The sequence below is a fragment of the Polaromonas sp. P1_F1 genome, assembly GCF_056405795.1.
The window spans coordinates 1-225418 of record NZ_JBFUBJ010000007.1; the positions used below are offsets into that span (position 1 = coordinate 1).

Consider the following 225418-nt stretch of genomic DNA (forward strand, 5'->3'; position numbering starts at 1 on the left):
CTGGGCAGCGCCGGTGATCATGTTCTTCACATAGTCGGCGTGGCCGGGGCAGTCGACGTGGGCGTAGTGGCGGTTGGCCGTTTCGTACTCGACGTGGGCGGTGTTGATGGTGATGCCGCGTGCCTTTTCTTCGGGTGCCGCGTCAATTTGGTCGTAGCCCTTGGCTTCGCCGCCGAACTTGGATGCCAGAACGGTCGTGATCGCCGCCGTCAGCGTCGTCTTGCCATGGTCCACGTGGCCAATCGTGCCGACGTTGACGTGCGGCTTGGTCCGCTCAAATTTGCCTTTTGCCATTTTTCTCTCCAGATAAAGAACATGCCCGTGTACGGTTTAACGTCTGCACTGTGTTGCTGATTCACTTCGCACGGGTACAAAGTGGCACACAATCGCAGACAAGGAAAAAAGCTGCCAATCCCACCCGGGATCGGCAACGAACGTTACTTACTTGGCGCGCGAAGCCATGATGGCTTCCGACACATTGCGCGGAGCTTCAGAGTAGTGCTTGAACTCCATGGAGTACGTAGCACGGCCCTGCGACATCGAACGCAGCGTGGTCGAATAGCCGAACATTTCAGACAGCGGCACTTCCGCCTTGATGGCTTTGCCGCCACCGACCATGTCTTCCATGCCCTGCACCATGCCGCGGCGTGAGGACAGATCGCCCATCACGTTGCCGGCGTAGTCTTCAGGCGTCTCAACTTCCACGGCCATCATGGGCTCCAGAATCACGGGGCTTGCCTTGCGGCAGCCTTCCTTAAAGCCGAAGATGGCGGCCATCTTGAAGGCCAGCTCGTTCGAGTCCACATCGTGGTACGAACCGAAGTGCAGCGTGACCTTGACGTCAACCACCGGATAGCCAGCCAACACGCCAGAAGTTACGGCCTCGTTGATGCCCTTTTCCACCGCAGGGATGTATTCGCGAGGAACCACACCGCCCTTGATGGCGTCGACGAACTCGATGCCCTTGCCGGCTTCGTTCGGCTCGATCTTGAGCACAACGTGACCGTACTGGCCTTTACCGCCGGACTGGCGCACGAACTTGCCTTCAGCGTCTTCCACCGTTTTACGGATGGTTTCGCGGTAAGCCACCTGCGGCTTGCCGACGTTGGCTTCCACGCCGAATTCGCGCTTCATGCGGTCGACAATAATTTCCAGATGCAGCTCGCCCATACCGGCGATCAGGGTCTGACCGGACTCTTCGTCGGTCTTGACGCGGAAAGAGGGATCTTCCTGCGCCAGGCGCTGCAGGGCGATGCCCATTTTTTCCTGGTCAGCCTTGGTCTTGGGTTCCACGGCCTGGGTAATCACAGGCTCGGGGAACACCATGCGCTCAAGCATGACGATGGCATCCGGATCGCACAGGGTTTCGCCCGTGGTCACGTCTTTCAGACCCACGCAGGCGGCGATGTCGCCGGCGCGGATTTCGCTGACTTCTTCACGGTTGTTTGCGTGCATCTGCACGATACGGCCGATACGCTCTTTCTTGCCTTTGATCGGGTTGTAAACGCTGTCGCCCTTTTTCAGGACGCCGGAGTAAACACGCACGAAGGTGAGCTGGCCCACAAACGGGTCAGTCATCAGCTTGAATGCCAATGCAGAGAATTTCTCTTCGTCGTCAGCCTTGCGGGTGACGGGAGCCTCGTCTTCGTCCATGCCCTTGACAGGCGGGATGTCGATCGGCGACGGCATGAATTCAATCACGGCGTCCAGCATGCGCTGCACGCCCTTGTTCTTGAAGGCAGAACCGCAATACATCGGCTGGATTTCGCTGGCGATGGTGCGCGTGCGGATGCCCAGCTTGATTTCAGCTTCGGTCAGATCACCTTCTTCAAGGTATTTGTTCATCAGCTCTTCAGACGACTCGGCGGCAGCCTCAACCATCTTCTCGCGCCATTCCTTGGCCAGCTCGACGAGCTCGGCGGGGATATCGCTGTAGGTGAACTTCATGCCTTGCGAGGCTTCATCCCAGATGATGGCCTTCATTTTCAACAGGTCAACCACGCCGGTGAAGCTTTCTTCAGCGCCGATGGGGATCACCATAGGCACAGGGCTGGCCTTCAGGCGCAGCTTCATCTGCTCGACGACCTTGAAGAAGTTCGCGCCGGTGCGGTCCATCTTGTTGACGAACGCAAGGCGGGGAACTTTGTACTTGTTGGCCTGGCGCCAGACGGTTTCCGACTGGGGCTGAACGCCACCCACGGCGCAATACACCATGCAGGCGCCGTCAAGCACGCGCATGGAACGCTCGACTTCAATCGTGAAGTCCACGTGGCCCGGGGTGTCGATGATGTTGATGCGGTGCTCAGGCAGGGACGTGTCCATGCCCTTCCAGAAGCAGGTGGTGGCGGCGGAAGTAATCGTGATGCCGCGCTCCTGCTCTTGCTCCATCCAGTCCATGGTGGCAGCGCCGTCGTGAACTTCACCAATCTTGTGGTTCACGCCGGTGTAAAAAAGGATCCGCTCGGTGGTGGTGGTCTTGCCGGCATCGATGTGCGCGGAAATGCCGATGTTGCGGTATTGTGAAATAGGGGTAGCGCGGGACATAAATTACTTTCAGTTCGGGGTTACGAACAAAGACTCGTTGAAGGACTGCCCGCAGTCCGGGCATCCTTCATTTCTTCTACGCGTCTGCTGGCCGGGGAAGGGTGTTGTGCACCACACCCGGCTGGCAGAAATTGGGGTTGAACGGCCGGCAATCAAGGCACCCAGCACCTTGAAACCAACCAGCAACCCGTCAATTCAGCGCAGCAATTACTGCAATCGAAAATTAGAAGCGGAAGTGGCTGAACGCCTTGTTGGCTTCTGCCATCCGGTGAACTTCATCACGCTTTTTCATGGCGCCGCCGCGGCCTTCGGTCGCTTCCATCAGCTCATTGGCCAGACGCAAAGACATGGACTTCTCGCCACGCTTCTTGGCGGCTTCCTTGAGCCAGCGCATGGCCAGAGCCATACGGCGGACAGGACGCACTTCAACCGGCACCTGGTAGTTGGCGCCGCCGACGCGGCGGGATTTCACTTCAACCATGGGCTTGATGTTGCCGATGGCCATGTGGAAAGCCTCGAGCGGGTCTTTGCCGGGGTTCTTTTTCTCGATAAAGTCGAGCGCGCCATAAATGATGCGCTCTGCGACGGCCTTCTTGCCGCCTTGCATGATCACGTTCATGAACTTGGCGAGATCAACATCGCCAAATTTTGGATCAGGAAGAATTTCACGTTTAGGGACTTCGCGACGACGTGGCATTTTTTCACCTCTTTGCTTCAGTTGGCATTGCTTTTGGCAACACCGCGAGAGTTATCAAAACCCTCACTTACTCGACCGGTGCAACTATTTGCACTTGGGTCACTTCGTTTCAAACACCTGCCAGGGCGAATGAAACACCTTGTTTTGAAGGAACTATCACAGGCTTTCCGTGACAACTTCTTCTGGCGCGAGCTCTCAGTGAAGAGAAAAACCCGAACCGGTTTGGCTTATTTGGCCTTTGGCTTTTTCGCACCGTACTTGGAGCGCGACTGCTTGCGGTCTTTCACGCCTTGCAAGTCGAGCGAACCACGGACGATGTGGTAACGCACACCGGGCAAGTCCTTGACACGACCGCCGCGAACCAGCACCACGCTGTGTTCCTGCAGGTTGTGGCCTTCGCCGCCGATGTAGGAAATAATTTCAAAACCGTTGGTCAGGCGCACTTTGGCAACCTTACGCAGAGCGGAATTGGGCTTTTTAGGCGTCGTGGTGTACACACGGGTGCATACACCGCGGCGCTGCGGAGAATTCTCCATCGCAGGGCTCTTGGACTTGATCTTTTCGACCTCGCGCCCCTGACGGACTAACTGATTAATGGTTGGCATTGAAAACGTCCCTAAACGTCTGAAAACTAATTTACCGTGTTGATACGGCCACAAATATTTCCCGCCACGAAAGCGGAAAAGCCTTCTAGTATAAACCGGATAGGGGAATCCCTCAAGCAGAACGCGCGGCCTGAACACACGAAATGGCCGGCAAAGAGAAGTTCGGCGCCCAAAGATTCGATGTTAGCGCCCACTCCAAGTGAGTTTTCCCGCCGGATGCCCTGGAGGAAGAGTCAGCCAATCTCCGACAGGGTATTGGCGGCCTGCAATTTGCCTGAAAAGCCGAGGGAAAGCGCCGGTATCAACGCCCTGTATAACCAGCGACACCTGAGGTAAAGGTGTCGGGAAGGGCTGGATGTGAACGTATCCGCCCAGACCCACCATGCCCTTCGTCTTATTTAATCCACAGCCGGATGGCGTCCCAAGCACGGCCCAGGATGCCGGCCTCACCCACCGCCTCCAGTGCCACCAGCGGCACTTCGGCCACCGGGGCGGGGTTGTCGCCCAAGGTGACCTTCAGCGTGCCAACAGCCTGGCCCTTGGCAAACGGCGCCACCAACGGGTCGGGCCGCGCCACCTGGGTTTTGACTTTGGCAGCACCGCCGGCAGCGATGGCCACCACGATGGCCTGCGAACGGCCCAGCTTCACGGTCGAGGAGGTGCCTTTCCAGACCGATGGAGTGACCACGGCCTGGCCGGCGTCGAACAGCTTCACGGCTTCATAGGCCGTGTAGCCCCAATTCAGCAGTTTTTGTGATTCATTGGCGCGTGCGCTGTCGCTGACCGTGCCCAGCACGATGGCCAGCAACCGGCGCCCGCCCGGCGCACCGGCAGCACCCAGGTTGGGAAAGTCGCGCTTTGCCGTGGCGATCATGCAATAGCCGGCGGCGTCGGTATGGCCGGTTTTCAGGCCGTCCACCGTCGGGTCGCGGAACAGCAGGGTATTGCGGTTGGTGTCGTTGGCCGCAGGCGTGCCGGGATAGCGGTATTTCTTGATCGCCGAATAGCCGATGTAATCGGGGAAATCCTGCATTAGCCGGGTAGACAGGATGCTCAGGTCACGCGCGGTGGTCGTGTGGCCGGGTTCGGTCAGGCCTTCCGGGTTTTTATAGGACGTGGACTTCATGCCCAGCGCCTTGGCCTGCTCGTTCATGAGGCGGACAAAGTTTTCGGCCGAGCCGCCCACGCCTTCAGCGAGCGCCATGGTGGCGTCATTGCCCGATTGAACCACCATGCCCTTGATCAGGTCTTCCACGGGCACCTGCATCTTCGGGTCGATGAACATGCGCGAACCCGGCATCTTCCAGGCCCGCTGGCTGACGGGGAAGGTCTGCTTCAGATCGATTTTTTTGGATTTGAGTGCATCGAATACCAGGTATTCGGTCATCAGCTTGGTCAGCGATGCAGGCTCCACCGGCGAATCGATGTCCTTGGCCGCCAGGATCTGGTTGGCGGTGATATCCAGCAGCAAATAGGAGCGTGCGGCGATTTCGGGCGCTTGCGGCACCTGGGCATGCGCCACGGGCAGCACCGCAGAGAAAGCCAGGAACACGGTGGCGGCAAAAGCGCGCAGGCCGGGGGCGGCGCGGAGGGCCTTGAGTGAAGCTTGCATCAGTAGTGGTTCAGTGAAATTCGGTGAAGGGTAAGGGTCAGAGTCAGGGAGCGCTTGGTAGACAGCATCAGGCGGAGGGCGAAGACAGGTGGCGAACCACAAGATTTTTCAGCAGGGGCAATTGTCCATGAAAGAAATGGCTACCCCCAGGCACAACGGTAACAGGCAGTGCCTGCGGCCGGGCCCAGTCCAGCACGGCAGACAACAGCACCGTGTCGTCCTGCTCCCCGTGCACGACCAGGGTTTTCAGATGCGCGGCTTCCTCGATGGGCGCAGCTGGCGCGCGGCTCACGCTGGTGCCGACCAGCACCAGTTTTTCAATATCGCGGGCGGCGCTGAGGCGTTCAAAGGCGTGGGTGGTGACAAAGGCGCCGAACGAAAACCCGGCCAGTGCCAGCACCTGGCCCCTGCTGGCCGGCGCCGCATGTTCCACCACGGCCAGCAGGTCTTCGAGCTCGCCCCGGCCTTCGTCATGGCTGCCGGCGCTGCCGCCCACACCGCGGAAATTGAACCGGACGGCGGTCCATCCGCATTGCACAAACGCCCGGGCCAGCGTCTGCACCACCTTGTTGTCCATGGTGCCCGCAAACAGCGGGTGCGGATGCGCAATGACCGCCACGCCGCGCGAGTCGCCGGCGGGAAGGTCTACGGCGATTTCAAGCGCGCCGGCGGGGCCCTGGATGATCGATTTGCGGGTCTGCGAATTCACTGTGACGGATCCATTCAAACAGGTTGCTATCAAATAAGGAGCTACTCGCGCATATCCCTATTGGTCCGGAAGGGAAAAGATGCAAATTTACGTACGCTGCGCCGCCCCCGGCCTACCGCCCGACGTGCGCAGGCACCAGCAGGCGCTCAACGACTTTGCCGTTTTTCAGGTGCGACTCGACAATTTCATCAATGTCGCTGGCGTCGACATAGGTGTACCAGACCGCTTCGGGGTAGACCACGGCCACAGGGCCGGCTGCGCAGCGGTCCAGGCAGCCAGCCTTGTTGACCCTGACCTTGCCTGGCCCGGCCAGCCCCGCCGCTTTCACCTGCGATTTGCAGCGATCAAAGCCTTCCTGTGCGCGGTGGTCGGCACAGCAGTCTTCGCCGTTGGCGCGCTGGTTCAGGCAAAAGAAGACATGGCGTTCGTAATAGGAATTTTGTTCAGGCATGGTGTGACTTTAGTGGATGTGTACCGGAGAAGGTTCCCGCATTGGCCCGGGATCAAGGCGTCTCAACGACCAGCGCCGTGGCTTTTTTCACCAGCGGAAGCGCCAGCAGCAGCGCCGGGAATGCAACGACCCAGGAAAGCGCCCATGCGCCCAGCCAGATGCGCAGGACCCCGGGCGCGATACCGACGCCCTTGAGCGTGCTGATGATCGACACGATGCAGGTCATCAACACCGAAAGCAGCAAGGGTGTGACCCATCGCGCGCTGCGAGCGGGGAGTTTTGTCAAACCGAAAAGGGTGCGCGATGAAGGTTTCGAAGAGTTCATACAGGGTTCCATAAGCCGTCCAGTCAAGGCGCCTTCCCGGCAGCCGGTGGGGATGCAGGGTACACAACCCCGGCATGGCCGGCGGTAGTAGGCGCGTTGATTGACGTAAACGCTTACGGCAACTCTTGAGGGAGATCGCAGGCCGATATTAGCAGAGGCGAATCACCGGCGCGCATCAGCGCGTGGCTCGCGGCCTGAAAGCCGCACCAGGACATACAGCAAGGCCGCATACGGCCACAGCCAGCCCAGCCACTGCACCAGGCCGTGAAAACGGATAAAGCGGCCCTGCTCCCAGGTTTGCAGGGTTTGTGCAAAGTATGGGTCGGCGGGCGCCTGGTTGAGCAGCCCCAAATGGACGGTCAGCGCCAGCAAGGCCAGCGCCGCCGCCGCCCGGCGCGGCACAGGTAGCAGCAGCGCCGCCAGCACAACGGCAAACCCGATGCCCACCTGCACCGGCAGGTCCAGCCAGGCCCAGGCGTGGTCCGGCCCGTAGCTGAGCGCGGCCGACAGCGCCGATGCGGCAATGCCGACCGCAATGATGGCCGCCGAAAACGCCGCGCGCTGCCACAGCGTGCGGATCACACAATAGCCGAGCAGGCAGGGAATCAGCGCGCCCAGCGCCACGCACAGCAATTCGGCGATGGGCACCAGCGGCTGCAGCTCCATGTCGCGCACCGGCATCCATTCGAGGAAAGGCGTGTCGGCCAGCACCTCGGCAAGCGCCGACTCCAGGCGCTCGAACACCTGTCCCAGCCCCAGCGGCACGGAAGCAGGAAACAGCAACGCGGGCGGCCAGAGCATCAGCAACACCAGCGCACCCCGCGCATCCTGCGCGAACCAGCGTGCCCGAAAGCGGCTCCAGCGGTCGACAATGCCGGCTTTTTCCAGCGTCCACGCACAGCACGCGCCCAGCCATGCGCCGGTGGTATTGAGCGCCAGGTCGACATTGGAGGGAATGCGCGAAGGCAGGTAGCTTTGCAGCGTTTCCATGGCCAGCGACAACAGCGCGCTGACCAGCACCGCGACCGTCACCGCCCAGGAAACACGCCGGCTGCGCAGTGCCGACAGCGCCAGCAGGAAACCCAGCGGCGCATAGCCCAACAGGTTGGCGCCCACGTCGAAGCCGGTCCAGTACTGCGGCAGGGGCGCTGTCAGGAACCTAAAGGGTGAAATACCCTGGTCACGCCAATCGGCAAAGGGGTAAAGGCTTGCGTAGATGACCAGGCAAATGGTTGCCAGGGACAGCGGCCAGGCGGTTGTTCTGTGCACACCCCCGCCGTTCTCACTGCGCTTCGCTTCGTGTAGTTCCTCCCCCCCTTGCAGGGGGCGACGCGAGGCGCCCGGCGAAGCCGGTTCGACCGCGTCTGCTGGTTGGGGAGGGGCCTTCTTTTTCACTGCTGCGCCCGGTTGTGACCTTAGAAGGGCTTGACCACGACGAGGATGACTGCTGCCAATAACAGCAGCACCGGCACTTCGTTAAACCAGCGAAACCATTTGTGACTGCAAGCGTTGTGGTTGGCGACGAACCTGGCCAGCAGGCGGCCGCAGGCGTGGTGGTAGCCGATCACCAGCACCACAACGGCGAGCTTGGCATGCATCCAGCCGTTGCCGGGCCCGCGGCCTATGCCGTAACCCAGGTACAGCCACAGGCCAAAGCCCAACGCAGGCACGGCCAGGATGGTGGTGAAACGCATGAGCTTGCGTGCCATCAATATGAGCCGCTCGCGCTCAGCCACGCTTTCCGGCGGCACCATGGCCAGGTTCACAAAAATGCGCGGCAGGTAAAACAGCCCGGCAAACCAGCTGGCGATGAAAACGATGTGGAGTGATTTGACCCAGAGCATAAGGAAGTGTAGCCCCCACGCTCCCCCACTTCGTGTGGGTCGCTGCCCCCCGAGGGGGCCGCCCGCCTGCGGCCCGGCAAAGCCGGTTCCGCGGCTTATGCTGGTTTAAAACCCGCACCCATCCCCTGAGACGATGGCGGCGCCGTGGCCACGGGCCAAAAAAATGCCCGGATGGCACTGGGCCAACCGGGCTGGTAAGCCTTTTTGCTGTCACACGCAAAGGCCCCGCTCAGGGAGGAAAAGCGGGATGCAGTTGCCAAATTGGTAACCACACGTAGCAATTCTAACCACGCCAGTCGCGCATTGGCAATGATTTTATAAGTTAACTAAGTAATTCCATGTAAAGCTGCCCACCCTCTGAAATGGTGGCCACCAAGCCTCCTCTATATAGATAGCGCAGATAACGCCCGGCCAAATACTTTCAGGCCTTGATCAACCTTTGGCACAATTTGCGCATGACACAGCACGCCTCCAACTTCGCGCCCTTTCCAGCCGGGCGACCACGGCGCCTGCGCCGTGATGCCTTCACCCGCAACCTGGTACGTGAACACGCACTTACCCCGCACGACCTCATTTATCCCGTCTTTGTGGTGGACGGTCAGCAGCAGCGCCAGCCAGTAGCGTCGATGCCTGGCGTCGAAAGGCTGAGCCTTGACCTGCTGCTGCCGGTGGCGGAGGAATGCGTGAAGCTGGGCATTCCCGTGATGGCGCTTTTTCCGGTGGTGGACGCCTCGCTCAAAACCTACGACGGCGTTGAGGCCACCAATCCCGATGGCCTGATCCCGCGGGTGGTGCGGGCACTGAAACAGCACTTTCCCGACCTGGGCGTGATGACCGACGTGGCGCTGGACCCCTTCACCACGCATGGGCAGGACGGCCTGCCGGATGAAAACGGTTACATCCTCAATGAAGAGACGGTGGCCATGCTGGTGCGCCAGGCGCTTTGCCAGGCCGAAGCCGGCGTGGACATGGTCGCGCCCAGCGACATGATGGACGGCCGCATTGGCGCCATCCGGCAGGCGCTGGAGGCCAAAAAGCTGATCCACACCCGCATCATGGCCTACAGCGCCAAGTACGCGAGCGCGTTCTATGGCCCGTTCCGCGACGCGGTCGGCTCGGCCAACAACCTGGGCAAGGCCGACAAAAAGGCTTACCAGATGGACCCGGGCAACAGCGATGAAGCGCTGCGCGAGGTGGCCATGGACATCGCCGAAGGCGCCGACATGGTGATGGTCAAACCCGGCATGCCCTACCTGGACGTGGTACGGCGCGTGAAAGACGAATTCGGCGTGCCCACCTTCGCCTACCAGGTCAGCGGCGAATACGCGATGATCAAGGCGGCCGCGCAAAACGGCTGGCTGGACCACGACGCCGTGATGATGGAAAGCCTGCTGGCGTTCAAGCGCGCCGGCGCCGACGGTGTGCTGACGTATTTCGCCATCGACGCTGCCCGCAAGCTGCGGCAAGGCTGAACCGGGCGGCAGGTGCCGCGCACAATTGCTATTAAAATCATAGCTGCTTGCACCCATCCTGCTTGGTCGGAATGCCGATTTAATACCCAAAAACAAGGATAAAAGAGCTTTCATGCGCGTTTTCACCATCGCTTCCGGCACCCAGGGCATCATCGAGACAGACACCCTGCCGGCCCAGTTGCCGGCGCAGGGTTTTGTCTGGATTGCCTGCGCCCGCCGCGAGTTCGAGGTGATGCAGGCGCAGGTCCAGGCGGCGCTGCAAACGCTGTGCGGCACCCAGCTGGTCGACCTGCATGTGGCCGACCTGCTGAACAACCAGCTCCCTTCGCACTACGACTACACCTCGCAGTACGACATCCTGGTGTTCCGCCGCCTGGCGGCCGGGCAAAGCGAAACCGACCTCAGCCAGCCCGGCGAACCGCTGCACGAGCGCATGAAACGCAGCGGCCCGCCGGTCCTCAAGCGCATCGACACCAGCCCGGTCGGTTTTGCCGTGTTTGACAAGGTGGTGCTGACGGTGCACCCTGCCGACTGCGCGGTGCGCGATGCCTACGCGGCCCGCCTGCTCAACGCCACCACGGCGGAGTCGCGCTCCAGCGGCGTCAAGCTGCCCGCCAGCCCCGCCGACCTGATGCTGCGCATCGTCAACCAGATGGTCGACGGCTACCTCGAGCTGCGGCGCGAGCTCACGCGCCAGCTCGACCACTGGCAGTCCGAACTGCTGCGGCCCGGCACGCGCTTTACCAACTGGAGCTCGGTGCTCGATGCGCGGCTGGCCATGCACCACCTCGATGAAATCTGCGAAGACCAGCGGGCCGCTCTGCAGGACTGGATCGATTCGATTGAAACCTGGCCCGAAGGCGGCACACCCGCCGCAGTGCGCGAACGCGAGCTGCTCAAGATCCGCTCACGCGACGTGCTCGAACACATCGAGCGTGTGGTGCACCATGTGCGCCGCATGGAGCAAAGCGCCGAAACCGCGGTGCAAATGCATTTCTCGGCGCAAAGCAACCGCACCAACGACATCATGCGCACGCTGACAGCGCTCACCGCCATCTTCCTGCCGCTGAACCTGATCACCGGGTTCTTCGGCATGAACTTCGAATTCATGCCCTTTCTTCACGCATCCACCGGTTTCTGGTGGACCTTCGGGTTCATGGTCCTGATCGTCGTGGTGGTCGCCACGGTGTTCTGGCGCAAGCAGTACCTGGCCAGGACGCGCCGCTGACACGGCGCCCGCAACGGTTCCCGAAAGCCACTGCCGCGATCTGCCGCCATGCAGCCTGAAACCCGGCCTCACAATCCTTGCGGCGTGAAGGTTGGCTGCGCAGGCTGGAGCCTGCCGCGCGACACCTGGCCCGAATTCCCGCCGGACGGCAGCCACCTTGAGCGCTATGCCGCCCGTTTCAATGCGGTCGAGATCAATTCTTCCTTCTACCGCCCGCACCAGCCGGCCACCTATGCGCGGTGGGCGGCCACGGTACCGGCGCATTTCCGCTTTTCCGTTAAACTGCCCAAAGCCATCACGCACGAACAACGGCTGCGCCGCTGCGATGCCCTGCTGGATACTTTCCTGGCACAGGTCCGCTGCCTGGGCGACAAACTCGGTTGCCTGCTGGTGCAGCTGCCGCCCAGCCTGGCTTTTGATCCAGCAACGGCCACAAGCTTCCTCACCGCACTGCGGCAACGCCATGCCGGCGGCGTTGCGCTGGAGCCGCGCCATGTCAGCTGGTTCACACCAGCGGCCGACGGCTTGCTCAAGGCCATGAAGGTGGCCCGCGTCCTGGCCGACCCGGTTCTGTTTGACACAGCCGCCCAGCCGGGTGGACATCCCGGCCTGGTCTATGTGCGGCTGCATGGGTCGCCGAAGATGTACTACTCGGCCTATGCACCCGATGTGCTGGATACGCTTGCCGTCCGGCTTGAGCTTGCGGCGGCGTCCGACGCCGGCGTCTGGTGCATCTTTGACAATACGGCCAACGGCGCTGCAGTGCCCGACGCGCTTCTCCTCACCGGCAAGCTGGCACGAAGCTGACCTGCAGGAGTGGGTAGCAGCACCCCGAAAAGGATGTCCCATGAGCAATCAAGCCGGCAAGAAGGCGCTGAACGGCCATACAACCTGCGCCGATGACCTGACGCGCGAAAATGTCGAAGCCATGCGGCGCGTGGAAGAAACGGCACTGGCCAACCGCAGCCGGGCTGACCGCATCGCCGCCTTTGTCGCCGGCTTTTGCGGCTCCATGCCTTTTGTCTGGATGCACGTGGCTGCGTTTGCGTTCTGGATCAGCTTCAATTCATGGCCGGGGCTGGCGCATTTCGACCCCTACCCCTTCACCTTCCTCACATTGATGGTGTCACTGGAAGCCATCTTCCTCTCGTCTTTTATCCTGATCAGCCAGAACTATGAATTGCGCATCAGTGACCGGCGCAACCAGCTTGACCTGCAGATCAACCTGCTGACCGAGCAGGAAAACACCAAGATGATCCAGATCCTGGAGCGCATCGCCAAAAAGGTAGGCGCCAACATCGAGGGCGACCCGGACATTCCCATCCTCAAGGAAAACACCGACCCCGAAAAGCTGGTCGCCCAGATCGAGCAGGCGCAGCGCGACAACCCATCTGCGGCGAAAGCTTAGAGACTCAGACCCAAGGCTGGGCCAGCCCTTCGGCGTGGAAGGCTTTGATCACGGCAGGCCGCGCCAGCGCACGCTGCAGGTAGGGGCCGAGGTGGGGCCGGTTGCGTGCCGGCGACGACGCAAAGTTGCGCGTCCAGCGGCACAGCGTCAGCGCATAGATATCCACGGCCGAATACGCCGCACCCAACAGCCAGGGTTGGTCATGGATTTTCTCCAGCCTTGCCAGCTCCGCGTCCAGCTGGTCCAGCATCAGGCCGACTTTGGCTTCGGCGTGCGACTTCAACTCGGCTACGCCGGGGTCGTTGCCAGGGTTCATCCAGCGGTCGGTGTAGAAATAAATGATCAGCGCCGACTGCATGGTGTTGGTCAACCAGATCAACCATTTGTAGAAATGCGCGCGTTCGGTGGTGCCGACGGCTGGGGCCAGACCGGCCTCGGGATGCGTATCGCACAGGTGCAGGCAGATCGCGGCGGTTTCATACAGCACCAGGTCACCGTCGACCAGCGTCGGGATCAGGCCATTGGGGTTGAGCTTGCGGTAAGCCTCCGACCGGTGCGCGCCGGTGCTGGTGTCGACGAGGACTTTTTCGAACGGCACGCCCAGTTCCTGGAGCAGGATGTGGGGCGCCATGGCGGCGGAACTGGGAGAGAAGTGCAGAAAGTACATCTGAATATTGTGCCCCACGCTTCTCCCCGCATCTGCAAGCAAGGTGCCGCGGGACTGGCTTTGCCAGACCGCAGGCGCCGCCCCCTCGAGGGGGAACAGGCTACACGCAGTGAGCCTGGACGGGGGTGGGTTTTACAGACCGAAGATACCGGCCGCATTGCTCCAGGCGATCTTGCGGGCCACATCGGCTGGCAAATCGCCCAGCCAGGTGCGGTAGCCCTTCATGAGTTCGTCGTAATACAACCAGCGCTGGTTGACCCAGGTGTCGGAACCGATCATGAAGCGGCCTGGGTACTTGAGCAGCAGCGTGCGCCACTCCGCACACAGCTTTCCGCCTTCGCAGGTCAGGCCGGGGCGATAGGACAGCTCACCCATCAACTGCGGGTATTTGCCCAGCAGCGCATCAACACGTGCCACCGGTGCGCCGCCTATGCCGGTGTGCGCCCAGATGAGCCGCGCATCCGGTGCGTGGGCCATCAACAAGTCGATCGCCGTGTCGTCTACGTGCGAGAGCACGGCCAGCTTGTTCTTCGCAGCGAACTGTATGAGCTTTTTGGCCACGGGTCCGCTGGCATTGGCGCTGTCGTACAAATGAAATTCACCGATGCCCTTGTAAGGCCCCGCCTGGTCGCCCGTGACGCCACGCGCAAACTCGGCTTCCACCATTTCGTAAATGGATTCGTCGCGAAACCAGTTGTCATAGTCAGCGCGGTTACGGTACAGGCGGATAAACGGGACCACGGTAACGCCGGCCTTGCGCGTTTCCGGCATGGCAGCCAGCGACTTCGTGCCGTCGTTGGGCCGGGAGTTGGCGACGATGGCTTTGACGCCGTTGCGCTTCATGCGCGCAAGAACATCAGCTGGCGAGTGTGGACCGCTGTTTCCGTTCCAGGCCTCTTCGTTGTAATGCAGGTGCGTGTCAAACAACGGACCGGCGTAGTCGGCCGCTCGGGCAGTCGCCGAAAACGCTATCAAAATAATAGCTGCTCGCGCACATCCGCAAAGGGCTGCAACCCGAAAAGGCTTGAATCCGGAGACAGGGCGCACGGTCAGGCCAGTTTGGCGGCAAGGAACGCCAGCGAACGTTCGCGTGCCAGCTTCGCCGCCGCTTCGTTGTAGGAGCCGCGCTGGTCGCAGTTGAAGCCGTGGTTGGCCTGGTACACATGCACCTCGACTTCCGGGTGCGCCTTGCGGAAGGCTTCAACGCCTTCCATCGGGATCCAGTGGTCCTGGTCACCGAAATGGGCCATGACCGGACATTTCGGCTGGCGCGCGATTTCCTCCTCGGCCGTGATGCCGCCGCCGTAGTAGGGAACGGCTGCGGACAAGCCCTTGAGCAGGCAGGCCGCACGCCAGGTCAAGAGACCGCCCCAGCAAAACCCGATGATGCCGACCTTGCCGCCACCGGCCCTGGCCGCGTGGTCAATCGCCGCCTGGATGTCTTGCAGCACACCGGCGCCCGGCAGCGCGCTGACAGCGGTTTTCAGCTCGAAGCCGATCTTCATGTCCGCCTCGCTGTAACCCATGTCGACGCCAGGCTTGACACGCTCGAACGTGGCGGGCGCCACTGCCAGGTAGCCTTCCGCCGCAAAGCGGTCCGTCACGCCGCGGATGTGCGAGTTGACGCCGAAAATTTCCTGCACAACAACGATGCCGCCGCGCGGCTTGCCTTCCGGTTTCGCCACATAAGCCGGCACGACGAAGCCGTCGGCGGCGGTGAGGTTGGTGAATTGGCCCATGAGATGGATGCTCCGTTGAATTGGTTGATCGGTGTGGATGAAGGGAAACTGGAGGGGAAACGGCCAGCGGTTTATGCCCCGGCCTTAAGCTTTCGCTCCACGAAATCGAGCCGGTCCTGCCCCCAGAACAGTTCGCCGTCGATGACATAACTGGGCGCACCGAACACGCCGGCGTCGATCGCCTGCTGGGTATTGGCTTCGTAGCGCTCCTGCACTGCCTGGCTGAAGGATTGCTCCAGCCGCCCGGCCGGCAAGCCGCATTCGGCGAGCAGTTCGGCCAGCACTTTTTCGTCGGCGATGTGGCGCTCGCGCACCCACACGGCGCTGAAGATCGCGCCGCCGATTTTCATCGCGGCTTCGCTGCCGTCATGCAGGTCCACGGCGATGATAAGGCGCGAGGCCTCATCACCCGACACCGGGAAATATTTGGGCTTGAGGTTCAGCGGCGCATGCAGGTAGTCTGAGTAGCGCTGCAATTCCAGCAGGCGGTAGGCCTGGCGCTGCGGCGCACGCTGCCCCAGCGGCAACCCGCCCGAGATGGGAAACACCTTGCCGCCCAGATCGATAGGCAGCACATTCACGGTAGCGCCCGCTGCGCGGGCGATCTGCGCAAAGCGTTCGTGGCCCAGATAAGTCCATGGGCTTTGCGGCGTAAAGTAATAATCCACAACGGTGCTCATGATCGTCTCCGGTTTTGGGGGCCTGTTCAAGTACATTGACCCGATGCAATCCCCGTTTTTACCCGGGATTGCCATTTTCTGCAGGAGGTCCGGTTTGTCAAAAGTTGTTTTGATCACAGGCGGCTCGCGCGGCATAGGCGCCGCATGCGCCCTGCTCGCGGCGCGCCAGGGTTGGGCGGTGGCCGTCAACTACACCAGCAACTCGCTGGCAGCCGACGAAGTGGTGCGGCAGATCCGCCAGGGCGGCGGCCAGGGCATCACGGTTCAGGCCGACGTGGCCGACGAGGCGCAGGTGCTGGCCATGTTTGAAAAAGTGGATGCCAAGCTCGGCCGGCTGGACGGCCTCGTCAACAATGCCGGCGTGGTGGACCGCACCAGCCGCGTTGACGCCATGACGCTGGAAAGGGTGCGGCGCATGTTCGAGATCAATGTGTTCGGCTCGTTCCTCTGCGCACGCGAAGCCGTCAAACGCATGAGCACGCGCTACGGCGGTGCGGGCGGCGCCATCGTCAACGTCTCGAGCGCCGCAGCGCGGCTGGGCGGGCCCGGCCAGTATGTGGACTACGCAGCCGCCAAGGGCGCCATCGACACCTTCACGGTCGGGCTGGCCAAGGAAGTGGCCACCGAAGGCATTCGTGTGAACGGCGTGCGCCCGGGCATCATCGACACCGACATTCACGCTTCGGGCGGCTTGCCCGACCGGGCCCGTGAACTGGCGCCGCTGGTGCCGATGCAGCGGCCGGGTACCGCTGGCGAAGTGGCGGAGTCGATTGTCTGGCTGCTCGGCGACAATGCGAGCTATACAACAGGTGCACTGCTCGACGTCGCCGGAGGGAGGTAGTGCCCCCACGCTTTTCGCTTCGCGTAATGCGCTGCCCCCCGAGGGGGCGCTGCGCCTGCGGCCCGGCGAAGCCGGTTCCGCGGCCCCGGCTGGAATGTGCTGGCTAGCCCGCTTTTGGGCTTGCCACTTGAATTGCCTCTAAGGAAAAACGATGGATTTCAAACCGCTTGTCACGCTGCTGGCCATCGTCAACCCGCTGGCCATCGTGCCGTTTTTTATCCACTACACGCAGGGCTTCTCCGACGAGCAGCGCCGCCGCACCATCCTGGTTGCAGCCTTTTCGGCTTTTGTCGTTATCGCCATCAGCGCGCTGTTGGGCCTGCAGATCCTCGACTTCTTCAGTATCTCGCTGGCGAGCTTCCAGGTCGGCGGCGGCATGCTGCTGCTGATCAGCTCGATGAACATGCTGAATGCGCAACCGGCCGAAGCCAAACCCCTGACCAATGAAATGGAAGACGGCGCCGAGAAGGCTGCGCGCGGCGCCAGCATCGCGGTGGTGCCGCTCACCATTCCGCTGCTGACCGGCCCGGCCACCATGTCGACCGTGGTGATTTACGCAGAGAAGGCCCAGACGGCCTTGCAGGTTGCCGCGCTGGTCGGCTACGGTGTGGTGATTGCGCTGGTGACTGCCATCAGCTTTTCGCTGGCCGAGCCGATTGCCCGCGTGCTGGGAAAAACCGGTATCAACGTCATGACACGTTTGATGGGTCTGATCCTGGCCGCGTTGGCGGTCGAGGTGATGGCCGGTGGTCTAGGAAAACTCTTCCCTATCCTGAGAAGCTGATGGCCGGCGCGCGCATTCTTCTTGTTGAAGACGACCCGGCGATTGCCCGGTCCATCATCTACACACTGGAGCGCGACGGCCTCACCGTGACACACAGCCTGCTGCTGGGCGATGCGCGCCGCCAGCTTGCGCTGCAGCTGCCCGACGCCGTGATCCTGGATGTCGGCTTGCCCGATGGCAGCGGTTTCGATCTGTGCCGCGAACTGCGCGCCGCCGGCAGCCTGCCGGTGCTGATGCTGAGCGCGCAGGGCGAGGAGATCGACCGTGTGCTCGGGCTGGAACTGGGCGCCGACGACTATGTGAGCAAACCCTTCAGTCCGCGCGAGTTGCTGGCGCGCGTGCGCAGCCTGCTCAGGCGCGCGCGCATGCCTGCCCCTGCAGCGGCGCCGGCTGGCGCCAGTCCTTTCGTGATTGACACCGCGGGCCAACGCGCAAACCTGCATGGCCTTCCACTCAACCTGACGCGCCGCGAATTCGGCCTGTTGGCCGAGCTGCTGCGTCACCGCGAACGCATCCGTTCGCGTGATGAGTTGCTCACTGCGGTCTGGGGCACGGATTCGGACAGCACAGACCGCACCGTAGACACCCACATCAAAACCCTGCGTGCGAAGCTGCAGGAAGCAGCGCCGGAGCATGACTACATCGTCACACACCGTGGCATGGGTTACTCCCTGGATATCAATCGCACCAAAGGCAGCTGACATGCGCCTGGGCATACGGCTGCTGTTCGGTTTTTTTCTGGTCACGGGCCTTGCTGCTTTTTTTGTGCTGCGTGTCTTCATGGCAGAGGTCAAGCCCAGCGTGCGGGAGGTCATGGAAGACATGATGGTGGACACCGCCAACATCCTCGCCGAACTGGCCAGCGACGACCTGTCGGCCGGCGCCATCGCCAACGGGCGCTTCGCCGGCCATGTGCGCAACTACGCGCAGCGGCCGATTGACGCGCAGATCTGGGGCCTGGCCAAGCAATCGCTGGACTTCCGGGTGTACGTGACCGACGCCGCCGGCAAGGTGGTGTTTGACTCGGAGAACGTGGCGACCGGCCAGGATTATTCGCGCTGGCGCGATGTGGCCCGCACGCTGCGCGGCGAGTACGGCGCGCGCGCCACCCGTGAAGTGCAGCAGGACGACCGCAGCTCCGTAATGTACGTCGCCGCGCCGGTGCAGCAGGACGGCAAAATCATCGGCGTGCTGACCGTCGCCAAGCCGATGGCCACCATCCAGGCCTTCATTGACCGGGCCGAACGGAAGATTTTCCTAAGCGGCCTGCTGTTGCTGGTGTTGTCGCTGGCCATCGGTGTGGCCGTGACGCTGTGGGTGGTGTGGAGCATTCGCAAGCTGCGCCGCTATGCCAACGCCGTCGGCCAGGGCGAGAAACCCGCGGTTCCGCAGATACCGGGCGAGCTTGGCGATCTGGCCATGGCAGTCGATGCCATGCGCCTGAAGCTGGAGGGCCACGAGTACATAGAAGATTACGTGCGCGCCCTGACCCATGAGCTCAAGAGCCCGCTCGCCGCGATCCGCAGCGCAGGCGAGCTCTTGCAGGACGAGCTTCCCGAACACGCGCGCCGCGAGTTTTCCGGGCAGGTACTGGCCCAGTCCGGCCGCATGCAGGCGCTGGTGGACCGCATGCTCGAGCTGACGAAGCTGGAGCAGCGCCATACAGAGGTAGAGCGCGAGCGCCTTGCGTGGGCCGGCTTCCTCCAGTCTTTTGAGCTGGAGACCGGCGCCGGCCGGACCCAGCATGCGATCAAAGTCGTAATCCGTCCGGAACATGCCGGCGTGCATGCGGAGCCCGGCTTGCTGGGCCTGGCGCTGAGCAACCTGCTGGAAAACGCGCGCTCGTTCGCACCCGAGGGCTCGGCGATCACCCTGGAAGCGGGGCCAGACTTCATCGCCGTGCAAGATGCCGGGCCCGGCGTGGCGGACTACGCCCTGCCCCGCCTGGGCGAGCGCTTTTTCTCGACCGTGCGGCCCGACGGACACACCAAAGGCTCGGGCCTGGGGCTGGCCATCGTGCGGCAGATCATGCTGCTGCACGGCGGGCGCATGGTGGTGCGCAACACGCAGCCCGGGTTGCGGGTCGAGCTGCATTTCTAACCGCGGCGCGCGCATCACGCGGCCACCTTTGCCGGTTCAGGTTTGACCGGTTCAGCCTGTTTGAACCGTGCGTACCAATCTACCTGCCGCGTCAGCATCATGATGGCCGCGAGCACGGCGAACAAGGCCACTGCACCCAGCAGCAAGGCTGTTTGCTCCATCCGCAGCAGCACAAACAGCATGCCGTACAGCGTGGCGATGCCCAGGCCAAACGGCAGGCCGCGCGACCAGCGGCCCAGCATGTGGCTGGCGTAATACGTCAGCAGAAGCACACAGGCGGCGGCGGCAATCGCATAAGCAGTTTCAAAGGGCATGTGCTCCGAAAGGCTCACAAGCAACAGGAAAAACATGCTCATGGCCGCACCCACCAGCAGGTACTGGATCGGGTGCACGCGCAGTGACTTCATGAACTCGAACAGCCCCACGGCCAAAAAAGTCAGGCCGATAAACAGCAGACCGTATTTGGTAGCCCGGTCGCTGAGCGCGTAGGTATTGGAAGGGTCGACAAAGGTCACGCTGAAGGCCTCCACGCAGGAGTTGGTGGCCGAGCCATCGCTGTAGGGCAGGCAAACGCTCTTGCGCTTGCCCGGGTCGGGCTGCGCCACCTCCTGCTGCGCAGTGCTGGCCAGCGAGCTGACGCGCCAGCTGGCTTCAAAACCCTGGTCCGTCACTTTGCGGTCCACCGGGAGAAACTGCCCGCCAAAACTCGGGTGCGGCCAGTTCGACGTGAGCTGCACCCGGGTGTCGCCACCTAACGGCACCACCGAAATACTTTCGGTGCCCACGAGTTCAAGTTCCAGTTTCGCCTGCAGCGGCGCCGCTCCCACCATGGCCATGGGTAACGGCGCATGCACGCCGCGCGGGTAGCTGCCATAGAAGGTACCGGGCTTGAGCGCCAGCACCTGCTCGCCGATCTTGACGCTGGCATGGCGGATGCCGCGCGAGTCGGACACCGCCATCATCAACAGCGGCTGGCCGCAGTTCATGCGTGAGCCGGCGTGTTCGGCCACGGGCTTGAGCGCTTCGGTGTCAGTCCATTCGGCCACGATGTCGGCCTTGAGATTAAAGGCCTGCGTCGCATGCAGGCCGCGGGCGCGCGCCTCGAGTCTGCTGCCGCCCTTGACGGTCAGCGAAGCCGGCGCGGCCACCAGTGTGAACTCGCGCCGCTCGGTTTGTACTTTCTTGTCCTCGTACTTGACGTCCCACTCCTCGGTGCAGGCCCGGTGGATCAGCGGGCCAGTGAGCGTCTGCGGGCCGGCCAGGCTCTGCGCCACGCTCTGGATGGCGATCTGCCGGTAGGTCTGGCGGTCGTGCACCACGCCGCTGATCTGGAACAGCGCGAGGACCAGCAAAACCACCACCAGGGCCAGCGCGAAGAGTTTTTGTTTCATGACTTCCTTTCGTTTGAACAACGAAGGGAAGTGTGCAAACCCTGTGTGAGGCCAGGATGAGCTGCGGGCCGCGTGTGTGAAGTCTGTGTGAAGCCCCCACAGTCGTTCACTTCGTGTAACTCCTTGCCCCCCGAGGGGGCCGCTCGCCTGCGGCCCGGCAAAGCCGGTTCCGCGGCTCATGCTGGGTTGAAGATTCCGGGCGTATTCAGTGGGAATATTCCACCAGTGGGGGCCGAGGGTCCGACTTCGCCGGCCCCAGGCGCCGCCCCCTCGAGGGGGGAACGGGCTACACGAAGTGAGCCCGGACGGGGGTGGTTCTATTTCTTCCTGAGGAGTTTCACCAGCTGGTTGCTGGTGTTGCGCAGGCGCTGGGCCATCATCTGCGTGATCTTGACCAGCAGCTTGGCGCCCACGCCGGGGTGGTCGCGAATCAGCAAGGCAATTTCATGGCGCCCCCAGACGCCGGCCTCGACAGATTCGATGGCGGTGCAGGTGGCATAGCGCGGCTCGCTGTCGAGCATGGACATGTCGCCTATCGCCGCACCGCTGCGCACCACGGCCACGCGCGAGACGACCGGTTCCGCGCCGGCTTCGGCCTGCGCCGCTTCGGCCGCTGATTCAAGCCGTTTGGTCACATCGACCGTGCCCTTGAGGATCAGCATCATCCAGTCGCCGGCTTCGCCTTCGCGGATCATCACCTGCCCCGGTTCGGCGCGAACCAGCAGCATGGACGCGCCTAGGATGTCGGCTTCGGCAGGCGTGAAGTCCTGCAGCAGCTGCGAGTTCTGCAGCAGGTCGGGTCCGTAAGCGCTCAGCTGCTCGCAGCAGCCGAATACATGCAGCCCGGCGGCATCCAGTTGTTCTTCCAGCGTTTTCATGGCGCAAGGCGTTTTAGCGCGCGGGTGTTTGCTGCAGCCATTGGTCCAGCTCCTCGATGGCAGCGTCGGTGGCTGCCGTGAGGGCCCGGACGCCGCCGGGAGCGTCGTTGCTGGGCGCCGGGCGCTGCACGATGACATTGCGCTGGCCGACCAGCTTTTCACCCGCGGGCGTCACCTCGACCAGCGTGGCGCGCAGGCGAATCAGGCCCACGCTGACGTTGGGCGCCGTGAACAGGTGGCTGAACTCTTCAAGGTCCAGGCGCAGCAGCAGCGGCAGCACTGCGTTCTGGCTGCGGTTGAGTGCCACGCTGGAACCGGCGCTGAACACGGCGCGGCGCTGGCCAAGCTGTTCGCGCAGGCGCTGGCGCACCAGTTGTGCGGGCGGCATGCTCCAGCGCGCCTGCGAGTACGGCCGCAGCTGCTGCGCGTCGGTATACGCCAGGCGGTACAGCACCGCCATGTTGTCGAGCGCGCCGCCAGAGGTGGAGATGTCGTCAAGCGCCAGCGGCGGCAACGGCGCCTGCCGCGTGCTGGGCTGAACAGCCAGGAGGCCGGGGCCGAAGTCATACATGGTGGCGCGCGTGGGCTTGTCGGGCAGGCCCGAGCAGCCGCTGACCGCGAGCGCCATGACTATCGAGGAAAAAATGGCCAAGGCCTTTGATGGGCGGGCGTAAGCAGCTACTGAATTCATAGCAGACGAAATGGTCTTGAGAAAATCGAATGTCATTTTTTCTCTCCGTTGGCAGAAAAACCGGGCTCGCCCGGACCGGGTACCGGCGGGCCGTTGCCGAAAATCAGCGACTGCGGGTTGTCGTCTACCGCGTTGACCGTGCGGCGCAACTGGCGCATGGTGCGGGCCGTTTCGTCGGCCACTTCACCCAGCTTGGGCAGCGTGCCGGCGCTGAAGGTCTCCACCCCCGAGGCCAGCGCGGCGCCGCCCTCGGACAGTTTGTCGAGCGGCCCGCCCTTTTCACTCAGGCGCGTGGCGGTCGCACTGACGTCGTCGGCAGCCGTCCTGACGGATTTCAGCGTCGCCGTCGCGTCGCGCGACAGGCCCGGCAGGCTCGCTACCGTAGGCTCAAGCCCTTTGGCCACGCGGTTGATGCTGCCGGCCGCCTCACCGAGTTGCGTGATGGCGGAAGTCACTGCCGCCTGGTTCTCGTCGGACAGCAGTTTGTTCAAACGCGTGCTGGCTTCTTCGACCTGGTTGAAGATCACTTCGCTTTGCTTGAGCAGCTTGTCCAGCCCACCTGGTTTGAGCGGAATGCGCGGCGGGTCGTCGTCGTTCACCACCAGCCGCTCGGCGGACTTTCCATCGTCGTCGAGCTGGATGAAACCCAGCCCCGTGACACCTTGTGATGCCACCGTGGCAAAAGTGGATTTGGTGACCGGCGCGGTGCGGTCGATCGAGACACGGATCAGCACATTGCCTTTGACCTTGGTGTCAAACCCGATGACCTCGACCTTGCCGACCGGCACACCGCGAAACCGCACCGTGGCCTGCGGCTGCAGGCCCGAAACAGTTTCGCTGGTACTCATGTCGTAAAGGTCGCGCTGGGTGTTGTCGCGCGTCAGCCAGATCGCCAGCAGGGCCAGCAGGGCGGTCACCACCAGTACAAATGCGCCGGCGGCCATGGCATGGGCTTTGTTTTCCATAGTCAAGACCTCTCTTCAAATTGAGGATGTGTGCTCATACGGTGAAGGGGTATTCGCGCAGCAGTTCCATGGCGCGTTGCCCTCTTTCTCCGAGGAAAAATTCGTGGATAAAGGGATGGGGGAAAGCCACCACCTCCTTGGGCACGTCGTTGACGATGACCTTCTGCTCGGCCAGCACGGCAATCCGCGTGCTGAGCTCAAAGAGCGTGTCCAAGTCGTGCGTCACCATCACCACCGTGAGCTCCATGTCGCGGTGCAGCGAGCGCAGCAGCGAGACGAAGCTGTCGGAGCTTTCCGGGTCCAGGCCCGCAGTGGGCTCGTCGAGCAGTAGTAACGGCGGGTCCATGATGAGGGCGCGCGCCAAGGCCACGCGCTTGACCATGCCGCCCGACAGATCGCTCGGCATCTTGTCGGCTGCGTCGGGACTCAGGCCCACCATTTGCAGCTTGACCATGGCCGCCTCATAGACCAGTGCGCGCGGCAGGGTCTTGAGCTCACGCAACGGGAAGGCGATGTTCTCAAGCACGGTGAAGGCCGAAAACAGCGCACCCTGCTGGAACAGCATGCCGACACGACTGGCCGCTCCCCGCTTGCCGAGTTCGGCGGCCGGCCGGCCCAGCACAGTGATCTCGCCCTGGGTGGGTTTTTCCAGCCCCAGTATCTGGCGCAGCAGCACCGTTTTGCCGGTGCCCGAGCCGCCCACCAGCGACAACACCTCGCCCCGCTCCACCGTGAGGTCCAGGTCCTTGTGCACCACGGCCTTCTTGTCGCCGTTCAGGAACACGGTCCAGAGTTTTTTGATGTCGACGATGGGTTCGCTCATATACCCACGCTTTTAAAGAGAACCGCAAAGAGCGCATCAACAAGAATCACCACAGTGATGGATGTGACCACCGACGCCGTGGTCCCCTGCCCCAGGCTTTCGGTGTTGGGCTTGACGCGCAAGCCGTAGTGACAGCCGACCAGCGCAATGAGCACACCGAACACGACGGATTTGGCCGTGGCCAGCGTGAGATTGGCCACCTCCACCGCGGCTGGCAGCGAATTGATGAAATAGGACGGTGTGACGTCCATGGAAATGTCGGCGGCCAGCATGCCGCCCAGCAACGCCGCGATGGTGGTCCAGACGCTGATGAGCGGCATCACCACGGCCAGCGCCAGCGCGCGCGGCATGACCAGGCGAAAGCCCCGCGCGATGCCCATGACGCGCATGGCGTCGAGCTCTTCAGTGACCCGCATGACACCGATCTGCGCAGTGATGGCCGAACCGCTGCGCCCGGCGATCAGGATGGCGGCCAGCACCGGCCCGAGTTCGCGGATCAGCGAGATGCCCAGAATGTTCACGATGAAGGCGTCGGCGCCGAACTGGCGCAGCTGCTGCGAAATCAGGTAAGCCAGCACCACGCCAATCAAAAACCCCACCAGTGCGGTGATGGGCAAGGCGGTGGCGCCGATATGAAACAGGTGGCCCGACAGGTCGCGCCAGGGGCCTTCCTGCGGGTGCCTGAAAAGCCGGATGATGTCGAGCAGCAGCTGGCCGATCAGGCGCACCAGGCCTTTGAGGTGGTCGACCAGACGCAGCACCCGTGTACCCAGCAGGATGAAGGGCCCGGTCCAGTCAGGCTTGCGGGGTTTGGGCGGATCCGCACTGAATTTGGCGACGGTTTCCAGCACCGCGCGCTGGCTCGCGTGCACCTGCAGTTGCGCAGGCCAGTCGCGCCCCCAATGGTTCCACAGCACCTGCGCACCCAGGTGGTCAAGCTTTTCGAGCGGCTCCAGATTCCAGCCGGCGGATTGGGCTGCACCATCCTGCAGGGCTTGCAGTTGCGCCGTCAAACCTTGCCAGACTTCCTGTGCGGTGAGGTCGGCGGCTGTCCAGGCACCGCGAACGACAAACATCCGGCCTTGCGGCGTGTCCTGCTGTTCGATGCGGGGCGTGGATTCTTCCATGTGCATTCGGTAAAGGCGTCCGGTGGTGCCCGGCGCTTGCCGGCAGTCTGCAATGGCGGGCGGCGCCCGAATTGCAAAACAGTCATGGTAACTGCAGGAGACACAAATACACAGCCCCAAAAACGCGCTATCGCCTTGGTCCTACAACCCGCCGGGACCCCGTGCCGGAAGGAAAGGCCAGCGGGTAATCCCCGCCGCAGGGATAGCGCCGTTTTTGCCACAATCGAACCACTGCCGCGCGGTCAGCCTCGCGTTAGGCTGGGATGGCAGGATGGGAATGGCGGCGCAAGAACACTGCCAAAGCAGCACAGCCACCCGGCCCCTCAAAAACACACGGCTGAAAGCCAAGAGACAAAACATCCATGCAAGACGACAGCCAGGTTTTTGACTACATCATCGTCGGCGCCGGCACCGCGGGTTGCCTGATGGCCAACCGCCTGAGCGCCGACGCATCCAAACGCGTGCTGCTCATTGAGGCCGGCCGCAAGGACGACTACCACTGGATCCACATCCCGGTGGGCTATCTGCACTGCATCGGCAACCCGCGCACCGACTGGCTCTACAACACCGAGCCGGACGCCGGCCTCAACGGGCGGGCACTGCGTTATCCGCGCGGCAAGACGCTGGGCGGCTGCTCCAGCATCAACGGCATGATCTACATGCGCGGCCAGGCACGCGACTACGACCAGTGGGCCCAGCTGACGGGCGACATGGCCTGGCGATGGGACAACGCGTTGCCGCATTTCAAACTGCACGAAGACCACCACAAGGGCGCCGACGCGATGCACGGCGCGCGCGGCGTGGCACCCGAGCTGATGCAGGACAAAAGCCAGCCCTACCAGAAGCTGCTGCGTCACCACAATTCGGGCGGCGAATGGCGTGTCGAGAAACAGCGCCTGCGCTGGGACGTCCTCGATGCGTTCGCCGAAGCGGCGCAGCAGGCCGGCATCCCGGCAACTTCCGACTTCAACCGCGGCGACAACGAAGGCGTGGGCTACTTTGAGGTCAACCAGAAAAAAGGCTGGCGCTGGAACACCGCCAAAGCATTTTTGCGGCCGGCCTGCTATGCCCGGCCCAATTTCGAATTGTGGAACAACGCCCAGGTGTGCAAGCTGGTGATTGCGCCGCAGGCCGACGGCAGCCAGCGCTGCACCGGCGTGGAAGTGTGGGCCGGCGACGAGCGGGTGACGGCGCATTCAACACGCGACTCGGGGCATATGGGCGAAGTCATCCTGTGCGCAGGCAGCATCGGCTCGCCGCAAATCCTGCAGCTTTCAGGCATTGGCCCGGCCACCCTGCTGCAACAGCACGGCATTCCGGTGCTGCAGGACCTGCCGGGCGTGGGCGCCAACCTGCAGGACCACTTGCAGATCCGCTCGGTCTACAAGGTGCACGGCGACCAGCGCTGGGGGCTTTCGCTCAACACCATGGCCAACACGTTATGGGGCAAGGCCCGCATCGGCCTGGAGTACGCGTTGAAGCAGACCGGCCCGATGAGCATGGCGCCGTCGCAACTGGGCGCCTTCACTCGCTCATCGCCCGACCAGCCCTACCCCAACATCGAATACCATGTGCAGCCGCTGTCGCTGGACGCTTTCGGCGAGCCGCTGCACAGCTTCAACGCTTTCACCGCCAGCGTATGCAACCTCAACCCGACCAGCCGCGGCACCGTGCACATCAAGAGCAACCGCTTTGAGGATGCACCGGCGATTTCACCCAACTACCTGAGCACGGCCGAAGACCGGCAGGTGGCAGCCGACTCCCTGCGCGTGACCCGAAAGATCGTCAGCCAGGGCGCGCTGGCCAAATACAAGCCCGAAGAATTCAAACCCGGCGTGCAGTTCCAGACGGACGAAGAACTCACGCGGCTGGCGGGCGACATTGCCACCACCATCTTCCACCCGGTGGGCACCACCAAAATGGGCAAGGAAGACGACCCCATGGCGGTAGTGGACTCGCACCTTCGGGTGCGCGGGGTTCGCGGCCTGCGCGTGGTGGATGCCGGTGTGATGCCGCTGATCACCAGCGGCAACACCAACTCACCCACGCTCATGATTGCGGAGAAGGCCGCCGAATGGATTCAGGCCGGCATTTGAAGGCAACGCCGTGCCCAAGCTGCCCGCAAGCCTCCGGCTGAACCGCCCCTTCGAAACAGATCAAAGATAGATTTTTTGGAGAAGACGCACCAGCGTCTTTTTTTCCGCCGCGCTCAGCCGCTCGGTGGCATCTGATTCGAGGCTGGTGGCGGTGCGCTCAGCCTCCCGCATCAGCGCCTCGCCTGCCTCGGTGAGATACAGGCCCACAGCGCGGCCGTCCTGCGGGTGCGGCTTGCGGTGAACGAGCTCGCGCTTTTCCAGCGTGCCGATTTTCCCGACCAGGTTGGGCGGCAAGATGCTCAGCGCACTGCACAGCTGGCGCGAGGTGATGCCCGGGTTGTGCGTGATCAGCGACAGGATGGAAAAATCCACGTGTCGCAGGTCATACACCGCCATGCGTTTCATGAACAGTTCAATGACCTTGAGCGAAGCACGCGTGGCGTTGTAGCCAATCAGTGTTTCAAGGTAGGAGGTATCGACTTCTTCGACAGCGGGCGCTGGTTTGAGGGACGCTGGCATAGGTGGTCAGGAAGCTTTCGTCATCGGGCAATACGGACCGCCGCACGGCATGCGGCCAGTCCAGCCCCGATTATGCCAAGCGGTGCCGATCCATGATCGGGTGCCTCAGGGCGCCCGGCATCAGTCATCGGCACCGCGTTCTGATCAGGACTCGGCGGTAAAGCCGATTTTCTTGATCAGCGGGCCCCAGCGGTCGAGTTCGCGCTTCTGGCTGGTCGCCATGTCCTCCGCCGTGCCGCCGTAGGGAATCAGGCCCACCACCGTCAGCGAGTCGATGACGGATTTGTCCTTGATGGCGGCGTTGATGGCGGCGTTGGCGGCGGCGACCACACTGGCCGGCGTTTTGGCGGGGGCACAAAAACCGAACCACTCCTCCACGGTCAGGTCGGCAAAGCCCTGCTCGGCGAAGGTCGGTACTTCCGGCACAAAGGGTGAGCGTTGCTTCCCGGACGTTGCCAGGATGCGCAGCTTGCCGGCCTTGTGATTGGGGATGAAGTCGCCATGCGGCGTGAACATGGCCGCAAGCTGGCCGCCCACCACATCGGTCACGCCGGGCACGGAACCGCGGTAAGGCACATGTTTGAGTTCCACCTGGTTGTTCAGGCCCAGCAAGGCGCCCAAAAAGTGGGGGGTTGATCCCGCAGCGGGCGAGCCATAACTCGCATCCTTCGGATTGGCCCTGGCCCATACCAGGAAGTCCTGGACGGTCTTCACGGAAGCGGGCACCAGCGGCCCCACAGCCAGCCCATGGTGAATCATGGACGCGGTGCCCACGGATACAAAATCCGCGAACGGGTCATAGGCCAGCTTTTTGTAGATGTGGGGATACAGCGACATGCAGGAAAACGGCGTCATGGCAATGACGGAGCCGTCCGTGGGTGCCATCTTCAGCGTCTCCAGCGCGATGCGGCCGCCGGCGCCGGCCTTGGTGTCCACGATGGCGTTGTTTTTGGAATAGGCGGTGCCGCCCATCCTGTCGCCGACACGGCGCGCGCAGATGTCGCCCGCACTGCCGGCGGGGAATCCGTAAATGATCTTGACCTGCTCCAGCGGGCTCGCATGGGCAGAGAACGGGGCGAAGCCGGCGGCTGCGGTGAGCGTTGCGGCTGCCTGCACAAAATGACGGCGTGTTTGCATGAAATGTCTCCTTTTTTAATGATGTCCAACGGGTCGAAAAAACAAAACCGAAATCAAAAACTGAAAGACGAAAACAAAGCGGAACGCGAAGCGTCTAGCTGCACAGGGCCCGAATGTCTTGCGGCACGGCAATGGCCTTGATGCGCTCAGGATTCTCCGGACGGCGAATGCAGAAGGCCCGGGTTTCACGGCCTTCGCAAATCAGGTCGTCACCACGTTTGATCACATGCTTCTGGATGAATACCTTGTCGCGCCACTCCTCAATACTTGTGTGAATCTGCAGCGTCTCGCCATAGACGGCGGGCTGGGTGAACCGCGTATTGATCTCGAGCAGCGGCGTTCCGATGATGCCGGTGGTCTTGACAAGCTCACGCCAGGTTGGCACGCCGCACTTGACAAAAAAGTTCAGCGACGAGGCGTCCATCCACCGCGAGAAATTGGGGAAAAACACGATCCCCGCTGGATCGCAGTCGCCAAACGCAACGGAAACTTCGTAAACAACGGTCTTGCTCATGCTGTTCACCTTGGCGCCATGCGCAATGCGCCATCCAGCCGGATGACTTCGCCGTTGAGATGGTCGTTGGCCACGATGTGCGCGGCCAGCTGGGCAAACTCCTCGGGCTTGCCCAGGCGCTGCGGAAAAGGAATGCTGGCGGCCAGCGAAGCCTGCACCGCCTCGGGCAATTGCTGCATCAGCGGCGTTGCGAACAGGCCCGGCGCCACCGTGCAGACGCGGATGCCGTGCTGCGCCAGGTCGCGCGCCATCGGCAGTGTCATGCCGACCAGGCCGCCCTTGGAGGCACTGTAAGCCTGCTGGCCCACCTGGCCGTCAAAGGCCGCCACCGAGGCCGTGAACATCATGACGCCGCGCTGGCTATCTTCCAGCGCGGGCAGTTTGGCGCAGGCGGCCGCAAACAGGCGGCTCGCGTTGTAGGTGCCCACCAGGTTGATGGTGACGACTTTGGCAAAGTCTTCGAGCGGCGCAGGGCTGCCGTCTTTGCCCACCACGCGCCTGGCCGAGCCAATGCCGGCAACGTTCATCAGGATGCGGGCCGGGCCATGCGCAGCTGCGGCTTTTTCCAGCGCGGCCGCCAGGCTGGCGCTGTCGGTGATGTCGCACTGGCACGCCACTGCGGTGCCGCTCCCGTGCGTGGCGCAAATGTCGGCCGCGACTTTTTCTGCTCCGGCGAGATTCACATCCAGCACGGCAACCCTGGCGCCCAGGCGTGCCAGCTCACGGGCAGTGGCTTCACCCAGCCCTGAGCCGCCTCCCGTCACCAGCGCCGCAAGTCCTTCAATCTTCATGCCTTCTCTCCAGATCGGTTGCTATTGTTTTTATAGCTGCTTGCGCTTGTCTGCTGTGCACTGCAGCCACCATTTGCTCAAGAAATTTCGGCCCCTTCGGGGTTTTCAAGCAACAGGGCAATGCCCTGCCCGCCGCCCACGCATGCGGATGCAATGCCGTAACGCAGGCCCGCGCGTTGCATTTCACGCGCGACGGTGACCGTCAGGCGGACACCGGTGACCGCCAGCGGGTGACCCATCGCGATGGCACCACCATTGACATTGAGCTTGCTCAGATCGAGGTTCAGTTCACGCGCCACCGCCAGCGTTTGCGCGCCTTGGGCTTCGTTGATCTCGAAGCGGCCGATCTGGTCCAGCGTCAGGCCGCAGCGCGCCAGCAGCAGGCGAATCGCTGGCGCGGGACCTATGCCCATGATTTCGGGCGGCACCCCCACCACCGCGGCAGCCACGACACGTGCCAGCGGTTTTTTTCCATGCGCCTTCACGTACTCGCCCGAGGCCACCACGGCTGCCGCTGCCGCATCCACCAGCGCTGCACTGTTGCCGCCGGTCTGCACCCCGCCGGCGTGAACCACCCGGAGTTTGGCCAGCACCTCGACAGGAGACAAGCGTGCGTGGGTGTCCTGTGCGACTTCCGCGGTTTTGCCCTGCAGGCGTATGCCGCGCGTGGCGTAACCTGGGAGTTCAAATTCTTCCGTGACCACCGGCACAATTTCCCCCGCGTGAAAACCTGCCTCGCGGGCCGCCACGGCTTTGGCAAACGAGCTGGAGGCAAATTCATCGACGGCTTCCCGCGTGATGCCGTATTTCTTCGCAAGGTTTTCCGCGGTCTGGATCATGTCGATGCCTGCGGCGGAGTCTTTCAGGGCCTCCCACATGAAGTCCTTGAAGCCGACGGGTGCACCCAGCTTGAAACCGGTGCGGTGTTCGAAGGCGGCGATCGGGTTGCGCGTCATGCTCTCGGCGCCGACGACCAGCGCCACGCTGGCGGCACCGCTCTGGATCTGCTCGCCGGCCTGGCGGAACAATTCGAAGCCGGTGCCGCAGATGCGCTGCACCATGATGGCCGGCACCTCCACAGGCACTCCTGCGTAAAGCCCGATATGGCGCGGCAGCATGAACTGCTCAAAATCACCGGGAGCCATGTTGCCGGCAAGCACCGAATCGACATCGCTGCCACTGACACCGGAGCGCTGGAGCACGGCGCGTGCCGCCTTGATGCCGAGGTCGGTGGGCGATATATGGCCGATGGCGCCGCAGTAGTCGACCATGGGCGTGCGAATGCCGTCGAGCATCCAGACGTCTTCGAAAGCGGAGAAAAATCCTTTGGATGGCATGGTGTTTGTGCGTGTATGTGTTGGGGCTTGAGTTTCAGGGTGCAGCGGGTTTGACGATGGGGTGCGCCGTGTCATCGTGCAGGGCTACCACCAAAGCTTCACGGTGCGTCAGCACGGCGCGCTGGTTGATGGAGCCTTTGTCGGTGACTTCACCCTTGTCGAATGAGGGCGGCTCATGCATCAGGTGCAGGCGCCGGATGCAGCTGGCGCTGCCGGTCGCGCCCTCTGCGAGCTTGTTCATCATCTCCTGAAAGTGCGCTACCACCTGCGGGCTTTCAACGGCCTGGCGCAGCGGCGCGTCGGGCGGCAGTCCGGCCAGCGTGCGCACCGCAGGTGTCGGGAAAACCAGTGCGCCCACTTCCTTGAGGTTGATGCCCGTGAGTACCACGTCCTGCACGTAAGGCGCTCCCGCAGCGACGATCTTTGCACGCAACGGGCCCACACTGACAAAGGTGCCCGTGGCCAGCTTGAAGTCTTCGGCGATGCGCCCGTCGAACTTGAGCCCGAGGTGAATGTTGCCCTCATCAATCCATTTGACGGCGTCGCCGGTACAAAAAAAGCCTTCTTCGTCAAAGGCTGCTGCCGTCTCCTGCGGTGCGCGCCAGTAGCCGGGCGTGATGTTGGGGCCCTTGTAGCGCACCTCGGTCTTGCCGTCGGTGTCCACCAGCTTGAGCTCGATGCCGGGCGCGGGCACGCCGAGGTCGCCGGCTTTCACGTTGGGGTTGGTCACAAAAATGGCAAACGGCGCGGACTCGGTCATGCCCAGGCCGGTCGCCATGACAATGCGCTCGCCCACTTCTTTTTCTTCGGACTCGTACAGGCTGTCCCACACGGGTTGGGCCAGCGCAGCGCCGGCATAAAAAAACATCTTCACGCGCGACAGCAGGTTGCGCCGCAGCTCTGCGTCCGTTTTCATGGCGCTGGCGATGGCCTCAAAGCCGGTAGGCACGTTGAAGTACACCGTGGGGGCAATCTCGCGCAGGTTGCGCAGGGTTTCGTGCATCAGCGCCGGGGTCGGTTTGCCGTCGTCGATGTAGAGCGTTCCGCCATGGAACACCACCATGCCGAAATTGTGGTTGCCGCCGAAGGTGTGGTTCCAGGGTAGCCAGTCGACCAGCACCGGCGGCTCGTCCTGCAGCACGGGCATCGATTGCGCCATTTGCTGCTGGTTGGCACACCACATGCGCTGGGTATTGATGACCGCCTTGGGCATCTTGGTGGAGCCGCTGGTGAACAGGAATTTCACGATCGTGTCCGGCCCTGTGGCCTGCATGGCGCGGTCTACGGCCTCCGTGGCCGGCGTTGCAGCCAGTTCGGCAAACGCCGTGGTGGCGCGCCCTTCGACCTGCCCGGTAGCCAGCACCACCTCGACGTCGTTGCCAATGGCTGCGCTGATGGCCCTGGCGTAGCGGGCGCCGTCGGCGGCAAACACCAGACCCGGCGTCACGGTCTTGAGCACGTGGCGCAGCTTGTCGTAGTCCTGGCTGACCAGACTGTAGGGCGGAGACGTCGGTACAAAGGGCACGCCGGCCAGCATGCAACCCAGCGCCAGCAACGCATGCTCCAGGTCGTTTTCCGACAGGATGACCACCGGGCGTTCGGCGCTCAGGCCCCGGTCGACCAGCCCCTGTGCGATGTTGCGGGCCGAGACCCAAGCTTCGGCATAAGTGATGTGCCGCCAGTCGCCGGTCTTGCCATCAGCCAGCTTTTCGCGCCGCGCCATGAAGCTGCGGCCCGGGACCGTCTGCGCCCAATGCTGCAGGCGGTCAGTGATACGGGTCGGGAAGGCTTGCAGGGCCTGGTCTGCGCGCAGATAGCGCACACCGGGTACGCCGTCGCGCAAAACCACACGGGTCACGCCAAAGGCCATGGGACGAAATTTCGGGGCACTCATGGTTGTCTCTTCTGTCTCTTGTCTTCTGTCTTTTTTCTGGATGTCTCTCTTGCCTGCCCGCCCGGCCTGGTCAGCCCTTCTGGACCTTGCGGGCCTTGCCGTCCAGGAAGTCTTTCACGCGGCTCTTGGCTTCGGGTGCGCTTTGCGCCACTGCGGCCATCAGGGCCTCGGTGAAGAACCCCTGGTCTGCCGGTTGCTCGGCAATGCGCGGCAACGCATGCATGAGGGCGTAGTTGGTCAGCGGTGCGTTTTCTGCCACGCGAGTGGCCAGTTCAAGGGCTTTGGCGAAAGCCTGGCCCTCGGGCACCAGGTATTGCGCGATGCCTATGCGCTCACCGTCCACCGCGTTGTAGACACGGCCGGTCAGCATCATGTCGGTCATTCGTGCGGCGCCGATCAGCCGCGGGATGCGCACCGCACCGCCACCACCGACAAAGATGCCGCGCGAGCCTTCGGGCAGCGCGTAGAAAGCGCTTTCGTCGGCAACCCGGATATGGCAGGCACTTGCCAGCTCCAGGCCACCACCGACCACGGCACCGTGCAGGGCCGCGATCACGGGCACCGGGCCGTACTGCACCCGCTCCAGCGCTGCGTGCCACATGCGCGAATGGTGCAGGCCCTGGCTGGCGTCACGCTCCTTGAGTTCGCTCAGGTCAAGGCCCGCGCAGAAGTGGTCACCCTCGCCGCAAAGCACGGCGGCTTTTGTTTCGGAAGGAAGGCTTTCGAACAGGTTCCGCAGTGCCAGGATCAGGGCGTCACCCAGGGCGTTGCGTTTGGCAGGGCGCGCCAGGCGGACCACGGCGACATTGCCGTGCATTTCGAGATGAAGGTATTTTGGGGTCATGTGAAGTGTGTTTCCGGAAGCCAATTATGGTTATGAATAATAACTATTACAACGTGATTAAGCCTTTTTTTTCTAGTGAAAACCCTAGGGCGTACCAAGGCATGTTTGCGCGGCGGACCAGCCGGCCCGCAAGGCAATCCGCAGGAGGAAACCCTGGATGAAGAATGACTCCCCCCGCAGGGGATGGAGGAAATTGGGTCGCCCGGCAGACGGCGATTCGGCACACTGGGTGTGCCGCTAACGCTAGCGGTCAGTCAGTTTCGCTGTGGCCCGGCCTGGCGCCGGCAGCAGCCGGCGAAGGCCTGGCTCAAATATTGAGCCACTTCAGCAGCTCGCGCATGCGCGCTTCCGACGTGGTGTCGAACTGCTCGATGCCGATACGCTTGAGCACGTCCTTGCCGGCATCGCTGGCGGGCAGCGCCAGCAATTCCTCCTGGATCGCCTTGAGCTGTTCGGGCTTGACGCGTTTATGGGCCACCAGCGGAAAGTAGGGCTGCGCCACGCTCTTGTGCAGGATGCGGCCGCCGTCTTTTTCCCATTTTTTGCCGATGCCCGAGTAGGAAGCGACACCGCCCACATCGGCAAACTTGTTGTCCAGGTAGAACCCGACGGCAGCTTGTTCGCGCACGAACTGCACGTTTTCCTTGTCGACCAGGATGCCTTTGTCCCTGAGCTCTGCGGCACAGAAGCGGGACATATAGGCAATCTGCTCGGGCAAGGCAATCCGCTTGCCCTTGACGTCGTCGATGGTCTTGAGGGCCGAACCCTTGGGCGCAATGATGAAGCACTGCCCGTCGGGCTTGGTGCTGGCGATATAGCTGTAGCCGTAGTCGCGCATGCCGCGCGCCGGGTAGTCGCTCGGGCGTGCCATCACCAGGTCGAAGCGGCCGGTCTGCATGCCTTCTTCCAGCTGCTTGAATTCGCGCGCAAACACCACGCTGACCTTGGCCTTCATGGCTTTGCCGATCACCTCGGCCAGCCCCTGGTATTTGGCAATCACCTGGGCGTGGTCGAGGCCACCCGAAGTGCCTTCGCTGATGCCCAGTATCAGTTGCTGGGCCTGCGCCTGGGCATTGGCAGTGCCCATACAAAACTGGCTGAACCCCAACACCAGGGTCCCTAACATCCATCTCCTCAGCATAAGCCTCTCCTTATATAAAGCTCACGCATGCTACTGCGTGTGTCCGGCGCTGGCTAGCGCAATTTACCCCTGTCAACTTTTTCCACCACCCTCATGACATGGTGGGCGCCCGCTTGCATTTGCACCCCGATGACACAATCGGAAGATGCCGCAGACCACCGCCGCCCGACCGACCGAAATCATGAAGAGTCTGCCCACCTTCCTGATCGCCATGCTGCTGACTGCCCTGTCTGCCTGTAGCCCGGCGCCGCGCGCCAGCCAGGACCCGCTGTCGATTGCCCGCGCCCCGGTGGCCACGGCCATCAACGACTACCAGCGCTGTGCCCAGAGCGCCTTGCAGTCGCTGAAAGACAACCCGGAGCAGTCCGTGTTTGTGCTCGCCGATGCCGCACTGGCGGCCTGCGATGCCGGCCTGGATCAGGTGCGGCGCAGCATCCTGGCGGATAACGCAGGCCACCCTTATGTGGCCGCGTTTGCTTAAGATGCCAGCGCCAACATCCGCATTCGCACCCGCAACATGCTGGCGCACAGCCTGAACCGCGCTCGGGAAGCCGCAGCGCCGCATGCCGCGCCGGCAAAGTAATTAAGCGGGAAAACCCCCGCAGCGTTCAGCGCAAGCTCTTCACGAAGCGCAGCGCGTTCGGGGCAAGAACACCGCAGAACCGGCTTTGCCGGGCTGCAGGTGTTGCCACCCTGAGGGGGGTTCCGGCTACACGCAGTGAGCCGAGACAGGGGGCTACAAGTTATCGCAGGCCCTTCACATAGCGCGGCGCATTCGGGTCGCGCTGGCGGCGCTCTCGCGGCGACTCGCCCTCGCCGAAGATGGCACCGAATGTCGACTCGATAAAACCTGATTCAGGATAGACCTCTTCCTCGGTATCGATGGACCGGGCGCTCTGGCGGTCGGGCACAGGCGCCGGGGCAAGCACCGGCTGGCTGCGCTCCTTCACCACCTCGGACACCAACTGCACCAGCGGCACGCGTGCCTTGGGCTCGGGGGTGGCCATGATTTCTTCAAGCCGGTCGGCCCACACCGCCAGGTCCACGTGGCCATCCTCGGCGGCTTTTTCCCGCGCAAAACGCGCTATTTCGGCGGCGTATTCCTGGTTACCGGCCATCCACTCGGTGTCGGTCACGCGGCCGGTTTTGCGGCGCAACAGCACATGCAGGTGGGCCGCAACGGCAATTTTTTCACTGGAGGGCATGGTGCGCAATCCTTGAAAGTGGAGTCCGTTGTTTGTCAGTTACGTGCCCAACCGCTCGGCGTGCTGGGTGATGTCCAGGCCGTCGCTCTCGGCGGCTTCGCTGACGCGCAGGCTGACGATCAGCGAGGTGACCCACAAGGCCAGCGCCGTCATGAACAGGCTGTAGAGCATGACGGCGCCTGCGCCGATCGCCTGGGTCATCAGGCTGCCCTCGACACCGGAGATGGCCTTGCTGGCAAAGATGCCGGTCAGCAGCGAACCCACAATGCCGCCCACGCCGTGCACGCCGAACACGTCCAGTGAATCGTCGGCGTTGAGCAGGCGCTTGAGGCCCGTGGCGCCCCAGTAGCAGGCCACGCCGGCCACCAGGCCAAACACCAGGGCCGCGCGCGGCGAGACAAAGCCCGCCGCCGGCGTGATGGCGACCAGCCCGGCGACCAGGCCCGAGCACAGTCCCAGCAGGGAAGGACGCCCGCGAACAATCCATTCGGCCGCCATCCACGAGAGAGCGCCCGCGGCCGCCGCGATGTGCGTGACGGCCATCGCCAGGCCGGCCCGGCCGTCGGAGGCCACGGCGGAGCCGGCGTTAAAGCCAAACCAGCCGACCCACAGCATGCCGGCACCGGCCATGGTCAGGCCCAGGTTGAAAGGCGTAAACGGTTCACGGCCGTAGCCGTGGCGTGGCCCGAGCGCGTAGGCACAGACCAGCCCGGCAATGCCGGCATTGATGTGCACGACCGAGCCGCCGGCAAAGTCCAGCGCGCCCATGCGCGCCAGCCAGCCATTGGGCTCCCAGACCCAGTGGGCAATGGGTGCGTAAACGACGACGGTCCACAGCGACATGAACACCAGCATCGCGGAAAACCGCATGCGTTCCACAAACGATCCGACCACCAGCGCGGCCGTGATGATGGCGAAGGTCAGCTGGAACATGGCGTAGACCGACTCGGGAATGTTGGGCGCGATATGGCTCACGGCCACCTTCTGCGCATCCTTCACGTAGTCCAGCCCGGTGAACCAGAGCCGCTCGGGACCACCCAGATAGTGCCCAAGCGCACCTTTGCCGGGCGTGAAGGCGATGGAGTACCCCACCGCAAACCAGAGCAGGCTGACGACGGCACAGATGGCGACGACGCAGGCCATGACGTTGAGCACGCTTTTCCTGCGCACCATGCCGCCGTAAAAAAGGGCAATGCCGGGCAGGGTCATGAGCAATACCAGTGCGGTGGAGGTCATCATCCAGGCGGTGTCGGCACCATTGAGGGTCTCCACGCCGACCAGCCCTGGCTGCGTCAGCGGTGCCGGGGCAGCCGCAGGAGGCACAGGAAGGGGCGCAGACGCGGCAGCCATCGGAGCGGCAGGAGGCGCAGGAATCGTGGCCTGTGCGGGGGACGGTGCGACTTCCGGAGCGCTGGCAGTGACTGCTGGCGGCGCCACTGCCGGGGGAGCCGTGGTCTGTGCCAGGGCTTGCTGGCATGCCAGGCCCAAGCATAAAGACATACTCAAGGCCAGAAATCTGTTCATATGCATACGGTGCCCGCCTGTTCAATCAACCAACAATTGGTAACAACAGGCATAAGTCGTGCCAATACCGCAGTAGCTCGTGTGATGGGACTGCGACGGAAAATATGTACTGCAAAAGTGCGCAAACGATTGGCGTGGTGCCCCAAAAACATCCACAGAACCAGCGGCCGCCCAAAGCCCGGGGCCGGGAAACCCCCAATGCACTGGGACAGTGCGCCCGCTATATTGGATGACTTGCTGACGAGCCTTGCTGCTCGCAACGCGAGGAGCCGAGGAGACACGAGAGAGTCATTAAGAAGTACACAAGCAAAGCGGCATTCCACAAGAGATGCAGATTTGCAAAAAGCGCTGGCAACCCCAGCGCTTTTTTTATGCCTCCGCCGTGATGGGTAAAACCCTCAAAAACCTTTGCAACCATTGACTGTCTTGCGCAAACAGCTATCTATTTGATAGCAATTAGTCTATTCAATGCGATGGGACAATCCGGGCCATGGAATTATTCATCGTCTCGTTGGCCTCCCTGCTCGCCGGTTTTGTGGACTCTATCGTCGGGGGCGGCGGGCTGATCCTGGTGCCGGCCCTGTTTGCCGTTTTCCCCACTACCCATCCTGCCACCCTGTTTGGGGTGAACAAGGGGGCCTCGGTCTGGGGCACCGCGGTTGCCACGGCCCAATATGCCCGCCGCGTGGAGCTTCGGTGGGCGGCGCTGCTGCCGGCGGCGGCTGCGGGTTTTACCGGCTCGCTGGCAGGCGCCTGGCTGGTCACCGTCATCTCGCCGGGATTTTTGCGCAAGGCCCTGCCCTTTGTGCTGCTGGCGGTACTGCTTTACACCCTGGCCAGGAAGGAGCTGGGCCGCCACCACACGCCCCGCTTTACCGGCCGTGCCGAGACCGCGGCGGCCTGCTGCATCGGGCTGGTTTTGGGGTTTTACGACGGCTTCTTCGGCCCGGGCACCGGCAGCTTTTTTGTATTTTTATTTGTGCGCTGGCTGGGTTATGACTTTTTGAACGCGTCGGCTTCGGCCAAGCTGCTCAACACCGCCACCAACCTGGCGGCGCTGGCGCTCTTTGCCTATAAAGGCCATGTCTGGTGGCATTTCGCCCTCACGATGGCCGTGGCCAACGTAGCAGGCAGCCTGCTGGGCACCCGCCTGGCCTTGAAACATGGGGCTGGTTTTGTGCGCGGGGTGTTTATCGCCGTGGTCAGCGCGCTGATCCTGAAAACCGCTTTTGACGCATTTGCGCGCTGACGGCGTGCTGCCAGTTTGCTATTGATTTAGTAGCTTCTTGCGCACGTCCTGTATGGGTTTTCGGCGGATTTTGCTTGAAATCCGGCCATCACTGTTTAATGACCAAATTGGCGTCCAGCCCAATAAAGGCATGCGCAAGCAGCTCTCAAATCGATAGCGACGGCCGGCTCAATCGGGGTTGATGCCCGCCGCCGCCATGGGCGGCGGCAGCTTGCTGAGCGCCTCCGCAATCGCCGCCGTCCTGGCCTTGGCGGCAGCGGCAGCCGCGGCGTTCGTGGGGCCGGGGGAAGCGCCTGCTGCGCCGGCCGACAGCTGGCCGGCCACGTCGGCGGCCTGACGCGGCTTGCCGATGGGCGCTGCCGCCAGCCCCTTCTGCACCGCCACCATGTCTTCCTCGCTCGGGTATTGGCCCAGCAGCACATAGTCAAAAACACGCCGTGCAATCGGCGCCGCCACCCCGGCGCCCCAGCCGGCGTTTTCCACGATCACCGCCAGCGCGATCCTGGGGTCTTCGGCCGGCGCAAACGCCATGTAAACAGCGTGGTCACGCTGGTACTCTTCCATCTTGCTGCTGTTGTACTTGTCTTTCTGGCCGATGGTGACCGCCTGCGCCGTGCCGGTTTTGCCGCCGCTCAGGTAACCCGCGCCGGCAAACACGCGGGCCGAGGTGCCTTCCTGGGTAACGCCGACCAGGGCCTTGCGCACGATCGCGATGTTTTCAGCCTTGTAGCCCAGGTTTTCCGGCGCATCGGCCGGTAGCGGGTGCATCACGCGCGTCACCGGGTCCTGCGTGCCGATCACCAGCCGCGGCCTGTGCTTGACGCCGTTGTTGGCCAGCACGGCCGTGGCCTGCGCCAGCTGCAGCATGGTGAAAGTGTTGTAGCCCTGCCCGATACCCAGCGAAATGGTTTCACCCGGGTACCACTTCTGGTGCTCCGGCCTTTTATAGGCCTTGCGTTTCCAGTCCTGGCTGGGCAGCACGCCCGTGACTTCACCGCTGATATCGATGCCGGTGATTTGCCCAAAGCCCAGCGGCTGCATGAAGTCGTGCATGGCGTCCACGCCGAGTTCGTTGGCCAGCGAATAAAAGTACACGTTGCTGGACTTCACGATGGCGCGGTACATGTCCACCGCCCCCAGCGCAATGTCGCCGTGGCTGCGGAAGACGTGGCCGCCAAAGCTCCAGGAGGCGTTGTCGTTGACGATGAAGCTGGCGGAGCGCTTTCCGGTTTCCAGTGCCGCCATGGCCATGAAGGGCTTGTAGGTGGAACCCGGCGGATAGGTGCCGCGCAGCGCGCGGTTGAGCAGCGGCTTGTCCAGCGAATCCCGCAGGTATTGCCAGCTCTCCGTGTCGATGCCGTCCACGAACAGGTTGGGGTCGAACGTCGGCTTGCTGACAAACGCCAGTACGTCGCCGGTCTTCGGGTCCATCGCCACCAGGGCGCCGCGCCGGTCGCCGAACATGTCTTCCACCAGCTTCTGCAGGCGGATGTCCAGCGACAGCATGACGGTGTTGCCGGGCGTGGCCGGGTTGCTGGCGAGTTTGCGCATGGCGCGGCCGCCCGCCGAGGTCTCGACCTGCTCGACACCGGTGGTGCCGTGCAGCTGCTGCTCAAAACTCTGCTCGACGCCGAGCTTGCCGATGTAGTCGGTGCCGCGGTAGTTGCCTTCGTCTTCGCTGCCTTCGATGATTTCTTTTTCCGCCTGGTTGATGCGGCCGATGTAGCCCACCACGTGGCTTCCCAGCTCGCCATAGGGGTAGCTGCGAAACAGCCGGGCCTTGATGTCAACACCCGGAAAACGGAAACGCTGCGCCGCAAACCGGGCGACTTCTTCGTCGGTCAGGCGCGTGCGTATGGGCAGCGATTCAAAACTTTTGGATTCTTCGCGCAACCGCTTGAAACGCCGCTTGTCGCGCACCTGGATGTCGACCACCTTTTCCAGCGCGGCAATGGTTTCTTCCAGGTTGTCGACCTTGGAAGGCGTGATCTCCAGCGTGTAGGCCGAATAGTTGGTGGCCAGCACAACGCCATTGCGGTCCAGGATCAACCCCCGGTTGGGCACGATGGGCACGATGGCCGTCCGGTTGCTTTCCGCCTGCTCGTTCAGGTCGGCATGGCGGTACACCTGCAAATACACCAGCCGCGCCGCCAGCAGAGAAAAAGCACACAGCACCGCAAAGCTGGCCACCAGCACCCGCGCGCGAAAGCGCGACAAATCGGCTTCAACATTGCGCAGTTCAGTCATGGCCGTGTGACTCTACAGCCGCCGGAAAGTGCCCACAACCCCGTCCGCTTACCTCTGGAAAGAAAGAGGCGATGCGAAGCGAGCCGAAAAAGGCCAGCATGAGCCGCGGAACTGGCTTCGCCAGGCCGCAGGCGGGCGGCCCCCTCGGGGGGCAGGGAACACACCAAGTGAGTGACCGTGGGGGCCATATCTAGAGTGGTCGATTCTGGTCAGGATCGGGTGCACGGCGCTGCGGCACCAGCAGCAGCACGCTCACCACCGGCCACAGAACGGCCTCTATCAGCGGCGCCAGCAGCATGATCCAGCCCGGGAAAATACCGCCGCCGATCATGCGGATCACCAGCTCCACACCATGCGCCACCGCAAACAGCGGCAGCACCTGCAAGGCCTGCGACGGCACCGTGAACCAGAGCAGGCGGCGATGGATCATGGTGGCAAAAAAGCTCAGCGCCGTATACGACAGCGCATGCTGACCGAGCAGCGAAGACTGGTGCACGTCCATGCCCAGGCCGAACATGAAAGCCACGCCGATGCCGACACGCAGCGGCTGGTGCACGTTCCAGAACACCAGCACCAGGGCCAGGAAGTCGGGCATCCACGGCACGCGGCCCAAGGGCAGCATGTCCAGCAGCAGCGCCGCGATCAGGCTGCACCAGATGAAGACGGGGTTGGCGGGCAGCAGCAGCTGCTGGCCTGATCGCATGATCATGTTGTCACTCCCTGCATGATCATTTCGAAGCCCCCTTCTTCTTGGGCGCGGGCTCGGGGGTGTCGTCGGGCCGCGGCGGGATCTGGCCGGTGCCGGGCTTGACCACGATGACGTGCCGCGCACCCGTCACGAGCGCCTGCGGTGTACAGAAAATTTTTGCGAACGCCGATTCCGCGCGCCGCTCGATGCGGCTGATTTTGGCCACCGGCAGGCCGGCCGGGTAGACGCCGTCGACGCCGCTGGTGGTCAGCAGGTCGCCTTGCTGCACGTCCGAGTTGCTGCCCATGAAGCGCAGTTCCAGGCCGCTGCCCGAAACGGTCGGGTCGCCATAGGCCACGCTGCGCGCGCCTGTGCGCACATTGAGCACCGGAATGGCCAGGTCGCGGTCGACCAGCAAGGTCACTTCGCTGACCAGCGGATGCACGCGGGTGACCTGGCCCAGCACGCCGGACTCGTCCAGCACCGGCGAGCCCAGGTCAACGCCCTGCGCCATGCCTTTGTCGATGATCACCTTTCGGGTGTAAGGGTCCGCAGCGTCGTACAGCACTTCGGCCGCCATCACCGGCGTGCCGAGCTGCTCGCGCAGGCCCATGAGCTTGCGCAGGCGGTTGTTCTCCTGCGTGAGCTGCTCGACCTGGCCGGCACGCAACGATTGCAGCGCGAGCTTGCGGCCGGCTTCTTCGCTGCTGGTTTTGGCCTGGTTCAGGGTGGTGAAATATTCACCGCTGCTTTTGACCGCGCGCACCGGTTGCAACGCCAGCCATTGCACCGGATACAAGGCCGTAGCCAGCGCGGCGCGCACCGGTTGGGTAATGCGAAAACGCGTATCGGCCACCATCAGGAACAGCGACAGCGCGCTGAAAAACACCAGCTTGGACAGCGCCGAAGGCCCCTGTTTGAAAAAGGGCGGCGGGGATCTGTCGAGGGTTCCTAAAGGCATGGTTCGCTGTCAGGCTGGCCCCGCTTCATGCCCGGCGTGCAGCATGAAGTGAAGACGCTTATTCCGAGGTGAAGATGGAACCCAGGCGGTCCATGCGCTCCAGCGCAATGCCACAGCCGCGCACCACACAGGTCAGCGGGTCTTCGGCCACCAGCACCGGCAGGCCGGTTTCTTCGGCCAGCAGGCGGTCCAGGTCGCGCAGCAAGGCGCCACCGCCGGTCAGCATCATGCCGCGCTCGGCGATGTCGGCGCCCAGTTCGGGGGGCGTTTGCTCCAGAGCGTTCTTCACGGCGCTGACGATGTTGTTGAGCGGGTCGGTCAGGGCTTCGAGGATTTCGTTGCTGGAGATGGTGAAGCTGCGCGGCACGCCTTCGGACAGGTTACGGCCCTTGACTTCCATTTCCTTGACTTCGGAGCCGGGGAAGGCCGAACCGATGCTCTTCTTGATGGCCTCGGCGGTGGGCTCGCCGATCAGCATGCCGTAGTTGCGGCGGATGTAGTTGATGATGGCTTCGTCGAAGCGGTCACCACCGACACGCACGCTGCCCTTGTAGACCATGCCGCCCAGCGAGATCACGCCGACTTCGGTCGTGCCGCCGCCGATGTCGACCACCATGGAGCCGCTGGCTTCCGACACGGGCAGGCCCGCGCCAATCGCGGCAGCCATCGGTTCTTCAATCAGGTACACATCGCTGGCACCGGCGCCGAGCGCGCTTTCGCGGATGGCGCGGCGCTCAACCTGGGTGGAGCCGCAAGGCACGCAGATGATGATGCGCGGGCTGGGCTTGAACAGGCTGCGCGGGTGCACCATCTTGATGAACTGCTTGAGCATCTGCTCGGTCACGGTGAAGTCGGCGATCACGCCGTCTTTCATCGGGCGGATGGCCTCGATGTTGCCGGGGACCTTGCCCAGCATGGCCTTGGCTTCGTGGCCGACGGCCTGGATGGTTTTTTTGCCCTGGGGGCCGCCTTCGTGGCGGATGGCGACCACAGAGGGCTCATCCAGCACAATACCGCGGTCGCGTACAAAAATCAGGGTGTTGGCGGTGCCAAGGTCAATGGCCAGGTCGGTGGAGAAGTACCGACGGAATGATTCAAACATATGCAGGAGTCCGGTTGAGCATGAGCAAACTTCGTTGCTCCATCGCCTTTTTATTGATCAAGCAATTATGGGGAAGTTGAGCCAGAGGCGCTCTGAAATCTGCTTCCGGCACCTAAAAAACGCCTAAAGCCCGCATCCAACCCTGATTTCACACCAAAGGCGGGATAATAACGCATCCCCTATAGATCAATAGCTTTAGCCTGCCTGTTTTTTCAGCTTTACACCTCGTTTCAGCCCCTGTTTTCTGGTTTATTTTTCCCGTATTTCCTTCATCCCTACCCCATGGCATTGACACCCCAAGACATCGCCCGCGTCGCCAACCTGGCGCGGCTGGAATTGCGCCCCGACGAAACCGAGCACACCCTGGCCCAACTCAACGGCTTTTTCGCCCTGGTCGAGCAGATGGAAGCCGTCAATACCGACGGGGTGGAGCCTTTGGCCCATCCGGCCGCGGTGATCGGTGAAGTGGCCCTGCGCCTGCGCGAAGACGTCGCCAGCGAGCCCAACCAGCGCGAGGCCAGCCAGGTGAGTGCGCCCGCCGTAGAGCGCGGCCTGTTCCTCGTGCCCAAGGTGATCGAATGAGCGGCGCCATGAAATCTTCTTCCGCTTCTTCTGACCTCCACGACCTGGGCGTTGCCCAGCTGGCCGCCAGACTGGCCGCCCGCGAAGTCTCCAGTGTTGAGGTCACGCAACATTTCCTGGCCCGGATCCGGCAGGAAAACCTGGGCGCCTTCCTGGCCACCAGCCCCGACGTGTCGCTGACGCAGGCCAGGGCCGCCGATGTCCGCCTCGCCGCCGGTGAGCGCACGCCCCTGCTGGGCGTACCGCTGGCGCACAAGGACGTTTTCGTTACGCGCGACTTCCCCACGACAGCCGGCTCAAAAATCCTGGAAAACTACCGCAGCCCCTTTGATGCGACCGTGGTGGGCAAGCTCGGCGCAGCCGGCATGGTCACACTGGGCAAGCTCAACTGCGACGAGTTCGCCATGGGCTCGGGCAACGACAACAGCGCCTACAAACCGGTGAAAAACCCCTGGGACCTGGAACGCATTCCGGGCGGCTCCTCGGGCGGCTCGGCGGCCGCCGTTGCGGCCCGCCTGGTGCCCGCCGCGACAGGCACCGACACCGGCGGCTCGATCCGCCAGCCTGCGTCGCTCACCGGCATCACCGGCATCAAGCCCACCTACGGCCGCTGCTCACGCTACGGCATGGTGGCCTTTGCCTCCAGCCTGGACCAGGCCGGCCCGATGGCGCGCAGCGCGCTCGACTGCGCCCTGCTGCTCTCCAGCATGGCCGGGCCCGACCCCGACCGTGACTCCACGTCGCTGGACCTGCCCGTCACTGACTATGCTACTGATTTGATAGCTGCCGGCGCCCAACCTGCGGGCGCAAAACCGTTAAAAGGCTTGAGAATCGGGCTGCCCACGCAATTCTTCGGTGCGGGTTGCGCACCTGACGTGCTGGCCGCCGTGCGCGCCGCACTGGCCGAATACGAAAAGCTGGGCGCCACATTGGTTGACGTGAGCCTGCCGCTCACCGAACTCTCCATTCCGGTGTACTACGTGATCGCGCCGGCCGAGGCCAGCAGCAATCTGAGCCGCTTTGACGGCGTGCGCTATGGGCACCGCGCGGCGCACTACACCGACCTCAACGACATGTACAAGAAGTCGCGTTCGGAAGGTTTTGGTGACGAGGCCACGCGCCGCATCATGATCGGCACCTACGTGCTGTCGCACGGTTACTACGACGCCTACTATCTCAAGGCGCAGAAAATCCGCCGCCTGATCGCGCAGGATTTCCAGACCGCCTTCACGCAGTGCGACATCATTGCGGGCCCCGTTTCACCCACGGTAGCCTGGAAGATCGGCGAAAAGTCGGACGACCCGGTGGCCAGCTACCTCGCCGACATCTACACGCTCTCATCGAGCCTCGCCGGCCTGCCAGGCATGAGCGTGCCGGCGGGCTTCGGCACGAGCGGCATGCCTGTGGGCCTGCAGTTGATCGGCAACTACTTCAAGGAAGCGCAACTGCTGGGCGCCGCGCACCAGTTTCAGTTGGCTACCGACTGGCACCTGCGCCAGCCCCCAAGCCTTTGAGTGATTTGACATGAGCCAGACCCAATCCACCGTCAACCCTTTCGCCGAAATGCAAGCCGGTCGCCCCACCGGGCCGCTGGTGCAAGGTTACGAAGTCATCATCGGCTTTGAAACCCACACGCAGCTCACCACGCAATCGAAAATTTTCAGCCGCGCCTCTACCGCCTTCGGCGCCGAGCCGAACACACAGGCCTGCGCCGTGGACCTCGCCCTGCCCGGCGCTCTGCCGGTGATGAACAGGGGTGCTGTGCAGCGCGCCATCGAGTTCGGCCTGGCCGTCAACGCGCACATCGCCGAGCAAAGCGTGTTCGCGCGCAAGAATTACTTCTACCCCGATCTGCCCAAGGGCTACCAGATCAGCCAGTTCGAGATTCCGGTGGTGCAAGGCGGCAGCGTCGAGTTTTTCCTGGACGGCGAGGAACGCGCGGTGCGCCTGGTGCGCGCCCACCTTGAGGAAGACGCGGGCAAGTCGCTGCATGAAGATTTCATTGGCATGAGCGGTATCGATTTGAACCGCGCCGGCACGCCGCTTCTCGAAATCGTGACCGAGCCCGACATGCGTTCGTCCGCTGAGGCGGTGGCGTACGCCAAGGAGCTGCACAAGATCGTCACCTGGATCGGCATTTGCGACGGCAACATGCAGGAAGGCAGCTTCCGCTGCGATGCCAACGTGTCGGTGCGCAAACCCGGTGCCGAGTTGGGCACCCGCCGTGAGATCAAGAACCTGAACAGCTTCAAGTTCATGCAGCAGGCCATTGACTATGAAGTGCGCTGGCAGATCGAACAGATTGAAGACGGCCATGTGATTCAGCAGGCCACGGTGTTGTTTGATCCGGACACGGGCGAGACGCGTTCGATGCGAACCAAGGAAGATGCCGCGGACTACCGCTACTTCCCTGACCCGGATCTACCGCCGCTGGTGATTTCGCGCGAGTGGGTGGAGACGACGCGCGCGCGGATGTCGGAGCTTCCACGCGTGATGGCGCAGCGGTTCGTGAGCGACTACAGCCTGCCTGAATACGACGCGGGCCAGCTCACGCAAAGCAAGGCCGTGGCCGCCTACTTTGAAAACGTAACTCAACTTGGCATTGAGGCGCTGGATAAGAGCAACCCGGAAATATTCCAAACCCGAAATGTGGAAAGCCATTGGCGACCACGGATGGCAAAACTGGCCAGCAACTGGATCATGGGGGAAGTTTCGCGCCGCTTAAATACTGAGGAGCGTGACATCGAAACGGTATCGATCTCGCCAGAGCAACTAGGGAAAATGATTGCTCGAATAGTCATCGAGACCATCTCCAACAACGCCGCCAGACAGGTGTTTGATGCTCTCTGGACCGGCGAGGGCCAGGACGTAGACGCCATCATCGAGGCCAAGGGCCTCAAACAGATGAGCGACACCGGCGAGCTCGAGAAAATCATCGACGATGTTCTTGCTGCCAACGCCAAAAACGTCGAGGAAGTTCGATCGGGCAATGCCAAAGCCTTCAATGCACTGGTCGGCCAGGCCATGAAAGCCACCAAAGGCAAAGCCAATCCGGCCCAGGTGAACGAGTTGCTCAAAAAGAAGCTGGGCTGACCGTTCTGACGGAGTTAACAGCGGCCCAGGGGCGAGCCGCTAATTTTTTGCGGCGCCAGCAACACCACTGGCCGCAATGGCAGGCGCGCCGGCAACGGCCCACAGCTGCTTGAGCTTGACCAGCTCTTCGTCAAACCGCTGGTTGACGCGTTTTTTTTCCTGCTCCTGGTCCAGGATGAACTTCTTCTGCACCAGGGCGCTGTTGTCGTTTTCCTCGATCCTGCGTTTCAGCGCAGGAGGTGCCTTGGCGGGGTCTTTCGCGTAGAACTCGAGCTCGCTGTTGATGCTCTTGCGCTGCGCGGCCAGTTCCACCGTTCTTTTGCTCGCAGCCTTGATGACCTCATCGATCTGGGCCAGCGCGGTGACGCGTTCCTGGTCGTGCACTTCCCGGCGCGGATAGCGCAGCAACAGGGCGCGGTCACGCCGTTTTTCCTCGGCTTCGCGTGCGCGCACTTCGGCTGCGGCCTTCTCTTTTTCCTCGAGGGCGGTGCGCTCCTGCACGGTCAACGACGGGCCCACCTGGCGCTTGACCAGGCCGGTGGGGCCCAGTTCCTGTTGCGTGCGGTCTATGCATTCAATGATCGGGCGATCTGCCGTGATCTTGCGGCCCTTGCCGTCAACACAGGTGTAGATGTTTTGCGCTGCGACGGGGACGGCCAGGCACATGAGTGAAACACAGATGACCGTGAACAGGGTTCGCAGGAGCAATTCGAATCCTTAATTGACGCCGTATCGTTCCCGATAGGCCAGCACCGACTGGTAGTGCGCTTGCAAAGATAACGTTTCAGGAGCGCTTATAGCCGACGTGCCGCCCTGCCTGGAGAGATACTGCAGCAAGTCGGTCAGGCGCGCAATCGCACAAACCTGCAACCCCAACTGATTCGTAACATATTGCACAGCACTGTGGTTCACATCCACACCGTTTTCGGTGGCCTTCTCCTGCCGGTCCAGCGCCAGCGCCACAGCGTGGGGAATGGCCCCGGCTGCCCGGATGATGGCAATGGATTCGCGGGCGGCGGTGCCTGCGGACATCACGTCGTCAATGATCAGCACACGGCCTTTGACGGGTGCGCCGACCAGCGTGCCGCCTTCGCCATGGTCCTTGGCCTCCTTGCGGTTGTAGGCAAACGGAAAATTGCGCCCCAGCCGCGCCAGCTCGACGGCCACCGCGGCAGCCAGCGGAATGCCCTTGTAGGCGGGCCCGAAAATCATGTCGAATTCAAGACCGCTGCGCTCTTCTTCGGCCAGCAGGTGGCGCGCATAGAATTGCGCCAGCCGGCCCAGCTTGGCCCCGTCGTCAAACAGGCCGGCATTGAAAAAATAGGGGCTCATGCGCCCGGCCTTGGTCTTGAATTGCCCGAAGCGCAGCACGCCTGATTCGACGGCAAACTGCACGAATTCCTGTGCCAGCGCACCGTCCGCAGAATGCGCTTCGTCCTTGTTGTCCAGTTTCCCTGCCGTGCTCATTTGAAAGTCCCATGTTTAAATTAACCAGCCTCAACCTCAACGGTATCCGCTCCGCAGCCAGCAAGGGGTTGCTGGACTGGGTTGCACAATCCATGCCGGATTGTATTTGTGTGCAGGAGCTCAAGGCCCAGGCCGCCGACATGAGCGGCCGGTTCGAGGAAATCGCCGGCATGAAAGGCCATTTTCATTTCGCCGAGAAAAAAGGCTACTCCGGGGTCGGCGTGTACACGAGGCACGAACCCAGCGACGTCATCGTGGGCTACGGCTCCGCCGAATTCGATGCCGAAGGACGTTATGTGGAACTGCGCTTTGACAGACCCGGGCGCAAGCAAAGCCCCAAGCTGTCCATCATCAGCTGCTATTTCCCGAGCGGCTCTTCGGGCGAGGAACGCCAGGCCGCCAAGTTCCGCTTCCTGGCCGAGTTTTATCCGCGCCTGCTGGCCCTGAAGGAAACGCGCGACTTCGTGCTGTGCGGCGACATCAATATCGCGCACCAGGAAATCGACCTGAAAAACTTCAAGGGTAATAAGAAGAACAGCGGCTTCCTGCCCGAAGAACGCGCCTGGATGACCGAGCTGCTGCGCGATGCCGAGCTGGCCAACGAAGCCGCACAGGAGCTGACACAGCGCACAGGCCCCTCGGTCAAGGGCGGCGGTATGGTCGATGTCTACCGAAAGCTGCAGCCCACAGCCACGGACGCGGCCTACACCTGGTGGAGCAACCGCGGCCAGGCCTATGCCAAGAACGTAGGATGGCGGCTGGACTATCACCTCGCCACCCCGGCGTTTGCCGCGCTGGCCCGCAGCGAACATATCTACAAGGAACAGCGGTTTTCCGACCACGCACCCATGAGCGTGGACTATGAGTTTGGACTTTGACCCCCGCCCAGGCTCACTGCGTGTAGCCCTTTTCCCCTTCCAGGGGGCGGCGCCTGCGGTCTGGCAAAGCCAGTCCCGCGGCCCCTGCTGGTGAATACCCCGCTGGTTAGTCCCTGAATTTTCAACCCAGCCGGGGCCGCGGATCCGGCTTTGCCGGGCCGCAGGCGCAGTCCCCTGCAAGGGGAAAAGGGCTACACGCAGTGAGCCCGATAGGGGTGTGCCAATCTCTCGGCTTTGCCAGACCGCAGGCGGGCGGCCCCCTCGGGGGGCAGGGAGCTACATAAAGTGAGCGACCGTGGGGGCTCTACTGCGCCGCCCAGATGCGCTGGATCTGGGTAGACAGCTCCATCGGGTCAAACGGCTTGGGGATCACCTCCATGGCGCCCAGGCCCTTGTACACCGCGACCTCTGCAGCCTGCACCTTCGCGGTCATAAAAATCACCGGCGTGTCGGCCGTGGCCGGCAATGCCCGAAGACCTTTGAGCGTGCTGGGCCCGTCCATGCCGGGCATCATCACGTCCAGCAGCAGCAGGTCGGCGCCGGCGCCCGGTGCGGCATCCAGCGCCTCCTGGCCCGAAGCGCAGGCGATAACGGTGAAGCCGCCTACGGCTTCCAGCGCCATTTGCGCAACCATACGAATGTCGGGTTCGTCTTCGACATACAGGATACGGGTCAGTGGTTTGGTCATGATCAGATCAGGGGTTGGGATTGGGTGGGGCGGTAGTCGGCGGGAATCTGGAGCACACGCTGGATTGTATTGAGCAGTTCGGTATTGGAAGTATGGGCCTTGACCAGCACCGCATCGGCCTGCTTGCCATCTGCCGGGTTTACGTCGCCGGCCGAGAACACGATCACCGGCGGGCGCGGATCCAGGGCGTCGATATCCTCGAACAGGTCCCAGCCCGAATGGCTGCCGAGCGACAGGTCCAGCAGGATCAGGTCGAATGAATGCTGGCGCAGGAGGGCGCGAGCCTCGTCCAGCGTGGTGGCAAATTCGAAGGTCGCAAAGTCCTGCGCAATGGCTGCCGTGATTTGCTGGATATCCTGGTCGTCTTCGACATGCAGAACGCGCGGTTTGCCTTCATCCACACTGACAACGGCCCGGCGCAGGCTGTGAATGAGGAGCCGCTCGTCAATCGGCTTTTTCAGCCAGTCCGACACCGTGTGCGGCTTGCGGTTGAACTGCAACTGCCCTTGCTCGGCCATGGCCGAGATCACCACAACAGGCAGGTGGCGGGTTCGTTCGTCCTCCCGCAGCTGGCCGATAAAAGCCACGCCGTTCTGCCCCGGCAGTTTCAGGTCTACCGTCACGGCGTCGTAGCTGTTAACTGCCAGGCAAGCCAGCGCTTGCTCCGCGCTGTGTGTCATGTCGGAGTCGAACCCGGCCTTGCTCAGCATCATGCTGATCAGCCTGGCCACATCGGGATCGCCTTCGCAGATCAGGATGCGGGGCCGGGTTGAAACAGCCGGCTGTATCCGCACGGGTTGCAGCAGTGGCACCGGGTTGGTCCATTCCGGCACTTCAAAAAAGAAGGTGGTTCCCACGCCTTCCGCGCTGCTGAAGCCGATCGTGCCGTCCATCTTCTCCACCAGCGCGCGGGAAATATTCAGGCCGAGGCCGGTTCCGCCTTTTTGCCGGGTGTCGGAAGAATCTGCCTGCGAGAATTTCTGGAAAATGCGGCCGTGGAACTCCTCGGGAATGCCGGGGCCGACATCAACCACCTCGACGCGAACGCGCTGCGCCGACCGTGACAGCCTGACCTCCACCGGGCTGCCCGGCGGCGAAAACTTGACCGCGTTGGACAGAAGATTGGTCAAAACCTGGGTCATGCGATCGGCGTCGATCCGCACCTGCAGGGCGACGTCAGGCGCCCGCAACACGAGGTCTACCCGGTGCTGGCTGGCAAAGCCCTCGTTGGCGACCAGCGCCTGCTGCACCAGTTGCCGAAGGTCCACCACCTGCAGGTCCAGGCGCAATTTGCCGGACTCGATTTTTTCACTGTCCAGGATGTCGTTGATCAGCCGGATCAGGCGCTCGCAGTTGCTTTGGGCAATGCCCACCAGGTTCTTCACCGCCGCAGGCAGCTCACCGGCCACGCCGCCGGAAATCAGCCCCAGAGAGCCGCGTATGGACGTCAGCGGCGTGCGCAGCTCGTGGCTGACGGTGGACACGAATTCGGTCTTCATGCGGTCGATACGCCTGAGCTCGGTGATGTCCGTGCCCATTGAGAAGAACCCGATGACCTTGTCTTTGGCTGCGCCTTCGCCGTAGCGGGGGAAATACTGCATCGCGAAGTGCCTGCGCTCGCCTTGCGGCGTCACCTGGGTGCGTTCGTAGCGGACCGGCTTGCCGCTCAGCACTTCTTCCACTTTCTCCCGGACGGTTTCGTAAATCTCCGGACCCAGGACTTCAGCCAGGGGGTGCCCGTCGATCTGCTCGAAGCTCAGGCCGAAAGCAGCTTCGTAAGCGCGGTTGTGAAAGCGAAAGCGCTGCTCCGTATCGAGGTAGGCAATCAGGGCCGGCACCGTATCGGTGACCTGGCGCAGCTGGGACTCGCTCGCCCGCAAGGCCTTGCTGATGCGCTTGCTCTCGGTAATGTCATGCATCAACGCGGTGAAAAGGCGGCGGCCGCCGACCTGCACATCACTAAAAGACACACTGACCATGAACTCGCTGCCATCTTTGCGCATGGCGCGCACTTCCTGCCCGGATATCCGGAATGTTTCCGGCTGCTCGCGCATCATGGAGGTGAAATCCTTGTATTGCTGGCGAAACCGCGGCGGCACCAATTCCGACACGTCACGGCCGATCAGATCGCTTTTCTCATACCCAAAGAGCTGTAAAGCCGCCGCGTTGGCCTCCAGAACGATGTCGTCGGACGTGGTGGTGATCACCGTTTCGACCATCCCCTCGGTAATGCTGCGGCTCATCACTTCTGTGTCGCGCAATTGCTCCTCACCGCGTTTTCGCACGTGCTCATAGTGCTTGACCACATAGACCATCCAGGCCAGCATGCAGGCAAACAACAGGTTTCCCGCGATGATGAAGCCCTGAGCCCACTGGGCGCTATGCTCCGCCGCGGCCTGCGCGTCACGCCACTTGTGGACCTCGCGATTACGCGCGTTTTCCAGCAACCCGTCGGTGCGCAGCCTCAATTGCCGGCTGGCATCACTGCCAAGAACGGTCGCAGCGGCTTCGGGGCCGGACGCCTTGCGCGCCGCGATGGACTGGTTCGCGATCAGGGCGCGCTGGTTGATCAGTTCGTCAAACTCCACGGCCTCCTGCAGCACGTTGGCGCTGCGCATGCGTGCCCTGATCGCGCGCAACTCGACCCGAGCCCGCTGGAACTCCTCCAGCTCCTGGGGGCTGCCGCTCAGAAGATACTGCCGCAATGTGGACTCGGCCGTGCGGAGGCCGGAGTCCGCACGCTCGAGCATCACCAGCGTGTCTTCCGTGCGCACCCGGGATTGCGCCGTTTCAATCAGGCGGTCGATGCCGATGTACGAGGCCGCACCCACAACCATCATCAGCACGAGGCCTGCAGCCAATGCGATTTTGATCTTGACCAGAAAAGCGTTGGAGGAAACCATGGACATTTTGTGCGATCTGATCGTAGGCGTTCACGCAGTACCGGGAAAGCGCTGCTGCAGTGCCTTAACTGCCCGTCCGACTTCGGCCTGCACCTGCGGCGAAAGCGGCCGGCCGGCACCGACATGAGGTTCTATGGCCAGTTCCAGCGCCTGGGCCGCAAGACCGAGGTCGACCCATCCGAAGGTTGCCGCAGATCCGGCCAGGCTGTGCGCATGGCGTTCCAGGGTTGGCAGAGCCTGCGCCAGATCGTCGCCGTTGAGAATTTGTTGCCATAAGGCCGCCACCTGCTCAAGACGACGCGGCAACGAGCGGGTGTAATCGGCGCGCTGCTCCTCCAGAAATGCGAGCAGGGCCGGGTTGGGTTGCGTCATGGCATCCGGAAAGCTGGCGCCAGCCATGCGCTATTTGATGCGGTGCCGCGGGAGAAGCTGGTGACCAGCCCCGAAGTCGCCTTGGCATGCAAGCCGCGCGGGCACGCATGTTGCACTTGATGAAGAAGAAAGCACATGCGGCTTATCTTACGGCGCAGGTGCCAAAACGCAGCGTAGGACAAGTACGAGGTTTCGCCTTGGGGTGCACCGCTTGCGGCGGGATGTCAGAAGCGAATCATCTGTACCGACGGATAATTAATTCTTATAGACTGCTTTATCGCAAAAAACCCTGAATCTATGCGGTAACTAAATACATTAGTATTCAATCATTGGAGGCGCCGCGCGCATCAAGCCGATGGATCGGCAGCCCGCCCCAGCGCGGCGATCACATCAGACTGGGTAATAATTCCCACCAGCCGCCCCCCCTCCCCGATGATGGGAATGTGGTGGTGACCGGTGCTGCCGAACAGCGGCACCAGTTCCACCAGCCGACGGTGCATGCCCGCCACCCGCACATTGCGGGTCATGATCTGGCCGACGACTTCAGGTTTGTCGGAGTAAACGCTGCGCGTGGTGCGCACCAGCTGCCTCAACTTGGCGTCAAAGCCTTCGTACAAATCGAGTTCTGCCGCCCGCATGAAGTCGGCCTGCGTGATGATGCCCGCGATGCGGAAGCTACGGTCCACCACCGGCAAGGCCTTGATGCGGCGCTCCCTCAGCAGGGCCCAGGCCTCTTCCAGCGGCGTGCCGAATTCCACCGTGACGAGATCGCGCGACATGACGTCAGCGCAGCGGACTTCCGCCAGTTTGCGGTCGTACGCGCGCAGCCGGGTTTCGGCCAGCAAGGTCTTGAGGTCGTCGCGGCTGACGTCCAACACCTGGTTGTAGCGCGCCAGTACGGCGTCCAGATCCGCATCAAGCAACTGGTCTTCTACGGACGGCGCGGGGCCCGGCGGGGCCAATTGCGTGTGGGGATAGGCCCTGCGCGTGGCGTTGTTGTAGGCGACGCCGACCGCCACCAGCAGCACGGAGTTGAGCATCACGGGATAGAAGGCAAACAGCGGGTCGGAAACTCCGCCCAGCACCACCATCAAGGCAGTGGCGCCGCCCGGCGGATGCAGGCAGCGCAACGCCAGCATGAGCGCGATGGCCGTGGCCACGCCCACCGCGGCCGCAAGCGCCGGCGAGCCCAGCAGATGCATGCCATGCACGCCCGCAATGCCGGCAAGCGCCGACAGGGTATTACCGCCCACCACATTCCAGGGCTGCGCCATAGGACTGGCCGGCACGGCATACACCAGCACGGCGCTGGCGCCCAGCGGCGCCACCAGCCAGGGCAGGCCCGGCATCATCCGGTCAGCCAGGTGGCACAGCAGCCCTGTCACAAAAATGCCCAGCAGCGACCCGATGACAATGCGCAGCCGCTCGCGTGAGTTGATGCGGGTGCGTCCCGGCCGGAAGCCTCGCCACCACGCGCGCGTGAAGAATGCGGCGCGCTGCGTCAACCCAGTCACCAGGGCTCAGCCCGATCAGCCGCGGGCGCGTTGATAAAGACCCTGCACCTTGGGCACGTTGGCCTGCAGCTGCTGGATGCGTTCAGGACCGGAGGGGTGGGTGGACAGAAAGCTCGGGCCGCCGGCACCGCCACCAGCCTGCGCCATTTTTTCCCAGAGGCTGACGGATGCCTGCGGGTTATAGCCGCCGCGCGCAGCCAGCTCCAGTCCGACGAGGTCGGCGTCGGTTTCATCATCGCGGCTGTAACGCAGCGTCAGCAGCTGAGTGCCGATGTTTGCGGCCACATCGCCCAGCTGTCCCAGTCCAAAAAGTTGTGACAACGCGGACAGGCCCATGCTCGTGCCCTGGCTTTTGGCAATGCGGGAGCGCGCATGCTCGCGCAACGCATGGGCCATTTCGTGACCCATGATCATTCCAATTTCATCGTCGGTGAGCTTGAGCTGATCGATGATGCCCGTGTAGAACGCGATCTTGCCTCCGGGCATGCAGAAGGCGTTGATCTGCTTGCTGCCAAGCAGGTTGACCTCCCAGCGCCACTGGTTGGCGCGGTCGTTCCACTGCGCGGCCTGCGGCACCAACCGCGTGGCGATGCCGCGTATGCGCTGCAGCTGGGGGTTGCCCGGCGAGGCCAGCGCGCCCTTGGACTTCGCCTCCGCCAGCAGCTTGGCATATTCCTGCGTGGCGGCGTTTTCCAGTTCCTCGGCAGGGATCAGCTTGCGCAGCCCCGATGACGGTCCGACATCAACCTGCGCGAGCAGCGGGGTGGTGACGGCCGTCGCTGCGGCGCCGCCGGCAGCCAGCAGGAACGCCCGGCGGCCAGCCCAGGCAGAGTGTTTGGCCTCGCATAAAAAGCACATGGGTGAATAATAGTCACAAATCAAGATGCCCATGTCAGACAAAACCCCCTCCTCCGAACTGCCATCACCCGCCCCTGTCGCTGCGCACAGCGCGGCATCTACAGCCCCCACTGTGAAAGCCGCACCCAAACCCACCTGGCGCGATGTCTGGCACGTGTATGCCGAGGCCGCCACGCTGCGCATGCTGTTTCTGGGCTTTTCCGCCGGCCTGCCCTTGCTGCTGGTGTTTGGCACGCTGAGCTTCTGGCTGCGCGAAGCAGGCATAGACCGCACCACCATCGGCTACCTGAGCTGGGTCGGGCTGGCCTACGGCTTCAAGTGGGTGTGGGCGCCGCTGGTGGACCGCATGCCGATTCCGCTGCTCACGCGCATGCTTGGGCGCCGGCGCAGCTGGCTGCTGTTGTCGCAACTGGTCATCGTGGCGGCGCTTGTCGGTATGGCGCTGACGGACCCCAAGCTGGCATTGCAACCCGTCGTGTGGTGCGCACTGGCCGTGGCATTCGGGTCGGCCACACAAGACATCGCGCTGGACGCCTACCGCATCGAGTCGGCCGATATCCAGCGCCAGGCCGCACTGGCTGCCGCCTACCAGACGGGTTACCGCATCGCGATGATCTGGGCCGGCGCCGGGGCGCTGTGGATTGCAGCGCGTGCCGAAGTCGCAGGCGACGCCCTCACTTACCAGCACGGCGCATGGCAAGTGGCCTACCTGGTCATGGCGGCGTCCATGCTGCTGGGCATGGCGACGGTGCTGCTGTCGCCTGAACCAGCGCCGCGCCCGCAGGCGCCATCGCGCAACGCTGCAGAGTGGCTTAAAACCGCGCTGGTCGACCCGTTCGCCGATTTCCTGCGCCGCTACGGCAAGCAGGCGCTGCTGATCCTGGCCCTGATCGCGGTCTACCGCATCAGCGACGTTGTCATGGGCATCATGGCCAACCCGTTCTATGTCGACATGGGCTACACCAAAGACGAAGTAGCTGCAGTGACCAAAATTTACGGCGTGGTGATGACGCTGGCAGGCGCCTTCGTGGGTGGCGCGCTGGCCATGCGTTTCGGCGTGATGCGCGTGCTGATGCTGGGCGCCGTGCTGAGTGCTGCCAGCAACCTGCTGTTTGCCTGGCTGGGCACGCGCGGGCACGACGTCAACGCGTTGATCTTCGTGATTTCGGCAGACAACCTTTCCAGTGGTATCGCCTCGGCCGCCTTCATTGCCTACCTGTCGAGCCTCACCAACATCAATTACTCGGCCACCCAGTACGCGCTCTTCAGCTCGATGATGCTATTGCTGCCCAAGTTCCTTGCCGGTTATTCGGGCAAGTATGTGGACGCCTTTGGCTACAGCAACTTCTTCACCGCAACAGCCTTGCTGGGCCTGCCGGTGCTGGTTCTGGTGGGTTTTGCTTCACGACTTAAAACGCCGCAAGCCCAGAAGGAATAAGCGCAAGCAGCTATTAATTCAATAGCAATTCCGCACCATGGCGGACGTGCCGTGCACGGAGTATGCTGGAGGCTCGCTGCCCCGGTTTACCGTAACTTTACGGTGGCTTCAAGCGGGATTGTTGCGCCCGGCGCACCATGAATTTCATTGTGATTCCACCCCACGGGGAACACCTGCACACGAGGACCAGCCATGACCCAACAGCTTTTGATGATTGAAGACGATACCCGCCTGGCCAATATGGTGGGCGAATACCTTCGCCAGTCGGGCTACGGTTTTACCCACGCGGCCGACGGCGCGGCGGGCCTGGCAGCGCTGGAAGCTGCAACGCCCGATCTGGTCATCCTCGACCTGATGCTGCCCGACATGGACGGCCTGGAAGTGTGCCGGCGCATCAAGGGCCAGGGCAGCGAAAACGCCAACACCGCCGTGCTGATGCTGACGGCCAAAGGCGACCCGATGGACCGCATCGTCGGCCTGGAAATTGGCGCTGACGACTACCTGCCCAAACCTTTCGAGCCGCGCGAGTTGCTGGCGCGCATCCGGGCCGTGCTGCGCCGCGGCGGCGAAACGGGTGCGGCAGCCTCCAGCGGCGGCCACAAGGTCATGCGCTTCGGTTCGCTGGAGATTGACCGCGATGCACGCACCGTATCGGTGTCCGGCAACACCTGCGAGCTGACGTCTTACCAGTTCGACCTGCTGGTGGCGCTGGCCGAACGTGCAGGCCGCGTGCTGAGCCGCGACCAGATCATGGAAGCCGTACGCGGCCGCGAACTCGAGGCCTTTGACCGTTCCATCGACGTGCACATGGGCCGCATCCGCAGCGCCATCGAGGCCGACGCAAAAGACCCCAAGCGCATTCTGACGGTGCGCGGTGTCGGCTACGTTTTTGCCAAACAGCAGGACTAGATTCTTATGTGGGGACGTTTTACATCGCACCTCTATGTGCGAATCTGGCTGGCTGTTGTCGCTACAGTGCTGGTCCTCACTTTTCTGGTGGGCGCGGCGTGGCGCCTGAGCGCCGACCCGCCGCAGCTGCCGATACGCGAAGTGCTGGTGCACAACGACAAGGGCGAAGTCATCGGCACGGCGCAGACCAAGCCCGACCGCAAACCCGGTGACGGCCTGGAATTTGACGTGTTGACCAAAGACGGCCAGACGCTGAACCTGGTGTTGCCGCGGCCCAAACGCCCACCCGGCAATAACCCGTGGAATCGCCCTCCGTTTGGTTTTGGCTGGATGCTGGTCGTCGTCGGCCTGGCCGTGGCGCTGGGCGCCTACCCCGTGATGCGAAGGTTGACGCTGCGGCTGGAAGCCCTGCAGCGCGGCGTGGAGCGCTGGGGCGCCGGTGATTTGTCGGCCCGCGTCAATGCAGACGGCAAGGACGAGGTGGCCTTCCTGGCCAGGCGCTTCAACCACGCGGCCGAGCGTATCGAAACCCTGATGGAGTCGCACAAATCGCTGCTGGCCAACGCGTCGCACGAATTGCGCTCACCGCTGGCGCGTATCCGCATGGGGCTGGAACTCATGGGCACCGACGCCGCATCGCCGCAGCGCAAGGAAATTTCCCGCAGCATCTCCGAACTCGACCAACTGATCGATGAGATCCTGTTGGCCAGCCGCCTCGACGCCAAGCAGGCCGACGCGGAGCCTTTTGAAACCCTGGACCTCACCGGCCTGGCGGCGGAAGAATGCTCGCGCGTCAATGCGGAATTGAGCGCCGAGCTGGACCAGGATGCCAGCGGCCCTGGCGCCGGTCTGGGCATTGATGCCGATAGCCACAGCCTGACGGTGCAGGGTTCTCCACGCCTCTTGCGCCGGCTGATCCGTAATCTGCTGGAAAACGCGCGGCGCTATAGCACCGGCGAGATCAGCCTGGAGCTGGCACAGGCCCGGGCCGGGGCAAAACAGCGGGCCGTGATCAAGGTCCATGACCGCGGCCCAGGCGTGCCCGCCGAGCAGCGTGAGCGTATTTTTGAGCCTTTTTACCGCCTGCCCGGCGCCAGTGAACGCGAAGGCGGCGTGGGGCTCGGCCTGGCCCTGGTGAAGTCGATCAGCCAGCGCCATGGGGGCAGCGTTCGCTGCGAAGCCCGGCCCGGCGGCGGCGCGACTTTTGTTGTTGAATTGCCGGTTGTCCATCCATAAACGTGAAATAAATCACGAAAAATGGCCTCCAACAACACTAAACCGCGTGTCTCCTCTATTTGGAGAATGGTCAGACAGGGTGTAATCACCGACATTTCTTTCCGTTGCTGTCACAACAATGGGTAGGGGAACAGGGGAATTAAAAGGGACTAAAAAACCAAACGTCGGTGAAGCATTTCAATGATTCCCAACGACATCTTCCTCACGGAAGAAGTTTGCAAAAGCCACCTCGCGGTGGCTTTTTTTTGCCTGAAGACATGGCGGAGCGCCCTTTGATACGCTCAGGGATTCAGCCACCCACAGGAACCCCATGAGCCTTGCCACCACACCCCCAACTCTCGCCGTCCCCCAGGGCTTCTTCCCGCTTGCCGAAGACCGGATGCCGCTGATGCCGCGGGAGGCCATGTCACCCGCGCAGCAGGCCGCTGCGGACGCACTGATCGCCGGCCCGCGCAAGGCCGTGTTTGGCCCCTTCATTCCCCTGCTGCGCAGCCCGCAGCTCATGGGCCGCATTGGCGACGTGGGGGCTTACCTGCGCTTTGAAAGCACGCTGGACGCGCGCGTCCGCGAACTCATTACCTGCGTGGCGGCCCGCCATACCGCCAACCAGTTTGAATGGCTGATGCATGCGCCGCTGGCGGTGGCTGCGGGCGTGAGCCAGGCCACTGTGGACGCGATCGCCGAAGGCAGGCAGCCCCGTGAACCGGCCGCCGATGAGGCCGTCGCGCTGGACCTCACGTTCGAAGTGCTGCGCCAGCATGGCTGCTGCGACGCCACCTACGCCGCGGCAGTGGAAACTTTCGGCGAACAGGGTGTGGTCGAGCTGGTCAGCCTCGCCGGCTATTTTGTGATGGTGTGCTGGGTGATGAATGTGGCGCGTACGCCGACCCAGGGCAAACCGGGTTTTTCGCCGCTGGCGGCCTTCCCCGCCTGACCGGCCTAACTTTCCACCCGGGAAACCGGTGGCAGCGCCGCAAGCACCCGCTCGGCGCCCAAATCGTTCAGGCAGCGCGTATGGCCCAGCGGGCATTCGCGCTCGAAGCAGGGTGCGCAGTCCAGCGGCGGCTGGTAGGCTGCATCGGCTTTGAGCCACAGCACAGTGGCCTTGTCGCTTAATGGCGGCGTGTGCAGCGGACTGGATGAGCCGAAGATCGCCACTTGCGACACACCGAAGGCCGCAGCCACGTGCATCAGTCCCGAGTCATTGCTGACCGTGCTCTGGCTTGCGGCGATCAGGCACAGCGCCTGTACCAGCGAGGTCTTGCCCGCGAAGTTCAGGCACTTGCCGGGCTGCGCTGCGTTCACCGGCGCGGCAATTTCTTCGCAGAGCGCCGCTTCCTTGCCGGAGCCCAGCAACATCACCGGCAAAGCCAGCCGCGCGGCGAGTTCTGAAAAGTGACGGGCGGGCCAGCGCTTGGCAGGGCCGTATTCGGCACCGGGCGCAAACACGTAATAGCCGCCACGTTGCAGGCCCAGTTCAGCCAGAACCTGCTCAATTTCAGCTGGCGCCATCTGCAGTTGCGGCCGGTCTTTGTCGAGGTCCGCCCCACCGCTCAACGCTGAATAAAACGCCACCATGGGGGGCTTGTTCTTGGGGTTTTTAAGCCGGTGCGTGAGCAGGCCCACGCGGGCTTCGCCAAAGTAGCCGATGCGCTCCGGAATGCTGGCCAGAAAAGGCAGCAACGCGCTTTTCAGCGAGTTGGGCAGCACATAGGCCTTGTCGAAGCGGCCCTCGATGCGTTTGGCGATCGCACGACGCTCGCGGAATTGCAGGCCGCCGTGCGCGAAAGGGAACTCAATGACATCGGCCACCTGCGGCATCGCCCGGTAAACCGGCGCCACCCAGGGCAAGGCGCCTACCGTGAGGCGTTCGCCACGCGCATGCAGGCGGCGCATCAGCGGCTCCGTCATCACCGCATCCCCGATCCATTGTGGCGAAATTATTAGTGACTCAGGCATGTGGACTTCCCTTCCAATGCCAGCGCGAAACCGGCTTTGCCGGGCCGCAGATGGCGCCCCCTTGAGGGGGAAGCGGCCGCAGGCCGATTCGGGGGTGGGTCAATGTCCAGCGCCGAAGTGCTCGCCGGCTTTCAGCGCGTAAACCGTGCCGCAATACGGGCACTTGGCCTGGCCGGTGCGGGCCACGTCCAGGTAGACCTTGGGGTGGCTGTTCCAGATTTTCATGTCGGCTTTGGGGCTGGGGCAGTAGACCCCGCCCTGGGCGTTCAGGTCGGAGGCCAGCAGTTCGACAGCGGATGAATGGAGAGTCGTCGTGGTCATAAAGTCCTTTTTAGTTAAAGACGCCGCCGCGCCGGGCCGCCCCAAGCAAGGCACGGCCCCCTCGGGGGGCAGCGTAGTACACGCAGTGACAAGCGTGGGGGCTCACACTTTCGCCAACCAATGAGCGTACTTGGGATTGCGGCCGTTGACGATGTCAAAGAACGCGCTCTGGATTTTCTCGGTGATGGGGCCGCGCGAGCCGGCGCCGATTTCAATGCGGTCGAGTTCGCGGATGGGCGTGACTTCGGCGGCCGTGCCGGTGAAGAAGGCTTCGTCGGAGATATACACCTCGTCGCGCGTGATGCGTTTTTGCACGAGTTCCAGGCCCAGGTCCTTGCAGATGTGCAGGATGGTGTTGCGCGTGATGCCGTTGAGGGCGCCGGCAGACAGGTCGGGCGTGTAGACCACGCCGCCCTTGATCACAAAAATGTTTTCGCCCGCGCCTTCGCTGACAAAGCCCGACGCGTCGAGCAGCAGCGCTTCATCGTAGCCGTCATCCAGCGCTTCCATGTTGGCGAGGATGGAGTTGGTGTAATTGCTCACCGCCTTGGCCTGCGTCATGGTGATGTTGACGTGGTGGCGGGTGTAGCTGGAAGTCTTCACACGGATGCCGCGCTTCATGCCTTCTTCGCCAAGGTAGGCGCCCCAGGGCCAGGCCGCGACCATCAGGTGGATCTGGTTGCCCTTGGGGCTGACGCCGAGTTTTTGCGAACCGATCCAGGTCAGCGGGCGGATGTAGCAGGACTCCAGCTTGTTCTCGCGCACGACGGCTTTCGTGGCTTCGTTGACTTCGTCCTGGCTAAAGGGAATCTTCATGCGCAGGATCTTGGCGCTGTTGAAGAGGCGCTCGGTGTGCTCTTGCAGCCGGAAAATCGCCGTGCCGCCCTGGGCGTTGTAGGCCCGCACGCCTTCAAACGCGCCGCAGCCGTAATGCAGGGTGTGGCTCAGCACGTGGATCTTGGCGTCGCGCCAGTCGACCATCTGGCCGTCCATCCAGATTTTGCCGTCGCGGTCTGCCATGGAAGGTGCTACTGGGGACATGATGCTGATCCTGTGATGAGTGTCGTGGAATGATTTTTGGCCATCGGCCGCACCCGCCTGCCGGCAACCCCGGGAGGCGGTGCAAAGCCCGAAAGTCCGATTTTACGGTGCGGGTGGCGCTGCGCCCCCGGCCTCGGGCGAATCCGCGGGCGCCGGGCGGAAGAGTTCATGGTGCGACAGTTTGCCGCCCACAAAGGTGCAGGTGACATGCGACTCGGAACCGTCTGTCCAGCGGAAGATTTCGGGCTGCTCGTCCTTGGCCGACTGCAGCAGGCCCAGCGCCCGCGTCATCGCCACCACATGCAGCAATGTCATGCCGGGCCGGAGCTTGGCGTTGAGCATGACCGCGCTGTCGACATGACCGATGGGCCGGTTGGCTGCACGCTTCAAGACCTGCATCATGCGGGTGAAATGCAGCAGCACCCACATCACGAGGGCGCTGGCGGCGGCGGCTACACCGGCCCAGCCGTAAAAGCGGTACGCCAGCAAGACCCCGGCGATGCCGGCCACGGGAACAATGATTTTCTGGAAGTTCATGGCCTTATTTTCGCAGCCACCCGGGGCGCCGGCGCTGCGGGGAGTGCGTAGCCGCATGAAAAAACCGCCGAAAGCGGCCTCCAGGCAGCGTGGCGGGCTCTTTTTAAGCCAAAAGTGGCTGCTGCCCAATCAGATATTGCGCCAGCAGCTATGTTTTTAATAGCACTTTGTTAACTGCCGCGTTGTGCCCAACCGGTCGCCAGGGCATACGCCCAGTCGGGGCGCCCGCGCCCAAATGCCGCTTTGGATGCCGTCATATGGTCATAGGGCACCGCGCGCAGGTCCGCCCGCCAGCCTTGGGCGGTTTTTTCGACGACCGCGTAACGCGCGTGCGGCGCGCCGTTTTCCACCACATGCGGGTGAGGATGGTCGTCGTCATAGGCCTGCAGGCCGACGCTGCCGGGATTGACGACAAGCAGGTTGCCGCACTGGACCATGCGCGGCACATGGGTGTGGCCGCAAAGAACCAGCGAATGCGCCTGGGGGCTCTCGTCGCCAAGCCGCAGGAAAACTTCTTCGGCCGTGGCGGGCCGGATACCCGTCGGATGCGCGTCAGGAAAACCGGGCACCGTGGTTTCCATCCAGTAGATCAAATCGCTGCCGGGCGTTCCGTGGCACAGCAGCACGTCACCGCCCGCCAGCTCCAGGCGCGTGGGCAGCGACCTGATCCACGCCACCTGCGCCGACGTCAGCTGGCCCGCGGTGTAGCCGTCGGTACCGAGTGGGTCGAGATGCTGGCCCTGGTCCAGCAATTCCAGCACCTGCCGCTCGTGGTTGCCGCGGATGGTGGTGAAGTTGCGGGCCATCAGCAGGTCGGCGGTTTCCGCGGGTTGCAACGGGCCGCTCAGGATGTCGCCCAGATTCACGGTCTGGTCAACGCCCTGCCCGGCAATGTCCGCCAGCACGGCCTCAAGCGCCAGCAGGTTACCGTGAATGTCGGAGATGACGGCGAGTTTCATGGCCCTGATTGTGCAATGCCTCAGCTCAGGCTGCGCACCACTTCCATGGCCTCTTCCACGCGCTCGACGGCGTGGATGGTGAGGCCTTCAATCGGTTTCTTGGGCGCGTTGGCCTTGGGCACCACGGCTACGCTAAAACCCAGCTTGGCGGCCTCCTTCAGGCGCTCCTGGCCGCGCGGGGCCGGGCGCACTTCTCCGGCCAGCCCGACCTCGCCAAAGGCGATGAAACCCTTGGGCAGCGGCTTGCCGCGCAAGGACGAGGTGATGGCCAGCATCACGGCCAGGTCGGCTGCCGGCTCGCTGATGCGCACGCCGCCCACGGCGTTGACGAACACGTCCTGGTCCATGCAGGCGACGCCGGCGTGGCGGTGCAGCACCGCCAGCAGCATGGCAAGGCGGTCCCGGTCCAGGCCCACCGAGAGGCGCCGCGGGCTGGGCCCGCCGTTGTCGACCAGCGCCTGGATTTCAACCAGCATGGGGCGCGTGCCCTCCAGCGTGACCAGCACGCAGCTGCCGGGCACGGGCTCGCTGTGCTGGCTCAAAAAGATCGCACTCGGGTTGGCCACGCCTTTGAGGCCTTTTTCCGTCATGGCGAACACACCGATTTCGTTGACGGCGCCGAAACGATTCTTGATGGCGCGCACCAGGCGAAAGCTGGAATGCGTGTCGCCTTCAAAGTACAGCACGGTGTCGACCATGTGCTCGAGCACGCGCGGCCCGGCGAGCGCGCCTTCTTTGGTCACATGGCCCACCAGCACGATGCACGCGCCGCTGGACTTGGCGGCGCGCGTCAGGTGCGCCGCGCATTCACGCACCTGCGCCACCGAGCCGGGCGCCGACGTGAGCTGGTCGGAATACACCGTCTGGATGGAGTCGATTACCGCGATGGCGGGCTGCGTGGCCTCCAGCGTGGCGAGGATTTTTTCGAGCTGGATCTCCGCCAGCACCTTGACCTGCGAGCCGTCCAACCCCAGCCGGCGTGAACGCAGCGCGACCTGCGCGCCGCTCTCCTCGCCGGTCACGTACAAGGTGTTGAGCCCGGCGCGCTGCAATGAATCCAGCGCCTGCAGCAGCAAGGTGGACTTGCCGATGCCAGGGTCACCGCCAATGAGCACCACGCCGCCTTCGACAATGCCGCCGCCCAGCACGCGGTCCAGCTCTTCGTGCCCGGTCGGCGTGCGCTCCATGTCGGTGGCTTCGATGTCGGCCAGGGCGGTGACGTCAGAGGCCTTGGCCAGTGACTGGAACTGGCTGCTGTAGCGGTTCTTGACCGGCGCACTGTTTTCCGCGGCCGACTCGATCAGCGTGTTCCAGGCATTGCAGTGCGGGCATTTGCCCAGCCATTTGGGGCTGGTGCCGCCGCATTCGGTGCAGGTGTAAATCGTTTTGTCTTTAGCCATGCGTGATATTACTGTATAAATAACCAGCCTTTGCGTTTTGGTAATGATGGCGGGTCCTGTTCATCCGTGCAACCCGCCAAGCCCACCAGACTCCGTCATGCCTCACCTGAACATTCAATACACCGCCAACCTGGATAGCCTCACCGACATGAACGCCTTGTGCCACACGCTGGCCGCCACACTGGTGGCCCTGCGTGGAGAAGACGGGGTGGCGCCGCTTTTCCCGGTGGCCGGTACGCGGGTCATGGCCTGGCCGGCACAACACTTTGCGGTGGCGGACGGGCGGCCCGACCGCGCTTTTATCTACCTGAACCTCCTGATCACCCCCGGCCGCAGCGAAGCCATGAAAAAGCGGGCCGGCGACGCCCTGCTGGCCAGCGCCAGTGCACACCTGGATGCAGTGTTCGCGCAGCACGCTGTGGGCATGACATTGCAAATCGACGAGGGCATGCCCTTGTATGAAGGCAAGCGCAACAACCTCGCCGCGCATCTGGATGCCGCCTGATCCTGCACAAAATCGCATCTTGCACAACAATGGCTTTTTCGTGCCCGCCACGGCGCCACGGCAGCCCCCACCGATTCACGAGGACACACCATGAACATTTCGCGCCGCCAGCTCATCCAGTCATCCAGTGCTGCAGCACTGCTCACAGGCATCGGCCAGCGCGCCTGGGCCCAGGCCCTTGAAAGCACCAAGGTCATCGTCGGCTTCGCGCCCGGCGGCACCGCCGATATCGTGTCGCGCCGCGTCGCCGACAAGCTGCACCCCGGATATGCCAAAAGCGCCGTGGTGGAAAACAAGACCGGCGCGGGCGGGCAAATCGCCGTGCAGTTCGTCAAATCCGCCGCGCCCGACGGCGCTACCGTTTTGCTGACGCCCATGTCCATGCTGGGCATCTACCCGCACACCTACAAGAAACTGCCGTACGACCCGGTCGCCGACCTGACCCCGGTATCTGCCGGCGCGATCTTCGACTACGGCTTCGCCGTCGGCCCCTTGGTGCCGGCCAGCGTCAAAAACGTGCCGGACTTTCTTGCCTGGTGCAAGGCCAACCCAGGCCAGGCCAACTTCGGCTCACCGGCCGCCGGCTCATCGCCGCACTTCATCGGCGCGCTGCTGGGCCGGGCCGGCAACGTGGACTTGCGCCACGTGGCTTTTCGCGGCACCCAGCCAGCCGTGCTGGACATGGTGGGCGGGCAGATTGCCGCCGTGTCGGGCCCTACCGGCGAGTTCACCCAGCATGTCGCATCGGGCAAGTGCCGCCTGCTGTCGACCAGCGGCCCCAAACGTAGTCGTTTCACCCCCAACACGCCGACGCTGCTGGAGCAAGGCTTCAAGGACATGGCGTTCACCGAATGGTTCGGCTTCTTCCTGCCCGCCAAAGCGCCGCAGGATGTGGTGCAGCGCCTGAATGCCGGCATCCGCTCCGCGCTGGCCTCACAGGACGTGATTGACGGCCTGGCCGTGTCTTATCTGGAAGCAGCGCCGACCTCGCCCGCACAGCTGGCCGCCATGCTCAAGGCCGACACCGAGTTATGGGGCCCGCTGGTCAAGGCGGTGGGTTTTACACCTGAAGGTTAGAAGTAGAGCCCCCACGCTTGTCGCTTCGCGTACTGCGCTGCCCCCCGAGGGGGCGCTGCGCCTGCGGCCCGGCAAAGCCGGTTCCGCGGCCCCTGCTGGCCTTCCGCTTTTGGAATTTGGAAATGGAGACATGAAACAATGAAGGTATGTATTTATGGCGCCGGTGCCATTGGCGGCTGGATAGGCCACGGGCTGGCTCACGCAGGTTGCCGCGTCAGCGTGATAGCGCGCGGCGCTACGCTCGATGCCCTGCAGCTGCACGGGCTGCGGCTGAACCAGGGCGGCAAGATCACGTCGCAAGCCGTGGCTTCCAGCGCCTCGCCAACCGACCTCGGCGTGCAGGACCTGGTGGTGCTGGCCGTCAAAGCGCCTTCGCTGCCCGAGGTGGTGCGCCGGATCGCGCCGCTGATTGGCCCTGAAACGATGGTCCTGACCGCCATGAATGGCGTGCCCTGGTGGTTTTTGCAGGGGTTCGGCGGGACGCTTGAAGGCACCCAGTTGACCTCAGTGGACCCCGGCGGCGAGGTGGCGCAGGCCATTCCGGCAAAGCACATCGTCGGCTGCGTGGTGCATGCCAGCTGCTCGCTGGATGAGCCCGGCCAGGTGCACCACCACTTCGGCAACAAGCTCATCATCGGTGAGCCCTCCGGCGAGAAAACCTCCCGGGTGCAGCAACTTGCGGCCTTGCTTGAAAAAGCCGGCTTTGAAGCGCCGGTGTCCGGGCAGATCCAGAAAGACATCTGGTTCAAGCTCTGGGGCAACATGACCGCCAACCCGATCAGCGCGCTAACCGGCGCGACCATGGACCGCGTCCTGGACGATGAACTGGTGACGGGTTTCACCCACAGCGTGATGCTCGAAGCCAAGGAAATCGGGGCGCGCATCGGCATCCCGATCAACCAGACCCCTGCGGAGCGACATGTCATCACACGCAAGCTGGGCGCATTCAGGACATCCATGCTGCAGGACGTGGAAGCCGGCAAACCGGTCGAGTTGGACGCACTGGTGACGGCCGTGCGCGAGCTGGGGCAACTGACGGCCGTGCCCACACCTTATACCGACGCCTTACTCGGGCTGGCCCGGTTGCAGGCACGCGTCAAGGGTCTTTATTGACCCAAAGATTTTCTGGCTTTTTTCTCAACCACTTTTCAGGAGACAGCATGAAACACATCGGCGTTATCGGCGCATCGGGCCTCATGGGACACGGCATTGCACGCAACCTGCAGGCCAAGGGATTCAACGTCAGCCTGACCGTGCACCGCAATACGGAACGCGTGGCCGACCTACTGGCCGCCGGTGCGAAGCAGGCCGCCAGCCCCGCCGAATTGGGCGCGTGCGACGCGGTGATTATTTGCGTGACGGGATCGCCGCAGGTCGAAGAGACCCTGCTCGGGGCCAATGGCGTACTGTCAAAGGCGCGCGCCGGGTTGATCGTGATCGACACCTCCACCAGCGAACCCGAATCCACACGCCGCCTGGCCGCCCTATGCGCCGAGCGCGGTGCGACGCTGGTGGATGCACCACTGGCGCGCACGCCGGTGGAAGCCGAGCTCGGCAAGCTCAACACCATGGTGGGCGCAGAGCAGGCCGTGTTCGACAAAATCCGGCCGGTACTGGCCGCCTATTGCGAAAACATCTTTCACGTAGGCGGCCCCAGCGCCGGGCATGTGATCAAACTGCTCAACAACTTCATCGGCCAGGCAATTTGCACGGCTACCGCCGAGGCCTTTGCCGTGGGCGCACTGGCGGGCATTCAGCCGCAAAAGCTGGTGGAAGTGATTTCGGCCGGCGCGGTGAACTCGGGCCTCTTCCAGGCCATGGCCAAGACGCTGAACGGCGACTTCAACGGCCTGAAGTTTGAGCTGGACAACGCGCGCAAGGACCTGCGCTACTACACCCACCTGGCCGAGATGGTGAATGTTCCTTCTCTCGTGGGCGAGGCCGTGCACCAAAGCCTGGCCACCGCCAGCGCGCTGGGCCAGGGCAAGAAATTTGTCACCGCCCTTGTGACGGCACAGGAAAAACTCACAGGCGCGAAAATCACGCCGCAGTGAGCCGCGGTTCGACGGCGCCTAAAGCGCCTTGGCGTACACCACGAAGCCGGAGTTTTCCGCCACCTGGTCATACAGCCTCATGGCCGTGTTGTTGGTTTTGTGGGTTTGCCAATAAACGCGGGTAGAACCGGCGGCCTGGGCTTTCTCGTACACGGCTTCAATCAGCGCCTTGCCAACGCCCCGGCCGCGCACGGCTTCAGCCGTGAACAGATCCTGCAAATAACAGACCGGCGCAATGCGGGTGGTGCTACGGTGATACAGGTAATGCGTGAGGCCCACGAGTTCGCCGCCAGACTCCGCCACCAGAGCGTGGACAGGCTCATACGCATCAAAAAAGCGCGACCAGGTCATTGCGGTGATGTCGTCAGCCAGCGCCGTCTGACCGGATCGGCCGTAGAACTTGTTGTAGCCCAGCCAAAGGGGCAACCAGGCCTCGAAATCCTGCGGCGCTATGGGACGAACGGTGATGGATGAAGCCACTGGCATGGGCACCTCTTGATGATGGCAGGCAGGGTTGATGCCGGAGAGAGCGGGTATCAGCCGTTGAACGCGACAGGCTGGGTAGTGCCGGCCTTGTTGCGCACGACAACCGTGCCGGCGAGCTTGTCGTGCCAGCCCTGCTTGCGGGCGTCGAAAGCCACCCAGAAAAAACCCAGGCAAAAGGGAATGGTGGACAGCACATAACCGACGTAGCGGATGACGAACTGGCCTGCCGTGGCCTTGAGGCCGGTCCTGGCGTCCACGATGCGGGCAGCAATCGCCATTTTCCCGGGTGTCGCCTGCCGAACGATCCAGAAGCCCACGACCACCACAGCCGGAATAACCCATGAGATCAGGAAATCCGCCGGCCCCTGAACCAGCTTTGTACTGTTCCAGTAAGCGGTGCCGTAGATGACCGTCAGCAGCGGGAAGATCAGCACGCAGAACAACACGGTATCAATCAGCGATGCCCAGACGCGTATCCAGAAGCCGGCATATTCAAGTTCTGATGTTTCCATGGTTCTTTTTTGCTGAACAAGTTTGCAGTCACAGCGGATTCAGTCCGCCACCGCCGGCACACGCTGTGTCACCGCGCACATGAGCTCATAACCGACGGTGCCGCCGGCGTGCGCCACTTCGTCGATCGGCAGCACCGCGCCGCTGGAGGCGCGGCCCCACAGCGTCACCTCGGTGCCGATGCCCGCGCCGGGCACGGGAGTCAGGTCCACCGTGATCATGTCCATGCTGACGCGCCCCACCATGCGGGTGCGCACGCCATTCACCAGCATCGGCGTACCTGTGCTGCAGTGGCGCGGGTAGCCGTCTGCGTAACCGCAGGCCACCACGCCGATGCGCAACGGGCCGTCGGCCGTGAAACAGGAGCCGTAACCCACGGTATCGCCGGCTTTGAGCTCCTGGATGCCGATGATTTTCGATGACAGCGTGATGGTGGGCTGCAAATCCCAGTCGGCCGCGCCGTGCTCGGGAAAGTCGGGCGCGCTGCCGTAAACCAGGATACCGGGCCGCACCCAGTCGGAGCGCCCGGCCAGCACATCGCCGTGCCGCAAGGTGGCGGCGCTGTTGCTGAGGGTGCGCTCACCCGGCAGGTCGTGCGTGACGGCGTCGAAGGCCTTCAGCGCCGCGGCGATACCTTTCGGGCCGTCTGCATCGGAAAAATGCGTCATCAGCGTAATCTCTTCGACCTGGGGCAATGCATTCAGGCGCGTCCACGCCGCACGGTAGCGTTCGGGTGCAAAGCCCAGCCGGTTCATGCCCGAATTCATCTTGAGGAAGACACGGTGCGGCAGCTGCGTCTTGTGGGCAGCCAGCATGTCGATCTGCTCGTTGCAGTGAATGGTATGCCACAGGCCCAGGCGGGAGCACAACTCGAGATCCCGCGCCTCGAAGCAGCCCTCCAGCAGCAGGATGGGGCCGCGCCAATCAAGCGCGCGCAGGCGCTGCGCTTCAGCCAGGTCCAGCAACGCAAATCCGTCGGCGCTGCGCAGCGCATCAAAAACACGTTCGATGCCGTGACCATAGGCATTGGCCTTGACGACGGCCCAGACCCGCGCATCGGGCGCGGCAGCGCGCGCGCGGGCAAGGTTGTGGGCAAGCGCTGCGGTGTGAATGGTGGCAAGAATGGGACGTGGCATGGCGCAGTAAATTGTTTTCCGGGAGCGTGGCAGGCTGGCGGGCCCGTCGGGACGAAAGGCCTCTGGATGAGGTCTTTTGCATTCTGACACCGCCCCCCATGCTATAAACCGGAATCGTCTGGAGACATTCACCCTTATCTTGCCGCATCAGATCCGCTGATGCATTGATGCAGTGACCACAACAGTTTAATGAAGCGCGGTTTCTACACCATCATGGCGGCCCAGTTTTTCAGCTCGCTGGCTGATAACGCGCTGTTTGTGGCCGCCGTGGAGCTGCTGAAAACCAGCGGCGCGCCCAAATGGCAACCGGCGGCGCTGGTACCCATGTTTGCGCTCTTTTACGTGGTGTTAGCGCCTTTTGTGGGGGCTTTTGCCGATGCCCGCCCCAAAGGCAACGTCATGTTTGTCAGCAATGCCATCAAGGTCATCGGCTGCCTGATGATGCTGTTTGGCTCCCATCCGCTGCTGGCCTATGCCATCGTCGGGCTCGGGGCGGCGGCTTACTCCCCCGCAAAATACGGCATCCTCACCGAACTCCTGCCGGCTTCGCAGCTGGTCAAGGCCAACGGCTGGATTGAAGGCTTGACAATTTCCTCCATCATCCTCGGCGTTTTGCTGGGGGGCCAGCTCGTGGGCCATTCAGTGTCGTCGCTATTGCTTTCGTTTGACTTTCCCATTTTCACTACCGGCATCGACACCGCCCCTGAAGCCGCGATCTCCGTGCTGATCCTGCTCTACATCATCGCGGCCTGGTTCAACACACGCATCCCCGACACCGGCGTGGAGATGCGGCCCATGCCGCGCAACAAGCTCGAGCTACTGCCCGATTTCTGGAACTGCAACTCAGCCTTGTGGCGCGACAAGCTGGGTCAGATTTCCCTGGCGACCACCACCCTGTTTTGGGGCGTGTCGGGTAATTTGCGCTACATCGTGCTGGCCTGGAGCGCGGCCGCCCTGGGCTACAGCACGACGCAGGCCTCGTCCCTGGTCGGTGTGGTGGCCATCGGCACCGCCGTCGGTGCCGTGCTGGCCTCCATGCGCATGCGGCTGGACCAGGCCACCAGCGTGATGCCGCTGGGTATTGCCATGGGCCTTCTGGTCATCTTGATGAACTTCATCGGCAATGTCTGGGTGGCCGCGCCTTTCCTGATCCTGCTGGGTGGCCTGGGCGGCTTCCTGGTCGTGCCCATGAACGCGCTGCTGCAGCACCGCGGCCACAACCTCATGGGCGCGGGCCGCTCGATCGCCGTGCAGAACTTCAACGAACAGGCCTGCATTTTGAGCCTGGGGGCTTTCTACAGCCTCTCCACCGGCATGGGCCTGTCGGCCTTCGGCGCCATCACAGCCTTTGGCGTAGTGGTGGCAGGCTTCATGTGGGTGATCCAGCGCTGGCACAAGCGCAACACCGTCAAATACAAAGAGCAGGTGGACCACCTGCTGAGCATCGCCCGCAGCGATAAATCGCACTGATGCTGGCCGATGCTCCCGGTGCTCCCGTACGCGGCGGCACGTCAAAAGCCGTTCTCGCGCTCACGCTGAATGCGTTCGTCTGGGGCGTTTCGTGGTGGCCGCTGCGCCAGCTGCAAGGCCATGGCCTGCACCCGCTGTGGACCACGGCGCTGGTTTACGCGGTCGTGGTGACCGGTTTGCTTACGCTGCGCCCCACCGCCTGGCGTGGTTTTGTTGCGCATCCCCAGCTGTGGTTCCTGGCGGCGGCTTCGGGCCTCACCAATGTCGGATTCAACTGGGCGGTGACAGTGGGTGACGTGGTGCGTGTGGTGCTGCTGTTTTATCTGATGCCGGCCTGGTCGGTGCTGGTGGCCTGGGTCATGCTGGGCGAAAAGCCCTCGGCCGCCTCGCTGCTGCGCCTCTTGCTGGCCATGATGGGCGTGCTGATCGTGCTCAAGTCGCCCGACTCGCCGTGGCCCATCCCCCAAGGCGGCGCCGACTGGCTGGCCATCATGGGCGGCTTCAGTTTTGCCGTGACCAACGCCGTGCTGCGCAAGTACAACCACACCCCCAGCGAATCACGCATGCTGGCCATGTTTGGGGGCAGCGGCCTGATGGCGGCCGGCGCCGCGCTGCTCGGCATGTCGCAGCTGCTGGTGCCTGCGCCGGCACTGGCTGCAGCGGGCATTCCGGTAGTGTTGGCGCTCAGCCTGGCCTTCATGGCCAGCAATGCGGGTCTGCAGTATGGCGCGGCGCGGCTGGCTGCAGGCACAACCGCCATCGTGATGCTGACTGAAATCCTGTTTGCCAGCCTGTCGTCGGCCGCGCTGGGCGCGGCCGAACTTACGCCGCGTGTGCTGCTGGGCGGCAGCCTGATCGTGCTGGCCGCGGTGCTGGCGGCCATCGCACCATCGGCGACACCCCAAACCGCGCCCGGCGGTGCAGAATCGCACTGAAATAAGAGCCCCCACGCTTTTCGCTAGCGCGTAATGCGCTGCCCCTTGCACAAGAAGAGGGGGGCTAATTTCCCTTGGGGCGGCCCGGCGGAAAATTGCATCATGTTTCAATGGCAGTTCACACAGGAGACAACCATGAGCGCAGCAAAAACGGTTTACGACTTCCAGGCCAAAGACATCACAGGCAAAGACGTCGCACTCGATGCTTTCAGGGGCAAGGTCATGCTCATCGTCAATACCGCCAGCAAATGCGGCTTCACGCCGCAGTTCGCCGGGCTGGAAGAGCTGTACAAACAATATGCCGGCAAAGGCCTGGCGGTCCTGGGTTTTCCCAGCAACCAGTTTCTCTCGCAAGACCCCGGTAGTGACGACCAGATCGCCGAGTTCTGCCAGGTCAACTACGGCGTGAGTTTCCCCATGATGTCCAAGATCGACGTCAACGGCCCCGCCGCCCACCCGCTGTACCAGTGGCTGTCGGCCGAGGCGCCCGGCCTGCTGGGCATCAAGTCCATCAAATGGAACTTCACCAAGTTCCTGGTCGGCAAGGACGGGAAAGTCATACGGCGTTATGCGCCCAGCGACAAGCCAGCAGACCTGGCCAAGGACATCGAGGCTGCGCTAGCGGCCTGAGCCGCCAGCGCCCCACGTCAAGGGGGTTTGGGGCCGGCTTTGACGGCCCGCAAATAATCCGCCAGCGTACGGCCGGCCTCATGGCCCATGCGCTCGTCCAGCACGTTGATCGCGGCCATGCGGTCCACGCGAAAGTTGCGGAAGTCCTGCCGTGCTTCGCACCAGGCGCCCAGCGTCCAGACGCTGCCCCAGTAAAAACAGCCCAGCGGCCAGAGCACGCGCCGGCTTTCACGCCCGGCCGCATCAAGGTAGCGCACATCCACCTTGCAACGCGCATGCACCGCTTCGCGCAAAAGCTGCAGGCTACGCTGCATGGCCTCATCCGGATTGATCACCACCGCATACAGCGGCACGCCTTCGGCCGCTGTGCGCGCCGCGGGCGGCAGCACCGAAAAAATCTTGCCCCAGGCGGCCTCCGCATCACCCGCCATAGCCGGGTCCAGCCAGGCCTGCGCCAGGCGCACTGACGCGGCCAGCGCATTGGCTTCCTTTTGCGTGAACATCAAGGGCGGCAAATCAAACCCCGCGCCCAGCCGGTAACCGACGCCGGCCTCGCCTTCGATGGGCACACCCTGGTGCTGCAGGTCGGCCACATCGCGGTAAATCGTGCGCTCGGAAACTTCGAGCCGCTTGGCGAGGAACTCCGCCGTGCTCAGGCGGCGGCCGCGAATCAGCTGGACGAGATGGAAAAGGCGGTCGGCGCGGCGCATGGTTTGCAGATGATAGGGGAACGCCCACCCGGCTATAGTGCAAACCGTGATCACCATGCAACTGCTTCTTCAAATTCTCGCTTGCGTCGCAATCGTGGCAACCCTGGTGATCGCGCCCGTCGCATGGTTCCGCATGGTGCGAGCCCAGACGCAGTCGGTCTATTGGAAGAACATGGCGCTCTTTGTGGCGCCTATGCTGTTGACCTTCCTCCTGGCCAAGGCTGCCGGTCTCATACCGGAAGCCTCAGCACCGCCATCCACGATCCCGACGGCTAAGGATGTCCTGGCAAGCATGCCACCCGGTCAATTGATCCTGCTCTCGTTAATAGCGGTGCTCTGGGTCGGCGGCGGAAATTTACTGCTCTATCTGAATCGCAGGCGGCTCGGGAAGAAGTGGTGGCAGGCCCTGAACCCATTCGATCCTCCGTTCAAGGATTTCAACACCGCTGAGTGGCTGGCGCTGGGAGGCCTTGTGGCCGGCTCACTTACTCTTGGCGCGCTTGCTGTTTCGTATGGTCGCGGGGCCTGGTAACTGATCTTCCATGCATAAGCTCGCTTGCCTGATCGCCGCAATGCTGGCGACCCTGTCCGTCCAAGCCCTTGCCGCCGACAGCCAATGCTTCGGCACGGTCAGCAAGGGCCGCATCGAAGGCAGCGTCAAGCTGCCGACCAGCGGCCCCAACTTCTCGGCTTACAGCGCGATGGCCGCCACGGCAGGCCGCACGCATGTGCATGCCAAGGTCGCGGACGTCATCACCGCGTCCTACGCGGCGCTCCACGCCACCAGCCCATCGACCACCTATGTCTATGGCGAAACGGGCTGGCCTTCTGGCGGGCGTTTCCGGCCGCACCGTACGCATCAGAACGGCCTGTCCGTGGACTTCTTTGTGCCGGTCCGCGACGCGCAGGGAAAATCCGTACCGCTGCCGGCGGGGATCGGCAATCGCTTCAGCTACGACATTGAGTTCAATGCCGACGCCCAGTACGGCGAATACACCATCGACTTCCCCGCGATCGCCGAGCATCTGTACCAACTGGACCTGGCCGCGAAAGCGCGCGGCGCCGGCATTGCCCTGGTCATTCTTGATGCGCCGTTTTTGCCCCGGCTGTTCGCCACGCCGCGCGGCGCTTACCTGAAGCAAAACCTGAACTTCACGAAAGGCAAGCCCTGGGTTCGCCATGACGAGCATTACCACGTGGATTTCGCCATCCAGTGCAAAGCCAACACGGGCTAATGCTTGCGGCCGGCGTAATGCCTTGGCTATAGTGCCAACATCGGATCGACCTTACAGCCCCATGAAGCTCACCGTCCGCCCCCTCACGCCCGAGCGCTGGCCCGATCTTGTAGCGCTGTTTTTAGCCAAAGGCTGTTCGGTCGCGCGTGGCTGCTGGTGCATGTATTACCGGCGCAGCGGCGCACGCGAGCCACTGCCCGCGGGCACCACCGCCCCCCAGGCCAATCGCGCCGACCTGAAAAAACTCACTCGCGGCGACACCCCGCCCGGCCTGATCGGCTACCGCGGCAAGGTGCCTGTCGGCTGGGTGTCGCTGGGGCCGCGCGAAGACTATGCCAAGCTCAAACGTTCGCCGGTGATGAAGCCGGTCGATGACAAACCCGTCTGGTCGGTCATCTGTTTTGTCGTGCCATCTGAATATCGCGGCCAAGGTGTCGCGCGGGCACTGCTGGATGGGGCCATCGCCTACGCCAAAAAGCAGGGCGCCACGCTGCTCGAGGCCTATCCCGTGGACAAGCCCGGCCGCTCCCATGACGACGCTATGTGGTTCGGCGCCAAGTCCATGTATGACGATGCCGGCTTCAAGGAAGTCGCGCGCCGCAAGCCGCAGCGGCCTGTCGTGCGGCTCAAGCCTGTCTAAGTCCTGTATGGCCTATAGCTACCTTTTCTTCGAACCCGCAAGGTTGCCGCTGACCCCGGATGAACTCAACGACAGCACAGTGCGCCCGCTGGACGATGCTGTCGCGGTGCGGGCCGCGCTCTCGCGCATGCTTCCCGCTATCGCCTGGGATGATGATGAGCAGACCGGCCGCATGCAGGCCGACGAAGGCTGGATCGAATTTCAGTTGCCGGCCTCGGAGGACACCTTGAGCATGCGCTGCTCGCTGCGGGCCGACTATTCGGCCCTGGTGCAAAGTCTGTGCGACCAGTCAGGCTGGCTGGCATTCGACGAGCAGCCCATGTGTTTTCAGCCCGGCCAGCCGCCCATGTCTGCCTAACGATCAGGCGCTGGACACAATCTCCAATATAGTGGAAAATAAATTCCACCATGACAGAATCTTCCTCCGACCTGAACCAGCGCATCGCCGAGCGCGTGCGTGAGCTGCGAGCCACCAAAAGCCTGTCGCTTGACGCACTGGCCGCTAAAAGCGGCGTGAGCCGCTCCATGATTTCGCTGATAGAGCGCGGAGAAAGCAGCCCCACCGCCGTGGTGCTGGAGCGGCTGGCCACCGGCCTGGGCGTGATGCTGGCCTCACTGTTCGACGCACCCGCCGCCCGGGCGCCCGCCAGCCCGGTGGCGCGCCACGCGGAGCAACTGCAGTGGCAGGACCCGGCTTCGGGCTACCTGCGGCGCAACATCTCGCCGCCGGGCGTCCCGCAGCCCATGCAGATCGTCGAAGTGCATTTCCCGCCGGGCGGGCGCGTGGCCTTTGAAACCGGCGCGCGCGATGTGCGTGTGCACCAGCAGGTGTGGGTGCTCGAAGGCGCCATCGACATCACGCTGGGCGACGCGCGCCACGCGCTGCGCGAGGGCGACTGCCTGGCCATGCAGCTGGACCGGCCCACCATGTTCCACAACCCCACGCGAAAGCCCGCGCGCTATGCGGTGGTGATCGCCACCGAACGGGCTTGAACCATGACGAACACGATAACCTGGTCGCTGCGGCGCCTGCCCGCCGTCACTGACGAGCAAATTGCCGGACTCACCGATGTGCTGATCGACTGCGTCGAAGGCGACGCTTCGGTGAGTTTTATGCACCCGCTGTCGCGCGAACGTGCGGCGGGTTTCTGGTGCGGTGTGGCGCGGGGCGTGGCCGCGGGCGAACGCGCGTTGCTGGTCGCCGAGGATGCGCGGGGTATCTGCGGCACGGTGCAGCTGGTGCTGGCCCAGCCCGAGAACCAACCGCACCGCGCCGACCTGGCCAAGATGCTGGTGCACCGCCGCTGCCGGCGCCAGGGCCTGGGTGAGGCCTTGATGTGCGCCGCAGAAAACATGGCGCGCGACTGCGGCAAGACGTTGCTAGTGCTGGACACCGTGACCGGCGATAACGGCGAACGCCTGTACCAGCGCCTGGGCTGGAAGCGCGTGGGCGTGATTCCCGGCTATGCGCTGCTGCCGCGCGGCGGGCTGGTGGGCACGACGGTGTTTTACCGCGAGCTGGCCTAGTCGTTACCTACAGCTCCGGAAATAGCGCCATGGGGCGCGGAGGCGCAGCGGCGGTACCAGCCGCCTCAAAGCCCAGCGCCACAAGGTCCGCATGCACGGCCCGCGCGACCAGGCGCATGTCGTGCTCGCTGACCTCGAACAGGCCGAAGCGAAACTTGTAGCCCCAGTGCTGGCGGTTTTCCACAAACTCGAACTCGTCCAGCCAGGGCAGTATGGACACCTCCCGCCCGGCCACGTAAGCCACGTCGCGGCGAAAGGGCACAAAGCCGCCACCCATGTCGAAGGCATAGGGCTCACCGGCCTGCACCACGCCTATAGAGACAAAGCGCTGGAATTTGTCTTTGCCGCCCATGGTCAGCGCGGGCGAGTAATAGGCCACGCGGTCCCCCGCCAGCACCTTTTTCAGCGGCCCACATTTGCCGTGGCACACCTGCATGTAGCCAGCCCCCGGCGTCCCGCAGCCGCGCCGCGCATGCTCGGCGCTCGCAACGGCAATCCAGTTCTTGCGGCCCATCACGCTCAAGCCGCGGCGTGCAGGCCGACGCGGTTGCCGTCCAGGTCGGTGATGTGCGCAAAAAAACCCAGACCGGGCGGCAGCGCCTGGCGCGGCAAGGCGACCTTGCCGCCGGCCTTGACGGCGCGCGCCAGTGCGGCATCCAGCGAAGGCGAGGCATCGAGATAAATCAAGGTGCCGCCGGACGCCGGAGCAGGCGCTGTGGGGCCGGCCAGGATCGCACCACCCACGCCCTCCTCCGCTTCATAGGGAAACACCGCGCCTTCGGACGGGCCCATGGGCTCGCGGCGCATCTTGCACTCGAGGACCGCTTCGTAAAAGGCCTGGGCTTTGTCGAGTTGGGTGCTGGGAATTTCAAACCAGGTGATGGCGTTTTTCATGGGAGGCTCCTTGTGTTGAAGAAGCCTTGATGGTGCTGACCTGCTACTGACAGCGTGATGTCAGTAGCCTTCCCTTTTCGATCGCGATAATGGCTCGCTATGCCAGATCAACCTGCTAAGAAGCCCTCGTTTGTTTCACGCTACCTTGGCCCCTTGTTACCGTTGAGTTTTGCAGCGGTCGGGGTATGGATACTGATTTCCGGGCGTTACGTCTACCGCCCCGGGCGCTCGGGCGGCATATTAGCGCTGCTTCCACCAGACTCATTCTTTGCAGCCCTGTTTTTCATCTCACTTTCGTGTGTGATTGCCGCTTTCGGTTTTTCGGGGCGCAAGGAGTGGTGGCTTTTTTGGGGTGGGCTCACCGGTTGCGTCGGCGCGTTGCTGATTGAGGGTGCCCGTCAGTTGTTGGGCCTGGCTGTCTACGGCTGAACGGCACAGCCCAAACCGAAAATCGGGGACTCAGGAAGCCTGCGTGGGAGTTAGTGCTGCGTCCAGCACCTCCACCCAGTGCCGCACCGGCGTTGCCGTGCCGCTTTGCAGGTGGGTGATGCAGCCGATGTTGGCCGAGATGATGGCTTCGGGTGCAGCGGCTTGCAGGTTGCCGAGCTTGCGGTCGCGCAGTTGATACGCGATGTCGGGCTGCAGCACGGAGTAGGTGCCTGCCGAACCGCAGCAGAGGTGCGCTTCGCAAGCGGCCAGCTTTACGTCAAAACCCAATGTGCCCATCAGCGTCTCGACCCCGCCGCGCAGCTGCTGGCCGTGCTGCAGCGTGCAGGGCGGATGAAACGCCAGCGTGCCGGTTCGTGCCGTGACCTTGCCCTGCAGCTCACCGACCAGCTCCGGCATGAGCTCGCTGAGGTCGCGCGTGAGTTCGCTGATGCGTACGGCTTTGGCCGCGTAGGCGGGATCGTCCCTGAGGATGTGGCCGTATTCCTTGACGGTGACCCCGCAGCCCGAAGCATTCATGACAATCGCCTCAACACCCGCGCCCTCGCCAGCTTCCACATGCGGCCACCAGGCGTCGATGTTGCGCCGCATTTCTTCCTTGCCGCCCTCCTGGTCGTTCAGGTGGAATTTGACGGCGCCGCAGCATCCGGCTTTTTGCGCCACCACCGTTTGTATGCCGGCGGCGTCGAGCACGCGCACCGTGGCGGCATTGATGTTGGGCATCATGGCGGGCTGCGCGCAGCCTTCGAGCATGAGCATCTTGCGGGCGTGCTGGCGCGCGGGCCATGGGCCGGCGGCCTGCCTGGCCGGTACCTTGTTTTTGAGCGATGCGGGCAAGAGGCCGCGGACGGCTTGTCCGGCTTTCATGGCGGGCGCAAAAAGCGGCGACGGAAGGCCTTCCTTGAGAGCCCAGCGCACGGCACGCTCACCGGCCGGGCGCGGCACGCGCTCGTCAACCAGCTTGCGGCCGATATCCACCAGGTGCCCGTATTCCACCCCGCTGGGGCAGGTGCTTTCGCAGTTGCGGCAGGTGAGGCACCGGTCCAGGTGCAGCTGGGTCTTGCGTGTGGGCGCTTCACCCTCCAGCACTTGCTTGATGAGGTAGATACGGCCGCGCGGGCCGTCAAGCTCGTCGCCCAGTAATTGGTAGGTGGGGCAGGTGGCCGTGCAAAAACCGCAATGCACACATTTGCGCAGGATGGCTTCAGCCTCCAGGCCGTCAGCGGTGTTTTTGAATTCAGGGGCGAGGTGGGTTTGCATGGCGTCAGGACCCTTCTTTCAGGGCCAGAGCGAGGGCCTTGCGCCGGGCAGCGCGCTGGAAATCCGCATACAGCGGCGGCAAGGACAAGGTCAACAGCATGAGGGCCAGGGGCACGACCCAGATGAAACCGACGTATTTGAAGCCGGCCGCACCGACCAGGCCGCCGGCAATGAACATGGCCAGCAAGGTGCCCAAGAGCCGTACCTTGATGCGGTTGGCACGCACACGGGACTCGATGGAGCTGGCGGTACGGTTCCAGTAAAACATCTTGCCGAGCTCGATGCCAAGGTCGGTGATGACGCCGGTCATGTGCGTGGTGCGGATCTGGGAGGACGAGATTTTGCTGACCAGCGCGTTTTGCAGGCCCATGGTGAAGGCCAGCACCAGCACGGTCAGGGGCACGGCGAACGGCGTCTGCCGGTTCAGCGTTGCGCCAAGCAGGCCGAAGACCAGCAAAAGAACGGACTCGAGCAACAGCGGCAGGGCGAACTCACTGCGAAGGTGCCGGTGGCGCGCCCAATTGACCAGCACGGCCGTCACTGCCGCACCCAGGGTGAAGGCCAGCAAGGCGCCCACCGCACCCAGCACCAGTGTCAGGTTCCCAAGGATGAGGTTGTCGGCCACGATCGAGACAAACCCCGTCATGTGCGAGGTGTACATGCTGACCAGCAGGAAGCCCCCGGCGTTGACAGCCCCGGCATTGAACGCAAGCACGCCGCCGAGCAGGCGGTTGATGGTGGGCGTGCGGTGCTGCCCGGTGAGATGGCGCAGGCGGCGCATGAATTACCAGCCCGCCGCCATGCGGCCGCGGTTAAGGATTCCGGCGGGATCGAACTCGCGCTTGAGGTCCCGGTGGATCCGGTCCAATGGCGGCTTTAATGCATCAAATCGGGCTGTAGCACCTGCTGGTATTGCGCCGGCAGCTATAAAAAGAGTAGCATGTCCGCCAGCCTGTGCAGCGGCCGCACGCAATGCCTGTGCTTGCCCCGCGCCTGCCCGTACCCATCGCTGGGCGCCATGCCATTCCACCAGCGGCGAGTCGGGCAAATCCGGAACATGGGCCGTTTGCGGCAAGGACAGCCGCCACAAGTCCTGGTCGACCTGGCGTGCCCGGAACCACGGGTGCTGCTGGTTGCGACAGTCCTGCCAATAGCCGGCAGCTTCGGCGCTGCCTTGTTTCTCGCCGCCCAGCACCTTGCAGGCGGCTTCGACCGCGGCAACCGCGCCGCGCAATCGCAGACAGAGCGTACCGATGCCGGCCTCTTCAGACCAGCAGCTCGCATTGAGCGGCAAGGGCCGGCCGCCCCAGGCATTCAGCCAGTCAAGCGCCTGCGCCTGGCTGCATTCAAAGCGCAGGGTGGCCTCGGCAGGCGCTACCGGCAGCACCTTGAGGCTCACTTCAGTGAGCACGCCCAAGGTACCCAGGGCACCCACCATGAGCCGGGAGACGTCATAACCCGCCACATTTTTCATGACCTGCCCGCCGAACGTGAGCAGTTCGCCACGCCCGTTGATGAGCTTGAGGCCCAACATGTAATCACGCACCGCGCCCACGCTGGCGCGTGCTGGCCCGCTCAGGCCGCTGGCAACCATGCCGCCCACGGTGGCTTTTGCCCCTGAACCGTCAAAACGGGGCGGCTCGAAGGGCAGGCACTGGCCCTGGGCCGCCAGCAAGGCCTCGAGTTCGGCCAGCGGCGTGCCGGCGCGCGCAGTCACGACCAGTTCACTCGGTTCGTAGCTGATGACACCCGCGTATGGCGTCATGTCGAGGATGTCGCCTTCCAGGGATTGGCCGTAAAAGTCCTTGGTGCCGCCGCCGCGAATACGCAGCGGCGTGCCAGTGGCAGCGGCAGCGCGTATCCGCCCGGTCAGGGAGTCCATCACGTCAGTGTCTGAAGGCATGGCTGGGATGGTACGTGGGTATCGCGCCTGGGGAGTTGATCTTTTTGCATGCCGCCTGTTCGGTTTTTTCAGAGGCGAAGCTCAATCCTCGAAAAAATTCACCGGCAAGCCGGGCACATCCACCCGCATCGAAAACACACAGCCAGACTCGGGATAGGCCTGCAGCTCGGCGGCCGGCCGGTTGTAGCTTGCCGTGGTGATGTAAAGCGTTTGCAGGTCGTCGCCGCCAAAACACGGCATGGTCGGGCATTGCGCCGGCACGGGAATTTCAGCCAGCAGTTCTCCGGCCGGCGACAGCTTGAGAAGGCGCGCACCTTCAAACATGGCCACCCAGTAGTTGCCCTGGATATCCACCGCGGCGCCGTCAGGCCGCCCGCCATAGCCAGGCATGCCGAACTGCCAGCCGGCAGGCTTGCCCGGCCATTGGTGGAAAACACGGCGGTTTCCCATGGTGTTGCTGTCGGCATCCCAATCCCAGGCGTGTGTGGTGTGCGTGGGGGTATCCGTCCAGTACACGGTTGCGGCGTCCGGCGACCAGGCCAGGCCATTGGCAATGATGGCGCCGCCTGCCTTACGCTCCACCACGGGCACGAGGCTGTTGCGGCAGTCGATGGAAAAAAGCTCGGCCACGGACTTGTCCCGTGGTTCGTACATCGTGCCGGCCCAGAAGCGGCCGCGGGGGTCGGCCTTGCCGTCGTTGAACCGCGTTGTGTTGGTGTCATGGCCGGCCCGCATGAGCTGCTGGAGCTCGGCGCCCCACTCGCGGGCGCGGTAAATGCCGTCGCGCAATGCGATCACCAGGCCACTGCCTTGCCCCTGTGTACGGGCCGGCGCAATGCTGCCGGGCTCCGACGGCATGGCCCAGCTTTGCACCGTCCCCATAAAGACGTTGCAACGGTGAATCTGCCGGCCTGGAATGTCAACCCAATACAGCATTTGCTCGTCGGGATGCCAGAACGGCGATTCACCCAGTTCACTGGGTTGTGCAACAACGGTTTGCCATGTCATGCGGCGTTCCTTGAAAGGCTGAAAAGTGGACAGGGACCCAAGGTTAGCACCGGCAGGGCCGCCGCCGGAAACGGCCCCCGCAGCCGAATCCCGGCGATCGTGCAACGCCCACAAGGCACGCGTCAAAAAAAACAGCCCACCGGCTTGCGCCAGCGGGCTGAACATCCAAAGGAGATACTCAATCAGGGGGCTGCCCTGGGGCAGCCCGAATTCGTCTGACTATGAATTAACGGTTGTAGGCGGTCTCACCGTGCGAGGTGATGTCCAGGCCTTCGCGTTCGTCTTCTTCGCTGACGCGCAGGCCAATCGTGAGGTCAACCACCTTGTAGGCGATGAAGGAAACCACACCGGACCAGACGATGGTGATCAGCACGGCCTTGGCCTGGATCCAGACCTGGCCGGCGATGGTGTAAGCGTCAGGCGTCACGGCCGTGGCGGTCACCCAGTCACCCACGAAGCTTGGGCCACCCAGGGCTGGCGAGTTGAAGACGCCGGTGAGCAGCGCGCCCAGAATACCACCCACGCCATGCACGCCGAACACGTCGAGCGAGTCGTCAGCGCCCAGCAGTTTCTTCAGGCCGTTCACACCCCAGAGGCAGGCGAAGCCGGCGATCAGGCCGATGATGAGGCCGCCGCCGATGCCGACGTTGCCGGCTGCGGGCGTGATGGCCACCAGGCCGGCGACAGCGCCGGACGCTGCACCCAGCATCGAGGCCTTGCCGCGCATCAGCGCTTCACCGACGCACCATGCCAGCACAGCGGCAGCGGTAGCACCCAGCGTGTTGATGAAGGCCAGGGCGGCGAAACCGTTGGCTTCCAGGGCGGAGCCGGCGTTGAAGCCGAACCAGCCCACCCACAGCAATGCGGCGCCAACCATGGTCAACGTGAGGCTGTGAGGGGCCATGGCTTCCTTGCCGTAGCCGATACGCTTGCCTATGCAGAAGGCGCCTACCAGGCCGGCGACAGCGGCGTTGATGTGCACCACGGTACCGCCTGCAAAATCCAGGGCGCCCATTTGCCAGATATAACCGCCCTTGGCGCTCATGGCGTCGGCGACTTCCTTGCCGGTGTAGGCGTCAGGGCCCATCCAGAACCAGACCATGTGGGCAATAGGTGCATAGCTGAAGGTGAACCAGATCGCCATGAACAGCAGCACTGCGGAGAACTTGATGCGTTCGGCAAAGGCGCCAACGATCAGCGCGCAGGTGATGCCGGCAAAAGTGGCCTGGAAGGCTGCGAACACGATCTCGGGGATCACGACACCCTTGCTGAAGGTGGCGCCATTGGCAAAGGTGCCCGCGACGTTGTCCCAGATGCCCTTCATGAAGAGCCGGTCGAAGCCGCCGAAGAAGGCGTTGCCTTCGGTGAAAGCCAGGCTGTAGCCATAGATAAACCACAGCACGACGATCATCGAGAACGTCACCATGACCTGCATCAGGACGGACAGCATGTTCTTGCTGCGGACCAGACCGCCGTAGAACAGGGCCAGGCCAGGCACGGTCATCATGATGACCAGCAGCGTGGAAACCATCATCCAGGCGGTGTCGCCTTTGTTGGGAACGGGCGCGGCGGCAGCCGGTGCAGAGGCTGCAGCTGCAGCGGCGGGTGCTGTCGCTGCGGCAGGCGCGGCGGCGGAAGCAGCAGCTTCAGCCGGCTTGGCTTCTGCAGCGGAAGCGGCGGGTGCAGCTGCCGGGGCCTGCGCCATCACGGCGCCGGTCGTCAGCAGGCTCAGTCCCAGTACAAGGGAGGCAAGTAGTTTTTTCATGTCTATGTTCTCTTCGTTTTTTGGGGTAAGCCTTACAGCGCTTCCTTGCCGGTTTCACCGGTACGGATGCGCACGACCTGCTCGAGGTTGTAAACAAAAACCTTGCCGTCGCCGATCTTGCCGGTGCGGGCGGCGCCCTCAACCGCTTCAATCACGCGATCCACCAGATCGTCGGAGACTGCTGCTTCGATCTTGACCTTGGGCAGAAAATCGACGACATACTCTGCACCGCGGTACAGCTCGGTATGGCCTTTCTGGCGGCCGAAGCCTTTGACTTCAGTCACAGTAATGCCTTGCACGCCAATGCCGGAAAGCGCTTCACGCACTTCGTCCAGCTTGAACGGTTTAATGATGGCCGTTACGAGTTTCATTTTCAGGGTTCCTCCAGGGATGAATAGGGAAGCAGCATCGTCAAGCACCACCTCAGCCGGATTAAGGCTTTTGTACGAGTCATTGCTGATGGAGTCTCCGTAGAAGCTCCAAAGGTTGGCAACTTGCGTGGACTTCTTAGCAGGTAACGTGCCAAAGACGCTTTGCATGGATGACCGGCCCGCCCCTGAACTTCGAGCGAACCTCCGCGAATCGCGCCGGATACGATGCACCAATAAAGGGCAATCAAGCGCACAATTTTGGAGCATTAAGCTAAAAAGGCATCACCAAGCCTGTCTTTAGTGCACGGCGGTCTTCTGCAACGTTCGTTTCTGGGACGGCCAGCACCAGGAGATCGGCGGCAAGAATGCCACGGCGGATCCTGGTACTGACACAACCAGGCAAGTGCACGAGACGAAAGTGAGTGCCACTATCGGATGCAGCGGGGCACACCTTTCTGGTGAACCAGCGGGTGGCTTCTCTCGCTAGGCGATACTCGTCTTAGGTGAAGGTATGGTGCACCTGCAACCCGGGATGGCCTCGGGTTCAGTTGTGATGCCGCCTCTGAGGGAGGAAGTTTCGAATGAGCTTGTCTTTAGTGCATAGCCGCGCCTTGTTGGGCCTGGAAGCAAGGCCCGTGCAGGTGGAGGTGCATCTTGCCAACGGTTTGCCCAGCTTTACGCTGGTCGGGCTTGCGGAAACGGAAGTCAAGGAAGCGCGTGAACGCGTGCGCTCGGCCATCCAGAACGCCGGACTGGAATTTCCCGCCAATAAACGCATTACGGTCAATCTGGCACCCGCTGATCTTCCCAAGGATTCCGGCCGTTTCGATCTGCCCATCGCGCTCGGAATCCTGGCGGCCAGCGGCCAGATCGACGCCCGCAAACTGGAAGGCTATGAGTTCGCCGGCGAGTTGTCGCTGGGCGGCGACTTGCGTCCCATTCGGGGAGCGCTTGCCATGAGCCTCGCCCTGGCGCGCCCGGCACGGCTTGCCGCCGAGAAATTGCCGAAGCTGGTTCTGCCAGAGGCCAGTGCCCAGGAAGCAGCGTTGGTCCCCGGCGCCGAAATCTTTCAGGCGCACCATTTGCTCGATGTGGTGAGGCAATTTTTGCCGGGCGACACCCCGACTGAAGCAGGGGAAGGCTGGTCTCGCGTCAAGCCGATCGTGCCTTCGGGGCAGTCCCCATATCCTGATCTGGCCGACGTCAAAGGCCAGGCGGCGGCCCGGCGCGCCCTGGAAATTGCCGCGACCGGCGGGCACAGCGTACTGATGATGGGCGCCCCAGGCTCCGGAAAATCCATGCTGGCACAGCGCTTTGCAGGCCTGCTGCCGGCCATGACCACCGAAGAAGCACTGGAAAGCGCAGCGGTGGCGTCATTGGGCGGCCGGTTCACGCTGGACAAATGGGCGATACGCCCCACCTGCGCGCCGCACCACACGGCCAGCGCCGTTGCGCTTGTCGGTGGTGGTTCCCCGCCGCGGCCTGGTGAAATTTCCCTGGCGCACCGCGGCATCCTGTTTCTGGATGAACTCCCGGAGTTTCCGCGGGCAGCCCTGGAAGCCCTTCGTGAACCGCTGGAGTCCGGCACCATCACCATTTCGCGAGCCGCCCAGCGCGCCGAGTTCCCGGCGCGCTTTCAGCTGGTCGCAGCGATGAACCCTTGCCCCTGCGGTTACCTCGGCTCGAGCTTGCGGGCTTGCCGTTGTTCGCCCGAACAGGTATCGCGTTACCAGGGCAAGCTCAGCGGCCCGCTGCTGGACCGCATCGACCTGCATGTTGAGGTGGGTGCGCTTGCAGCCGATGAACTGGTCAACGCGCCGCCGGGCGAAGCCACTGCCGTTATCAGGGCCCGGGTTGCCACGGCACGTGATCGTGCTATTGCCCGGCAGGGCACCACCAACCAGGCGCTGGAAGGCCAGGCCATTGATGCGCAATGCCAGCTCGATGACGCAGCCGCGAAATTCCTGAACACCGCAGCAGCGCGGTTGGGGTGGTCAGGCCGCAGCATCCATCGCTGCCTGAAAGTGGCCAGGACAATTGCCGACCTCGCAGGCGCACAGGCCGTCCAGGTCGTCCACGTCGCGGAAGCCGTGCAGTACCGTCGGGCGCTCAAGGCAGCCCATTGACCAGGGCCGCCGAGCCGCGCAAAAGCCCGACTAACTCAATCGCTCAATAAGTGGCAAGCACATTCAGGAACCAGCCCCGACTGCGGTAAGACAGGTCGGTCAGGTCATCGGAATACTTGGTGAAGTTGTATCCCACCCCAACCTTCACCCCCTTGCCAAGGTGGCGATAGACACCGAGGAGCATGCCGGCTTTTGCATCCTGCGCCTCCGTGGCGCGCAGGTTGCGCCATTCAATCAGGGCGTCCCACTCCTTGACCAGGTGAAGATCCGCCCGGAAGATCAGAAGATCAGCACGGCTGGAGAACCACTCCCCGCCGGCAACCGGCATTTTCAGCTCGCCGACGCGGAACGCGTATTTGGCGCCGACGGAAAGCCACGGCTTCACGTCGTAAATTGTGTCGACGGAAAACACCTGGCTGCGCTGCGCGTAGTCGGCCGCCTGGCCCGAAGGGGTCAGCTGGCCCGCGGTCGGCACGTTGTGCAGGTTGGTGTACTTGAACAGGGTGTTCCAGCGGTCGTTGTCAACCGGCCGGTAGGCGCTGCCCAGCACAAACTCATGGTAGTTACCGTCGACAAAGGCCCCCTGGCTGTTGCTTGAACGCGAGACATTGAGCTTGCCCAGCACGCGCCAGGCAGGGTCCACCTGCATGCCCACCGTGTTGCGCATCAGCCAGGTGGTACGTTCGCCGGACACATTGCTCCGGTCGTTGCGCCACTCAAGATTACCGCTGTATTTCAGGCTGTCCTTTTTGTAGCCGACAGAGCCACCGAGCGCACGGCGCCTGAGGTCACCGGCCAATGGGTCGGACACGGTTCCGAACTCGACCTTGGCGCCCCAGTTCCAGCGGTCATTAGGCGACCAGTCCATGCCAAAGGCTTGCGTCAAGCTTTGCGGGCCGGCCCCATTGACTGCACGGCCCTCGCCGAACACCCGCAATTGATCGGACACGCGGGTGCTTGCACCAGAGACCAGCGTCCCTTGGCGGCCGCGCCACGCGACATCCGGGCTTTCTGTTTCCATCGTGTACGCCAGATAGGCATTGCTCCGGTCGGAGATGCGGTAGTCGGCGCCCAGCTTGCCGCCGGCGCCCATGCTGCCGCCGGATGCTTCGCCGCTGAGCTTCACGCGTTCGCTGACTTGCAGTGCGCCACCCAGGCCGACGCGGTTGTTGGGGTCGCGCGTATCGTCACGCTCCAGCGTCCCCTGAACGTAACCGTAAGCTTCCCAGTTTTCTTTTTCCCCGGGTTTCCCACCCGCACGATCAGGCCGGTAATCCGCCCTCACCTGCGCATCCGTGCGCGATCCGGTCTGGGAAAGCAACGGGCTGGCATTTGGCGTGACATTGGAACGATCGTCCGCACGGACCCCGACAGCGACTTCCCATTCGCTGTTCAGCGTCTGCCGCACCGCAAGTTCGGCGTTCTGGTTATTCTGCAGATCGCCGTCGCGCTTGTCTGCCTTGACCAGCACGCGCGTGCCCGGAACAAGCTCCACATCGGCAGCGGCACCGGCCTGCCGGACCGCCTCACCGCCTATGCCAATCTGCCCCGGGGCCGAATAACCGCGGTCACGGTTCTGGACATAAGAGGTGATCTTCCCCTTCATGCTGTCGGTGACTTCGGCGAGATCCACCGAGCCTTCCAGACGTTCTGCGCCGGCCGACTGGATGCCGCCGTTGTTCAGCGTGTTAAATCCAAAGCCGCCATCAAGAGAGGTTTGGGCGCCATTGCCCGGCCCCTTGGAACGTGCCGCCTCAAACTTCAGCCAGGTGCCGGGCTTGTAGCGCAGCGTCCCGTCGATCCCCTTGAGCGTCTGACTGGAGCCTGTTTCGCCCTGGTGGTAGCTGCTGGCGCCCAGCTGCACATGGTCGTTCAGCCATTGGCTCGCGCGAATGCCGGTCGACAGGTTGTTGATGGCCGTGACGCCGGGTGCAAACTCGTATGTCGTCACGAGGTAGACCGGCTGGCCGCCTACCGCAGACGCCATGATCAGGCCGGCGCCGGCGCCGGTCGCCGACAGGGGCGATTGCAACAGGATACGGCCTTGAAGGTAGTTGATCTCGTAATCCTGCGTAGGCGCGAGTTCGCGGCGCTCGATCACCATGCCGGAGTCCTTGTCGCGGACCTCGATCCAGACGCGCTCCGAGCCCTGTGTGATGTCGAGGTGGCGCAGGTAGTAGAGCGAGCCTCCCGTGCCGCGAAATTCCTCGCGCGAAGCCAGCGTTCCCGGATCGGCGGCAAAAGCATCAATCTGGGTCTGTTTTTCGCCATAGGTCGTGGCATCTTCAGAGCGGTAGCGCACCTGCGCGCCATAGAGGCCGCGCGAGTACTGCATCAGCTCCGTCCCGCTCCACGAGGTCTGGAAGTTACCCCACATGACGTGCGAGTCGCCTTTTTGCAGTTTGACAAAAAACTTGCCCTGCGTCGGCGCATCATCCACCGTTGTGCTGTCATCACCGTAAACGGGGTAGTAGAGGTTGGGGTCAATACTGCGCAGAAGGTATTTGGGATCCTTGCTGGAGAAGTTGGAAAACAGGTCCTCGATAGGACCTTCCCGGGTATCGGCCGAAGCCGTCAGCAGCCATTCGCCCTTGATTTTTCCCTTGAGGTAGAAAGCGGCACGGCCATCAACATACACCTTGTCTTCATAGTGACTTAAGTCCCCGGTCACCAGTTTGGCGGGCCCGGAGACATTGTTTTTCCCGACCGTCAAATCCCCCAGTGCCAGGTAAAACCAGTCATCCGCGGCGATGTTGAGGTTGCGGCGGAAGTTGCTTGCGCGCCCGTCCGACTCTTTCAGCGTCACCTCTACAGACTGCGGACCTGCCGGCATGATTTGTTTCATGGCGAACTTGCCCTGCGCATCGATCGGCAGTTCCAGCCCCAGCGCTTCGATGCGCTGGCCCGGCTTGAGATTGGTGCCGTTGACCGTGACGGTGCCGCCGGTCACCGGAATATTGCGCAGCGCCAGGCTGTTTTCGCCATACCCCGTCAGCCGTTCGCGCTCGAGCTTCTCCGCATCTTCATTGACCGGCATGGCGCGCACCAGAAGGTTCAGGGATTTCAGACTGGTCTCATCGAAACGCCCCTGGGCGTCATAAACACGCAGGAGGTAGAACACCTGGTCGCCGGCCGTATTGGCCGGAACGGTCCAGTTGAGCGCGCCTGACCATGTGATGGGCACGACCTCAAAAGGCTGCTCCTGTGTTTTCTGCCCTGCACGGAAAAGCCGCAGTTCGGCTTTTTTGATCCAGGGAATGTAGTTCGCCCAGGCCCGGAACTCCACCACCTCGCCCTTGACCGCTGCATTGGGTGTGGCCCAGGCATTCATCACCGGCGCAATGGCCAGGCTGTCATAACGCACCTGGATGTCAGCCTTCTCGAGCGCGACGTCAGCGCACCGCTGACCATCTGCTTCATTGGGAATCTCGGAGGCATTGATAGGCTCGCCATCAATCGTGATGCGAAACGGCACAGTGGACTGCCCCACGGCCTGTGGCGTGCAGGGCTTGGCGGCCGCCAGCGGAACAGGAACGGCTGCCGGCGCTACGGCCTCGAACCACACGCGCAGCTCGACGCGGCGATTGCGGGCCATCCCTTCAGGCGTCGCGTTCGATGCCAACGGTTTGTTCTCGCCTGCACCCTCGATCGAATAGGTGATGGCGGGATTGTTCAGCTGCTGCTTGAGATAGGCTGCAACGGCCAGGGCGCGGGCCTCGGAAAGCCCCTGGTTGTCCTTGAATATCCGCTTTGTCTCCGGCGCCAATCGCTGGTTGTCTGTGTGCCCGACAACAGCAATGCGCATACCGGGAGACGACGCGCCCTTGGCGCGTATCTCGGCGGCTAGCGCCTCAATGGATGCTTTGGCGGCGGGCAGCAACTCGGCCTTGCCCGACACAAAAAGGCTCTGGCCCCTGGCTTCTTCCAGCGCCTTGTTGACGGAGGCCACGCTCTGCGGCAACTGCGCTGCGCGGCTGCGCATGCCTGCCGCCTCTTCCCGCGTAACGCCCGAAGGCAACGGGTAGTTGATGGCCGGCTGCACCTCCGCAGGCGGCGGCACCGAGAACAGGTCGATACGGCCATTGTCAATTCGCTTGCCGCTGACTTCGGTGGCGGCCCATACAGAAGACCCTGCACAAAGGACGCTGACGGCTACTGCAATGGTGTGTGTACGGAAATTCATTTCGCCGACTCCAGCTCGGTTTCAATCATCAAGGGATGGAGGGGTTCACTGTCTGTTTCCGCGCGCTCCTTCTTTCGTCTTTCCTTCCACAAGACCTGTATCCGGTCACCGATCGCCGACACGCGTTTTTCCGCAAGCCCCGCCGCCTCGGCGCCTCGGTGATAGGCAATGCGCAGGATGGATGGACGTGTCGCGAGTTGCGAAGGCAGCTTTTCCAGCACCGCGAGATACGCAGGCTGTAACTCCGTGCCGTCGTTCAGGAATGCAGAGCCGGAGAGTTCGAGCCGGACCACACGATGGACCGTCGCGCCGAAATTGAGCTTCACCATCTTGCCGCGTGTCACCCGTACATCACGCGGGTTTTCGGTTGTCAACCGATAGCCCGAAGGCAGGGTTCTTTCGTCCACCTTCATCACGAAGTTGGAACCGCGATCAGCGTTCGGGATTGCCGCGCAAGCCACGTGGAAACGTCCATCATGGTCGCTGGTAACCAGCAACCCGCGCGCAGTTGCAATGCGGACATTCGCGATGCCCGGCTCCCCCTCGTCCTGGTAGCCGTTGGCGTTCTTGTCGTCAAAGACCTTGCCGATGATGTCGGAGCAATCGAAGGTGGGATCGGGAACCACACGCACCGTCGCTGTGGCGGTGTTGGACACCTGGGCGTTGACCAGCGCATTGCGGGCTGCGACCTGATTCACGTAAGTGCCTTCCGACACACCGCTGCCCACCACCAGCAGCATGCGAAGCGTTTTGCGCTCACCTGCGGTAAACGTCTGGCCGGCCCAGGTGAGATTGCGTCCGCTCACCGTGGGCTCAAGTGCCACGCCGTTGAGCGATGCCGAGCCGGTGCGATACCTGAAGCCCGCCGGAATCACATCCACGATGTTGATGTTGCCGAGCACCGCATTCAGCGTGTTGGTCGCCGTGATGTTGTACGGCACCAGGTCGCCGCGGACCACATTGACCAGCGGCGTGCTCTTTGTCATCACAATTGCGCCGCCCAGCACCGGGTCCAGCGGGATGTGGTTATTCAACACGTTGGCCGAGCCTGGTACTGCGGCAAAAGTGAACGTGTAGAAGTACTGGGTCGTGGCCGCACCGCCCGCAAGGGCAAGGGTGTTGTTGGGGCAAGCTGCGGGGTTGTGCAGCGGCACGCCCGCTGTGGGTGCGAAGTTGCTGTTCTGCACCAACGCCGGATCTGGGCTCGGAGGCGCCAGGCCCACGCCCAGGGTCGCGGTACAGGCTGGAATGATCGCCGACGGACCGGGCAGGTAACCCGGTGGCGACGTCACCGTCAGTGTGTACAAGGTCGCGCCTGCCGGAGCACCGCCCAGCAACAGGAACTGGTAAGAACCATCAGCGCCCGTCGTCTGCGTCAGGCTGCCGCCAATCACATCGGCTGCGGTGAGGCCTGGGGCCGAGAGTGTGACGATGGCGTTGGGTACAGGCTGACGGCTGACCGCGTCGTAGATCACTCCGCTCGGATCCAGCGGCAGGCTCTGGGCCAAGGTTGTGGTACCGGCGGTTAGCGTGAGGCCTCTTAACGTTCCGTCGGTATTGTTCGCACCGGCCGGATTGGAGGTCGAATTCACCTGTCCATTCGTATAGGGCAATCCGGTCTCATTGGGCACCGGGCGTCCATAGATGCGCCCGCTTGTGGGCTCCCGAAAGCGGATTTGGTAACCCGAGCCCGGCGCCACACTGGAAAAGCTGTAAGCGCCATTTGCATCGGAGGTTGTGGTGCCCACCACCACGCCGCCGAGTGTCAGCTCGACGATCCAGCCCGGGACCAATGGTTCACCTGGGTCCTTGATACGGTCATGGTTGAGGTCGCGCCACACGCTGCCTTGCACCGCCGCCACGTCGGAGATCGCCGTGGGGTCGGTTGCCGTGTTGTTGCCGGAAAAGCCGCTGGGCTCATTGCCGCCGGAGACCACCGCCGTGTTCACCAGGACCTGTCCGGACAAACCGGCAGCCACCGCAACACGTACCGTGATGACGGGCACTGTGGCACCGGAGGCGATCACGCTGTTGGTGTTGCAGGTGACGGTGGTTGCGGTGTTGGAGCAGGACCAGGTTGCGCCGCCATTGACGGCAGCTACAGTCATACCCACAGGCAGGGTGTCGACCACCGTCACGGTGGCGGACGTTGCCGCTGCGCCGACATTGGAAACGGTGATGGTGTAGAAGCCTGTGCTGGATCCCTGGGCGAAGCTGACCGGCGCGTGCGTTTTGGCGATCGCCAGGTCAGGCGCATTGCCCGGGATTTCAGCGAAATTGTTGTCAGCTGACACGGCATTCGCGCTGGCGAGTGGAATCGTCGAAATCGAGGACACCGGGTTGGCCGGCAAGGTCGCCGTTCCGCCGGTACTGCCCGCGATGGTCTGGCCATTGGTCGTGCCGGTGGCCTGCGGCAGGGGCTGCGTCACGGTATAGGTCCCCTGCGCGAGCCCCGTAAAGCTATAGGTACCGTCGGCCAGCGTGACCGTTGACCTGGAGACAGCGAGCCCATTGATGTCGGTGCCCGTCAGATTGATCGTCTGTCCGCCGATGCCGTGATCGCTTCCATTCATCAGGCCGCTGTTGTCATAGTCCAGGAAGACCTTGCCGGAAATCGTGCCGCCATTGGACACCTCGGCGAAGTTGTTGCCGCTCGAAACCGTAGTGGGCGGCAGCACGATGCTGCTGATCCGGCTCGGTGTGACAGCCGGTGTGGTCGCCGTTCCGGGTGTTCCGCCGTTCGGAACAGCGCCCGCGGTGGTAATGCCGTTAGAGGTGCCGGCAGGTTGTGCGGGCTCCACCACGCTGTAAGTTCCAGGCAAAAGGTTGCCGAACGAATAGCTGCCCGCCGCATCGGTGACCGTGGTCGCGACCAGCGCATTGCCTGCGTCCCGTAGCTCGATGGTGACGCCTGCGAGCGGATCATCCGCGCCGTCCTGCGCGCCATTGTTGTTCAGGTCCTTGAACACCTTGCCCGAAATGGTCGAAGGAACGACTTCGGCAAAGTTGTTGTTGGCGGAGCCCGAAATTTCGGCGGCTCCGCCGTCACCATTGAGAACCACGTTGGTGATCTGGCTGGTGGTAGCCGTGGGGTTGGATGCCGTACCGGCTGAACCCGTGCTGCCATTGATGCCACTGATGGGGCCGGCGGTCGTGATGCCATTGGTGGTTCCCGCGGGCTGCGCCGGCTGGCAAACGGAGTAGCTGCCGGCAGCCAGTGAGGAGAACAGGTAGTTGCCGAGCGCATCGGTGGTTCCTGTCGTCAGCAGTGCGCCACTGCAGTTTGCGCCGCTGCGCAGTTCAATGCCGACCCCGGCGATCCCCGTGTCGGTGCCGTTCTGAAAGGTGCCGTTGGGCGTGACGTTGTTGTCTCTGAAAACCTTGCCGGAGATGTAGCCAAGGGTGCTGATCGTCAACGTCGCATTGGCAGGCGCCTGGTTGTTGCCCAGATTCGTTTGTAGGGCACCGGCGGGAATGTTGTTGGTGTGTACGCCAGCCGTCAGCCCCGTCACATTGACATCAATCGTACAACCACCTGCGGGGATCGTGCCGCCGCTATTGAGCCTCACGCTGGTGGCGTTGGCGGCAGCCACGACAGTTCCACCGCAGGAGGTCGTCATGCCCGGAGCTGCCGTCAAACGGATCTGGCCGGGTGCCGTCGGCAGGACGTCGTCAAAATCCGCGCTCAAGGTCATTGCTGCGGCATTCGTGTTGCCGATGACGATGCTCAGGCGCGATACGCCGCTCGGTGGGATCACCGCAGGGGTGAACTGCTTGCCGACGGTCGGCGGGGTGGAGGTAATGAGCTGTGCGCTGGTGGGCTCCTGGTTGGTGACGCCCTCGGTGGTAGTAATGCTCCCGGTCGGGATGGTGTTGGTGTACACGCCCGAAATGTTGCTCAGAACATTCACCGTGACGGTACAGAACCCATTGGCTGCGAGTGTGGCCCCGGTCAGGCGAACGCTGGTGGCGGACGCTGCGGCAACAACAGTGCCGCCTGCACAGGTCGTGGCCGCCGCCGGCGTAGGCGCGACGACAAGTCCGGCGGGCAATGCGTCCGTCAGGGTCATGCCGTTGAGCAGCGTGTTGTTGGGATTGTCGAAACGGATCGTCATGACCGCCGCCGCACCGGGCGCCTTGGTGTCGGACCCGGTCGTGAACCCGACAGGATTGCCTGCGTCCAGCGTGCGGGCGCTGAAAGCCTTGTGCACCACAACTGGTGACCTCGCGCGCAGCGTATCGCTCGTAGGCTGGGTGTTCGCCAGGGCATTGCCGCCCGCGGTTGCCGTTAGTGCGTTGGCTGGAATGGTATTGACATAGTCGCCTTGCGCCGCCACAAAGACGTCGATTTCAACCTGGCAGGTTGCCGGCACATTTCCGGCCGCGGCGACGATGATGCCGCCCGAAAGCTGCACCGTGTTGACCGTCGAAGAGACCGTCGCACCCTGGCATGTCGTCGTCGGATTCGCGCCACTGGGAACGGTCACACCAGCCGGCAAGGTGTCGGTGACCGCCAGGTCGCTGACGGGCTGTGAAAGCGGGTTATAGAAAGTGATGCGCAAGCGGGACCGGGTACCCGGCGCCACCACGTTAGGCGTGAACTGCTTGACGATGCCAATGTTCGTGCTGATCGCCAGGCTGGTCGTTGCCGGGTTGGCATTGGTCAGATTCTGGTCGGTGATGATGGCACCCGGCGGAATGGTGTTCGTGTTGCCACCGGTCACGGCAGACGTCACGTTGACCGATACCTGGCAGGTCGCGTTTGCAGCCAGGTTTGCCCCTGACAAACGGACCGATCGCGCACCTGCCGCAGCGGTTACGACACCGGCCGGGCATGTCGTTGCGGTTGCCGGGGTAGGCGTCACCACCCACCCATTGTTGGTGCCGCCTGCAACACCGCCGACCGTGAAGTAGTCGGTGATATCCAGGTTGGTAACCGCCTGGGACCCGTTGGATATGTTGATCGTCAGCCGGCTCACCTGGCCGGGGAAAGCCAGGGAACTGATGGAAGTCGTTTTGCTGACGGCCAGGCCGGTAGGAGCATTGAAAAGCAGCGTGCCGACAACGGCGGTGACGTTACGCACGCCGCCGTCCGCGAGGATGCCGTTGGGAGGGATGCTGTTGACCCAGTTCGCGGCACCTGTTGCCACCACATCAAACAGGAAGGCGCAATTTCCGCCGCCCGCCACATTCGCACCGGTCAGGGTTGCGCTGCCTGCCCCTGCAACAGCCGTGATGGATGTGCTTCCCGCGCAGGTCGTCTGCGCATTGGGCGGAGTGGCCAGCACCATGCCCGCCGGGAGCGGATCGGTCACACTGACGTTTGTCAGCGCGAGCGCGCTCGAATTCAGGAGCTGAACCGCGACCGTTGATTTGCCGCCCGAGGACACGCTGGATGGATTGAAGCTCTTGTTCGCGGTCAGTGCGGAGGTGTAGGTCAGCTGGGGGGTGTTGGTTGATACCGTACCCAGTGTGTGTGTCGTGCCGTTCCCGTAGGTTTCGGTGCCGTCGACCGTCGCGGTGTTGTTATAAACGCCGGCCGGCCCTACGACATCCACCTGCAAGTTACAGCTGCCGTCCGCACCCGTGCCGTTGTTGGCGCGAGCCGGAACGGTGCCGCCGGTGATGCCGATCGAAGTGGAGCCGGCAACCGCCGTGATGGCGGGGGCGCCGCAGGTGCTTGCCGCGTTGGCCGGATTTGCGATGCGGAGCTGGCCCCCACCGCTGGTTGCCAATTGCAGAGTATCCGAAACCGCAACGTTGGTCAGTGGGTTCGCCGACTTGTTCGTCAGCGTGATGGTCATGCGGACAATGGTTCCCTCGGCAAACGTGCTGGCGCCGGGAGAGGACTGGGCAAACGCCTTCGTTGCTGCGAGCACGGGCGGGTTGGTGCCTACGCTGGTGGAATTGGAAGCACCCCCGTTGCAAGTGGCGCCGCCGTTGTAGCAAACCCCACCGGCAGCGATGACGTTGTTCGAGGTGGCCACCGCAACAGTGGACGCCATGGCCCACACGGTGATGGTGCAGGCACCCGGTACGCTGACACTGGTGCGGGCCGGGACGGTGTCGATGGTAAAGACCGGCGCATTGCTGCCCAGTGGGCTCGCAGAGTTGACGTTGCCGCAAGCGGCGCTGACAGTCGGCGTGTAATTAAGGCCGTTGATCGTGCCGGTGAGGAATGTCTGGCCGTTGGTGAAGTTGTCCGTCACCGATACGGTATTGATCGCACCAGCGCCGAAGTTTTGCACGGTGATCTGGTACTGGATCGGGTTGCCCGGCGCCACGGGTGTCGTGGGTTGTACCGATTTGAGAACACGGAGGTCGTCGGCAACCAGGATGGTGGCCGATACCGCCTGGCTCTTGATGGCGGGGTCGCCCACATCCACGGCGCCTTGGGGGACGCTGTTGGTGTAGGTCACCGGCACGCCGTTCGCCTGAACAGCCGCGGTGAAGTTCACTGTCACCGTGCAGCTGCCATTGGCGGGAATGGTCCCGCCGGTCAGCCTGACGCCTTTGTTGCTGTTGATCGCGGCAGCGGCGCCGCCCGCACAGCTGGTCACCGCCGATGTGACGTTTAACCCTTTTGTCGGGTCGACGCCACCAATCCCGTCGATCGGCGTGTCATCAAAGGTGGTGACAGTCAGTGGCGTATTGCCGCTATTGCTCAAGGTAAGGGTAAGAAAGCCCGAGGCACCGCTTGAAAGGGAGGTGCTGGGCGTAAAGCCCTTGGACACACCGAGCGGAGACCGGACCGTCACGCTGGCCTGCGCATTGGCCTGGGCGGGCAGTCCAAGCACATTGGTGAAGTCGGTGCTCCGGTTGATGATGTTGTTCTGGGCACCGGTCGAGAACTGGCCGTTGGTCTGGTTCGCCTCCACGTTCACAACGAAGGTGCAACTTCCGTTCGCCGGCAGATCTCCGGTGCCGGTCACACTGGTTGCGCCCGCTGCCGGTGCGGGATTGAAGGCCGGTACCGGACCGCTGGTGCACGTTGCATTCGCGCCTGGCGCTGCCGCGACCTTCATGATGGCGCTGCCGCCGAGCTGGGGAAAGTTGTCGGTGATGCTGAACCCGGAAATTGCCACCGGGTTCGGGTTGACCAGCGTGATGGTCAGAGGCGTCGAAGCGCCGCCGAGCACCAGCGTCGAGCTGGTGAATGCCTTTGAAATTTGCGGCTGCTGCAATGCCCTGACCACGAAGGTCTGGGAGACATCTCCTACATTGCTGCCGCCGCTGCTGGTCACCGCACCATTGAGGATTTGATACGCGTAGGAGGTTGCGTTACCCGTCGAGGTGCCGACCGTGACCGGAATGTCGATGACACACTGGCCGTCAATCCCGCCGGCGGCGGCAGGTATGGTGCCGCCAGCCAGGGCAAGCGCCTGCGTTCCCGGGTTGGCGGTTAAAGCCCCACCGCAACCATTGATGGCCGCAGACGCAACACTGAGGCCGTTGGGCAGAAGGCCAGGCAAGCTGTTGCTGAAGTCCACATTGGTGACGGGCACCGGATCGCTGTTGGACAGGGTAATTCGCAAGGTGGCCGTCTCGCCGGGATACATCCCTTGCGCCGGAATGATCGCGGTCACCGAAGCCGTCAAGGCTTGGGCCGCAACGGGCATCAATCCAATGGCCAATCCGAGAGCCGCAGCACGAAGCAAGGAGCCGGCAGCGGCTTTCGCCAGAAATTTCGAGGACAACATAGTAGGCAGTTCGACTCTTTGAATGCTTGGGAACCGTGCCGGTAAGCAGTCCGCAGGAGCACCGAGTCAACGCTGGCAGAGGACGCACTGCGTTTACTCGGCATGTCTCATGTCAGACAACGTACCGGTAACAAACAGTGCGAAGATTAACTATGTTGCGTTTTTTCTAATACTAAATTTACTACTTTGTTAGTTTGAAGTGACAAAAGTGGAACTTTTTAACAACCCTATTAGTTGTATATGTTTCTTTCTGTAATTTTTCGTTGTGCCGATGCAAACCAAGTGGACATTTTTGGCAGCAGGCGGAAATACCTGAAGAAACCGCTGTTGAGCCAGGCATGACTGCGGCTTTTGTGAACGGAATCCCTCACAACGGACAGAGGGGCGGCATCTACGGCCCATGCAGCTCCCGCAAGCGGGAATGGCCAATAACACCCGTGCGACACGCGCCGTACATGCACCGGCTGTCAAACGCAGACAGGTTGCCTGCGGCAGGGCTGCGCCTTTGAGGTTCGTCAGCCCTGATGCTTTTTCCTTTTGGATGGGGGCCGCCAGACCTTGGAACGGCCACTAAATCCGGACTTCTGGAGTGCGACCTTCACACAGCGCAGGTCAACCTTCCCGCTGAGCTTTCAAGGGATTTTTTTTGCGCGCTGACGTTGGGGCCGGCGTGTCTTCCACCAGCGCGCAAGGTGCACCCTCAAGTCCTGATGTGGGTGGGTGATGCGCCGGATCGCGCCGGCATAATCCAGCGCCAGCCCGGGTGTCCACGCGATCGATTCGGCACGCACCCGTACGCTTCCGGCCAGCCACATGTCGGGGTGAAAGGCCAGGCGCAGCAGGGTTCGCCAGAAAGGTTTGTCGGCAAATACACCTTCCATCGCGGCGTCGATAGCCTCGGTCACGACCACCGAGCAGTTCCGATGCGTCAGGTTATAGGTGTCGTCCTGACGGTACGCTTCCCAGAACGACTGCAGGTGGCTGCGGTTAAACAGGCGAAAGCGGATGCGAAAGGTTGAAGGGCGCGTCGCACCGGCTTCCTGCTCATAAGAGGGAAGCCACATCCCCGGATGGTCGTTGCTTTGTGTGGCGCGCACCTGGTTTACAAGATTGTGCTGCGTGATGGTCAGGCGCACGCGTGGATGGTGGCTGATGTACAGTTGCGGCCCGCACTCCAGCGCGACATGGCCGGTGGTAACGCTGCCTTTGCGGGAGAGGGCCGCAATGTACCGGTCGACCAGCGGAAGGCGGATGCGCTCTTCGCTTTGATCCACGGCGGTCCAGATGTGAACCACCATCTGTTCGCCGGGCATGCCGGCACCTGCGGGCGGGGCGGATGGGGGCGTACTGGCACCCATCTCCCTTTTCCTTTTATAGAGCTCAATGGCCGCAAGCCGTGACCCCGGCGGCAAGCGTTGCAGGCGCCAGGCGCCGCGCATCACGACGTAGCCGCCCGCCATCAATGCAAGGCCGGTGCAAAAAGACACGTTCATCGCAGAAGGCAGGGGCCAGTCGGTCACCAGCAATATCGCCATGACCAGATAACCCCAACCGATGACGTTGGAGATGCGCCAGTTCGGATACCGGATTAAAAGACTTGACGCAATACGCACCAGTCCGTTGAAGGTAAAAGCAGCGGCGAAAAGAACGGCTGCAGCAATCGAATTGTCCCGGGGGAAATCCAGCAGCAGACAGGCAAACACCACCATGGCCGCGCCGCGCAACATTTCAAAGCGCCGCCGCGCACGTGTGTGTGTGGTGCCTATCACCAGCTCCACCAGGCCTTGCAACAGCAACACGGCGCCGAACACCCAGCCTGCCATGTCGGTCACGCCATCGACCAGGTCTATCAGCACCACGGCACCCAGCAACACCGCGAGCAGGCCCGCCACCAGAAAGATCTTCCAGCGCTTCACGAGCGCATCGCCGCCAAAAAGGGTTAGTGCAAGTCTGAACATGTTGGTGCGGTGACCGCCGGGACCGTGCTACGCGTCAGGGGAATGCGTAGCTCGCAGCGCCCAGGCTTCACTTCAAAGAGGGGAAGTCAACCACATAGCCATTCATTGGCATGGTTGCACGCTGGACGGCCTGCTGCTGCGGCAGCGCGGTCCACAGCACTTTGCCCTGCTCGGTCGCGTCCGTGGCAACACCCCTGGCCGTGAACGCGTCGATCACGTAGGGCACGCCCTGGGATGACAAGGGACCGATACCGTCCGACACGTGGAAATGCAGGTGCGGCGCCGTGGTGTTGCCGGAATTGCCCAGCAACGCCAGCACCTGGCCGCGCCTGACGCGGTCGCCCACGCGCACCTTCAGTGAACCCGGCTGCAGGTGTGCATAAAACGCGTAATAGCCGCGCCCCAGATCGAGGATCACATGGTTGCCCGTCACGTTCTGCATGGTCGTGTCGGGTGRCAAGGCATTGGGCACCCGCTCAGGCAGCCCGTCGAGCACGGAAACCACTTTGGCATCCGCCACGGCAATCGCTTTTTGCCCGTAGGTCGGCCAGTTTTCGTTCTTGTTGCTGTCGCCGTTGCTTTGCTGCGAGTTCGCGTCTATCTTGATCCAGTCGATCGCAAACCGCTGACTGACATAAAGAACGCCGTTCACCGGGATACCGGCACGCCGGTGCGGCGCCTCTTTGCAGCAGCCATTGAATGCAACCCAGCCGGTCCCCTCAAGCGGCGGGCCGATCAGCGGAGCCGGCCGGGTGCTGACGGAAACATTGCCACCGGTCTGCGTGGTCTGAACGCTGCTCTCACCGGCAGTTTTGACGGCTGCCGTGAGCTTGATTTCGGGCCCGGCGGTGACCACACGGTGCGACAGGACTTTCGGAATGGCCTGACCGGCCTCCAGCACTACGTCAATCCAGAACAAACCGGCCTGTGCCGCGCCGATGCTGTCACCACCCGCGCCGTCCAGCAACGAAAAAGTGCCCGCAACATCCGCCCCGGCGACGGTGGTCAGCACCTTGCCCGAAGCGGCATCCAATACCTCCAGCGATACCAGCTTGACCGGCACGGCCCGCGCATTGGTGACCTGCAGCTCGTAATCGATGTGCACACGCCCATCAGCGCCGCGAAAAGGCACGGGGCGTGAGGCGGCGCTCAGCAGTACAGGAGTGTTCTGGTCATGCGCACCGGCAAATTCCAGGTTGTTCAGTCCGGGTTTGGGTCCTGCCGCAAAGGCGTGCAGACCTCCGGCAAGTACCAGCACGGCCACAAAAAAACGACGCATGCGATCCTCCTTGTGATGGCGGGGCCATCATAGCGCCAAGCATCGCACCGTCGAAGCATAAGAGCGTGCCGCGCGAAGGGATCCCTTCGCACGGCACATGGGGAAAAGATCACCGGGCAATCGTGCTGAAGTCTGCACGCCTTCCGGTCTTTGACTGGATCAGCGGTTGCTGTAGTCGGGAGACTGCTGCTGCGTGACCACAGGGGCCGGCGGCGGCTTGGGACCGTAACTGGCGCCATCCTGGGTCCGCAAGGTCGACCCTTCCACTGTCACGCGGCTGCCAACGCTGGGAGCGCGGGCAACTTCTACCATGCGTTGGGAACCGTCTTCCATGCGCACGCCGACCTGGTAAACCGTTTCCTTGCGAACATGCCCTTCGATGGCGTTGCCGGCGAAACCGCCACCCACCGCACCCAGGATGGTGGCCGCCGTACGCCCACCGCCATGGCCGACCTGGTTACCCAGCACGGCGCCCAGCACGCCACCCGCCACAGCACCTACGCCAGGGCCTGCCGGCTTGGTGGAACGCTCAACCGGTGTCACTGACTCCACCGCACCGCATACATGGCACACAGGCGCCGGCGCCACAGCGACCGGTGCAGGGTAAGGGGCCGGTGCGGGCGAAATACCCGCATAACTCGGGGCGGGTGCCGGTTTTGGCGTCGGCTTGACCACTTTTTTGGTCGGCACGGGCGCGGGCTTGGCGGGTGCGGCAACCGGCTTTTCAGCCATGTCGTCCGCCACATTGCTGGCCGCGGCCATGGGGGGCGCCACTTGCGGCGCGGCTTGCGGTGCTGCGAGTGCCACCGGGGTCGCCGTAACCGGGTTGCGCATCTGGTAAATCATGGTCCCGCCCATGGCCAGGACGGCCACTCCCAGTATGCCGACGGCCGCCCACAAGGGCTTGCTGGCCGACGGGGCCTGCTGGCCCGGCTGAAGATTTTCGGTGGATGTGTTCATGGCATTTCCCTCTGTGAAATCAATTGGTCCCGCAACGGGGTTTCATCTGTCGTTGTTCAACGTTTCCCATGCCGCGAAGGTAAACATGCTTTGGCAGGCAGCTGTGTATTTATGTAAACGCAGGTTATTCTCCGGCAAAGTCGCCGTAAACGCGAATTGCAACGGTAACGCGGCCTGTTGTTCCTGGAGACGCCCACAGAATCCAGCGAAACGGTCCGCGGAAGGCGGCGCACAACGCCAAGAGGGTTTTCGGTGGAAGTGAATTTCCGTATCACTCCCATTTGCCCCAATGACATCGACCTTAACGTGGCCGGGCAGCGGCCTCAACATCGGTAAGGGAAACTATTGTCTCGTCGCCGTACTTTTCTGCAAGCATTGTCTTTACTTCTTCATAGCTATGTGCGTAGAACGTTTCATGCACGCCCGGCTCGCCTGAATTCTTCTTCCATACGATCGCAAGGTACTCTTTAAGCTGCTTGTCCATCTGCCACTTCATTTTTTAAGGCATGTACCACTATTGCAAAAGCCGCCGATCGTGGCGCCTGATCCCTGCCGCAGCGCTTCGAGTTTCATTAGTGGCTCTTAAAGATTGGGTGCCAGCAGGCGCTGCAATTCCCCGGCTTTCAGACCACGCCGCTGCGCGAGGTCCTGCAGCTGATCGTCGCCGATTTTGCCAACGTTGAAATAGGTGCTCTCGGGGTGGCTCAGGTAAAAGCCGCTCACACTGGCAGCCGGCGTCATGGCCAGGCTTTCGGTCAGGGCCATGCCGACCTCTTCGGCCTTGAGCAGCTCGAACATTTCTTTCTTGACGCTGTGGTCCGGGCAGGCCGGGTAGCCTGGCGCCGGGCGTATGCCCTGGTATTTTTCGGCGATCAACGCCTCGCTGTCCAGTGACTCGGCCGGCACATAGCCCCACAAATCCTTGCGTACGCGCTGGTGCAGGCTTTCGGCAAACGCTTCGGCCAGGCGGTCAGCCAGCGCCTTGAGCATGATGGACGAATAATCGTCGTGGTCATCCAGGAAGTACTTTTCCTTTTTCTCGGCGCCAATGCCTGCCGTGACGGCAAAAAGACCGATGTAGTCCGGAATTTGTGAGGCATTTTGGCCTGCAGCGCCCGTATATTCAGCACGAGCAGCTATCAATTCAGGAGCAAGCACCTTGGGCGCGACAAAATCAGCCAGGCAACGGCTGGGGCGCATCACGCCGTCAATCGCGGTTTTTTCGGTTTGCTGGCGCAGGCCGTACCAGGTCATGGCCACTTCGCTGCGCGACTCGTCGGTGTAGATCTCGATGTCGTCACCCACGCTGTTGGCGGGGTACAGCGCCATCACGCCGTTGGCGGTGAGCCAGCGGCCTTCAATCAGGCGCTTGAGCATGCGCTGGGCGTCGGCGTACACGCGCACAGCTTCGGTGCCCACGACTTCGTCCTTCAGGATGGCCGGGAAGGCTCCGGCCAGGTCCCAGGTCTGGAAGAAAGGACCCCAGTCGATGTACTGGGCCAGCTCCGACAGGTCGAAGTTCTTGAACACGCGCCGGCCAATGAACTTGGGCACCGGCGGCGCGTAATGGGCCCAATCCATTGACGTGGCATTGGCGCGGGCCTTGGCCAGCGGCCACATCGGCACCTGCTTTTTGCTGGCGTGCTGGGTGCGCACCTTGTCGTAGTCGGTATACAGCTCTTCGATGTATCTGGCGGCCTGGTCGGACAGCAGGCTTTGCGCCACGCTCACGCTGCGGGACGCATCGGGCACATACACCACCGGGCCTTCGTAGTGCGGGGAGATCTTGACGGCCGTGTGCACGCGGCTGGTGGTGGCGCCGCCTATCAGCAGCGGGATTTTTTTGATGCGGAAGTGATCGTCTTTCTGCATCTCGGCGGCGACGTACTGCATCTCTTCCAGGCTGGGGGTGATGAGGCCCGACAGCCCGACGATGTCGGCGCCTTCAACCTTGGCGCGCGCCAATATTTCATGGCAGGGCACCATCACGCCCATGTTGACGACTTCAAAGTTGTTGCACTGCAAGACCACCGTCACGATGTTCTTGCCGATGTCGTGCACGTCGCCCTTGACCGTGGCGATGATGATCTTGCCTTTGGTCTTGACGTCGCCGCCGGCGGCTTCGAGCAGCAGCTTTTCGGCTTCGATGTAGGGCAGCAGATGCGCCACGGCCTGCTTCATCACACGGGCGCTTTTGACGACCTGGGGCAGAAACATCTTGCCCTGGCCGAACAGGTCACCGACGATGTTCATGCCGTCCATCAACGGTCCTTCAATCACATGCAGCGGCCGGCCGCCCTCTGCAAGGATCTCCTGGTAGACCTCTTCGGTGTCGGTCACGATGTGCTCGTTCATGCCGTGGACCAGCGCGTGCGACAGGCGCTGGCGCACCGGCAGGGCACGCCATTCGTTTTTCTTGCTGTCGTCCTTGGCGCCGCTCCTGGCGGTCTCGGCCACTTCGATCAGGCGTTCGCTGGGCGTGAGTTCGGGCTCACCGGACTTGTAGGCCGGTGTGCGGTTGAGCACCACGTCTTCCACACGCTCGCGCAGCACCGGATCGAGGTCGTCATACACGCCGACCATGCCGGCGTTGACGATGCCCATGTCCATACCGGCCTGGATCGCGTGGTACAGGAACACGGTGTGGATGGCTTCACGCACCGGGTCGTTGCCGCGAAAGCTGAAGGACACGTTGGACACACCGCCAGAGACCTTGGCACCCGGCAGGTTCTGCTTGATCCAGCGCGTGGCGTTGATGAAATCGACCGCGTAGTTGTTGTGCTCTTCGATGCCGGTGGCGATCGCGAAAATGTTCGGGTCGAAGATGATGTCTTCGGGCGGAAAGTCCAGCTCGTCGACCAGCACGCGGTAGGCGCGCTCACAGATTTCGACTTTGCGCTCATAGGTGTCGGCCTGGCCTTTTTCATCAAAAGCCATCACCACCGCTGCCGCGCCGTAGCGCTTGAGCAGTCTGGCCTGCTGCTTGAAGGGCTCCAGCCCCTCTTTCATCGAGATCGAGTTGACGATGCCCTTGCCCTGAATGCAGCGCAGGCCGGCTTCGATGACGCTCCACTTGGAGCTGTCGATCATGATGGGCACGCGGGCGATGTCGGGCTCACTGGCGATCAGGTTCAGGAAACGCACCATGGCGGCCTGGCTGTCGAGCATGGCTTCATCCATGTTGATGTCGATGATCTGCGCGCCGTTTTCGACCTGCTGGCGGGCCACGGCCAGCGCCTGCTCGTATTCACCGTTGAGGATCATGCGAGCGAAGGCCTTGGAGCCGGTGACGTTGGTACGCTCGCCAATATTGACGAACAGCGTGCCCGCGCCGATGGCGACCGGCTCCAGGCCGGACAGCTTCATGGGGGGGACATTGGGTAAAGATTCAGTTTCAGACACGGACTCACCTTGAGGCAAAGGTGAGCGTCGTTGCTGCAGGGGCCGCCGGAAGCCGCCGCCTGTAACCCAAGCCTGACGAACGCTTGTGTTCGCTGCAACGCTCCTTGGGTTACCATCATTTTAAGGGCTGAACGCCGCCCGCGCCATATCCTTGCGCCAATGGCAAGAGATACCAACAAAAGTCCAGGGGATAGCCGGAGCCACCATGTTTGAAAACCTGTTCGGCAGAAAACAGAAGGGAACGCCCGATGCGCCCGAGTCCATGCGTCCCAAAGACCGCATGCGGGCCATTGAAGGCTCCAGCACGGCCGAGCTTGCCGCCAGGCTGCTGATTGCACCAACCGCCCTGATGCAGCTCACGCCCGAAGAGGCTTTCACCGTCGTCAGCTATATGACGCCGCGCAGGATTTCCGAGGGAACGACCTTCATCCGCGAAGGGGACAAGAGCGATACCGGTTATATGGTGCTGCTGCTCGAAGGCGAAGTCACGGTCGAAAGCATTGTGGTCAGCCGCCGCACGCCGGTCACCATCACGGTGCTGGGCCCCGGCAGCCTGATCGGCGAGATGGGCCTGGTCGACGGCCAGGCGCGGCTGGCGTCATGCACTGCCAGCAGCGACGTGAGCTGCGCCGTGCTGTCGCGCGCAGCGCTTGAAAAAATGGGGGAAGAGCAACCTGTGACTGCGGCCAAACTGATGTTTGCCGTTTCGCTGCGCATCGCCGAACGGCTGCGCGACACCAGCGAAAAACTCAAGATGTACAGCCAGCTGGTGCAAGCCATGCAGCAGGAAATCGACCGGCTCATGCCGGGCTGATTTCCGTCTGGCAGAAAAGCGGGGAAGGCGGCAGGCTGGCCGCCCCCTTCGACTTAGTCGAGCTTGATTTTGGCGACCTTGATCAGGCGTCCATAGTCGGCATGCTCTTTCATCACCATGTAGGCAAAGTCGGCAGAGCTCATGGGGCTGGGGGTCGCGCTCATGCGTGCAAACTTTTCCGCGGTGTCGGGCGTGTTGAGCGCGTCGGCGAATGCCCGCTGAAGCTGGTCTGCCGTAGCTTTGGGAAGGTTGGCCGGGCCAAAGATGCCGAACCAGGTGCTGATGTGAAAGCCGGGCAATACGTCGTTGATGGTCGGAATTTCCGTAAAGCTGCTGGAGCGGTTGATGGTGGTCACGCCAAAAGCGACCAGCTTGCCCGACTTGATGTTGGCGCTGGCAGAGGCCAGGTTGTCGAACATCAGGTCGGTCTGGCCCGACAGCAGGCCAGCCTGCGCCTGCGCCGAGCCGCTGGAAGGCAGGTGCACCACGCTGATCTTGGCCAGGCTTTTGAACAGCTCGCCCGCGAGGTGGCCGGCGCTTCCATTGCCGCCGGAGGCATAGTTCAGCCGGCCGGGATTCTTGCGTGCGTAGGCAATCAAGTCCTTGGTGTCCTTGATTTTCAGCCGCCTGGCTGTTTCGGCATTCATGACCAGCACGTTCGGCACACGGGCCACCAACGTGATGGGCGTGAAGTCCTTCAATGCGTCATAGGGCATGTTCGGGTAGAGCCACGGGTTGATGGCATGGGTGGCCACCGCCCCCATCACCAGCGTATGGCCGTCTGCAGGCGCCTTGGCGACGAGGGCCGCACCCACGTTTCCGCCGGACCCCGGCCGGTTGTCAACCGTGACTTCGGTTTTGAGCAGGGGACGCAGCTTCTCGGCCAGGATGCGCGCAGCGTTGTCCAGCGGGCCGCCGGCTGGATAGGGCACGACGATCGTCACCGGTTTTTGGGGCGACAGTTGTGCATGGCCTGCGAAAGCCGTCATCGCCAACGTGAATGCCGCTGCGGCCTTGATGAATAAACCCACCTTCATGATTTCCTTGGTTGTGTTGTGTTGCGTTGTTTTGCCGAACCATCAACGCTGCAGGGCGCAGCGCCGGAGAATGAAAACAGGGTTCGGCAAAAGGGCCTGACTATAGCCGCGAAATATGACTTTTCGGGACATCGCCGGGCACGTCATCTCATATGCATACTTATTAAGTACACGTGCATCAGGGAACCGGCTTTTTCGGCCAGCCGACGGCATCACCCGGAAGTGATGCAGGGCAGCGCTGCCCTCAGGCGGCCTCTTTGTAGAAGGCGCCACGCTGCAAGGAGCGGCTGGCGACCGGGGCGACCGCGTGGGCGATGGCACCTATGTGATCCGGCGTGGTGCCGCAGCAACCGCCCACGATGTTGACAAGGCCTTCCTCGGCGAACTCGCGCAGCAGGCGGGACGTTACGTCGGGCGTTTCGTCAAAACCGGTGTCGCTCATGGGGTTGGGCAGGCCGGCATTGGGGTAGCAGCTGATGAAGGTGTCTCCGGCCACGCGGGCCAGCTCCTGGATGTAGGGGCGCATCAGGGTGGCGCCCAGTGCGCAGTTGAGGCCGACTGCCAGTGGTGCGGCATGGCGCACGCTGTGCCAGAAGGCCGTCACGGTTTGCCCGCTCAGGATGCGGCCCGAAGCGTCGGTCACGGTGCCGCTGATGATCAGGGGCAGGCGCTCGCCGGAGTTGTCGAAGTATTCGTCAATGGCAAACAGCGCCGCCTTGGCATTGAGCGTGTCGAAGATGGTCTCGACCAGCAGTACGTCGCTGCCGCCCTTGACCAGTGCCTCGGTCTGTTCGTAGTACGCCTTGCGCAACTCCTCGAAACTGGTGTTGCGCGCGCCCGGGTCGTTCACGTCGGGGCTGATGCTCGCCGTCTTGGGCGTAGGTCCAAGGGCGCCGACGACAAAACGCGGCTTGTCGGGCGTCGAATACTTGTCGCAGGCGGCACGGGCGATGCGGGCCGACTCGTAATTCATCTCGACGGCCAGGTCGGCCATGTCGTAGTCGGCCTGCGCCACGGTAGTCGCGCCGAAGGTGTTGGTTTCAATCATGTCGGCGCCCGCAGCCAGGTAGCCCTCATGGATGTCCTGGATCACGTCGGGGCGCGTCAGGCTCAGCAACTCGTTGTTGCCCTTCACGTCTTTGTGAAAATTCCTGAAGCGTTCGCCCCGGTACTGGGCCTCGTTGAGCTTGAAGCGCTGGATCATTGTGCCCATCGCACCGTCAAGGATGGCGATACGTTGTTCCAGGATGGCCGGCAGCTGCTGCCCGCGTGTGTAGATGATTGGCTTCATGCTCCGATTTTAAGGCGCGGCAGCTTTTTCAGCAGACTTCGACGGGTTCTCTTCAACCAGCAAGGGCCGCGGAACCGGCTTTGCCGGGCCGCAGGCGCAGCGCCCCCTTGGGGGCAGGGAGCTACACGCAGTGAGCGACCGTGGGGGCGCCATCAGCCACAATAGGGGTATTGCCCTGAACATGAAAAACTTTCAACCCAAAGAAGCCTGGTCCTGGCTGCAGGCACATTCTGACGCGCTGTTTGTGGACGTGCGCATGGAGATCGAGTCGCTGTACGTCGGCCGCCCCCCAGGCGTGGTCAACGTGCCGTGGTACGAATACCCCGACCTGCAGCCGGACCCGCAAAAGTTCGCCGACGCCGTGGCGCGCGAAGCTGCCGGCAAGGCGCAGCCGGTGCTGCTGATTTGCCGATCCGGCAAGCGCACGCTGGACGCCGGCAAGGCACTGGAAGCGGCCGGTTTTTCTGATGTGCAGCATGTGGTGCATGGCTTTGAAGGTGAGCTCGACGAACAGTTCCAACGCTCCACGCTCTCGGGCTGGCGGTTTGATGGCTTGCCCTGGGAGCAGATGTAGCCGGTTTTTTACTGCTATTTATGCATTAAACAGGCTCGCAGCCTTTATTCCACCAGCGCAAGCAGCTACTATTTTCATAGCACCCCTCTTCATCGTTTCGATTTTCCGGCTTAAAACCTTGTCTTCATTGCCCATTTCTGCGCCTTTGCCGACACCCCTGGACGTGCTCAGCCGGGTTTTTGGCTATGACAGCTTCCGCGGGCCGCAGGAGGCCATCGTGGACCATGTGGTTCGCGGCGGCGATGCCCTGGTGCTAATGCCCACCGGCGGAGGCAAATCACTGTGCTACCAGATCCCGGCCATCGTGCGGCAAAACGCCGGCCACGGGGTCACGGTGGTGATCTCGCCGCTGATTGCGCTGATGCATGACCAGGTGGGCGCCCTGCATGAGGCCGGCGTGTCCGCCGCATTTTTAAACTCGACACAAAGCTTTGAAGAAAGCAGCCAGCTTGAAAAGCAATTGCTGCGCAATGAGCTGACGCTGCTCTACGCTGCGCCCGAGCGCATCAACACCCCGCGCATGAAAGGCCTGCTCGGCTCCCTGCATGAACGCGGCCTGCTCAGCCTGTTTGCGATTGACGAAGCGCATTGCGTAAGCCAGTGGGGTCATGACTTCCGGCCCGAATACCGGTCCTTGAGCCTGTTGCACGAAACCTTCCCGAACGTGCCGCGTATTGCCCTGACGGCAACCGCGGATGCGCTGACACGGCAGGACATGATTGAGCGGCTCAAGCTGGAAGACGCACGCGCATTCGTCAGCAGCTTTGACCGGCCGAACATCCGCTACACCATCGTCGAAAAAACCGACGCCACGCGCCAGCTGCTGCGATTCATTGAAAGCGAACACGCCGCAGAAGCCGGCATTGTGTATTGCCAGTCACGCAAACGCGTGGAGGAAATTGCCGAAGCCCTGCAGGATGCCGGTCTCAAGGCCATGGCCTACCACGCGGGTCTGGACAGTGCCCTGCGCCAACAGCGGCAAGACCGCTTCCTGCGCGAGGAAGGCACGGTGATGGTCGCGACGATTGCCTTCGGCATGGGCATTGACAAACCCGACGTGCGTTTTGTCGCCCACCTGGACATGCCGAAAAACATCGAAGGCTACTACCAGGAAACAGGCCGCGCCGGCCGCGACGGCCTCCCGGCCAATGCCTGGATGACGTACGGCCTGCAGGACGTGGTGAACCAGCGCCGCATGATAGACACCAGCGAAGCCGCCAGCGAAGAGTTCAAGCAGGTCATGCGCGGCAAGCTAGATGCCTTGTTGACGCTGGCTGAAGACACGCGTTGCCGGCGTGTCAGCCTGCTGCATTACTTCGGCGAAGACAGTCAGCCTTGCGGTAACTGCGACAACTGCCTGCAGCCGCCGGTGGTATGGGACGCGACCGAAGCCGCGCGCAAGATGCTCAGCTGCATCTACCGCGTGCAGCAGGCCAGCGGCATCAGCTTTGGCGCAGGCCACCTGATGGACATCCTGCGCGGCAAGGCGACCGAAAAAGTATTGCAGTACGGCCACGACAAGCTCAGCACCTTCGGCATTGGCGCCGACCTGTCCGAAGTGCAGTGGCGTGGCGTGTTACGCCAATTGATCGCCAAGGGCATGGTGCGGGTCGACCCCGATGCGTTCAACACGTTGCAGCTGTTGCCTGATGCACGCCAGGTGCTCAAGGGCGAAGTCAGCGTGATGCTGCGCGAGCAGTCGGCCGGCGCCAGTGAACGGCGCAAAGGCAGCTCCCAAAAAGGCACCAAGACCTCCGCCAAAGGCATGGCCGAAGCCTCGCTCAATGCCGGCGCGCTGGAGCGTCTGGCCCGCCTGAAGGCCTGGCGCGCCGAAGTCGCCCGCGAACACAATCTGCCCGCCTTCGTGATCTTTCATGATGCAACCTTGCGAGCCATTGCAGAACGCGCGCCGCAAGGCATTGCCGATCTCGAAGGCATCAGTGGTATCGGCGTCAAAAAACTCGAGGCCTACGGGGCCGAAGTGCTGCGCGTCTGCGCCGGGGCGGATTAGGCCCTCGCAAGCCGATGACCTAATCCCGCGCGGTACCGTCCGCCCAGGCCCCTTAAGTTGCGCCAGGCGTATTCCGGATTTCGACGCTGTCTATGGCCGCCCGCGCAGGGCGCTGCGGTGTCAACAACCCGCGTACCAGGCCAGCGGCGTTAAAGCACCACGACACGACCGAGAACACAGCCTTGGTGGCGCTGCGCTTTCGCCATGTCATCAACAGGAGAGGTGCCGCTGCAATGCAGGAGAAGGCCCCGATGCGCGCTGTCCACGGCATGGGAACCACCAGAACAGCGAGCAACACTGCCCACCACATCAGTACGGCAGCATACAGGCGCAATTCGCGCACCCGCGTGAGCACCAGCCCCAGGTGCGACTCGCCCCAGGCCGCGCGCAGCACTTCACCCAGGCCGCAAATGTAGCGGCTGCGCCAGCGGCGCACCAGCAACTGATAGGGAGGCGCATCGTGGCCATGGTGCCGCACGGAATCGGTGCCCAGGCGCCACAGTTTCCAGCCCCTGGCATGCAGGCGCATCGCCAGGTCGAACTCTTCATAGCTGTGCAGGTTGCGGTCTGAAAAATACCCGGCCTGCTCCACCGCGGCCCTGCGGTACAGGCCGCCCATGTCCAGCCGGTCCACCATGCCTGCCTGCATATGGCCCAGACCCCGCTCCACACGCGCCACATATTCCAGGCTGCTGGTGTTCAACTCAACAACCTGCCCTCCCACGCCGGCCACGTCGGGGTGCGCCTGCATGAAGGCCAGCGCCTGCGGCAAAAACCCGGGCAGCATTTCCATGTCGCCATCCAGGATGTACACAAATTCGCCCGCCGAATGCTGGTACCCCAGCTGCGGACCGATGCCGCAGCAACGTTCATCGGCGCGTGCCAGCTGCACGATGCGGATGGGATAGGCAGACGCCAGCGCTACGGTGCGGTCGCTGGAGCAGGAATCGGCCAGCACGACCTCGCCACCGACCATCTGGACGGCCGCCAGCGCACTTTCTACCGCGGCCACAATGCGCTTTTCTTCGTTCAGGGCCTTGATGACGATGCTGACCGTGCAAGGCGTTTCGCTGGCTTCAGGAAGCATCGTCACGGCTCCTCAAAATAATGCGGGCCGGCACACCCACGGCAAGGGCTCCGGCGGGGACGTCCGTGATCACCACGGCATTGGCACCAATGTCGACGTCGTCCCCGATCCGTACAGCCCCCAGGATCTTCGCGCCGGCGCCGATATTGACGCGGTTGCCGATGTGCGGCGCCTCGAGCGGCCTGTCGATACGCTGGTTGCCGATGGTGACGCCCTGGCGGATGATGCAGTCGTCCCCGATCACGGCGCGGCCATGCACCACAATTGCACCGGAATGCTCAATCACCAGGCGCCGCCCAATTTGGGCCGAGACACCTATCGTGACGCCGCAAAACATTTCAGCCAGTTTGGCCAGCACCAGGTGCACGGCACCCAGCGGATAACGCACCAACCTGGACTGAAACCGGTAGCGCAGGTGCCCCAGCCGGTACACCTGCAATGCCCAGAAGCCCAGGGACAGGACGCCTTCCTGCGCCACCCGCAAGTCTTCAAGAAAAGCCATTGTTATTGAGCTTTCGTAACATGCATCAAGACGTGAAACCCCTCCCCCGGCCGCAGGCTCCAACGGAGACCGCTCGGGTTTGGGGGATGAAGTCCGCGGCAAGTCCATCAGAACCCGACAAAAGCCGGAGCAGAAAATTCAGCCCTTGCGGAAATGCGGCGCAAGATTCGTACCAATGGACTCACCCGGAACTTGCCTGGCTGCGGTACCACCGGCGCAAGCAAACTGTCAGAAGGCCATTGTGCCGGGGATGATTGGGGTTCCCTGTCAGCCGTATTCCCGCATAAGGTTATGCATCTTTCGCCGTGGTTTGTCTTGGCCTCGTAAGGGCTTGCCCTGAGAGGTACCCGCCATAGTTGGGCTAGCATCCGCCATTGGCATGGTTCGTGCTGATGTCGACCTACTTATTGACTGGAGAATCCCCGTGATCAAACTCGTAAAGAAACATGGACTTGTCGCCCTTGCAGCGGCCGGCCTCACTGTTGCGGCCATGGCACCTGCCCATGCCGGCAAGACACTGGACGCCATCAAGGCACGGGGTCAGGTCATCTGCGGCGTGAACGTCGGGCTGGCCGGGTTTTCCTCTGCCGACAGCAACGGCGCCTGGACCGGGCTCGACGTGGACGTCTGCAAAGCCGTCGCCGCCAGCGTGCTGGGCGACGCCAGCAAGATCAAGTGGGTTCCCCTGAACGCCCAGCAGCGCTTTACCGCCCTGCAGTCCGGCGAGGTTGATGTCCTGTCGCGCAACACCACGTTCTCGCTGACGCGCGACGCCTCTCTGGGCCTGCACATGACCGCCGTCACCTACTACGACGGCCAGGGCTTCATGGTCCCGGTGAAAAGCAAGATCAAAAGCGCCAAGCAGCTGAAAAACGCCACCGTCTGCGTGCAGTCCGGAACCACCACGGAAAAAAACCTGACGGACTTCTCCAAGGCCAACAACCTCAACATGAAGCCCGTCGTGTTTGAAAAGCAGGAAGCCGTCAACGCCGCCTACTTCTCCGGCCGTTGCCAAGCCTACACCACGGATGCATCCGGCCTGGCCTCGGTGCGCAACAAGGAAGCCAAAGTACCGGCCGACCACCTGATCCTGCCGGAGCTGATCTCCAAGGAGCCGCTGGGCCCCATGGTGCGCCGCGGTGACGATGAATGGTTCGCCATTGTCAAATGGGTGATCTACGGCCTCATCGAAGCGGAAGAATATGGCGTGACCCAGGCCAATGTCGATGCCATGACCAAGGAAAGCAAAGACCCGGTGGTCATGCGCCTGACCGGTAGTGGCGAAGACACCGGCAAGCTGCTGGGCCTGGACAAGGAATGGCTGGTTCGCGCCGTCAAGGCCGTCGGCAACTACGGTGAAATCTTCGACCGCAACGTCGGCCCCAAAACGCCCCTGGCACTGCCGCGCGGCCAAAACAACCAATGGAATAAAGGCGGCCAGATGTACGCCATGCCGGTGCGCTGAACGACTCCTTCCGATGCGCTAAACGCAACGGGCCGCTCGCAACCATCCGTTGACGAGCGGCCCGTTTTACTTGGGTAACCGCCTTATGTCCGAGCATTCCCTGATTCCCGCACGGCCGGCGCCGGCGCTGCGGCGCAGAGTTTTTTCCTGGCGCAGCAAGCAGGCGCGCGCCGTTGTTTACCAGATCCTGGCCGTCAGCCTGATCGTCTTCCTCGTGTGGCTGCTCGTGAGCAACACCATGAGCAACATGAAGACGCGCGGTATCCAGAGCGGCTTTGATTTTCTGTTTCAGCCCGCCGGTTTTGACATTGGGGAAGGCTGGCTGAATTACGACTCGATCGATCCCTACTGGAAAGCCTTCCTCGTGGGGCTGGTGAACACCCTTCGCGTGGCCGTGGTGGGCATTGTGCTCACGTCCGTGCTGGGAACCCTGCTGGGCGTGGGACGCTTTTCGCGAAACGCCCTGATCCGCGGCCTGTGCTACGGCTACATCGAGATGTTCCGTAACATCCCGGTGCTGCTGCAGCTGCTGATGTGGTACCTGCTGTTCACGGAATACCTGCCGGCCATTGACCAGGCCCTGCATATCGGCAGCCTGGTGTATATCAGCAAGAACGGCCTGTCTTATCCCTTTCCGGTGTGGCACCTCGGGCAGACGCTGGCCCTCGTCGGCATGGCGGCCGGTGGTGTGGCGGGGTTTGTTTATGCGCGCCGGGCACGCCGCCACTTTGACCAGACCGGCCATGCGCGTCCCGTGTTGTGGGTGGTGCTGGGACTGGTCGCGGCCGGTGCGCTCCTGGGCTGGCTGGCCGGTGGTGCGCCTTCCGAATGGAACCTGCCGAAGCTGACGGAAACCCAAGTGGAGGGTGGCGGCGCGCTGTCGCCTGAATACCTGGCGGTGTTGCTCGGGCTGGTGCTTTACACCTCGGCCTTTGTGGCGGAGGTGGTCCGCGCCGGCATTGCCTCGGTCTCGCTGGGCCAGCACGAGGCAAGCGCGTCGCTGGGACTTTCGCGCGGCCACTCCATGCGCCTGGTGGTGCTGCCCCAGGCGCTGAGGGTCATCATCCCGCCGCTGACCAACCAGTACCTGAACCTCACCAAAAATTCGTCGCTGGCCGTTGCCGTGGGCTACCCCGACCTTGTGTCGATTGCCAACACCTCGCTCAACCAGACCGGCCGCGCCGTCGAATGCATTGCCATCATCATGCTGATCTACCTCACCACATCGCTGGCCACCTCGGCGCTGATGAACTGGTTCAACAGCCGCGCCGCCATCAAGGAACGCTGACATGAACCAGACCTTTGTTCCCGTCGCGCCCCGCCCGGCCCCCATCAAGATGGAGGGCCCGGGCCCCTGGCTGCGCAACAACCTGTTTTCCAGCGTTGGCAATGCGCTGGTGTCGGTCGGGGTCATCGCCCTGTTGCTGTGGGCCGCATCGTCGGCCCTCCGCTGGGCGGTGTTCAATGCCGTGACCGCCGCCGACGCGGATGCCTGCCAGGCCGCACGCGGCATGGGCGCATGCTGGGGCGTGATCAACGAAAAAGCCCGCATCATCCTGCTGGGCCGCTACCCCCTGACAGAGCACTGGCGGCCGGAGCTGGCAACCTTTTTGCTGCTGGGCCTGGTGGTTGCAAGCTGCAGCCGCTGGTTCTGGAAACCCTGGCTGGGATTGATCTGGGTCGTGGTCCTGACGGCGTTCTTCACGCTCATGAGCGGCGGCATGTTCGGGCTCTCCAAAGTGTCCACCGACCAGTGGGGCGGCCTGCCGCTGACCGTCATGCTGACGGTCATCTCCATGACGATCGCCTTCCCGATTGCGGTGGCGGTGGCGCTGGGGCGGCGCTCCAACATGCCCGCCATCAAGACCCTGTGCGTCATCTACGTCGAGCTGATTCGTGGCGTGCCGCTGATCTCCGTGCTGTTCATGGCCAGCTTCATGTTTCCGCTGTTCATGCCCATCGGCAAATCGCCCGACGTGCTGATCCGGGTGATCGTCGGCATCACGCTGTTTGCCGCGGCCTATATGGCGGAAATCGTCCGGGGTGGTTTGCAGTCCCTCTCCAAGGGCCAGACCGAAGCGGCCGCCAGCCTGGGCCTGGGTTACTGGCAGACGCAGGTCAAGATTGTCCTGCCGCAGGCGCTGGGCGCCGTGGTGCCCAGCATCATGAACAACTTCATCTCGCTGTTCAAGGACACCTCCCTTGTGACCATCGTGTCGCTGTATGAACTCACCGGGGCCCTTTCGCTGGCGGTCGGGTCCGATCCGAACTGGCGGCCGTTCAAGATTGAGGCTTACCTCTTTATCGCCGCGATTTACTTCACCTGCTGCTTCGCCATGTCCCGCTACAGCCTCTGGATAGAGCGGCGGCTGGCTGTGGGCAAGGCCCGTTGACAAAAAAACAAGGACCAACATGAGTGATCCCATCATCCGCTTTGACAAAGTCAACAAATGGTATGGCAACAATTTCCATGTGCTGCGCGACCTGCAGCTGGACGTGCAGCAGGGCGAGCGCCTGGTGATTTGCGGGCCGTCCGGTTCGGGCAAATCCACGATGATCCGCTGCATCAATGCCTTGGAGGACTACCAGGAAGGCAAGCTCACTGTGGCCGGCTCCGTCCTCGGCGACGACATCAAGGCCATTGATGCCGTGCGCCGGCAGGTCGGCATGGTGTTCCAGCAGTTCAACCTGTTCCCGCACCTGACCGTGCTTGAAAACCTGACGCTGTCGCCAACCTGGGTGGCGGGCCTGTCCAAAAAAGAAGCGACCGAGCGGGCCATGCACCAGCTCGAGCGGGTGCGCATCGCGGAGCAGGCACAAAAGTATCCCCTGCAGCTGTCGGGTGGCCAGCAGCAGCGCGTTGCGATAGCGCGCGCGTTGTGCCTCACGCCGAAAATCATGCTGTTTGACGAGCCGACATCCGCGCTGGACCCCGAGATGATCAAGGAAGTGCTGGACGTGATGATCTCGCTGGCCGAACAGGGGATGACCATGCTGTGCGTGACGCATGAAATGGGCTTTGCCAAGGCAGCGGCCGACCGCGTGATCTTCATGGACCAGGGCCAGATTGTTGAACAGAACACGCCCACGGACTTCTTCAATCACCCGCAGACCGACCGGGCGAAGGATTTCCTCTCCAAGATTCTGGGACACTAGAGGAATGTGCCAACTCCTCGGAATGAATGCTGCCAAACCCGCAGACCTTCGCTTTTCATTCACGGGTTTTGCCGCACGCGGCGGTCTGACGGACCATCATGGCGACGGCTTCGGCATCGGCTTTTTTGAAGACAAGGCCTGCCGCATTTTTATGGACAGCCAGCCGGCCGCCACCTCACCCGTGGCCGAGCTGCTCAAAAGCTACGCCATCAAGTCCTGCAATGTCGTGTCCCATATCCGCAAGGCGACGCAGGGCGATCCGCAGCGCCTGGAGAACTGCCATCCGTTCACCCGTGAGCTCTGGGGCCGCCACTGGCTGTTTGCCCACAACGGCGACCTGATCAATTACTTTCCGGCTCTTGGCGGCAACTACCAGTCCGTCGGTACCACCGACAGCGAACGCGCTTTTTGCGCCCTGATGGAAAAACTCAAGGCCATCAGCCCGCGCGAACCCTGCTCACTGGACACCGTGTTTGACACCCTGTGCAGCATGAGCGAAGGCACGGGCGAGTATGGCGTATTCAACTACCTGCTCTCCAACGGGCAAGCCCTGTTCGCGCACTGCTCCACGCGGCTGTATTACCTGGTGCGGGAATGGCCGTTTTCACACGCCAAGCTCGTTGACGCCGACCTGAGCATCGACTTTGCCCAAACCAATGTCCAGGAAGACCGGTTGTGTGTCGTCGCTACCCAGCCGCTGACGCTCAATGAAAACTGGCAACAGCTGCAGCCCGGGCAATTGCTGTGGATTGAAGGGGGCCGCATCGTGCGGCAGGCGCAGCTGAAGGTCAGCGAGGACGTACGGCGTAAAAACGAAGCCAACCTGGCCTGCGTATAAAAATCAGGCCTCAGACCAATAGTGACGGGCGTAAGCAGCTATTCTTTTGATAGCAGTCCGGCCCTGACGGAGCGTCTGTAACAGCGCCTGTTCTTATTGCATGAACCCCATGGCCCGCCCTTCGCGTACCTCGGGCTTGATGCGGTGCTCGGCCTCTAGCTGGGCCAAAAATTCCTCGCTGGAAAACTCTGCCGCGAGAATATCCACCTGCCGCTTCACGGCCGCAAAATCGCCCGGACACAGCTGCACCAGTTTGCCGAGCCTCTCCCGCAGCGGGGCCGCAAGCCGGTCGGCATCGCCTCCAAGTGCTTCGGTGACAAACATCTGCTCACGCTGCGCGTGAGTCAGCGGCATGAACCTGATCTTGAAGGTGAAACGCCGCAGCGCCGCCTGGTCCAGGCTTTCGAGCAGGTTGGTGGTGCAGATGAAGATGCCGGCATGGCGCTCCATGCCCTGCAGCATTTCGTTGACCTCGGTCACTTCGTAGGTGCGCTGGGCGCCGCGCCTGTCCTGCAGGAAACTGTCCGCTTCATCCAGCAGCAGCACGGCTTTTTCCGATTCAGCTTCGCGGAACATCGCCGCCATATTCTGTTCGGTTTCACCGACATACTTGCTCATCAGGTCGCTGGCCTGCTTGATGATGAGCGGCAAATCCAGTGCTTTGGCGATGTGTTCGGCCAATGCCGTCTTTCCCGTGCCCGGCGGGCCGTAAAAACACAGGCTGCCGTGGCTTCGGCTTTTCAGTGCTTCAACGATACGCGGCACCTCGAACCGGGATTCGACATTGAGCATGGAAAGGTCATATGTGGTCGCGTTGCGCCGGCCGGAAGCTTCCGCCCTGTTGCCCAGCGCCACGTCGGCGTTCTTGAGCTGGCGCTCGATCAGCGACTCCATCAACAGCGGCCGCCCGCCGGACAGGATGGCCTGCATGCCCTCAGTGTCCACCTGCGCATCCACCGCGTCTTCGGGCGCGCTGGCCAGCCGCGCAAACCGGACAGCCGTGCGTATTTGCGCGGGCGTCAGGCCCTTGCGGGCCGTCAGCTTGGCCACAAAGGCATCGCTGACCTGAACACCTTCCAGTGTCTTGCGCACCAGGCCTTCACGGGCACCCGGCGGCGGCGACCTGAGTTCGAGGTGGTAGGCAAAACGCCGGCGAAAAGCAGGGTCGATCTGCTCGATGCGGTTGGTGACCCACAGGGTGGGCACGGTGTTGGATTCAAGGATCTGGTTGACCCAGGCCTTGCCGCTGACCGACCCACTGGCAGGTACGGGCAATTGTTCGGAGCGCGCCATCAGCTGCGCGGCTTCGCTGGAAATCGGCGGAAACACATCTTCCACTTCATCAAACAACAAGGCGGAGTGCGTGCTGCCCTTGAGGAAAACCTGCGCGATTTGCAGCGAACGGTAGCGGTCCCGGCCACTGAGCGAGTTGCCGTCGCGGTCGGCATATTCGACCTCGAACAGGTCCAGGCCGGCGGCCTGTGCCACCACCTTGGCCAGCTCGGTCTTGCCGGTGCCGGGTGGGCCGTAAAGCAGCACATTCACGCCCTGCTCTTTGCCGGCCACCGCATTGCGCAGCAGCGACACCAGCACCTGCGCATCCTCCTGCACAAAAGCGAAGTCCGCCAGACCCAGGCTGCTGTGCGCGGCCGGCCGGGTAAACACAGCCATCAGCTCGTTCTGGTCGCGGTATTCGCGCATCAGCACGGGCGGCAGTTTTTCACTGACCTTCATCAGGTCCGCAAGGTCGGTGATGTTGTGCTCGGAAATCAGGTTCTCGACCATGCCGATGCGCTCCAGGCGCGAGCCGGCGCGCAGCGCTTCGGCAACCTCGGGGGCCTTCACGCCGGCCACATCGGCAATGGCGGCATACGCCTCGGGGGCATTGTTGACCTTGAACTCCACCAGCAGGGAGCGCAGGTCGCGCTGGTAGCGTGCCAGGGTGCCGTAGAGCAGCAGCGCACGCTCGGCCCGGTTGAGCTGCAGCAGGTTGGCCAGTGCATCGATGTTTTTCTCGACCAGCGTGGATTGTTTCTTGAGCGCCTGGGTCAGCCATTCGCCGGTGGCAGCCAGCACCGAGAGCAAGTCCTTGGGCTGGTCCTTCGCATGCTCGTCGAGATAGAAGAACAGCGTGCCTTCTTCATAGGGGCCGCGCCAGGCGCCGTGGCGCGCCATGAACTCGGTGTCGGTCAGGCTTTCATGGCCGCGCCAGAACTCGTTGTCCTTGCAGCGGCGGCCGAGAAACTCGCGCAACCGCTGCACCGCCGGCAGGGGCCACACAAGATGCCGGCCCGAGAGCGAGAGCAGGCTGTTGAGGTCGCGGCGCACATTGAACTTGGCGCCTTGCCTTGCCGCCAGCGTCAGCACGAAATGCGAGCACATCAGGTCCAGCACCGGCGCCTCTTTCAGCCCGGGGGACAGCAGCCACTGCTGCTCGCTAACGGAACGCTTGCTCATGGACAAACCTCCCTTTGCAACTACACGGTTGGTAGACATGCCTGTGAGATACCCTGCTTCAAGACCGGCGCCTCACTGGCTATGAGCACCGCAGATGCGACCTGGTTCAATGAGACTCCACCATAACGCAGCTTGAAGCATCATGGAAGACGCTACTTGTACCCCCACGTGTGAAATGCACCACAGAAACTCCTGCGAAGATGCGCAAAGATGATCCCGCACAATCCCACCATAGCCCCGCAGAGGAATTCCCATGCTCAGTCTCAAAGATATAGAAACAGCCGCCCAGCGCCTGCAGGGCCACCTGCTCGATACGCCCTGCGTGGAGTCCAAGACGCTTTCCCAGTTGACGGGCGCGCAGATTTACCTGAAGTTCGAGAACCTGCAGTACACCGCGTCCTTCAAGGAGCGCGGCGCCTGTAACAAGTTGGCCCAGCTCTCAGCCGACGAACGGCGCCGCGGCGTGATCGCGATGAGCGCTGGCAATCATGCCCAGGGCGTCGCGTACCACGCACAGCGGCTGGGCATACGGGCGGTGATCGTGATGCCGCGCTTCACGCCGGGCGTCAAAATCGAACGCACCCGGGGTTTTGGCGCCGAGGTGGTGCTGCACGGCGATACGCTGGACGAATCACGCACCCACGCGCTGACGCTGGCTGAGCGGGAGGGCCTGGTCTTCGTGCACCCTTACGACGACGAAGCCATCGTCGCAGGCCAGGGTACGGTGGTGCTGGAGATGCTGCACGCGCAACCCGACCTCGAAACGCTGGTTATAGCCGTCGGCGGTGGCGGCCTGATTGCCGGCATGGCCACGGCGGCCAAGGCGATCAAGCCCGGCATTGAAATCATCGGTGTGCAGACCTCGCGCTTCCCGGGCATGGTCAACGCCATCAAGGGCACCCGGCACCCCCAGGGCACCAGCACCATCGCCGAGGGCATTGCGGTGGGGACGCCGGGCGTCATCCCGCAGGCCATCATCGCGAAGCTGGTCGACGACCTGGTGCTGGTGGACGAGGGCGATATCGAGCAGGCCATGGTCATGCTGCTAGAGATCGAGAAAACCCTGGTCGAAGGTGCCGGCGCGGCCGGGCTGGCGGCGCTGTTGAAGTACCCGGAGCGTTTTGCGGGTAAGAAGATCGGCCTGGTGCTGTGCGGCGGCAACATCGACCCGCTGCTGCTGGCGGCCATCATCGAGCGCGGCATGGTGCGCGCCGGGCGCCTGGCCCGCATCAAGGTCAGCGTGCGCGACATTCCGGGCTCATTGGCCAAGATCACCGCCACCGTGGCCGACGCCGGGGCCAATATCGATGAGGTGCATCACCAGCGCGCCTTCACCATGCTCTCGGCCCAGAACGTGGAGATCGAGCTGGTGATCCAGACACGCGGGCGCGACCATATCCAGCAGGTGCTGGCGGCACTGAATATGGCCGGCTTTGAGGCTTCAGAGCAGCACTAAGCTAAGACCCTAGTTCCAGCCGATCACCTCAAAGCCCTTTTCGCTCAGGCAACGCTGCACAAAGCTACGGTAGGTGCTGTTGGGTTTGTCGTTGTGAAACGCACCTGACACCGCACCCGCAGAGCCGCCCACGGCGGCGCCCGCGGCGCCGGAACGCAGTACGCCTTCGCCGCCGCGCCCGGTGATCAGCGCGCCCACCGCCGAAGCCACACCCCCGACGGCTGCGCCTTCACCGGCACGCCGGCCGACTTCGTTGGTGCTTTGCGACGGGCTGAGCCCGGCGGCCGACGCCCGTGACATGCAGGCGCTGGCCTCCGCCTGGCCTTGCGCGTCACCTACCCGGTTAAGGGTGGCGTTGGGATACAGCACGGGCTTTGCCGAGGCGCTGTTGGGACCGCCGGAAGCGCATGCCGACAACAGGGCCAGGGCGGACAAGGCGGCACCGGCCTGGAAAAAACGGAACCGCTGCTGAGGCGCGAAATGGGCTGGGGATTTCATGTATTCCTTCCACAAATAAGCATGGCAAAGGGTACCGCAAGCCAGGCGCCGGGCATCTTTGTCGCCCGCATCTTCGTGTAACCATCTTCATGCGGGTAAAATCTGCGAAGAGTCTCAAGCATTTCAGGAATCACCCCCATGTCCAGTCCAGCCAGCCACACCACCAATGCAGCCCACGACAGCGCCACCCCCGCCCAGGAGCAGGATGCCGTCGACGCGATCGTTCCGTTGATCCCCATTGTTCTGCCCGTGGTGGGCGGCGTGCTGATGTTCCTGCTGGCGTTTATCGCCATCTACATGGCCTGAAAGCCCCCGCTTTCACCCCAAAAGTCCGCATCTCGCGGACTTTTTTGTTTCCAGGCTCCGTGCCCTCTCCCATCTCTCTCGGCCATCTTCAGCCTGTTCATCGAAGAACCAGCCTGAAATTGCGGGCCGAAACGACCGTCCCGGCATTCTTCGCCCCGATGTCATGACTGCCGGAACCCCGGTGTAGCCTATGCATAACCTCATGCCGGTTATGCATAACTTTTGCCTGTAACTTACAGGTAACTCGCGCCGATCTTCTTAAAATGAATTGACTGGCCGACCCGTGGAAGATGAAAAGCAGCCTCACGCTGCCGCTTTTTGTCATTGCGCCGCAGCACTTTTGAAGCTTGCGCACCGCCCGCCGACCGGGACTTGTTTGTTGTGCAAAGGGAAGCTTCCAAGCCTTATTCCGATAAACGTCTCCGTGTCGCAACCACCCAGGTTGCCGCGCGACGTTTCCCGAAATAACGCTTTTTAACTTTGGAGTTTTTTCGATGAACCATCCCGCGATGCAAGGGCTTAACCTCAACACGCCCCCCTACGTCAAGAATGCCAAACTGATTGCCTGGGTCGCCGACATGGTGGCCCTGTGCAAGCCCGACAACATTTACTGGTGCGACGGCAGCGACGCCGAGTACCAGCGCCTGTGCCAGCAACTGGTCGACGCCGGCACCTTCAAAAAACTCAACGAAGCCAAGCGCCCAAACAGCTTCCTGGCCTGCTCCGACCCGACTGACGTGGCGCGCGTGGAAGACCGCACCTTCATCTGCTCGGCCAAAAAGGAAGACGCCGGCCCGACCAACAACTGGATGGCGCCCGCTGAAATGCGCAGCACGCTGCAGCCCCTGTTTGATGGCTGCATGAAGGGCCGCACCATGTACGTGGTGCCTTTCAGCATGGGCCCGCTTGGCTCGCCCATCGCGCACATCGGCATTGAACTGTCCGACAGCCCTTACGTGGCCGTCAACATGAAGATCATGACGCGCATGGGCAAAGCCGTGTTTGACGTGCTCGGCCTCGACGGCGAATTCGTCCCCTGCGTGCACACAGTGGGTGCGCCGCTGGCCGAAGGCCAGCAAGATGTGAAATGGCCTTGCAACAAAACCAAGTACATCGTGCATTACCCCGAAACGCGCGAGATCTGGTCTTACGGCTCCGGCTATGGCGGCAACGCCTTGCTGGGCAAGAAGTGTTTTGCGCTGCGCATCGCCTCCAACATGGGCCGCGCGGCTTCGCAAGACGGCTCCGGCAACCCTGGCTGGCTGGCCGAACATATGCTGATCCTGGGCGTGACCTCGCCCGAAGGCAAGAAGTATCACGTCGCGGCGGCCTTCCCTTCGGCCTGCGGCAAGACCAATTTCTCGATGCTGGTGCCGCCGGCAGGCTTTGAAGGCTGGAAGGTCACCACCATCGGCGACGACATCGCCTGGATCAAGCCGGGTGCGGACGGTCGCCTTTACGCCATCAACCCGGAAGCCGGCTACTTCGGCGTGGCACCGGGCACCAACATGCTGACCAACCCCAACTGCCTGCGCAGCCTGGACAAAAACGTGATCTTCACCAACGTCGGCCTGACCGACGACGGCGACGTCTGGTGGGAAGGCATGGAGCAGGACGCCCCCGGCAAGGCATTGCCGGCGCACCTGATCGACTGGCAAGGCAAGGACTGGACGCCACAAATCGCCAAGGAAACCGGCGCCAAGGCCGCCCACCCCAATTCACGCTTTACCGTGGCCGCCACCAACAACCCGGCGCTGGACCCGGCCTGGAACGACCCTGCCGGCGTGCCAATTGACGCCTTCATCTTTGGCGGCCGCCGTTCGAACACCGTGCCGCTGATCACCGAAGGCCGCAACTGGGTGGAAGGCGTGTACATGGCCGCCACCATGGGCTCCGAAACCACGGCCGCCATCACCGGCCAGGTTGGCGTGGTGCGCCGCGACCCGTTCGCGATGATCGCTTTTGCCGGCTACAACATGGCCGACTACTTCCAGCATTGGCTCAACGTGGGCCAGAAACTCGAAGCCTCGGGCGCGAAGCTGCCGAAAATCTTCACGGCCAACTGGTTCCGCAAAGGCGAAGACGGCAAGTTTGTCTGGCCCGGCTACGGCGAAAACATGCGCGTGCTGAAGTGGATGATCGACCGCATCGAAGGCAAGGGCCAGGGCGTCGAGCACATCACCGGCGTCAGCCCCCGCTATGAAGACATGAACTGGACCGGCCTTAACTTCAGCGCCGAGCAGTTCAAGACCGTGACCAGCATCGACAAGGCCGCCTGGCTCAAGGAGCTGGAGCTGCACGCCGAACTGTTCAAGCAACTCGAACATCACCTGCCGAAAGAGCTGGAGGAGACCAAAGCCGCGATCGAGCGCCGCCTGGCCGCCTGACCGGCACACCAAGCGCGGGGCGTTTCGCACAACCTGCGGTACGCCTCATTCCTGGTGCAATGACTGCGCCAAGGCAAAAAAAAGCCACCGATCCGGTGGCTTTTTTTGTGGGCCGCTGCAAAGAGCGGCGCAGCGCAGGGGCGCCTGGCGCTTAGATGTAGCTGCGGTGGTAAGCCCGCAGTTCCGCACCACCGAGGCGGCGGGCGCGCTGTGACAGACCGGCTGGAGCAGATACCTCATCAACCACAGCTTCAGCAGCGGCAACTTTCGTGTCGGCCTGGCTGCGCAGGAAAGCCTTCAGTTCTGCACCGCCCAGACGGAGGGCGCGCTGTGTCAGGCCCGCCGGAGCGGACACCACGGCTGCGGGGGCAGCAACAGCCTCTTCAACGGCGACTTGCTGACGGGCCATTGCAACTTGCAGGTCGGCCATCACGCGGGGATCGTTCTTGGCAGCTTGCCACAGGCGCTGGTCGGCGCGGGCTTCGGCCAGGCTACGCGACCAGGCGTCCAGGCCGACCTTGAGGCTGACGGCTGCATTGCGCGCAGCGCCGGCGAAAATCGCCAGGACAGCAAAAGCGACAGCCCAGAGGCCGATCCACATGACCAGCAGGTGGCCTTCGGCGACGCTGTCCATCACCTGATAAGCCACCACCATCACGGCGGCCGCAACAGCGGACAACAGCAGCGTGGCCAGGCCGCGGGTGCCGGAAAAAGCACCGCCCAGCTGGCGTACGGCACCAAAGGCCGACTCAGCGCGGACAACGCCGGGGTGCTGTGTGGAATATTTGATATTGACGAAGCTGGTCATGGTGAACTCCCTTTGGGTTAACTCCGCTGAACCAAAATTGCAGCGGGTAAGGGATATTAGGGTTATCACTGATGTTATTCAACTTTATCTTTATGATGTGATTCATTCATATTGGTGATAACCTGAGGTTCTCCGCCCTCTTTTCACCTTCTTTTCACCCTTCAACACCCGCCCCAAGCCCTTGACCCCCCTCAATTTCCGGACCCTGGACCTCAACCTGCTTCGCGTGTTCGACGAAGTAATGGCTGAGCGCAGCCTGACCCGGGCGGCGCGCAACCTGTCGCTGACGCAGCCGGCTGTCAGCAACGCCCTGCGCCGGCTGCGTGAAACCCTGGGCGACGAGCTGGTGCAGCGCAGCGGCCAGGGCATGGCGCCCACCCCGCGCGCCGTGGCGATCTGGCCGGCCGTGCGCGAAGCCCTGCAGCAGTTGCAGGAGTCGCTGGTGCCCAACGAATTCGTGCCCGGCGAAGCCACCACCATCTTTGTGCTGGCCATGGCCGATGCCACCGCGGCTGAATTGATTCCCGGCCTGGTGGAAACACTGGACCAGGAAGCGCCCGGTGTCTCAATTCGCGTGATTCCATTGACCACACGCGACCCGCGGCGCCTGCTGGACGAGGAACTGTGCGACCTGGCGGTCGGCTACTTTCCCTCGGTGCTGGCCGACCTGACGGCCGGCGCGCAAAGCGGCGAGCCCTTGCCCTTTTTGCACCAGCGGCTGTATGACGGCGAATACGTCTGCGTCATGCGCAAAGACCACCCGCTGGCTACCGGCCCCTTCACACTGAGCAAGTTCTGCGCGGCGCGCCACATGCTGGTGAGTTTTTCGGGCCGGCCCTATGGTTTCGTCGACGAAGCCCTTGCCTCCCTGGGCCGGGAACGGCATGTGGTGCTGACGGTCAACCAGTTCTTCACGGCGGGGCGGGTGGTGGCCAACTCGAATTTGCTTACTGTGCTGCCGCGGCATTTCGTCGGGGTGACGGGCATTGCCGACCAGCTGGTGCTGCGCCCCCTGCCGTTTGACGTGTCACCGGTGCACGTGGATACCCTGTGGCACCGGCGTTCGCAACAACGCAGCGCGCATGTGTGGTTGCGGCAGGTGCTGGTGCGTGCGGCCGACAGGGCGTTTTTGGCCTGAAGCCCCTGACCCACCCAAAGGACTGGCCAGCCTGGCTATCCGAAGAGATGTCTACACAGCGCTATAAAAATCATAGCTACTCGCGCAAGTCAGTATTGGGCGAGGGTCATTTTTGATGCCAAAACAGGCAGTTTTGGGTGCAGAAATCGTCGCCCGGGGGCCATTGCTACTGGAGCGCGCTTCTCCAGCACACATTTTTTGCCCATCAAATTGCTGTTTTGGCCAATAAGGACAAGCGCAGGGAGCTAGCTATTTGATAGCAGCCGTGGCAACCGGATCAAACCGCTGCAGTTCCCGGCTGTGGTGTGGCCAGCACGCAACGCAGACACCGCAACAGCGCACTTAAAGGCCCGAATCCGGTGCCCTGCGGCGCAATTTCCAGCGTGTCGCACCGCTTTTTCGGGCTACAGGCCAGCCTCCGGCCGCTCCTGACCGGCGCCGCCAGATCAAATTAATTCTTTAGTTCTTCTATTTGATGCTCTAGGCGTTATAAGTCGTCAAACGGCCTACTTGCAAAAAAATGTAACGTGAAGCAAAGTCAAAACATGGACATCACACCCGTACGGAGCCCTTCCCAGAGGCCGTAGTTACTGCGAGGCACACGTTAAAAAATGTTAGCTAAATCATTAACTGCGTTTGCAGCCGAGATCGCGATGTCCTCTGGCAAGGCAATCGCCTTTGGGTTCCGTTGACCGGCACGGCCTGAACCCACACTCCAAAACTGGCCCGCATGAATTCCTGCCTGCACTTTCCCCTCAAGCCACTTGGCTTGGCGCTGGCATTCGCCGGCCTGGCCATGGCACCGCATGCCGGCCATGCCCAGGCCACCAACGATTTCTCGGCCGCAGGCACCCAGGACTGGAACGACGCGGCCAACTGGAGTGGCGGCACGCCTACAGCCGCCAGCGTGGCAAGGGTCCCGACGAACCAGCAGGTGGACGTTACCGGGGCTGGCCAGGTGGGCACGCTGCAAGTGGAGGGAGACGGCCAGGTGGTCGTCCACGCCGGCGGCACCCTGGCCGCCGACACGCTCCTGCTGGGCACCACGCCAGCGCCGGGTAACGCAGGATCCCTGTTGATTAATGGAAGCGTTACGGCCACGCGGCTGAGCGTGGGCGACACGGCGACCGGAGGGCAGATCCTCATCGGCGGCGCCGGCGCCAGCCTGAACGTGTCCCCCCCCAGCCTGGCTCCGGGAGACCAGTTCATTGTTGGCAACAATGGAGACGGGCTCCTGGGCATCCGCACCGGCGCCACCGTGACGGTAGGCGGCACCCGCACCCTGCATCTGGGCAATGTGGGCACCGGGACGCTGGTCATCGGCAACATCGGGCCCAGCGGTACCCTGGATGCCGGCGCCGTGGTTTTCGGCAATGCCAGCTCCAGCATCAAGTTCAATCAGGACGACGCCACCCCCTACATCTTCTCCCCCGCAATCAGCGGCAGCGGGTGGGTCGAGGTATTCGCTATCGGCGGCTCCTCCACCGTACTGACGGGCGCCAACAGTTACACCGGCGGCACTTTCGTCAGAACCAATGCCCGCCTGACCGGCAGCACCACCAGCCTGCAGGGAGTCATCAGCAACGACGGCGTGCTGACATTCGACCAGACCACCAACGGCACCTTTGCAGGCTCCATCAATGGAGGCGGCACGCTGGTCAAGGAAGGCAGCGGCACGGTGATTCTTTCTGGCACCAACACCTATACAGGCGGCACCACCATCAATGGCGGCACCTTGCGCGGCACCACCGCCAACCTGCAGGGCTTGATTACCACCAACGCCAACCTGGAATTCTTGCAAGCAGGCAACGGAACGTTTGGCGGTGTCATCAGCGGCACCGGCAATGTGGTCAAAAGCGGCACCGGCAATGTCACCTTTTCCGGCACCCACACTTACAGCGGGGCCACCGTCGTCAGCGGCGGCACGCTGTCGGTCAACGGCAGCCTGACCAACTCTGCCGTGCAGGTGCAGAACGGCGGCACGCTGGGCGGCACCGGTTCCGTGCGCAACACCACCATCCAGTCGGGCGGCACGCTGGCGCCGGGCAATTCCATCGGCACGCTCACCGTGGTCGGCAACCTGACCTTCAACGCCGGCTCCAATTACAGCGTGGAGGTCGATGCAGCCGGCAGCAACGACCGCACCAACGCCACCGGCACACTGACCATCAACGGCGGCACGGTCAACGTGCTGGCCAGCGCCGGCACCTATTCGCCGACCACGCAGTACACCATCCTCAATGCCACAGGCGGGCGCACCGGCGTCTTTAGCGGGCTCACGACCAACCTGGCGTTTCTGACACCGTCGCTCACCTACGACCCCAACAACGTGTATCTGACCCTGGCGCGCAACAGCACCGGCTACAACACCCTGCCCGGCATGACGCCCAACCAGCAGTCGGCCTCCAACGCACTTCAAGATGCCTCCGGCAGCGCGAGCGGCGACATGAGCACGGTGCTCAGCGCCCTCAACAGCCTGTCAGTGCCGCAGGCCCTCGCGGCCTTCGACGCCATAGGCGGCGCCAACCTGGTGGCCTTGCGCCGTGCCGGCCCCAGCTTTACCGCCGCGTTCGGCGAACAGCTGCAGGCACGCGTGGGCCGAAGCAGCCTGGGCTCAGTCTGCGGCAGCGACGATGTCGGTGGCCGCGAAGCCCTGAGGGCACTTTTCCCGGCCGCCGAAGACGGTTGCGGTTTTTGGCTGCGCGGTTACGGCAGCCACCAAACCACCGACAGCGACGGCAATGCCATGGCCAGCCGCCTGAACAGCACCGGCCTGAGTGCGGGTTACGACGCCGAAGTGTCGCCGGGCTTGATGCTGGGCGGCGCCGTGACCATCGGCACATCAAGGGTCAGCTTTGATTCAGGTGACCAGGGCAGGGCCCGCAGCGCGGCGCTGGCGATGTACGCCGGCTACACCGACGGGGCCTGGCGCCTGAACGGCGTGACCAGCGTGGCGTTTCACGGCAACCACATGGACCGCGGCATCGTGGTCGGTCCGATCAGCCGCGTGGCCTCGTCGAACTTCGACAGCAGCACCGCCACGGCCTACGGCGAGCTGACGTACGACCTGGACATGACCGGCTGGACGCTGCAGCCGATGGCCGCGCTGGCCTTCAGCCGCAACCAGACCAACGGTTTTGCCGAGCAGGGCGCCGGTGCGCTCAATCTGCAGGTCGCCGCGCAAACCGTGTACTCAACCAAATCGTTGCTGGGGCTGAAAGCCGGCTTTGACGTGGGCCGGCTGCGGGTGGAGCCGCGGGTGGTGTGGGCGCATGAGTTTGGCAAATACAACACCCCGATGACGGCGCAGCTGCAGGGCGCCGGCACGCCCTACCAGTTCCAGATTGCGGGCGTGGCCCTCAATGCCAACACGGTGGTCCTGGGCGTGGGCGTTTCGGGCCGCATCCACGACAACTTCAACCTCTTCGCCGACCTCCAGACCGAACAGAACGCACGCCAGCGCAACCTGGCCCTGCTGATGGGGGTGCGCGGCAAATGGTGAGCCGGGCATCTCAAAGCATGTTGGCCCCTGACCGACCTGATTCACAACACATTTAATCCAGCCACACCCGCGCATACCTCATGGCTTACAAAAGCATGCCCCCCATCCCGCCATCCCTGCCGCCTCTCCCGCCGCGCCAACCCAAACCGAAACCCGGCAAGGACGCCGGCGCCCACCGATACGACACCATCGTTTTTTTGCTGATCATCGGCCTGGCGATTGTGGTGGCTGGCAGCGCAGCGCGTTACACCCTGGTAGACCGGCCTGCGGCCAAGGCACAGAAGGAAGCCCAGCTGCTGATGCAGCAGCTGATGGCCGCGAACCAGAAGAACCAGCAGCAGCTTGAACAGAAGCTCGCCGAAGCCAAGGCCCAGACCGAGGCATTGCGCGCCAACATGGAGCAGATGAAGGCCGAGATCCAGCAGCCCAAGGCCGCAGCGGAACCGGTTCCGGAGCCGGTGCAGAAACCGGTGCCCGACGCCCAGGCCGCGGAACGCAAGCGGCTGGAGCGCGTCAAGGTGGTCGATGAACTGGTGGACTCGCTGACGCCGAACCTGCAGGTCAAGTTCCAGCAAAAGGTCACGTGGCTGGACCGCAGCGTCTCATTCGGTTTTAGCCTGACCAACGCAAGCCGCCGCGCCGTCCGCGTGACCCCGCCGCGCATCGCCCTGACCCTCAACCCTCTGCCCAACACAAAGCTGGCACTGAAAGCCAGTGATGTGCAGGCTGACATCTGCCCTGGCGGGTTGATCGGGCCGGGAGAGACCATTAACTGCAATGTGGTGCTGCGTTCAGAAGCCACCTTCACCGGTGTCGGCCACATTCCGTTTCGCGCCGTCATCTCGGCACGCACGGAACTCCCGGTGACCAGCGAAACCTGGAAAACCGTGCGTTCCGCCTACAAGGAAGCCTACCTGGAGGAACACATGGTCAAAAGCGTTTCCTTTAATGGGGAGCTTTGGCGGTAATCGCGGGCCGGCAGCAGGATCACGCATGCACCCTGTCGAGGCGGCTGAAGCCGGCGGCAGATTGCCATGCTATCGCTATCAAATAGATAGCTGCTTGCGCCCATCTGTATTGGGTTTCAGCTATCTTTTGTGCTTGAAATCAGTGGTTTTCACGGGGTTTCCGGCATCGCCAGGGCTTTTGCGGCACCCCAGGGGCAGGCTGGAGGGTCAAAAGCCCCCCTGAGTCGCCTTTTTACCCCCTCAATCGGGCTGTAAACCAATGAGGACAGGCGCGAGCCGCTACTAATTCAGTAGCGTCACGCTGACGCCAAACGCCCGCGGGCAATCCCATTCAAGCGGCTCGCGGCCGAGGGGCATGGTTTTTGCACACACTTTTGCACACAAACTGTACGCAGGAGCCGCGCATGCCAGACCACCCACATACCCCCACGCCCTCACACCCACTTGCGCGCCGCACCGCGCTGAAGATCCTCGCCAGCGGCGCCGCATCCATGGCGCTGCCGGCCCTGGCTGCCTGGCCGGACAAGCCGATCAAGATCGTGGTGACCTTTCCGGCCGGCGGCGCCAGCGACATCGTCGCGCGGGTTATGGCCGAGCAGCTGGGCAAAAAGCTGGGGCAGGCGGTGGTGGTCGACAACCGGCCGGGCGCGGGCGGCAGCGTGGGAGGCCTGGTGGTGGCGCAGGCGCCGGCTGACGGCTACACGCTGATGCTGAGCAACTCGACACCGGTTTCCATCGGCCCGTTCGCGCTGGAAAAGCAGCCCTATGACCCGGTGGAAGGCTTCACCCACATCGCACTGATCGGCAACGCGCCCTGCGTGGTGATGGCCAACCCGCAAGCGCCCATCAAGACGATTACCGATGTGGAAGCGCAGGCCCGCAAAGCGGGCCGGCTCGACTTCGGCTCGGGCGGCCCGGCCTCGATCGGCCACATTTACGGCGAGCTGATGAAAAAGTCCATGGGCGTGAACCTGGTGCACATCCCGTACCGCGGCGGTGCGCCCATGACGACAGACCTGATCGCGGGCGTGATCCCCGTGGGCATCGACGTGCTGACGGCTTTTGTGCCCTACTTCAAGAGCGGGCAGCTGGTGCCGCTGGCCGTAACGTCGGCCAGCCGCTCACCGCTGGTGCCGGATGTGCCCAGCGTGGTGGAGTTTGGCTACCGCAAGCTGGTGCTGGACAACTTCTTTGGTTTGAGCGGTCCGGCGCACATGCCGGCCGACGTCGTGGCACGGCTGAGCAGCGCCTGCAACGAAATACTGGCAACGGCGGAGATCAAAAAGAAGATGCTGGAGTTGGGCATCACCACCCAGCCCATGAGCCCGGCGGCGTTCACCGGCTTCGTCAGGGAGCAGGTGGCCGTACTGTCGCCCGCCGTCAAAGGAGCAGGGGTCAAGCTCTGACCGCATCCGTCCGAACAAGGCCTCGTCTTTACCAGCTGAAGCCGCGGTCTGGCGTTGCCAGCCGCAAGGCGGCCGGCCCCATACGTGAGGAAAGGGGCAGCGCGCCGCAGGCTCGAAGCGGGGAAGCGTGGGGGCTCAGCGAACCACGCTGAGGTAAGCGTAGGCGGCGCTGCGCAGTTCCTGGGCCTGCAGCGGATTGCGGCCGGCGCGTGCTTCGGCGCGTTCCATCAGGTTGTGGGCCACACCGTTCACAGGGGCCACGCGGGTTGCGGCGGGCAGGAAACGGGCGATCTGGGAAATCAGGCTGTACATGTCAGGGTCACCTTCATGGGGTGAAAAAGTTGCGGTGAATGAAGAATAAGGGTTTTCCCTAGGGTTTCAAGCCTAACCGGGCCCCAAACCCATGCAAAAAATGCATGCCGTGCTCCGCGGCGGCACATGCAGGTCATTTCTACGTGATTTCCGGGGAAAACTTCACGGAGCCGGCGGCTATGCTTGGGCTGTGGCCCATCCCCCAAATCCCTCTTCCCTGCCCACGGCTGAGACCCCTGCTTCATCGCCGGACGGGGCGCTGGCGCTGCTGCGGCAGATCGCCTCGAATATTGACGCGATGCTCTGGTCCTGGGACCCGCAAACTGGCCGCATCACCTATACCAACCCGGCGTTCGAGGCGTTCTGGGGCCTGTCGGCCGACACCCTGGCAGACCGGCCGTGGCAATGGCTGGAGCATGTGGACCCAATAGACCGCGAGCGGGTGCTGAGCCTGCAAACCAGCCCCCTGAAGCGCAGCGAAGAGTACAGGGTCATCCGGCCCCAGGGCGGCAATGCCCGGCTGAGCCAGCGCGCGCTGCCCATGCACAGCCCTTCGGGGCAGTTGCTGCGCGTCATCCACCTGGCCAACAACATCACCTGGCAGCTCGACACTTCCAAGCAATTGCGTGTGGAGATCGGCCGGCGCACCGACTCCGAGGCCAAGTACCGCGCGGTGGTGGAAAACGTCAGCGAGGGCATTCTTGTCACGGCGGCCGGGCGCATCCTGTATGCCAACCCCAAGGCACTGGAGCTGACCTCGCTGGACGAGGAAACCGCCAAGTCCCTGCCCTTTATCGAATTCATCCACCCCGACGACCGCGAGAAGGTGCTGAGCAATCACATGAAGCGCCTGCGCGGCGAGCCGGTGGAGAACTACTACCAGTTTCGCGTGCAGCACAGCCGCAGCGCCATACGCTGGCTTGAGATCAGCGCGGTGATGTTTGAATGGCAGGGCGCGCCCGCCACGCTCAACTTCCTGACCGATGTCACGCGCAAGCGCCAGGCGGAGGAAGACATGCGCAAGGCGCTGGCGCACGAGCGCGAGCTGTCGGAGCTGAAGTCACGGTTTGTCGCCGTGACATCGCACGAGTTCCGCACGCCGCTGGCCGCCATCCTGTCGTCTGTGGAGCTGCTGGATGCCTACGGGGCCAGCTTTCCGGCCAGCGAACGCCGGGAGCTGCTGGGGCAGATCAAGACGGCGGTGGCCCGCATGAACAGCATGGTCGAGCAGGTGCTGCTGACCAGCCGCCTGGAGCTGGGCAAGTTCCAGTTCGAAGCCGCGCCGCTGGCCGTGCCCGACTGGCTGGTGCAGGTGATGGGTGAGCTTGAGCGCGGCAACCCGCAGGCCGCGCGCGTGTCGCTGACCTGCGACGGCCTGGACGCGCCGCGCACGGCGGACCAGCAGTTGCTGCGGCACATCGTGGTCAACCTGCTGGGCAATGCGCTGAAATATTCGGACCCGGACACGCCGGTGCAGTTTGCCGTTCGCGGCGTGGGCGACCAGATTCACCTGCGCATCAGCGACCACGGCATCGGCATCCCGGAAGCCGACCTGCCGCGCCTGTTCGGCAGCTTTCACCGCGGCACCAATGTCGGCAATATTTCCGGCACCGGCATCGGCCTGCACATCGTGAAGGAATGCGTTGACCTGCATCAGGGGCAGATTGAAGTCACCAGCCGGCCCGGGCAAGGCACGACATTCACCGTGCGCCTGCTGGCGCCGTTGGCCTGACACCCCCCGCCCGGCGCCGGCGGTTTTGCCGTTTCAGGGGCCTTTTTTCCGGTGGTAGGTCAGCGCCGCCTGAATGCAGAACGACAAGGCATCCCTCGGCAGTGGATCAGCCGCATCGAGCACGATGGCCCGATTGCCCTCGTAGCGCAGCTCGCGGGGAAACAAGGTGCGGAAGGTGTCCACCAGCGTGGTGTTGCAGTTGAAGTACAGGGCGTACTGCGCTGGACTGGATCTGACCGGCCCCAGTCGGATGGTGCTGCCGCTTTTGCTGGCTGACGTGAGGTAGGCCGGCTCGCCCCACTTGAGTGTTTCCTCCAGATCGCCGACGCCGGGTGTGTCCAATGCCGTGTCCAGAATCAATTGGCGCAGGGCCATCAGCTTGCGCCGCAGCAGTGGCGGGTAGGCCGCGAAGGCCTGCGCGACGGCTGTGTTCTGGATAGGTGTCACCGGTGGCTCCCTGGTTCCTGTTTCATGCCTGCGCAATCTAGCGCACGGACACTGGGCGACGCAAGCGAAAAAGCCCGCCACCCGGAACCGGCCCCGTCTTCCCGCACAATCGGCGGGGTGAACATCCAGCTCCTGTCCGACCTGCATCTCGAGAGCAACCCCGACTTCAAGGCCGTGCCCGTACCCGGCGCCGACCTGCTGGTACTGGCCGGCGACATTGGCTCCTATCAGCAGGGCTCGCTGCTGGGCGAGAGGGGCATTGCCGACTTCGGCCTGGGGCAGTTTTCGCCCTTGCCTCTGGCCCAAGGCGGTGCGGACTGGCCGACGCCGGTGCTGTTTGTCCCGGGCAACCACGAATACGACGGCCTGGACTTTGATGAAACCCATGTGCGGCTGCGCGAAACCTGCGAGCGCCTGGGCATGGTCTGGCTTGAACGTGAAACCGTGGTGCTGCAGGGTGTGCGTTTTGTGGGCAGCACGCTGTGGACCGACTTTGACGCCCTGAGCGCAGGCCAGGCCCAGGCATCGGACATCACGCCGGGCGAGCAACTGAAAGCGCGCGAAAAAGCATTCCGCGCAGCCAACTTTTATCTCGGAAAAAACCATTCCTTTCGCGATGGCCAGCCACTGCTGGCGGCCGACCTGCGCGAAGAGGGCCTCAAAAGCCAGGCCTGGTTGCGGCAGGCACTGGCCGTACCATTTGAAGGGCCTACTGTGGCCGTGACGCATTTCGCCCCCAGCCTGCTGAGCGCCGACCCGCGCTATGGCCTGGTGCCGGGTACGGCGGGCTTTTGCAATACGCTGGATGACCTGCTGCCGCTGGCCGACCTATGGCTGCACGGGCACCTGCATTGCGTAATTAATTACATCAGCCGCGGCTGCCGCGTAGTGGCGAACCCGCTGGGTTATGCGCGCAAGCATGAACAGGACGGGTTTTTACCCGACTTGCTGATCCGCGTCGGCCAATAGCACTCAAGCACTCAGTCGTCCTCTTATGGGCGTGGTGCCCACGTGCCGCTGGTGACTAAAGTCGTAGCGCCGCAGCGCACACGGCGGCGGCATTTTTTTGAACTTCCTGCGCATCGCGTAACCCAACCACGACCGGCAACGCGGAACCCAAGGGTCAGCACGAAAGTGATAACACTTTGTTCCAATTGTTGGTTTGCGCACTGTTCGGCTTGCATGTATCTTGCATGAAGGGTTCATGCAGGACTTCCTGCACCGCACCCGCATTGGGGAGAGCACCATGAAAAGCAACGTGTCCTATCTTGGCGCCTGGCTGCTTGCCGTCGGCCTTGCGTTTGCGTTTGCGTTCGCATCACCCAATGAGGCCAGCGTCATGGGGCACATGCCGGCTTTCATGGCGCAAACACTGCTGCGCCAGCCGGTCAACGTGCCGGATGGCTTGCCCTCTGACCGCACCCTTGCACTGATCACCTTCCAGCGCGGCCAGCATGTCCAGGCCGAGAGCTGGATCCAGGGGCTGAACCTGCGTAACGACTCGTCCATCGCGTGGATGCGCATGCCGATCGTCAATGACCCCGGCACACCGACGGGGCGCAGCGCCGTCGAAAACAGGTTGCTCAAGCACTACACCGCAGATACCGAGCGCGCCAGGCTGGTGCCGGTGTTCACCGACCGAGCCAGTTTTGTGCGTGCGGCCGGCCTCAACGGCACCGACCAGGTCTACGCCGTGGTGGTCAACCGCCAGGGTGAAGTGCTGGCGCGGGTTGAAGGCCAGTTCGACGCAGATAAAGCGCAGACGCTGCGCGAAACTCTGCGCCCGCAGAGCTTTTAAACCACCCCCGTCCAGGCTCACTGCGTGTAGCCTGTTCCCCCCTCAAGGGGGCGGCGCCTGGGGCCGGCAAAGCCGGACCCGCGGCCCCCACTGGTGAAATACGCCCACTGGTTACGCCGCCGAACTCTTCATGCAAGCATAAGCCGCAGGACCGACTTTGCCGGACTGCAGGCGAGCGGCCTCCGAGCCTGCCTGCGCAGGCTCGGACGGGCGACAGAGGCGAAGCGTCTCGCGAGCTGCGGCCTGCAAGGCCTCGCGACCCACACGCAGTGGAGGAGCGTGGGGGCTCCACCCCTTACAAGGTCCTGTCACCCAGCGTGAAATAGAACGTGGCGCCTTGCCCGAGGGATGACTGGGCCCAGACCTTCCCGCCATGCCGTGCCACGATGCGGTGCACCGTGGCGAGGCCAATGCCGGTGCCGGCAAATTCCGACAGCGAATGCAGGCGCTGGAACGCGCCAAACAGCTTCTCCGCGTAGGCCATGTCGAAGCCGGCACCCTTGTCCTGGACAAAATACACCGTCTCCCCGTCTTCGCCGACCTCATGGCCGAAGGTGATTTCGGTGCGCTCCTGGTTGGCGCTGAATTTCCAGGCGTTGCCCAGCAGGTTGTCCAGCAACTGCATGAGCAGGCGCGGGTCACCCTGCCCCGTCAGGCCCGCTTCAACATGGAGCGCCACCGGCCTTTCGGGCTCGCGTTCACGGTAGCCGTCAAGGATGCCCTGGACCAGTGCGCTGAGGTCGACCGGCTCCCAACGCAGGCTTGAGCGCGACACCTGTGCCAGCGTCAACATCGCATCGATCAATTCCCCCATCTGCCCCACCCCGGCCCGTATGCGCGCCAGGTAATGCCGGCTGCGCTCCGACAGCGGTGTGCTGTCGGACTTGTTCATGGCACGCTGCAGCAGGTCGCTGAATCCGTCAATGGCACTTAGCGGGCTGCGCAGGTCATGGGATACGGAATAAGAAAATGCCTCCAGTTGTTTGTTGGCAAATTCGAGTTGCGCGGTGCGTTGCTGCACGCGCTCTTCCAGGCTGGCGTTGAGCCGCAATATCTCCTCGCGCGCACGCCTGCGTTCGCGGATATCGGTGTTGATGCCGAGCACCCCGTTAACCTTGCCTTCTTCGTCGCGCACCACCGTCCAGCGTGCTTCGATGGCCACCGTTGAGCCATCCCTGGCGCGCTGCTCCAGTTCACCGGTCCAGTCCCCTTCATTGGCCAGCGTGCGGGCCATGGCGCCCACAAGCACCTGGGGATCCTCGTACATGAACTCTTCCATCGATTTGCCCAGCACTTCTTCGGCTGTCCATCCGTAAAGGCGTTCGGCACCCTTGTTCCAGAAACGTATGGTCCGGTCCAGGTTGCGGACCATGATGGCGTCCTGGGCCCTGTCCAGCAGCGAAGCCTGTTCGTGCAGCTTGACTGCCGCCTGGCGTGCGGCCTCCTGGCTGCGCTGGCGCTCCAGGCGTTCACGCAGGCTGACGATGCCGAACGCCAGGTTGTCGGCAAGCTCCTGCAGAAGTTTGACCTCTTCAGCGGTGAACTGCTGCGGCTCAGCCGAATAAAGGCATAGCACGCCGAAACTGCTGGACCCTTCGCGCAAAGGCAGGCAAACCGCGCTCTGGTAGCCCCGCTTCATGGCATCGGCCTGCCAGTAAAAATGATTGTCGGCCCGGCTGATGTCGCTTTGCTGGGGCAGCCCGGTGCGAATGGCCTGGCCCGCGGGGCCCTGGCCCGTAACCTGGTCATCACGCCAGGTCAGGCGGATCACCGTCAGGTACCCGCCCTCGTTACCGGCGTGCACCATGGGCTGTATGGTGCGCGCTTCGTCGTTCTGTGCATACCCCACCCAGGCCATGCGGTAGCTGCCCACATCGACGGCGACACGACAGACTTCGGCCAACAGGGCCTCCTCGTCTTCAATCCGGTTGATGGCGATGCTGGACTGGCTCAGCATCTGCAGGGCCCGGTTGGTGTTTGCGAGCGCCAGGTCGGCAAGCTTGCGGTCGGTAATGTCGCGGGCGGTGCCCACCACACGCTCGAGGACACCCGACGCATCGAGCACCGGATAGGAGTGGTCGCGTATCCACCGGAGCTTGCCGTCCGCGGACAGGATGCGGTATTCGATGTCGGAGGATTCGCCAGTGCGGTTGCGCTTCCTGGCGAGCTTCAGCAAAGGCTGATCCTCCGGCAGCGCAGCGTCGGCATATGACAGGGGGTTGGCATACAGGCTCTCACGGCTGCGGCCCCACACCTTCTCATAGCCGGGGCTGATATAGAGAAGTTGGCCGGAGCGGGGATCCACGTTGTAAAAAACGTCGTTGATGTTTTCTGCAAGTTCACGAAAACGCGCTTCGCTGCTGACCAGCGCCGCCTCGGCGCGGGCACGTACCAGCGCAATACCGGCTAGCCGCGCCGCAGTGTCGATCAGTTCCAGATCTTGCGGTTGGGGTACACATGGATAGCGGTGGTAGATGGCAAATGTTGCCAGCGGCTCGCCGTCGGTCGAAACCACAGGGTGGGACCAGCAGGCGCGCAGGCCATGCGCGAGCAATATCTCCCGGTAGTCCTTCATCAGCGGGTCGAGCTGGGTGTCTTCCACCACGACCATCTCGTTGCGAAACGCCGCGGTACCGCAGGCACCCACCCCTTCACCTACCGGCAGGCCTTCAATGGCCTGGTTGTAGCTGTCCGGCAGGCTGGGCGCTGCACCCAGGCGCAGGTGTTGCCCGTCCAGCAGCAGGATCGAGCACAGGCTGTCCGGGGAACTCGTCTCAATTAATTGCACCACGGCCTCGAGCGAGCGCTGCAGGGGCGCGCTCCCGGCAATCAGCGCCAATACCTGTTCCTGCGCCAGGGCAAAATCCTCCGCGGCCTTGACCTTGGTAATGTCATTGAACACCGCGACGCCGCCCACCAGCGTGCCGGCGTCATCCTGCAAGGGCCGCGTGCTCATCCTGAGTACCCGGTCTTCGGCGCCGGGCCTGCGAAATACCAGGTCCCAGTTGTCGATACTGATGCCGCGCGTTGCGCGCGCCAGCGGCCGCTCCGACGCCGGCAAGGGGGTTTTTCCGTCGAGCGTCAGCAGCTCGTGGTCGCGGCGCCAGTCCTCGACCCGCACGCCGGGGCCTGGCGCTACGCCAAAGAGCTTGCGAGCCGTCGCGTTAAACACCAGGAAACGACCTTCGGTGTCCGCCGCGATTACACCTTCACTCATGCTGTTGAGAATGAGATCGAGCAAGGAGCGCTCCTTGTCCACGCGGCTGAGCACGGCATCAAGCTCCTCCTGGCGCGCCTGAAGGGAGCCAGCCATGCGATTGAAGGTCTGCCCAATGTCGCCAAGCTCCCCCTGGTACAACGGACCCAGCCTGACACGCGCCCCCAGATTGCCCTCTGCAACCTCATTGGCTTCTTTCAGGATCGCCTTGGCCGGGTTGACGATCAGGCGGTTGCCCATCCACCATGCACAGGCTGCACTTGCCACGGCCATGGCGAGCAAAGCCGCCAGCTCCGAAAGCAGGTTGTCGCGGCTTTCTGCGCCGATGATTTCCTGCGGGACACTGACTGCCACAAATAGCCCATCGCGGCCTTCGACGGAAACCGGCGCAAAAGCGTAGACCCGCTGGCTTCCCTGCGCATCAGGTGCATGCAGCACACCCAGGTGACGCGTTTGCACGCCCTGGCGCACGGCGGCGTCCGGGTGCTGTCGGCCCAGCCAGGAAGGTGCCTGCGGGGAAACGGCCAGCACCACGCCGTCCCGGTCAAGCACCGTCAGCCTTGCGCCCGACATCATGGAGGCGGCGGTCAAAGGCTCTGCGAGGGCCTTCAGGCCCAGGGAGGCAAAGGCCACGCCCCCCATGGCGCCGGAATCGGTGTGGATCGGTATGGCGAAGATCAGGCCCGGCAGGCCACTGCTGCGGCCAATGCCGTAGGTCCCAATGGCAAAACGCTGGCCGGTCATGATCTGCAGGAAAAATGGCCGGTCATCTTCCTGGATACTGCCGGCGGGAAGGCCCAGTGAGCTGCAGACCAGCCGGCCGTCCGGCGCAACAACGCCCACATGGGTGAACTCGGGGTGCTCCCGATGGATGTTTTTCAGCTGTTGCCCGCACAGTCCAGGCTCGTGGCTCTTGATATGAGGCGCACTGGCCAGGCCGTTGAGAAGCTCATGCACCTTGTCCACCGTGCGATGCTGGTGTGTGGCGAGCAGCGCGACCTGGGCCTGCAGGTCAACCTGTGCATGCTCCAGCGCAGTGCGGCGGCCTTGTTCGGCGTAATACGCGAGCAAGCCGAACAGCGGGAGCAGCGCGAGCAGCACCAGCAAAACCAGACGGGTACGCAGCCCCAGCCATCCCAGCATTCGTTACCTCGTGCCTTTCACTGCAATGCAGCGCCAAGCGCGCATCAGGTCACAGTGTGCGGAAGCCAGTGCCTTTTGTAAATGGGACTACTCCCTTACCTGCCTTTGTCAGCGAGTGAAACAGCGACTAGCGCATGGCTGCCCCGGTGTTCCCGGTCGGCCGCCAGCCGTGCACAGCCATTACGCGGTGCGCGCCTCTTTTCGTGCGATCAGGTCACCAACGACTGCGCTGCAGACTGCTTGAGTGCAGCGGTGAGCGCATCCAGCACTTCGGACTCCAGGTTCCAGCAATGCCAGTAGAGCTGGATGGGCAGGGTGTAGCTGGACGCCACGTTGACGAGCTGGCCTGTGTCAATCAGTCCTTGCGCCAGCAGGCGCGGCACCACGCTGACGCCCCAGCCCGCCAGCACAGCCCTGACCATGCCTTCCGATGACGGCACAAAGAGCTGGTTGAGGGTGACGCGCTTGAGCCCGAAAGCTTTGCCGACGAAATCGACCGGCAGCTCATCCTTGCGGTTGAACGCAATAAAAGGCACATCGCGAAAGTTGTATTGCGTCAAGGCGGGCGCGTTCTGTTTGCCGCCAGGGCCCTCGCCCAGGCCAAGCCGTTTTTGCGCAAAGCCCGGCGTAGCCACCGCGATGTACTGCATCGCGCCCAGCGGTTCCACCTTGCAGCCGCGCAGTGCCTGCTTGAGTGTGGTGACGCAGCCCAGCACCTGGCCTTCACGCAGCCACTCGTGGGTGAAGTTCTGGTCGTCGTGGATGATCTCCATGGGCAGGCCCTGCTGCGCCAGGTCGGTCAGCGCCGGCAGGGCCCAGGTGGCGATGCTGTCGGCATTGATGGCGATGGAAATGCGCTCTTCCTCACGCGCACCGCCAAGCGAGCTGGGCGCCAGCTCTTTCAGGTCGCGCTCAAGGTCGGCACGCAGCAGGCGCAGCATCTTGGTGTGTTTCAGCAACAGCTGGCCGGCTGAAGTAGGTTTGAGCGGCCTGCTGCGCACGATCAGCACGGTCCCGACCTGGGCCTCCAGTGCACGCAGGCGCTGCGACACAGCCGACTGCGTGATCGACAGGCGCTGGGCCGCCCGCTCAAAGCCGCCCTCTTCCACGATGGCTGCCAGGCATTCGAGCGCATCCGGATCAAAAGTGCTCATGCAGAGCCTCCTTTGTATTAGTTGTTCTGATGTTTTCACTGATAGTTTAATTTTTCTATTAATTGAAAGCAACATCCTTCACACTTGAAAGCTGTAAAGGGGCTTGTATGAAAGTAGTGGTTTTGGGAGCGGGAATCATCGGCGTCAGCACCGCCTGGCACCTGCTGGAGCGCGGCCATGAGGTGACTGTGGTGGACCGGCAGCCCGGAGCCGCCCTGGAAACCAGTTTTGGCAATGCCGCGCAGATTTCGGTCAGCTATTGCGAACCCTGGGCCAACAAGGACGCCCCCCTGAAGGCCCTGAAATGGATGTTTCGCAACGACGCCCCCCTGCTGTTCCGGCCACAATTGCCCTTCGGCGATGGCTGGCAGCAATGGCGCTGGGGCCTGCAGTTTCTGTCGCAATGCAACGACGCCGCGTTTGAGCGCAACGTGCAGCAGCTGGTGGCACTCGGCGCTTACAGCCATATCGCGCTCAAGGAGGTGGTCAGGACCACCGGCATTGAATACAACCGGCTGGAGCGCGGCATCGCGCACTACTACACCGACCGGAAGTCGTTCGATACCGCCGGTGAAGCGGCGGCGCTGATGCAGAAGTACGGCGTGGCGCGTCGCGTGGTGAGCACGGCCCAGTTGCTGGGCATAGAGCCGGCCTTCAAGTCATTTGCGCACCGCATCGTGGGAGGCACTTATACCGCCAGCGACGAAAGCGGCGACGCGCGCGTCTTCACCCAGGCGCTGGCACAGCGCTGCGCCGACAAGGGCGTACGCTTTCTCTACGAACACAATATCGAAGGACTGGAAAAGTCCGGTGGAGCGGTCCAGTCGGTCGCCGTCCGGGCACGCACCGTGCCGGGCAGCAGTGAGAGTCCCGTCATGAAACTCAAGGCCGACGAGATCGTGGTGGCTTGCGGTTCGTACACGGCGCCGCTGTTGCGCTCGGTGGGCGTTGACCTGCCGATCTATCCGGGCAAAGGCTACAGCGCCACCTTCAAGCTGCTCAAGCCGGAACTTGCGCCCTTCGTCAGCACCATTGACGACGAGGTCAAATGTGCCATGAGCCGCCTCGGCGATCACTTGCGCGTGGCCGGCACCATCGAAGTCGGTGGCTATGACCTTTCGCTGGACACCCCGCTGGCCAGGGCGCGCTGCAAAATGCTGGCCGACCGCATCGAAGAAGTGCTGCCAGGCGTGTGCGACACCCGCCTTGAAGCGCAGGGCGGTACACCGAATTTCTGGACCGGCCTGCGTCCCGCCACTCCCACCAACATTCCCTACATCGGCAAGACCAAAGTCGGCCGCCTGTGGGTGAATGCCGGGCACGGCACATTGGGCTGGACGCATGGCGCCGGGTCTGGCAAGGCCATGGCCGAGCTGATCTGCGGGGAGGTCCCGGCCATGGATTTCGGTTTTTACGGGCTGGCCCGCGCGCGCGGCCGCCTGGAGCCTGAAACCGCCTGATCCACGCCTGCCTGTTCAGGCCGCATGCTGGTCCAGCGTGCGTTGTGCGTGGTCGCGCAGCGCGGTGCGCAGCGCAGGCGGCTCCTGGATTTCGAAAGCAAATGGCAACCGCGAAAGCTGTCTGGCGAACCACGGGATGTGGTCGGTCTGGCTGTGCAGCAGCACGCCTTCGTCACTGGGCTGGAACACGCCAATGCTGTCGGGGAGTTCCATTTGCGCCGTCTGCAAATCGGTGTGCAGCAACAGGCGCACGGTGTTTGTGCGCGGCATGGTGGCCAGCCCCAGGACGAGATGCTGCGCTGCATTGAAATCTGCCGGCGGCGTGAACACCACATTGAGCGGCCGGACTTCCTGCACACGGTCCAGGCGGAATGAGCGCAGCGCCCCGCGCAGATGGCACCAGCCCACCACGTACCAGCGGCCGCGGCGAAATGCCAGGCCATAGGCGTCAAAGTCTCGCTCGGTGACATCGTCGTCGGCTGAACGGTACGCCATGTGCACACGCTGCCAGCCATGCGCTGCGGTGCTCAAGGCCAGCAACGCCGTGTTGTCGCCGGGGGCCACCGCATGGCGCATGTCGAGCGTCACTGTTTCACCGAGCGCTCGGACGCGGTTTTTCAGCTGGTACGGCATCACGCGCTCCAGCTTGGCCTGCGCGCTTTCCGCGGCAGGCGCTGCCTCAGCCAGCCCCAGGCCGCGCGCGGCAAGCAGGCCCAGCGACAGGGCCAGCGCTTCGTCGTCGGTGAACATCATCGGCGGCAGCTTGAAGCCGGCGATCAGGCTGTAGCACCCGTAGCGGCCACGCTCGGCCACCACCGGAATGCCCAGGTCTTCCAGCTTGGCGATGTAGCGGCGCAGGGTGCGGCCATCCACCTGCAGCCGCCGTGCCAGCTCGGCACCGCTCAGCCGGCCGTGGGACTGCAGCAGTTCCAGGACGGTGAGCACGCGCGTGGTGGGGGAGTACATGGTGAAAAAGTCTAACGCTTAATTAGGGCTGAAACAGCCCTATTACCTTTTTAGACTGGTTTTCACATATCCACTGCGGTGCCACATGCACTTCAAGCCATGACCACCACCCTGACTCACACACCGGAGCTTGCCGAGCTCACCGACGGGCGCCACGATTTCAATTTCATTACCGGGCGTTGGCTGGTCAGCAACAAGCGTCTGCGCCGGCGACTGGAGGGCTGTACCGACTGGGAAAGTTTCGAAGCCGTGCAGGACGGCGCGCTGCTGCTGGGCGGGCTCGGCAACATGAACGACCTCGTCACCGAAAACAAGGAAACCATCGGCATGGCCTTGCGGTTTTTCAATCCGCAAACGCGGTTGTGGAGCATTTACTGGGTCAGCCAGAACAACGGCTTGCTGCAGCCGCCGGTGACCGGCTCGTTTGCCGGCGGCATAGGCCGGTTTGAGGGAAACGACAGCCATGAAGGCCGGCCCGTGCGGGTTCGTTTCACCTGGTCCGGCATCACACCTACCTACGCCCGCTGGGAACAGGCCTTTTCGGAAGACGACGGCCGCCACTGGGAAACCAACTGGGTGATGAGCCTGTCACGCCCCGCTTACCACGCGGTACACCGCTAGAAAAAACAGGCTCGTTGATGGACCACTTCGCACACCTCTGGCTGTTTTTTCTCATGGTGCTGGGCATCATCATCCTGCCCGGCATGGACATGGCGTTCGTCATGGCCAGCTCATTGACCGGCGGGCGCAGGGCCGGCCTCTTCGCCGTGGCGGGCATTGTGGCGGGCGGTATTTGCCACGTCGTGGCAGGCGCGCTGGGGCTGGGCATCCTGCTGCAGCTGGTTCCGGGCATGGTCAATGTCATGCTGGTGGCGGGCAGCCTGTATATCGCCTGGATCGGGTGGTCACTGATGCGCAGCACGTCTGTTTTCGGCGCCTTGCCCGACATCGAGCCGCCGTCCCCGTGGCGCACCTTCCGGCAAGCCGCGCTCACCTGCCTGCTCAACCCGAAAGCCTACCTTTTCATGCTGGCCATCTTTCCGCAGTTTTTGCGGCTGGAATACGGCTCGCTCTGGGTTCAGGCTGTGGCGCTTGGATTGATCATCGCCATTACCCAAAGCGGCGTATACGGTTCGCTGGCGCTGGCTGCTGCGGGTACCCGGCGATGGCTGGCGGTGCGGCCGGGCGCCAGTGTTGCCATGGCGCGCGCCGTGGGTGCCGTGCTGATCGCCGGCGCATGCTTCACGGCATGGCAGGGCTGGCGGCAGTTTTAGGGTTGGCGCCCTCGGGCCATGCCGGCCCCTTGAGTTCCACGGTGTTGCCTTCGGGGTCGTTGAGATAAATCGAAGGCCCTTCGCCCTCGGCGCCATAGCGCGACTCCACCTTGCCTGCCTCAACCCCGTGGGCCGCCAGGTGACGATGAATCGCCTCTGCGTCGAAGGGCTCGACACGAAAGCAGACATGGTCGACGTTGCGGCCCTCCTTGCCTGGCGCCGCGCCGCCGGCCCGGCCCAGCGTGCCGTCCACCGGCACCAGGTCCACCAGCGAACGCCCGGCGCGCAGTTGCACCAGGCCGATTTCGTCCTGCCGGCGTTCCAGGCTGCAGCCCAGCACCTGCTGGTAGAAGCGCAGCATGCCCTGCAGGTCAATGACACGAAGAACGATGTGGTCGATGTCGCGAATGTGGATCATGGCGAGGAAGGCTCCAGTGAGGCTGCGCTTTATTCTGGCACGCCGTACCCAAACCCTGCACAAGCAAAGGCCTGCGGCAGCCAGTACCATGGCCGCCATGAATCCGAACCCCCGATTTCTTTTCCTCGCCACCTCCACACGCGAGCCCGGCGCATTGGGCAACACCGAGTGGCTGGCGCAGCAAGCCGCCGCCGCACTGCCGGCCGGCACGCCCCAGGCCTGGCATCACCTGTCCCGCATGCGGATGCCGCTGTTTGTCGATCAGCGCCACACCACGGGCCAGTACGCCATGCCGGAAGGCGACATGAAGATGCTGCTGGACGCCACGATGGACGCCACCGACATTGTGTTTGTGGCCCCGGTGTACTGGTACAGCATTCCGGCGCCGCTGAAGATTTACCTCGACCACTGGAGCGCCTGGATGCGCGTGCCCGGCCTGCCGTTCAAGGAAGAGATGGCGAAAAAAACCTTGTGGCTGATCACCACCAGCGGCGACCGCGCCAAAGCGCAGCCCATGGTGGACTCAATCAGGCTCTGCGCGCAGTTCATGGCCATGAACTACGGCGGCGAACTGTGGGGCAAAGGCGGGCCACCCGACGCCGTCAAAGCCGATGCCGCCGCCACGGCACAAGCCGCGACGTTCCTGGCCGCTTGAGCCGCGCGGGCTTCGCGCAGGCAAGGTGGCCGTTTCCTACAAACGCTGCCTTTTCGGGCTGACAGCCCTGCCGGGGGGCGGGGCCGACAGTAGGTGCCATGACATCTTCCAAATCCGCTGCCGCACGGCAAAACAACCTGGAGCAACCCGTCTCGGGCAAGGGCATGCCGGCGAAAACTCCGCGCGTCCAGAGCTCACGTCCTGAGCGGGCGGGTTCGTCCAAAGACACCTCTGTCGAAGCCAGCCTGGAACTGCCTCATGAGCGCGACCAGTCCGTTGACATGACGGGCGGGCAATCCAGTGCCGAAGTCGAACAAGCCGGGCGCGATCTGCGGCGGGGGTTGAAAGACACCAGCAAGGGCCCTGAAATGGGCCACGCCTACAAGAAGCTCAAGTCCTAGGGCAAGCCCAAACGGCCTCATGGCGGCCATGCCTCACCGGGGCAAATCGCTGCTTGCCGAATCGCCGACGTATCTACATCCCGGCCGACGTATCAGGCGGCAACTCCATTTGCTATTGTTTTAATAGCTGTCAGCGCACAATCCACCGGCATTGCAGGCTATATTCATTTAAACAACGATGCACTGAAGTGCATCTGCCTTCCGGCAGTGAGGCCTGAAACCTGCCCCCGGTCACGGCCAGCACTCACCCCACCGCGCATCACGGTGCCTGAATTTGATTTGAAATGATCAAAAATTTCGTTATCATGAATTGTTTTGTAAATTTATATACATCCAGTTCCACTCCCAATCCTGATGGCGACATTCCCTGGCAACCCTTCAATGGCGCAGCGTATTGGGCGTTTATTGCCAACGCTGACGCGCTCGCACCGGCAAATGGCCGACTATGTGCTGGCTCACCCTTTGCAAGCAGCTACCATGCCCATCGACGAGCTGGCCGCCACGCTCGGGGTTTCGGTGGCCACCGCCAACCGGTTCGCCCGGGCGCTGGAATTTGACGGCTACCCGCAGTTCCGCGCCGCGCTGGTGCTGGGGTTTGAAGCCACGCTGGCGCCGGTTGAAAAGCTGCGCAACAACCTTGAGCACCCCGCCACGGTGGCAGACGTGTTTGCATCCGCCCTGGTGCAAAGCCAGCGCAACATCGACCTGACACGGCAGTCGCTGGATGCCCAGAGCTGTGAGCAGGCCGTGGCGGCGATCCTGAAGGCACGGCGCATTTACATTGCCGGCTTTGGCAGCAGCAGCTGGCTGGGCGGGCTGCTGCAGCGCTCGCTGGACCCTTACTGCGACAACGTCCAGCTCCTGGCCAGCATGGAAAGCTCGTCCTACGGCGCGCGCGTGCTGGCACGCCTCAAGCCCGAAGACCTGCTGATCGCCATTGCCTACCCGCGCTATTTCGGCGACACCATTTTGCTGGCGCGCCGCGCGCGCGACGCTGGCGTGCCGGTGCTGGCGCTGACCGACCGCGTGACGTCGCCGCTGGCGCCGCTGGCCACCGTCGCGCTCTACGCCCATACCGAAAGCCAGTACTTCGCCAACTCCGAAGCCACCGTCCTGGCACTGATAGAGGCCTTGTGCAGCGCGGTCGCTCACCGCGCTAAAGGCTCGCTCAAAGCCGCAACCCAGCTGGCCGAGTCGGTGCTGCCCTGGCTGCACGGCAACCACGCCGACCGGCTGCGTCCCGATACCGATGCCGCAGCACCTGCCCCACGCAAACCCCGCGCCCAACCGAAACTGCCAAAGGCATCCAAGTGACACGGCCCAAGCCCCTTCCCCTTATCGCCATCCACGGCGGCGCCGGCACCATGAGCCGCAGCCATATCAGCGCAGAACAAAACGCGGCGTATCACGCTGCCCTGCGGGGCATCCTGCGGCCCGCGCAGCAACTGCTGGCCGGCGGCGGCAGCGCGCTGGACGCGGTCAGCCTGGCGGTCGACCTGCTTGAAGACTGCCCGCTCTTCAATGCCGGGCACGGCGCTGTCTTCACCCACGACGGGACCCATGAGCTGGACGCGGCGGTGATGGACGGCGCCACTTTGCGCGCCGGTGCGGTGGCCTGCGTGAGCCGTGTACGCCGACCGGTGCGCGCAGCGCGTGCCGTGATGGAGCGCAGCGAACATGTGCTGCTGGTTGCGGCCGGCGCCGAAGCCTTTGCCGAAGCGCAGGGGCTGGAGATGGTCTCGCCCGATTATTTTTCGACCGATGCACGCCGCGAGCAATTGCGGCGCGCGCTCGCCGCCGACACGGCGGTGCTGGATCACGATGGCGCGGCGCTGGTGTTCCGCTCGCCCGCAGCCGGCGCTGCGCCCCTGGACGAAGGCCGAAAATTCGGCACCGTGGGCGCCGTTGCCCTGGATGCGCAGGGCAACCTGGCAGCCGCCACCTCCACCGGCGGCATGACAAACAAGCGCGCCGGCCGGGTCGGCGACTCACCCCTGATAGGCGCCGGCACCTATGCGGACAACCGCACGGCCGCCATTTCCTGCACCGGCTCGGGCGAAATGTTCATTCGCACCGCAGCGGCCTATGACATCTGCGCGCGCATGGCCTATGCCGGCATGCCGCTGGATGCGGCCGCCCGGGAAGTGGTCATGAACGTGCTGCCGGCCATCGGCGGGCGGGGCGGCCTGATTGCCGTCGATGCACAGGGCAACCTGAGCCTTCCCTTCAACACCGAAGGCATGTACCGTGGCTGGGCCCGCGTGGGTGAGGCGCCGGTGAGCGCCATTTACGCAGGCGAAGCCGACGAAAGCGCCGCATGACCGCTTTGCCCGGACTACTGGATGACATGACGCGCGCCAGTACGGCGCCCGGCGCACAGGGCACGCCCACTGCCGGCCGCCAGCGCGTGATTGAAGTCAACGACCTCAGCGTGAGCTTTGCCAGCGAGCAGCGCACCGTGCATGCGGTGCGGCGCCTCAGCTTTCACGTCGACGCCGGGGAAACGCTCGCCATCGTGGGCGAATCAGGCTCCGGAAAATCGGTGTCATCGCTGGCCCTCATGCGCCTGGTGGAGCAAGGCGGTGGCCGCCTGGGCAGCGGCAGCATGTGGCTGACGCGCCGCAACGGCGAGCGCCTTGACCTGGCGCAGGCCTCGCAATCGCAGATGCGCAGCCTGCGCGGCGCCGACCTGGCCATGGTGTTCCAGGAGCCCATGACCTCGCTCAACCCGGTGTTCACGGTGGGCGAGCAGATCGCCGAATCGATACGCCTGCACCAGGGGCTTTCACGCAAGGCGGCGCTTGCCGAAGCGCTGCGCATGCTCAACCTGGTCCGCATCCCGGAAGCCAAAAACGTGCTGGGCCGCCATCCGCACCAGCTGTCGGGGGGAATGCGCCAGCGCGTGGTGATTGCGATGGCGCTGGCCTGCAAGCCCACGCTGCTGATCGCCGACGAACCCACCACGGCACTGGACGTGACCATCCAGGCGCAGATTCTCGCGCTGATCCAGCAGCTGCAGCGCGAACTGGCCATGGCGGTGATCTTCATCACCCACGACATGGGCGTGGTGGCCGAAATTGCCGACCGCGTGCTCGTGATGTACCGCGGCGACAAGGTCGAAGAAGGTGACTGCGCCAGCCTCTTTGTGAGGCCGCAACAACCCTACACCCAGGCCCTGCTGGCAGCGGTGCCCCGGCTGGGTGCCATGCACGGGCAGGACCTGCCAGCGCGCTTTGCGGTGCCGGGCGCGCCGCAGGGCAAAGATGACGAAGGCGGCCAGGCTTTCAGCGCCGCAAGCACCGTGCGCCACGACCTGCCGCCTGTCCTCAAGGTGCAGGACCTGGTCACACGCTTTCCGCTGGCGAGCGGCCTGCTCGGGCGCGTGCGCCGGCAGGTGTATGCGGTGGAGCAGCTCAGCTTCGAGCTCAAGGCCGGTGAAACGCTGTCGCTGGTGGGCGAATCAGGTTGCGGAAAATCCACCACGGGCCGCTCGCTGGCCCGGCTGCTGGAATTCAACAGCGGTCAGGTCGAGGTCGCGGGGCGCGACATCTCGGCGCTCAAGGGCCGGGCCCTGCAGGCCTTGCGCCGCGACATCCAGTTTGTGTTCCAGGACCCGTTTGCCTCGCTTGACCCGCGGCTGACGGTCGGCTATTCGGTCATGGAGCCCATGCTGATCCACAAGCTCGCCTCGCCCCAGGAGGCGCAGGAACGCGTGCGCTGGCTATTGGGCAAGGTGGGCTTGCCAGCCGAAGCGGCCCATCGCTACCCGCACGAATTCTCCGGCGGGCAACGCCAGCGCGTGGCGATTGCGCGGGCGCTGGCGCTCAACCCCAAGGTGGTGATCGCCGACGAGGCGGTGTCGGCGCTGGACGTGTCGATCCGCGCGCAGATCATCAACCTGATGCTGGACCTGCAGCAGGAATTCGGCGTCGCCTTCCTGTTTATCTCGCACGACATGGCGGTGGTCGAGCGCATCAGCCACCGCGTGGCCGTGATGTACCTGGGCCAGATCGTGGAAATCGGCCCGCGCCGCGCCGTGTTCGAAAACCCTCAGCACGCCTACACGCGTCGCCTGCTGGCGGCCGTGCCGGTTGCCGACCCGGCCAGCCGCGGCGGGATGCGCGAACTCATGGCCGACGAGATTCCCAGCCCCATACGCGCTGTGGGCGACGCGCCGCAAGTGGCGCCGCTGCACCAGGTGGCGCCGGGGCATTTCGTGGCACGGCATTCGGTAGGAGGCCCTTATTGACCACCACTCGCCTTTCGCATTGTCTTTCCGTCTCCCGTGTTTGCCTCTCGTTTCGCCTCAAGGAGTTTTTTCATGAAGAATCGTCTTTCCACCCTCACAGCCGCGCTGGTTGGCCTGATCGGCCTGGCAGGTCTCACCACCGCGCCGGCCCATGCCGCCAAAGATGTGGTCGTGGCCGTCCAGTCCAATTTCACAAGCACCGATCCGTATGACTCCAACGACACGCTGTCGCAGGCCGTAGCCAAATCCTTCTATCAGGGTCTGTATGGTTTCGACAAGGAGATGAAGATGGTGCCGGTGCTGGCCGACAGCCACACGGTGAGCAAGGACGGGCTGGTCTACACCTTCAAGCTCAAGTCCGGCATCAAGTTTCATGACGGCACGCCTTTCAATGCCGAAGCCGTGAAAGTCACTTTCGAACGCGTGACCAACCCCGACAACAAGCTCAAGCGCTACAACCTCTACAAGAACATCGCCAAGATCGAGGCCGTGGACGCCACCACCGTGCGCTTTACGCTCAGGGAGCCGTTCTCGCCCTTCATCAACACGCTGGCCCACCCTTCCGGCGTGATCATTTCGCCCGCGGCACTGGCCAAGTACGGCAGCAAGGGCATCGCGCAGAACCCCGTAGGCACGGGCCCCTTCAAGTTCGTCGAATGGAAGGCCACCGACTACCTGAAAGTTGCCAAGTGGGAAGGCTACTGGAAGAAGGGCTACCCCAAGGTGGACAGCATCACCTGGCGCCCGGTGGTCGACAACAACACGCGTGCGGCCATGATGCAGACCAACGAGGCGCATTTCGCCTTCCCGATGCCGCCCGAGACGGTGGACAGCCTGTCGAAGAAGCCGAGCCTGGAAGTGACGAGCGCGCCGTCCATCATCCACCGCTACCTCTCGATGAACACGCTGCAAAAGCCTTTCGACAACCCGAAGGTGCGTGAAGCCATCAACTACGCCATCAACAAGGAGGCGCTGGTCAAGGTGGTGTTCTCGGGCTACGCGATTCCTGCCGAAGGCGTGGTGCCGCACGGCGTGGAATACGCCGCCAAGCTGGGCCCCTGGCCTTACAACCCGGCCAAGGCGCGCGAGCTGCTGAAGGAAGCCGGCTACCCCAACGGTTTTGAAAGCACTCTGTGGTCGGCCTACAACTACACCACCGCTCAGAAGGTGATCCAGTTCGTGCAGCAGCAACTGGCCCAGGTCGGCGTCAAGGTGCAGGTGCAGGCGCTGGAAGCCGGCCAGCGCGTGGAGCGCGTGGAAAGCGCACAGGACCCTGCCACGGCGCCGGTGCGCATGTACTACGTGGGCTGGTCGTCATCCACCGGCGAAGCCGACTGGGCCCTGCGCCCGCTGCTGGCTTCCGAGTCCCTGCCGCCCAAGATGTTCAACACCGCCTACTACAAGAACGCTGAAGTAGACGCCGACATCGCCAAGGCGCTGGTCACCACCAGCGGTGCCGAGAAGGCCAAGCTGTACACCGACGCCCAGCAGCGCATCTGGAAAGACGCCCCCTGGGCATTCCTGGTGACCGAGAAATTGCTGTCGGTGCGTGCGCGCAATCTGGCAGGCTTCTACGTCATCCCGGACGGCAGCTTCAACTTCGACGACGTGGAACTGAAGTAATCCCGGCAGCAGCAACAGCAATCTGAAGAAACCCGCTCCCGCATGACCTACTACCTTCTCAAGCGCCTGCTGGGCCTGCTGCCGACGCTGCTGATCGTGGCCGTGCTGGTGTTCCTGTTTGTGCACCTGCTGCCCGGCGACCCGGCACGCCTGGCCGCCGGGCCCGACGCCGGCCCCGAAACCGTGGAGCTGGTGCGCCGCGACCTGGGGCTGGACCTGCCGATGCCGCAGCAGTTCGTGCGCTTTTTCAGCCATGCGCTGCAGGGCGACTTCGGCCTGTCCATCCGCACCAAACGGCCCGTGGCGACTGAGATCTCGGAGCGCTTCGCGCCCACCTTCTGGCTCACCATCGCAGCCATGGGCTGGTCGGTGCTGCTGGGGCTGGTGCTGGGCATGGTGTCGGCGGTGTGGCGCAACCGCTGGCCCGACCGGCTGGGCATGTCGCTGGCAGTCTCGGGCATCTCGTTTCCCTCGTTCGCACTGGGCATGCTGCTCATGCAACTCTTTTCGGTGCAGCTGGGCTGGCTGCCCACCGTCGGGGCCGATTCGTGGCGGCACTACATCCTGCCGTCCCTCACGCTGGGCGCGGGCGTGGCAGCCGTGATGGCGCGTTTCACGCGCAGCTCCTTCATCGACATCCTCAAGGAAGACTACGTGCGCACGGCGCGCGCCAAGGGCTTGTCCGAAACCGTGGTGGTGGTGAAACACGCGCTGCGCAACGCACTGATCCCGGTGGTCACCATGATGGGCCTGCAGTTCGGCTTCCTGCTGGGCGGCTCCATCGTCGTCGAGGTCGTCTTCAACTGGCCCGGCATGGGCCGGCTGCTGGTGGACGCGGTGGAGATGCGGGACTACCCCGTAATCCAGGCGCTGGTGCTGCTGTTCTCGCTCGAATTCATCCTGATCAACCTGGTGGTGGACATGCTCTACGCCATCATCAACCCGACCATCCGCTTCAAGTGACTACCCCCGAACACCCACACGCTGCCATCGCAGGTGAGCCGTTGCCTGCGGAAAGCGCGCATCCCGCCATGGAGCAGCCCGGCGCAGAAACCGGCGTGCCCTTGACGGCCCTTGCCGTACGCACGCCTGCCTCCGAGTTCTGGCGGAAATTCAAGAACCAGCGCGTGGCCCTGGTGGCCAGCGGCTTCGTGCTGCTGCTGGTGCTGGTGGCCGTGTTCGCACCATGGCTGACACCTTTTGATGCGGAGAACTTCTTTGACTACGACGCGCTGAACACGCCGCCATCAGCCAAGCACTGGTTCGGCGTGGATGCGCTGGGGCGCGACATCTTCAGCCGCATCCTGATGGGCTCGCGCATCTCCCTGGCAGCGGGCCTGGTCTCGGTGGCCGTAGGCGCCGTGATCGGCACGCTGCTGGGCCTGCTGGCGGGCTATTACGAAGGCTGGTGGGACCGCATCGTGATGCGCATGTCCGACGTGCTGTTTGCCTTTCCCGGCATTTTGCTGGCCATCGGGATCGTCGCGATCCTGGGCAACGGCATGGTCAACGTGATCATGGCCGTGGCTGTGTTCAGCGTGCCGGCGTTTGCGCGCCTGGTGCGCGGCAATGTGCTTTCGCTCAAACACCAGACCTACATCGAGGCGGTGCGCTCCATAGGCGCTCCCGACTCGGTCATCATGCTGCGCCATCTGCTGCCGGGCACGGTGTCTTCGGTAGTGGTGTACCTCACCATGCGCATAGGCACCTCCATCATCACGGCGGCCAGCCTGTCTTTCCTGGGCCTGGGCGCACAGCCGCCCACCCCGGAATGGGGCGCCATGCTCAACGAGGCGCGCGCTGACATGCTGAACGCGCCGCACATCGCGCTGTTTCCCAGCCTGGCCATTTTCCTGACCGTGCTGGCCTTTAACCTGCTGGGTGACGGCCTGCGCGATGCGCTGGACCCCAAGCTTGACCGCCAGTAGCCGGGGCAAGGCCGCGTCGTGACACCCCGCCATCTGCTGCCCCACATCGGCAGCCTGCCGCACGGGCAGCGCAACGCCGTTACCGACGTCGCCGGTGTGACCGTGGGCCACTGCACGCTGGACTCGAACGAGCTGCAAACGGGCGTGACGGTGGTGCGCCCCCATGCCGGTGACCTGTTCCGAGACCGGGTCCCGGCCGCGGCTGTCGTGCTCAATGGTTTCGGCAAGAGCGTAGGCCTGATGCAGGTCGAGGAACTCGGCGTGCTGGAGACGCCGATTGCGCTCACCAACACCTTTTCGGCTGCCGCCGTGGCCACAGCGCAGATCCAACAGTGCGTTGCGGCCAACCCCGAAACGGGGCGCGGCCTGCCCACGGTCAACCCGCTGGTGTTTGAATGCAACGACGGCTTTCTCAACGACATCCAGCGCATGGCTGTCACCGGGCAGCACTACCTGCAGGCCTGCGAACAGGCAGGTGTGGAGGTGGAGGAAGGTTCGGTCGGCGCCGGTCGCGGCATGTCGAGCTTCGGTCTCAAGGGCGGCATAGGCACGGCTTCGCGCCGCGTGGCGACACCTGGGGACAGCGAGCACACCGTAGGCGCATTGGTGCTGGCCAACTACGGCCAGCTGCCGCAACTGGTCCTGGCAGGCCAGGCTCTGGGTTCCAGGCTGGCGGCACATCGCATGCACGCGGCAGAGCCGGAAAAAGGCTCCATCATCCTGCTGATCGCTACCGACGCCCCCCTTGACGCACGCCAGCTGCGCCGGCTGGCATTGCGCGCCGGCGCCGGCCTGGCCCGCACCGGCTCGGTATTCGGCCACGGCAGCGGCGATATCGCGCTGGCGTTTTCCACCGCCTACACCGTGCCGCAGCAAACTGCCAGGCCCATGCCGGCCGTGGCGATGCTGCATGACGGCCTGATTGACCCGCTGTTCCAGGCCGTTGCCGACAGCACCGAGCAAGCCATCATCCACGCCCTGTGGCAGGCCCGCGCCGTCACCGGCCGCGACGGCCATCATCGCAACGCGCTGCACGACTTGCTGCCCGGCTGGCCCTCCTCATCCTCCTTTCCATCTTCACCGGATTCCCCATGAAAGTCCTGATTTCCACCGACATCGAAGGCGTTGCCGGCGTTTTTCACCACGAACAGGTGCGCGCCGGCAACCCCGAGTACGAACGCGCCCGCCTGCTGATGACGCACGAGGCCAACGCCGCCATCGCCGGCGCCTTCGATGCAGGCGCCACCGAGGTGCTGGTCAACGATTCACACGGAAGTTTTCGCAACATGCCGCCCGACCTGCTGGACGCACGCGCCCAGGCCGTCATGGGCAAGCCGCGCTACCTGAGCATGATGGCCGGCGTCGACGACGGCGTGAACGCGGTCTGCATGATCGGCTACCACTCGCGCGCGCAAGGCCGCGGCATTCTGGCGCACACCATCAACAGCTTTGCCTTTGCACGCGTGTACTTCAACGGCCTTGAACTGGGCGAAGCCGGAATTTACGGCGCGCTGGCCGGCGAGTACGGCGTACCGGTGGTGATGGCCAGCGGCGACGATGTGTTCATCGAAGAACACCGTCCGCTGTTTCCGCACGCCACCTTTGTGCAAACCAAGCGGGCCACCGGCCAGACCAGCGGCATCAGCCTTTCCCCGGCCCAGGCCTGCGGCGCCATCCGCGCCGGCGTGGCCGCTGCGCTGGTGCAGCACGGTTCAGCCCGCCCCTATGTGCTGCCAGGCCCCATCGCCGTGCGCATCCAGACCCAGTCGCCGGCCCTGGCCGACCTGTTTTGCCAATGGCCGGCCCTGCGGCGGCTGGACGGTAACGAAGTCGGCTTTGACGCACCCACCGTGGAAGCCGCGGTGCGCATGGTCAACAGCCTGTCGGCCATGTCGAGCATGCTGCGCTAGGAAGCTGTTCGCGGCCTAAATGGGTTCTAAGGCACGCGCGGCGCGTGTTCCGCGCCCTGCCCCACGGCCCGCTCACTCATCCAGCGCAGCAGGTCCAGCCACATCTGGCGCATCTCGGCGTCCAGCGGCGTGCGGGTCGAATTGGGCAATTCGATGGTGACCACCGGTACGCCCTTGTGCACACCCCCATAGTTGCCCAGTGAGCCGGGGAAGATGCCCACCTGGTCAAGGTACAGGCGCCCCAGCCTGGAGGGCGGCACCGAGGGGCCGTCAAAGTCGAGCACGCCGTAAGGCGCATGAATGCTGACGATAAGGTTGGGTTTGAAGCTTTGCATCTGCTCATGCAAAAACCGCGACTCGGGCTCGGACAGCGGCTTGGGCCCAGGCCAGCGGCGCGGGTCCTTGCCGGTGCGCTTTTCCCAGTAAACCTTCGCGTCGCGCTCCCAATTGGGGGTGGGAAAGTTGCGGTTCAAATCCACACCATGTGCGTTGGTACGGCGAGGCGGCCTGGAAAGCACGCCGTCCGGATTGAGGACAGGAACGAATCGCCAGTGGATCGCCTGGGGCGAGTCCAGCGGCGGCTGGGAAGCCAGCCTGATCCAGTGCAGCGCCACGGCCCCTGAGGACAACTCGTCGCCGTGAATCGCACCGACGACCAGCACACGCAAGCCGGGCTGCTCGGGCTTGACGTCACGCACCCAGAGCACCCGGCCGTCAACCGAACGCGTCCCCGAAGCCTGCAGTTGCGCCGCCTCACACAGCTCACGCTTCACATTCGGGAGTTTGGAAGAGTAATCGGCGCAAGGTGAATCTGCACGAGCGCCAGCAGCTATTAAATAGATAGCAAAAAAACAGGCGGCAGAACGAAAAAATGGCATGGCACCCAGTTTAACTGCCGGGCCGCCAGTCCCTCGCAAGACGCGGCCTAAACCCTGACGCGGGTACGCCTGTACCGCTTCGGTTAAATTACCCTTCTATGCTGACCCCTGCCATCCCCCGCAAAGCGAGCAGCCCCAGCTTCTCCCAGCGGGAGTTCCGGGCTTCGCTGGCCATGTTTGCCACCGGGGTCACCATCGTCACCGCACGGACGCCGCAAGGCGCCTTGGTCGGGCTGACCGCCAACTCCTTCAACTCGGTATCGCTGCAGCCGCCGCTGGTGCTCTGGAGCCTGGCGCAGGCGGCCGGATCGATGGCCGCGCTCAGCACCGGATCACACTACGTCATCAACATCCTCGCGGCTGACCAGAAAGAGCTGGCCGAGCGCTTTGCCAGCCGGCGCGAAGACCGCTGGAAAGGCGTGCTGTTTACGGAGGGCGTCGGCGGCGCACCGTTGCTGACAGGCGCAGCCGCCACTTTCGAGTGCTTCAACCGCAGCCGGTACGAAGAAGGGGACCATGTGATCTTCGTGGGCGAAGTGGAGCGCTGCACCCACCGCGCGGGGGCCGCGCCGCTGCTGTTTCACGGCGGCAAGTTTTATACCGAGCATCCGCTGTAAACCGCACCTGCGCAAGCCGTGTTCAGCCCAGCCTGCCCAGCCGCACGGTCGTCACACCGGGCCGCAACTGCCGCACCGACGGCATGACCAGCACACAGTCGTCGTAGGGTGTCACCACCGGTTCGCCCGCATCATGCGCAATCGGCGTGCCGGCGTGACGTATGGTTTCGCCGCCGCAAAAGTCCTGCACAAACGCAAAGTCCATTGACCGCGCAACCACGCGGTGTGTCACCGTCACGGGCGGCGGCGGCGGCGCATCGGGCAGCAACCAGCCAGGCGGCACATCGCCGCGGTCAATCACCCCGGAGCCCACCAGAAACCGCATGAGCACGTTGCGCGCCGCCTGCAGCGACGCCAGTTCCCAGTGCTGGCCGGCCTCCAGCAGCAGGGCAATGCGGTCGCCGTTTTCGTCGCCAAACGGCCCGTAGTCCCGCATGCGGACCCCGTCGGCGTGGCCGGCATCGACGACCACCTGGCCCGTCGTAGCCAGGCTTTGTGCAAAAGCAATATTGCGCGGCAGCATGCCCGTCACCAGCAAAGCGCCACCGGGTTCATGCATGGAATGCAGGTCCAGCAGATGGGTGGCGCGGTCAACAAACGGCCTGATTTCGCGGGCGCGCAGCAGCTCGGCGCTGCGCCTGGGGCCGTCCAGCAGCTCAGGGGACCATACGCGGTTGAAATCCTCGTCAACAAAACGGGAGGCGTCGGGCTTGCGAGTGTCAAACCGCATGAAGGCCTCGGTGTTGCAGAACACGGCCGTGATGCGCCCCCGCCGCGGTTGCAGCCCGCTGAGAAGAAACGCGTCCAGCGCCCAGGCGCCCGAATATTCGTTGCCATGCACCAGCGCCGACACCAGCACTTCCGGGCCGGCTTCGGTTGAAGTGCGCTCCTGCACATGCGCCACCCCTGTGGAGGAGGCCGCCCAGAATGACAACCCTGGCGGCTGAAGCTGCACCGCATGGGCTTTCCTGATCACTTCGCCAGACTTCGCTTGATCGCTTCCTGATCGTTTCATGTGTCAGTACCGCCAGAAGATTTTCTGCAACTCTTTGGTGTCCCTTGTTTTCGTCAAGGCCAAGGCCAGAAGAATTCGGGCCTTCTGGGGATTCTGGTCGTCAACAACGAGCCAGTCATTGACGTCATCCTTCACCGAATTGTTCCGAATCACCACACCGCTGCCGGTACGGGTTGCCCGAACGACAAACACCCCCTTGGCGCGAATCTCGTTAAGCGGGCCAGCTATGTACTCAGGAACGCTTCCCGCGCCGACACCCGCATGAATGATGCCCTTGGCCCCGGATGCGACCAGCGCGTCGTATGCCGCACGGTTCATGTTCTGATAGCCATAAGCAATGTCGACCTGCGGCAGAGTCTGTATCTTGTCAATGTCGAACTCACTCTGCACCGTATGCGGGCGAATCAACGCACGGTAGAACCTGGCCTGACCTTCGATCACGAGACCGAGGGGACCGTAGGGAGATTTAAAGGTGTCAACCCGGGTCGCATTGGTTTTAGTGACATCCCGGGCGCTGTGAATCTCGTCATTCATGACCACCAAAGTCCCTTTTCCCACCGCTTCTTTACTCCCGGCGACCGCCACCGCGTTGTAGAGGTTAAGCGGCCCATCTGCGCTGAGTGCCGTGCCGGGCCGCATTGACCCGAGCATCACGACCGGCTTGCTGCTTTTGACGGTGAGGTTGAGAAAGTACGAGGTCTCTTCCAGGGTATCGGTGCCGTGGGTGATCACGATGCCATCAACCTCGTCCGACCGAAGGAGTTCAGACACCCGCCGGGCCAGTTGGAGCAGGCGGTCGTTGGTGAGGTTGTGTGAGCCGACCTGAAAGATCTGCTCGCCCTTGACGTTGGCAATAGTCTGGATTTCCGGCACGGCGGCCATGATCTTGTCGACAGCAACCACAGCGGCCTGATAGGCGCCGATGTTGGTGCTCGATGCTCCGACGCCGGCAATCGTGCCGCCGGTGGCGATGAGCACCACGTTAGGTTTCTTCACTTCCTGGGCCAGCGCCGAAGCCGAAACAGCAAGCGGCAATAGCAGACCGCAGGCGAGCCCGCGCAACATTGATATGACAGATAAGTGCATGACAATTCCCTCCGTGTCGGGCTAAAAATATTGCTCGGCGTGCAGAGCCCCGCCAGTGCTCCGGAGGGGCCTGGCCAGCACGCTTCGCGATTAACAAATACAGATCATGGCGAGCCAGGGTCTTCTGTGGGCCTGCCGCCGTTGTCCCGGCCCGGCCCCCGCGTCTTCAGCTTCAACGGCACCGCATGGGTTTGGGTGAATTCCCGCTGACGACTTACGAGGTAGCGCCGGTCGCCACTGCCTTGTTGACCACGTTGCGCACGCGCTGGGTTTCAGCCCGGATAAAGGCCGTGAGCGCCTGTGGCGTGCCGCCGTCATTGGAGATGCCGGCTTTCTGGAGCTTTTGCCAAACGGCTTCTTCGCGCAGGATTTCGTTGAGCTCCCTGTTCAGGCGCGCCACCATGGGCGCCGGCAGCTTGGCGGGCCCGAAGAGGCCGAACCAGACGTTCATGTCGTAACCCTTGAGCTTGGGGTTCTCGCCGAGTGCAGGGATTTGTGGTGCAGCCCGCGAACGCGTCGGCGTGGTGACGCCCAAGGGGATCATCTTGCCGGACTCGATGTGTGGCAGCGCGGAGGAAAGCACAGAGACACTGAACTCGATATTGCCGCCCAGCAAGTCCTGCAGCTGCTGTCCTGCGCCGCGATACGGCACATGGCGGAAGGTGGTGCCAGCCATCAGGTTGATCAGCTCTCCCGACACATGCAGCGGCGTGCCTATGCCCGAAGAGGCAAAGCTCAGCTGGTTGCGTTCGCGTTTGGATTTGGCAATCGCTTCCTCCATGGTTTTGACGCCGGTCTTGGTGTTGGTCACAAAGACCATGGGCGTGACGCCTATCAGCCCGACCGGGCTCAAGTCGGTTTCACCGTTGTACTTGACCGCAGCGTTGAACAGTTTGGCAATCGAGATTTCGCTGCCCGAACCCAGCAGCAGCGTATAGCCGTCGGGCGCGGCACTGACCACTTTTTGGGCGCCTATGGTTCCACCGGCGCCGCCGATATTCTCGATCACCACGGGTGTGCCCAGGCGCTTGGCCAGCGGTTCGGCGATGATGCGCGCCACCAGGTCCACGCTTCCGCCGGCAGGGTAGCCCACCACCAGCGAAATGGGCTTGCCGGCAGGCCAGGCCTGGCCCCAGGCAGCCGGCAAACCCAACAGCCCTGCGGCGGCAAGGCAAAGTGTGCGGCTCACGCCGCGGCGATTGAGGGTAAACATTCCTGGCATGGCGCGCTCCTTGTTGATGGCGCCAGTCTAGGAGCCGCCCCTGCGCGGCCCATGCGTATCACGCATGGGCGCATGCGACCTGGATTCAGGAAGCAGCCGGCGTGCTGGCGGACCAGATGCGCTGCACCAATTCATTGCGCGGGCTGCGCGGCCGGTACAGGCGAATCTCAAACCGGACCGTCAGGCCCTTGCCGTCGGCCTCCACCAGCCTTCCGCTGCGCAGGTCACCTTCGACCAGTCCGCGCGGCAGCCAGGCCAGGCCCACGCCCTGCAAGGCCTGCTCATGCAGCGACTCGGCGAAGTCAGACTCGGTCACGGTATGCAGATGCAGCTCGCGCGCACTGCGGCTGAGCCCGTCCTGAAGGATCTGGCCCAGCGCGAGCGTGGGCGCATAACCCAGCACCGGCACCGGCTTGCGGGCCGTGCCGGGCAAGGCGTGCTGCGGCTGGCCATCGGCGCGCGGTGCGCTGACGGCCACGAGTTCGTCGGTGCCCAGCGCGAGTCCTTCGAACGTCTGTTCGTCCAGCAACAGCGGCAGCCGCGGATGCGTGAACGACAGCAGGAAGTCAGCAGCCCCCTGCTCCAGGGCGGTGGCGCCTTCATGGATGGAGCCTGTGAGAATGCGCAAGCGAAACTCCCCGGCTCCGCGCTTGGCGCGCGCGAGCCAGTCAGGCACGGCGCTGCGTGAGAGCGTGCGGCCTGTTGCCAACGTGACCCAGTCCAGCCCGCCCCGTGCATGGCGGATGCGGGAGCGCGCATCGTTAAGGCTCGCCGCCGCGCGGCGCGCCACCGGCAGCAGCTCTTCACCGGCGGCCGTCAGGGCCAGAGGCATCACCGCGCGATTGATCAGGTCGGCGCCCACCCACAGCTCCAGAGCGCGGATACGGCGCGAAAATTGCGGCTGCGTCACATGGCGAAGCTCCGCCGCACGCGAAAAGCTGCGCTCACGTGCCAGCGCGATGAAGTCTTCCAGCCATTTATGGTCCACGGCAGCACCTTGTCCAGGGATTTAATGCAATGGTATTCCTTGTTACCCCGGCCAGCGAGCTGCCAGGGGTCGGGCTACCATCAAGGCATGAAGACAGCCCGCAAAGCCAATCTCGATCTCCTCGCCATGTCCCTCTTGCTGGGATGCTGCCTGTTCTGGGGCCTGCAGCAGGTCTTGATCAAGGCCACGATCAGCGAAATACCGCCGATGTTCCAGGCCTCGCTGCGGCTGGTTGGCGCCACGGCGTTGCTCTGGCTCTGGTGCCTGTGGCGCAAGGTCCCGCTCTTCAGCCGCGACGATTCGCTGAAGGCCGGCCTGCTGGCGGGCGCGCTGTTCGGCGCAGAGTTCGCCTGCATTTATGTAGGCTTGCAATACACCAGCGCTTCCCGCCTCACGGTGTTTCTGTACACCTCGCCTTTCTGGGTCGCCCTGCTGGTACCGCTGTGGGTGAAGTCCGAACGCCTGCGCGGCGTGCAATGGCTGGGCCTGTTGTGCGCCTTCGCCTCCGTGGTGTTCGCGCTGCGTGAAGGTTTCACCGGTGATCATGCGTCGACGGCGCGGGGCGATCTGCTGGCACTGGCCGCCGGCATGCTGTGGGGCCTGACCACGGTGGTGATACGTGCCACCAAACTGGTCAGCATCTCCGCTGAAAAACTCCTGTTCTACCAATTGGCCGTTAGCGCCGCAGTGTTTCCGGCCCTGTCGCTCTACCTGGGCGAGCAATGGTCGTGGCATTTCAGCCCGTTTGCCATTACTTCCCTGCTGCTGCAGACCGTCATAGGCGCATTCGCCAGCTACCTGGCCTGGATGTGGATGCTGGGGCGCTACCCGGCAACCAAGATTTCGGTGTTCGTGTTTTTCACGCCGCTGTTCGCGCTGCTGTTCGGCGCGCTGTGGCTGAAAGAAAGTATCACCACCGGTCTGCTGGTGGCGCTGGCCATGGTCGCGGCGGGCATTGTGCTGGTCAATCGCAAGCCGGCAGGCGCATAATTTTTCAGCATGACGCCTCATAAACGCATCCCCGGCCATCGCTTCCTCCATTCACCTGGCCCCACGCGGGTACCTGACGAGGTCATGGATGCGATGCGGCGCCAGCCCATGGACCTGGCCGACCCGCGGCTTGATCGTGTGATCCAGGCCTGCGAGACCGGGCTCAAGGCGCTGCTGCAAACCACCGCGGCCGACGTCTTCCTGTATGCCTGCAACGGCCACGGCGCCTGGGAGGCCGTGATCGCCAACCTGCTGGCGCCCGGGCAGCAGGTGCTGATCGCCGGGACGGGGCACTTCTCCGAATCCTGGGCCATACAGGCCGAGGCCATGGGCGCAGCAGTCATCCGCACGCCCTGGCGCGAGGGTTACCCGATTGACGTGCCGGCCATAGAAGCCGCGCTGCGCGCCGACACTGCGCATGCCATCGTGGCGGTGTTTGTGGTTCATACCGACACTGCGAGCGGCATGACCAGTGACCCGGGCAAAGTCCGGCGGGTGCTGGAAGCCACGGCCCACCCCGCGCTACTGGTGGTAGATGTGGTCGCGTCGCTGGGCGCGTCGCCCTTTGCCATGGATGCGCTGGGCGCCAACGTCGTGCTGGGCGCCTCGCAAAAAGGCTTGATGGTGCCGCCCGGTCTGGCCTTTGTGGCTGCGGATGYCGCAGCGATGAAGGTAGCCGCTGCCAATCCCTCGCCGCGCTTTTACTGGGACTGGGCGCGGCGGCAAAGCCCGCTCAGCTACCGCAAGTTCTGCGGCACGCCGCCGCAAAGCCTGCTGTTCGGCCTGGAGGCTGCACTGGGGCTGATCTTTCATGAGGGCGTCGAAGAGGTCATCGCCCGCCACCAGCTGATCGCCAGTGCGGTGCACGCCGCTGTCGATGCCTGGAGTGAAGGCGGTGCTCTGGGCCTTTTTGTGCGCGAGCCTGCGGCGCGCTCGGTCTCCGTCACGACGGTGTCTGTCACTGCGGGCATTGATCCCGAAGCCTTGCGCACTGTTGCGCGCGAACGGTTTCAGGTGGCGATTGCAGGCGGTTTGGGCCCGCTGGCGGGAAGAACCTTTCGCATCGGCCACCTGGGTGACATGAACCCGGCCATGATCCTGGGTTGCCTGGCCGGCCTGGAAGCGGCCATGCAGGTGCAGGGCATTCCCATCGGCGGCGGCGTGCAGCATGCCGTTGCAGCCTTGGCAGGTAAACGCTAGTACCTACTGCGAGGCAGTGATGCCGCCGTCGAGGTAAAGCACCTGCCCGGTCACAAAGCGGGATGCGGGCGCCGCAAAAAAAACGGCCGCACCCGCCACGTCCTGCGGGTCGGCCACGCGACCCAGCGGAATGCGTTCCAACACCTGCTTGCGCGTCTCAGGATTTTCGAGCCAGTGGCGCGCCATCTCCGTCTGCACCACCGTAGGTGCGATGCCGTTGACAGTGATGCCGTACGGCGCCAGTTCACTCGCATGCTGGCGAATCAGCATGACCAGGCCGCCCTTGCTGCTGCTGTAGGCCGAATAACCCCGGCCGCGCAAACCGAGCTGCGCGCGCACCGACAGCAGATGCACCTGAGCGCCGCCCCTGCCGCCTTCAATCTGTTTTTTAGCCGCAGCCTGCGCAAGAAACATGGCGGCCTTGAGGTTGACCTGCAACACCTCGTCAAAGGCTTCTTCCGTCACCTCCAGCAAGGCCTGCTCACGCTGCATGCCGACGCAGTTCATCAAGATGTCGAGGGCTCCCCATTGCGCCGCAACCGCATCAACGGAAGCCTGCATCTGCGGCACCGAATGCGCGTCCATGGCCAGACCCATGGCCTCGTGCCCTGCCGCACGCAGCGCGGAGGCAACGGCCTCGGCCTTGGCTTCGTCGCGCCCCGAAACTGCCACCCGTGCGCCGGCCATCGCCAGGCCCCAGGCAACGGCCTCGCCAATACCACCATAGCCACCGGGCACGTAAGCGGTTTTGCCGCGCAGGTCAAAAAGGCCTGAAAGCGCGGTACTGAAATCAATCCGGGGTGTGATGCTCATGGATGGCGAAATTGTGGGCGCAAAGCCGGCTAGCGACGAAAGGGCTTTCCCTCAGTCCATCAATAGCCCGCCGTTCAGGTCGATGATCTCGCCCGTGATAAAACCCGACAGCGGCGAGGCCAGGAAGCGCACCACGTGAGCGAACTCCTCGGGCTCGCAGAAGCGGCCGACCGGGATGTCCTTGAGCAGCTTCTGGCGCTGCTCTTCATTGAGCTGTTCGGTGATCATGGGCGTTTTGACGTAAGCGGGCGCGACGGCATTGGCCGTGACGCCAAAGGGCGCGAGTTCGCGCGCCAGTGAAAAGGTCAGCGAACTCATCGCGCCCTTGGACACCGAATAGGCCGTGCCTGCTGTCAATCCACCTGTCTTGGCCGCCAGGGAGCTGGTGTTGATGATGCGGCCGAAGCGCCGCACCTTCATTGCCGGCACCACCTGCTGCGCAAGGTAAAAAGCGCCGTCGAGGTTGGCGCCCATCACGCGCCGCCATTCACCCGCTTCGGTGGCCTCGATCTTGTTGTTGGACAGGATGCCCGCGTTGTTGATCAGGATGTCGACTGGCCCGAAGGCCTTGACGATGAGCGCATGACCGTCGCTCACGGCGGCCGCATCGCTGATGTCAAACGAGAACGGCAGGACACGCGAGCCCAACTCATGTGCGAGCGCACGGTTGCGTTCATGGCTGACATCCACCATCGCGACCTTGCAGCCGTCCTCCAGCAACACCTTGACGACGGCCAGGCCCATGGTGCCCGCCGCGCCCGTGACGAGCGCGACTTTGTTTTCAAGCGGTTTCATTACTCAACTTTCATAGTCGTCAAAAAACTCTTTACCAGAACACCGCGGAACCGGCTTTGCCGGGCCGCTAGTGTTGCCCCCTGCAAGGGGGGATCCGGCTACACAAAGTGAGCCGAGACGGGGGTGTGCCGACTTCAAGCGTCCAGGACGCTCTTCTTGCCAAACAATCCACGTGAGCGGAATGTCACGACGGCAATGAACAAGAGGTACATGGACATCAACGACCATTCGGACGCATACGAACCCGTGAGCCCAACAACCATGCCGACCATCAGCCCGGCGATCACTGCACCCCAGAGCGAACCGACGCCGCCCAGCACAATGATCAGGAATGCCGGCACCACTGCGTCTACGCCCACATGCGGGCGGATACCCCAGATCGGCGCCATGACCACGCCGGCGATGGCGGCCAACGCCACGCCCAGACCAAATACGAAAAGGCGCAGGCGAGAAAGGTTGATGCCCAGGGCGCGCACCATTTCACTGTCGTGCGCGCCGGCCTTGATGATCGCGCCGTAAGGCGTCTTCTGCAAAAACACCCAGAGCAGCATGATCATCAGGATGGCGAATCCACTGGCGAAGAAGCGATACTTCGAATAGACCAGGTCACCCATCAGGAAAGCGCCAGAGATGACTTCAGGCAGCATCAACTGCTTTTCCGAGGAGCCCCACACCAGGCGTATGGTTTCCTCAATGACCAGCGCCGCACCGAAGGTCAGCAGCAGGCCATAGAGCGGGTCACGGCCATAAGTGCGCCGCATGCACAGCTCCAGCAACAAGCCGAAAATACCCACCAGGATGGGCGCAAGAATGAGTGCCGCCAGGTAACGCGTTCCCAGCGGCAAACTCATGTACCAGGCCTGCAGGTTCGGGAACATGCCCAGCTGCGGTGCGATCAGGAAAAGCGCGAAGTACATGCCCAGCGCAAACAGCGAGCCGTGCGCCAGGTTGATGGTTTCCATCACCCCCACGATGAGCATGAAGCCCAACGCGATGAGTGCGAACAACAGGCCCAGCGAGATGCCGTTGACGAGGTGCGGAATAAGCTGGAGCAGAAAATCCATGTCGGTCTTTGAAGATGGAGGGCCAGTCAGACTTCGTAGCTGGGGGTCGCGTCGTAGCTCTCAAGCTTGCAGGCGCCGCCGGCATCCTTGTCCGCCACATCCTTGGGATCGGCCTGTGTGAGGATCTTGAAGATGTCGTCTTTCTCGGCGGGCTGGTCGTTGTAGGTCGCCATGTAAATCGTCTGCTGGCACTGGTGGGTGACGGGATCCATCCACGCGTCGTAGTGCTGCAGGCGGTCGGCCGCGCTCATCTTGCGGCCTTCGAGCTTTTTGATCACGGCAATGTTGTTGGTGGTGCCGGCCTCTTCCACACAGCGCAGCAGCTCGCGCGTGGCCATATAACCGTTGTGATACACATTGCCCGGCACGCGAATCGCCATGCCAGGGAACTGCTTCTGGTATGCCGCCACAAACTCTTTGACGCCCGGCAGGCCCAGGCGCCAGTACCACGTGGTGCCGAAGACGCCGAAGATGGCCTCGGGGCCCAGACCGTAGACATCGGGCCAGTCCTGCTGGTTGTTGATCCACGCCATGGACTGGTTCATCTTGAGCTGCACAACTTGCTGGCGCAGCGCCTTGATGTCGTCACCGCCCACCGCCGTGGCCACCACATTGGGCTTGAGCTGTTGCAGCTTGAGCAGGTAGGACGAGAAGTCGCGGGTGTTTTGCGGCACCAGCAGCTCCTCAACGATGCGCCCGCCGTTGGCTTCCACGATCGCGCGTGTCGCCTTGGAGGTGGTGTGGCCCCACACATAGTCGTTGGTCAGCAGCACCCAGTTCTTGCCGCTGGCCTTGATGGCGTTCTTGACGATCGCGTTGGAAAAGTTGGTGCCGTTGCCGTCCCAGACGAACTTGGTGCGGTGGCAGTCCTTGCCGGCCTCGGTCGGGCTGCTGGAGTTGGTGTTAAAAAATACCGTGCCGTATTTCTGCGCAACCTGCGAGATGGCATTGGAGACGCCTGAGTGCACTGCACCGATCAGAAAGGAGGCCTCATTGCGCGTGATCATGCGTTCGGCCACGCGCGAGCCGGTGGCCGGTGTCGTTTCCGTGTCAATATGGATGGCCTCAATGCGCCGGCCCAGCACACCGCCCTTGTCGTTAAATTCCTTGATCGCCATCATGGCGCCCAGGCGCTCTTCGGCGCCCGAGGCTGCATACAGGCCCGAAGCGTCCATGGTCAGGCCAATGGTCAGCGGTTTCTTCTGGCCGGTCTGCGCCCAGGCGTGGTTGTGCTTCCACGGCCCCATGAAGGGCGCCGCGCCGTACAGGCCCGCCCCCACCAGCGCCAGGCTTGAGTGCTTGAGCAGCGCGCGGCGCGAGGTGGCCTTGCTGTCGGATTGGGATTCAGGTGTTGCGTGGTTGTTCTTGATGTCGCTCATGGTTTTGTCTCCTGCGTGTAAATGGGTCAAACGGGTTGGCTTAACGGGGAACGATCTTGACGTCGTTGAGTTTTTCCTGTGCTTCGAAAAGGGAGGCGATCAGCTTGTCGCCGTAACCAGCGTTGCTGGCCTGGATCAGGCTTTGGTGCGTGGCCTCACCCATGAAGCTGGTGACGGGCAGCATCTCGGCCAGATGGGTGTAGTAGCGCAAATCTTTTTGCGCATTGGCGATGCCGAACTTGAAGCCGGTGACATCGCCTTCCTTGAGCGTTTTCGTTGCCATCATCTGAAAGATGCCGCAGTTCACGCCCCCGGCCGAGATCACGTCATAGAGGCGGTTGAGGTCCAGTCCGCTTTTGGCCGCCACCGCAAAGGCCTCGGCAATCGAGGCCGCAAAGCTCATGGCCATCATGTTGTTGACCAGCTTGAGCACGTGGCCGTGGCCGGGCGGGCCGACGTGGAAGATGTTTTCGCAAAAGGCCTTGAGCACCGGCTCCAGCGCCTTGAAGTCCTCAGGCTCGGCGCCGACCATGGTGTTGAGCCTGCCTTCCTCGGCTTCCTTGGGCGTGCGCGCCAGCGGCGCATCGACCAGCTTGATGCCTTTGGCCGCGAGGTCGTTGCGGATGCGGGTGCTGGAAGCGGGCTCGGCGGTGGAGGTGTCGACCACGATCAGGCCTTTGCGGCCGCCGTCCAGCAAGCCGTCCTTGCCGTAGACAATCTCTTCGACCTGGGGCGAGCCCGTGACGCAGATGAACACGATATCGCTGGCCTGCGCGCATTCGGCGTTGGTCCTGGCCTCTTTCGCGCCGGCGGCAATCAGGTCGGCCAGGTTGTCCCTGTTGCGGTTGACCTTGAAGGTGAGGGCGAAGCCCTTGGCCAGCAGATTCCTGGCCATGCCGTGGCCCATCATGCCGATGCCGATGAATCCGATTTTGGGTATTGTCATGTTTGTCTCCGTTTTCTTTCCCGTTGTGGCTTGTCTGTTCTGTCTGTTGCGTTTGGCGGCTTAGTTCACGGCCTCAGTGGCGGCTACTGAAACAGTGGCCCCTGCGCCCGCCCTCGCCTGGTCCCACAGCGAGATCAGCCGCGCATAGCGCTCGGCAATGGCCTTGACCACCGCCGCGTCGTCCATGGCGCCTGAGAACCAGCCAGTTGCGGCATCGGCAAAGATCGAGCGCCCCACGGCAAAGCCGCGGCAGATGGCGTGCGGCGCTGCGATTCGAAAGCTCTGATCCAGTTTTTCCTCGCTGGCCTCCAGGCCCAGCACCAGCACACCGCGGCAATGCGGGTCGTGCTGCGCCACCACGGCCGCGATCTTTTCCCAGGCAGCCGCACTAACGGCTGGCGGCAGCTTCCACCAGTCGGGGAAGATGCCAGCCTGGTAGATTTGTTCGAGCGCCATCGGTACGGTGTCGCCATCCGCGGGCATGTCCTTGGGTGGGATCACCTCGATGAGGAACTCGTGAAAGCTGTCCACGCTGGCTCGCTGCAGGTCGGCCAATTTGGCCAGCTGGCTGTCGCGCAAGGCCGGCTTGTCATGCGGGTGGTAATACACCAGGCATTTGGCGACGTGCTCGCCGGGCCAGGTTCGCATGACCGCACCCAGGCCGGCGCCGGCTTCGAACTGCAGCGGTCGTGAACCCGGCAGCTCGACCGGCCTTGCGACCCACCAGCCTTTGCCGGTCACCGTTGGAAGCACCTCTTCACCAAAGCGTCCGTCAACGATCACGCCGACGCCACTGCGCTGGCCGGCTCCAAGCCGCGCACCTTCGGCGATCAGGGATTTGAAAAGGGGGATGCGTTCGCTAGGCGCGCCATGGCGTGCCGCTACCTCTTCCAGCTGCATGCGGTGGTCGAACGCCAGGATGACCAGTTCTTCCCAGCGGCGTGTGCGCGTGCTGACACGGTGCAGGTGTTCGAGCTGCGCGTCTTCGCGCAGGCGCCGAGTGGCCGAGCCATGCATCAAGAAAAACTGCAACTCTTCCCAGCTCGCCATGGCCGGCGCGCAGCCATGGCGCGACACCACCAGCGCGCCGCAGGCGTTGGCATAGGCGCAGCAGCGTGTGAGCGGCTCCCCCGGGATCCAGCCGCGCAGAAACCCCGACATGAACGCATCGCCGGCGCCCAATACGTTGTAGACGTCCACCGGAAAGCCGGGGCCTTGCAAACCTTTTTCCAGTGAATCGGGAATCGCACCGTCGAACACCACGCAGCCCATGGGCCCGCGTTTGACCACCAGCGTGGCCTGCGTCAACTCGCGCAAGCGGCGCAGGGCTGCGAGCGTGTCGGTGCTGCCCCCGGCGATGTGAACTTCTTCTTCAGTACCGACCACCAGATCGCAGTGACCGACGACGGTTTGCAGATGCGCGCTGACCTCGCCGGAAGGTACAAAGCGCTGCTCGCCCATGCCCGGGCTGGTCAGGCCCCATAGCACGGGTCGATAATCGATATCGAGCACCACGCGCGTGCCCGCGGCTTTGGCCATCATCATGGCGCGCTTGCAGCTTTCATAGGTGAGCGGCTGCGACAGGTGCGTGCCCGAAATCAGGAGCGCCTTGGCCGAAGCAATGAAGGCCGCATCGAAGTCGTCTGGACTGATCGCCATGTCGGCGCAGTTGTCGCGGTAGAACACCAGCGGAAAAGTGTCGCGGTCCTGGATTCCCAGAAACACCAGTGCCGTCAGGCGCTTGGGATCGGTGGCGACATGGCTCACGTCCACGCCTTCGGCCGCCAGGGTTTCGCGCACAAAACGGCCATTGTGCTCGTCACCCACACGGGTCAGCATGGCGGGCTTCAGACCCAGGCGCGCCACGCCCACCGCGGTGTTGGCCGGCGAGCCACCCAAATATTTGGTGAAGCTCTGCATGTCTTCAAGACGGCCCCCGATTTGCTCGCCATACAGATCCACCGCGGCGCGGCCGACACAGATCAGATCCAGCGGGCGGCTCATACGGCCCCCTTGCGAGTTGGCTTGGCTGCGGTCTTGCTGTTCCTGGTTTTGGCTTTCGCTGCGCTCTGCTCAGCCAGTTGATGACCGGTGCTGACCACCAGCGCCTGTGCCAGACACAGCGGTGCGACCAGCGAGCGGAACGGCTTGGAGGAATCGTCGGCCAGCTCCAGGCAAACCTTGGCATGCGCCTTGAGCGGCGAGAGGGGACCGTCGGTAATGGCAATTACCAGCGCTCCCAGTTTGGCGGCCTCTGCTGCAGCCGCGATGACTTCGGGCGAATAGTTGCGAAAGCTGGCGGCGATCAACACATCGCCGGGCGCAACGGAGCGCAGGCTTTCGCGCAGCATGCCGCCCGTTCCGTCGAGCAGGTGGGTGCGCAGTTCGAGCTGGCTCAACGCATAAGCGAGGTAGCCCGCCACCGGAAAAGCGCGGCGCTGGGCCAGCACATGGATGCGCGGCGCCGAGGCCATGAGCTTGACAGCCGCTTTCAGGTCGGCCTGGGCGATGCTTTCCTCGAGGTGGCCGAGTTCGGCCACCGATTCGCCCACCAACTGGTGCAGTACACCGGCCGGTGCGCGCTCGCCGTTGAGCTGCTTGCGCCGCATCTGGTCTATGCGTTCGCGGTAGCTGTCGGAACGCTCCAGCAGGTGGCCGCGGAACACCTGCTGCATTTCGGAGAAGCCGCCATAGCCCAGCGCGTTGGCGAAGCGGATCATGGCCGAAGGCTGCACCTCGGTGGCCTCGGCCACCGTCGCCACCGTGCCCAGCGCCAGGTCGTTGGGCTGCTCGAGCGCGAAGCGCGCGATGCGCTGCAGCTGCTTGGACATGTCCGGGTAAATCCGGCCAATCAGCGCCTTGAGTTCTTCGTAAGTCGTTGCAGAGTCCATATGTCGTTGCCGCCTCGGGAATGCGATGGACGGGCCGGGCCTGCGTCGCATCAAATTAGAATAGATATTCTTGCTTATTTAAATAATAGAACGTATATTCTGTTGTGTCCAGCCCATTTTCAGCACTTGTTTTTCTAGCTCCACTCATTCACCCAGAAAAACCGAAGAGACAAGGTCCCCATGCAACTCGCTTCCGGCCGCGCGCCGCTGATCCCTCTGCCGATGCTCGCCACATTGCTGGTGCTGCTGTCCACGCCGCTGTGGGTGGGCCGCGTCGGGCTGTACCAATACCTGGCCCTGGAAATCATGATCTGGGTGTTGTTTGCGATGGGCTACAACCTGCTCCTGGGTTTCACCGGCCTGCCCTCCTTCGGGCACGGTGCATTCTTTGGCGCGGGCGCCTACGCCTTCGGCCTGCTGCAACTCAAGGTCTGGCCCAACCTGTGGTTCGACCTGGCCGGCGCGGTGCTGGTCACAGCGGCGCTCGGCGCGCTGGTGGCGCTGTTCATCTCACACAGGCGCGGCATTTATTACGCCTTGCTCACCATCGCATTCGGCCAGGTGTTCTGGTTCATCGCCAACAAATGGCATACCGTCACGGGCGGTGAAGACGGGCTGCTGAACATCAAGCGCCTGCCGGCCGATTTTGGTTTTGTGTCTTTCAATCTCTCCGGCAACAACGCCCTCTTCTTCTTTTGCCTCGTGCTGTTCGGGTTGGTGCTGCTGGTGCTGTGGCGGCTGATCCATTCGCCATTGGGTCGCATCTTCAGTGCCATCAAGCAGAACGAGACCCGCGCCGCCTTTGTGGGCTACAACGTGTGGCTTTACAAGTGGCTGGCCTTCACGATCTCCACCGCGGTGGCGGGCCTGGCCGGTGCGCTGTTCGCCATGGCGCAGCAGTCGGCCTACCCCAACGTCATGAGCCTGCACAACTCGGGATTCGTCGTGATGATGGTGCTGATAGGCGGCGGCCTCGTAAGTTTTTGGGGCCCCATCATCGGCGCCACTTTCTTTATTCTGGCGCGTGACCTGCTGGGCGCCTACACCGAGACCTGGCTGCTCTGGTATGGCCTCGTCTTCATGGCGATGGTGCTGTTCAAGCCCGAAGGCATTGCCGGCGCGTGGCAAGCCTGGAAGGCACGGCCGCGGCGCACTGTGGTGGCCAAACCCGTGACAACCCCCGCCGGAGGTGCACTGTGAAGCTCTTCGAGGCCAGCGGCCTGTCCAAACGCTTTGGTGCCCAGGTGGTGCTGCAAGACATCACGCTCAGCTTCAGGGAAGGTGAGCTCAACGGCATCATGGGCCCCAACGGCGCGGGCAAAACCACCTGCTTCAATGTGCTGACGGGCCGCTACAAGCCCGACCGCGGCCGTGTGACCTTTGCCGGCGAGGACATCACCGGCCTCTCGCCGCGGGAGATTGCCCGCAAGGGCGTGTCGCGTTCCTTCCAGATCATGAATTTGTTCGACAGCTACACCGCGCTCGACAACGTGCTGGTGGCCACGCCGCATGTGCGCAGGCAGGGCTTCAACCCCTGGCGCGATCTGGGCGCCGACAGCACGGCCCAGCAACTGGCCGCGGCCATCCTCGAGCGCGTCGGCCTCAAGGGCAAGGAGCACGTGCTGGCCAGCAGCCTGTCTTACGGCGAGCGCCGCGCGCTGGAGATCGGTGTAGCACTCGCAGCCGAGCCACGCATGCTCTTCCTCGACGAACCCACCGCCGGCCTGGGTGCCGAAGGCACGGCGCGCCTGATGGAGCTGGTGAAAGAACTCAAGCGCCAGCTCACGATTGTGATCATCGAACACGACATGAATTTCCTCTTCAAGCTCGCCGACCAGATCTCCGTCATCCACTGGGGCCAGGTCATCAGCCATGGCACGCCTGACCAGTTGCGTGAAAACGAATGGGTGCGGCGGTCCAACCTGGGGGCGCTGGCATGAGCGCGGTCCTGAAGTCCGTCATCAAAACCGTGTCGCCGCAGGCCGACATGCTGGCGGTGAACCGCATAGACACCTACTACGGCGAAACGCAGGTGCTGTTCGACATATCGCTGAAAGTCGGCGCCGGCGAAGTGGTGGCACTGCTGGGCCCCAACGGCGCGGGCAAGACCACGCTGCTTCGCTCCGTGCTCGGCCTCACGCCGCCACGCAAGGGCAGCATTGCCTTCGACGCGTGCGACATCACCCGTATGCCCACGCACGAGATCGCCAAGGCCGGCATGGGCTGGGTGCCGGACGACCGCCGCATCTTCCCGACGCTGACGGTAGCGCGCAACCTGGCTATCGCCCGCAAGACCACGCGCTTTCGCCCCTGGCAGGAGAAGGAATGTTTTGAAATCTTCAGCGCGCTCGAATACCTGATGCACCGCGAGTGCGAAAACCTCTCGGGCGGCGAAATGCAGATGGTCGCAATCTCGCGCGCGCTGCTGGGCTCGCCCGGCCTGGTGCTGTTCGACGAACCCAGCCAGGGCCTGGCGCCCAAGGTGGTGCAGGACGTGATGAAAACCATCAGCCGGCTCAAGGCCGAAGGCATCGCGGTGCTGGTGGTCGAGCAAAACGTGCAGAGCGCACTACAGGTGGCCGACCGCGCCTATGTGATGAACCAGGGCGTGATCGTCCACGAGGGCCCTGCGGCCGATCTGCGCAACGACGCCGCCTTGTGCCGGCAGCTTTTGGGAGTCTGAGCCAGCATGAGCCATCCACTGTTACGCGTCGAGAACGTCGCCAAGCAATACCAGCGTGGCGTCTTCCGCAAGACGACCACCTTTTCACTGAACGCCGATTTCGAGGTGCACAAGCCCTGCGTGGTTGGTGTCATGGGCCCCAACGGTTCCGGGAAGACCACGCTGTTCGAACTGATCACCGGTAGCAACCTGCCGAGCGCGGGCCGCGTGCTGGTCAACGGCCAGGACATCCACCAGGTGCGCACACGCGAACGCGACCGGCTGGCGATCCACTACCACCAGTCATACCAGGTGCGGTCATTTCAAAAGACCAAACCCGACTTCATGCTGGCGCATGCGCAGAGCGATTCGCCGCTGGTGCACCTGTTCGACGAACCGCAGTTCAACACGCAGGATGGCTACATCGGCTTCATGCTGGACTTCTTCGCCAAACTCAGGGCCAACGGCCGCCTGGTGTTTTTATGCCTGCATCCCAACGAGCCCTACCACGTCGACATCCTGCGGCAATGCTGCGAGCGTTTCATCTTTGTACAAAAAGGTGCGGTCAGCGAAGCGCCTGACTTCGACACGCTGGCGCGCGACGAGAAGGTCAGGGCCTACCTGGGGGCGCTGGCGCCGGCAGCTTGATCCACGGCGCCGCGCGCGGTTCAAATCAGGCTGTGTTTTCTGGCGCGGTAAGCCAGCTTCGCCCGCGTGGTGTTGAGCCGCCGCGCCGCTGCCGAGAGATTCCCCTGGCAGGCGGAGATGGCGCGTTCCAGCATGTCGCGCTCGGTTTGCTCCAGGGACTGCTGCGAAGCGGCGGTGCCAGCCGGCATGGAATGCGCACCAGCCGGCGCCCCGTCGAAGTTCAAGGTGCCTGAGCTGCCCTGCATCCGCAAGGTCATGACCTCGGTGCTCAAGGTCTCGCCGCCGGTGAACAGGTGGTGCACGTCGATCAAGCCGTCGGCATCGGCCATGATCACGGCGCGCTCGATCAGGTTTTGCAGTTCGCGGATGTTGCCGGGAAAGTCGTAGTTCAGCAGCGTGCGCACCGAGGCCTGCGTGAAGCCGCCGGTGTTGCAGCCGTGCTTGCGCCGGTAGTGGTTGAGGAAGTGGTTCATCAGCAGGGGAATGTCGTCGCGTCGCTCGCGCAGCGGCGGCAGGTGAATGGGAAACACATTGAGCCGGAAAAACAGGTCTTCGCGGAACCGGCCTTCGCGCACGGCCTGGCGCAAGTCCTCATTGGTGGCGGCCACCACACGCACGTCAACCGCAATGCCGCGCGTGCCGCCCACACGCTCGACCTCGCCCTCCTGCAGGGCGCGCAGCAGCTTGCCCTGGGCCACAAAACTCAGCATGCCGATTTCGTCCAGGAACAGGGTACCGCCGCTGGCCCGCTCAAAGCGGCCTGGCCGCGAATGGCTGGCCCCGGTGTAGGCGCCGCGCTCCACGCCGAACAACTCGGACTCGATCAGGGTTTCCGGGATGGCCGCGCAGTTCACCGCGATAAACGGCTGGTCTTTGCGCGGGCTGATCCTGTGCAGCATGCTGGCAAACTTTTCTTTGCCCACGCCCGACTCGCCCGTGAACAGCACGGTGGCGGTCGTGCGCGCCACCCGGCTCAATTGATGGCAGGCCGCGTTGAAGGCGGATGAGGCGCCCACCATCGCGTCGCCGGCCGGCACGTCGCTGGTCGCAAGGTCGGCCGGGACCGATTCGCTGCGCGCGTAGGCCGCGGTGTCGACAAACTCCCGGGCATTCAGGTAGCGCATGTCCTCTTCAATGTTGTCCCATTTGTCGGCGGACTTGCCGACCACCCGGCATTGCGCCTGGCCCATGGACCGGCACATGGTTTCCCGGAAAACGATGAGGCGGCCGAACAGCGTGCTGACGTAGCCCGTGGCGTAGCCCACCTGCATCCAGCAGGCCGGGGAGCCACCTATGCCGTAGGCGGCAATGTGTTCATCGTCCTCGCTGGAGTTGTGCCAGATGAATTCGCCTTCATAGCCGCTGGTGTCCGGGTCGTAGGTCACGCTGACCAGTTCGACCTTCACCACGCCCTCGAGCGCATGCAGGCGCGTGCCGGCCATGGCGGCAGCCGGCGGGTCGGCGTCGGGCCAGTGCTTGCGCACCAGCTGGGCATCACGGGCGCCGCTGACATAACCGGCGCGGGTGAACAGGCCGCGGGCTTTTTCGATGCCCAGGCTGTCGATCATTTCGCGGCGCATGGAACCGAGTGCCTCGGTGTGCAGCAACACCATGCGCTGGTCCTGCAGCCAGATGCGCCCGTCACCCGGTGAGAAGAACAGGCATTCGCTGATGTCCGCGATCGTCGGGTGCGTGTCGCCGCCGATGTGCGTGCTGGCAAACCCGCCCATGGCCTTGGCCACCGACGCGCTGTCGAAGCTGCCCAGCGCGACCCCGGTGGCCCGAGCCACCTCGGCCAGGGAAATGCGATCGGATGCGCGCATGGCTTTGCTCCTCGATTTGATTGATTTGATTTGATCAATTGGTGAAATTTGATTCAACTTTATAACTATTTGATGAAGAAAACATGGGTGGTTTCCATGTGCTGCACCGCAGCAAACATACCTAGGGTATGTCCCCGTTCTCCCAGTGAAAAAGCTTTGGGTGCAGCGCAGCAAGCGGGCCCTGGCACGCGGCGCTGGTACATGCATTGCGATACAGAAGCACGACGCGCCGATGTGGCGAGCTGATCAAACAACCGTAAGGACAAAAGCAAATGGGTGTATCCGACGCGATGGCATTTCTGGATTTCTCCGCGCTGGCGCAAGCGCCGCTGGGCGGCGGGAAGCGCGACGTTGTCGAGCCCGCGACCGGCAATGTGATGTGCACGGTGGGCATCGCCAACGCGGCGGATGTGGCCGCGGCCACGCGGGCGGCGGCCAATGCACAAAAGCCCTGGGCCGCCCTGCCCCCGCGCGAGAGGGCCGACGTCTTCCGCCGCGCCGGCGCGCTGTTCCAGCAGCACTTCGACGAACTCGCGCTGTATGCCACGCGGGAGACCGGCGGCATATTGCCCAAGGGGCAGCATGAGATACGCGAAGCCATCACCATCTGCCACCTGGCCGCCGCCATGCCGCTGCAGCCCCAGGGCCATGTGCTGCCCAGCGTGCCGGGGCGCACCAGCATCGCCCGCCGCGTGCCGCACGGCGTGGTGGGTGTCATCTCGCCCTTCAACTTTCCACTGATCCTGACGCTGCGCGCGGTGGCGCCGGCGCTGGCCGCGGGCAATGCGGTGGTGATCAAGCCCGACACCCGCACGCCGGTGACCGGAGGCCTCATGATCGCACGCATTTTTGCGGAGGCGGGCCTGCCCAAGGATTTGCTGCATGTGTTGCCCGGCGACGCCGAAGCCGGCGAAGCCTTGGTCACCGACCCGCTGGTGCCGATGATCGCCTTCACCGGCTCGCCCGCGGTGGGCAGGCGCATCGGCGAGCTCGCGGGCAAGCACCTCAAGAAGGTGTCGCTGGAACTCGGCGGCGCGAACTCGCTGATCATCCTGGACGATGCCGACCTGGACATTGCCGCGAGCAACGCCGCCTGGGCCGCCTACCTGCACCAGGGCCAGATCTGCATGGCCGCCAACCGCATCCTCGTTCACCAGAGCATCGCGGCCCCGCTGCTGCAGCGCCTGGTCGCCAAGGCCACGCACCTGCCGGTCGGCGACGGTGCCACCGGCCAGGTCGCGCTCGGGCCGCTGATCGATGCGCGCCAGCGTGATCGCGTGCATGCCATCGTGCAGGACAGCATCAAGGCCGGCGCCAAGCTGGAAGCCGGCGGAAGCTACGACGGCCTGTTCTACAAGCCGACGGTGCTGTCCGGCGTCAAGCCCGGCATGCGCGTGTTCGATGAAGAGACCTTCGGCCCGGTGGCCAACATCGTCACTTTCGGCAACGACGAGGAAGCGGTCGCGCTGGCCAACAACAACACCGGCAGCCTGGCCTGCGCCGTGATTTCGCGCTCGGTGGGCCGCGCCATGGCGGTGGGGCAGCAGCTCAAGGCCGGCATGGTTCACATCAACGACCAGACCGTCAACGACGACTGCGTCAACCCCTTCGGCGGCCCTGGCATCGCGGGCAACGGCACCAGCGTGGGCGGCCCGTCCGACTGGGAGGAATACACGCAATGGCAATGGATGACCGTCAAGGACACCGCGCCCATGTTCCCGTTCTGAACGGACCGCTTCAGCTTTTTCGATTTTTTTGGCTCACCACATCAAGGAGACCTTCATGAATCCGCACACCCGGGAGGCTTTATGAGCCTGCAAGGCAAAACCATTGTCATCACCGGCACCTCGTCCGGCATAGGCGCCGAGGTGGCCAGGCTGGCGCGCTTTCAGGGCGCCACGGTCATCGGCATGGACCGCAACGATCCCAGCCTGACGCTGGACGGCTTCATCAAGGCCGACCTCGGCACCGCCGCGGCCATCGATGCCGCCGTGGCCCAGTTGCCGGCGCAGGTTGACGCGCTGTGCAACATCGCCGGCGTACCCGGCACGGCAGACGGCGAGCTGGTGGCCCGCGTGAATTACCTGGGCCTGCGGCATCTGACGGAAAAGGTGCTGGCGCGCATGCCGCGCGGCGGCAGCATCGTCAACGTGGCGTCCATCCTGGGCGCCGAATGGCCGCAGCGGCTGGCCCTGCACAAAGAGCTGGCGGCAGCGAAGGGTTTCGAGGCCGGTGCCGCCTGGCTGCGCAGCCACCCTGTGCCGCAAGCCACCTGCTACCAGTACTTCAAGGAAGCCTTGATCGTCTGGAACGCCACGCAGTCGCAGGAGTGGTTCCTGGGCAAAGGTGTGCGCATGAACTGCGTGGCGCCCGGCCCGGTGTTCACGCCCATCCTGGGCGACTTCGTGGCGATGCTGGGCCAGGAGCGCGTTCAGGCCGATGCCCACCGCATGCTGCGCCCCGGCTTTGCCGACGAAATCGCACCCGTCATCGCATGGCTGTGCGGCGACGCCGCGCGCTGGGTCAGCGGCGCCAACATTCCTGTCGACGGCGGCCTGGCCTCCACCTATATCTAACTATATCTAACGCTGACACGCCGCGGGTGCGAGGGCACCCATCCCCCATTCACGTAACAACGACGACATAACGAGGAGACATTCGATGAACAAGGTATTCACACCCTTCAGGCCAGCCACGCTGGCCTTGGCCTGCGGCCTGGCTTGCGCACTGCCGGCTCACGCCCTGGAACTGGACAACGGCGACCCCGACACCAAAATCCGGCTGGACTTCACACCCAAGTACAGCCTGGCCTGGCGGCTGAAGGACCCGTCCGCACTGCTCACCTCGCCGGCCGCCCGCGGCGATGGCGGTGTGACCAATGAAAACGATGGCGACCTCAACTTCAAGAAGGGCCTGATCTCCAACCGCGCCGACCTGTTGACCGAATTTGACTACAGCCGCAGCAACTGGGGCCTGCGCATCAGCCACTCCGCCTGGTACGACTCGCAGTACCTGCGCGCCAATGCCAATGACGGCACGGCAGGCGTCAGCAACTTCGCCGGCCAGGCCGCCAACCAGTTCGTCCCGGCAACGCGGGACCAGCACGGCCGCGGTGACGAATTCCTCGACGCCTTTGTCTGGGGCAAGGGATCCATCGGCAGCATGCCGGCCTCGATACGCGTCGGCAAGCACGCGCTGCAGTACGGGGAGAGTGTGTTCTTCGGCCAGAACGGCATCGCCAACGCGCAGGGCCCGGTGGACATCGCCAAAATCGTCTCGGTGCCGAACTGGCAGTTCAAGGAAGTGCTGCTGCCGGTGGAGCAGATCTCCGGCACGCTGCAGGTGGCCGAGGGCGTGACACTGGGCGGCTACTACCAGCTCAAGTGGCGGCCCAGCAAAATCCCCGGCGTCGGCAGTTATTTCTCCAACCAGGACTACATAGGCGGCGGCCGGGTCTACCTCGGCGGGCCGGTGCTGCCCACCGACACCAGCCGCGACCAGAAGCCGGGCGACAGCGGCCAGTTCGGTGCCCAGTTGCGTTGGGCGCCGGCCGGAGGCAACTATGAGTTCGGCGTGTACGCGGCACGCTACAACGACAAGACCCCGGCTGTTCCGGTGTTTGACCTGATCAACGGCAATGTGCACAACGTCTATGCCAAGGGCATCAAGACTTTTGGTGCCAGCGTCACGTCATCGATAGGACAGCTCAACTGGGCACTGGAGGGCTCGGTGCGCACCGACGCGCCACTGGCCAGCGACCCCGCCGTGCTGGGCGGTGCACCCTTCATGCCACCGGCCAACTGCGACGGCTCTCCCTCCAACCCGTGCTATGCAACCGGCAAGACGGCGCACCTGAATCTGTCGGGCATTTACGTGCTCAACAAGTCCAGCCTGTGGGACGGCGGCGCCCTGGTGGCCGAACTGGCCTGGAACCGGCTCATGAGCGTGACCAAAAACCCCAGCGCCGTCGGCTTTGGCGGGCTGGATCCCAACGCAACGCGGAACGCCGCGGCGTTCCGCATGATCTTTGAGCCGCAGTACTTCCAGGTTTTGCCCGGCCTGGACCTGTCATTCCCGCTGGGTCTGGGCTACAACTTCGGCGGCCGTTCCGCAGCCGTTATCAACTTTGCCGGCGGGGCCAGCAAGGCGGGCGACGTGAGCATAGGCATCAAGGGCAAATACCAGAACGTCTGGAATTTCGCCTTGAACTACACCGCCTTCGTCGGCAAGGAAAACACCCTGACCGTCACGGACCCCAGCACCCCCACCCGCATGCTGTCCTACGGACAGACCCTGAAAGACCGCAACTTCGTTTCCTTCACCGCTTCCCGCACTTTCTGAAAAACATTACAGAGACAACCATCATGATGCAGACCGCAAAACACTCATTGCTCGTGGCCGCCCTGCTGGCCGGCGCCATGTCCGCCCAGGCCGCCGTCACCGCCGAAGAGGCCGCCAAACTCAGATCCTCGCTGACCCCGATGGGCGCCGAAAAAGCCGGCAACAAGGAAGGCACCATTCCGCCGTGGGAAGGGGGCCTCGCCAAGGCCACCCCGGGCTACAAGAACGGCGATGCCCGGCCCGACCTGTATCCCAACGAAAAACCCATCCTGTCGATCAACGCCAAAAACATGGCGCAGCACGCCGACAAGCTGACCGACGGCGTGCAGGCGCTGATGAAGAAGTACCCCGACTTCCGCATCGACGTCTACCCCACGCACCGCACCGCGGCGGCGCCGCAGTCGGTGTACGACAACACCTTCAGGAACGCCACCCGGGCCAAGACCATTGAAGGCGGCTACGGCATGGAAGGTGCTTTTGGCGGTACACCATTTCCGATTCCCAAAGACGGCTATGAAGCCATGTGGAACCAGCGCACAGCCTGGCGCGGCGGCAACTTTTCCATGCCGATGCGCGTGTGGGTGGTGACGTCCGATGGCAAGCGCACCATGGCCTCCGGCGGCACGCAAACCATACGCCAGGCCTTCTACGACAAGGACGGGAGCGCCGAAAAGTTCGACGGCTACTACCAGTACGGCAAGCTGGTGGTCAACGCACCGGGCTCCAAAGCGGGCGAAGCCATCCTGGCGCTCGACGGTGTTTCGGATGCCGCGCCGCGCGGCCTGTGGCAGTACCTGGTGGGCCAGCGCCGCGTGCGCAAAGCGCCTTCCGTGGCGTATGACACACCCGACTCGGTGACCTCCGGCATCGGTCTGTTCGACGAGGCCTTCACGCTGTTTGGCCCGATCGACAAACACGAATTCAAGCTGCTGGGCAAGAAGGAAATCTACATCCCCTATAACAACAACCGCGCAGCTTCCGCCAAGATCGAAGACCTGGTGACGCCCAACACGCTGAACCCGACCCAGGTGCGCTGGGAGTTGCACCGCGTGTGGGAAGTCGAGGCCACACTGGCTGCCGGCAAGCGCCATGTGGTGCCCAAACGCAAGTACTACATCGACGAAGACTCCTGGCAGATCGCACTGTTCGACGGCTGGGACGCCAAAGGTCAGCTCTGGCGCACCAACTACGCACTGATGCTGACGGCACCGGACGTCCCCGCCGTGACCAACGTCGTGCTGTGGGGCGGCTATGACATGCAGACCGGCGCCTACTACCTGAACATGGCCTCCAACGAGCTGCCCAAACAGTATGAAGTGCAGCCGCCGATCCCGCGCTCCTTCTTCAGCGCTGAATCGCTCGCCAGCGAAGGCGCTCGCTGATGACCGGAAGTGCCCAGCCTCGCGTTGCGCGGCGGACAGCCCTGATGGGGCTGCTCGGCTGGGTGGCCTCCGCTGCACTCCCCGCATGGGCTGCCAACGGGCCCGCCGTATTGTCACAGCCGGCGCTGGTCACGCCCAAGGCGTCAGGCGCGGCCACATTGGCCGTGACACGGGCCGGCACCCGGCTCGTGGCGGTGGGAGAGCGTGGCACGGTGTTGCTGTCGGATGACCATGGCGCCACCTGGCGACAGGCGCAGGTGCCTGTGCAAGCCACCTTGACGGCCGTGTGTTTCGCCGATGAACGCACCGGCTGGGCCGCAGGACATCTGGGCGTGATTTTGCGCAGCGTTGACGGCGGAGCCACCTGGGAAAAACAGCTTGACGGCATGCAGGCGGCCGAGCTGGTGAAGCAGGTAGCGCAGCGCAGCGGCGACAGCCAGGCCATGGCACAGGCGGAGCGCCTGGTGGAAGAAGGTGCGGACAAACCGTTCTTTGACCTGGAATTCGTGGATGCCCGGCGCGGCTTTGCCGTCGGTGCTTACAGCCTGATGTTTGCCACCGAAGACGGCGGCAAGACGTGGGCCGCATGGGGACTACGGCTGCCCAACCCGAAAGCCCTTCATCTGTACGGCGTGCGCGCCCACGGCCGCACGCTGGTGATCGCCGGTGAGCAGGGCTTGCTGCTGCGCTCAAGTGACGGCGGGGCCAGCTTTACCGCGTTGCAGTCACCGTACAAGGGCAGCTTTTTCGGCCTGCTGCGCACCCGAGGCGGCGCGCTGGTGGCCTACGGCCTGCGCGGCTCGGCCTACCGCTCGACAGACGAGGGCGTGCACTGGGACAAGCTCGACACCGGCGTGCCCATGGCGGTGGGAGCCGGCATGGCTTTGCCGGACGGCGGTTTTGTTCTGATGAGCCAGGCGGGTGACGCCCTGATGGGCACCGCAGGCGGGCCCGGCCTGCGGCGCATCCCGGCACGCGAGCCGGTCCCGGTTTCCGGCGTTGCCCTGGCGGCCGACGGCAGCCTGGTGCTGGCAAGCCTGCGTGGCATGCGGCACTTGCCCGCACTGCCGGCAAATTGAAAACAACGAAGAGACATGCGCCGCCAATGGCGAAACTTTATGCACGCCGATTCCTCCTCTTCCGATCTCCAGCCCGTCGTCGCACGGCTTGAAGACTTTGACACGCGTTCGGGCACGCTGCTTGAGCGCGCTTTTTTCAATCACCGGCTCTGGGTCATGGCGGTGTGCCTGCTGCTGACCCTCGTGCTGGGCTGGCAGGCCACCAAGCTGCAGCTCAACGCCAGTTTTGAAAAAACCATCCCGACGGGCCACCCCTACATCGTCAACTACCTGGCCCACAAGGCCGACCTCGGCGGCCAGGCCAATGCCTTGCGGCTGGTGGTGGAGGCCCGGCAGGGCACGATCTTCGACAAGGCCTACCTCGATGCGCTGCAGAAGATCAACGACGAAATCTTTCTGCTGCCCGGTGTGGACCGGCCCTTCATGAAGTCGCTGTGGACCTCCAACACCCGCTGGGTGGCCGTGACCGAGGAAGGCCTGGACGGCGGGCCAGTGATCCCTGATGCCTACGACGGCTCACCCGCCAGCCTTGCCGGGCTGCGCGCCAACGTCGAGCGCTCGGGCGAAATCGGCCAGCTGGTGGCGGGCGACTTCAAGTCCAGCATCGTGTTTGTTCCCTTGCTGGACCGTAATCCGGAAACCGGTAAGGCGCTGGACTATGGCGATTTGTCACGCCAGATCGAAGTCCTGCGCGCCAAGCACGGCAACGATGCGCTGCAGATTCGTGTGACCGGCTTCGCCAAGGTGGCTGGTGATCTGATCGAGGGCCTGCATCAGGTGCTGCTGTTCTTCCTGCTGGCTCTCGCCATCACCACCGCGGTGCTGTTTGCCTACACCCGCTGCGCCCGCAGCACAGCGCTTGTGGTGGCGTGTTCGGTGGTGGCGGTAGTCTGGCAGTTCGGCCTGCTGGCATTGCTGGGTTATGAGCTCGACCCTTATTCAGTTCTGGTGCCCTTCCTGGTGTTCGCCATCGGCATGAGCCACGGCGCGCAAAAGATGAACGGCATCATGCAGGACATCGGCCGCGGCACACACCGGGTGGTCGCAGCGCGCTACACCTTTCGGCGCCTGTTCGTCGCGGGCCTGACCGCGCTGCTCTGCGATGCCGTGGGCTTCGCAGTGCTGGTCATCATCCAGATCAAGGTTATCCAGGACCTGGCCCTGATTGCCAGCATCGGCGTGGCGGTTCTCATCTTCACCAACCTCGTGCTGCTGCCCATCCTGTTGTCTTACGTGGGCGTGGCCCCCACGGCGGCGGCACGCAGCCTGCGCCAGGAAGCATCGCAAGGGGCACAACGTTCATGGCTGTGGGCCTTGCTGGATCACTTCACGCAAAAGCGCTGGGCCACGGCAGCAGTGGTCGTTGCGGCGCTCATGGCCGCAGGCGGCTATGCCATCAGCCTGCATTTGAAAATCGGCGACCTCGACCCCGGCGCATCCGAACTACGGCCCAGTTCACGCTACAACCAGGACAACGCCTACCAGATTGCCCACTACGCAGCGAGTGCCGACATCCTGACCGTGATGGTGACCACGCCCGCGGATAAATGCACGGCCTATGGCACGCTGGCCAAGGTGGACGCCCTGGCCTGGCAGCTTGAGCAAGTGCCGGGTGTGGAATCCACCAACTCGATGGCCGCGCTGTCCAAGCTGGCCATGGTGGGCTACAACGAAGGCAACTTCAAGTGGTTTGAGCTGCTCCCCAACGAAGGCGCTTTGGGCGGCGTGCAGACGCGCGCACCCCGCGAGCTTTTCAACCAGAGCTGCTCTTTCCTCGCGCTGTACGTCTACCTGAAGGACCACAAAGCCGAAACCCTGGCACGCGTGGTGGCAGATGTGGACCGCTTCGCTGCGGTCAACAACACGCAGGACGTCACCTTCAAGCTGGCCGCGGGCAGCGCCGGCATTGATGCGGCGACCAATATCGTGGTGGGCAAGGCCATGCGCGAGATGCTGCTGTGGGTGTATGCAGCGGTGGTGATTTTGTGCTGGATCACCTTCCGCTCCTGGCGCGCAGTGGTGGTGGCGGTGCTGCCGCTGGTGTTGACCTCGATCCTGTGCGAGGCTCTGATGGTGGGCCTGGGCATGGGGGTCAAGGTCGCCACGCTGCCGGTGATTGCGCTTGGCGTGGGCATCGGCGTGGACTATGCCCTCTATGTGCTCAGCATCACGCTGGCCCGCATGCGCGAAGGTGCCAGCCTGTCCGAGGCCTACCACCATGCGCTGCAGTTCACCGGCCGCGTGGTTCTGCTCACCGGCATCACGCTGGCGCTGGCCATCGGCACCTGGGCTTTTTCACCGATCAAGTTCCAGGCCGACATGGGCATTTTGCTGGCCTTCATGTTTGTCTGGAACATGGTGGGGGCGCTGGTCCTGCTGCCCGCGCTTGGCTACTTCCTGCTGCGGCCGGCAGTGGCCCTGCCCACGCCGGTCAATGTACGAGTGCCGGTATGAGCCGGCGTGGCGACACACTGACCCGCCGCACGCGCAGGCTTCTTGCCACGGCGATGCTGCTGGGCGCGGCCGCGGCAAGCCATGCCGCGCCCGACGCCCTGGTCGTCGGCCAGTCTCTGCCGCTCACCGGCGCGGGCTTTCCGGTCGCCAACCGTGTGCTGGCCGGCGCCCGCGCGCATGTGGAGCGCGTCAACGTGTCAGGCGGAATCGCCGGGCGCCGCATCGAGCTGGTGACGCTGGATGACGGCGGCGACCCACGGCGCGTGGCGGCCAACCTGCGCATCCTGGTGGGCCAGCACAAGGCAGTGCTCATCGCCAATTGCCTCGGTGAACGGGCCTGCCTTGAGGCCGCCCAGGCCACGCGTGAACTTCGCGTGCCGCTGGTCGGCCCGATGTCGGGCGCGTCGGCTTTGCGTTCTCCCGATGTCCGCCATGTTTTCAGCCTGCGGCCGGATGATGCGCGAGAGGCCGATGCACTGGCGCGCCAGCTGGCATCCATCGGCGTCACCCGGGTGGCGGTGCTGGCCGACGGTTCCGAACCGGCGCGCACCGAGGCGCTGGTGGCAGCCTTGCAACGCGACGGCCGGCAGGTCACACGCATCACCGCCGACGCGCGGCTGTCGTCCATCGAAGCGGCATTCCGCGACGTGGCCAAGGCCGCGCCGCAGGCCCTGGTACTCAACCTGGGCAACGAGGTGCTGGATGCGCTGGGGCGGCTTCCGGCCGCAGCCTATGACAGTGTGCCGTCCACCATCGCCACTTTGTCGACGGCGGGGCTGACGCAGCTGACACGGCTGTTTCGCAACCGGCTGGTGGGCTACACCAGCGTGGTGCCGAATCCCGAGGTGGCCCGCCTGCCCATCGTGCGTGAGCTCGAGCGCGATGCAGACGATTTCATCGGCCCCGAGGCTATGACCTTCGAAGGCCTGGAGTCCTACCTGAACCTGCGTGTCTGCACGGAAGCCTTGCGCCGTGCCGGCCCGCGCACCGACAGCCAGCGCCTCGGCGAGGCGATTGAAAGCCTTGGAGCACTGGACCTGGGCGGCTTCAGGCTCTCGTTCGGTCGGGAGCGGCACCACGCTTCGGACCATGTCGAGATCGGCATGCGGGCGCGCGATGGAAAACTAATTCGGTGACACCCCCTAGGCGCCTGCGGCCCGGCAAAGCCGGTTCCGCGCTGACCCTTGTACTGCAACTGTGAACTGCCAAGGACTGCAATGACCATATCTACCATCCCCACCGTGCTCGAGACGGCTCCGCTGGACCCCGCCTTGGCCGGCTTTCTGGCGCAGGCGGCCGCGCAGGGCAACCCGCCCCTGGAAAGCCTGCCCCCCGCCATCGCGCGGCAGGTTTACCGCGAGCTGGCCGGCACCTTGGGCTTGCCGGCCCCAGCCATCGGGGAAGTGAACGACACCAGCTTCCCCGGCCCCAGCGGTCCGCTGCGCCTTCGTGTATACCGGCCCGAAGCTGCAGGCCCCTGGCCCGTGCTGCTGTATGCGCATGGCGGTGGTTTTGTGATCGGCGATCTGGAGACCCACGACAAGGTTTGCCGCACGCTGTGCCACCACAGCGGCATGCTGGTCGTGGCGGTGGACTACCGGCTGGCGCCGGAGCACCCCTTCCCCGCCGCACCGGACGACGTCGAGGCCGCCTTGCGCTGGGTACTCGCAAATGCCTCTGCGTTGGGCGGCGACGCAAACCGTATCGCGGTGGCCGGCGACAGCGCCGGCGCGCAGCTGGCACTGGTGGCATCACGGCGCGTGAACGCAAAAGCCGTTCGCGCGCTCGGCCTGATCTATCCGGTGGCACAGCACCCCAGCCAGCCCAGCGCCTCCTACCCGGAGAACGAAGGCAAATTTCTCAGCATGGGCGTGATGCAGTGGTTTATGGCCAGCTATCTCGGCAAGCAGACCGATGCGGACAAGCATCCTGACTTTGCTTTGCTGGACTCAGGGGGCCTGGCGAACCTTCCCGCCACATGGGTCGCCACCATGGGCCACGACCCGCTGCGCGACGAGGGCCACGCCCTCGCCCGGCGCATGGACTCTGCCGGGGTAGAGGTGACGCACCGCCACTACCCCAGTGCCATTCATGCCTGTATACATTTCACGGCGGTGTCGCCCATCGGCCTGCGGGTCGTGACGGACCTGGCGCGGTGGTTGCGCGAACAGACCTGACCGGCTTGCGGCCGGCATCATGACGTCACGCGGGGCGGTCTGTCTCCACCCGCCGGCTTTGCGCGAAGGCCACATACCAGTCCAGGCTGCCCGGGTTGGCCATGGCGTCTTTGTTGACGACTTTCTCCAACGGCTGGCCCAGCAGCAGTTTCTTGATCGGCAGCTCCTGCTTCTTGCCGGATAGCGTGCGTGGGATTTCAGGCACGACAAAAATCTCATTGGGCACAAAGCGCGGCGACAACGCCGTCTTGACGGCCTGGTTCAGGCGCACCTTCATCGCTTCGTCAAGCACATGGCCAGGCCGCAGCACCACAAAGAGCGGCATATAGCTTTCGCGACTCAGGTATTCGAGGTCGACCACCATGGAGTCCAGCACTTCGGGCAGCGCCTCAATCGCGCTGTAGAGCTCGCTGGTGCCCATGCGCAGGCCGTGGCGGTTGATAGTGGCATCGCTGCGGCCATAGATGATGCAGCTGCCCGAGGGCGTAACCTTGAGCCAGTCGCCATGCCGCCACACGCCGGGGTAGGTGTCGAAGTAGCTCGCGAGGTAGCGTTGGTTGTCCTTGTCGCCAACGAAGTACAGCGGCATGGACGGCAGCGGCTGCGTGCAGACCAGCTCACCGACTTCATCGACAACGGACTCGCCCTTGTCGTTCCAGGCCTCGACCGCGCAGCCGAGGATGCGGCATTGCATTTCGCCGGGAACCACGGGCAGTTCGCGGTTGCCGCCTATAAACGCACCGGCGAAATCAGTCCCGCCGGAGATATTGCACCACCAGATTGGTGCCCCCACGCTTTTCACTTCGTGTACCTCCGGCGTTACGCTGCCCCTTTCCCCTGAAATTGGGGCTGCCTGGCCTTGGGGCGGCCCGGCGGCCAGGCGTGTCCGGTTTTCCCGATCACGTAGCTTTGCGAACTGCGCGGTACCCCATCGCTGCGTGTCTTCGCTGAGCGGTGATCCAGTTGTGCCCAGCGTACGAAGCCGGCCCAGGTCACCACACTGCGCAATGTCAATCCCCGCCTTCATGCAGTTGGCAAAGAAGGCCGCACCCGCACCAAAGAAAGTAGCACGCGTGTTGGCGACAAAGCGCCACAGTGTGGTCCAGTCGGGCTTGTCCTTGTTCGTGCCCGCCGGGTTGCCGTCGTAGATGCAGCAGGTGGTACCGTTGAGCAGGCTGGCGGCCTGCACGTTCCACATGATCCAGCCGGTGGAGCTGTACCAGTGAAAGCGTTCCGGATTGGCCGGGTCGGCATAACTGGGTGCCAGGTCGTTGTGCAGGCGCAGCAGCGCCAGCCCCACCAAGGCCACGCCACCATGGCCGTGGACGATGGGTTTGGGCAGGCCGGTGGTGCCGCTGGAATAGACGATCCACAATGGATGGTCAAACGGCAGCCAGAGTGGCTCGAAGGCCGCTGTTTGTGCATCGTTTCGGGCTGTGGCGCTTTGCAGGTGTGCGCAATCAGCTATCAAATCAATAGCATTTGAATTGCCGGGCAGCACCTCGTGAAGGATCACGTGCGTGGCGCTTGGCAGCGCGGCGGCCAGCTCGGCCACCACGCTGCGGCGGTCGATGTCCTTGCCGCCGTAGTGCACGCCGTTGCAGGCGATCAGCACCTTGGGCTCAATCTGGCGAAAACGGTCCAGCACAGCGGGCGTGCCCATGTCGGGCGCGCACACACTCCACACGGCGCCTATGCTGACCGTCGCGAGGAAGGCGACCATGGTCTCGGGCGTGTTGGGCAGATAGGCGGCCACGCGGTCGCCGGGCTGTACGCCCTGCGCCTTCAGGTGCAGGGCCAGCGACGCCGACTGCCGGCGCATCTCGGCCCAGCCCAGTTCGCGCGCTGCTTCGCCGTTCGCCAGGCTGCCTTCACCGTGGCTGACGATGGCAGGCACGCCCGCCGCGTCGGCCGCGGCCGTGTGGCGGAACACCTGCTGCGCGTAGTTGCCCTGCGCACCGGGAAACCACTCGGCTCCCGGCATGCTGCGCCGGCCCAGCACGGCCGTGTGCGCAGTGGGCGACTGCAGTTCGAAGTAGTCCCAGATGCTTTGCCAGAAGGCGTCGAGGTCGGTGACCGACCAGCGCCACAGCGCGTCATAGTTGTCGAATGACAGGCCGCGCGTAGCCTGCAGCCAGTTTTGGTACTTGCGTATCTGGAACATGAACGCAACCATAAACCAAGAGCGGCGAATGCGACCGGGTGGTATCCCCGGCATGACTTATATTGATTGGCTCTGCTTAATCGGGCCGTCTCCCATGGGGCCGCCTGTGCCGCGCATCTGTCCGCCTGAAAGTATTCATTGAACAGCGAGCCCTGGGTCATCTACTGCGACGGCAGCGCCGTGCCGAACCCCGGCCGCATGGGTCTGGGCGCGCTTGTCATGGCGCCTGACGGGACCCGGCATCCGCTGTCTATTACCGCGGAAGGCCGGGGCTGCAACAACGAAGCGGAGCTGCGCGCGCTGATGGCGGCCATGCAATACGCCAGGCGGCAGGGTGCTACCCAATTGTTGATCCACTGCGACAACAGCGTGGTGGTGCAGCAGCTGGCGGGAACCGCCACTGAACCCTTCCTGCGCCTGGTTCCGCTGTTCGACGAGGTGCGCGCCGTGCTGCGGTCTTTCGAGTCGGCGCGGCTGGTGTGGATACCACGCCACCGCAACCAGGAAGCCGATGCCCTGGCCCGGGCGGCGGTGGGGCTGATGCCTAAAGGCCCCGCTCCAGCGGCCAGGCGCCGTCGTTAGCTGCACGTGTGAATGCTTCGTTCCCGCACGAAGCAACGAAGTGCCGTAGCCGCGTATATATGTGGATGTACCCGCATCACCCCGTACACCCGCCCAGGAGCAACGCATGGCCAAAGAGATTATTCGCGTCGAACCCCTTTCCACCTGGCTGCAGCGATGGAAGGCGCCCACCTCTGTCGTCACGCGTCATGGCGATACGGTCTATGTGGCCGGCTTGCCGCCGTTCGACCCCGCCACGGGTGAAGTTGTCCACGCATCTGTGGAACGCCAGACCGAACTGGTGTTGGAGCAAATGAAGCTCTGCCTGGAAACAGCAGGTTCATCGCTGGGCCAGGTGCTCAAATGCAACGTCTATTGCACCTCGGTCGAGAAGTTTGCAACGGTCAATGCCATTTACGCCCGCTACTTCCCCCAGGATCCACCGGCCCGGATTTTCATCTGCGTGCCGGCATGGCCAGGGCACTTTGACATTGAGATGGATTGCATCGCCGCCTGCTAGCGCGCGCGGAAGGCCCGAAAACCGTGACACGATGAGGGAGTTGCACTTTCGCACAATCGTGCTAATATTCGCTGCATGGACGCCAAAACCCAGAAAAGCGAAATGACCCGCGCCGCCATCATCGGCGCAGGCATCGACCTGGCTGCGGCGGAAGGTCTGGAGGCCATCACCTTGCAGGCTGTGGCAGACCGCATCGGCATCTCCAAGAGCGGCGTGTTTTCGCGCATCGGCTCACGCGAGGCTTTGCAGAAAGCCGTGATTGAAGAGTTCGGCCGGCGCTTTATTGCCGATGTGTTTGTGCCCGCCATGCAGCAGCCCAAGGGTTTGCCGCGGCTGGAGACGATTGTGCAGCGCTGGATTGTGCGCACGCGCGATGTCGAGGCCAAGTCGGGCTGTATTTACACTGCGGGCGCCTTTGAGCTGGACGACCGCGAAGGCGAGTTGCGCGACCTGCTGCTCGGCGAGGTCACCCGCTGGCGCGCCTCGTTGCGGCGCACCGTACTGCAGGCCATGGAGGCCGGTCAACTGAAGACCGACACCGATGCGGAGCAGCTGGTCATGGAAATCAGCAGCATTGCCATGGGGATGTTTCACGATGCCCGTTTTCTACGCGATGCACGCGCGGCTGAACGGGCCCAGGCAGCCTGGGAGCGCCTGATCAAGAGCTACCAGACCGAGGCAGTCACCAAAAAATAAGAGACAAACGGGGCGGAAAGGGCAGCCATGCCATTTTCGATGTGTTGGCAAGTTTTAATTTCGCACGATCGTGCGGAGAAATGAGGAAATCATGTTGATCCTGATCATTGGCTTTGGCATTTATTTTGGCGTTCGCGCCGTGATGGCGGTGCAGGCTTCGCTGCGCACACTGCCGCGCAGCAATGAAGACTGGGTCTGGTACTGAAAACCGCGGAGACAGCAGACCATGACACGCACATCGCTCCAGGCCACCGCAGCCTTTTACAACGCCAGCCCCCTGACACGCATTTTCCGCTGGGGGCTGGGCGCTTCGCAGCAGCTCTGGCCCGCGCTGGCTGTGCGGGCGGCTTACCGCTTGTTCGGCACACCGCTACCGCCCAAGTGGGTGAGCCGTCGCAGAAAGTGGAGCCCCGACTGGCACATTGAGCAATGGCCTTTTGAAGATGCCAGCGTGACGATGTACAGCCGCCCCGTCGCACCTGCCGGCCCGGTGGTGCTATTGGTGCACGGCTGGGGCGGACACGCCGGGCAGATGCTGGCGCTGGCGGAGGTCTTGGGTGCGCAAGGCCTGCGGCCGGTCATTCTTGAAATGCCGGCGCACGGGCGCAGCAGCGGCTCGGTCACAAACCTGCCTCAGTTCGCGCGTGTGCTCGAGTACGTGACCGCACGGCTGCAGCAGCAGGGCCATACGCTGCGCGCGGTGGTGGCGCATTCGCTGTCGGCGAACGCCGGCGCTTATGCAGCCAGCCGCGGGCTGGCGGCCGGCCGGCTGGTGCTGCTCGCACCACCTGCCTCGCCGCTGGAATACACGCGGCTGTTCGCCCACGTATTCGGCCTGCGCGAATCCACGCGCGCGGCCATGCAGCGGCGCATCGAGGCGCGCGAAGGCATTTTGATGCCGCAGTTCGAGCCGGCGATGGTCGGCCCGCGCATCGCCCTGCCCACGCTGGTGGTGCATGACCGGCAGGACAGCATCAACCGCTTTGCCGACGGCGTGGCTTACAGCGAGGCGATTGCCGGCGCGCGCCTGGTGGCCACCGAAGGCCTGGGCCACCGCAAAATCCTCAAGGACGATGAGGTGCTGCGCCAGGTTGCCGCTTTCCTGGCCTGAGCCAGGTACCTCTCCAGCGTGCCCGCCCTTGTGCGGCGCGCGCATTCCCCCTAGCATTGCCTCACTTTTATAAAGAGGAGACATGATGGGAATGCTGGACTGGACAGAAAAAAGCAGCGCGGTACTGCAGCAAGGCGGCGTCATCGGGCCCGACGAGCGCCTGCCGTGGCCACAGACCGCGGTGATGGGCGTGCAGCACGTGATCGCGATGTTCGGCGCCACGGTGCTGGCACCCATCCTCATGGGGTTTGACCCCAACATCGCCATCCTGATGAGCGGCATCGGCACACTGATCTTCTTCGTCATCACCGGCGGCAAGGTGCCCAGCTACCTCGGTTCGAGTTTTGCCTTCATCGGTGTGGTGATTGCGGCCACGGCCTATGCCGGCAAAGGGCCGAATGCCAACCTGGGCGTGGCGCTGGGCGGCATCATCGCCTGCGGCGTGGTGTACACGCTGATCGGCTTCATCGTGCAGTCCATCGGCACCGGCTGGATAGAACGTTTCATGCCGCCCGTGGTCACCGGCGCCGTGGTGGCGGTGATCGGCCTGAACCTGGCCAGCATTCCCATCAAGAACATGGCTGCCGGCAATTTCGATTCATGGATGCAGGTGGTGACGTTTGTGAGCGTGGCCCTGGTAGCCGTGATGACGCGCGGCATGGTGCAGCGGCTGCTGATCCTGGTCGGCCTGATCGTGGCGAGCGTGATTTATGCGGTGCTGACCAACGGACTGGGCCTTGGCAAGCCGATGGACCTGTCGGGCATCGCCAATGCCGCCTGGGTCGGCCTGCCGGGCTTCACGGCACCGGTGTTCAGCGCCAATGCCATGCTGCTGATTGCGCCCGTCGCCATCATTCTGGTGGCGGAAAACCTCGGCCACATCAAGGCGGTGACGGCCATGACCGGCAAGAACCTGGACGTCTACATGGGCCGCGCCTTCATCGGCGACGGCGTGGCGACCATCGTATCGGGTAGCGCGGGTGGCACAGGCGTAACGACCTATGCCGAAAACATCGGCGTGATGGCGGCGACCAAGATCTATTCCACCGCCGTCTTCGTGGTGGCGGCGCTGATCGCCGTGGTGCTGGGCTTCAGCCCCAAGTTCGGCGCGCTGATCCAGGCGATTCCGCTGCCGGTGATGGGCGGCGTGAGCATCGTGGTGTTCGGCCTCATTGCCGTGGCCGGCGCCAAGATCTGGGTGGACAACAAGGTGGACTTTTCAGACAACCGCAATTTGATTGTTGCCGCCATCACGCTGGTGCTCGGCACCGGTGACTTCACGCTGAAGTTCGGCCAGTTCGCACTGGGCGGCATCGGCACCGCGACCTTTGGTGCGATCCTGCTGTACGCCTTGCTGAGCCGCAAACCCTGATCAACGAATCGCTATCTATTTGATAGCTGCTTGCGCATGCCCTGATTGGGCTTTAGCTTCTTTTTAATGCCAAAAGCCCCCGCTGACCCAACAACCGGGGGTTTTTTCTGGCTGGCGGCAACAGGCGCTGCCAGCCAGGATCAATGGTCCATCAGCCCAGGAAACGTCCACCTGCGCCGAGCACGCCCAGTTCGACAAATTTCGAACCCGCGAACGGCGGCGCGGCATAGTCGACACTGAAACCGCCGAGGTCGAACTTCTGCAGGCCGGCCAGCGCGGTGCGCAGTTTGCCGCGCGTCACATCGCGGCCGGCGCGCTCCAGGCCCTCGGCCATCACGTGGGTGTTGATATAACTCTCCAGGCTGCCGAGCGAGAACTCCTGCTGGCCGATGGCGCGCATGGCGGCCTGGTAGTCACGCACCACCTGCAGCTTGGCGCGGTATGGGTCAGGGAACACCATGGTCAGCGCCAGGCCGGAACCGGCCGCGCCCAGGGCCTTGATGCCGTCGCCCGACAACGTCACGCTCAGGCCTGCGACAGGCAGCATCGGTGACGCTTTCTTCAGCGCGGTAATGAGGCCGACGGATGCCGAACCGGCGGTGCCAAGCAGCACGGCGCCGGGTTTGCCCGCGACGACCTGGTTCACGACCTCGTTGAGGTTCTTGCCGTCGACGGCCAGCGCCACCGGCGCGGCGACCTTGGCGCCCTGCACCTGCAGCGCGCGGTTGACATCGAGCACCACCTCCTTGCCGTAGTCGTTGTCCAGGTAGACGACGGCCAGGTCCTTGATGCCCATGCTCACGATTCTTTGCACCAGGCGCTGGGTTTCGTCGGTGAAGCTGGCGCGCACATGGAACACGTTGCGCATGCCGGGCTTGCGCAGCGAGGACGCACCCGAACGCGGCCCGACGTAAGGCAGGTTGGACTCTTCAATCACCGGCACGATGGCGGCGTTGTTGGGCGTGCCGACGCAGGACATCAGCGCAAAAATGCTGCCGTCGCCGATCATCTTCCTGACGTTGTCGGCGCTGCGCTGCGGCACATAGGCATCGTCCAGCATCTGGAACTGCAGCATACGGCCGTTCACGCCACCCTTGGCGTTGATCTGGCCCATGGCTGCGTCCACGCCCAGCTTGAGCTCGGCGCCCACACTGGCCAGCGGACCGCTGGTCGCACCGGTGCTGCCGATGGTGATGGCCTTGGCCGTCAGACCCTCCTGGGCATAGGCATTGCGAATGAAAGCGGGAGCGGCGGCAAGGGCAGCCATTTGAGGGGCAAACGAAAGGAAGCGGCGGCGAAGCATCGCAAATCTCCAAAAGGTGGGGTAGCCGTGAAGGCCAAAAGACAAGGCCGAGTGACCTTGCGGGGTAAAACCGCCCGCCAACCGGCGCACAGCAGCGCGCCAAAATGGCAGAGCAAATCATTTAAGGTTAAATGATTCTAGGGGTAAACCCTTACCAATTGATGACAGCACGCAGGCAACTGTGAAATGGCCGGGGCATGGCCCGGCTTGTCGCCGGCTAAGCCGGTTTCGCCGGGGGTTACTTACTTGGCCTGGGGTTGGCCGGTAGCCCTGGCAAGGGCTGCTTTGGTTCTGGCGAGTTCGCGTTCCAGGTCGGCACGCTCGCCGATTTCCTGTTCCAGGGTTTCATTGACCTGCGCGAGGTCTTCCGCGGATTCCTGGATGCGGGTTTCGAGGGCGTCGGTTTTCTGCAGGGCCTGGGCCACTTCGCCGGCCTGCACGTGCGGCGGGAGTTCCTGTTTGAGCACCGTGTTGATCACCATCAGCTCGGCGGCCGATTGCTCCACGGTGTCCTTGACGGCCTCGTTTTGCCCAAGCGCGCGCTCCAGGGGAGTCGATGCGGTGTTGGAAGCGGCAGACTGCTGCTGTGGCATATCGATGGCCTTATGGTCGGTTGATGCGGGTCGTTGAAACGTGGGGTATCCGCAAAAATGATGGTGTTGGCTTGCGCTGCTTCAGCGGGATTTTAACCACCTGTGGCAAATTCAGAGGGCCAGAAGCTCAGCATCGGATGGGGGTATTGACGGCAACCAGACCCACTGGGCGCCGTTGATGGATCGGGCCCTCAGCGCGATTTGGACGGTGCGGCAGGCGCCTTGCCGCTGCGCGCCGCACTGGCAGGCTGCGCCGGGCCCGGGCTGAAAATCTTGCCCAGCGTGGAGCCGATGCGGGCCCCAATGGCCGTGCCAACACCCGGCAGTACCGCGGTGCCCACCACAGCGCCCGCAATGGCACCGCCCGACACGGAAAATTTGACGTTGTCGAGCGGGCCGCTGACTGTCAGCGGGATGCCCACAATGCCGTCCACCAGGTCAACGGCAAACTCGCCCGCAATCTGCCGGTTGGCGATTTTGGCCTCACCCGATGCTGTGAGCACGCCCGAACTGGCCTTCACGCCGGTGTAGGTCACCACCATGCCCTCGGGCGTGTTCTGCGTGTCGAGCTGGCCCGTGATGGTGTCCAGCGGTGTCTGGCCGGCGTGTTCCTTGCCGGCCGTGCGCACGGCCTTTTCCAGGTCAAAGCGCAGCAGCGTGGACTTGCCCACCGTAAAGGGGGTTTTGGTGTGCAACGACTGCGCCAGCTCGGCCACCGTGTCGCCATTGGCCGAGAGCGTGGTTTCACCCGACGCTTTGCCTGCAACGACAGACCGGCGATTGAAAGCAGCCAACGCGCTTTCAACTTCGATATCGCGGGGCTGCAGGGTGCCTTCGAGATGCATGCGCCCGTTGGCACGAAACTCGAGCCGGACTTCCCCATCGGCCGTGCCGCCGCCCACGCGGATGCGTGTGTCCCAGCGGTCTTCCTGGCCCTGACGTGCCAGGCTCAGCTGGGTGGTGGGCTCGACATTGGGACGCCTCAGCACGGCCTTGCGCGGGCGCCACGCGGGGTCGAAATCAACCTCGCCGTCATACACTACAGAGATGCCGCGCCGCGAGATCCAGGTCACGTCGCGAAACACAAAACGCGCCAGCGGCAGTTCATCGCCGGCCATCTCGTCTTTTTTTTCTCGCTGTTTCCCCAGCCCGCGCAGCGACAGCTGGGGCACCACGGCGCCTTCCAGGTCGGCACGGTCAATTTTCACGCGGCGTTGCCACAGGGCGAAGAGGTCCGGGTAGACGGTGAGTTTTTTAATAAGGATCGGCTGGGGCTGTTCCGTGCGGGCCTCTTCAATCACCACCGCCGGCGAAGGCAGCAAACGCCAGTGCAATGCACCGACACGGACCTTGACGCCCAATTGCGCCTCCAGCTCGGTGGCGGCGCGCTGCGCGAGTTCCTCGTCACTCGGCAACAGCCGAAGTGCGGCAAACCACAGCAAGCCGAGGGCCAGTGCGACACCCAGCAGCCCTGCCAGCCATTTGTTCGAACGTGTCATCGGACCGATGGAGCCGGGCAGCCCCGGTTCCGGTAATCCAGGTTCATGTAGTCCGTGCAGTCCGTGTGCGTGTGGTCCGTGTGTCTCATACGGCCAGCTTAAGCCCGGCCGCCGCTGCAGCCTACGCGACAAGGTGCCCAAGCGCTGTAGGCCGCAACCTTATAGTGAGGGGTATCAGCCCTGTGAGAACCTTCATGCGCATCTGGAAACAGCCCATCTCCGTCGAACTGCTCACGCACCACAACGCCGACAGTGCGGTCACCCATCTGGGCATCGAATTCCTGGAGGTGGGTGACGACTTCATCCGCGCCCGCGTGCCGGTGGACCGCCGCACGGTACAACCCTATGGCTTGCTGCATGGCGGCGTATCGGTGGTGCTGGCGGAGACCCTGGGCTCTTGCGGCGCGGCCTTTGCGGCACCCGAAGGGCACCGCGCTGTCGGGCTGGACATCAATGCCAATCACCTCAAGGGCGTCACCAGCGGCTGGGTCACCGGTACCACGCGGCCCGTGCACATTGGACGCAGTACGCAGGTGTGGCAGATCGAGCTCACCAATGACGCGGGCGAACTGACCTGTGTCTCGCGCATCACGATGGCGATGCTGCGGCCGGGGTGATGGCGCATTGCCATTGATGGCTGTAACGGCTTCGTTACGAATAGCAACAATTTCTCTGCGCCAGATATTAGTCATGCAGTGGGCCTGAACCTGGTGCACTATCGCGGTCGTGGTCAGCGACGCTTTTCAGGCTTTTCACCGGGTTTTCGCCCGGAAAGCCGCGCTACAAGCCACATCCGGGTCTTGTCGGTCAACGCCAACTCCATATTTTTTTTATCTTAAGGCGTGCTCTGAATCGTATTTGATCTTATGTTGCCCCGTCCGTATTGTTCGCCACAACTAGGTTGAAAGCTAACAAATGGACACAAGTAATGTAAGTCGATGGGCCACAGCGCTGCTGGCAGCCGTCCTGTGCGGCGCAGGACACGCACAGATTTTGATCGGCCAGACAGCCGGTTTCACGGGTCCCGTGGCCGCGGGCGTCAAGGAAAACACCGAAGGTGCGCGCCTGTGGCTGGATGCGGTGAACGCCCGGGGCGGGATCGCAGGCCGGCAACTGGAGCTGGTGTCACTGGACGACAAGTTCGACCCCAAGCTCGCCGGCGAGAACGCGCAAAAGCTGGCCGAGCGCGGCGCCGTCGCCTTGTTCCTGACGCGCGGCACGCCCCCCACCGAAGCCGTGTTGCCCGTACTGTTAGCCAACCATATGCCGCTGGTCGGCCCCTCCACGGGCGCGATGATCCTGCACCAGCCGGTCAACCGCTATGTCTTCAATGTGCGCGCAACCTACCAGCGCGAGGCCGAGAAGGCCATCGAGCACCTGCACACGCTGGGCATCCAGCGTATCGCTGTGGTGCATGCGGACGACTCCTTCGGCCGTGACGGGCTGGAGGGAGCCAACAAGGGCTTTACGCAGGCGAAGCTGAAGCCCACCAATATCCTGAAAGCGGACCGCAGCAAGCCCGACTACAACCAGCTTGTTCCACCCATTCTGGCAAGCGATGCGCAAGCCGTGCTCTGGATCGGCTCGAGCAACGCCGTGGCGGATGGGGTGCGGGCCCTGCGCGCCGCCAAGTCGTCCGTGCGCGTGGTCACCTTGTCCAACAACGCATCGGCGGGCTTCATCAAGGCGCTGGGGGAGTATTCACGCGGCGTCATCGTCACGCAGGTCTACCCGGCGGAGCGCTCCTATGCCTACACGATGGTGCAGGAAGCCAACGACCTGGCCAAAGCCAAGGGGATAGCGCTGTCGCCGGCCATGCTGGAAGGCTATGCCGCTGCCAAGGTGCTGGTGGAGGGCCTGCGGCGCGCGGGCAAGAACCCGACGCGGGAGACGCTGCAGGCGGCCCTGGAAGGCATGAAACGCTTCGACCTGGGCGGGCTGGAGGTGAGCTTCAGCCCCGACGACCACACGGGGCTGGACTTCGCGGACCTCTCCATCGTGAGCCTCGAGGGCCGCTTCGTGCGTTGACATGCGCTGACGTCCAGCTGCATCGAGGCCCTCCACATGAGAAGACTGCCATGGCATGGATGAAGTCGCTGCACAGCCGGCCGCATGAAAGTGCGCTGGAGCCATCGACGCTGGACCTGGACCAGCTGCGCCATCAGCTCCACGATGCGCTGCAACGGTGCGAGGGGCCCATGTGCGAACGCATGCGCTGGCGTATCGACGAGGCGCACACCGCACAGCACCTTTGGCAGCTGCGGGGAGAGATATTCCAGCTGATAGCCCGCCAGTTCTATCAGGAAGAGGCAGCGCGGCGCATCAATGCGCTGCTGCCCGCCTTCTCCGGCTGGCTACCGGCGCACATGCTGACGCGGGTCTAGAAGCGCCATTTTTTTGGCCAGAACCCGACGGCAACTTGAGATCGAGGTGTTTTAGTGCTGCAACGCTTGATGATCGCGCGCAATTAGCTATCTTATTGATAGCAAAACCGCCGACTCCAACCGCACCCGAACGGGACCTGTTTACAGACAACGGCTGGCCGGCATGGCTGCAGTTCACGCGGGAACACCGCGCTGGCCGTTGTTGTTATTTCGTACCGGCGGCCTGTGCCATGCGTTCGCTCTTCCAGTACACGTCGTCACCGCCATTCATGCGGTTGAGCACGCGCGACAGAACGAAGAGCAGATCGCTCAGGCGGTTGAGGTAGTGGCGCGGCGACTCCTTGACCGGTTCGACCGCACCCAGCGCGACCACCGATCGTTCGGCACGGCGCGCCACCGTGCGGCACACATGCGCAAGCGACGCGGCACGCGAGCCCGCCGGCAAGATAAATTCCGCCAGGCGCGGCAGTTTCGCGTTGTGTTCGCCCAGTGCGTCGTCCAGCAGCGCCACGGCTTCGGGCTTGAGCAGTTCAAAGCCGGGAATGGAGAGTTCGCCGCCCAGGTTGAAGAGCTGGTGCTGCACCTCCACCAGCAGGTCGCGCACGCCCGGGGGCAGCTCTTCGCACAACAACACACCAATGTGCGAGTTCAATTCATCGACATCGCCCATGGCATGCACACGCAGGCTGTCCTTGGACACACGCGTGTTATCGCCCAGGCCGGTGGTGCCGTTATCGCCGGTGCGCGTTGCGATCTGTGAGAGTCTGTTGGCCATGGTCTGAGACGCGGTGAAGCGCGGTGAAAGTGCATGAAGCCCAAGCGTTACGCCGGGCAAGAAAATGTGTCGTCGTACGCCATCATGTGAGTGAGGAAACACCCTGCAAAACTGCTGGCCGCAACGGGCAGGCTGGGTTGCAATGGCTGCTTGTCCACTCTTTGAAAGACTCTTCGCATGACCATGCACACGACAGCAACACAGCATCCAAAACATTCTATTCCCGGCTTCGAGTTGCGCAGCGTGCTTTTGGTGGCGGCACTGGCTATGGGCGCTGCTGGCGCCGTGCGGGCCCAAACCGCTCCTCCCTCACCTGCAAGCCCCACCAGCCCGCCCTCCCAGATGGCGCCTTCCGGCACGCCGGGCGCCGTACCGCAAAACCGCACCACCAGCAAGGACGTCGAGGCGGCTTTCGGCCGTGCGGATACCAACAAGGACGGCAAGCTTGATCGCCAGGAAGCCGAGCACCTGCCGGCCGTGGCACAGCGTTTCGAGCAGATCGATACCAACCACGACACCTTTATCTCGCTGGCCGAGCTCACCAAGGCGGCCACCGGCTCCTGACAGTCCCTGATGGCCCCTTGAGGGGGCGGCCTGCTTTGTCTCCCCCGCTTCATGCGGGCGCTCCAGCGGTCATGGCTGGGCCTCCGGCCTCGTTGGCGCAAACGGCGCGCACGTCGTAAACTGTGCCACCGACCCGGAGACACCATGAACGCCCCCCTGCCCACGCACCTGCTTCCCGAAATCTGCCAGCGCGAAACTCCTGCCGCGCTGATTGACGCGCTGAAAGCCCGCTTTGCCGAGCGCTGCTCAACCGCCCTGGTAGTGCGCGAGCAGCATGGCCGCGACGAATCCTCCTTTGCCGCACCGCCGCCTTCGGCCGTGGTGTTTGCCGAAAGCACGCAGGACGTGGCAGATGCGGTCAAGCTCGCCGCCCAGTTCAACGTGCCCGTGATCCCCTTTGGTGTGGGCACGTCGCTTGAAGGCCATCTGCTGGCCGTGCAGGGCGGCATCAGCATCGACGTGAGCCGCATGAACAAGGTGCTGTCCATCAATGCCGAAGACCTGACCGTTACCGTGCAGGCGGGCGTGACGCGCAAGCAGCTCAATGAAGAGGTCAAAAGCACGGGCCTCTTCTTCCCCATCGACCCAGGCGCCGACGCGACCCTGGGCGGCATGAGCGCCACGCGCGCCAGCGGCACGAATGCGGTGCGCTACGGCACCATGCGCGAGAACGTGCTGGCACTGGAAGTCGTCACCGCAGACGGCAGCGTCATCCGCACCGGCACGCGCGCCAAGAAATCATCGGCGGGCTACGACCTCACGCGCCTGATGGTGGGCAGCGAAGGCACGCTGGGCGTGATCACCGAAGTCACCGTCAGGCTGTACCCCCTGCCTGAAGCCATCTCCGCTGCGGTGTGCTCCTTTCCGAGCATCGAAGCTGCCGTGCGCACCACCATCGAGATCATCCAGCTGGGGGTTCCGATTGCGCGCGTCGAGCTGATCGACCACAACACGGTGCGCATGGTCAATGCACACTCCAAGCTCACGCTGCGCGAAGAGCCCATGCTGCTGATGGAGTTTCACGGCTCACCCGCCAGCGTGAAAGAGCAGGCCGAGCTGGTGCAGGAGCTCGCCAGCGGCCACGGCGGCAACGCGTTTGAATGGGCCAGCACGCCGGAAGAGCGCACGCGCCTCTGGACCGCCCGTCACAACGCCTACTTCGCGGCCATCCAGTCGCGGCCCGGCTGCCGCGCGATTTCCACCGACACCTGCGTGCCGATTTCGCGCCTGGCCGATTGCCTGCTGGAGTCGGTGGCCGAAGTCGATGCCAGCGGCATTCCTTATTTCCTCGTCGGCCATGTGGGCGACGGCAATTTCCACTTCGGCTATTTGATCGACCCGACGATTCCCAAGGAGCGCGAAGTAGCCGAAGCACTGAACCACAAGCTGGTCACCCGCGCGCTGGCGCTTGAAGGCACCTGCACGGGCGAGCATGGCGTTGGCCTGCACAAGATGGATTTCCTGGTAACCGAAGCCGGTGACGGCGCGGTCGACATGATGCGCACCATCAAGCGTGCGCTCGACCCGAAGAACATCATGAACCCGGGCAAGATTTTCTCGCTGTGAAGCGAGCTCTACTGCGCGTTTGCAGTGCGATCTATAACCACCCCCGTCCGGGCTCACTTCGTGTAGCCCGTTCCCCCCTCGAGGGGGCGGCGCCTTGGGCCGGCGAAGCCGGACCCTCGGCCCCCACTGGTGAATACCCCCACTGAATACGCCCTGAATCTTCGAGCCAGCATGAGCCGCGGAACCGGCTTTGCCGGGCCGCAGGCACCGTCCCCTGCAAGAGGAAAAGGGCTACACGCAGTGAGCCCGATAGGGGTGTGCCAATTTTCGGCTTTGCCGGGCCGCAGGCGGGCGGCCCCGGAGGGGCTGGAGCCCGCGGCTCCAAGCCTGCCTGCGCAGGCTTGGACGGGCGACAGAGGCGAAGCGTCTCGCGAGCCGCGGCCTGCAAGGCCTCGGGAGCTACACGAAGTGAGCGACCGTGGGGGCTCAATTACTTCTGGATATCACTCATCTTGCAGCCCTTGGCCAGGAACATGCTGGTGAGATGTTCCTTGCGGCCCTGTGCCTGTTGGCCCTGCAATGCAACGGCCTGTTGCTGCGCGGTTGCGGCCTGCTGCTGGGCGACGCCGTTATTGGCGGCCTGTTGGGCCGTATTGCCTGCCAGCTGCTGCACGATGCCGCCAAACATGCCGCCCAGGCCGCCGCCGAATCCGCCAAAGCCGCCGGCGTTCTGCGCCGCTGCATTGGCCGCTGCGGAGGCCAGTGCAGTTTGCACCACCGCTCCTGCTACCTGACTCCCTGCATCTGCGGGGGCTACAGCGGCCGGTGCCGCGGTGTACTGGGCGGCGCGCGTGACCACGCTGTCCATCTGTCCGATCTCGCCATAGATCTGCTGACACGAGAGGTCGTTGTCCGTCATCTTTACGCGCTCGATGGTTTGCGCAGATGCGGCGGCAGCCACCAGGAAAAGCGCCAGTGCGGCGGCAAGGGAGTGTTGTTTCATGACCGGTCCTGCAATGGGTAAGGTTGATGGAGGTTGGGGGAAAACGCGGGTAAAAAATTTCGGGGCTACTTCTGCACTTCCGAGAGCTTGCAGCCCCTGGACAGGAACAAACCAGTCAGGTGGTCTTTGCGCGCCCTGGCCTGGACCCCCAGGCCGCCACCAGCCCCCTGAGCCGGCGCCGTGGCGGATACTGCAGCTGCGGCACCGGTGCCCGCCAGCAAGGAGCCCAGCATCCCTGCGCCCAGCGCACCGGCGATGCCGCTGGGCTGCGCGGGCGATGGCGCGGCGGAATTGCGCCCGTTTTGCTGGGCCGCTGCCATGTTGTTGGCGATTTGCTGCTGGTACTGGGCCGATAGCCCTTGCTGCGTGGCCAGCGCGGCGGTCGGCGCATGCATTTGCGCCAGCGTGAGCGCGCCACCGGGCATGGCGGCCGCGGGCGCTGCGCTGAGAACCGGCAGGCCCGGGCCAGCCAGGGCCATGGTGGTGTCCATCTGCTGCGCCTCGGCGTACATCTGCTGGCAGCTGAGGTCGTTGTCCGTGAGCTTGACGCGCTCAATGGTTTGCTGCGCCTTTGCGGCCTGAGGCGCCAGGGCCATCACCACCGCAAGGGTGGCGCAGGCGCCAAGGCCGGCAAACCCCTCTCGCCAGCCTGGCTTGAACCAGTCTGTTATGTCCGAGACGGTGGTAACGCCGAACCGGGCCAGGTGAGCGCTGCGGAAAGAACGGTTCGCCAGGTAATTCATACGCAAACACACAAATAATTACATGTAGTAACAATAAGCATGTGGGCGCCAGCCGTCACCCGCTTTCTGGAGAAAGCCGTGTAAGAGTCACAAAAGTCGTGAATTAGTTCACATCTTGAGTATCACCGACCGATTCACCGGCGAAAAATAACCCAAACAGTCTACTTGTTGCCGCGCAAGCGCTCGATCAATCCGTTGAGCTCGTCCATCGAAGCGAACTGGATGGCCACCTCGCCCATGTCTTCGCGCCGGCCGTTGCGCTTGACCTGCTTTTTGATGCGCACTTCCACATTGGCCATCAGCAGGTCGGCGAGTTCTTCTTCCACACGGCGTGTGTCGCGGGACTTTTCCTTGGTGGCTTTTTGCGGCTTTAGCGAAAACTCGGCGCTGAGTTTTTTGACCAGGCTTTCGGCCTCGCGCACCGACATTTTTTTGGCCGAGATCTGGTTGGCCGCGGTGATCTGCGCGGCACGGTCCAGGCCCAGCAAGGCCCGCGCATGGCCCATGTCCAGGTCGCCCGCCATCAGCATCGTTTGCACCGGATCAGCCAAATTCAAAAGCCGCAGCAGGTTGGAAGCAGCGCTGCGCGAGCGGCCGACGGCCTGCGCGGCGAGCTCGTGCGTGAGGCCGAATTCCTTGACCAGGCGCTGCAGGCCGTGGGCCTCTTCGAGTGGGTTGAGGTCTTCGCGCTGGATGTTTTCGATCAGCGACATCGCGGCGGCCGACTCGTCGGGCACGTCGCGCACCAGCACCGGCACCTCGTCCAGCCCGGCCAGCCTGGCCGCACGAAAGCGCCGTTCGCCGGCGATGATTTCGTACTTGCCGTCGTTGGCGCCGCTGGTCAGCCGGCGGACCAGGATGGGCTGCATGATGCCCTGCACCTTGATGGACTCGGCCAGCTCGTAGAGCGCGCCTTCGTCCATGCGGGTGCGCGGCTGGTACTGGCCGGCGACCATGTCACTGAGGCGCAGCGAGGCCGGCAGGCCCGGGCTGTTGGCTGTGCTGCTGGCGTTCTCCGCGTCCGTCGCGCTTTCGCTGACCTTGGGGCCGAGCAGTGCTTCGAGCCCGCGGCCCAGGCCTTTGGGTTTTTTGGTGACCATGGTTTTATCTTTCTTTCAATTCGTCATTGCGAGCCGGGCGTGAGGTCCCCGCCCAGAGATTGCAGCACGCCGCGCCAGAGGGCGTCGCGCTCTTCATAAGGTTGTGCATCCTGTTTGCCGCTGGCCTGTTCCCACACCGAGGTGAGCACCATCACAATGCCGGTGGACGGCTGCACATACACCGTCTGGCCGTGGATGCCCTGCATGGCAAAAGTGCGTGCCCGCAGCGGCATGAGCCAGAACTGGTAGCCATAACCAAAGTAAGGCGTGGCCTTGCGCGGCTTGAACGCAGGCGGCTGGCGCGCCGGATCCGTGGCGTCCAGCAGGTAGTCCAGCGGCAAGACCTGCAATGCGCCGGGTTTGCCGGTCGCCTTGTCGATGGCACGGCCGTCATTGGCCAGCAACTGGCCCAGCCGCGCCCAGTCGCGCAGGGTGGCGTTGAAGGCGCCGTAGGATTGCTCCTGCCCGTCGGCGGAGATGCGCCAGAAGGCATCATGTTCGGCGCCCATGGGCTTCCACAGCCACTCGGTGGTGAGCTCGGACATGTTCTTGCCGATGGCGGCCACCACCACGCGGCCCAACACGTCGGTCTCGGAGCCGGCATAAACGAATTTTTCACCGGCCGGCGAATGCCGGTCAGTGATGGACTTGAGCACATCCAGCGGCATGCCGGCGCCCGGCGTTCCGGCAGAAGCGCGGGCGAGCCGGGCAATATCGTCCTTGCCGTCATAGCGTTCGGTAAACGTCAGGCCCGAACTCATGCGCAGCAGCTGGCGAATTGTGGTGGCGCCATAGGGGCTGCCGGCAAGGTCTTTGGCGTATTTCTCGGCGGGGTCGTCAAGCGAAGCGATCAGCCCCAGCGAGAGCGCCTTGCCGACCAGCAGCGAGGTCACGCTCTTGGCCATGGAGAAGGACAAAAAGCGCGCGTCATCCTTGCGGCCGTAGCGGTAGTGCTCGGCGATGATCTCGCCGTTTTTCAGGATCAGCAGGCCGGTGGCGCGCTGGCGGTCCAGGTAGTCGGCCAGCGTGTAGTTCGTGTTTTTGTAGCGGTAGCTGACCGCCGCCGGGCTGGCTGCGCGCGGCAAGGGGCTGGCCTCGGCCGGGTGCCCGACCACGCGGGTCCGCACCCCGGGCACTTTGTCGAGCGCTGACCAGGAGCCAACGCGGTAAGGGTTGAGCTGCCAGTTGTTCACGTTGCCCAGCGGATAATTTTGCGATTTTCCAAGCAGCTCTTCATCCGGCTCGGCATGCAGAGAACCACTCGCCCATATCGCCAGCACTATCAGGGCGAGTTGCAGGTAGCGCGCGCGTTGGTAAAAAAATGAGGTCATGGGCCAGGGGTGATGCCGGGTGAAGGTTCAATGGCCGGTGAAGTCAGCTCCTTGAGCTGCAGCAGCCGCAGGTACGCTTCGGGCCAGCCGCCCAGGCCGCTCTCGGCATTCAGGTGCCCGCAAGGTCCGGCGTCCACAAAGGTAGAGCCCCACGCGGCCGCGAATTGCCGCGCCCGCTGGATCGCGCAGAAAGGATCGTCACTGCTGGCAAACAGCGCGCTCTCAAACGGCAGTTTGTTCAGCGGCGCTGGCGACCAGCTGGGCAGCAGCTCGCGCACGTCCTCGCGGTCAATGTCGGGTGGAGCCACCAGCAGCGCGGCTTTGACGCGGTGAATGTTCCTGGAGTGGCTGGCCCAGGCCGCCACCAGCATGCAGCCCAGGCTGTGCGCCACCAGCACCGCTGGTTCGTCGCAGGACAGTAGCACCTCTTCCAGGCGCGCCGTCCAGTCGCCGCGCAGCGGGTGCATCCAGCTGTGCTGCTCCACGCGGGTGTAGCCGTCGGCCTCCTCCCACAGCGTTTGCCAATGGCCGGGGCCGCTGTTTTTCCAGCCGGGAAGAATGAGGACGTTGTCGGGTTTCATGTCGAAAGAAGATTGTTTGCTATGATTTTTATAGCTGCTGGCGCAAGCCCCCATTGGGCCACAGGCACTATTGGCATATAAAACTGCACCCTGGCGCGGTCACATTGCCTTGATGCGGTCCACCATTTCTTCGGCAAACGTGACGAAAGCCTGCGCGCCCCTGGAGGCCGGGTCAAACACCACGCCGGGCAGGCCGTAGCTGGGTGCTTCGGCCAGGCGCACGTTGCGCGGGATCACCGTGTTGAACACCTTGTCGGAAAAGTGTTCCTTGAGCTGGTCGCTCACCTGCTGCTGCAATGTGATGCGTGGGTCGAACATTACGCGCAAGAGGCCGATGATCTGCAGGTCTTTGTTGAGGTTGGCGTGCACCTGCTTGATGGTGTTGACGAGATCGGTCAGGCCTTCGAGCGCAAAGTATTCACACTGCATCGGCACGATCACGCCGTGTGCGCAACACAGGCCGTTGAGCGTCAGCATGCTGAGCGACGGCGGGCAGTCGATCAGCACGAAGTCGTACTGGCTGTCGACCTCGGCCAGCGCCAGCTTGAGGCGCTTTTCGCGGCGCTCGACATCCACCAGTTCGACCTCGGCGCCGGCCAGTTCGCGATTCGCGCCCAACACGTCGTAGCCGCACTTTTCACTGTGCACGCGCGCCTCGACCACCGAAGCCGATTCCAGCAGCACGTCGTACACCGTCATTTCCAGCTTGCGTTTGTCGACGCCCGAACCCATGGTGGCATTGCCCTGCGGATCCAGGTCGATCATCAGCACACGCTGGCCGACTTTGGCCAGGCCCGCGGCCAGGTTCACCGTCGTTGTTGTCTTCCCTACCCCACCCTTTTGGTTGGCTACGCAGAATATTTTGGCCATGTGTGCTTTTAGTTTTTGTTCGAGAGAGGATGCGAAATGCGATGGCGGCTTATTTGGAGACCGCGAGCTTGAGGCCGAAGCCGATCAGGAAAACGCCGGCCAGCTTGTTGAGGACCGCCGTGATTTTCGGGTTGGCGCGTATGCGCTCCGCCAGGTGATAGGTGATCATGACCGAGGTCAGGCCATACAAGAAAGTCAGGGCCGCAATCGTGGCCGCCATCACGGCGAAAGTCTTCAGGCCCTGGTGCAGGGCCGGATCGACAAACAGCGGGAAGAAAGCCATATAGAACACGATGGCCTTGGGGTTCAGCAAGGTGATCATCATCGCCTGCTGAAAGTAGTGGCGCGGCTTGATATTGAGCAAGGGCGCGTCGCCGGGCTTGGCCATCAGCATCTTGATGCCCAGCCAGGCCAGGTAAACCGCACCCGCCCACTGGACGATATGAAAAGCCGTCGGGTAAGCCGCCATGATGGCCGACACCCCCGCGACCGCCGCCCAGAGCAAAACCTGGTCGCCAGCAATCACGCCGAAAGTCGCACCCAGGCCGCCCGCGATGCCGCCCTTGCTGGTCGAGGTGATCAGCGCCAGGTTGCCCGGGCCGGGAATCAGCAAAAACACAATGATGGCGACGACAAAAGCGCCGTAGTCGGCGATGCCAACGAATGAGCCCAACATGGAGGTTCTCCAGAAAGTAGAGAGAAGTGAGGCTGTGAGTTTACGACAGGGGTGTGCCGCAGAAATGCCAAACTGGCCCGATCAAGGCCGATTTGGCATTCGCGAAGGGTTCTTTTTGTGCCCGAACAACGGGCCGAGGCGCTCGGCCCCGGTTTTCAGGCCGGGCTGGCGGCGGCTTTCGCCTGCATCCAGACAATGCAGCGCTCAGCATCCAGCCCCGGAACCTGCAGTTGTTCCACGTGAAACACTTCAGCGCCGGCTGGCAGGGCGGCAATTTCGTCGGCCGGGTGCTTGCCCTTCATGGCCATCCACACACCTTGCGGTGCCAGCGCGTCGGTCGACCAGTTGGTGAAATCGACCAAGGACGCAAAGGCCCGGGAGCAAATCACATCAAAAGAGGTGGTGATGGTTTCGACCCGGGCGTGCAGGCCGGAGAGGTTGGGCAGCTTCAAAGCCAGCGCCGCTTGCTTGATAAACGCGGCTTTTTTGGCCACCGTATCCACGCAAGTCACCGCTACGTTGGGGCAGCAAATCGCGACGACGACGCCCGGCAGGCCTGCACCGGAACCCACGTCCAGCAACTTGGCGCCCTCCTCCAGTCCGGCTTTCTGCAAATGCCGCTTCAGCGGAAGCACCGCCGCCAGGCTGTCCAGCAAATGGTGGGTCAGCATTTCCGCCGGATCACGCACGGCCGTGAGGTTGTAAACCTTGGTCCATTTGCCGATCAGGTCCTGGTAATCCAGCAGCTGGCCGACTTGCGCATCGGTCAAATCCAGCTGCAGCGCCTTGAGGCCGGCGCGCAAATCCTGTTCACCGCCGCGCATCAGGCCTGGGCTTTTTCGGTGGAAGCCCCGGCCGCCTGGAGTGGCGTCGTGTTTTTCCAGAGGTTTTTCTTCAGGTGCACCAACAGCAAGGAGATGGTGGCAGGCGTGATGCCGGAGATCCGGGAGGCCAAGCCTAACGTTTCGGGGCGGTGTTTGGCCAGAGTCTGGCGCGCCTCAAAGCTCAGCGCCGACACCTGCAGGTAATCCAGGTCGGCGGGCAGCTTGAGGTTTTCGTAGTGTGATGCCCGCTCGACTTCAGTCTTTTGCAGGTCGATATACCCGGCGTACTTGGCCGTGATCTCGATCTGTTCGATCACGCTTTTGGCCATGTCGTCGCTGGCTGCCGCTTCGGCTGCCAGTTCGGGGTTGGCGTACTTGCCCTCTTCCAGCGACATCAGTCCGGCATAGTTCACATCCGGGCGACGCAGCAGGTCCAGCAGGTTGTACTCCCGTTCGATGGATTTACCCAGAACCCGCTCGGCTTCAGCCACCGGCAGGTTGTTGGGATTGACCCAGATTGCCCGAAGCCGGGCTGTTTCACGTGAAACAGTGTCGCGCTTGCGGTTGAAGGCATCCCAACGGGCGTCGTCTACCAGACCCAGTTCCCGGCCTTTTTCGGTCAGGCGCATGTCGGCGTTGTCCTCGCGCAGCATCAGGCGGAACTCGGCCCGGCTGGTGAACATGCGGTAAGGCTCAGTCACGCCCTTGGTGATCAGGTCGTCAACCAGTACGCCCAGGTAGGCTTCGTCGCGCCGCGGCAACCAGGCTTCCTTCTCCTGACACTGCAACGCAGCGTTGATACCGGCGAACATGCCCTGGGCCGCCGCCTCTTCGTACCCGGTGGTGCCGTTGATCTGGCCGGCAAAGAACAGACCGCCAATCGCCCGGGTTTCAAAGCTGGATTTCAGCGCCCGCGGGTCAAAGTAGTCGTACTCGATGGCGTAACCGGGCCGCAGGATATGGGCGTTTTCCATCCCCGCCATGGATCGGACCAGGTCGTACTGGATGTCAAAAGGCAGGCTGGTCGAGATGCCGTTGGGATAGATCTCGTGCGTGGTCAGGCCTTCCGGTTCCAGGAAAATCTGGTGGCTGTCCTTGTCGGCGAAGCGGTTGATCTTGTCTTCCACGCTGGGGCAATAGCGCGGACCGACGCCGTCGATCTTGCCGGTGAACATGGGGCTGCGGTCAAAACCGGATCGGATGATCTCGTGGGTTCGCTCGTTGGTGTGGGTAATCCAGCACGGCATCTGCCGCGGATGGGCTATGCCACCACCCATAAAGCTGAACACCGGCACCGGGCCTTCAGTACCGCCCGGCATGCCGTCGCCGGGTTGTTCGGTGCATTTGCTGAAGTCGATGGTGCGGCCGTCGATGCGCGGGGGTGTGCCGGTTTTGAGCCGGCCTTGCGGCAGCTTGAGTTCCTTGAGCCGGGCCGAAAGCGATACCGCCGGCGGGTCGCCCGCCCTGCCCGCCGAATAGTTATTGAGCCCCACATGGATCTTGCCGTCCAGGAAAGTGCCGGCTGTCAGCACCACCGTGCGCGAACGAAAGCGAATGCCGACCTGCGTCACCGCCCCGACAACCCGGTCGCCCTCGACCATCAGGTCGTCGACCGCCTGCTGGAAGAGCCACAGGTTGGGCTGGTTCTCAAGCTTGCGGCGAATCGCCGCCTTGTACAGAATGCGGTCGGCCTGCGCGCGGGTGGCGCGCACGGCCGGGCCCTTGGAGCTGTTCAGGATGCGGAACTGGATGCCGCCTTCGTCGGTGGCCAGCGCCATCGCACCACCCATGGCGTCCACCTCCTTGACCAGGTGGCCCTTGCCGATCCCGCCGATGGACGGGTTGCAGCTCATCTGCCCCAGGGTCTCGATGTTGTGGGTCAGCAGCAAAGTCTTGCAGCCCATGCGTGCGGAAGCCAGCGCGGCCTCGGTGCCGGCATGGCCGCCACCGACCACGATCACGTCAAATTCTTGCGGGTAAACATAAGGCGAGTGCATCACGCCTCCTTCGGGTAAAGCGGCTTTCAGGCTGGGGCGCCTGCATGCCATGGAGCGGTCCGGTGTCGATGGTGGCCAGGCTTGCCGCAGCCGCACGGCGGCGCGGCAGCACACACATGCGCCGTGCAGGTGCCCCGGCCCATCGGTCCCCACAGGACGAAGGCATGATTTTATCAGGCGAGGCCCGATTTGTGCGGCCTGTCCGGGGGCATGGCCTTGCGTGGCTTCGGGGATTTGCTATCAATTCAATAGCTGCTTGTGCCCGTCCTTATTAGGCTGGGGCGTCAAAGTCCGTGCAAGACGGCTGTTGTGCGCGGCAGTCACGCCAAAAGCCGGCCGCCAGCGGCCACAATAGCGGGCATGAAACTACTCGTCTTTGCTGGCAGCATCCGCCAAAACTCCTTCAACCGCAAACTCGCCCAGGTGACCGCCACACTGGCGCGCGCCAGCGGCGCCGAAGTCACCCACATCGAGCTGGCCGACTTCGACATCCCCATGTACAACGCCGACCTCGAAGCCAAGGGCACGCCGCCCGACGTGATGAAACTCAAGCAGCTCATGTTTGAACACCCGGCCTGGATCATCTGCTCGCCCGAATACAACGGCAGCTACACCGCGCTGCTCAAGAACACCATCGACTGGGTGTCCAGCCCCGTCAAGAGCGACCCGGCCTGGCAGGAAGGCTTCAAGTCTTTCACCGGCAAGGTGGTGGGCGTGCTCAGCGCCTCACCCGGTGCGCTGGGCGGCCTGCGTTCGCAAAGCCATCTGGTGCCGCTGCTGCTCAACGCGCAATGCTGGGTTGCGCCCAAGGCTTTTGCCCTGGGCCGCGCCGGCAGCGCCTTCGACACCGAGGGCAACCTGCTCGATGAATCGCACCTCAAAAATGTGCAGGCGGTGATCGACCAGGTGCTGTTTGCTTCCCAACGCCTCACTGCATGACAGCGCGTCCAGGCCACTGGCTGTCGGGCCTGGCGGCCTTTTGCCTCGCGTCGTGCGCTTACGCCATGGACGTGGAGATCAGGGAGCCTTTTGTTTTTCTGTCAGGCAAGGTGACCGGCAATGAACAACGGATTTTGCAGGCCGCGATAGAGGAGCACCCGGGCATCACAACGGTGGTGCTCAAAAACTCCTCGGGCGGGGACGCCCGGTCCGGGTATGCGACTGGCGAATACATCCGTGAAAAAGGCCTGATGACCTTGCTTTCAGGCTATTGCCGTTCTTCGTGTTCGCGCATGTTTCTGGGCGGCACAACACGCGCCTACTCCGACGACCAGCCTCTCGAAAGAACGGTCGTGGGTTTCCATGGCAACTACACGCAGGACGGCAGCCTGCAACAGGCGCGCATGCCGGCACTGAAAGCCTGGATCATGAAATACAGCGACGGCAAAGCCAACCCCCAGCTGGTAGAGCAGTGGGTCAGCCTGCCCAACCACAACGGCTTCGCCTATTTCTACCACCCCCAGGTGCCTGGCATCGGCCCCGACGGCGTGATGCTGTGCCAGGGAAGCGAAGACCCGAAGCTGCGCAAGGAACTATGCGCAAAACCCCAACAGGGTGACGCGCTGGCCAACGGGATCGTGACCACACTGGAGATCGCCAAAATACCCCGGTGACCAACGCACTAATTTACGGCCAGCGCCCGTGCCTGCTCCACCGCACCGGCCTTGGTTGCCGCCAGTTCTTCGGGCGGCACCAGCGTCGGCGCAACGCTTATTTCCGCCGTCACCTCAATGTCCAGGAAACGCAGCCAGCGCCGCATGTACGGTTTCTGGAAATCGGATTCATCTTCCCCTGGCCGCAGCGGGTACGCGCCGGCACTTGAATACACCAGCGTCGCACTCTTGCCTGGCAGCAGCGCCTGGTAACCGGTTTGCCTTGACCATGCCCAGTTCTGCCCCGGCAAGGTCACCACGTCGATGAAATGCTTGAGCCGGTAAGGAATGCCGAAATTCCACATCGGCAAACTGAAGAGATACCGGTCTGCCGCATTGAAGCGCTGCGACACCGCGACCGCACGCGCCCACAACGCCTGCTGCGGCGCCGTCGCATTCTGCGCACGCAACACGGCAAACTTGGCGGCGATCATGTCGGCGTCAAACGGCGGCAGGTCGATGTCCCACACATTGATCGTGTCCACGGTGCCCTCGGGATGCGCCTGGCGATAGGCGTCCAGCCAGGCGGTGGCGACGGAAGTTGAAGTGGACGCGGCCTGCATCGGCGAAGCTTCGATATAAACCAGATGGGTCATGGGTTTCTCCACGGATGGGTTGATCAAACAGTGCCGTCCAGCAGGCGCAAGCCCACCATGCCGGCCACCACCAGCGCCACGCAGGTCAGACGCAGTGCCGAGGCGCTTTCGCCCATCCAGAGGATGCCGATCAGCGTCACGCCGACCGAACCTATCCCCGTCCAGATCGCGTAGGCCGTGCCCACCGGCAAAGTCTTGACGGCATGCGTCAAAAAGAAAATGCTGGCGCCGGCCGCGGCCACCCCCAGCACGCTGGGCCACAGGCGCGTCCAGCCTTCGGAAGATTTCAGGAACAAGGCCATTGCGATTTCGACAATGCTTGCGGCGAGTAAATAGAGCCAGGCCATCGGGAGTCTTTCTTTGGAATAACAGGGTTAAAGAGGGTTAAGGATTGATGCGCCTCCAGCTTAGGTTTACGATTACCCATAGGCAAGTACGCACCTTCTGGTAACCATGACAATTCCCGGCGACCCACCCACCGACGCTTCAAATGTGTTTAGCCAGGCCTGCCCGTCGCGGCAAGCGCTGGAGCTGGTGGCCAGCAAGTGGGCCTTGCTGGTGATCCCGGCGCTGGCCGATGGCCCGGTGCGCAACAACGAGCTGATGCGCAAGATCGAAGGCATCTCGCAAAAGATGCTGACGCAAACGCTCAAGGAGCTGGTGCGCAATGGCCTGGTGCTGCGCTTTGACCGCCAGACCGTGCCGCCGCATGTGGAATACCAGCTCAGCGCGCTGGGCCAGTCCCTCAGCGAAACCTTGATCCCGCTGGACAACTGGGCCGAGCGCAACCACCAGAACCTGAAGGCCGCGCGCGAACGTTTTGACGCATCCTTCATCTAGCGCATGGGGGTTAGCCTCATTAGCGGAATCACGTAGCGCCGCGCCTCATGTACGGTCCTATATTGGACCGACACGCCAGCGATGAAAACGACGGCGGCAACAACATGGAGACACATCAAATGAAACACCTCAACACGCGCCGCGGCGCATTGCAGTTCGGCCTCAAGGCCGGCGGCGCACTGGCAGCGGTTTCGGCCTTTCCCGGGCTGCTGCATGCACAGGCCGGCTGGCCCAGCAAACCCATACGCTTGCTGGTGCCCTTCGCGCCCGGCGGCAGCTCGGAGATCGTCGCACGCTCAGCGGCCAACGAACTCACCAAGAGCCTGGGCCAGACGGTGTTTGTGGAAAACAAGCCCGGCGCCAGCGGCAACATCGCCATGCAGGAATGCGCTGCCTCTACCGATGGCCACACCATCATCCTGGGCCACATCGGCACCATGGCGGTCAACCCCTTCATCTTCGACAAACTGCCCTTCGACACCAACAAGGACTTCAAGCCCATCTCGCTGCTGGCCAAGGTGCCCAGCCTGTATGTCGTCAATTCCAGCGTGCCCGCCAACAACCTGAAAGAATTCATCGCGCTGGCCAAGGCCAAGCCCGGCCAGCTCAATTACGGCTCAGCCGGCAATGGCAGCGCCGGCCATCTGGCGTTTGAATATTTGAAGATGGCGACCGGCATTTTTGTGCTGCACGTGCCCTACCGCGGCACCGGCCCGCAGCTGACCGACCTGCTGGCCGGGCGGCTCGAAGCGGCAAGCGTGGGCGCGCCGGCCATCCTCGCGCACATCAAGTCAGGCAAGCTGCGCTGCATTGCCACCGGCACCAAGGAGCGCCTGTCCCAACTGCCCGACGTGCCCACCGTGGCGGAAAGCGGCTACCCCGGTTTTGAAATGACGCAGTGGTACGGCCTTAATGCGCCGGCCAACATGCCGCAGGCCAACATCGACCGCATCGCCGAGGCTTGCAATAAGGCCATGCGCAATCCGCAGGCCACCGAACGCCTGCGCGGTGACACCGCCCAGCCGATCGGCGACACACCGGCGCAGTACGGTGCCTTCATCAAGACCGAGCAGGCGCGCTGRAAAGAAGTGGCGGCACGGGCAAAGATCAAACCCGACTGATTTTGCGCCACAAACGGTCCCACAGGCCTTTTTTAAGCACCAAATACGGCTCCAGCCCAATAGGAATCTGCGCGAGCAGCTATATTTTTCATAGCAGACCACCAACCATGAACTGCCGTCCCGGCTGCGGCGCCTGCTGCATCGCGCCCTCCATCAGCTCCGCCATACCCGGCATGCCCCACGGCAAGCCGGCGGGCGTGCGCTGCGTGCAGCTCGACACCGCCAACCGCTGCCTCATTTTTGGCCAGCCCGAACGGCCTGCGGTGTGCGGGCAGCTCATGGCGTCTGCCGAGATGTGTGGCGCCGACGCGGGAAGCGCGATGGTCTGGCTGGCCCGGCTGGAAAACGACACGCGGCCCGGCCGGCATTGAACCCGCCCTAGCGCGATACGTTGCCCAACGCCTCCAGCCGCGCAGGCGAAACAATTTCAATGCAGCGGTAACCGAGCGCGATGGCGCCACGCTGCACCATCACCTTGAGTTCGACCGACAGCGTTTGCCGGCTGATGCCCAGCATCATGGCCAGCGCCTCCTGCGAAACCCGCACCACCGGCCGCGCCTTCAATGCCATCGTGGCATCGCCGCGCGCCAGCAGCAGCAGGCGGCGCGCCACGCGGGCGCGGGTCGAACGCAAGGCGGCGTCTTCCACCATGCCGTAGAGCGAACGCACGCGCGCCGCCAGCAAGCCGGCAATGGCCCGCGCAAACGGCGCGCCCTGCATCAGCAAGGTAAAAGCCGCCTGCGGCACCACCAGTACCTCCACCGCAGACAAGGCCGTGGCATCGTGCGTGCGCGGCTCGCCATCCATCAGCGAGATCTCGCCGATCCAGTTGCCCGCTTCCAGCACCACCAGAATCGCCTCGCGCCCGTCCTCACGCAGCGAGGAGATTTTCAACAGGCCGCCGAGCAAGCCATAAAAACCGCCGGGCGCATCGCCCTGGCGAAACAGCATTTCACCGGGCCGCAGGCGCAGCACCTCGGCAGAGGCGAGCAGCGCCTGGCGGTCCATCGCCGGCAGCGCGCCAAACCACGGGTTGGCCGACATGCGGGCAAGCAAGGATGGCGGTGAGAGCGGTGAAAGGGGCGAAGGTGTCTTCGGAACGACAGGCATGCGACCAATTGTCAAATTTTTGACAGTTCCCCGTCAAGCACCCACGTATCGTGAGCAGTTCGTGCCGAGAGAGCACCTTTATTCATACACACCACGGAGACCATCCCCATGCATATCCCCTCCCTCAAGGAAGTCGTCAGCGCTGAAGAATGGCAACTGCGCTGCGACCTCGCCGCCTGCTACCGCCTCGTCGCCCTCTACGGCTGGAGCGATCTGGTCTTTACCCACATCAGCGCCAAGCTGCCCGAATCCATTTCCGGCGCGGGCAACCACCATTTCCTGATCAACCCCTACGGCCTGATGTTCGACGAGATCACGGCCTCCAGCCTGGTCAAGGTCGACGGCCAGTGCAACAAGGTCATTGATACGCCCTTCCCGGTGAACCCGGCAGGCTTTGTGATTCACAGCGCTGTGCATGAAGCGCGCGCCGATGCCGGCTGCGTGCTGCACACCCACACGCGCGCCGGGGTGGCCGTGAGCGCGCAAAAGTGCGGCGTGCTGCCCATCAGCCAGCAGTCCACTTTCGTGCTGGCGTCCCTCGCCTATCACGCGTATGAAGGCGTGGCCTTCCGCGACGATGAAAAACCACGCCTGCAGGCCGACCTGGGCAAGGCCAATTTCCTGATGCTGCGCAACCACGGCCTGCTGGTCGTCGGCAAAACGATTGCCGACGCTTTCCTCAGCATGTACACCTTCGAGAACACCTGTCGCATCCAGCTCGACGCGCAGGCCGGGGGCGAACTCACCGAGGTCAACCCGTTGATCGTCAAAGGTGTGGCCGAGGCCATGCGCGTGCAGACCGGCGGCCTGGGTGGTGCTTTTGTCTGGCCGTCACTGATACGCAAGCTCGACAAACTCGACGAAAGCTACAAGTCATGAACGGCTCACCTGTCGTCGCGCAGCTGCTGATCGCGGCGCTCGCGCTGGTCATGCTCGGCCTGGGCATGACCCTGAAGGTCGAGGACTTCACCCGCCTGCTCAAATACCCCAAGGCCGTGGCGGTGGCGCTGGTGCTGCAGGTCATCGTGCTACCAGTCGCCTGCTACGCGATCATCGTGCTGCTGAATGTGCCGCCGCTCTTTGCGGTGGGGCTGATGCTGCTGGCTGCCTCACCCGGTGGCATCTCGGCCAACCTGTTCAGCCACCTCTTCGGCGGCAACGTGGCGATGAACATCTCGCTGACCGCCATCAACACGCTGCTGTCCATCGTCACCATGCCGGTGATCGCGAACTGGGCGATCGACACCTTCGCCAAGACAGGCCAGGTCGTGCCGCTGCAGTTCGGCAAGGTGGTGGAAGTGATCGTCATCGTGCTGGTCCCGGTGGCCATTGGCATGTGGCTGCGCACACGCAAACCCGCCTGGGCCGCGCGTAGCGAAAACCCGACCAAGATTTTCAGCATCATCGTGCTGGCCGTGGTGGCCATAGGCGCAGTCGTCAAGGAGTGGCAGTCACTCACCACCACCTTCGCCGCGATCGGCCCGGCGGTATTGGCTTTCAACCTGGTGAGCCTGCTGGCCGGTTACTACGTCTCGCGGGCCACGGGCCTGGACAAACCCATCTCGACCGCCATCAGCTACGAGATCGGCATTCACAACGCAACGCTGGCCATCTTCATTGCGCTGGCCGTGCTGAACAACTTCCAGCTGGCCCTGCCGGCGGCGATTTACTCCTTCAGCATGTACATCACGGCCACGCTGTTCGGGCTGCTTGTGCTGAAGCGCCGCAACGCGGCAGTCATGGCGGCACCTGCGGGCTAAACCGTGACCACGGTCAGCGCGGGCGAATGCACCCCCGTTGAAACGCCAGGCAGGATGTCTCCCTCGGTGATCGAGAGTTCCTTGCGCAGCATCTGCACACCGCCAAAAATGGTGGCAAAGGCCACGTCCTTGGCGTCGCGGCCCGTGCCCACACGCACCAGGCGGTCGATAG

The 225418-nt window shown here is 63.3% G+C and carries 207 protein-coding genes and 1 riboswitch (1 of these 208 cut by a window edge); of the genes, 97 read left to right on the forward strand and 110 right to left on the reverse strand.

Annotated elements, in window-relative coordinates:
- The 10 genes from AC1DZE_RS17790 to AC1DZE_RS17835 all read right to left on the reverse strand — a co-directional run.
- Nucleotides 1-294, reverse strand: a 294-nt coding sequence (locus tag AC1DZE_RS17790) for a GTP-binding protein (protein ID WP_477700382.1), incomplete at its 3' end; no start/stop codon positions are given.
- Between the two features lie 147 nt (nt 295-441).
- The gene (fusA, locus tag AC1DZE_RS17795; RefSeq protein WP_457281667.1) at nt 442-2544 is read right to left on the reverse strand and encodes an elongation factor G; all 2103 of its coding nucleotides are present in this window, start codon (nt 2542-2544) and stop codon (nt 442-444) included.
- Nucleotides 2545-2767: 223 nt separating this feature from the next.
- Nucleotides 2768-3241 (reverse strand): 30S ribosomal protein S7, encoded by a 474-nt coding sequence (gene rpsG / locus AC1DZE_RS17800; protein WP_011481226.1) that lies wholly within the window; start codon nt 3239-3241, stop codon nt 2768-2770.
- A 227-nt stretch (nt 3242-3468) separates the two neighbouring features.
- Nucleotides 3469-3846: a 30S ribosomal protein S12 gene (gene rpsL, locus AC1DZE_RS17805; RefSeq protein WP_092130055.1), complete on the reverse strand. Its 378-nt coding sequence runs from the start codon at nt 3844-3846 to the stop codon at nt 3469-3471.
- Between the two features lie 394 nt (nt 3847-4240).
- The gene (locus AC1DZE_RS17810; RefSeq protein ID WP_477672255.1) at nt 4241-5458 is read right to left on the reverse strand and encodes a D-alanyl-D-alanine carboxypeptidase family protein; all 1218 of its coding nucleotides are present in this window, start codon (nt 5456-5458) and stop codon (nt 4241-4243) included.
- Between the two features lie 67 nt (nt 5459-5525).
- Nucleotides 5526-6167, reverse strand: a complete 642-nt coding sequence (locus AC1DZE_RS17815) for an alpha/beta hydrolase (protein WP_477672254.1) — start codon at nt 6165-6167, stop codon at nt 5526-5528.
- Between the two features lie 112 nt (nt 6168-6279).
- Nucleotides 6280-6618, reverse strand: coding sequence for a (2Fe-2S) ferredoxin domain-containing protein (locus AC1DZE_RS17820; RefSeq protein ID WP_457281670.1), 339 nt, complete (start codon nt 6616-6618; stop codon nt 6280-6282).
- 52 nt (nt 6619-6670) lie between these two features.
- Nucleotides 6671-6943, reverse strand: a complete 273-nt coding sequence (locus tag AC1DZE_RS17825) for a DUF2798 domain-containing protein (protein WP_477670226.1) — start codon at nt 6941-6943, stop codon at nt 6671-6673.
- A 162-nt stretch (nt 6944-7105) separates the two neighbouring features.
- Nucleotides 7106-8212, reverse strand: coding sequence for a VanZ family protein (locus tag AC1DZE_RS17830; RefSeq protein ID WP_477700383.1), 1107 nt, complete (start codon nt 8210-8212; stop codon nt 7106-7108).
- Nucleotides 8213-8358: 146 nt separating this feature from the next.
- Nucleotides 8359-8787 (reverse strand): CopD family protein, encoded by a 429-nt coding sequence (locus AC1DZE_RS17835; protein WP_477672251.1) that lies wholly within the window; start codon nt 8785-8787, stop codon nt 8359-8361.
- A 455-nt stretch (nt 8788-9242) separates the two neighbouring features.
- Between AC1DZE_RS17835 and hemB the strand changes: the two genes are divergently transcribed.
- From hemB to AC1DZE_RS17855, 4 genes are all read left to right on the forward strand, one after another.
- Nucleotides 9243-10259 carry a porphobilinogen synthase gene (gene hemB, locus AC1DZE_RS17840; protein WP_477672250.1) on the forward strand — a complete coding sequence of 339 codons (1017 nt, stop codon included), beginning with the start codon at nt 9243-9245 and terminating at the stop codon, nt 10257-10259.
- A gap of 112 nt (nt 10260-10371) precedes the next feature.
- Nucleotides 10372-11487, forward strand: a complete 1116-nt coding sequence (locus tag AC1DZE_RS17845) for a magnesium transporter CorA family protein (protein ID WP_477700384.1) — start codon at nt 10372-10374, stop codon at nt 11485-11487.
- Between the two features lie 48 nt (nt 11488-11535).
- The gene (locus tag AC1DZE_RS17850; RefSeq protein WP_477672509.1) at nt 11536-12294 is read left to right on the forward strand and encodes a DUF72 domain-containing protein; all 759 of its coding nucleotides are present in this window, start codon (nt 11536-11538) and stop codon (nt 12292-12294) included.
- Nucleotides 12295-12334: 40 nt separating this feature from the next.
- Nucleotides 12335-12895: a DUF1003 domain-containing protein gene (locus AC1DZE_RS17855; RefSeq protein ID WP_477670231.1), complete on the forward strand. Its 561-nt coding sequence runs from the start codon at nt 12335-12337 to the stop codon at nt 12893-12895.
- Between the two features lie 4 nt (nt 12896-12899).
- Here AC1DZE_RS17855 and AC1DZE_RS17860 read toward each other — a convergent pair whose 3' ends face one another.
- The 4 genes from AC1DZE_RS17860 to AC1DZE_RS17875 form a co-directional block, all read right to left on the reverse strand.
- Nucleotides 12900-13562, reverse strand: a complete 663-nt coding sequence (locus tag AC1DZE_RS17860; RefSeq protein ID WP_477670232.1) for a glutathione S-transferase family protein — start codon at nt 13560-13562, stop codon at nt 12900-12902.
- Nucleotides 13563-13694: 132 nt separating this feature from the next.
- The gene (locus AC1DZE_RS17865) at nt 13695-14543 is read right to left on the reverse strand and encodes an amidohydrolase family protein (protein ID WP_477700416.1); all 849 of its coding nucleotides are present in this window, start codon (nt 14541-14543) and stop codon (nt 13695-13697) included.
- 68 nt (nt 14544-14611) lie between these two features.
- Nucleotides 14612-15301: a dienelactone hydrolase family protein gene (locus AC1DZE_RS17870; protein ID WP_477670233.1), complete on the reverse strand. Its 690-nt coding sequence runs from the start codon at nt 15299-15301 to the stop codon at nt 14612-14614.
- 71 nt (nt 15302-15372) lie between these two features.
- Entirely contained in the window at nt 15373-15981 is a 609-nt protein-coding gene (locus AC1DZE_RS17875) for a DsbA family protein (protein ID WP_477670234.1), read from the reverse strand.
- Between the two features lie 94 nt (nt 15982-16075).
- Here AC1DZE_RS17875 and AC1DZE_RS17880 point away from each other — a divergent pair, with 94 nt between their 5' ends.
- The 4 genes from AC1DZE_RS17880 (at nt 16076) to creC (ending at nt 19706) form a co-directional block, all read left to right on the forward strand.
- Nucleotides 16076-16822: an SDR family oxidoreductase gene (locus AC1DZE_RS17880; protein ID WP_477670235.1), complete on the forward strand. Its 747-nt coding sequence runs from the start codon at nt 16076-16078 to the stop codon at nt 16820-16822.
- A gap of 151 nt (nt 16823-16973) precedes the next feature.
- On the forward strand, nt 16974-17606 hold the full coding sequence (locus tag AC1DZE_RS17885) for a MarC family protein (protein WP_457281681.1): 633 nt from the start codon (nt 16974-16976) through the stop codon (nt 17604-17606).
- On the forward strand, nt 17606-18307 hold the full coding sequence (gene creB / locus AC1DZE_RS17890; protein WP_477670236.1) for a two-component system response regulator CreB: 702 nt from the start codon (nt 17606-17608) through the stop codon (nt 18305-18307). Before AC1DZE_RS17885 ends, creB begins: the two co-directional genes overlap by 1 nt.
- Nucleotide 18308: 1 nt before the next feature.
- Entirely contained in the window at nt 18309-19706 is a 1398-nt protein-coding gene (gene creC, locus AC1DZE_RS17895) for a two-component system sensor histidine kinase CreC (protein ID WP_477670237.1), read from the forward strand.
- A gap of 14 nt (nt 19707-19720) precedes the next feature.
- Here the strand turns inward: creC and creD are convergent, their stop codons facing one another.
- The 6 genes from creD to AC1DZE_RS17925 form a co-directional block, all read right to left on the reverse strand.
- Nucleotides 19721-21097, reverse strand: a complete 1377-nt coding sequence (gene creD, locus AC1DZE_RS17900; RefSeq protein ID WP_477700385.1) for a cell envelope integrity protein CreD — start codon at nt 21095-21097, stop codon at nt 19721-19723.
- 317 nt (nt 21098-21414) lie between these two features.
- On the reverse strand, nt 21415-21975 hold the full coding sequence (locus AC1DZE_RS17905; RefSeq protein WP_477647965.1) for a Crp/Fnr family transcriptional regulator: 561 nt from the start codon (nt 21973-21975) through the stop codon (nt 21415-21417).
- Nucleotides 21976-21988: 13 nt separating this feature from the next.
- Nucleotides 21989-22702 (reverse strand): ABC-type transport auxiliary lipoprotein family protein, encoded by a 714-nt coding sequence (locus tag AC1DZE_RS17910; RefSeq protein ID WP_477674202.1) that lies wholly within the window; start codon nt 22700-22702, stop codon nt 21989-21991.
- Nucleotides 22699-23631 (reverse strand): MlaD family protein, encoded by a 933-nt coding sequence (locus AC1DZE_RS17915; RefSeq protein ID WP_477700386.1) that lies wholly within the window; start codon nt 23629-23631, stop codon nt 22699-22701. Before AC1DZE_RS17915 ends, AC1DZE_RS17910 begins: the two co-directional genes overlap by 4 nt.
- A gap of 34 nt (nt 23632-23665) precedes the next feature.
- Nucleotides 23666-24454 (reverse strand): ABC transporter ATP-binding protein, encoded by a 789-nt coding sequence (locus tag AC1DZE_RS17920; protein ID WP_477672009.1) that lies wholly within the window; start codon nt 24452-24454, stop codon nt 23666-23668.
- On the reverse strand, nt 24451-25581 hold the full coding sequence (locus AC1DZE_RS17925) for an MlaE family ABC transporter permease (protein WP_477672010.1): 1131 nt from the start codon (nt 25579-25581) through the stop codon (nt 24451-24453). Before AC1DZE_RS17925 ends, AC1DZE_RS17920 begins: the two co-directional genes overlap by 4 nt.
- Before the next feature lie 362 nt (nt 25582-25943).
- Here AC1DZE_RS17925 and AC1DZE_RS17930 point away from each other — a divergent pair, with 362 nt between their 5' ends.
- A complete protein-coding gene (locus AC1DZE_RS17930) occupies nt 25944-27677 on the forward strand; it encodes a GMC family oxidoreductase (RefSeq protein ID WP_477672011.1) in 1734 nt (577 codons plus the stop codon).
- Between the two features lie 60 nt (nt 27678-27737).
- Here the strand turns inward: AC1DZE_RS17930 and AC1DZE_RS17935 are convergent, their stop codons facing one another.
- The 8 genes from AC1DZE_RS17935 to AC1DZE_RS17970 all read right to left on the reverse strand — a co-directional run bounded on the left by AC1DZE_RS17935 (nt 27738) and on the right by AC1DZE_RS17970 (nt 35839).
- On the reverse strand, nt 27738-28196 hold the full coding sequence (locus AC1DZE_RS17935; RefSeq protein ID WP_457281691.1) for a MarR family winged helix-turn-helix transcriptional regulator: 459 nt from the start codon (nt 28194-28196) through the stop codon (nt 27738-27740).
- A gap of 144 nt (nt 28197-28340) precedes the next feature.
- The gene (locus AC1DZE_RS17940) at nt 28341-29333 is read right to left on the reverse strand and encodes a Bug family tripartite tricarboxylate transporter substrate binding protein (protein ID WP_477670244.1); all 993 of its coding nucleotides are present in this window, start codon (nt 29331-29333) and stop codon (nt 28341-28343) included.
- 94 nt (nt 29334-29427) lie between these two features.
- The gene (locus AC1DZE_RS17945) at nt 29428-29847 is read right to left on the reverse strand and encodes an acyl-CoA thioesterase (protein WP_477670245.1); all 420 of its coding nucleotides are present in this window, start codon (nt 29845-29847) and stop codon (nt 29428-29430) included.
- Between the two features lie 5 nt (nt 29848-29852).
- The gene (locus AC1DZE_RS17950) at nt 29853-30638 is read right to left on the reverse strand and encodes an SDR family NAD(P)-dependent oxidoreductase (RefSeq protein WP_477672012.1); all 786 of its coding nucleotides are present in this window, start codon (nt 30636-30638) and stop codon (nt 29853-29855) included.
- Nucleotides 30639-30715: 77 nt separating this feature from the next.
- On the reverse strand, nt 30716-31975 hold the full coding sequence (locus AC1DZE_RS17955) for a thiolase family protein (RefSeq protein WP_477672013.1): 1260 nt from the start codon (nt 31973-31975) through the stop codon (nt 30716-30718).
- Nucleotides 31976-32009: 34 nt separating this feature from the next.
- The gene (locus AC1DZE_RS17960; RefSeq protein ID WP_477672014.1) at nt 32010-33869 is read right to left on the reverse strand and encodes a feruloyl-CoA synthase; all 1860 of its coding nucleotides are present in this window, start codon (nt 33867-33869) and stop codon (nt 32010-32012) included.
- A gap of 70 nt (nt 33870-33939) precedes the next feature.
- Entirely contained in the window at nt 33940-34713 is a 774-nt protein-coding gene (locus AC1DZE_RS17965) for a crotonase/enoyl-CoA hydratase family protein (protein ID WP_477670249.1), read from the reverse strand.
- A 307-nt stretch (nt 34714-35020) separates the two neighbouring features.
- The gene (locus tag AC1DZE_RS17970; protein ID WP_477700387.1) at nt 35021-35839 is read right to left on the reverse strand and encodes a phosphate/phosphite/phosphonate ABC transporter substrate-binding protein; all 819 of its coding nucleotides are present in this window, start codon (nt 35837-35839) and stop codon (nt 35021-35023) included.
- Between the two features lie 160 nt (nt 35840-35999).
- Here AC1DZE_RS17970 and AC1DZE_RS17975 point away from each other — a divergent pair, with 160 nt between their 5' ends.
- Nucleotides 36000-36335: a hypothetical protein gene (locus AC1DZE_RS17975; RefSeq protein WP_477672016.1), complete on the forward strand. Its 336-nt coding sequence runs from the start codon at nt 36000-36002 to the stop codon at nt 36333-36335.
- Nucleotides 36336-36597: 262 nt separating this feature from the next.
- Here AC1DZE_RS17975 and AC1DZE_RS17980 read toward each other — a convergent pair whose 3' ends face one another.
- Together AC1DZE_RS17980 and AC1DZE_RS17985 are read right to left on the reverse strand one after the other, a co-directional pair.
- Complete coding sequence (locus AC1DZE_RS17980; RefSeq protein ID WP_457281700.1) at nt 36598-37059, reverse strand: hypothetical protein; 462 nt, start codon at nt 37057-37059, stop codon at nt 36598-36600.
- Between the two features lie 39 nt (nt 37060-37098).
- On the reverse strand, nt 37099-38559 hold the full coding sequence (locus AC1DZE_RS17985; RefSeq protein ID WP_477700388.1) for an ammonium transporter: 1461 nt from the start codon (nt 38557-38559) through the stop codon (nt 37099-37101).
- 514 nt (nt 38560-39073) lie between these two features.
- Between AC1DZE_RS17985 and AC1DZE_RS17990 the strand changes: the two genes are divergently transcribed.
- On the forward strand, nt 39074-39832 hold the full coding sequence (locus AC1DZE_RS17990) for a TSUP family transporter (protein ID WP_477672017.1): 759 nt from the start codon (nt 39074-39076) through the stop codon (nt 39830-39832).
- A 168-nt stretch (nt 39833-40000) separates the two neighbouring features.
- Here the strand turns inward: AC1DZE_RS17990 and mrdA are convergent, their stop codons facing one another.
- From mrdA to AC1DZE_RS18010, 4 genes are all read right to left on the reverse strand, one after another.
- A complete protein-coding gene (mrdA, locus tag AC1DZE_RS17995) occupies nt 40001-42079 on the reverse strand; it encodes a penicillin-binding protein 2 (RefSeq protein ID WP_477700389.1) in 2079 nt (692 codons plus the stop codon).
- Nucleotides 42080-42269: 190 nt separating this feature from the next.
- Complete coding sequence (gene mreD / locus AC1DZE_RS18000; RefSeq protein WP_457281704.1) at nt 42270-42788, reverse strand: rod shape-determining protein MreD; 519 nt, start codon at nt 42786-42788, stop codon at nt 42270-42272.
- A gap of 19 nt (nt 42789-42807) precedes the next feature.
- Complete coding sequence (gene mreC / locus AC1DZE_RS18005; RefSeq protein WP_457281705.1) at nt 42808-43728, reverse strand: rod shape-determining protein MreC; 921 nt, start codon at nt 43726-43728, stop codon at nt 42808-42810.
- 58 nt (nt 43729-43786) lie between these two features.
- Nucleotides 43787-44830 (reverse strand): rod shape-determining protein, encoded by a 1044-nt coding sequence (locus tag AC1DZE_RS18010; RefSeq protein ID WP_457281706.1) that lies wholly within the window; start codon nt 44828-44830, stop codon nt 43787-43789.
- Between the two features lie 282 nt (nt 44831-45112).
- Here AC1DZE_RS18010 and gatC point away from each other — a divergent pair, with 282 nt between their 5' ends.
- Genes gatC through gatB form a run of 3 tightly spaced genes read left to right on the forward strand, consistent with a single transcriptional unit; the run spans nt 45113 to nt 48505 of the window.
- Entirely contained in the window at nt 45113-45412 is a 300-nt protein-coding gene (gene gatC, locus AC1DZE_RS18015; RefSeq protein ID WP_457281707.1) for an Asp-tRNA(Asn)/Glu-tRNA(Gln) amidotransferase subunit GatC, read from the forward strand.
- 8 nt (nt 45413-45420) lie between these two features.
- Nucleotides 45421-46926 carry an Asp-tRNA(Asn)/Glu-tRNA(Gln) amidotransferase subunit GatA gene (gene gatA / locus AC1DZE_RS18020; RefSeq protein WP_477672020.1) on the forward strand — a complete coding sequence of 502 codons (1506 nt, stop codon included), beginning with the start codon at nt 45421-45423 and terminating at the stop codon, nt 46924-46926.
- Between the two features lie 10 nt (nt 46927-46936).
- On the forward strand, nt 46937-48505 hold the full coding sequence (gene gatB / locus AC1DZE_RS18025) for an Asp-tRNA(Asn)/Glu-tRNA(Gln) amidotransferase subunit GatB (RefSeq protein WP_477700390.1): 1569 nt from the start codon (nt 46937-46939) through the stop codon (nt 48503-48505).
- Nucleotides 48506-48544: 39 nt separating this feature from the next.
- On the opposite strand, the gene AC1DZE_RS18030 is transcribed toward gatB, so the two are convergent.
- Together AC1DZE_RS18030 and pyrE are read right to left on the reverse strand one after the other, a co-directional pair.
- A complete protein-coding gene (locus tag AC1DZE_RS18030) occupies nt 48545-49171 on the reverse strand; it encodes a DUF4124 domain-containing protein (protein WP_477670737.1) in 627 nt (208 codons plus the stop codon).
- A gap of 51 nt (nt 49172-49222) precedes the next feature.
- Nucleotides 49223-49972, reverse strand: a complete 750-nt coding sequence (pyrE, locus tag AC1DZE_RS18035; protein ID WP_477670258.1) for an orotate phosphoribosyltransferase — start codon at nt 49970-49972, stop codon at nt 49223-49225.
- An 11-nt stretch (nt 49973-49983) separates the two neighbouring features.
- Between pyrE and AC1DZE_RS18040 the strand changes: the two genes are divergently transcribed.
- Nucleotides 49984-50850: an exodeoxyribonuclease III gene (locus AC1DZE_RS18040; RefSeq protein ID WP_477670259.1), complete on the forward strand. Its 867-nt coding sequence runs from the start codon at nt 49984-49986 to the stop codon at nt 50848-50850.
- 304 nt (nt 50851-51154) lie between these two features.
- Here AC1DZE_RS18040 and AC1DZE_RS18045 read toward each other — a convergent pair whose 3' ends face one another.
- The 5 genes from AC1DZE_RS18045 to AC1DZE_RS18065 all read right to left on the reverse strand — a co-directional run bounded on the left by AC1DZE_RS18045 (nt 51155) and on the right by AC1DZE_RS18065 (nt 57185).
- Nucleotides 51155-51538 carry a response regulator gene (locus AC1DZE_RS18045; protein WP_477647940.1) on the reverse strand — a complete coding sequence of 128 codons (384 nt, stop codon included), beginning with the start codon at nt 51536-51538 and terminating at the stop codon, nt 51155-51157.
- A gap of 2 nt (nt 51539-51540) precedes the next feature.
- Nucleotides 51541-54441, reverse strand: coding sequence for a PAS domain S-box protein (locus AC1DZE_RS18050; RefSeq protein ID WP_477670260.1), 2901 nt, complete (start codon nt 54439-54441; stop codon nt 51541-51543).
- A gap of 30 nt (nt 54442-54471) precedes the next feature.
- Nucleotides 54472-54840, reverse strand: coding sequence for an Hpt domain-containing protein (locus AC1DZE_RS18055; protein ID WP_477670261.1), 369 nt, complete (start codon nt 54838-54840; stop codon nt 54472-54474).
- Nucleotides 54841-55160: 320 nt separating this feature from the next.
- Nucleotides 55161-56318 (reverse strand): HPP family protein, encoded by a 1158-nt coding sequence (locus AC1DZE_RS18060; RefSeq protein WP_477670738.1) that lies wholly within the window; start codon nt 56316-56318, stop codon nt 55161-55163.
- Nucleotides 56319-56342: 24 nt separating this feature from the next.
- Complete coding sequence (locus AC1DZE_RS18065) at nt 56343-57185, reverse strand: M48 family metallopeptidase (protein ID WP_477670262.1); 843 nt, start codon at nt 57183-57185, stop codon at nt 56343-56345.
- A gap of 31 nt (nt 57186-57216) precedes the next feature.
- On the opposite strand from AC1DZE_RS18065, the gene AC1DZE_RS18070 reads away from it, so the two are divergent.
- The 4 genes from AC1DZE_RS18070 to AC1DZE_RS18085 all read left to right on the forward strand — a co-directional run bounded on the left by AC1DZE_RS18070 (nt 57217) and on the right by AC1DZE_RS18085 (nt 61702).
- Nucleotides 57217-58623, forward strand: a complete 1407-nt coding sequence (locus tag AC1DZE_RS18070) for an AmpG family muropeptide MFS transporter (protein ID WP_477670263.1) — start codon at nt 57217-57219, stop codon at nt 58621-58623.
- A gap of 192 nt (nt 58624-58815) precedes the next feature.
- Nucleotides 58816-59532 carry a response regulator gene (locus AC1DZE_RS18075; RefSeq protein WP_477670264.1) on the forward strand — a complete coding sequence of 239 codons (717 nt, stop codon included), beginning with the start codon at nt 58816-58818 and terminating at the stop codon, nt 59530-59532.
- Between the two features lie 6 nt (nt 59533-59538).
- Nucleotides 59539-60768, forward strand: a complete 1230-nt coding sequence (locus tag AC1DZE_RS18080; protein WP_477670265.1) for an ATP-binding protein — start codon at nt 59539-59541, stop codon at nt 60766-60768.
- Between the two features lie 310 nt (nt 60769-61078).
- Nucleotides 61079-61702 (forward strand): carboxymuconolactone decarboxylase family protein, encoded by a 624-nt coding sequence (locus tag AC1DZE_RS18085; RefSeq protein WP_477671997.1) that lies wholly within the window; start codon nt 61079-61081, stop codon nt 61700-61702.
- 5 nt (nt 61703-61707) lie between these two features.
- Here the strand turns inward: AC1DZE_RS18085 and waaF are convergent, their stop codons facing one another.
- From waaF to radA, 6 genes are all read right to left on the reverse strand, one after another.
- Nucleotides 61708-62727, reverse strand: coding sequence for a lipopolysaccharide heptosyltransferase II (gene waaF / locus AC1DZE_RS18090; RefSeq protein WP_477670267.1), 1020 nt, complete (start codon nt 62725-62727; stop codon nt 61708-61710).
- Between the two features lie 99 nt (nt 62728-62826).
- On the reverse strand, nt 62827-63048 hold the full coding sequence (locus AC1DZE_RS18095) for a zinc-finger domain-containing protein (RefSeq protein ID WP_477670268.1): 222 nt from the start codon (nt 63046-63048) through the stop codon (nt 62827-62829).
- Nucleotides 63049-63150: 102 nt separating this feature from the next.
- Nucleotides 63151-64089: a branched-chain amino acid transaminase gene (locus tag AC1DZE_RS18100; RefSeq protein WP_477670269.1), complete on the reverse strand. Its 939-nt coding sequence runs from the start codon at nt 64087-64089 to the stop codon at nt 63151-63153.
- A gap of 102 nt (nt 64090-64191) precedes the next feature.
- Entirely contained in the window at nt 64192-64626 is a 435-nt protein-coding gene (locus AC1DZE_RS18105) for a glycerate kinase (RefSeq protein WP_477671995.1), read from the reverse strand.
- Nucleotides 64627-64796: 170 nt separating this feature from the next.
- Nucleotides 64797-65585, reverse strand: a complete 789-nt coding sequence (locus tag AC1DZE_RS18110) for a metallophosphoesterase family protein (protein WP_477671994.1) — start codon at nt 65583-65585, stop codon at nt 64797-64799.
- Between the two features lie 20 nt (nt 65586-65605).
- Nucleotides 65606-66985: a DNA repair protein RadA gene (radA, locus tag AC1DZE_RS18115; RefSeq protein ID WP_477671993.1), complete on the reverse strand. Its 1380-nt coding sequence runs from the start codon at nt 66983-66985 to the stop codon at nt 65606-65608.
- 97 nt (nt 66986-67082) lie between these two features.
- Between radA and AC1DZE_RS18120 the strand changes: the two genes are divergently transcribed.
- The 4 genes from AC1DZE_RS18120 to AC1DZE_RS18135 all read left to right on the forward strand — a co-directional run bounded on the left by AC1DZE_RS18120 (nt 67083) and on the right by AC1DZE_RS18135 (nt 70621).
- On the forward strand, nt 67083-67490 hold the full coding sequence (locus AC1DZE_RS18120) for a 5-carboxymethyl-2-hydroxymuconate isomerase (RefSeq protein ID WP_477670273.1): 408 nt from the start codon (nt 67083-67085) through the stop codon (nt 67488-67490).
- A gap of 90 nt (nt 67491-67580) precedes the next feature.
- Nucleotides 67581-68567, forward strand: a complete 987-nt coding sequence (locus tag AC1DZE_RS18125) for a Bug family tripartite tricarboxylate transporter substrate binding protein (RefSeq protein WP_477671992.1) — start codon at nt 67581-67583, stop codon at nt 68565-68567.
- Nucleotides 68568-68705: 138 nt separating this feature from the next.
- Complete coding sequence (locus AC1DZE_RS18130) at nt 68706-69680, forward strand: 2-dehydropantoate 2-reductase (protein ID WP_477670275.1); 975 nt, start codon at nt 68706-68708, stop codon at nt 69678-69680.
- Between the two features lie 47 nt (nt 69681-69727).
- Nucleotides 69728-70621 carry an NAD(P)-dependent oxidoreductase gene (locus AC1DZE_RS18135; RefSeq protein WP_477700391.1) on the forward strand — a complete coding sequence of 298 codons (894 nt, stop codon included), beginning with the start codon at nt 69728-69730 and terminating at the stop codon, nt 70619-70621.
- 18 nt (nt 70622-70639) lie between these two features.
- Here AC1DZE_RS18135 and AC1DZE_RS18140 read toward each other — a convergent pair whose 3' ends face one another.
- Genes AC1DZE_RS18140 through alr form a run of 3 tightly spaced genes read right to left on the reverse strand, consistent with a single transcriptional unit; the run spans nt 70640 to nt 72753 of the window.
- Entirely contained in the window at nt 70640-71107 is a 468-nt protein-coding gene (locus AC1DZE_RS18140; RefSeq protein ID WP_477674486.1) for an N-acetyltransferase family protein, read from the reverse strand.
- Between the two features lie 50 nt (nt 71108-71157).
- Nucleotides 71158-71619 carry an RDD family protein gene (locus tag AC1DZE_RS18145; RefSeq protein ID WP_477674485.1) on the reverse strand — a complete coding sequence of 154 codons (462 nt, stop codon included), beginning with the start codon at nt 71617-71619 and terminating at the stop codon, nt 71158-71160.
- A gap of 39 nt (nt 71620-71658) precedes the next feature.
- Nucleotides 71659-72753, reverse strand: coding sequence for an alanine racemase (gene alr / locus AC1DZE_RS18150; protein ID WP_477700392.1), 1095 nt, complete (start codon nt 72751-72753; stop codon nt 71659-71661).
- A gap of 189 nt (nt 72754-72942) precedes the next feature.
- Here alr and lplT point away from each other — a divergent pair, with 189 nt between their 5' ends.
- The 3 genes from lplT (at nt 72943) to AC1DZE_RS18165 (ending at nt 75788) form a co-directional block, all read left to right on the forward strand.
- Nucleotides 72943-74223 (forward strand): lysophospholipid transporter LplT, encoded by a 1281-nt coding sequence (gene lplT, locus AC1DZE_RS18155; RefSeq protein WP_477651481.1) that lies wholly within the window; start codon nt 72943-72945, stop codon nt 74221-74223.
- Nucleotides 74223-75158: a DMT family transporter gene (locus AC1DZE_RS18160; protein ID WP_477700393.1), complete on the forward strand. Its 936-nt coding sequence runs from the start codon at nt 74223-74225 to the stop codon at nt 75156-75158. The genes lplT and AC1DZE_RS18160 overlap by 1 nt, the downstream gene beginning before the upstream one ends.
- Before the next feature lie 135 nt (nt 75159-75293).
- Entirely contained in the window at nt 75294-75788 is a 495-nt protein-coding gene (locus AC1DZE_RS18165) for a glutathione peroxidase (protein WP_477670281.1), read from the forward strand.
- 17 nt (nt 75789-75805) lie between these two features.
- Here AC1DZE_RS18165 and AC1DZE_RS18170 read toward each other — a convergent pair whose 3' ends face one another.
- Nucleotides 75806-76498: a helix-turn-helix transcriptional regulator gene (locus AC1DZE_RS18170; RefSeq protein ID WP_477670282.1), complete on the reverse strand. Its 693-nt coding sequence runs from the start codon at nt 76496-76498 to the stop codon at nt 75806-75808.
- Between the two features lie 55 nt (nt 76499-76553).
- Here AC1DZE_RS18170 and AC1DZE_RS18175 point away from each other — a divergent pair, with 55 nt between their 5' ends.
- The 6 genes from AC1DZE_RS18175 (at nt 76554) to AC1DZE_RS18200 (ending at nt 79900) form a co-directional block, all read left to right on the forward strand.
- Nucleotides 76554-77030 carry a hypothetical protein gene (locus AC1DZE_RS18175; RefSeq protein WP_477674104.1) on the forward strand — a complete coding sequence of 159 codons (477 nt, stop codon included), beginning with the start codon at nt 76554-76556 and terminating at the stop codon, nt 77028-77030.
- 10 nt (nt 77031-77040) lie between these two features.
- Nucleotides 77041-77733 (forward strand): penicillin-insensitive murein endopeptidase, encoded by a 693-nt coding sequence (locus AC1DZE_RS18180; RefSeq protein ID WP_477670284.1) that lies wholly within the window; start codon nt 77041-77043, stop codon nt 77731-77733.
- Nucleotides 77734-77794: 61 nt separating this feature from the next.
- The gene (locus AC1DZE_RS18185; RefSeq protein WP_477674105.1) at nt 77795-78373 is read left to right on the forward strand and encodes a GNAT family N-acetyltransferase; all 579 of its coding nucleotides are present in this window, start codon (nt 77795-77797) and stop codon (nt 78371-78373) included.
- A 7-nt stretch (nt 78374-78380) separates the two neighbouring features.
- Nucleotides 78381-78731: a hypothetical protein gene (locus AC1DZE_RS18190; RefSeq protein WP_477670286.1), complete on the forward strand. Its 351-nt coding sequence runs from the start codon at nt 78381-78383 to the stop codon at nt 78729-78731.
- A gap of 50 nt (nt 78732-78781) precedes the next feature.
- The gene (locus AC1DZE_RS18195; RefSeq protein WP_477700394.1) at nt 78782-79366 is read left to right on the forward strand and encodes a helix-turn-helix domain-containing protein; all 585 of its coding nucleotides are present in this window, start codon (nt 78782-78784) and stop codon (nt 79364-79366) included.
- 3 nt (nt 79367-79369) lie between these two features.
- Nucleotides 79370-79900: an N-acetyltransferase family protein gene (locus tag AC1DZE_RS18200; RefSeq protein ID WP_477674302.1), complete on the forward strand. Its 531-nt coding sequence runs from the start codon at nt 79370-79372 to the stop codon at nt 79898-79900.
- A gap of 7 nt (nt 79901-79907) precedes the next feature.
- Here AC1DZE_RS18200 and AC1DZE_RS18205 read toward each other — a convergent pair whose 3' ends face one another.
- Both AC1DZE_RS18205 and AC1DZE_RS18210 read right to left on the reverse strand, forming a co-directional pair.
- Nucleotides 79908-80414, reverse strand: coding sequence for an EVE domain-containing protein (locus tag AC1DZE_RS18205; protein ID WP_477674304.1), 507 nt, complete (start codon nt 80412-80414; stop codon nt 79908-79910).
- A 5-nt stretch (nt 80415-80419) separates the two neighbouring features.
- Nucleotides 80420-80794: a VOC family protein gene (locus AC1DZE_RS18210; RefSeq protein ID WP_477674301.1), complete on the reverse strand. Its 375-nt coding sequence runs from the start codon at nt 80792-80794 to the stop codon at nt 80420-80422.
- 99 nt (nt 80795-80893) lie between these two features.
- On the opposite strand from AC1DZE_RS18210, the gene AC1DZE_RS18215 reads away from it, so the two are divergent.
- Complete coding sequence (locus AC1DZE_RS18215) at nt 80894-81223, forward strand: hypothetical protein (protein ID WP_477670291.1); 330 nt, start codon at nt 80894-80896, stop codon at nt 81221-81223.
- 30 nt (nt 81224-81253) lie between these two features.
- Here AC1DZE_RS18215 and glcF read toward each other — a convergent pair whose 3' ends face one another.
- The 6 genes from glcF to glnK all read right to left on the reverse strand — a co-directional run bounded on the left by glcF (nt 81254) and on the right by glnK (nt 87548).
- A complete protein-coding gene (gene glcF / locus AC1DZE_RS18220) occupies nt 81254-82501 on the reverse strand; it encodes a glycolate oxidase subunit GlcF (RefSeq protein ID WP_477700395.1) in 1248 nt (415 codons plus the stop codon).
- A gap of 4 nt (nt 82502-82505) precedes the next feature.
- Nucleotides 82506-83282: a YoaK family protein gene (locus AC1DZE_RS18225; protein ID WP_477670293.1), complete on the reverse strand. Its 777-nt coding sequence runs from the start codon at nt 83280-83282 to the stop codon at nt 82506-82508.
- Nucleotides 83283-83285: 3 nt separating this feature from the next.
- A complete protein-coding gene (gene glcE, locus AC1DZE_RS18230) occupies nt 83286-84404 on the reverse strand; it encodes a glycolate oxidase subunit GlcE (RefSeq protein WP_477672973.1) in 1119 nt (372 codons plus the stop codon).
- Between the two features lie 81 nt (nt 84405-84485).
- Entirely contained in the window at nt 84486-85412 is a 927-nt protein-coding gene (locus tag AC1DZE_RS18235; protein ID WP_477672972.1) for an SMP-30/gluconolactonase/LRE family protein, read from the reverse strand.
- 226 nt (nt 85413-85638) lie between these two features.
- A complete protein-coding gene (locus tag AC1DZE_RS18240) occupies nt 85639-87177 on the reverse strand; it encodes an ammonium transporter (protein WP_477670296.1) in 1539 nt (512 codons plus the stop codon).
- Between the two features lie 32 nt (nt 87178-87209).
- Complete coding sequence (gene glnK / locus AC1DZE_RS18245; RefSeq protein WP_007873831.1) at nt 87210-87548, reverse strand: P-II family nitrogen regulator; 339 nt, start codon at nt 87546-87548, stop codon at nt 87210-87212.
- 581 nt (nt 87549-88129) lie between these two features.
- Between glnK and AC1DZE_RS18250 the strand changes: the two genes are divergently transcribed.
- Nucleotides 88130-89674, forward strand: coding sequence for a YifB family Mg chelatase-like AAA ATPase (locus AC1DZE_RS18250; RefSeq protein ID WP_477670297.1), 1545 nt, complete (start codon nt 88130-88132; stop codon nt 89672-89674).
- A 43-nt stretch (nt 89675-89717) separates the two neighbouring features.
- Here AC1DZE_RS18250 and AC1DZE_RS18255 read toward each other — a convergent pair whose 3' ends face one another.
- The 7 genes from AC1DZE_RS18255 to metH all read right to left on the reverse strand — a co-directional run bounded on the left by AC1DZE_RS18255 (nt 89718) and on the right by metH (nt 109156).
- Nucleotides 89718-93857, reverse strand: a complete 4140-nt coding sequence (locus tag AC1DZE_RS18255; protein WP_477700396.1) for an OmpA family protein — start codon at nt 93855-93857, stop codon at nt 89718-89720.
- On the reverse strand, nt 93854-101557 hold the full coding sequence (locus AC1DZE_RS18260; RefSeq protein ID WP_477700397.1) for a DUF7933 domain-containing protein: 7704 nt from the start codon (nt 101555-101557) through the stop codon (nt 93854-93856). Before AC1DZE_RS18260 ends, AC1DZE_RS18255 begins: the two co-directional genes overlap by 4 nt.
- A 632-nt stretch (nt 101558-102189) precedes the next feature.
- Nucleotides 102190-103515 carry a DUF308 domain-containing protein gene (locus AC1DZE_RS18265; RefSeq protein WP_477700398.1) on the reverse strand — a complete coding sequence of 442 codons (1326 nt, stop codon included), beginning with the start codon at nt 103513-103515 and terminating at the stop codon, nt 102190-102192.
- Between the two features lie 67 nt (nt 103516-103582).
- Entirely contained in the window at nt 103583-104794 is a 1212-nt protein-coding gene (locus AC1DZE_RS18270) for a M23 family metallopeptidase (protein ID WP_477700399.1), read from the reverse strand.
- Nucleotides 104795-104953: 159 nt separating this feature from the next.
- Nucleotides 104954-105754, reverse strand: a complete 801-nt coding sequence (locus AC1DZE_RS18275) for a glycine zipper 2TM domain-containing protein (RefSeq protein WP_477700400.1) — start codon at nt 105752-105754, stop codon at nt 104954-104956.
- A 301-nt stretch (nt 105755-106055) separates the two neighbouring features.
- On the reverse strand, nt 106056-106238 hold the full coding sequence (locus tag AC1DZE_RS18280; RefSeq protein ID WP_477670303.1) for a hypothetical protein: 183 nt from the start codon (nt 106236-106238) through the stop codon (nt 106056-106058).
- Between the two features lie 98 nt (nt 106239-106336).
- Nucleotides 106337-109156, reverse strand: a complete 2820-nt coding sequence (gene metH, locus AC1DZE_RS18285) for a methionine synthase (protein ID WP_477700401.1) — start codon at nt 109154-109156, stop codon at nt 106337-106339.
- A 15-nt stretch (nt 109157-109171) separates the two neighbouring features.
- Nucleotides 109172-109268: riboswitch (S-adenosyl-L-homocysteine riboswitch) on the reverse strand.
- 93 nt (nt 109269-109361) lie between these two features.
- On the opposite strand from metH, the gene AC1DZE_RS18290 reads away from it, so the two are divergent.
- Entirely contained in the window at nt 109362-109970 is a 609-nt protein-coding gene (locus tag AC1DZE_RS18290; RefSeq protein WP_477670305.1) for a Crp/Fnr family transcriptional regulator, read from the forward strand.
- Between the two features lie 53 nt (nt 109971-110023).
- Here the strand turns inward: AC1DZE_RS18290 and AC1DZE_RS18295 are convergent, their stop codons facing one another.
- A complete protein-coding gene (locus AC1DZE_RS18295; protein WP_457281759.1) occupies nt 110024-111007 on the reverse strand; it encodes a Bug family tripartite tricarboxylate transporter substrate binding protein in 984 nt (327 codons plus the stop codon).
- 244 nt (nt 111008-111251) lie between these two features.
- The gene (locus AC1DZE_RS18300) at nt 111252-112298 is read right to left on the reverse strand and encodes a homocysteine S-methyltransferase family protein (protein ID WP_477670306.1); all 1047 of its coding nucleotides are present in this window, start codon (nt 112296-112298) and stop codon (nt 111252-111254) included.
- Nucleotides 112299-112479: 181 nt separating this feature from the next.
- Between AC1DZE_RS18300 and AC1DZE_RS18305 the strand changes: the two genes are divergently transcribed.
- Nucleotides 112480-112872 (forward strand): rhodanese-like domain-containing protein, encoded by a 393-nt coding sequence (locus AC1DZE_RS18305; protein ID WP_477671764.1) that lies wholly within the window; start codon nt 112480-112482, stop codon nt 112870-112872.
- A 118-nt stretch (nt 112873-112990) separates the two neighbouring features.
- Complete coding sequence (gene recQ / locus AC1DZE_RS18310) at nt 112991-114883, forward strand: DNA helicase RecQ (RefSeq protein ID WP_477700402.1); 1893 nt, start codon at nt 112991-112993, stop codon at nt 114881-114883.
- 52 nt (nt 114884-114935) lie between these two features.
- Here the strand turns inward: recQ and AC1DZE_RS18315 are convergent, their stop codons facing one another.
- Together AC1DZE_RS18315 and AC1DZE_RS18320 are read right to left on the reverse strand one after the other, a co-directional pair.
- Entirely contained in the window at nt 114936-115970 is a 1035-nt protein-coding gene (locus AC1DZE_RS18315) for a glycosyltransferase family 2 protein (protein ID WP_477700417.1), read from the reverse strand.
- Nucleotides 115960-116472 carry a serine O-acetyltransferase gene (locus tag AC1DZE_RS18320; protein ID WP_457281764.1) on the reverse strand — a complete coding sequence of 171 codons (513 nt, stop codon included), beginning with the start codon at nt 116470-116472 and terminating at the stop codon, nt 115960-115962. The genes AC1DZE_RS18315 and AC1DZE_RS18320 overlap by 11 nt, the downstream gene beginning before the upstream one ends.
- Before the next feature lie 490 nt (nt 116473-116962).
- Between AC1DZE_RS18320 and AC1DZE_RS18325 the strand changes: the two genes are divergently transcribed.
- From AC1DZE_RS18325 to AC1DZE_RS18345, 5 genes are all read left to right on the forward strand, one after another.
- Nucleotides 116963-117937, forward strand: coding sequence for an amino acid ABC transporter substrate-binding protein (locus AC1DZE_RS18325; RefSeq protein WP_477670739.1), 975 nt, complete (start codon nt 116963-116965; stop codon nt 117935-117937).
- 85 nt (nt 117938-118022) lie between these two features.
- Entirely contained in the window at nt 118023-119225 is a 1203-nt protein-coding gene (locus AC1DZE_RS18330) for an amino acid ABC transporter permease (RefSeq protein ID WP_477670310.1), read from the forward strand.
- Between the two features lies 1 nt (nt 119226).
- Nucleotides 119227-120330, forward strand: a complete 1104-nt coding sequence (locus AC1DZE_RS18335) for an amino acid ABC transporter permease (protein ID WP_477670311.1) — start codon at nt 119227-119229, stop codon at nt 120328-120330.
- Nucleotides 120331-120349: 19 nt separating this feature from the next.
- Nucleotides 120350-121093: an amino acid ABC transporter ATP-binding protein gene (locus tag AC1DZE_RS18340; protein WP_457281767.1), complete on the forward strand. Its 744-nt coding sequence runs from the start codon at nt 120350-120352 to the stop codon at nt 121091-121093.
- 4 nt (nt 121094-121097) lie between these two features.
- Nucleotides 121098-121931 carry a class II glutamine amidotransferase gene (locus tag AC1DZE_RS18345; protein WP_477670312.1) on the forward strand — a complete coding sequence of 278 codons (834 nt, stop codon included), beginning with the start codon at nt 121098-121100 and terminating at the stop codon, nt 121929-121931.
- Between the two features lie 93 nt (nt 121932-122024).
- Here AC1DZE_RS18345 and AC1DZE_RS18350 read toward each other — a convergent pair whose 3' ends face one another.
- Nucleotides 122025-124388 (reverse strand): ATP-binding protein, encoded by a 2364-nt coding sequence (locus AC1DZE_RS18350; RefSeq protein WP_477671769.1) that lies wholly within the window; start codon nt 124386-124388, stop codon nt 122025-122027.
- Nucleotides 124389-124641: 253 nt separating this feature from the next.
- Between AC1DZE_RS18350 and AC1DZE_RS18355 the strand changes: the two genes are divergently transcribed.
- Nucleotides 124642-125844, forward strand: a complete 1203-nt coding sequence (locus tag AC1DZE_RS18355) for a threonine ammonia-lyase (RefSeq protein ID WP_477670314.1) — start codon at nt 124642-124644, stop codon at nt 125842-125844.
- Between the two features lie 9 nt (nt 125845-125853).
- On the opposite strand, the gene AC1DZE_RS18360 is transcribed toward AC1DZE_RS18355, so the two are convergent.
- Nucleotides 125854-126342 (reverse strand): glycine zipper family protein, encoded by a 489-nt coding sequence (locus AC1DZE_RS18360; RefSeq protein WP_477670315.1) that lies wholly within the window; start codon nt 126340-126342, stop codon nt 125854-125856.
- Between the two features lie 138 nt (nt 126343-126480).
- On the opposite strand from AC1DZE_RS18360, the gene AC1DZE_RS18365 reads away from it, so the two are divergent.
- Together AC1DZE_RS18365 and AC1DZE_RS18370 are read left to right on the forward strand one after the other, a co-directional pair.
- Complete coding sequence (locus AC1DZE_RS18365) at nt 126481-126648, forward strand: hypothetical protein (protein WP_164483721.1); 168 nt, start codon at nt 126481-126483, stop codon at nt 126646-126648.
- Nucleotides 126649-127142: 494 nt separating this feature from the next.
- Nucleotides 127143-129035 carry a phosphoenolpyruvate carboxykinase (GTP) gene (locus tag AC1DZE_RS18370; protein WP_477700403.1) on the forward strand — a complete coding sequence of 631 codons (1893 nt, stop codon included), beginning with the start codon at nt 127143-127145 and terminating at the stop codon, nt 129033-129035.
- Nucleotides 129036-129186: 151 nt separating this feature from the next.
- On the opposite strand, the gene AC1DZE_RS18375 is transcribed toward AC1DZE_RS18370, so the two are convergent.
- A complete protein-coding gene (locus AC1DZE_RS18375; protein ID WP_477670317.1) occupies nt 129187-129843 on the reverse strand; it encodes a hypothetical protein in 657 nt (218 codons plus the stop codon).
- 181 nt (nt 129844-130024) lie between these two features.
- Between AC1DZE_RS18375 and AC1DZE_RS18380 the strand changes: the two genes are divergently transcribed.
- From AC1DZE_RS18380 to AC1DZE_RS18395, 4 genes are all read left to right on the forward strand, one after another.
- Nucleotides 130025-130981: a LysR family transcriptional regulator gene (locus AC1DZE_RS18380; protein ID WP_477670318.1), complete on the forward strand. Its 957-nt coding sequence runs from the start codon at nt 130025-130027 to the stop codon at nt 130979-130981.
- A 730-nt stretch (nt 130982-131711) separates the two neighbouring features.
- Nucleotides 131712-134483, forward strand: coding sequence for an autotransporter family protein (locus AC1DZE_RS18385; protein WP_477700404.1), 2772 nt, complete (start codon nt 131712-131714; stop codon nt 134481-134483).
- An 80-nt stretch (nt 134484-134563) separates the two neighbouring features.
- Entirely contained in the window at nt 134564-135451 is an 888-nt protein-coding gene (locus AC1DZE_RS18390) for a hypothetical protein (protein WP_477670320.1), read from the forward strand.
- A gap of 404 nt (nt 135452-135855) precedes the next feature.
- Entirely contained in the window at nt 135856-136857 is a 1002-nt protein-coding gene (locus tag AC1DZE_RS18395) for a Bug family tripartite tricarboxylate transporter substrate binding protein (RefSeq protein ID WP_477700405.1), read from the forward strand.
- Nucleotides 136858-136992: 135 nt separating this feature from the next.
- Here the strand turns inward: AC1DZE_RS18395 and AC1DZE_RS18400 are convergent, their stop codons facing one another.
- Nucleotides 136993-137169 carry a hypothetical protein gene (locus AC1DZE_RS18400; protein WP_431099058.1) on the reverse strand — a complete coding sequence of 59 codons (177 nt, stop codon included), beginning with the start codon at nt 137167-137169 and terminating at the stop codon, nt 136993-136995.
- A 190-nt stretch (nt 137170-137359) separates the two neighbouring features.
- Here AC1DZE_RS18400 and AC1DZE_RS18405 point away from each other — a divergent pair, with 190 nt between their 5' ends.
- The gene (locus AC1DZE_RS18405) at nt 137360-138901 is read left to right on the forward strand and encodes a sensor histidine kinase (RefSeq protein WP_477670322.1); all 1542 of its coding nucleotides are present in this window, start codon (nt 137360-137362) and stop codon (nt 138899-138901) included.
- Between the two features lie 33 nt (nt 138902-138934).
- On the opposite strand, the gene AC1DZE_RS18410 is transcribed toward AC1DZE_RS18405, so the two are convergent.
- On the reverse strand, nt 138935-139348 hold the full coding sequence (locus AC1DZE_RS18410; protein WP_477673522.1) for a DUF1801 domain-containing protein: 414 nt from the start codon (nt 139346-139348) through the stop codon (nt 138935-138937).
- 117 nt (nt 139349-139465) lie between these two features.
- Here AC1DZE_RS18410 and AC1DZE_RS18415 point away from each other — a divergent pair, with 117 nt between their 5' ends.
- Together AC1DZE_RS18415 and AC1DZE_RS18420 are read left to right on the forward strand one after the other, a co-directional pair.
- Entirely contained in the window at nt 139466-140317 is an 852-nt protein-coding gene (locus AC1DZE_RS18415; protein WP_477673521.1) for a metallophosphoesterase, read from the forward strand.
- Between the two features lie 277 nt (nt 140318-140594).
- Complete coding sequence (locus AC1DZE_RS18420) at nt 140595-141146, forward strand: hypothetical protein (RefSeq protein ID WP_477670324.1); 552 nt, start codon at nt 140595-140597, stop codon at nt 141144-141146.
- A gap of 295 nt (nt 141147-141441) precedes the next feature.
- Here AC1DZE_RS18420 and AC1DZE_RS18425 read toward each other — a convergent pair whose 3' ends face one another.
- Together AC1DZE_RS18425 and AC1DZE_RS18430 are read right to left on the reverse strand one after the other, a co-directional pair.
- Nucleotides 141442-145506 carry a PAS domain S-box protein gene (locus AC1DZE_RS18425; protein WP_477672671.1) on the reverse strand — a complete coding sequence of 1355 codons (4065 nt, stop codon included), beginning with the start codon at nt 145504-145506 and terminating at the stop codon, nt 141442-141444.
- 209 nt (nt 145507-145715) lie between these two features.
- Complete coding sequence (locus AC1DZE_RS18430) at nt 145716-146660, reverse strand: LysR family transcriptional regulator ArgP (RefSeq protein WP_477670326.1); 945 nt, start codon at nt 146658-146660, stop codon at nt 145716-145718.
- Nucleotides 146661-146767: 107 nt separating this feature from the next.
- Between AC1DZE_RS18430 and AC1DZE_RS18435 the strand changes: the two genes are divergently transcribed.
- Nucleotides 146768-148120: a D-amino acid dehydrogenase gene (locus tag AC1DZE_RS18435; RefSeq protein ID WP_477700406.1), complete on the forward strand. Its 1353-nt coding sequence runs from the start codon at nt 146768-146770 to the stop codon at nt 148118-148120.
- A 15-nt stretch (nt 148121-148135) separates the two neighbouring features.
- Here the strand turns inward: AC1DZE_RS18435 and AC1DZE_RS18440 are convergent, their stop codons facing one another.
- Nucleotides 148136-149086, reverse strand: coding sequence for a helix-turn-helix transcriptional regulator (locus AC1DZE_RS18440; protein ID WP_477670328.1), 951 nt, complete (start codon nt 149084-149086; stop codon nt 148136-148138).
- A gap of 99 nt (nt 149087-149185) precedes the next feature.
- Here AC1DZE_RS18440 and AC1DZE_RS18445 point away from each other — a divergent pair, with 99 nt between their 5' ends.
- A complete protein-coding gene (locus AC1DZE_RS18445; protein WP_477700407.1) occupies nt 149186-149707 on the forward strand; it encodes a hypothetical protein in 522 nt (173 codons plus the stop codon).
- Nucleotides 149708-149724: 17 nt separating this feature from the next.
- A complete protein-coding gene (locus AC1DZE_RS18450; RefSeq protein ID WP_477670330.1) occupies nt 149725-150360 on the forward strand; it encodes a LysE family translocator in 636 nt (211 codons plus the stop codon).
- On the opposite strand, the gene AC1DZE_RS18455 is transcribed toward AC1DZE_RS18450, so the two are convergent.
- Nucleotides 150329-150778: a VOC family protein gene (locus AC1DZE_RS18455; protein WP_477670331.1), complete on the reverse strand. Its 450-nt coding sequence runs from the start codon at nt 150776-150778 to the stop codon at nt 150329-150331. The genes AC1DZE_RS18450 and AC1DZE_RS18455 overlap by 32 nt on opposite strands.
- 88 nt (nt 150779-150866) lie before the next feature.
- Between AC1DZE_RS18455 and AC1DZE_RS18460 the strand changes: the two genes are divergently transcribed.
- The 10 genes from AC1DZE_RS18460 (at nt 150867) to AC1DZE_RS18505 (ending at nt 161544) form a co-directional block, all read left to right on the forward strand.
- Nucleotides 150867-151433, forward strand: a complete 567-nt coding sequence (locus tag AC1DZE_RS18460; protein ID WP_477670332.1) for a flavodoxin family protein — start codon at nt 150867-150869, stop codon at nt 151431-151433.
- 98 nt (nt 151434-151531) lie between these two features.
- Nucleotides 151532-151834 carry a hypothetical protein gene (locus tag AC1DZE_RS18465; RefSeq protein WP_477670333.1) on the forward strand — a complete coding sequence of 101 codons (303 nt, stop codon included), beginning with the start codon at nt 151532-151534 and terminating at the stop codon, nt 151832-151834.
- Between the two features lie 354 nt (nt 151835-152188).
- Nucleotides 152189-153148, forward strand: a complete 960-nt coding sequence (locus tag AC1DZE_RS18470) for a MurR/RpiR family transcriptional regulator (protein WP_477670334.1) — start codon at nt 152189-152191, stop codon at nt 153146-153148.
- Nucleotides 153145-154155 (forward strand): isoaspartyl peptidase/L-asparaginase family protein, encoded by a 1011-nt coding sequence (locus tag AC1DZE_RS18475; RefSeq protein ID WP_477670335.1) that lies wholly within the window; start codon nt 153145-153147, stop codon nt 154153-154155. The genes AC1DZE_RS18470 and AC1DZE_RS18475 overlap by 4 nt, the downstream gene beginning before the upstream one ends.
- Nucleotides 154156-154181: 26 nt before the next feature.
- Complete coding sequence (locus tag AC1DZE_RS18480) at nt 154182-156083, forward strand: dipeptide ABC transporter ATP-binding protein (protein WP_477670741.1); 1902 nt, start codon at nt 154182-154184, stop codon at nt 156081-156083.
- 72 nt (nt 156084-156155) lie between these two features.
- Nucleotides 156156-157706, forward strand: a complete 1551-nt coding sequence (gsiB, locus tag AC1DZE_RS18485) for a glutathione ABC transporter substrate-binding protein GsiB (protein ID WP_477670336.1) — start codon at nt 156156-156158, stop codon at nt 157704-157706.
- A 42-nt stretch (nt 157707-157748) separates the two neighbouring features.
- On the forward strand, nt 157749-158669 hold the full coding sequence (gsiC, locus tag AC1DZE_RS18490) for a glutathione ABC transporter permease GsiC (protein WP_477670337.1): 921 nt from the start codon (nt 157749-157751) through the stop codon (nt 158667-158669).
- Nucleotides 158670-158737: 68 nt separating this feature from the next.
- Nucleotides 158738-159634 carry a glutathione ABC transporter permease GsiD gene (gene gsiD / locus AC1DZE_RS18495; RefSeq protein WP_477670742.1) on the forward strand — a complete coding sequence of 299 codons (897 nt, stop codon included), beginning with the start codon at nt 158738-158740 and terminating at the stop codon, nt 159632-159634.
- A gap of 18 nt (nt 159635-159652) precedes the next feature.
- Nucleotides 159653-160729, forward strand: coding sequence for a DmpA family aminopeptidase (locus tag AC1DZE_RS18500; RefSeq protein WP_477671772.1), 1077 nt, complete (start codon nt 159653-159655; stop codon nt 160727-160729).
- The gene (locus AC1DZE_RS18505) at nt 160726-161544 is read left to right on the forward strand and encodes a M55 family metallopeptidase (RefSeq protein ID WP_477670339.1); all 819 of its coding nucleotides are present in this window, start codon (nt 160726-160728) and stop codon (nt 161542-161544) included. Before AC1DZE_RS18500 ends, AC1DZE_RS18505 begins: the two co-directional genes overlap by 4 nt.
- A 26-nt stretch (nt 161545-161570) precedes the next feature.
- Here AC1DZE_RS18505 and AC1DZE_RS18510 read toward each other — a convergent pair whose 3' ends face one another.
- The gene (locus AC1DZE_RS18510; RefSeq protein ID WP_477670340.1) at nt 161571-162317 is read right to left on the reverse strand and encodes a M14 family zinc carboxypeptidase; all 747 of its coding nucleotides are present in this window, start codon (nt 162315-162317) and stop codon (nt 161571-161573) included.
- Nucleotides 162318-162520: 203 nt separating this feature from the next.
- Between AC1DZE_RS18510 and AC1DZE_RS18515 the strand changes: the two genes are divergently transcribed.
- Nucleotides 162521-163039 carry a flavin reductase family protein gene (locus tag AC1DZE_RS18515; protein WP_477670341.1) on the forward strand — a complete coding sequence of 173 codons (519 nt, stop codon included), beginning with the start codon at nt 162521-162523 and terminating at the stop codon, nt 163037-163039.
- A gap of 22 nt (nt 163040-163061) precedes the next feature.
- Here AC1DZE_RS18515 and AC1DZE_RS18520 read toward each other — a convergent pair whose 3' ends face one another.
- From AC1DZE_RS18520 to AC1DZE_RS18535, 4 genes are all read right to left on the reverse strand, one after another.
- Nucleotides 163062-164054: a M14 family metallopeptidase gene (locus AC1DZE_RS18520; protein ID WP_477670342.1), complete on the reverse strand. Its 993-nt coding sequence runs from the start codon at nt 164052-164054 to the stop codon at nt 163062-163064.
- Between the two features lie 3 nt (nt 164055-164057).
- Entirely contained in the window at nt 164058-165140 is a 1083-nt protein-coding gene (locus AC1DZE_RS18525; protein ID WP_457281800.1) for an asparaginase, read from the reverse strand.
- A gap of 214 nt (nt 165141-165354) precedes the next feature.
- Entirely contained in the window at nt 165355-166362 is a 1008-nt protein-coding gene (locus AC1DZE_RS18530; RefSeq protein WP_477670343.1) for a Bug family tripartite tricarboxylate transporter substrate binding protein, read from the reverse strand.
- A gap of 85 nt (nt 166363-166447) precedes the next feature.
- Nucleotides 166448-167350 carry a LysR substrate-binding domain-containing protein gene (locus AC1DZE_RS18535; RefSeq protein WP_477671773.1) on the reverse strand — a complete coding sequence of 301 codons (903 nt, stop codon included), beginning with the start codon at nt 167348-167350 and terminating at the stop codon, nt 166448-166450.
- Nucleotides 167351-167437: 87 nt separating this feature from the next.
- Between AC1DZE_RS18535 and AC1DZE_RS18540 the strand changes: the two genes are divergently transcribed.
- Both AC1DZE_RS18540 and AC1DZE_RS18545 read left to right on the forward strand, forming a co-directional pair.
- Nucleotides 167438-168340, forward strand: a complete 903-nt coding sequence (locus tag AC1DZE_RS18540) for a DMT family transporter (protein WP_477671774.1) — start codon at nt 167438-167440, stop codon at nt 168338-168340.
- Between the two features lie 9 nt (nt 168341-168349).
- Nucleotides 168350-169540: a pyridoxal-phosphate-dependent aminotransferase family protein gene (locus tag AC1DZE_RS18545; RefSeq protein ID WP_477700408.1), complete on the forward strand. Its 1191-nt coding sequence runs from the start codon at nt 168350-168352 to the stop codon at nt 169538-169540.
- Nucleotides 169541-169543: 3 nt separating this feature from the next.
- On the opposite strand, the gene AC1DZE_RS18550 is transcribed toward AC1DZE_RS18545, so the two are convergent.
- The 7 genes from AC1DZE_RS18550 to AC1DZE_RS18580 all read right to left on the reverse strand — a co-directional run bounded on the left by AC1DZE_RS18550 (nt 169544) and on the right by AC1DZE_RS18580 (nt 177428).
- Nucleotides 169544-170353, reverse strand: coding sequence for an SDR family NAD(P)-dependent oxidoreductase (locus AC1DZE_RS18550; protein ID WP_477670347.1), 810 nt, complete (start codon nt 170351-170353; stop codon nt 169544-169546).
- A 51-nt stretch (nt 170354-170404) separates the two neighbouring features.
- A complete protein-coding gene (locus tag AC1DZE_RS18555) occupies nt 170405-171148 on the reverse strand; it encodes an SDR family NAD(P)-dependent oxidoreductase (protein WP_477670348.1) in 744 nt (247 codons plus the stop codon).
- A 134-nt stretch (nt 171149-171282) separates the two neighbouring features.
- Complete coding sequence (locus tag AC1DZE_RS18560) at nt 171283-172212, reverse strand: branched-chain amino acid ABC transporter permease (protein ID WP_477670349.1); 930 nt, start codon at nt 172210-172212, stop codon at nt 171283-171285.
- Between the two features lie 26 nt (nt 172213-172238).
- Nucleotides 172239-173591 carry an ABC transporter substrate-binding protein gene (locus tag AC1DZE_RS18565; protein ID WP_457281808.1) on the reverse strand — a complete coding sequence of 451 codons (1353 nt, stop codon included), beginning with the start codon at nt 173589-173591 and terminating at the stop codon, nt 172239-172241.
- 40 nt (nt 173592-173631) lie between these two features.
- Complete coding sequence (locus AC1DZE_RS18570) at nt 173632-174537, reverse strand: NAD(P)-dependent oxidoreductase (protein ID WP_477670350.1); 906 nt, start codon at nt 174535-174537, stop codon at nt 173632-173634.
- A 60-nt stretch (nt 174538-174597) separates the two neighbouring features.
- On the reverse strand, nt 174598-176541 hold the full coding sequence (locus AC1DZE_RS18575; protein WP_477671776.1) for a bifunctional 5-dehydro-2-deoxygluconokinase/5-dehydro-2-deoxyphosphogluconate aldolase: 1944 nt from the start codon (nt 176539-176541) through the stop codon (nt 174598-174600).
- On the reverse strand, nt 176538-177428 hold the full coding sequence (locus AC1DZE_RS18580) for a MurR/RpiR family transcriptional regulator (RefSeq protein WP_477670352.1): 891 nt from the start codon (nt 177426-177428) through the stop codon (nt 176538-176540). The genes AC1DZE_RS18575 and AC1DZE_RS18580 overlap by 4 nt, the downstream gene beginning before the upstream one ends.
- 180 nt (nt 177429-177608) lie before the next feature.
- On the opposite strand from AC1DZE_RS18580, the gene AC1DZE_RS18585 reads away from it, so the two are divergent.
- The 4 genes from AC1DZE_RS18585 to AC1DZE_RS18600 are packed head-to-tail and all read left to right on the forward strand — an operon-like array spanning nt 177609 to nt 180738.
- A complete protein-coding gene (locus AC1DZE_RS18585) occupies nt 177609-178628 on the forward strand; it encodes a branched-chain amino acid ABC transporter permease (RefSeq protein WP_477670353.1) in 1020 nt (339 codons plus the stop codon).
- Nucleotides 178625-179368 (forward strand): ABC transporter ATP-binding protein, encoded by a 744-nt coding sequence (locus AC1DZE_RS18590; protein WP_477670354.1) that lies wholly within the window; start codon nt 178625-178627, stop codon nt 179366-179368. Before AC1DZE_RS18585 ends, AC1DZE_RS18590 begins: the two co-directional genes overlap by 4 nt.
- On the forward strand, nt 179365-180111 hold the full coding sequence (locus tag AC1DZE_RS18595; RefSeq protein WP_477670355.1) for an ABC transporter ATP-binding protein: 747 nt from the start codon (nt 179365-179367) through the stop codon (nt 180109-180111). Before AC1DZE_RS18590 ends, AC1DZE_RS18595 begins: the two co-directional genes overlap by 4 nt.
- Nucleotides 180112-180117: 6 nt before the next feature.
- Nucleotides 180118-180738: an ATP-binding cassette domain-containing protein gene (locus AC1DZE_RS18600; RefSeq protein WP_477671777.1), complete on the forward strand. Its 621-nt coding sequence runs from the start codon at nt 180118-180120 to the stop codon at nt 180736-180738.
- A gap of 20 nt (nt 180739-180758) precedes the next feature.
- Here the strand turns inward: AC1DZE_RS18600 and AC1DZE_RS18605 are convergent, their stop codons facing one another.
- Nucleotides 180759-182561: a sigma 54-interacting transcriptional regulator gene (locus AC1DZE_RS18605; RefSeq protein ID WP_477671778.1), complete on the reverse strand. Its 1803-nt coding sequence runs from the start codon at nt 182559-182561 to the stop codon at nt 180759-180761.
- 272 nt (nt 182562-182833) lie between these two features.
- Here AC1DZE_RS18605 and AC1DZE_RS18610 point away from each other — a divergent pair, with 272 nt between their 5' ends.
- From AC1DZE_RS18610 to AC1DZE_RS18645, 8 genes are all read left to right on the forward strand, one after another.
- A complete protein-coding gene (locus AC1DZE_RS18610; RefSeq protein WP_477671779.1) occupies nt 182834-184288 on the forward strand; it encodes a benzaldehyde dehydrogenase in 1455 nt (484 codons plus the stop codon).
- 81 nt (nt 184289-184369) lie between these two features.
- On the forward strand, nt 184370-185137 hold the full coding sequence (locus AC1DZE_RS18615; protein WP_477670359.1) for a coniferyl-alcohol dehydrogenase: 768 nt from the start codon (nt 184370-184372) through the stop codon (nt 185135-185137).
- An 85-nt stretch (nt 185138-185222) separates the two neighbouring features.
- Nucleotides 185223-186902, forward strand: a complete 1680-nt coding sequence (locus AC1DZE_RS18620; RefSeq protein ID WP_477670360.1) for a DUF1302 domain-containing protein — start codon at nt 185223-185225, stop codon at nt 186900-186902.
- A 23-nt stretch (nt 186903-186925) separates the two neighbouring features.
- Nucleotides 186926-188284: a DUF1329 domain-containing protein gene (locus AC1DZE_RS18625; protein ID WP_477671780.1), complete on the forward strand. Its 1359-nt coding sequence runs from the start codon at nt 186926-186928 to the stop codon at nt 188282-188284.
- The gene (locus AC1DZE_RS18630) at nt 188284-189363 is read left to right on the forward strand and encodes a WD40/YVTN/BNR-like repeat-containing protein (protein WP_477671781.1); all 1080 of its coding nucleotides are present in this window, start codon (nt 188284-188286) and stop codon (nt 189361-189363) included. The genes AC1DZE_RS18625 and AC1DZE_RS18630 overlap by 1 nt, the downstream gene beginning before the upstream one ends.
- 39 nt (nt 189364-189402) lie before the next feature.
- Nucleotides 189403-191817, forward strand: a complete 2415-nt coding sequence (locus AC1DZE_RS18635; RefSeq protein ID WP_477670363.1) for an efflux RND transporter permease subunit — start codon at nt 189403-189405, stop codon at nt 191815-191817.
- Nucleotides 191814-192953, forward strand: coding sequence for an ABC transporter substrate-binding protein (locus AC1DZE_RS18640; RefSeq protein WP_477670364.1), 1140 nt, complete (start codon nt 191814-191816; stop codon nt 192951-192953). The genes AC1DZE_RS18635 and AC1DZE_RS18640 overlap by 4 nt, the downstream gene beginning before the upstream one ends.
- Before the next feature lie 81 nt (nt 192954-193034).
- Nucleotides 193035-193994, forward strand: a complete 960-nt coding sequence (locus AC1DZE_RS18645) for an alpha/beta hydrolase (RefSeq protein ID WP_477670365.1) — start codon at nt 193035-193037, stop codon at nt 193992-193994.
- A 25-nt stretch (nt 193995-194019) separates the two neighbouring features.
- Here the strand turns inward: AC1DZE_RS18645 and AC1DZE_RS18650 are convergent, their stop codons facing one another.
- The gene (locus AC1DZE_RS18650) at nt 194020-196158 is read right to left on the reverse strand and encodes an acetoacetate--CoA ligase (RefSeq protein WP_477670366.1); all 2139 of its coding nucleotides are present in this window, start codon (nt 196156-196158) and stop codon (nt 194020-194022) included.
- A 138-nt stretch (nt 196159-196296) separates the two neighbouring features.
- Here AC1DZE_RS18650 and AC1DZE_RS18655 point away from each other — a divergent pair, with 138 nt between their 5' ends.
- The 5 genes from AC1DZE_RS18655 (at nt 196297) to AC1DZE_RS18675 (ending at nt 200418) form a co-directional block, all read left to right on the forward strand.
- The gene (locus AC1DZE_RS18655) at nt 196297-196740 is read left to right on the forward strand and encodes a ribonuclease HI family protein (protein ID WP_477670367.1); all 444 of its coding nucleotides are present in this window, start codon (nt 196297-196299) and stop codon (nt 196738-196740) included.
- Nucleotides 196741-196846: 106 nt separating this feature from the next.
- Entirely contained in the window at nt 196847-197239 is a 393-nt protein-coding gene (locus AC1DZE_RS18660) for a RidA family protein (protein ID WP_477670368.1), read from the forward strand.
- Between the two features lie 75 nt (nt 197240-197314).
- Nucleotides 197315-197935 carry a TetR/AcrR family transcriptional regulator gene (locus AC1DZE_RS18665; protein ID WP_477672310.1) on the forward strand — a complete coding sequence of 207 codons (621 nt, stop codon included), beginning with the start codon at nt 197315-197317 and terminating at the stop codon, nt 197933-197935.
- Between the two features lie 226 nt (nt 197936-198161).
- A complete protein-coding gene (locus AC1DZE_RS18670) occupies nt 198162-199046 on the forward strand; it encodes an alpha/beta hydrolase (protein WP_477700409.1) in 885 nt (294 codons plus the stop codon).
- 85 nt (nt 199047-199131) lie between these two features.
- Entirely contained in the window at nt 199132-200418 is a 1287-nt protein-coding gene (locus AC1DZE_RS18675) for a solute carrier family 23 protein (protein ID WP_457281830.1), read from the forward strand.
- A gap of 151 nt (nt 200419-200569) precedes the next feature.
- On the opposite strand, the gene AC1DZE_RS18680 is transcribed toward AC1DZE_RS18675, so the two are convergent.
- From AC1DZE_RS18680 to AC1DZE_RS18690, 3 genes are all read right to left on the reverse strand, one after another.
- On the reverse strand, nt 200570-201721 hold the full coding sequence (locus AC1DZE_RS18680; protein ID WP_477670372.1) for an ABC transporter substrate-binding protein: 1152 nt from the start codon (nt 201719-201721) through the stop codon (nt 200570-200572).
- Between the two features lie 242 nt (nt 201722-201963).
- Nucleotides 201964-202314 (reverse strand): hypothetical protein, encoded by a 351-nt coding sequence (locus AC1DZE_RS18685; protein WP_477670373.1) that lies wholly within the window; start codon nt 202312-202314, stop codon nt 201964-201966.
- Between the two features lie 191 nt (nt 202315-202505).
- Nucleotides 202506-203813, reverse strand: coding sequence for a hypothetical protein (locus AC1DZE_RS18690; RefSeq protein ID WP_477672308.1), 1308 nt, complete (start codon nt 203811-203813; stop codon nt 202506-202508).
- A 194-nt stretch (nt 203814-204007) separates the two neighbouring features.
- Between AC1DZE_RS18690 and AC1DZE_RS18695 the strand changes: the two genes are divergently transcribed.
- From AC1DZE_RS18695 to AC1DZE_RS18705, 3 genes are all read left to right on the forward strand, one after another.
- Nucleotides 204008-204430 (forward strand): hotdog fold thioesterase, encoded by a 423-nt coding sequence (locus AC1DZE_RS18695; RefSeq protein ID WP_477670375.1) that lies wholly within the window; start codon nt 204008-204010, stop codon nt 204428-204430.
- Nucleotides 204431-204728: 298 nt separating this feature from the next.
- Entirely contained in the window at nt 204729-205841 is a 1113-nt protein-coding gene (locus AC1DZE_RS18700; protein WP_477670376.1) for an ABC transporter substrate-binding protein, read from the forward strand.
- Nucleotides 205842-205891: 50 nt separating this feature from the next.
- The gene (locus tag AC1DZE_RS18705) at nt 205892-206197 is read left to right on the forward strand and encodes a hypothetical protein (RefSeq protein WP_477670377.1); all 306 of its coding nucleotides are present in this window, start codon (nt 205892-205894) and stop codon (nt 206195-206197) included.
- A gap of 205 nt (nt 206198-206402) precedes the next feature.
- On the opposite strand, the gene AC1DZE_RS18710 is transcribed toward AC1DZE_RS18705, so the two are convergent.
- Nucleotides 206403-206972, reverse strand: coding sequence for a cob(I)yrinic acid a,c-diamide adenosyltransferase (locus AC1DZE_RS18710; RefSeq protein WP_477672290.1), 570 nt, complete (start codon nt 206970-206972; stop codon nt 206403-206405).
- A gap of 177 nt (nt 206973-207149) precedes the next feature.
- On the opposite strand from AC1DZE_RS18710, the gene AC1DZE_RS18715 reads away from it, so the two are divergent.
- Nucleotides 207150-207536 (forward strand): EF-hand domain-containing protein, encoded by a 387-nt coding sequence (locus AC1DZE_RS18715; RefSeq protein ID WP_477670379.1) that lies wholly within the window; start codon nt 207150-207152, stop codon nt 207534-207536.
- 144 nt (nt 207537-207680) lie between these two features.
- Nucleotides 207681-209102, forward strand: coding sequence for an FAD-binding oxidoreductase (locus AC1DZE_RS18720; protein WP_477670380.1), 1422 nt, complete (start codon nt 207681-207683; stop codon nt 209100-209102).
- A gap of 430 nt (nt 209103-209532) precedes the next feature.
- On the opposite strand, the gene AC1DZE_RS18725 is transcribed toward AC1DZE_RS18720, so the two are convergent.
- The 9 genes from AC1DZE_RS18725 to mnmG form a co-directional block, all read right to left on the reverse strand.
- Nucleotides 209533-210045: a hypothetical protein gene (locus tag AC1DZE_RS18725; protein ID WP_477670381.1), complete on the reverse strand. Its 513-nt coding sequence runs from the start codon at nt 210043-210045 to the stop codon at nt 209533-209535.
- Nucleotides 210046-210110: 65 nt separating this feature from the next.
- Entirely contained in the window at nt 210111-210788 is a 678-nt protein-coding gene (locus tag AC1DZE_RS18730) for a hypothetical protein (protein ID WP_477670382.1), read from the reverse strand.
- Nucleotides 210789-210949: 161 nt separating this feature from the next.
- Nucleotides 210950-211888, reverse strand: coding sequence for a ParB/RepB/Spo0J family partition protein (locus AC1DZE_RS18735; RefSeq protein WP_477656353.1), 939 nt, complete (start codon nt 211886-211888; stop codon nt 210950-210952).
- A 23-nt stretch (nt 211889-211911) separates the two neighbouring features.
- Entirely contained in the window at nt 211912-213219 is a 1308-nt protein-coding gene (locus tag AC1DZE_RS18740) for a serine hydrolase domain-containing protein (RefSeq protein ID WP_477670383.1), read from the reverse strand.
- Nucleotides 213216-213800, reverse strand: a complete 585-nt coding sequence (locus AC1DZE_RS18745) for an RBBP9/YdeN family alpha/beta hydrolase (protein ID WP_477670384.1) — start codon at nt 213798-213800, stop codon at nt 213216-213218. Before AC1DZE_RS18745 ends, AC1DZE_RS18740 begins: the two co-directional genes overlap by 4 nt.
- Before the next feature lie 99 nt (nt 213801-213899).
- Entirely contained in the window at nt 213900-214670 is a 771-nt protein-coding gene (locus tag AC1DZE_RS18750; RefSeq protein WP_477670385.1) for a ParA family protein, read from the reverse strand.
- Nucleotides 214671-214719: 49 nt separating this feature from the next.
- A complete protein-coding gene (locus AC1DZE_RS18755) occupies nt 214720-215346 on the reverse strand; it encodes a LysE family transporter (RefSeq protein WP_477670386.1) in 627 nt (208 codons plus the stop codon).
- 155 nt (nt 215347-215501) lie between these two features.
- Nucleotides 215502-216170 (reverse strand): 16S rRNA (guanine(527)-N(7))-methyltransferase RsmG, encoded by a 669-nt coding sequence (gene rsmG / locus AC1DZE_RS18760; protein ID WP_477672289.1) that lies wholly within the window; start codon nt 216168-216170, stop codon nt 215502-215504.
- Complete coding sequence (gene mnmG / locus AC1DZE_RS18765; RefSeq protein WP_477700410.1) at nt 216170-218167, reverse strand: tRNA uridine-5-carboxymethylaminomethyl(34) synthesis enzyme MnmG; 1998 nt, start codon at nt 218165-218167, stop codon at nt 216170-216172. Before mnmG ends, rsmG begins: the two co-directional genes overlap by 1 nt.
- A gap of 360 nt (nt 218168-218527) precedes the next feature.
- Between mnmG and AC1DZE_RS18770 the strand changes: the two genes are divergently transcribed.
- Nucleotides 218528-219106, forward strand: coding sequence for an NADPH-dependent FMN reductase (locus tag AC1DZE_RS18770; protein ID WP_477671826.1), 579 nt, complete (start codon nt 218528-218530; stop codon nt 219104-219106).
- A complete protein-coding gene (locus tag AC1DZE_RS18775; protein WP_477671825.1) occupies nt 219103-219780 on the forward strand; it encodes a hypothetical protein in 678 nt (225 codons plus the stop codon). Before AC1DZE_RS18770 ends, AC1DZE_RS18775 begins: the two co-directional genes overlap by 4 nt.
- An 8-nt stretch (nt 219781-219788) precedes the next feature.
- On the opposite strand, the gene AC1DZE_RS18780 is transcribed toward AC1DZE_RS18775, so the two are convergent.
- Both AC1DZE_RS18780 and AC1DZE_RS18785 read right to left on the reverse strand, forming a co-directional pair.
- A complete protein-coding gene (locus tag AC1DZE_RS18780) occupies nt 219789-220415 on the reverse strand; it encodes an FMN-dependent NADH-azoreductase (RefSeq protein ID WP_477671824.1) in 627 nt (208 codons plus the stop codon).
- A gap of 23 nt (nt 220416-220438) precedes the next feature.
- Nucleotides 220439-220762: a DMT family transporter gene (locus AC1DZE_RS18785; protein WP_457281851.1), complete on the reverse strand. Its 324-nt coding sequence runs from the start codon at nt 220760-220762 to the stop codon at nt 220439-220441.
- Between the two features lie 106 nt (nt 220763-220868).
- Between AC1DZE_RS18785 and AC1DZE_RS18790 the strand changes: the two genes are divergently transcribed.
- The 3 genes from AC1DZE_RS18790 to AC1DZE_RS18800 all read left to right on the forward strand — a co-directional run bounded on the left by AC1DZE_RS18790 (nt 220869) and on the right by AC1DZE_RS18800 (nt 222747).
- Nucleotides 220869-221255, forward strand: a complete 387-nt coding sequence (locus tag AC1DZE_RS18790; protein WP_477670392.1) for a winged helix-turn-helix transcriptional regulator — start codon at nt 220869-220871, stop codon at nt 221253-221255.
- Nucleotides 221256-221374: 119 nt separating this feature from the next.
- Nucleotides 221375-222376 (forward strand): Bug family tripartite tricarboxylate transporter substrate binding protein, encoded by a 1002-nt coding sequence (locus AC1DZE_RS18795; RefSeq protein WP_477700411.1) that lies wholly within the window; start codon nt 221375-221377, stop codon nt 222374-222376.
- Nucleotides 222377-222483: 107 nt separating this feature from the next.
- Nucleotides 222484-222747 (forward strand): YkgJ family cysteine cluster protein, encoded by a 264-nt coding sequence (locus AC1DZE_RS18800; RefSeq protein ID WP_477670394.1) that lies wholly within the window; start codon nt 222484-222486, stop codon nt 222745-222747.
- Nucleotides 222748-222754: 7 nt separating this feature from the next.
- Here AC1DZE_RS18800 and AC1DZE_RS18805 read toward each other — a convergent pair whose 3' ends face one another.
- On the reverse strand, nt 222755-223420 hold the full coding sequence (locus tag AC1DZE_RS18805) for a Crp/Fnr family transcriptional regulator (protein ID WP_477670743.1): 666 nt from the start codon (nt 223418-223420) through the stop codon (nt 222755-222757).
- Between the two features lie 174 nt (nt 223421-223594).
- On the opposite strand from AC1DZE_RS18805, the gene AC1DZE_RS18810 reads away from it, so the two are divergent.
- The gene (locus AC1DZE_RS18810; protein ID WP_477670395.1) at nt 223595-224365 is read left to right on the forward strand and encodes a class II aldolase/adducin family protein; all 771 of its coding nucleotides are present in this window, start codon (nt 223595-223597) and stop codon (nt 224363-224365) included.
- Nucleotides 224362-225246, forward strand: coding sequence for a bile acid:sodium symporter family protein (locus tag AC1DZE_RS18815; protein ID WP_477671822.1), 885 nt, complete (start codon nt 224362-224364; stop codon nt 225244-225246). The genes AC1DZE_RS18810 and AC1DZE_RS18815 overlap by 4 nt, the downstream gene beginning before the upstream one ends.
- Here AC1DZE_RS18815 and AC1DZE_RS18820 read toward each other — a convergent pair.
- On the reverse strand, nt 225243-225418 hold the 3' portion of the coding sequence (locus tag AC1DZE_RS18820; protein WP_477670397.1) for a transglutaminase-like domain-containing protein. Its footprint extends 670 nt past the window's final position; the window shows 176 of its 846 coding nt (coding positions 671-846); the start codon falls outside the window, past its right edge; its stop codon occupies nt 225243-225245. The genes AC1DZE_RS18815 and AC1DZE_RS18820 overlap by 4 nt on opposite strands.

What these genes read in the sequence shown, in the direction of transcription:
- fusA (WP_457281667.1), bottom strand. Translation starts at nt 2,544, where the DNA reads ATGTCCCGCGCTACCCCTATTTCACAATACCGCAACATCGGCATTTCC.
- rpsG (WP_011481226.1), bottom strand. Translation starts at nt 3,241, where the DNA reads ATGCCACGTCGTCGCGAAGTCCCTAAACGTGAAATTCTTCCTGATCCA.
- rpsL (WP_092130055.1), bottom strand. Translation starts at nt 3,846, where the DNA reads ATGCCAACCATTAATCAGTTAGTCCGTCAGGGGCGCGAGGTCGAAAAG.
- AC1DZE_RS17810 (WP_477672255.1), bottom strand. Translation starts at nt 5,458, where the DNA reads ATGCAAGCTTCACTCAAGGCCCTCCGCGCCGCCCCCGGCCTGCGCGCT.
- AC1DZE_RS17820 (WP_457281670.1), bottom strand. Translation starts at nt 6,618, where the DNA reads ATGCCTGAACAAAATTCCTATTACGAACGCCATGTCTTCTTTTGCCTG.
- AC1DZE_RS17825 (WP_477670226.1), bottom strand. Translation starts at nt 6,943, where the DNA reads ATGAACTCTTCGAAACCTTCATCGCGCACCCTTTTCGGTTTGACAAAA.
- AC1DZE_RS17835 (WP_477672251.1), bottom strand. Translation starts at nt 8,787, where the DNA reads ATGCTCTGGGTCAAATCACTCCACATCGTTTTCATCGCCAGCTGGTTT.
- hemB (WP_477672250.1), top strand. Translation starts at nt 9,243, where the DNA reads ATGACACAGCACGCCTCCAACTTCGCGCCCTTTCCAGCCGGGCGACCA.
- AC1DZE_RS17845 (WP_477700384.1), top strand. Translation starts at nt 10,372, where the DNA reads ATGCGCGTTTTCACCATCGCTTCCGGCACCCAGGGCATCATCGAGACA.
- AC1DZE_RS17850 (WP_477672509.1), top strand. Translation starts at nt 11,536, where the DNA reads ATGCAGCCTGAAACCCGGCCTCACAATCCTTGCGGCGTGAAGGTTGGC.
- AC1DZE_RS17855 (WP_477670231.1), top strand. Translation starts at nt 12,335, where the DNA reads ATGAGCAATCAAGCCGGCAAGAAGGCGCTGAACGGCCATACAACCTGC.
- AC1DZE_RS17860 (WP_477670232.1), bottom strand. Translation starts at nt 13,562, where the DNA reads ATGTACTTTCTGCACTTCTCTCCCAGTTCCGCCGCCATGGCGCCCCAC.
- AC1DZE_RS17870 (WP_477670233.1), bottom strand. Translation starts at nt 15,301, where the DNA reads ATGGGCCAATTCACCAACCTCACCGCCGCCGACGGCTTCGTCGTGCCG.
- AC1DZE_RS17875 (WP_477670234.1), bottom strand. Translation starts at nt 15,981, where the DNA reads ATGAGCACCGTTGTGGATTATTACTTTACGCCGCAAAGCCCATGGACT.
- AC1DZE_RS17885 (WP_457281681.1), top strand. Translation starts at nt 16,974, where the DNA reads ATGGATTTCAAACCGCTTGTCACGCTGCTGGCCATCGTCAACCCGCTG.
- creB (WP_477670236.1), top strand. Translation starts at nt 17,606, where the DNA reads ATGGCCGGCGCGCGCATTCTTCTTGTTGAAGACGACCCGGCGATTGCC.
- creC (WP_477670237.1), top strand. Translation starts at nt 18,309, where the DNA reads ATGCGCCTGGGCATACGGCTGCTGTTCGGTTTTTTTCTGGTCACGGGC.
- creD (WP_477700385.1), bottom strand. Translation starts at nt 21,097, where the DNA reads ATGAAACAAAAACTCTTCGCGCTGGCCCTGGTGGTGGTTTTGCTGGTC.
- AC1DZE_RS17905 (WP_477647965.1), bottom strand. Translation starts at nt 21,975, where the DNA reads ATGAAAACGCTGGAAGAACAACTGGATGCCGCCGGGCTGCATGTATTC.
- AC1DZE_RS17910 (WP_477674202.1), bottom strand. Translation starts at nt 22,702, where the DNA reads ATGACATTCGATTTTCTCAAGACCATTTCGTCTGCTATGAATTCAGTA.
- AC1DZE_RS17915 (WP_477700386.1), bottom strand. Translation starts at nt 23,631, where the DNA reads ATGGAAAACAAAGCCCATGCCATGGCCGCCGGCGCATTTGTACTGGTG.
- AC1DZE_RS17920 (WP_477672009.1), bottom strand. Translation starts at nt 24,454, where the DNA reads ATGAGCGAACCCATCGTCGACATCAAAAAACTCTGGACCGTGTTCCTG.
- AC1DZE_RS17925 (WP_477672010.1), bottom strand. Translation starts at nt 25,581, where the DNA reads ATGGAAGAATCCACGCCCCGCATCGAACAGCAGGACACGCCGCAAGGC.
- AC1DZE_RS17930 (WP_477672011.1), top strand. Translation starts at nt 25,944, where the DNA reads ATGCAAGACGACAGCCAGGTTTTTGACTACATCATCGTCGGCGCCGGC.
- AC1DZE_RS17935 (WP_457281691.1), bottom strand. Translation starts at nt 28,196, where the DNA reads ATGCCAGCGTCCCTCAAACCAGCGCCCGCTGTCGAAGAAGTCGATACC.
- AC1DZE_RS17940 (WP_477670244.1), bottom strand. Translation starts at nt 29,333, where the DNA reads ATGCAAACACGCCGTCATTTTGTGCAGGCAGCCGCAACGCTCACCGCA.
- AC1DZE_RS17945 (WP_477670245.1), bottom strand. Translation starts at nt 29,847, where the DNA reads ATGAGCAAGACCGTTGTTTACGAAGTTTCCGTTGCGTTTGGCGACTGC.
- AC1DZE_RS17950 (WP_477672012.1), bottom strand. Translation starts at nt 30,638, where the DNA reads ATGAAGATTGAAGGACTTGCGGCGCTGGTGACGGGAGGCGGCTCAGGG.
- AC1DZE_RS17955 (WP_477672013.1), bottom strand. Translation starts at nt 31,975, where the DNA reads ATGCCATCCAAAGGATTTTTCTCCGCTTTCGAAGACGTCTGGATGCTC.
- AC1DZE_RS17960 (WP_477672014.1), bottom strand. Translation starts at nt 33,869, where the DNA reads ATGAGTGCCCCGAAATTTCGTCCCATGGCCTTTGGCGTGACCCGTGTG.
- AC1DZE_RS17965 (WP_477670249.1), bottom strand. Translation starts at nt 34,713, where the DNA reads ATGACCCCAAAATACCTTCATCTCGAAATGCACGGCAATGTCGCCGTG.
- AC1DZE_RS17970 (WP_477700387.1), bottom strand. Translation starts at nt 35,839, where the DNA reads ATGTTAGGGACCCTGGTGTTGGGGTTCAGCCAGTTTTGTATGGGCACT.
- AC1DZE_RS17975 (WP_477672016.1), top strand. Translation starts at nt 36,000, where the DNA reads ATGCCGCAGACCACCGCCGCCCGACCGACCGAAATCATGAAGAGTCTG.
- AC1DZE_RS17980 (WP_457281700.1), bottom strand. Translation starts at nt 37,059, where the DNA reads ATGCCCTCCAGTGAAAAAATTGCCGTTGCGGCCCACCTGCATGTGCTG.
- AC1DZE_RS17985 (WP_477700388.1), bottom strand. Translation starts at nt 38,559, where the DNA reads ATGTCTTTATGCTTGGGCCTGGCATGCCAGCAAGCCCTGGCACAGACC.
- AC1DZE_RS17990 (WP_477672017.1), top strand. Translation starts at nt 39,074, where the DNA reads ATGGAATTATTCATCGTCTCGTTGGCCTCCCTGCTCGCCGGTTTTGTG.
- mrdA (WP_477700389.1), bottom strand. Translation starts at nt 42,079, where the DNA reads ATGACTGAACTGCGCAATGTTGAAGCCGATTTGTCGCGCTTTCGCGCG.
- mreD (WP_457281704.1), bottom strand. Translation starts at nt 42,788, where the DNA reads ATGATCATGCGATCAGGCCAGCAGCTGCTGCTGCCCGCCAACCCCGTC.
- mreC (WP_457281705.1), bottom strand. Translation starts at nt 43,728, where the DNA reads ATGCCTTTAGGAACCCTCGACAGATCCCCGCCGCCCTTTTTCAAACAG.
- AC1DZE_RS18010 (WP_457281706.1), bottom strand. Translation starts at nt 44,830, where the DNA reads ATGTTTGAATCATTCCGTCGGTACTTCTCCACCGACCTGGCCATTGAC.
- gatC (WP_457281707.1), top strand. Translation starts at nt 45,113, where the DNA reads ATGGCATTGACACCCCAAGACATCGCCCGCGTCGCCAACCTGGCGCGG.
- gatA (WP_477672020.1), top strand. Translation starts at nt 45,421, where the DNA reads ATGAAATCTTCTTCCGCTTCTTCTGACCTCCACGACCTGGGCGTTGCC.
- gatB (WP_477700390.1), top strand. Translation starts at nt 46,937, where the DNA reads ATGAGCCAGACCCAATCCACCGTCAACCCTTTCGCCGAAATGCAAGCC.
- AC1DZE_RS18030 (WP_477670737.1), bottom strand. Translation starts at nt 49,171, where the DNA reads ATGTGCCTGGCCGTCCCCGTCGCAGCGCAAAACATCTACACCTGTGTT.
- pyrE (WP_477670258.1), bottom strand. Translation starts at nt 49,972, where the DNA reads ATGAGCACGGCAGGGAAACTGGACAACAAGGACGAAGCGCATTCTGCG.
- AC1DZE_RS18040 (WP_477670259.1), top strand. Translation starts at nt 49,984, where the DNA reads ATGTTTAAATTAACCAGCCTCAACCTCAACGGTATCCGCTCCGCAGCC.
- AC1DZE_RS18045 (WP_477647940.1), bottom strand. Translation starts at nt 51,538, where the DNA reads ATGACCAAACCACTGACCCGTATCCTGTATGTCGAAGACGAACCCGAC.
- AC1DZE_RS18050 (WP_477670260.1), bottom strand. Translation starts at nt 54,441, where the DNA reads ATGGTTTCCTCCAACGCTTTTCTGGTCAAGATCAAAATCGCATTGGCT.
- AC1DZE_RS18055 (WP_477670261.1), bottom strand. Translation starts at nt 54,840, where the DNA reads ATGGCTGGCGCCAGCTTTCCGGATGCCATGACGCAACCCAACCCGGCC.
- AC1DZE_RS18065 (WP_477670262.1), bottom strand. Translation starts at nt 57,185, where the DNA reads ATGTGCTTTTTATGCGAGGCCAAACACTCTGCCTGGGCTGGCCGCCGG.
- AC1DZE_RS18070 (WP_477670263.1), top strand. Translation starts at nt 57,217, where the DNA reads ATGTCAGACAAAACCCCCTCCTCCGAACTGCCATCACCCGCCCCTGTC.
- AC1DZE_RS18075 (WP_477670264.1), top strand. Translation starts at nt 58,816, where the DNA reads ATGACCCAACAGCTTTTGATGATTGAAGACGATACCCGCCTGGCCAAT.
- AC1DZE_RS18080 (WP_477670265.1), top strand. Translation starts at nt 59,539, where the DNA reads ATGTGGGGACGTTTTACATCGCACCTCTATGTGCGAATCTGGCTGGCT.
- AC1DZE_RS18085 (WP_477671997.1), top strand. Translation starts at nt 61,079, where the DNA reads ATGAGCCTTGCCACCACACCCCCAACTCTCGCCGTCCCCCAGGGCTTC.
- waaF (WP_477670267.1), bottom strand. Translation starts at nt 62,727, where the DNA reads ATGCCTGAGTCACTAATAATTTCGCCACAATGGATCGGGGATGCGGTG.
- AC1DZE_RS18095 (WP_477670268.1), bottom strand. Translation starts at nt 63,048, where the DNA reads ATGACCACGACGACTCTCCATTCATCCGCTGTCGAACTGCTGGCCTCC.
- AC1DZE_RS18100 (WP_477670269.1), bottom strand. Translation starts at nt 64,089, where the DNA reads ATGTCCCCAGTAGCACCTTCCATGGCAGACCGCGACGGCAAAATCTGG.
- AC1DZE_RS18105 (WP_477671995.1), bottom strand. Translation starts at nt 64,626, where the DNA reads ATGAACTTCCAGAAAATCATTGTTCCCGTGGCCGGCATCGCCGGGGTC.
- AC1DZE_RS18110 (WP_477671994.1), bottom strand. Translation starts at nt 65,585, where the DNA reads ATGAAACTCGCCGTCATCTCCGACATTCACGGTAACCTGCTGGCGCTT.
- radA (WP_477671993.1), bottom strand. Translation starts at nt 66,985, where the DNA reads ATGGCTAAAGACAAAACGATTTACACCTGCACCGAATGCGGCGGCACC.
- AC1DZE_RS18120 (WP_477670273.1), top strand. Translation starts at nt 67,083, where the DNA reads ATGCCTCACCTGAACATTCAATACACCGCCAACCTGGATAGCCTCACC.
- AC1DZE_RS18125 (WP_477671992.1), top strand. Translation starts at nt 67,581, where the DNA reads ATGAACATTTCGCGCCGCCAGCTCATCCAGTCATCCAGTGCTGCAGCA.
- AC1DZE_RS18130 (WP_477670275.1), top strand. Translation starts at nt 68,706, where the DNA reads ATGAAGGTATGTATTTATGGCGCCGGTGCCATTGGCGGCTGGATAGGC.
- AC1DZE_RS18135 (WP_477700391.1), top strand. Translation starts at nt 69,728, where the DNA reads ATGAAACACATCGGCGTTATCGGCGCATCGGGCCTCATGGGACACGGC.
- AC1DZE_RS18140 (WP_477674486.1), bottom strand. Translation starts at nt 71,107, where the DNA reads ATGCCAGTGGCTTCATCCATCACCGTTCGTCCCATAGCGCCGCAGGAT.
- AC1DZE_RS18145 (WP_477674485.1), bottom strand. Translation starts at nt 71,619, where the DNA reads ATGGAAACATCAGAACTTGAATATGCCGGCTTCTGGATACGCGTCTGG.
- alr (WP_477700392.1), bottom strand. Translation starts at nt 72,753, where the DNA reads ATGCCACGTCCCATTCTTGCCACCATTCACACCGCAGCGCTTGCCCAC.
- lplT (WP_477651481.1), top strand. Translation starts at nt 72,943, where the DNA reads ATGAAGCGCGGTTTCTACACCATCATGGCGGCCCAGTTTTTCAGCTCG.
- AC1DZE_RS18160 (WP_477700393.1), top strand. Translation starts at nt 74,223, where the DNA reads ATGCTGGCCGATGCTCCCGGTGCTCCCGTACGCGGCGGCACGTCAAAA.
- AC1DZE_RS18165 (WP_477670281.1), top strand. Translation starts at nt 75,294, where the DNA reads ATGAGCGCAGCAAAAACGGTTTACGACTTCCAGGCCAAAGACATCACA.
- AC1DZE_RS18170 (WP_477670282.1), bottom strand. Translation starts at nt 76,498, where the DNA reads ATGCGCCGCGCCGACCGCCTTTTCCATCTCGTCCAGCTGATTCGCGGC.
- AC1DZE_RS18175 (WP_477674104.1), top strand. Translation starts at nt 76,554, where the DNA reads ATGCAACTGCTTCTTCAAATTCTCGCTTGCGTCGCAATCGTGGCAACC.
- AC1DZE_RS18180 (WP_477670284.1), top strand. Translation starts at nt 77,041, where the DNA reads ATGCATAAGCTCGCTTGCCTGATCGCCGCAATGCTGGCGACCCTGTCC.
- AC1DZE_RS18185 (WP_477674105.1), top strand. Translation starts at nt 77,795, where the DNA reads ATGAAGCTCACCGTCCGCCCCCTCACGCCCGAGCGCTGGCCCGATCTT.
- AC1DZE_RS18190 (WP_477670286.1), top strand. Translation starts at nt 78,381, where the DNA reads ATGGCCTATAGCTACCTTTTCTTCGAACCCGCAAGGTTGCCGCTGACC.
- AC1DZE_RS18195 (WP_477700394.1), top strand. Translation starts at nt 78,782, where the DNA reads ATGACAGAATCTTCCTCCGACCTGAACCAGCGCATCGCCGAGCGCGTG.
- AC1DZE_RS18200 (WP_477674302.1), top strand. Translation starts at nt 79,370, where the DNA reads ATGACGAACACGATAACCTGGTCGCTGCGGCGCCTGCCCGCCGTCACT.
- AC1DZE_RS18205 (WP_477674304.1), bottom strand. Translation starts at nt 80,414, where the DNA reads ATGGGCCGCAAGAACTGGATTGCCGTTGCGAGCGCCGAGCATGCGCGG.
- AC1DZE_RS18210 (WP_477674301.1), bottom strand. Translation starts at nt 80,794, where the DNA reads ATGAAAAACGCCATCACCTGGTTTGAAATTCCCAGCACCCAACTCGAC.
- AC1DZE_RS18215 (WP_477670291.1), top strand. Translation starts at nt 80,894, where the DNA reads ATGCCAGATCAACCTGCTAAGAAGCCCTCGTTTGTTTCACGCTACCTT.
- glcF (WP_477700395.1), bottom strand. Translation starts at nt 82,501, where the DNA reads ATGCAAACCCACCTCGCCCCTGAATTCAAAAACACCGCTGACGGCCTG.
- AC1DZE_RS18225 (WP_477670293.1), bottom strand. Translation starts at nt 83,282, where the DNA reads ATGCGCCGCCTGCGCCATCTCACCGGGCAGCACCGCACGCCCACCATC.
- glcE (WP_477672973.1), bottom strand. Translation starts at nt 84,404, where the DNA reads ATGCCTTCAGACACTGACGTGATGGACTCCCTGACCGGGCGGATACGC.
- AC1DZE_RS18235 (WP_477672972.1), bottom strand. Translation starts at nt 85,412, where the DNA reads ATGACATGGCAAACCGTTGTTGCACAACCCAGTGAACTGGGTGAATCG.
- AC1DZE_RS18240 (WP_477670296.1), bottom strand. Translation starts at nt 87,177, where the DNA reads ATGAAAAAACTACTTGCCTCCCTTGTACTGGGACTGAGCCTGCTGACG.
- glnK (WP_007873831.1), bottom strand. Translation starts at nt 87,548, where the DNA reads ATGAAACTCGTAACGGCCATCATTAAACCGTTCAAGCTGGACGAAGTG.
- AC1DZE_RS18250 (WP_477670297.1), top strand. Translation starts at nt 88,130, where the DNA reads ATGAGCTTGTCTTTAGTGCATAGCCGCGCCTTGTTGGGCCTGGAAGCA.
- AC1DZE_RS18255 (WP_477700396.1), bottom strand. Translation starts at nt 93,857, where the DNA reads ATGAATTTCCGTACACACACCATTGCAGTAGCCGTCAGCGTCCTTTGT.
- AC1DZE_RS18260 (WP_477700397.1), bottom strand. Translation starts at nt 101,557, where the DNA reads ATGTTGTCCTCGAAATTTCTGGCGAAAGCCGCTGCCGGCTCCTTGCTT.
- AC1DZE_RS18265 (WP_477700398.1), bottom strand. Translation starts at nt 103,515, where the DNA reads ATGTTCAGACTTGCACTAACCCTTTTTGGCGGCGATGCGCTCGTGAAG.
- AC1DZE_RS18275 (WP_477700400.1), bottom strand. Translation starts at nt 105,754, where the DNA reads ATGAACACATCCACCGAAAATCTTCAGCCGGGCCAGCAGGCCCCGTCG.
- AC1DZE_RS18280 (WP_477670303.1), bottom strand. Translation starts at nt 106,238, where the DNA reads ATGGACAAGCAGCTTAAAGAGTACCTTGCGATCGTATGGAAGAAGAAT.
- AC1DZE_RS18290 (WP_477670305.1), top strand. Translation starts at nt 109,362, where the DNA reads ATGTTTGAAAACCTGTTCGGCAGAAAACAGAAGGGAACGCCCGATGCG.
- AC1DZE_RS18295 (WP_457281759.1), bottom strand. Translation starts at nt 111,007, where the DNA reads ATGAAGGTGGGTTTATTCATCAAGGCCGCAGCGGCATTCACGTTGGCG.
- AC1DZE_RS18300 (WP_477670306.1), bottom strand. Translation starts at nt 112,298, where the DNA reads ATGAAGCCAATCATCTACACACGCGGGCAGCAGCTGCCGGCCATCCTG.
- AC1DZE_RS18305 (WP_477671764.1), top strand. Translation starts at nt 112,480, where the DNA reads ATGAAAAACTTTCAACCCAAAGAAGCCTGGTCCTGGCTGCAGGCACAT.
- AC1DZE_RS18315 (WP_477700417.1), bottom strand. Translation starts at nt 115,970, where the DNA reads ATGCTTCCTGAAGCCAGCGAAACGCCTTGCACGGTCAGCATCGTCATC.
- AC1DZE_RS18320 (WP_457281764.1), bottom strand. Translation starts at nt 116,472, where the DNA reads ATGGCTTTTCTTGAAGACTTGCGGGTGGCGCAGGAAGGCGTCCTGTCC.
- AC1DZE_RS18325 (WP_477670739.1), top strand. Translation starts at nt 116,963, where the DNA reads ATGGCACCTGCCCATGCCGGCAAGACACTGGACGCCATCAAGGCACGG.
- AC1DZE_RS18330 (WP_477670310.1), top strand. Translation starts at nt 118,023, where the DNA reads ATGTCCGAGCATTCCCTGATTCCCGCACGGCCGGCGCCGGCGCTGCGG.
- AC1DZE_RS18335 (WP_477670311.1), top strand. Translation starts at nt 119,227, where the DNA reads ATGAACCAGACCTTTGTTCCCGTCGCGCCCCGCCCGGCCCCCATCAAG.
- AC1DZE_RS18340 (WP_457281767.1), top strand. Translation starts at nt 120,350, where the DNA reads ATGAGTGATCCCATCATCCGCTTTGACAAAGTCAACAAATGGTATGGC.
- AC1DZE_RS18345 (WP_477670312.1), top strand. Translation starts at nt 121,098, where the DNA reads ATGTGCCAACTCCTCGGAATGAATGCTGCCAAACCCGCAGACCTTCGC.
- AC1DZE_RS18350 (WP_477671769.1), bottom strand. Translation starts at nt 124,388, where the DNA reads ATGAGCAAGCGTTCCGTTAGCGAGCAGCAGTGGCTGCTGTCCCCCGGG.
- AC1DZE_RS18355 (WP_477670314.1), top strand. Translation starts at nt 124,642, where the DNA reads ATGCTCAGTCTCAAAGATATAGAAACAGCCGCCCAGCGCCTGCAGGGC.
- AC1DZE_RS18360 (WP_477670315.1), bottom strand. Translation starts at nt 126,342, where the DNA reads ATGAAATCCCCAGCCCATTTCGCGCCTCAGCAGCGGTTCCGTTTTTTC.
- AC1DZE_RS18365 (WP_164483721.1), top strand. Translation starts at nt 126,481, where the DNA reads ATGTCCAGTCCAGCCAGCCACACCACCAATGCAGCCCACGACAGCGCC.
- AC1DZE_RS18370 (WP_477700403.1), top strand. Translation starts at nt 127,143, where the DNA reads ATGAACCATCCCGCGATGCAAGGGCTTAACCTCAACACGCCCCCCTAC.
- AC1DZE_RS18375 (WP_477670317.1), bottom strand. Translation starts at nt 129,843, where the DNA reads ATGACCAGCTTCGTCAATATCAAATATTCCACACAGCACCCCGGCGTT.
- AC1DZE_RS18385 (WP_477700404.1), top strand. Translation starts at nt 131,712, where the DNA reads ATGAATTCCTGCCTGCACTTTCCCCTCAAGCCACTTGGCTTGGCGCTG.
- AC1DZE_RS18390 (WP_477670320.1), top strand. Translation starts at nt 134,564, where the DNA reads ATGGCTTACAAAAGCATGCCCCCCATCCCGCCATCCCTGCCGCCTCTC.
- AC1DZE_RS18395 (WP_477700405.1), top strand. Translation starts at nt 135,856, where the DNA reads ATGCCAGACCACCCACATACCCCCACGCCCTCACACCCACTTGCGCGC.
- AC1DZE_RS18400 (WP_431099058.1), bottom strand. Translation starts at nt 137,169, where the DNA reads ATGTACAGCCTGATTTCCCAGATCGCCCGTTTCCTGCCCGCCGCAACC.
- AC1DZE_RS18420 (WP_477670324.1), top strand. Translation starts at nt 140,595, where the DNA reads ATGAAAAGCAACGTGTCCTATCTTGGCGCCTGGCTGCTTGCCGTCGGC.
- AC1DZE_RS18425 (WP_477672671.1), bottom strand. Translation starts at nt 145,506, where the DNA reads ATGCTGGGATGGCTGGGGCTGCGTACCCGTCTGGTTTTGCTGGTGCTG.
- AC1DZE_RS18430 (WP_477670326.1), bottom strand. Translation starts at nt 146,660, where the DNA reads ATGAGCACTTTTGATCCGGATGCGCTCGAATGCCTGGCAGCCATCGTG.
- AC1DZE_RS18435 (WP_477700406.1), top strand. Translation starts at nt 146,768, where the DNA reads ATGAAAGTAGTGGTTTTGGGAGCGGGAATCATCGGCGTCAGCACCGCC.
- AC1DZE_RS18440 (WP_477670328.1), bottom strand. Translation starts at nt 149,086, where the DNA reads ATGTACTCCCCCACCACGCGCGTGCTCACCGTCCTGGAACTGCTGCAG.
- AC1DZE_RS18445 (WP_477700407.1), top strand. Translation starts at nt 149,186, where the DNA reads ATGACCACCACCCTGACTCACACACCGGAGCTTGCCGAGCTCACCGAC.
- AC1DZE_RS18450 (WP_477670330.1), top strand. Translation starts at nt 149,725, where the DNA reads ATGGACCACTTCGCACACCTCTGGCTGTTTTTTCTCATGGTGCTGGGC.
- AC1DZE_RS18455 (WP_477670331.1), bottom strand. Translation starts at nt 150,778, where the DNA reads ATGATCCACATTCGCGACATCGACCACATCGTTCTTCGTGTCATTGAC.
- AC1DZE_RS18460 (WP_477670332.1), top strand. Translation starts at nt 150,867, where the DNA reads ATGGCCGCCATGAATCCGAACCCCCGATTTCTTTTCCTCGCCACCTCC.
- AC1DZE_RS18465 (WP_477670333.1), top strand. Translation starts at nt 151,532, where the DNA reads ATGACATCTTCCAAATCCGCTGCCGCACGGCAAAACAACCTGGAGCAA.
- AC1DZE_RS18470 (WP_477670334.1), top strand. Translation starts at nt 152,189, where the DNA reads ATGGCGACATTCCCTGGCAACCCTTCAATGGCGCAGCGTATTGGGCGT.
- AC1DZE_RS18480 (WP_477670741.1), top strand. Translation starts at nt 154,182, where the DNA reads ATGACGCGCGCCAGTACGGCGCCCGGCGCACAGGGCACGCCCACTGCC.
- gsiB (WP_477670336.1), top strand. Translation starts at nt 156,156, where the DNA reads ATGAAGAATCGTCTTTCCACCCTCACAGCCGCGCTGGTTGGCCTGATC.
- gsiC (WP_477670337.1), top strand. Translation starts at nt 157,749, where the DNA reads ATGACCTACTACCTTCTCAAGCGCCTGCTGGGCCTGCTGCCGACGCTG.
- gsiD (WP_477670742.1), top strand. Translation starts at nt 158,738, where the DNA reads ATGGAGCAGCCCGGCGCAGAAACCGGCGTGCCCTTGACGGCCCTTGCC.
- AC1DZE_RS18505 (WP_477670339.1), top strand. Translation starts at nt 160,726, where the DNA reads ATGAAAGTCCTGATTTCCACCGACATCGAAGGCGTTGCCGGCGTTTTT.
- AC1DZE_RS18515 (WP_477670341.1), top strand. Translation starts at nt 162,521, where the DNA reads ATGCTGACCCCTGCCATCCCCCGCAAAGCGAGCAGCCCCAGCTTCTCC.
- AC1DZE_RS18520 (WP_477670342.1), bottom strand. Translation starts at nt 164,054, where the DNA reads ATGAAACGATCAGGAAGCGATCAAGCGAAGTCTGGCGAAGTGATCAGG.
- AC1DZE_RS18525 (WP_457281800.1), bottom strand. Translation starts at nt 165,140, where the DNA reads ATGCACTTATCTGTCATATCAATGTTGCGCGGGCTCGCCTGCGGTCTG.
- AC1DZE_RS18530 (WP_477670343.1), bottom strand. Translation starts at nt 166,362, where the DNA reads ATGCCAGGAATGTTTACCCTCAATCGCCGCGGCGTGAGCCGCACACTT.
- AC1DZE_RS18540 (WP_477671774.1), top strand. Translation starts at nt 167,438, where the DNA reads ATGAAGACAGCCCGCAAAGCCAATCTCGATCTCCTCGCCATGTCCCTC.
- AC1DZE_RS18550 (WP_477670347.1), bottom strand. Translation starts at nt 170,353, where the DNA reads ATGAGCATCACACCCCGGATTGATTTCAGTACCGCGCTTTCAGGCCTT.
- AC1DZE_RS18555 (WP_477670348.1), bottom strand. Translation starts at nt 171,148, where the DNA reads ATGAAACCGCTTGAAAACAAAGTCGCGCTCGTCACGGGCGCGGCGGGC.
- AC1DZE_RS18560 (WP_477670349.1), bottom strand. Translation starts at nt 172,212, where the DNA reads ATGGATTTTCTGCTCCAGCTTATTCCGCACCTCGTCAACGGCATCTCG.
- AC1DZE_RS18565 (WP_457281808.1), bottom strand. Translation starts at nt 173,591, where the DNA reads ATGAGCGACATCAAGAACAACCACGCAACACCTGAATCCCAATCCGAC.
- AC1DZE_RS18570 (WP_477670350.1), bottom strand. Translation starts at nt 174,537, where the DNA reads ATGACAATACCCAAAATCGGATTCATCGGCATCGGCATGATGGGCCAC.
- AC1DZE_RS18575 (WP_477671776.1), bottom strand. Translation starts at nt 176,541, where the DNA reads ATGAGCCGCCCGCTGGATCTGATCTGTGTCGGCCGCGCCGCGGTGGAT.
- AC1DZE_RS18580 (WP_477670352.1), bottom strand. Translation starts at nt 177,428, where the DNA reads ATGGACTCTGCAACGACTTACGAAGAACTCAAGGCGCTGATTGGCCGG.
- AC1DZE_RS18585 (WP_477670353.1), top strand. Translation starts at nt 177,609, where the DNA reads ATGCAACTCGCTTCCGGCCGCGCGCCGCTGATCCCTCTGCCGATGCTC.
- AC1DZE_RS18595 (WP_477670355.1), top strand. Translation starts at nt 179,365, where the DNA reads ATGAGCGCGGTCCTGAAGTCCGTCATCAAAACCGTGTCGCCGCAGGCC.
- AC1DZE_RS18600 (WP_477671777.1), top strand. Translation starts at nt 180,118, where the DNA reads ATGAGCCATCCACTGTTACGCGTCGAGAACGTCGCCAAGCAATACCAG.
- AC1DZE_RS18605 (WP_477671778.1), bottom strand. Translation starts at nt 182,561, where the DNA reads ATGCGCGCATCCGATCGCATTTCCCTGGCCGAGGTGGCTCGGGCCACC.
- AC1DZE_RS18610 (WP_477671779.1), top strand. Translation starts at nt 182,834, where the DNA reads ATGGGTGTATCCGACGCGATGGCATTTCTGGATTTCTCCGCGCTGGCG.
- AC1DZE_RS18615 (WP_477670359.1), top strand. Translation starts at nt 184,370, where the DNA reads ATGAGCCTGCAAGGCAAAACCATTGTCATCACCGGCACCTCGTCCGGC.
- AC1DZE_RS18620 (WP_477670360.1), top strand. Translation starts at nt 185,223, where the DNA reads ATGAACAAGGTATTCACACCCTTCAGGCCAGCCACGCTGGCCTTGGCC.
- AC1DZE_RS18625 (WP_477671780.1), top strand. Translation starts at nt 186,926, where the DNA reads ATGATGCAGACCGCAAAACACTCATTGCTCGTGGCCGCCCTGCTGGCC.
- AC1DZE_RS18630 (WP_477671781.1), top strand. Translation starts at nt 188,284, where the DNA reads ATGACCGGAAGTGCCCAGCCTCGCGTTGCGCGGCGGACAGCCCTGATG.
- AC1DZE_RS18635 (WP_477670363.1), top strand. Translation starts at nt 189,403, where the DNA reads ATGCACGCCGATTCCTCCTCTTCCGATCTCCAGCCCGTCGTCGCACGG.
- AC1DZE_RS18640 (WP_477670364.1), top strand. Translation starts at nt 191,814, where the DNA reads ATGAGCCGGCGTGGCGACACACTGACCCGCCGCACGCGCAGGCTTCTT.
- AC1DZE_RS18645 (WP_477670365.1), top strand. Translation starts at nt 193,035, where the DNA reads ATGACCATATCTACCATCCCCACCGTGCTCGAGACGGCTCCGCTGGAC.
- AC1DZE_RS18650 (WP_477670366.1), bottom strand. Translation starts at nt 196,158, where the DNA reads ATGTTCCAGATACGCAAGTACCAAAACTGGCTGCAGGCTACGCGCGGC.
- AC1DZE_RS18660 (WP_477670368.1), top strand. Translation starts at nt 196,847, where the DNA reads ATGGCCAAAGAGATTATTCGCGTCGAACCCCTTTCCACCTGGCTGCAG.
- AC1DZE_RS18665 (WP_477672310.1), top strand. Translation starts at nt 197,315, where the DNA reads ATGGACGCCAAAACCCAGAAAAGCGAAATGACCCGCGCCGCCATCATC.
- AC1DZE_RS18670 (WP_477700409.1), top strand. Translation starts at nt 198,162, where the DNA reads ATGACACGCACATCGCTCCAGGCCACCGCAGCCTTTTACAACGCCAGC.
- AC1DZE_RS18675 (WP_457281830.1), top strand. Translation starts at nt 199,132, where the DNA reads ATGGGAATGCTGGACTGGACAGAAAAAAGCAGCGCGGTACTGCAGCAA.
- AC1DZE_RS18680 (WP_477670372.1), bottom strand. Translation starts at nt 201,721, where the DNA reads ATGCTTCGCCGCCGCTTCCTTTCGTTTGCCCCTCAAATGGCTGCCCTT.
- AC1DZE_RS18685 (WP_477670373.1), bottom strand. Translation starts at nt 202,314, where the DNA reads ATGCCACAGCAGCAGTCTGCCGCTTCCAACACCGCATCGACTCCCCTG.
- AC1DZE_RS18690 (WP_477672308.1), bottom strand. Translation starts at nt 203,813, where the DNA reads ATGACACGTTCGAACAAATGGCTGGCAGGGCTGCTGGGTGTCGCACTG.
- AC1DZE_RS18695 (WP_477670375.1), top strand. Translation starts at nt 204,008, where the DNA reads ATGCGCATCTGGAAACAGCCCATCTCCGTCGAACTGCTCACGCACCAC.
- AC1DZE_RS18700 (WP_477670376.1), top strand. Translation starts at nt 204,729, where the DNA reads ATGGACACAAGTAATGTAAGTCGATGGGCCACAGCGCTGCTGGCAGCC.
- AC1DZE_RS18705 (WP_477670377.1), top strand. Translation starts at nt 205,892, where the DNA reads ATGGCATGGATGAAGTCGCTGCACAGCCGGCCGCATGAAAGTGCGCTG.
- AC1DZE_RS18710 (WP_477672290.1), bottom strand. Translation starts at nt 206,972, where the DNA reads ATGGCCAACAGACTCTCACAGATCGCAACGCGCACCGGCGATAACGGC.
- AC1DZE_RS18715 (WP_477670379.1), top strand. Translation starts at nt 207,150, where the DNA reads ATGACCATGCACACGACAGCAACACAGCATCCAAAACATTCTATTCCC.
- AC1DZE_RS18720 (WP_477670380.1), top strand. Translation starts at nt 207,681, where the DNA reads ATGAACGCCCCCCTGCCCACGCACCTGCTTCCCGAAATCTGCCAGCGC.
- AC1DZE_RS18725 (WP_477670381.1), bottom strand. Translation starts at nt 210,045, where the DNA reads ATGAAACAACACTCCCTTGCCGCCGCACTGGCGCTTTTCCTGGTGGCT.
- AC1DZE_RS18730 (WP_477670382.1), bottom strand. Translation starts at nt 210,788, where the DNA reads ATGAATTACCTGGCGAACCGTTCTTTCCGCAGCGCTCACCTGGCCCGG.
- AC1DZE_RS18735 (WP_477656353.1), bottom strand. Translation starts at nt 211,888, where the DNA reads ATGGTCACCAAAAAACCCAAAGGCCTGGGCCGCGGGCTCGAAGCACTG.
- AC1DZE_RS18740 (WP_477670383.1), bottom strand. Translation starts at nt 213,219, where the DNA reads ATGACCTCATTTTTTTACCAACGCGCGCGCTACCTGCAACTCGCCCTG.
- AC1DZE_RS18745 (WP_477670384.1), bottom strand. Translation starts at nt 213,800, where the DNA reads ATGAAACCCGACAACGTCCTCATTCTTCCCGGCTGGAAAAACAGCGGC.
- AC1DZE_RS18750 (WP_477670385.1), bottom strand. Translation starts at nt 214,670, where the DNA reads ATGGCCAAAATATTCTGCGTAGCCAACCAAAAGGGTGGGGTAGGGAAG.
- AC1DZE_RS18755 (WP_477670386.1), bottom strand. Translation starts at nt 215,346, where the DNA reads ATGTTGGGCTCATTCGTTGGCATCGCCGACTACGGCGCTTTTGTCGTC.
- rsmG (WP_477672289.1), bottom strand. Translation starts at nt 216,170, where the DNA reads ATGCGCGGCGGTGAACAGGATTTGCGCGCCGGCCTCAAGGCGCTGCAG.
- mnmG (WP_477700410.1), bottom strand. Translation starts at nt 218,167, where the DNA reads ATGCACTCGCCTTATGTTTACCCGCAAGAATTTGACGTGATCGTGGTC.
- AC1DZE_RS18770 (WP_477671826.1), top strand. Translation starts at nt 218,528, where the DNA reads ATGAAACTACTCGTCTTTGCTGGCAGCATCCGCCAAAACTCCTTCAAC.
- AC1DZE_RS18775 (WP_477671825.1), top strand. Translation starts at nt 219,103, where the DNA reads ATGACAGCGCGTCCAGGCCACTGGCTGTCGGGCCTGGCGGCCTTTTGC.
- AC1DZE_RS18780 (WP_477671824.1), bottom strand. Translation starts at nt 220,415, where the DNA reads ATGACCCATCTGGTTTATATCGAAGCTTCGCCGATGCAGGCCGCGTCC.
- AC1DZE_RS18785 (WP_457281851.1), bottom strand. Translation starts at nt 220,762, where the DNA reads ATGGCCTGGCTCTATTTACTCGCCGCAAGCATTGTCGAAATCGCAATG.
- AC1DZE_RS18790 (WP_477670392.1), top strand. Translation starts at nt 220,869, where the DNA reads ATGACAATTCCCGGCGACCCACCCACCGACGCTTCAAATGTGTTTAGC.
- AC1DZE_RS18800 (WP_477670394.1), top strand. Translation starts at nt 222,484, where the DNA reads ATGAACTGCCGTCCCGGCTGCGGCGCCTGCTGCATCGCGCCCTCCATC.
- AC1DZE_RS18805 (WP_477670743.1), bottom strand. Translation starts at nt 223,420, where the DNA reads ATGTCGGCCAACCCGTGGTTTGGCGCGCTGCCGGCGATGGACCGCCAG.
- AC1DZE_RS18810 (WP_477670395.1), top strand. Translation starts at nt 223,595, where the DNA reads ATGCATATCCCCTCCCTCAAGGAAGTCGTCAGCGCTGAAGAATGGCAA.
- AC1DZE_RS18815 (WP_477671822.1), top strand. Translation starts at nt 224,362, where the DNA reads ATGAACGGCTCACCTGTCGTCGCGCAGCTGCTGATCGCGGCGCTCGCG.